Origin of the sequence: Nibribacter koreensis (genome assembly GCF_039541795.1) — a bacterium.
GTDB lineage: Bacteria > Bacteroidota > Bacteroidia > Cytophagales > Hymenobacteraceae > Nibribacter > Nibribacter koreensis.
On record NZ_BAABGX010000002.1, the window covers coordinates 57,672 to 288,357 of the forward strand.

Below are 230,686 nucleotides of genomic sequence, written 5' to 3' on the forward strand. Positions count from 1 at the left end.
CTATCATCAACTTTGTGACGGGGGGCTTTGCCTTATACAGCGTTTATTTAGCCGCTAAACCCAAAGACCAGGACCACCCCTACGGCCACGGCAAGATTGAATTCCTATCCTCTGGGTTTGAAGGCACCCTCATCTTATTGGCGGGCGTGGCCATTATCATCAAGTCCATTTACAACCTCCTCTATCCGCACCCCATTGAAAGCCTGGATTGGGGTATTCTGCTCACGGCCGTTACCGGCGGGGCCAATTACCTGGCTGGCCGCTACCTGGTGCGCACCGGCACCCACCAGCATTCGCTTACCATCATTGCCAACGGCAAACACTTGCTCACAGACGCTTATACCAGCGTGGGCCTCATCATTGGCTTGGTGGCCATTTACTTCTTTGAGTATGTCTGGCTAGATGCCGTGGTGGCCATCATTTTTGGGTCTATCATCACCTATACCGGCTATGGGCTGGTGCGCAACTCCATCTCTGGGGTGATGGACGAAGCAGACCATGAGCTCATTACCCGCATCATTTCTGTCTTAAACCAGCGCCGCAGGCAAAACTGGATTGACCTGCACAACATGCGCGTCATTAAATACGGCCGTCAACTGCACATAGACTGTCACCTAACCCTGCCCTGGTACTTTAATCTGGTGGAATCCCACGCCGAGGTAGAGGCCTTGCAAGAAATCATCACCGAGGAGCTAGGTGACGTAGTGGAGTTGTTTGTTCACCTTGACCCTTGCCTGCCTCCAGACAGCTGCAAGCTCTGCACCAAGGCAGACTGCCACGTGCGGGAGAATGCCTTCATTGGCCGGGTGGAATGGACGTTGGAGAACGTGATTGAAAATGAAAAGCATGTGTTGATTTAAGCGATGCGTTTTTGGCCTGTTTTCCAGAAAATAGGCCAAAAACGCATTTTCAATTGTCTATTGGTAAGGTGGCTTGTTGGTTTTTAGTTTGCTTTTTGTGGTTGATGGTTTGGTCATCCACAAACAAGGTTGTCTTTCCAATTGAGACGTCTCTTATTGTTGGTATTCTCGCCAATGCCTAAGACTGCCGCTCCAGCTGCAAGTACCCTTGCCACTGCTTTGGTGCACTTCCCTGAGCTGTTCTCTTGGCAATACCGCCTTTACCGGTGCGCACTACCTTTCTTGTTGCATAGCCTCCGCTAAGCGCTCAAGGCCGCGGGGCCCCGTCTTGGCCCTTCGCACTGCTGTTGTACTCTGGGCCTTTGGCCCCGCCTTTCAGGCGACGAAACAACAGAGGCGCTCAGGACCAAGACTGGTTCTGGTCCCAATGCTGCTCAGACTTGTTGGTTGGTTCTGGTGTTTGCAGGCAACGACGGGTACTGTCGCAACAGAGTCATTCGTGCTGGCGCACGGCTGTAGCCATCCGCTGTCCCTTGCGCGTGGTTCAAGTCTTGGACTTGGACCCATGATGCAGGCAGTTTTCAACTGCCGTTGGCCTTCTGCCTAGTGATGCACATTGCTACTTTACCACGCATTGCGTCCCCCTCCGGAGGGGGTAGGGGGAGGACAGGGGCGCCTTCAGACTCAAGGCTCAGGACTCATGACTAACGAGTAGCGTACGGCAGGGCCTGCGAGCGTCTGCGCCAGGAAACACGCTATACACCCTTACTACTGCACGGGGTAGGTGGGTCTGGGTAATGGGTAAAATCTTATCTCCGGAGACATTAGGTTTTACGCAGAGCGACGCTACGAATCATGGAGAGACAACAAATACTGCATCTCGTTTTTGCCTTGTTTTCTAGGAAATAGCCAAAAAACGGTTTGCCTAAACAAACTACTGCTTGTCTGCTTTAGGCGTAGGTTTTAGCCAAAGATCACTCACGATGGGGTAATGGTCTGATAGCTTCTGCCGAATGGCGCGGTACCCGCTCCCCACCAGCCGCTTGTCATGCAAAAGGTAATCAATGCGCAGAATAGAGAACATGCCGTCATAAGTATTGCCTAATCCCCAACCGCTCTCAATAAAGGCATCCTGCAGCCCTTTGCTAATTTTATTATACGTGAACGAGGCCGGCGGATCATTGAAATCGCCGCACACAATGACGGGGTACGGAGACTGTTGAATGTGCCGGGCTACCACCTCTACCTGCCGGGCCCGCTTAATGGCTCCCACCTTTAAGCGCATGATGATGTTGCGCGAGGCCGTGACCTTTTCCTCATTGGTGGGCTTAGCATTGGGGTTGCCCAAGAACTCGTAATCCTCACGCTTAAAACGGTTAGACTGTAGGTGCACATTGTACACTCGTAGGGTATCCTGTCCCACCTTTATGTCGGTGTAAATGCAGAGATTGTTCGTCTCTTCATTAAACATAATATTTCCCCTTCTAACAATAGGATACGTACTAAAAGTGGCTATTCCCCAGTGGTCGGTTTGGCGCTTGGTCTCGGTGTAGGCTACGTGTTTCTGGGTGGTCTTCTGAAGGTGCAGCAAGGTATCCAGGTTGTTGCGGCCTGCCTTGGACGAGGTATAAAACTCCTGAAAACACACCACGCTGGGAGCCTCGTCCTGCACCATTTTAAAGATCTTTTCGCGGGTTAAGGGGTTACCAGTCCAATTGTACAAATCAAAGAGCCTGGCATTAAAGGTAAGCACCCGCACTCGTTCTGCCACGGCAGGCACCTCTGCCGGAAACAGATTAAGTTGTACCTGGGCCCGAAGGTTGTCCAACCCAATCAACAAAACAAACAAAGAGATGAACAACGCCCGGCTTTTCACCAACAACCAGTACACCACAAAAAGCAGGTTTACTAGTAAGACCCCTGGATAGGTAAGTGCAAACAGACTGGCGGGCCAGAAAACGCCCGGGTTAATATAAGAGCAAATATGCGCCAACAGCAGCCACGTCGCTACTCCAATATTAAGGAGCACGATCAGCTTAAACAGAAAACTCCTTCTGGTTTTTTGGGTAGCCACCGCAACAGGTTAAGATGAAACTCTCAGGTTTAAAGATACGCATACTGCAGTTGGAACGGAAAGCTCCTTGCCAGAAACTACAAATCTGAGACGGGATCGCAGACTACTAAAAATCAACTTCTGGTCTGAGCGCCCGTACAAGTTTAGAACGGGATAAAAGCCCAATCAAGTATCCAAACAGTCTCTATTCTACCCTACTTAAAGTTTATGTTTCTATAAGAACGGTGAAGCCACTGGTTTATACCATTGTATACTTTTACCCACCCGAATTAAGACTGGGCGTGGAACATCGTAAATCTGAAGTTTAAGCAATAAAAGCAGCCCTTAGCGATTAAATACAGGTTGGTAAAAGATTAAGTTGAGCCTTTAAATACAAGAAAAGGACATTTTACGGCGTAGATAGCATGCTTTCCTCATCTCTGTCGTCGTTTTGCTGGCCTGTAACCTAGAAACATCTTATCCATCCAGCTTCTTACCTACCTGACAGGCTGTCATACTGTGTTTATAGAAATCTATAATCCAATATTCTAGAACCACTCTTTTAAGGTGTTACTTTAGGTTCATTTTATAAGATGTGTGCGGGTTTGAAAGTTGACTAGCTAAAACATGGTAAGTTGTTTCCCGGCCCGGGGAGTGAACTGTGTGAAGTCATATGGCGGCATGGACCTTCCCGAAAAGCATTTCTGGTAGTAGACTTTGAAGAGAGATTTGATGGTTTCAGCCCACTGACCCTCCCCTTGCATGCGCCGCCCAAACTGACTATCGTTTAAGGATCCGCCGTGGCAGGACTTGATTTGGTCCAGCACTTTAGCCCCTCTGTCTGGGTAGGCCTTCATAACCCAATCCTCAAAAATCTCCCCAATCACTCCGTTCAACCGCACCACGGTATAGGCCGCCGAGAGCGCTCCCGCATTGGCAGCGGCTTGCAGAATGGACGGGATCTCCTGGTCGTTCAAGCCCGGGATGACGGGCGCTACCATGACATTGACGGGCAAGCCGGCCTCGGCCAAGGTCTTCACCACGGCTAATCTTCTTATACCCGTGGCCGTGCGCGGCTCCATTTTTTGACGCAATTCTTCCTGTAAGGTGGTGATGGAGATGTTCACGTGCAGCAGCTGGTGCTTGTGCAGTTCTTGTAATATATCCAGGTCTCTTAGAATAAGGGCGTTCTTGGTAATGACGCTGACCGGGTGCTTGTACTGGAGCAAAACCTCTAACAACTGACGGGTGATTTTGCGCTTGGCTTCTATGGGTTGGTAGCAGTCTGTGTTGCCTGCCAGCATGATGGGGCGCACCTTCCAGTTTGGGTTTTCCAGTTGCTGTTTGAGCACCTGCGGCGCGTTTTCCTTGACTATGATTTTCTGCTCAAAATCCAGCCCGGCACCCAGGCCCCAATAGGCATGGGTGTTGCGCGCATAGCAATAGACACACCCGTGTTCACAGCCTTGGTAGGGGTTCATGGAGTAGCTTAAACCTAAGTCTGGGGACGTTACTTCATTGACAATCTTCTTGGGTTTCTCTACAAGAAACTGCGTCTTTGCCGGGGGCAGCCACTCCTCGTCTAGGCCCTCCAGGTGTTCTACTACCTACTCTTGTTGAAGGTATGGATTACCTGGATTGAACTGCGCTCCTCTTCCCTTCTGTGCCCCGGCGTTTTTAAAAGGTGCTGACGCAACTTGGCCTCTCTGCTCTTCCATAGCTAAATTTATTAGCTTTTAAAGACTTGTCAAAGCAAAACAGAACCAAATATTTTAGCAATCAAATAACGTATTGAAGGTCAATCCTGTACGCAATTTTCTTTTACATACTTGATTTGAGGAAGAAGAGCATTCCAATCAAAGGTAAGGAAGGCATTTTTGAACAAGCACGCGTGAATAGTGCCTCTAGAACATGACAATAAACGCTTGTTTTTTTGAGAGTGCACTTCGGCTTGAATTATAATGCTTCCGTATGAGAGGGGGTATTATATGTGTTACTACTAAATTACCTAACTATGAAAAAGAACAATTTTAATTGGCTGGCAGGCATTGCACTAGTATCCATGATGGCGCTATCTTCTTGCGGGAGCAACAAAGAAGACCAGGCCAATGGCACCACGCCAAACAACCCCACGGTGAGCAATGGCGCTATGGACAATGGCACTAGCTCTACCACTGACATGGAGACGCCTACCACCACGGGCATGGACACTACCACTACCACCACAACAGGGACAACCACCGGAACCACCAGCACTACCATGGGCACGACCACTGGCACTACTACTACCGGAACCACAGGCACTACCGGGACCACTGCTACTACTACGGGCTCTACAGGTACCACTTCAGGCGGAACTACGGCTGGCACCACTGGCAGATAAGCATAGATGACATAAAAAGACAAGGCGACCCATACCTATGGGTCGCCTTGTCTTTTTATGTGGGAGGGTAATAGAAACCCTACTTTACATATTTATTAAAATCATGGACATTGTTGTAGCTGCGCCTTTACCTCATCCAATGACATGCGGGTGGCCGGGTTCTTAAACTCGCTGTGCAGGTAGTTAAGAATGTTGGTAATGTCTGCCTCGGTGAGGCCTCTGTTACCGGGCATGGCCTGGTTATACATTCTACCGTTCACCTGAATTGGTCCGTTAATGCCGTTTCTTATCAGGCAGGCTAGCTCTTCACGGTGCTTGTCCAGGTAATCCGCTCCGGCTAGCGGCGGAATCACGCCTCTCAGTCCTTCGCCGTTGTCCAGGTGGCAGTTGGCACAGTGGCGGCCGTACAACAGCTTTCCTTCTTTACCTCTTTCTGTAAAACAACCGGCCAGCACTGCCCCAAGGCCCAAAGAACACAGCACTATCAAGGCTCTCGTCAAGAACATGGCTTATTTCTTCTCTTCTTGAAGGAGCAAATCTATGTCTTTCATCAGCTTGTCCACGTCTGGTGCCATAGTACCGTCATAATGCCCTCTAATGTGCCGTTGGCCGTCCACCAACAAGAAGGCACCGCTGTGCGCGAAACCGCCAGGCGCATTTTTGTCTTCCAGCGCGCTGGTCATGTAATGCTTCTGGGCCATATCTAGAATGGTGTCTTTGTCTCCGGTCAAGAAGTGCCATTTCTTGCTGTCTACGCCCAGACGTTCTGCGTACTCTTTCAAGACGGCTACTGTGTCATGGGTGGGATCTATGGAGTGCGAAAGCAAAATCACGTTAGGATTGTCCTTGTACTTCTCATACACGCGCAGCATTTGGCTTTTCATCTTAGGGCAGATAGAAGGACAGCTGGTGAAGAAAAAATCAGCTACGTAGATTTTACCGGCCACCGTTTCTTGGGTCACCCGTTGGCTGTCCTGGTTGAAAAACGCGAAGTCAGGGATGGAATGGTAGACGGTGTCTACCTTGGGCGTACCGTCCACCATGGTCACTTTGGGCTCACGAGAGCCCAGAATAGGCAGCTTCTTAGCTTCTTCAGGTTTAGCTTGACAGCCGGCCAAGGCTAAGGAAAGCAGGCCGACATAGACAATAGACTTGGTCATGAGTTTACTTGTTGGAAGGATCCAAAGCCTTGGCCTGGGCCAGGCTTTTTTGAATTTGTTGCTGAATGGCTTCAATCTCCTGCTTTTCTTTTTGCAGGTACTGCATGGCTGCGTCTTGAGAGAGTGAGTCTGGTGCCTGATAGGAGCGCATCCATTGCATCATGGCGTCATCTGCTTTGATGAGCTCCAGAATGGTTTTACCGTATTGCTCTTTTAAGGCTACGTTGCCGTTAGGCAGTGAGTCTGCCTGTTGTGACAGGCGTTTACGCTCCAGGTACAGCTCTCCGTATTTAGCCATAGCCGAATCATGGGTGGCCATCACTTCGTCTTTGAGCAGGTCTACCTGGGTTTTCTCCGGAGCCTTCTCTACTTTAACGGTGTTGCCGCGGTCACAGCCCAGGCAAAATGCCAGACCCAGTCCTAAAAGCCAGTGATTTGTTTTCATCCTTTTTACCATCAAAAGGTTTAACATGCGGCAAAGGTAGAACCTACATCTCTAGAACGCACAGGATTTCATGAGATTATCTAGGCACGCGTTTTAAACCCCACCGTTTTTGGGTTATTTTCTGGAAAACATGCCAAAAACGACGGGTATGGTCCTACCACCTTCCTACCCTCTTTTTAAAGGATAAAAAAAGGCCACCCTTTTTGGATGGCCTTTCTAATGATTGCGCTGGGCTACCAGTTAAAATCTTCTCTGGATGGTGGCTGAGCGCCTTGCCCGCGCACGTGCCCGCTCATGGGGTCAAAACGGCGGTCTCTTCCCTCCTGGCTTCTATAGTCTTCTGAGTGACCAAAGCTGAGCGAGCCGGCCATGTTGCCGTAGTTCTCACTTCTGTTGCCTTCGCCCTCTTGATTGTGGTGCTCGCGTCTTGGGGCGTTGTAATTCATCATGGAACTGTTCTCACGCTGGGCACGGCGGTCAAAGCCGCTTTGCATGTAAGATCCGCCTCCTATCATATTGCCGTATTCGCCCCGGTTGTAATGTGACAGCGAAGAGTCATAAATTTCATACTGGCTGTCATCTCCCCGGCGGGACCCGTCATTGGTGCCCGGGTTTCTGACAGACCCGCTGGAGCCCACGTGCTCTGAGGGCTGCCACCCTCTGGTATTGTCTGCTCCTTGTGACCCGTACCGGCTGGTGCCGTCATACTGCTCACGTTCACCGGGGGCAAAGCTGTTATGGTCGCGGTAGGCGCCATAGAACTGGCGCTGGCCTTGCTGTTGCTGCCCGCCACCATGGCCGCTGGTAGAATTAAAACCTATAGAGGAGTTTTGGTGAGAGCCACCTCTTGAACTTCCCCAGCCCTGGGCGCCGCCGTAGCTGCCCATGTTGCCGTAATTGCGGCTGGCCCCTTCTAAACTGCTGTTGCTTTCATTGGACAATTGCCTAGGGTGGTCATAGCGCTCTCCCTGGCGGCCAGAGTCTCTGCCGAAGTCTTGGTGACTGCCTTCCCAGCGCATGGAAGAAGATTGCCCTTCATGGTACGTTGGGTAGCCGTGACGCCCAGGCAGGTCCGCCCCTCTGTCATCCTCTGACAGATGACGTCTGTTCTGGTCACGGTAGCTGTCTTCTGCACTAAAGCGGTAGGCACCGCGGTACTGATTTTCGTCTACGCGGCCTGGGTTACCCTGACGCCCGTAGTCCTTATTCTCCTGATTTCTATTCATAACTCAACTAGGTTTATGGTACATGAATAGTATAGCTTAACGAGGGCAAAGCGCTTCCGGTTTTTGACCTGTTTTCTGGAAAACAGGCCAAAAACAGATAAAGCACGTTAGCTTCAGGAGGCAGTTATTTGGTTCTCAGGTTATTAGCGTTGCTGCCATCCAGGTTATGCGTATCCTCTTCATTTCTAGCGGCTACGTTCCCTTCAGACTGTTCGCCTTCTGGCTCGGTGTCCAGATAGTCTGTTTCTTTGGCTTGCAGGGGATCACCGCCAATGTCTGGCTTGGCAATGTTCTCTGCCTCTGAGTGGTTGCCGGTGGTAGGCGAAGGGTTGCTGTCTGGCAGTTTCTTGCTCTCGTCTGAGTTGGTAATCATGTCTTGGTCAATGGGCATGGTTTCTATGCGTTAGGTGTAGATATAGTATTTATACGCACGCCAAGCTCTTTTAGTAAACCTGCTCCAGTTACCAAATCATTACCATTGCGTTTACCAGTAAATAAAAAATCCCGTTTTTGGCCTGTTTTCTGGAAAACAGGCCAAAAACGGGACGCATATCCTAATCCGGGACGTGATTAGTTGTCGCTGAAGGGCTCCATCTTGATTTTCTCAATCATGAGGTACTTCTTGAACTCATGCAGCATCTTGTTCATCTCTACGTCCTGCTCTTCCATTCTCAGGCGCTCAGCGTCGGCAGAGGCAATGGCGGTGCGCAATTGCTCCAAGCTGATGGCCATGTGGTCACGGGCGCCTTGGGCACGCTCCTTCAAAGCCTCATCCATCTCAGTGCCTTGCAGATTTTTATCCAACTCCTGCAGGCAGAGTTCCAGGAAAGGAATCATGTCCCAGGGGTTGTTAGGACGGTTCCAGGTGAATTCAATATTGTCGCGGCGGCATTTGTAGCGGTTAGACTTCCAGCCCAGTTCATTGGTGGCCACGCTTACTTTCTTAAGCATGTCAGACTTGCCGCAGTTGGGGCACTGCGCCTGGTCCTGTATGATGCCGCGCAAGGTCTCTGTCTTCTCCTGTACCTGCTCTCTAAAGTCGGCGTGAGCGTATATTTTCTCTGTGAGGCGCTCACAGGCGGTGTTGAGTTCTTCGTGCTCTTGGGTCAACGCTCCCTCCTGCGCCAAGCGCTCACCCCGCTTTTTAAAAAAGGTGATCAGCTTGATGACTTCGCGTTCGTTCTCTGTGAGGTTCTGCTTCATTGGGGCGTGTTTCTTTTCTTCTCAAAGATACAAAAAAGGCGCGAAAGATGCTGTAACGGACGGCTATAGGCCAAGGGCATAAAAAAAGCCCTTCAGAAATGAATCTGAAGGGCTGTAAAAACAGGAGCCAGCGGAACAAGTGTCATCAGTGTCTGTAGCATATCCCCCAATAAGCGCCAGAACCTTTGTCTCTCTTGCCGAAGCAAAAGTGCCCCGCTGCTCCTTTATATCAAGAACGTCTACCTGTTGTATACGTTTTGTTCTTTCAACTGTGTCAAAGGTAGTGGGATAATTTAAGCCGGCTATTGAAATTCGGTGAGTTTATCCTCTTGCTAGCCGAAGTACTCCATTTTCCGGTTAAACCAAATCTTTCATTTGGTGTCTGCCCCTTCCTTTTACCAACTCTCTAAAGTTATCAGATTCCTTTCTATCCTGCAATAGATTTCTAAAAAATTTATCAAAAAAATCTAAGGTTTCAGCCAGTAAGCAGCTCAGAAAAATAATCCTATTTGGTATTAATTAAAAAAAGATAGGTTTTTACGAACTCTCTGAACTTAAGTTTCAATTTTAGATGTTACGCCGTTCAAATGATCTAATTTAACATCACTATTCTAATCTTAAAAACCCAGGGCTTATAAAGCACCAGTGGCATTTTGACAAGAACAGTACAATTTAAGTTTACTATGAGAAACTCTTACTTGCCCGTTAGATTATATTTCAAGCCCTCTCCCTCTCTTTTTCTCAGCCTTTTAATGTCCATAAGCAGTCCCACTGCCTTGGAAAACCGTTTTGTGCGCCCCGCTTTTCTGGCGGCCCGGTAACGCAACAGCTGCCTAGATTTTAAGAATAGGCCAGAGCTTGCTGCTTTTGCCTGCCCAATTAAGAAAGTTTTTCACCGTGAGCACTCTAACTGGCCCCATGGCGTGTATTAAAAAGTATTTCAATTTACTACCGTTCTTTCTCCTGTTGTCTTTTGCCTCTTTTGCGCAAACCTGCCCAGACTTGCCCAACGCAGCGCTAGAGGATGTCAACAAGGAAAATTTCATCAAATGTAGTCCGGTGATAGGGCCATTTGAGTTTAACCTTTCGGTTAAGAACATTTCCACCACTAAAGCCACCAACCAGTCTTATCTGATTGAATGGGGCGATGGCTCCCAGAACACCTACGGAGCGTCTTTCTCTACGGCCACCCACTTGTACAAGACCAGAGGCAAGTTTGACATGAAGGTGACGGTCACCAGCCTGAGCGGCTGCACCTCTTCTAAAACCTATGCTGTCTACAATGGCACCAACCCGGGCTTCGGACTGCAAAACATTGGCAACACGTCTTCTTGCGCGCCTGCCACCTACACCTTCAACATTACGGGTACCAGCAACAACTCCCCCACTACGGCCTACAAGATCTGGTTTGATGATGGCAGTGACACCTTGTACTTCAATCAAGACAACATTCCGGCCAGCATTGAGCATGTTTTTGAATCTTCCTCTTCTAAAAAAGAGAACGGCTTTACCATTTCTGGGGTGGCCATTGACTGCTACAACCGCAAGACGCCTGCCACCATCAGTGGCTTTGTGGTTTCTGGCAATCCTAAGTCTGCGTTTGAGTTTAAGTCGGCTACGCGTTGCGTGGACAGCATCATTAAATTAAAAGACACGTCTACCGGTGGCTTTAACCCTTACAACCCCAACAACAGCGGTGGCTACAACCGAAAATGGAAGATTGAACCCGCCACCGGCTGGAGCTTTGTCAATGACACTGATGAGTTCTCTGAGGAGCCAGAGGTTATCTTTACTGCCTCGGGCCAGTACAACATCACCCTTACCATCACCCCGGTAGGCAACAGCGCCGTTTGTCCAGGAGATGAGCACAGCGAGTTGATCACCATTGAAGACCCAACCAAAGCCGCCTTTACCTTAAGACCAGATCAACTGAACAGCTGTGCGCCCAACACCTTTGCGGCGCAGAACCTGAGCACCGGCACCAATGTGGCTTACACCTGGTCTGTCACTCCGGCTACTGGATTTGTATACGCCCAAGGAAACTCCACGTCTGCTCACCCGTCCTTCACGTTCCAAGAGGCAGGGACCTATAGAATCACGCTCACGGCCAAGAATACCTGCGGCACTACCACTTATTTTGAAGATGTCACGGTACTAAACAAGCCAACGGTTTCCTTACCAGCCAATGCCCAGTACTGCGGTCCGCAGACCCTGGTGTTTGGCCCATCAAATGCCGCACATACACCCGTGTACAATGCACAAGGAAGCAGAATCACGCGCTACCAGTGGAGCCTAGACAGCCAAGACGGAGCGCAGTTCCTGGAGCCGGGCATGGCCAGCGAGGCCTATCCAGCTATTGTTTTCACTAAGGCGGGCGTTTACCAAGTACGGGTACAAGCCTGGAACGATTGCGGTGAATCTGTGGCAACCAACCAAACGGTGACCATCTACGCCCTTCCTGCTGCTCCCGTGGTGGCCCCGGTCTTGGTCTGCAAAGGAACCTCGGCCACCCTAGAAGCATCTGGCGAGGTGACTACCTACAAGTGGTATGCGTCTGCAACGGCTACCTCTCCCTTGTATACTGGCGTCACCTTTACCACGCCGGTCTTGCAAACCACTACCACCTACTATGTAGAGGCCTTGTCTGAGAATGACTGTGCCAGTTCTAGCCGTACACCTGTTACAGTGACGGTGCAAGACCAACCAGTGGCGCCTGTGATCAACAGTAATCCGGCTATCTGCGCCAACAGCAGGGCGGTCTTGGAAACGGCTGTACCTAACTCCAGAATTGAGTGGTTCTCATCAGCTACTAGTGAAGCTCCTTTCTTTGTAGGTAATATTCTGGACACGCTCCTCACGTCCACCACCACCTTTTATGCAGGAAGCATCACCGAAGCGGGCGACTGTAGATCTTTGACCCGCACCAAGGTGACGGTGACCGTTCATCCAAACATTTACAGCAACACCATCACCACCTTGTCAAGAGGCATCTGCGAGGGAAGCGAGACAGGCATCATTGTAGCCAGCGCACCCAAGGGTGGATTTGGCTCGCCAACCTTCCAATGGCAGATGAGCATAGACGGCCAGACCTTCACGGACATTTCAGGTGAAACAAAGCAGAACCTTCCCTCCAGGGCATTAACCAACACTACCTGGTTTAGAAGAACCGTGACCTTGGGCGCTTGTACTGAGAACACAGAGGCTATCAAGATTGCAGTAGTACCGCCTATCACTCAGAACGTAATCATAGCCCCGGCCGACTTCATCTGCGCCGGCACGGTTCCACCAGCCTTAGAAGCTGCCCCGTTACTTGGCGGCGACGGCTCTGAGCCCACTTTTATCTGGGAAAGCAGCGCCTCTGAGAACGGTACCTACACCTTAGCCAAAGGAGCTGGCACGTTGACTTCCTTCCAGCCAGACGCTCTGCCTAACAGCCGCTGGTTCCACCGCAAGGTCATCATCAATGGTTGTGAGAGTATTTCTGCGCCAGTTGAAATCAAAGTGAATCCATTGTCACTCCCTCCAACGGTAAGCGCCACCAGAAGCACCATTTGCAGTGGTTCCACCACAGAACTAAAGGCCACGGCACCTAGCGGACCTTACTCTTGGTATGACGCCGCCACAGAAGGTAATTTGCTACATACAGGCAACACCTTTGTCACTCCGGTTTTGACCAACAACACGGGTAGCTCCATTACAGTGACTTATTATGTGCAGTCTGAGGCTACCGGTGGTTGTACCGTAAGCAGAACGGCCGTTAAAATTACGGTAGAATCAGAAATCACCAACAATACCATCCTGGAGGTGGCCCGCGTGTGCGCCGGCGAATCTCCTTCTATTAGAGGATTGGTACCGGCTGGTGGAACAGGATCTCCAGTGTACACCTGGCAATACAGCCTGGACGCTGGTGATGAGAAGGTCTTCAAAGATGCTACAGGTAATACCAAAAACAGCGTAACCTATACAGCCGCTAACTTAGGGCAGACCACCTGGTTTAGACGCAAGGTGAAACTGGGAACGTGCGAGTCTTACTCCAACACGGTACAAGTAGTTGTAACACCGGCCCTAGCCAACAATGCTTTGCCAGCCGCGCTTAAATTCTGCGAAGGCACCACGCCTCCGCAGCTTGCAGGAACAGGAGACGTGACGGGTGGTGATCCAATAGAAGGCATCCAGTACCGCTGGGAAATGAAGACCTCCCTGGCAGATACCTTTGGCCCTGCGCCCGGAGACAACACCAATGCCACCTATCAACCCACAGACATCACGCAACCTAATACTTGGTTTAGAAGAGTAGCCGTATCTGGAAGCTGTCAATTAGAGAGCAATACGCTGGTGTTGCAAATGTCACCAAAACCAGCCTTGCCGGTGCTAGCCAAGACCAGTTTGGAAGTATGCGTAGGCGGTGGCGCTACCTTAAATGCCATCCCTAAAGCAGGCGTGACCTTCCAGTGGTTTGACCAGGCGGGCACTTTGCTAAAAACTGGCAACAGCCTGCCTATTGCAGCTGCTGATTTGACTGAAGCAAGACCTTACATCTATTATGTAGAAAGCAAGACGGCTGATGGTTGTTTATCTTCTGACCGCGTGGCTGTTACAGTGAAAATATTACCATTGCTAAGCGCGTCTTTGGCCACTGGTGAGCAGTCTGTTTGCATGGGTTCTGCCCCAACCAAACCACTAACAGCCACTGCCCCAACCGGCGGCAACGGACAGTACCATTACCAGTGGCAGTCTACCACAGACCTGAGCAAGCCTTTCAAAAACACATCCTATGAAGATACGTTGGCTACCTACCTGCCAGGTGAGTTGTACGTGCATACCTGGTTTAGAAGAGTGGTAAGATCAGCGGACTGTGAGACGTATTCCAATCCAGTAAGAATCACGGTAGACGTACCGGTCACCAATAACATTTCCATCACCCAAGGGTCTGCGGAGGTTTGCTATGGCGTGGCTCCTACCCTTACCATGGGCGGCCCGGCCTCTGGTGGAGACGGCAAGAACTACCGCTACCAGTGGCAGTCCAGAACAGACGCATCACAACCGTTTGTCAACACATCGTTAAAGGATACTTTGGCTACCTTCCAGCCTGGTGCAACCTTGGGCAACACCCAGTACAGAAGACTGGTGATGTCGGGTGCTTGTGAGGCGGGAGCTTCTAACGTCTTAGAGGTGTTTGTGAATCCTATCCCAACCGCACCTATCGCACAGAACCAGACTATTTGTACTGGTTCCAAAGCCCGCTTAACTGCTTCCGGCGACGGTACCATTCAGTGGTTGGATGCTCAGACGGGTGCCGTTCTGTTTACTACCAGATCTGGCGGTGTTTTCGAGACCCCGGTGCTTACCACTACCACCGTATACCATGTGCGCGTGGTCTCTGCTCCGGCCTTGTGCGTGGGACCTGTCACTGCCGTAACTGTAGTGGTAGAAGAGAAAATCAGGCAGAATACCATTCAGGGCGTGGCTGATGTGTGCTACGCTACCATCCCTGAGAAGCTGATTGGAAGCACGCCAACCGGCGGCAATGGTCAGTATGAGTACCAGTGGTTTATCAAAGCCAAAAACAAAACCACTTTCCAAGAGATACCAGGCGCCACCGACAAAGACTACCAGCATGGTCAGATGCTACTCATTGACACCAAGTTCAAGCGGAGCGTCAAAGCCGGTGAGTGCGCCGAGGATTTCAGTCAGGAGATTGAGATCAAGGTGAACATGCCATTAGCCGAGGGGACCAATTACATCACTCCCATGAACCAGCTAAAAGCGGCCGGCACCACGCCAACCTTGTTGAAAGGAAGCGCCATTCCGGCAGACTACACTATTCAGTGGTGGTACAAGACAGCGGGCATGAACGACTTTGAACCGATTGCGGGCGCCACCTCCAGAGATTACCAGCCAGGCGCGCTACAAGAGACTACCTTCTTCATGCGGGAGGCCAAGTCTAAATACGTGGATTGCTCCAGCTTCTCAGATGCGGCCAGAGTGACGGTGTTCAAAGCCTTTACAGACAACAGTATCATGGCCGGTGGCCAGGTTTGCTACAAAGAGCCTTCCAACTTTGTCATCAAAGGCAATGAGCCAGACGGCAGCTTAACAGATGTGCAGTATTACTGGGAGAAGAAAACACAGAACACGGAGTATGTCTTGATTGGCAATCCTTCGCCGGCCACGGCCAGAGACTTTAACGTGCCCGTACTGGACGTAACTACCTGGTATCGCAGAAAAGTGGTGGTGAATGGCGTAGCTACTACCTCAAATGAGATCAAGGTGGAGGTCTTTAATAAGGTAGCCAACAACACCATCTCAGCAAACCAGATTGTCTGCGCCGGCACTGCCCCTACCAAACTCATGGGTTCTTTGCCTACTGGCGGAAGCGGCAGCTACACCTACGTTTGGGAAAGCAGCACTACCAGCGCCACTACAGGCTTTACTACCGCAACGGGCCCTACCTCAGGCCAGCACTATGAGCCGAGTGCCTTGGTGAGAACCACCTGGTTTAGAAGAGTGGTCTTGTCAGGAACGTGTACCAGTGAGGTAAGCAACGCCGTGCAGGTAACAGTGACGCCTCTGCCAAAAGCGCCCGTTGCCAAGGACGTCTTCTTGTGCGCTGGCAACACCGTCACCTTGACGGCCGCTTTAGCAGCTCCGGCTACTGGCGTGGTAATAGAGTGGTACAACCAGGCGCAGGGAGGAAAACTGCAACACACGGGGGCAAGCTTCACTACGCCGGTATTGCAAAGCGCCACTACCTATTATGTGCAGACAGTGTCGCAGAGCTGTGCCAGTGAGCGGGTGCCAGTGAGGGTGAACATACCTGAGCCAACCGCCAACGCCGGACAGGACGTGACCATCGCCTATGGAAGGTTTGCAGAGTTGACGGCCACGGGCGGCGTAAGCTACCAATGGTCGCCAAGCATCGGATTGAACAATGATAAAATAGCCAATCCGGTAGCCAAACCTAAAACCACTACTACCTACACGGTAACGGTGACTACCGCCGAAGGCTGTACGTCTACAGACCAGGTGACGATTACGGTATTACCGGCGGTAGAAATACCAAACGGCTTCACGCCTAACAATGACGGCATCAATGACAACTGGGACATTCCAACCTTGAAAGGGTACCCAGGTGCACACGTAGAGGTCTTCAACCGCTGGGGCAACAAAGTGTTTGAATCCAAAGGCTATCAAACGCCTTGGGACGGCACCATGAAAGGACAGCCTTTGCCAGCTGCTACTTATTACTACCTGATCCGCTTGGGCGGAAAAGAGGAACCTTTATCCGGAAACGTAACCATTATCAAGTAAGCGCACATGAAAAAGCTTGCACACTTGTTCTTCTTTCTGTTTCTGGCGGCTCCGGCCTTTGCCCAGCAGAAACCACAGTACAGCCAGTACCTGTTCAACAACTACCTCCTCAACCCCGCGCTTTCTGGGATTGAGAGCTACACGGACATCAGGATGGGTACGCGCCGTCAGTGGGTGGGCCTGGAGGGAGCTCCCGTCACCTACTATATAAGTGGACACACCTCTTTAGGCGCCAGTGACCGTAAATCTGCGGTCACGGCTCCCAAGGGATTCATTCCTAGAATGGCGGCGGCCAACAACAGAACCACAAAGTATCACAAATCCAGACCGCACCATGGGTTTGGCGCCTTGGCGCAGGCAGACAAGACGGGGCCTTTAAGCACCAGCAACCTAACGGCTACCTACGCGTATCATCACCCCCTGACCAGGCGCGTGAACATGTCTGTGGGCATAGCGGGCGGTGTACAGCAAACAAGGTTAGACGGCAATGCCTTGCGCTTGAATCACAGCAATGACCCTACCATTCAGCCGGGCCAGATGGCCAGAACTAAGTTTGACTTGGGCTTAGGCACCTGGATCTACTCAGACTTCTTCTACGTGGGAGCCTCTGCCGCCCAACTGGTATCTAAAAGTTCTACCAACGGCGAAGGCATGTATGTGGCCACCCAAGATTTGCAACCACACTTCTTCCTGACCGGCGGTTACCGTCTTAAGCTAAGGTATGATTTGTCTCTGGAACCCTCTATTATGGTGAAGATGGCCCAGCCAAGTCCCATTGCAGTAGACGTCAACTTTAAAACCACCTACATGAACAGGGTGTGGGCCGGGATGTCCTACAGACATAATGATGCGGTGGCGGCCATGGCAGGCATGAACATCAACTACTTATTGGACATTGGCTACTCCTATGACCTCACCACCTCTGAGTTGAGCAAAGCCACCGCCGGAAGCCATGAACTTATTGTGGGCATCAAGTTGCAGAATAAAAGCAGGTTAATTTGTCCGCAATGGCTATGGTAAAATAATTTACTTAGTAAGAAGGTAATGCACAGGGTCGTTTTCGGCTTGTTTTTTAGAAAACAAGCCGAAAACGACCCTGATTTTTTAATGCGCTCCTTTAGGCAAACAGATTTAGGCCTTGTAAATCTTCAGATACCGGTTTTCATTTCACCCAAGCACTGGTAGGCTCAAATATTCAATTGACTAAATATAACAAGATTCATATACGCAAAAATATAAATATTAAGAAATCCAGTTATTACAAATTTTTGCACTAAAAAAAGAAGGTGATTATAAATAATCTACAAAACGCAGTTTTTAACAGTTTTAGCAAAACCCTGATTATAACAAACCGTTAAAGAGCATATATCAGAAATGATAGATTTTTAAGCCATCCAACGTTCTTCCATCCCCCTAAGCATACTTATTGTTTTACGCAAGCATCTAGCATTATGAAAAATTTTACTCTTACTGCCTTCTTCTTTTTGTCTTTAGTTTTCTCAGCGGCGGCTCAAAAATCGCCTTCTAACCCGGCGCTAGAGCAAGCCTCCAGCAACCTTACCAGAGTAATGATGGAAACCATGGGCCTGAACGAGGATGAGTACATCAAACTAAAGGCTTTAAACCAAGAGCGCTTATCAAAAGCCACTGAGGCTGACAAACTGTACGCAGATGACACAGAGCAACGCGATGTGCGCCTGAGAGAGATTGAGGATGAGTTTGAAGTGAAATTATTTAACATGCTCAATACCCGTCAAGTGACCGCTTACGCTGAGTTCAAGCAGAAACCAGAAGCAAACTACTTGGCCATTGTACAGCAGTTGAAGGCCTCCCCCAAAAAATAAGCACCAGTAACTTTATTTTTAAGCCCCGCCCAACAAGCGGGGCTTTTTTTGTGCCCATCATCAGCCTTTCGCATGTGCGCCCCAACAACCGTGCACTTGTACATCTTCTTATAATTCAATTGGTTACTTAGAAACATGTAAAAACTAGAATATACCTGAGTGCGTATATCCTCCTGTGTGCCACACCAGGCAACATCTAGACAGACAATTGACAAACCCATCCTCTATGAACAGAATTACTCTGTATACGCTCCTGCTCTCTTTTTTCTTGGGCAGCAGTCTAGCGCAAGCGCAAGCACCCATTCATGCAGTCCATAAGGCCGCAGATAAACTCACCAAGGAAATGGTCCTAGCCCTGCAACTGAATGAAGCCGACATCATCCAACTCTCCAAGTATAACCGGGAACGATTCACCAAGTTGGCTGCCCTGCAAAAACAGGCCCCTTACCTCACTCAGCGCCAGGAAGATTTAAAAAGAAGCCAGTTGGAGCATGAATACCATGAGCGCGTCTTCGGGATATTGAACGCCCAGCAATATGTACAGTACAAGCGCTTTAGAGAAAACAGAAGAGAGTTTACCAAACCAAGCCAGGTAATGGCCTCATTGGGTAAGTAATTTTACCATTGCACGTCCCATCGTTTTTGGCCTGTTTTCCAGAAAACAGGCTAAAAACAATGGGACGTTTCTTTTTACAGGAGATTATTCCTCCCGGCATCCCTCTCTCTTCTTATTCTTAGCATTTGCCTACCTTTGCAGGGAAACTACGCCGGCATCTCTCCTCCACCAGAAATACCCGTATACACTTTTTTGGCAGTGCACGCCTCTTCCACCTTTTGATGACACCTTATGGAATGGTCTAAAGTATTCAATCCCAAAGCCATGAATTCATTTCAATTCATCGCGCTCACGGGCATCATCATGTCCCTATTGGCCCATGTGCTGTTGCATTTTCTGGGCAAGGACATTGAGTCGTTCAACTACTTGTATTTGTGCTGGGCCGTCTTGTTCGTGTTTGGAACCATCCAAAACCTGCGCCATAATCCTGAGGACGATGACCATCACCACCATCATCATTAATGAATAATGACCAGTGATTAATGATTAATAGAAAATGGATAATGATTAACTTTTAATTTTTAACTTCTGTCCATTCATTATTCATTCATCAATTGCCATTACTTATTATTCATTGGTCACTACAATTATGTCAAGAGAAGAAGCACTCCAAATCTTACAGGAATATACCAAAGGCGAAAGCCTGTTGCGCCATGCCCGCACTGTGGAGTTAGTGATGCGCGCCTATGCCCAGAAGCTCAATCAAGACGAAGAACAATGGGGGAATACGGGTCTGCTGCATGACGCGGATTATGAGGCTCACCCAGACCGTCACCCGCACGTGATTGTGAACCTGCTCAGAGAAAAAGGCGAAGAAGAAATGGCCCACGCCATCTCGGCGCACTACAGCCACTGGGGTGTTAGCTATGATACCCTGCTGGACAAGGCGCTTTTGGCTTGTGACGAGGTAACCGGCTTTGTGGTGGCCTGCGCGCAGGTACGCCCCCAGCGGCTGGACGGCTTGGAAGCCAAATCAGTATTGAAGAAATTAAAGCAAGCCAGCTTTGCGGCCTCCGTGGACCGTGGCGAAGTGCGTTTAGGCGCAGAAATGCTAGGCGTAGACTTAACCGAACACATCACATTCATCATTGGCACCTTGCAAGCCCACGCCGAGGAACTTCAACTCACGCCCATGCCCCAAAGCGCCTCTTAAAATCATTCTCTTGTTGCATGACCTCCTCCCCTGACCAATCGGTTAACCACGTACCTGCGTCTTCTTCTGCCACTGAGTTTGTCATTGAGCAAATAGACCTGAACGCGCTCACGTTTGACTGGCTGGAAGCCCACAGCGCAGAGCGCGTGTTGCCAGAATCAAGGGGCTACGTAGACATTCATCCGTTGTCCATTCAAGTAGACTTCGGGTCGTTTGTCAATCCGTTTAGCAGCATTGTGTTTCAGCCAGTGGTGGTACGGCAACTGGGACAACGGCTGAGTTTAGACTGCGCCTGCCCCGCACCCAAAGACAAGCTCTGCACGCACCAAGTGCAGGTGTTGCAGTGCCTGTTGTACCGTGAGGAAATACGCATATTCTTTGACTCAGCCTTGCGACACCAGAAACTGCAGAAAGCGGCCATGCCGTACGGTCTGGAGAACGAGCCTAACCTGGACGCCTTCTTTGAGCTGGAGTACAACAACAAAACCCTGCACATAGAACCGCGTCGCAAAGAACTGTTTCCCATCCATACCTTCACCAGCGCGTTCATTGCCGAAGAATTAGCGCCATCCGCTCCGTCGCTTCCCGTAGCACCTAATTCCTCTGACGGAGTCACGCAAATAGTGGTCATTGGGAAGCATCGGTTTTACAACCATCTGCACCTAGAATTAATGGAGGCGCCTTTGACTAGGGACGGTAAAATCAAGAATCCCTTGAAAGTCTTGGCGCCGTTTGATTATCTGTGGCAGACCCAGGATCCCGAGGAGCTTAAGTTCTACAGCGGCATCTCCAAATTCCAGAACAATTACAACACCGTCAGGTCGTCGGCAGATCTGGAGGCTTTAAAAGCACTTCTCAAAAACCCCTTGCACCTGGACTTCTACTGGCACGACACCGACAAATCACCCAATGTCACGGCCAGCGCCTTAGCACCCGTACAAGTGAAAACCCTGCCAGTGAACTTACAGCTGACGGTACATTTGCAGAATGATTTTTACGAGGTGACGGGCCACCTGCAGGTAGAGGACCAAGCCTATGAGTTCCCAGATTTGCAGGTCAAGTTCAACTACTTTCTGCATCTTAAGAATACGTTGTACCTGGTAGAGGACGAAAGCGTCTTGCGCGTCATTGAGTTTTTCAAAAAGCACCACAACCAACTGGTTTTGCATGCTTCTAAGTTTGAAGAATTCAGGGGGCAGGTCTTGGCTAATCTGGAGCACCAGATTAAGATCACCTACACGTTCCTGCGGCCCGCCACGGCCAAACAACTGAAGGAACAAGGCTTTGACCAGCCACTAGAGAAAGTTTTATACCTGTCAGAATCCATGCCGTATGTGTTGCTCACGCCGGCCATTCAATACGGTGAGGCAGAGGTACCAGTCTTGTCTAAAAAGCAGATTTATGCCACAGATGCCCGCGGCAAGGCCTTCACGGTGACTAGAGACAAGAACGCGGAGCTTTCGTTTCTGCGCGCGGTACTGCAAGAGCATCCAGACCTGGAAAACCAAGTCACGCAGACCAGTTTTTACCTGCACAAGGACCAGTTCTTAAACGAAGACTGGTTTTTGGAGGCTTTTGCCAATTGGCGTGCGCAAGGCATCACCATCTTGGGTTTTAATCAACTACAAGGCAACAAGTTCAGTCCGTTCAAAGGCACGCTGTCCATCTCAATGGAGAGTGGCATTGACTGGTTTGATACCCACATCGACTTACTTTACGGCAAGCAGAAAGCCTCGCTAAAACAACTGGCCAAAGCCGTCAAGAACAAGACGCGCTACGTGCAGTTAGACGATGGCACCTTGGGCATCCTTCCGCATGAATGGATGGATCGTTTGGCGCGCTACTTCAGGCTAGGCGATGTAGTGGAAGAACAGTTGCGCACGCCCAAAGTACAGTTTGCCAACATTGCTGAATTGTATGAAGACGAAGTCCTGTCTACCGAGGTAAAAAAGGAACTAGCCGGTCTGCAGAAAAAGATGCAACCCAAGGCCAAATTACCGCAGGTACCCGTACCCTCAGAATTACAGGCCACCTTACGTAACTACCAACAACAGGGATTGAATTGGCTTAATCATCTGGACGACCTCAACTTTGGTGGCTGCCTGGCAGATGACATGGGCTTGGGCAAAACCATTCAGGTGATTGCGTTTATGCTGGTGCTCAAAACCAAACGGCAAGCAGGTCCGCATTTGGTGGTAGTGCCCACGTCCTTGCTGTTTAACTGGCAACAGGAGCTGGCCAAATTCGCGCCGAGTTTAAAAGTGCACACCTTCTATGGACCAGCGCGCGGCCGAAAGGAATTTGACTTGGTGGACGTGGTCTTAACGTCTTACGGCACCTTATTGTCTGAAATAAAAGCCCTGAAGGAGGTGCGCTTCCATTACATCTTCCTGGACGAGAGTCAGGCCATCAAGAACCCAGAATCCCAGCGCTACAAGGCGGCTAGGCTGTTGCAGGCCAGAAACCGATTGGTGCTCACCGGTACGCCCGTGGAGAACAATACTATGGATTTGTACGGCCAGCTGTCCTTGGCGTGCCCGGGGCTGTTGGGCGACAAGCGCTACTTTAGGGACCATTATGCCACGCCCATTGACAAGTTCAAGGAGACCAAACGCGCCAAAGAACTGCAGAAGAAAATCCAGCCTTTCTTGTTGCGTCGCACCAAAGAACAAGTAGCCAGTGAACTGCCGGAGAAAACCGAGATGGTCATTTACTGCGAGATGGGCTTGGAACAGCGCCAGGTCTATGAAAGCCACGCCAAGGAGGTGCGTGATTTCTTACTAGGCCAGCCAGAAGACGATTTGCCTAAAAGCCGCATGCACGTGCTTAAGGGCTTGACCAAACTACGACAGATTTGCAATTCGCCGGCGCTCTTGCCAAATGAAGCCTCGTATGGCGATTCTTCGTCAAAAATTGAAGCGCTGTTGGAGCAGATTGAGAACAAGGCGCCTTACCATAAGATATTGGTGTTCTCGCAGTTCGTGTCCATGTTGGATCTCATTCGGCCAGAGCTGGAGAAGCGCAGCATCCCGTATGAATACCTCACCGGGCAGACCACCCAGCGCGGCAGTAAGGTAGACAATTTCCAGAGCAAGCCAGAGGTGCGGGTGTTCTTGATTAGCCTCAAAGCGGGCGGCACGGGCCTCAACCTCACCGCCGCCGACTACGTCTATCTGGTTGACCCTTGGTGGAACCCAGCCGTAGAGAACCAAGCCATTGACCGTGCGCACCGCATTGGCCAGCACCAGAACGTAGTGGCAGTTAGACTTATCTGCCCAGACACCATTGAAGAGAAAATCATGACCTTGCAGACCGCCAAGAAAGAACTGGCCAAAAACCTAGTTAAGACAGACGAGCCTTTCTTAAACACCCTATCCAAACAGGACCTGTTGCACTTGGTGAGCTAAACCCATTCCCTGCTCTTCATATAGCAATTTTGCATGTCAACAAATAAGATTTCGGCAGGAAACGGCGGTTTCTCGTTACCTTTATAGCAGAGGTACTGGTGTTAAGCCATGAGCCTACTGCTTACAATTATCCTTCAGAATTGAGTACCATGTCCGAAGAAGACAAAGAGATATATTACCGCACCTATTTCGGGCAGAGTCATGATTACTATTATGACAAGCTGGAGCAGTACCAGGCCGGCCGGAAGTTCACCTTCAACTTTTACGCCTTCTTTCTGGGCCTTCCTTGGCTATTGTACCGCAAAATGAACCGCTTTGCGCTGTTTCTACTGGTTGCCGTGGTAGGTCAGTCCATTCTGCTGAGTTACCTATTGGAGCAGAAATACATTAATACAACAAATGCTTTCTGGTATGAAAGAGGTGCCATGCTCTTTTGGGGACTGGTGACGGGCTTCTTCGCCAATTACTTCTACATGCGCCAAGCCCAGCGCGAAGTAGACAATGCCATTGCCGCCACACCCAACGAAGACACCGCCCTGGAACTACTCAGCCAGAAAGGCGGCGTCACGTTTATCCCGCACATTGTGATTGCCGTGATGTTGCTTGTCTTATTATTGATGGGCCAGTAAAAGCTACGTCTCCGTTTTTGGCCTGTTTTCTAGGAAATAGGCGAAAAACGCGGGAAGAAGACAATGCGCAGGAGACAAGGCAGTGCCTGGTCTCTACAAATCCGCGCCAGCGAAGAACGCATTGCCGCCTCTCCAACACCAAGCCGCCTACCGACCGACCTTGCGCAGGGCAGCCTTGGCTGTGCGCCCGGAGCATGGGCAGGGACCGGGCAGTGGCCTATCACCTGGCAGAGGCATAAGCCAACGATGAAATAGATAGCTTTGACCAAGTGCAGAAATCCGAAGAAAAGCTGTCTGAGCGGCAGCGAGTTTCTTTTCTTCTTGATTCTTTTGGTTACTTTTCTCATCAAGGAGAAAAGTGACAAACCCGGGTAGAAAAGTTAAGAGTTGAAAGTTAAGAATTAAGAGTTGGGAGGTAAAAGCTTGGACGGTAGTTCTGGTCGTTGGTGATAACACCAACAACGGCGGGCGAAAAGAAAGGCTTTTTTGAACTCCAGATTCTAGACTCAGAACTCTGGACTATCGACTCAGAACTAGTACGTCATCCCCCTCCCCCTCCCGGAACAAGTCCGAGATCTTCGACTTCAAAGGGGAACGAAGAAGCCCTTTACCAAAAGCTCAAAAACAGATAAGCGTTTTTAGCCTATTTTCCAGAAAACAAGCCAAAAACGACAAACTGCTTAAATCTGGGCGATTTTATACGTCTTTACCTCCACTGTCTCCCAAACCTTATTCAAAATATACGGTTCTTCCGCCATCCATTTCTGCAGGTCTCCCTCGGTCTCAAACTGCAACACCAAAGAGGAGCCGCGCATGATGCCTTGCTCATCTAGAAAAGCGCCGCCCAAGAGGAAATTGCCGCTCTCTTTGAGCATCTTCATCATGTCAATGTGCTGTGGACGGATAGCCATACGGTGGTCCAAGGCGCCTTCTGTGGTATAATCTGTGCCGGTAACTAAATATTGTGTCATGGTGTGTTCTGTTTGAGAAGCTAAAGTAGAGAAAAACGGGGGCATCCTAAAATGGCGGCCCGTCACTGAAACCAGAAAAGAAACCGTAATTTTACCGTTTCGGCACAGAACGCCTTAATTGCCGTATGACCAGAAGACGGCCCATAGATATACACCCATGACCAACAACGATATCCTCAAAAAACTGCGCGTGGCCCTGCAACTGCGCGATGACCAAATCATAGACATCCTCAAGCTGGTAGACTTCAACGTCACCAAAAGCGAGCTGGGCGCCATCTTCCGGAAGGAGGACCACCCCAACTACCAGCCCTGCGGCGACCAACTGCTGCGCAACTTTTTGAACGGACTGGTCATTCACATGCGTGGCCCCATGGAGCCCAAGAAAGAAGCCTCAGACAAACCTAAGCAGGTTTCTGCACCTTCCAGAGACAGAGACGGCGGCAGAGACCGAGAAGACAACAGAGATCGGCCAAGAGAAGATGACAGACGGCCTTTCAGAAGCAAAAGATAACCAACCAGACCACAGCCCAAGCGCTGTGGTTTTTTGTTTTTGGCCTGTTTTCCAGGAAAAAGGCCAAAAATGAAGCACCAGTTGCTACATTGTTTCTAAACACAGCCCCCTGAAGGCTTTTGACTTACTCAGAAATTCTTTCATCTTTGCCTTCCCCCCCCAGTTTTCAATTTCAGAATCATCCAAATCATGAAGAACCTGCTTCTGGCCTTCAGTCTGGTTTTCTTGCTGGCCCCAGACCGGTTCAAGCAACAGCAGTTGCAGTATGAGCGTGTGCGCATCGCGTATGCCCAGAAGTACACAGACCTGAGCAAGTTTCTGCAAGCCAAGAAACTGGATATGAACTCCCTGGAGCTGTACATGCGGGCGTTCAAACATGAGCAGGTGTTGGAGATTTGGGCGAAGAAAAAGGAGGACGCACAGTACCAGCTACTGCTCACATTTCCATTCTGCGCCATGTCCGGCACGCTGGGTCCCAAACGCAAAGAGGGCGACGGGCAGATACCAGAAGGCTTTTACTTCATTGACCGGTTCAACCCAAAGAGCAATTTCTACCTTTCTCTGGGCATCAACTATCCCAATGACACAGACAAGGCCCGCAACCCCACCGGCAAACTAGGCGGCGACATCTTCATTCACGGCGACTGCCAAACCATTGGCTGCATCACCATCACAGATGACAAAATGAAAGTGGTGTACGTGCTGGCCGTAGAGGCGTTTGAGCAAGGCCAGACCCAGATTCCGGTGCATTTCTTTCCTGTAAGGTTTACCTCACCGGCATATGGGCAGTTGAAAGAAACACACGCGCAGTCTACCAAACTCCTTGATTTCTGGCAGAACCTGGAAGGTGGCTACTCCTACTTTGAGCAAAACAAGCGACTGCCTATCGTGATCTCCTTGCCTTCTGGGGCTTACCAACTTCAGTAGTTTTAGAGGGAGCCACTATTAGGGAAAATGGTCACTTAGTTCATCAAAAGTCTAAGCGGAAGTACAATAATCCAACTGGAATATAGTTTTATCATATATTCTGATGTTGTACTTAGTTCGCATGTTCATGGCCTATCACTTCTGGAAAAGAAAAGACACAACCCAGGCCCCTAAAGTCAAAAAATCTGCGGTGCGGGAATGGGGCGATGCCCTCATGTTTGCCATGGTCTGCGCAACCATTATCCGGTGGTTAACCTTTGAGGCTTATGCCATCCCCACCTCTTCCATGGAAGGGTCGCTACTCACCGGCGACCATCTGTACGTAAGCAAATTGCACTACGGTTCGCGCACGCCCATCACGCCTTTGCAGGCACCGCTTACGCACCAGAAGCTTTGGGGCACCAACATCCCCTCTTTCTCAGACTTGATTCAGTTGCCGTCTTACCGCTTGCCGGGCATTTCTGAGGTGCAACGCAATGACGCGGTTGTGTTCAACCACCCCCAAGAAGTGGAGCGACCCATTGACCTCAAGACCTTTTTGATTAAGCGGTGCATTGGCGTGGCCGGTGACACCCTCCAGATCAAAGACGGACAGGTATTCTTAAACGGAACCGCCGCCGAAAACCCAGCCAAGCTACAGTTCAGCTATTACCTTAAAACAGACGGCTACGTGCAAGAGAAATTCTTCAAGAAGCATGGCATACGGGAGGTGATGGGCGCACAGGATGGGTATTATATTCATACCTCGCCAGAAACAGCTGAAAAGCTCCGCTCCTTTGACTTCATAAAAGAAGTTGTGGCCTTAAAAGTTGCGCCCGGCACTCCAGATCCGCAGGTTTTTCCGCAAACGCCCGACATTCACGCCTGGAACCAGGACAACTTCGGGCCGCTGTACATTCCTAAGGCCGGGACCACGGTGGCCCTCACGCCCGCCACTTTGCCCCTATATGAAAAAGCCATCAGGGTGTATGAGCACAATGAGCACCTGCAAGCCAAAAACGGCAAACTCTATCAAAACGGTAAAGAACTCACCCATTATACCTTCAAACAGAACTACTATTTCATGATGGGCGACAACCGCCACAACTCCAATGACTCCAGGTACTGGGGCTTTGTGCCCGAAGAATACATTGTAGGTAAGGCGGTTTTGGTTTGGATGTCCACGGATTCTACCGCCAACCTCACAGATAAGATTAGATGGAATCGCTTAATGCAGACCGTGAACTAAGCGGCTTGCGGTTCTAACTTTTTTATGAAACGGCACTTCCATTTACTCAGATTTGGGAGATTGCCGTTTTTGACCTACTTTCCTTAAAACAACTAAAAAACGCCTTTATCACGCGCACATGTGGACCTGCGAAACCTGTACCCAACAGTTCCTGAGAACCAACCAAGCCCACTCCTGCCTGGACAAAACCGAGGCCGATTTTTTGCGGGGCAAGTCTGAGAAAACCCTGGAGTTGTACCATCACTTCCTGGAGCAGTACCGCACCATAGGCGACTTCCGGATTCATCCGTCTAAGTCCATGCTGTCATTGGCCAAGAACACGCGCTTCTGCATGATCTACACACTGGGCCGAAACTTCATGGACGTGTACCTGCCGCTTAGCAAAGTCTATGATGACACGCTCTGCTTCCATAAGATTGGCCATGTGGGTGATAAGCAAACCAACCACTGGCTCAGAATCTATGAACCCGAAGACGTGAACGAAGAAGTGATGTTCTACCTGAAAATGGCTTACCAAGAAGACGCCCTTAAGGGAGAAGCCCACCTAGCCAAAGCTGAAAAATAAACTACTCTAACCTGTAAAAACGGCAAGTCCCGCTAGTGAATTAACTGGCGGGACTTGCCGTTTTCGGCCTGTTTTCTGGAAAACAGCCTAAAAACGCTGGTAAGAAAGTACACCTCAGGTAGCTAAACCAACTTTTGACGCAGTGTTCTCCTCTTGCACATCATGGTTACAATGGCGGCAACTGGCAGAGCACGGGGTTTTTCTGGCTTGGTACAGGTTGAGCAAGGGCGTGCGCAAATGGCCGGGGCTGGTCTTGCGGTAGTCACCTGAGAAATACTCTTGCAACAAATGCGTGTCTCTGGTGGCCAGCACAAACAAATCTGGAGTTAGCCTACCGGAGAAACTGTTCAAGCCCTCTAGCAAATCATCTTCTTCCTGGCAGACAATGTCCAGATTGGGGTACGTTAATTCCGTTTTAAGGGCGGCGGCAGCCTTTTTCACCTGGCAGAAACTAACGCCGTCCAGTTGGCTGTGCAGGTGCAGCAAGGTAAGGTGCGCATTGAACTTCTGGGCCAGCTTCTGCACACGGTTCATCACCGCCTCGTTGGTATCTGTCACGTCCAGACTGAAGACAATCTCCTTCAACGGCTGAAAAACAGCATTGCTGGGCACTAACAGGATAGGACACTTCACCAATTCAGGCAAGGCCACCACTTGTTGCTGCTCTAAACCGGCCAACAGATAGTCGGCCGGAGACACCATCATGTCAACGTTCAGCTCATCCACCACCTGGGTCAGATGCTTTCTTAATTCGCCTTCTTTGATGGTGCATTCAATAAGCGGTTCAGTGCCCACACCACTAGAAAACTGACGCGCATGCCGCTCTGCAAAACTTCTCAGGCGCTGAAGTAACTGGCTTTTAAAGGTGGGCGTGAGTTGCAATGCGCCGGTGCAATGCAAGAGCGTAATGTCTGCACTTAGGTGGTTAGCCATTTGATAGGCATAACGCAAAGCGGTCACGCAGGCGTCTGTGAAATTGAAAGGAAGTAGAATTCTTGGCGAAGTCATAGTCTGTTGGTTTGATAGGTTATAGGCTAGATTAAGGAACATGACAAACAGGGGCTTCTTGCGTAGTGGTTACTAGTTGCGGGCTTATATAAGGCACACCCAGATTAAGACCCCGCAGGATGAACAACACCGCCAGACAGCCCGCCACATACGGCACCGCGATACGCATGTAATAGCGCATCTTAGGCTGAATCATTTTACCAGACAGGGACACCAACCACATCAAAGGAATAGTACCCAGCCCGAACATGGCCATATACAACATGGCCCCGCCCACGCCCGGCGCACTGAGGGCTCCCGCCAACGCGAAGTACACCATGCCGCACGGCAACAGTCCGTTCAAGACACCAATCTGGTACAGGGACCTTGGCGACCCATTCCCGAAGTGCTTGGCCATGGCCCGGCGCAGGACGTTCCACCATTTCTCAGTGCCTAGCCATCGGTTTATTTTATTAGAAGTAGCCGCCGGTAACACTACCAGCAAAAGCATCATGACGCCAGAGGCGATGGACAGCGTCTGTTGCCAGCCCGCCAGATTCAAGGTAGAGCCAATGGCTCCGGCCAAAGCACCCAGCAGGACATAAGTAGATAAGCGGCCTATGTTGTACAGGAGCCGGCCTCCCAGAAAGGAAGCGCCGGTACCCCTGCCAACAGGTAGTGCCATGGCAATAGGGCCGCACATCCCTACGCAATGAAAACTACTGATAAAACCTATGACCAATCCTGCCCACCACATGGTTTAGAGCGTTACGTCTTGTTGCTGATAATATTCCTTGTCGCCTACTTTAGCTACCACCTGCACCCGCCAAAGGCCTTTCTCAAGGTTACCTGTCGTGAAGTGCTGGAGTCCGTCGGCGTTCAGTTTCAAGGGCACCTCAAAGTCAAGCTTCACGTTAGACGGCCTGAAAAACAGCACCGAACCCGTAGCCTGCTTCAACTCCGCCGGAAACTGAACCACCAACTGCCCTGCCGCCTGCGCCGCAATAATCTGGATGGGCTCGTCTAATTGCTGGGCATGACTCAACTGTTGCATGCGCTCATTGTACGCCAGCTCTTTAGCATAATAGTCCTTGCTCACCAAGTCCACATCGCTCTGCATGGTGCCGTACACCAACATGCCTATGTAGGCAATGAACAGCAAAAACGCCGAGATGATGATGTAAGGAAGAAAAGACTTCTTAGGTACTGCGGGGGTATTGGTATGGATAGACATTTTAATAGACGTTAGATATTAGATGCTAGAAGTTAGACTTAAGAGGTCAGACACAAGACGTAAGACTTTTTTGTAGCACTTCTGTATTCAATTCACTTTTTGGCTCTGATGTATTAGGAGAATTTTCACATCTCCACATTTTCAAATCTTCACATTCAATTAGCACATCAGCACATTAAACAATCAGCACATTACTAGTTGGCTGGTCCCAGGAATTTGGTAGTCTCGGTGGTGAGTAATTCCTCGCCGCTGTACACGCCTATGGTGATTTCTGAGCTCGCCGATTCCAGGCTGTTTTTTGGGATTTCAGCGAAAAACACGCCTTCGGCCAAGCCTTGCTTCGGCAACACCAACTCATTGCGGATGACCTTGATGGTGCCCTTCGGTGAAATAAGCTTCAAAGTGATGGGCATCTGCACGTCTGTCTTGTTGATGACCGTGATGTTGTAGAGGTTACTGATGCCGCCGTTATCAGTTTTCTGGTACAGCATGCCCGGCGTGCGCAGAATGGTCGCGTCCACGTTGCTTCTGGTGGCTAGCAACGTCCCGAAGGCCGTCATCAAGAGCACCAACACCATGGTATATAACTTCACGCGGGGCGTCACTTTCCAGGGCTTCTTCTCTTCAATACTTTCCTCAGAAGTGGTTCTAATCAGGCCGTGCGGCTTGTTGATAAGGTCCATGATGTTATTGCAGGCATCTATACAGGCGGTACAGTTGATGCATTCCATCTGTTGGGCTCCATTCCGGATGTCAATCCCCGTCGGGCAGACCTGCACGCATTGGTGACAGTCAATACAGTCGCCTTCGGTGCGCTCTTGGTTTTTACGCAGTTTGCCCCTGGGCTCGCCGCGCTGATAGTCATAGGCCACCGTGATGGTTTGCTTGTCCTGCATCACGCCTTGCAGTCTACCGTACGGGCAGACAATGGTACACACCTGCTCTCTAAACCGGGAGAAGATAAAATAGAACACCCCGGTAAACATAATAAGCGAGACAAGGTCACCTATGTGGTTAGCAGGAGAGTCCATCACAATCTGCCAGAGGTCCTCCACGCCAATAATGTAGGCCAAGAACGTATGGGCAATCACAAAAGACACGCCTACAAACAGCGTATGCTTGGCCGTCTTCTTCCAGAATTTCTCAAAGGACATGGGCGCGCGGTCCAAGGCTTTCTGCTGCGGAGCATCGCCTTCAATCCAGTACTCTATGCGCCTGAACACCATCTCCATGAAGATGGTCTGCGGACAGATCCAGCCACAAAAAACGCGGCCGTAGACTACCGTAAACAGGATGATGAACACCACCAAGGCCATGAAGCCCAGCAACAGGATGAAGAAATCCTGAGGCCAGAAAATCTGCCCGAACAAGATGAACTTACGCGCCGGGAAATTGAGCATAAGCACCGGCAGACCGTTCACCTTCCAGAACGGACCGGTAAACAGCATGGTCAGGAGCAGGTAGCTCACGTACTTGCGGTACTGGTATAGTTTACCGCTGGGTTTTTTAGGGTACACCCACACCCGTTTGCCGTCTTTGTCTACCGTGGATATGTGATCCCGGAAGGTTTCAGGCTCAGTGGTTACGTTACTCATGGTCTCTTACCGGTTGTGCGCCCGGCAGCGAGCTTGTACTTTCCATCTCAATTGCAGAGGTGTCTCCCCAGCTTTGAAACTGATGTAAAATTACCCCAAGCCCCGCGGGTACACCATTGCGCTGGTCATGCCCAAAAATGATTTATCTCATCTTTTGGAAGAGTCCTGAGTTCTGAGTCTTAAGTTCTGAGTCGGGTAAAAATTCTTGAAGCGTTTTTGGGCTGTTTTCTGGGAAATAGGCTAAAAACGGCTGTTGGGGCTGACGCTCGCAGGTGAATAATTACCACCCCCAGCCCCTCCTAAATTAGGAAGGGAGCTATATCTGATATGCGTGAAAGACAAGGCCATGCCTTTGTCTCTACATTCTCTGGAATGCTGGTTCTTCAACGCTAACCCCCTCCTCCTAACCTTCTCCCTCTTGGGAGAAGGGACTGCGCTGTTCCGTTTTTGGGCTAATTCCTGGAAAAGAGTCGAAAAACGGTTCTTGGCACAGACGCTCGCAGGTCCTAGCGGACGCTACGAGGTCTTTTGAGCAACCGTAATTGCGGTGGCTGACAAAGAAACGCGCAAGGGACAAGGCGGTACCATTGTCTCTACATTAACCTCAGAAACTGCCGCGCCAGCGCATGCAGGCATTGCAGCCCCTCCAATACCAATCCGCCAACCCTTGACCGAGGGCAAGCCAACCCTTGACCGAGGGCAAAGAGACTGGTCAATTTAAGTCTCTTTGCCTGAGGGAGAAAGCAGTGACGTGTCTATTGGCAATGGCGTAAGCCCACGATGAAACAGATAGCTTCTCACGGTGCACCTTTATGAGCCCCCGCCCTGTCTGAGCGGTCAGCGAGTTCGGGGGCTCTTGATTCTTTTGGTTACTTTTCTCATCAAGGAGAAAAGTGACAAACCTGGGCAGAAAGTAAGAAAAGAGATGGTTGAGAAGTAGGAGTTGGGCGGCAGCGGCTTGGGAGGCAGTTTGGGTCGTTGGTGAGAACACCAACAACGGCAGGCGGCATTGACCAGCTGAGGTAAACACCCCTCTACGCTCCCTTCAAGGGGAGAATCCGCGTTTGGGCAATCATCAAGGGTAGAATCCACGTTCGGATAAATGATTAATTTATGACTCAGAACCCTGGACTAGCGACTCAGAACCCGTACGTCATCCCCTACCCCTCCCGGAACAAGTCCGGGATCTACGACTTCAAAGGGGGACGAAAAAGCTCCATAATCCAAACCCGTTTTTAGCCTGTTTCTGAGAAAACAAGCTAAAAACGCATTCAAGTCGTCATCATAAAAAAAGCCTTTCCTGTAGCAGGAAAGGCTTTCTACCAAACAAACTTAACTTATCTTTTTACTTCTTCGCCTCTACTTTCTCCCCTTGCGGAGCCTTGGCGTTGGCGGGCTTGGTGCCTTGCAGGCTCAAGATATAGCTAGAGACTTCCAGAATCTGGTCATCACTTAGCTTCTTCTGCCAGGCCACCATGCCTTTGCTGGTCACGCCGTATTTCACGGTTTTGTAGACGGCGTTTACATCGCCGCCGTGTAGCCAGAACTCATCGGTGAGGTTAGGACCAACGGTTCCCTGACCCTCGGCGCCGTGGCAGGCGGCACAGTTCTGAATGTAGGCGGCTTTACCGGCCTCTAGTTGCGCGCCATCTGTCAAGACCGTGAAGTTAGTGATCTCATTGGCGTTGCCTTCACTGCTTTTCGGGTTCAGGAGAGAAGCTTGTTGGAGTTCAGCCTGGTACTCTGCGTCTTGCAATTGGCCGCTGCCTAATACGTGGTAGTTCAACAAATAGACCACGCCAAACACAATGGTGGCATAGAACATGTACTTCCACCAAGGCGGCAGGTCGTTGTCAAATTCATGGATGCCGTCATAGGAGTGGTCTTCCATCAAGATGTCCTTGTGCTGGCCAACCAGGGTAGTGGTGTCACCGCGCAAGAGAGCGATGATGCGGGCCATGCTGGTATTGCGCAGGGCTGGGCGGTCATACAAATGGCTCAGGATGGGCAGCGCCTGGAAGAAAGTAACCACCAAGACAGCTAGTACTATCAAGAACAGAAACGCTACCAGAGAGAGCAACACCAGCGTAGTGGCCGGCATGTCCTTTAAGCTAAAGGCTGGAGTGGTAGCCGGTGTTACTTTAGCAGGATCTCCTTCTTTGGTCACTTCCTCCTTGGGAGCAGGTGCTGCGGGAGCTTCGCTTTCTGCTTTGACAAAGGCGATGACGTCTTTGATGTCTCCCTCAGAAAGAGTGCCTTCAAAAGAAGTCATGGGCACCTTCCCGAACTTCTCAAACACCTCCACGGCCTGCTTGTCGCCGGCGTTGACCATTTTGGTGGAGTTCTTGATGAAACCGGTCAGCCACTTCTCATCGCGCCGTTTGTGCACGTCTTTGAGGGCGGGGCCTACTATCTGCTCTTCTACACTATGGCAGACGGCGCAGTTGGTGTCAAAAATGGCTTTCCCTTTTACGGCGTCCTGCGCCTGGGCAGGTTGCCACAAGGTATGGACGCTTAGTAAGGCGGCCAGCCAAAAAGTTTTGATGAGGCGTTTCATGACCGTAGTTCTGTTTCTAAAGCGTTGAATCCGTTTTCGTTTTGCAGAGGCATGGCTTTCATGGCACGCACATGGTCTCTGTTGACTACCAGCACATATCCCAACAGCCCAATGAAAAAGGCGAAGAAGATGACAAACGAGATGATGGGATAAATCTCTATGCCGGCAATGGATTGAAGTATGTTCTTATACATGGCTCTTGTTTTTGGATGCTAGATGTTAGATACTAGATGCTAGACTTTTCATTTTAGAATAATCTATGTGTGCATCTAATATCTAGCGTCTAACATCTAGTATCTATTTCTTCTCTTCTTGCACTTTAATGTCAGTACCCAGGCGTTGCAGGTAGGCAATGAGGGCGATAATCTCCTTCTCAGGTTTCACCTCAATGTTCTCTTTGCGGAGACCGGCACTAATGGCGGTGGCCTGTTTCATGAGATCCTCGTTGGCTTTGTCACCGTAGCCGGCCTCATAGGGTACGCCCATGCTTTGCATTGCCTCAATCTTGGCCTTGGTGTCTGTCATGTCCAGGTCTTTCTCAATCAACCATGGGTAGGCTGGCATGATAGAACCCGGCGACATGGAGGTTGGATCCAGCATGTGGTTGTAGTGCCAGGAGTCTGGGTATTTGCCCCCCACTCGGTGCAAATCTGGACCGGTACGCTTAGAACCCCACAGGAACGGACGGTCATAGACAAACTCGCCGGCTTTAGAGTACTCTCCGTAGCGCTCGGTTTCAGAGCGGAATGGCCGTACCATCTGGGTATGGCAGTTCACACAACCCTCTTTGATGTACACGTCACGTCCTTGTAATTCAAGCGAAGTATAAGGCTTCACAGAGTCAATGGTAGGCACGTTAGATTCTACCAGGAACGTAGGCACCATTTCCACAATACCACCAATCGCGATGGCTACGGTGGCCCAAACAGCCATTTGTATTGGTCTGCGCTCAATGATTCTGTGCCAGTGGCCTTTGTGCTGACCCGGTGTGTTGATGACCTCAGCAGGCATTAATGGGGCGGCCTGGGCTTCTTCATTGGCTAACAGGTTTCCGCTCTTCACGGTTTTAATGACGTTGTACAACATCACAAACACACCACTCAGGTACAACACGCCACCAATACCACGCAGGTAATACATGGGCACCAAGTTCAAGACCGTCTCTAAGAAGTTAGAGTATTGCAAGAGACCTTCGGCGGTGAACTGTTTCCACATTAAGCCTTGGGTGAAACCCGCCCAATACATAGGGATGGCGTAGAACAAGATACCCAGCGTGCCTAACCAGAAGTGCCAGTTGGCCAGTTTCTTAGAATACAGTTCTGTTCTGAAGATGCGCGGCAACAACCAGTAGATAATCCCGAAGGTCAGGAAACCATTCCAACCCAAGGCGCCTACGTGTACGTGTGCTACTATCCAGTCAGTGAAGTGGGCAATGGCGTTGACGTTTTTCAAAGACAACAGCGGTCCTTCAAAAGTGGCCATACCATAGGCGGTGATCGCCACCACCATGAACTTGAGCACCGGCTCTGTGCGTACTTTGTCCCAGGCGCCTCTAAGCGTTAAGAGACCGTTGATCATACCACCCCAGCTTGGCGCAATCAGCATCACAGAGAACACAACCCCTAGAGACTGCGCCCAGTCTGGCAACGCAGTGTACAGCAAGTGGTGAGGACCGGCCCAGATGTAGATGAAAATCAAGGACCAGAAGTGAATGATAGATAATCTATAAGAGTAAACTGGTCTATTCGCGGCCTTAGGCAGGAAGTAGTACATCATGCCCAGGTATGGCGTAGTCAGGAAGAACGCGACCGCATTATGGCCATACCACCACTGAACAAGAGCATCCTGCACCCCGGCGTAGCCAGAATACGACTTCATGAACGTTACCGGAATCTCATAGGAATTGACAATGTGCAAAACCGCAACGGTCAGGAAGGTGGCAATGTAGAACCAGATACCCACGTACATGTGGCGCTCGCGGCGTTTGATGATGGTCCCGAACATGTTCCAACCAAACACTACCCAGATCAAGGTAATGGCAATGTCAATAGGCCACTCCAGCTCGGCGTACTCTTTAGAAGTAGTGTAGCCCAAAGGGAGCGTGATCACCGCAGAAACAATAATCAACTGCCAGCCCCAGAAGTGGATTCTGCTCAACACGTCTGAGTACATGCGCGCCTTACACAGGCGTTGCAACGAGTAGTAGACGCCCATGAAGATACCGTTGCCCACAAAGGCAAAAATCACGGCATTGGTGTGCAAAGGACGTACCCGCCCGAAGGTGGTATACTCGGTGCCCATGTTCAGTTCAGGGCGGGCCAACTGGAACGCTATGAGCACCCCAATGAGCATACCCGCAATCCCCCAGAACAGGGTGGCATAGGTAAAGTCTCTGACAATCTTGTTGTCATAGTAAAATGTTTCCACGGTCTTGACGCTGTCCTTAAGCGTCTGCCCGGGTGTTTTTAGAACCTCAGCTAACATGTGCGGTGTCCTCCATAGGTTTAGAAGTAGAAATAGTAATTGGTTTAGTAGTGTTTTGGATGTGCGTGTGCGTCAGTTCGTTGTCAAACAAGATTCTCACGGAGGGTGTGTAGTCGTCCTCAAACTGGCCGTTGCGCACAGCGGTTAGGAACGCACTTAAAAACAGAATCGCCATGATCAGGCTGATGCAGATAAGTAAGTAGATGATGTTCATAGCGCTTCCTGGGTTTTGTTGCTCTCTTAGTGGCAGGTCCGGCGCTGAAGCGGTGAATGAAGAGGTACAGCGCCTACCTTTTCCTTTGAGATGTTACAAAGGTCATGCGTAGGCGCCTTGAAAAAGATGACAGAAGTCAGTTTAGGGGGTGATTGATGTCAAAAGGTGGCATAAACAGGCTCTTTGCCGCAATCCATAAAGCACCTTTTAAATATAATTTATTATTACTTACTTTATATATTAAAAAGCTATACTTTAGATGTAACGCAGTTACCTCCAGACCTGTATCCCCGCAGGTTTACCTGATGTTAAAATCCATAGTGAGTGTCATTTTCTTTCACTTAAAACTGAGTCAGCCACATTCTGGACGTGCTCAGCATAATCTCTAACCTAACCACAGCTTCTATGAAAAAGCAGTTTATCCTTTTTATGATGTTTGCCGCCCTGTTGACAGGATGTATTACCAAAGATGAGGAAGAAGTGGAGCCAGAGCTCACGCAATATGATGAAAGCGTCATTTCTTATTTTAAAGAGATTGCCTTAGGCTTTCAGTTCGGGGGAAGTAGTGAGATCACCAGAAGATGGCAAACCGATGTGAAAGTGTACATAGAAGGTACGCCTACGGCAGAGAACCTAAGCGAATTCCAGAAGGTACGCAGCGAGATAAACGCCCTAGCCACCAATGGATTCTCTGTAGAGGTGGTAACAGATAAAAGCCAGTCTAACCTGTCCTTGTACTTTGGCGATGCTAACGAGTTTTCCCGGCTTTATCCATCCCTAGAAGGAGTAGCAAAAGCCAACCTAAGAACGTTTGCGGTTTGGTGGAATGCCAGCAATGAGATCAACAGAAGCGTGATTTTTATAGACAACATAGTAGCTAGTGCCCCTCAGCAGAAAAGCTGGGTACGCGGCATGTTGGCAGGCGCCATAGGCCTGGGACAGGTCTCCCCGCTCTACCCCGAAAGCATATTCTACTCCAGAGCAAACACCAACAGCGCTTTCACCCAAATGGACAAAGACCTGATCAGGCTTCTATACCACCAAGACATGCGCATTGGTTTAAGTGAGGAAGAAGTAGGACCCGTCTTGGAGAATATTCTACTCAATGAGAAGTAAGATTGAAGTAAAAGCTATCTATTAAAACCAGAACAGCCCTCAGAGACAATTCTGATGGCTGTTCTGGTTTTACGTGAGGAGTAAGCTAAACCTTTAATTCACTGAAACTGCCTTCACATCATAGCTCAAAGCTGTATTAATCAACTGGTCTGAGTGAGTATAGATATCATCCAAGTTCTGTAGCTCATGTCTTGACTCTTTTTTGGCGTAATGGCAAGAATGGGTTACGGATTAGTATACACACTACTTTACAACAGCTGGATTTACGGCATCTTTATCATGGTTGAGTACTTGAGAAGTTAATCGTTTTCAGCCTCTTTTCCAGAAATCAGCCCAAAAACGAGCTCCGTCCAATCACTACTACCGGCTACTGCAAAGCCTCCCGGACCCGCTCCAGTTCCTGGTCGTTTTCTACCATGATCATGAGTTTGTCATCATGTTCCAGCACGGTAGAGCCGTTGGGGGTCACAAAGGAACCGTGCCGGTCAATAAGCACGATGAGGGCCGTTCTGGGTAAGCCCAGTTCTACAATGGGTTTGCCAATAGAGCGCCAGCCAGGGCCCATCTCCAATTCCACCAAAGAATTTTTAGAAGCATAGCCTCTTTCTGCTCCCAGGGCATACGTCCTCAATGAATTATCCTCTTCGCTAAGGTTCAGCCAATCAGCGACTAGTTTGAGGGTGGTGCCCTGCAACATGACAGAGGTGAGCACAATGAAGAAGACAATATTGAAGATCATCTCAGCCTTCTCCACTCCTGCCAGCAAGGGGTACATGGCAAAGACAATGGGTACCGCTCCGCGCAAGCCCACCCAAGACACATACACCTTGTCCTTGAAGGTGGCTTTAAAGAAAGACATGCCCAGAAACACACTAATGGGTCGGGCCACAAAGATCAGGAAAAGAGAGATGAGCAGGCCTGCGCCCAGCACCGGCACAATATGCGAAGGGAACACCAGCAAGCCCAGCGTCAAGAACATCACAATCTGCATGAGCCACGCCAGGCCGTCATAAAAACGCGTTAGACTGCCTTTGTGCAGAAAATTGCTGTTGCCAAGCAACACCGCCGAGATATACACGGCCAGAAACCCATTGCCCTTGATGAGGTTGGTGAATGAGAATGTGAACAGCAACATGGCCAAGGTGAGCGCCGGGTACAATCCTTCTTGTTGTAGCTTAATTTTATTGATGACCCAACTCATGGCTTTACCCATCACAAAGCCTGCCACCGCGCCAATACTCATCTGTAGAAAGAACATGGGCACCAACTCCCAAATACTAGCTCCCTGGCTGGTAAGCAGAAACGTGAAACTGACCGTCAGGAAATAGGCCATCGGGTCGTTACTACCAGACTCCAGCTCCAGCGTAGGCCCCAGGTTGTTTTTAAGACCAATCCGGCTGGACCTTAAAATGGAGAACACCGCCGCCGCATCTGTAGAAGACACAATGGCTCCCAGCAACAGCCCCTCCAGCAAGGTAAAGTCCATGACGTATGTGGCAAAGACGCCCACCAGCATGGCCGTGATGAAGACGCCCAGGGTAGACAGCGCAATGCCGCGCCAGAGAATGGGTTTGGTGGTTTCCCAACGCGTGTCCAAACCACCAGAGAAAAGGATGATGGTCAAAGCAATGGTCCCCAGGGACTGCGCCGCCCCGAAATCATCAAAGTAAATACCGCCTAACCCCTCAGAGCCCGCCAGCATCCCCACGCCCAGAAAGAGAGCCAGAGCCGGTATCCCGAACCGGCCTAGGTTCTTGCTGATAAGGATACTTAGGAACAATAACAGGGAGGCTCCCAGTAATAACTCTTCAATGGTAAAGGCCATACTATATGAACGGTGTATCCCTTACATTACGGGCTACGGACGGAGGCGTTTGTCAAGGCATTCAAGAAGGCAGCAACCGTCACTCCCTGATGCTTCCATGCTCATGATAATTCATTTAACTTAAAAAGCGAGCTACCTAAATCCATGTGCTTTGTATGTAAGTCCTCGCTCCTACTTCTGCTGACTTATAAATAAAAACATACCTCCGTCCTCCGCTAATAGCAGACTTTAAGCCCTGCTCATTAAACAGATTCTCCAAAACAAAGCCAAGACGCAAAGCACTCGTACATACAAAAACAACATTGACTTAACCATTACACTATGAAGAGAATAGCCATTACCGGAGCCACCGGCCAGCTTGGCCGCCTGGTCATCCAGAAACTAAAAGAAAAAGGAACCACAGATACCCTCATCGGGCTGGTGCGCTCCCCAGAGAAAGCCGCTGGCTTGGGCATTGAAACCCGACTAGCCGATTATGAAAAGCCTGACACCTTAAACAGCGCCTTGCAAGGCGTAGACACCTTGTTGCTCATCTCGGGGAGTGAGGTGGGCAAACGCGCCGCCCAGCACCAGAACGTGATTGCCGCGGCCAAGAACGCCGGTGTGAAATGGATTGTCTACACCAGCCTACTGCATGTAGACACTTCTACCCTAAGCCTGGCCGGCGAACACCGCGCCACAGAACAGACCTTGAAAGATTCTGGCATCCCGCACACCATCTTGCGCAATGGCTGGTACACCGAGAACTACACCAACTCTGTGGGCGGGGCGCTGGCCGGAGGAGCGTTTATAGGCAGTGCCGGTGAAGGCAAGATTTCTTCTGCCGCCCGTGCAGATTATGCAGACGCCGCCATAGCTGTGCTCACCGGCAGTGGTCATGAAGGCAAAGTCTATGAGCTGGCCGGCGACGAAGCCTATACGCTCAATGACCTGGCCGCTGAAATCTCTCGCCAGACCGGAAAAGACATCCCCTATAAAAACCTGCCCCAGGAAGAATACGCAGCGGCACTGGCCAGCTTTGGCGTGCCCGAAGGATTTGCCCAAGCCATTGCCGGTTGGGACATTTCGGCGTCACAAGGAGACTTATATGATGACAGTCACCAACTCTCCAAACTGATTGGCCACCCTACCACTCGCCTGTCTACCACCGTAGCAGAGGCCCTAAGGAACAGCTAAAAACTCTCTTGGTTAATTGGCAAAGCGTGTTTCTTCTTAAAAAAACTTACCCTACAGATCACGTTGGCAATGGGCGATTTTTATGCGGAATAATCGTTTTTGGCCTGTTTTTTAGAAAACAGCCTAAAAATGGGAATTTGCATTTCTAAAAGAAACCCGCTTCCTTTGCCTAAAATACAGCAAACTAAGATGACGCTTCATCAGTTGTCCTTTTACAAATTCTCAGCCTACTCTACCTATTACCCAATAGACGTAGCCTGGGAGCAGTATGCTTAATTAGAAGTAATCCAATTTCATACAGAAGCCCAGGTTCCAGGACCTGGGCTTCTTTGTTTTTACCCCGCTTCGGTCCTGCCCTGTGCTTTCTGTGTCCTTAAACATTTTAAAAGTAAACGCACATGACCGTAGCAGAACAAGTATCCTTGCTCCAAGAAAACGTAGAGATTTTCTTGCCAGACAATGCGCTGGCAGAGAAGCTCACCCTGGCCCACCAAGAAAACCGGCCGCTTATCATCAAACTGGGTTTTGACCCTACCGCCCCAGACCTGCACTTGGGCCACGCCGTGGTATTGAAGAAGCTCAGGCAGTTTCAGGAGTTAGGCCACACCATTGTCATCATCATTGGCGACTTTACGGCCCGCATAGGTGACCCTACGGGTAAGAACAAGTCCCGCTCGCCCTTGAGCGAAGAGCAGGTAACCGTCAATGCGCAGACCTACGTCAACCAGCTTTCTAAAATCTTAGACGTGCGCAAATGCCAGATCCGCTACAACTCTGAGTGGCTGGCCTCCATGGACATGTCCCAGGCCATCAAGCTCCTCTCACAGGTGACCCTTGCGCAAATCATGCAACGCACCGACTTCAACAACCGCTTTGAGAAGGGCCTGCCCATCTCTTTGCATGAATTGATGTACCCATTGCTACAGGGCTTTGACTCTACCCAGATACTAGCAGACATTGAGATGGGAGGTACAGACCAATTGTTCAATTGTTCCATGGGCCGGCAGTTGCAAGAAGGCATGGGAAAAGTGGGCCAGGCGGTGGTATGCATGCCCTTGCTTAAAGGCGTGGACGGGTCTGCCAAGATGAGCAAGTCAGAGAACAACATCATTGGCCTCACAGACCAGCCCAATGAGATGTTTGGTAAGGTCATGTCCATACCAGACGCGCTGTTGGAAGAGTTCCTGCATTTGACCACTGATTTCTCGCCCCTGCAGAAACAGGAAATGCTCACCCAGTTACAGCACGGTGACAACCCCATGAACCTTAAAAAGCAGATTGCCGCCAACGTGGTCACGCAGTACCATTCTGCAAAAGACGCCACGCGGGCCCTGACCTTTTTCCAAAACCAGTTTCAGAACAAGCGCTTTGAAGAGAAGGCCTTTGAGCAGGTTTCTTTTGCCGCTTTGCTTCTGCCAGATCCCGCCCAGTGCACCCTGATTGATTTGTGTAAAGCCCTTAAGCCCGAAGAAAGCAAGTCTAACTTGAAACGGTTATTGGAGGCCGGCAGTGTCACCGTCAATGGTCAAAAACAAACCGATGCCCACCTCCCCATGCTTAGCACAGAACTACCTTTCAAGGTGAAGATTGGCAAACGTAGTTTCTTTGAAGTGACCGCTTGAGTATTGTCAAACTGCCGTCCTAGTAGTTGGCTTTTCCGTTTTTGGCCTGTTTTCCAGGTTTCAGGCCAAAAACGTAATGGTGCTGGTGACACCTTGAAAGGAAATTCCAGCTCAAGGTTTTTACTTTTCTGGTTTTTCTCTATTTTCAGGAAAACAGCCCAGAATGGGGGTACTTTCTTGTATTACCGCCACAGGGCTAAAGGCTTACTAGTTCTTATCTTGTTCGTATTAGCTTCATTCCCTACGGGAGGCATATTTCCGGTAGGGCATCATCAGGCACCTCGGCGAAGAGTAAGGCAGATATCAAAGCATCTACTTGTCTGCAAGGCTCTTGAAGTACTGGCGTATAGTTATCTCTCACATTTTCTCTACCCTTCTATGGAAGCACTTAGCACAGACATCACAGATGACATCAAAAGCCTGAATCAAAAATTTGTTTCTTGCTTTAACCAAGGCGACACCGCCGGCGTGGCCAACCTGTACACCATCACGGCCCTGCTCATGCCCGCCGGAAGCGATGCCGTCCAGGGCAGAGAAGCCGTGGGTAAGTTCTGGCAGAGCACCCGGGACAACGGCGTCACAGAAATGACGCTAGACACGGTAGAGGTAGAGCAACTGGAACTGACCGCCATAGAACTAGGAACCTATACCCTCAGAGGCCAGGGCCATACCTCCATAGACGACGGTAAATACATGGTGGTCTGGAAACGGGAGCACGACCAGTGGAAAATCCAGAAAGACATCTGGAACAGCAACCAGACCTCCTAATCAAGCAAGCTGTTTTCAATCAAGTCTATTACGCCCAGGCACCGATATCATTAAAGATAACGGTGCCTGGGCGTTTTACTTTTCCAAGATATAACTGGTCTGACTATTGGCATTTAAATGGCAAACCGTTTTTGGCTTACTTTCCAGAAAACAGGCCAAAAACGGTTGGTCACTTACCTAAACAGGATTACCGCCCTGGGCAAACTCCAGGGCTATCTGCTGGGCCAGTTCCAACACGTTTTTGAGGACAGGGCTGTTATCATCCTTTCGCCAGGTCATGTACAGGTTCACTTTCTGCGGAAGGTGGATGAAGCGCACATTGGGCGGCGCGCCAAACGCATAGGAACTGGGCATGAGGGATATCCCTAAACCACGCGCCACCAATCCCAGAATCATTGCCCCGAAGTCTGACTCTATGTGTACGTTGGGCGTAAAATCATACTCCGTGAAAATCTGCTTGAGCGTATTCACATAATGCGTTTTCTGGTGCAGACCAGACAGGATAAACTTCTCTTCCTGCAACTCTTGCAAGCCCTTGAAGTTTTCTTGCGTCACCCAGTGGTTTTGGGGTACAATCAAGGCCATGGGCTCAGAATACAGGCACTGTGAGGTTAAGGAAGGGTTCTCGGCGGGGTCACGCCTAAAGGACAAATCCATCTGGAAGTCCAGCAAGAGCTCCTCAAAACTGATGTCTACGGGTTCTACCAGCTCTACTTTCAGCTCTGGCAAGGTCTGGGCTATGCGAGAGACCACTTCGGGCAGAAAACCGTAGGCCACCGAGCCCGGATAGCCTATGGTGATGGACCCCAGGGCGCCTTCGTGTATTTTACGGGCCTGCCGGTGCGTGCGGCTTATCTCCTCCAGCATTGGCGTCCAGCGGTCACGCAAGAAAGCGCCGGCCTCGGTGAGTTTGACGCTGCGCTTGCTCCGCTCAAACAAAGTCACGCCCAGTTCGTCCTCCAAGGCTTTGATCTGGCGGCTGAGGGCAGACTGCGTGATGAACATCTTCTCTGCGGTGTTCCAGAAATGAAGCTCCTGCGCCAGGGCCAGAAAGTATTTTATCTGCTGTAAGTCCAAGGGGTTCTGTGATGTGGTTTGTGCATTAGTCAATCCAAGATTAGCATTTTTTAAGAAGACCGCCCACTGTTCCTTTGCAATATGGAAAGAAGCATGCTTTTACAACGAAAGTACCTGAAAGAGGCGATTGGCTGGGCCGGGGCGTTGTGCTCGCTGTTGGGCTTCAGCCTGAACACGCTCAACATGATCAGCAGTCAGTCCTTGACCTACCTGTTATTGAATGTGCTGGGTTGCGCCTTCCTCATTATTTACGCTGTCAACAAGAAAGCGCACGCCAGCTGGGTGCTTAATTCTATCTGGTTGCTCATCACGGCCATTGCCCTGGTCAAGGCTTTGATGGTCTAAAGCCCCAGCTTATCACCTGGTATTTCTATTAGGTTTATCACCTTCTGATTTTATCACCATTTTGCTTCGTTTTTGGTCTGTTTTACAGAAAACAGACCAAAAACGAAGCTTTTATGCTCCTCCCTATTAACTACCTCTACCTTGGGTAATCCTATCTTTAAAAGTATATTCTTAAAGTGACCTTAACTTAACCTTCCATAAATATTAAGTAGATTCCATTTACTCTATTGTTATCACTTGCAATCTTGGGCTTTCCTTATTTTATTTATTAGAAACTATCCTATTCCAAATTCTATTCATCAGAAATGAACCCTGCAAGACTTTTCCCCCTGTTATTCCTTTTATTGCTTAATTCAGGAGCCTTCGCTCAGAAGTGGCTCCCGCCTGCCCCTTTGGTGGCCAACGCATCCTTGAAAGACATTGCCCGAGTGGCCCATAGTGATAGCTTAAAAACGGTGGTCATCGAATACAATCCTGAGCTGGCCTTAAAAGTGGGCCCATTTGTGACGGCCTATTATCAGGCCCATGAGTACGGTCACTTTCACAGGGGGCACATGAACAAAGGAAAACTAAAGAAGGAGAACCACCTGACCATTGCCCAGCTGAACACCATCATGGAGATAGCCGCCGACAAATACGCCATTGAAACGCTGTATCCTCAAGATAAAACCATCCTTTTGGCTATGCTAGACTATCTAAGGAAGAGCGAAGAAGAAGATTTAACCAACCTTGCCAAACTGGAGCGCATCAAGATGTTAGAGTATAGAATAGCCCAACTTGACGCAGAATCAAATTACTATTTGGAGGCATGCAGACATTTTGCGCACAGATCAGATCCTTGGCCTTGTTCCCACATGACCCGCGAAGGGAAAACCTTACATGAATCTGACCCCGCCAACTGCACGCATTTAGTGCACCCGCAGGGAGATAAAGTAATGCGCACCGTCAACCCTAGATAAAAGAACGCACTGTTTTTGGCGTATTTTCCAGAAATTAGGGCAAAAACGCTTTTCCTCCAGCCATGAACCGCTTCTTTAACAGAGACGCCTCTGCCCAGATTCTTCAGAACATTCACCAATCGGCGGTTAGGTCTGTGTATGACCATGCCAAACACCGCATGGTGCTGGTAGACGCGCAGGAAAAGGAATTAGCGTTCTTCCGGTTGCCCATCACCCTTCCGCCGCCCAACCAGCCTTTACATGAAGAAGCCGAAGGCGTGCACTACGTTATTCTGCTGGTGCAGAGCGGAAGCTGCGCCATGGGCTATTTTGAGGACGGCTTTAACCTGAATCATAAAGTATTCAGGGCGTATATGGTGCGCAAAAAGCAGGGCAAGAGTCAAATTAAGCATCTCAAGACGAAGGGCAAGAGCCGGGCGGGCTCACGGGTACGACTAGGCGAGACGGTGGAGTTCTTTGAGAACATCAACGAACGGCTGCAGGAGTATTTCCAGGACCACCAGGTGCACCGCATTTGCATGAGCGTCTCCAAGATTCTGGTGCCGTACCTCTTTGACTCTAACGTGAAAACGCCCTTTGACAAGCGTGACGAGCGCATCTTCAAAATTCCCAAGCACGTGCACACGCCCATCTATGAGGTCATGCTCAACATCAACCGCTTCCTGCAAAAAGGCGAACTCATCTATGAACCTGCCCAAGAAGAGTTGGTGAAAGAGCTACTGCGCGGCGTAGACGGACAAGAAGAGGACGAGGAAGAAGAGGATTTTGACGAAGAAGCCCTAAACGAAGAAGAGGAGCTGGACTAGGCCATTTTCCTTGACCGCTCCAGCTCCTCTCCTCTGCATATTTTGCCTTGTCACCTCAAGGCTACAACCACTTCTTCCTCCTGAAATACCATAGAAAGCCCATGGACGCCAGTAACATCAATAGCAGGGCAAACGGGTAACCTCCTACCCAATTGAGTTCGGGCATGAATTTAAAGTTCATGCCGTAGATGCTGGCAATGAGCGTAGGCGGCATGAATACTACCGTCACTACGGTAAATATTTTGATGACCTTGTTCTGCTCAATGTTCACCAAACCCAGAAAGGTGTTCTGCAGGTACTCCAGACGTTCAAAGCTGAACTGGGTATGTTGTAAAAGCGAGTTAATGTCTTTGATGACAATGCGCAGGCGTTCCTTTTCGGGCTCATCAACAGCGAAAGATCTGAGCAAGGAAGAAACCAACCGTTGCTTATCCACAATGCTCTCTCTTATGAGAATGGTATTTTCCTGAAGTTCGGTGATTCTAATCAAGACCTCTTCTTCAATGGACTGCTCTTTTACCAGGCGCTTACTGATGACGTTGGTGGTGCGGGTGAGGTGCTCAATAAAATCGGCGTCGTTGTCAATCTGGGTTTCTAATAGCAACAACCAGACCTGAATGGCCCGGATGGTGGTGCCTTTGAAGGTCTTCATCTTGCGCACCGTCTCCCCGAAGGACTTTAGATCGGTTCGGCGCATGGTGAACAGGATGTCTCTTTGCAGAATAAAGGACACCTGGCGCGTGATGTAGGAGCCGTCCTGGTGCATGACAAAGGCCGTGTTGGCTTCAAAGAACCCGCCCTCGTCCTCAAAATAACGTGAGGAGCTTTCAATCTCGGCGGCCTCTTGCTGGGTGAACAACTCAATCCCGAAGGCTTCTTCTACCCGGCGCTGTTCATGGTCTGAGGGCGCCTGCAGGTCTACCCAGATGATGCGGCCTTTGTCTTCTGGCGCGTCAAACGTCTCTGGGTTTTTCTCCCAGGTCAGCTCGCCGTCTTTTAAATAGAAACATCTTATCATACGCCTGTCCATTGCGCCGGGTCAGCCTTCTTCTCTCCGCCCCTGCCTGTCTAGTTGCAAACCTACTGATTTTATCTGGGAGCTGGGAATGTAGCGCTTGGCAAAGTTGCCACTTGCTCATTGATTTGAAAGACTATTCACTTGGCTAGCATCCTGAGTCTGTTTTTGACCTGTTTCCCAGAAATTAGGCCAAAAACGCCATGGCTCAAACCACGACTACCATTGCTCAAAAGATCTTGTAGCGTCCGGCAGGACCTGCGAGCGTTTGTGCCTAGGACTTTTTCTTAGAACAGATTCTCCCCTTTGAGGGCTGCCCAAACGAGCGTTTGAGGCATCGAGCGTAGCTCTAAGGAGGGTGTTTACACATCAGCAGAAGAAAGCAATGCGTCAGAGACAAGGCAGTGCCTGGTCTCTACATCTGTAACGCCCCCCTCATCATAGCCTTCTACCTCAGGGAGAAGGGACTACGCTATTTCGTTTTTGGCTTGTTTACCAGGAAATAGGGCAAAAACGATAACCACAAATCATGCACTCGCATAGCAAATAACGGACAACCAACCACCAACCTTCTAAATCAGGCTTGGCGGTTAGAGCGTCTTTTCCGAACTTGTCCGCTCTTGCTCTTACCCTGACCATATGCCTTCATTGCCACAGGTGCTGTTTTACGTCTTCGCTGGTTTAGCGGTGGGCGGCGGTGTGTGGTTACTGCTGAGCAAGAATCTGTTACACATGGCTTTTGCGCTGCTATTGACCTTGCTGGGACTGGCCGCCATCTACGTGCTCCTGTACGCAGATTTTGTAGCCGTGGCGCAGATCATGGTGTATGTGGGCGGGGTGTTGGTGTTAATCTTGTTTGGCTTGCTGTTGAGCTCCAACGCGACCGGCAGTTTTGTAGCGCAGGAACCGGTAAACCGAAGCATTGGCTTGTTACTAGCGGTGGTTTTGCTGGGCGGTGGTATTTGGGCTTTGGTACAGTCGTTTGATGCCGCGTTTGGCCACTACCCTGCTGTTCCTGCCCTTGCCCAACAAGCGGCACTGGGCCATTACACGTCCTTGCATGGGTTGGGTAAGCAACTGATTTCTACCTACGTCCTGCCGTTTGAGATAGCCTCTGTTTTGTTGCTAGTGGCCTTGGTAGGCGCGGCGGCCATCACCAAACAAACCTCGCGCAAATGATGGCCATTCCGTTGTTGCATCTGCTGGTGCTGGGCGCCATCCTGTTTTGCCTGGGTCTGGCCATTGTTTTGACCAAGCGGCACGCCATTGCCATTCTCATGGGTATTGAATTGCTGTTCAACGCCGCCAATTTGAATCTGGTGGCCTTCGCGCAGTATGACCCAGACCGGTTGCAGGGACAGGTGTACAGCCTGTTTGTGATGCTCATTGCCGCCTGTGAAACCGCCGTGGCTTTGGCCATTGTGTTGCAGGTGTTCAAATATTTTAAGACGGCCCATCTCCAAGACATAGACCAACTGAATGGCTGAGTTGCAAACCTTGCTCCTGGTGGCTCCTGTGTTGGGGCAATCCCTTTCCCTGCTGGAACGGGTGACGGTGGCCGGTCTTCTCTTGATGCCGCTTTTGTCTTTCCTGAGTCTGTTTCTGTTTGGCAGAAAACTTCCCCGCCACGGTGATTGGCTGGCCATTGGGTTCATGGGATTGTCCTTGACAGGGGCGTTGTTTTTGTTTAGTCAAGTCTGGGGACAGACGCCGCTACATTCTGAATTTACCTGGTTTCTACTACCACAGCCAAACGGCGAAGTAGTTTCCATGCAGGCTGGTGTCTATCTGGACAACCTCACGGCCGTGATGCTGGTGCTGGTGACGTTCATTTCTCTGCTGGTGATGGTCTTCTCTGTGGGCTACATGAAAGGCGATGCGCTCTACGCCCGTTACTATGCCTACCTAAGCCTCTTCACAGCCTGCATGCTGGGGTTGTTGCTGGCGGATAACCTGCTGGTGCTCTTCATTTGCTGGGAACTGGTGGGCTTTTTATCCTATCTTTTAATAGGCTTTTGGTACCAGCGGCAGGCGGCGGCAAAGGCCAGCACCAAGGCGTTTCTGGTCAATAGAATTGGCGATGTGGGCTTTCTGTGGGCCTTGTTTGCGTTTTTTGCGGTGTTCAAAACCTTCAACATCAACTCGGCGCAAGCGTTGCTGGCTACTTTGCCTTTGCAAGCCGAGCAAGGCGTGATGTTGTTGCTGGGCTTCGGGTTGCTGGCGGGTGCCATGGGCAAGTCTGCGCAGTTTCCGTTGCAGGTCTGGCTCCCGGATGCCATGCAGGGTCCTACGCCGGTTTCTGCCCTCATCCACGCGGCTACCATGGTAGCGGCGGGCGTGTATCTGCTGGCGCGGTGCTTCCCGTTTTTCCTGCCCGAGGTCCTGCTGACCATGGCCATCATTGGGGTCTTTACGGCTTTTATAGGAGCGCTGGCCGCCAGTCAGCAGCAGGACATCAAGAAAGTGCTGGCTTTCTCCACCATCTCACAGTTGGGCTATATGGTGATGGGCGTGGGCGTGGGCGCGCCTGAGGCTTCGTTGTTTCATTTGATTACGCACGCGTTTTTCAAGGCTTCGCTGTTCCTGATTTCAGGGATTGTGATTCATGCCATCCAGCATGCCTGGCACCATCATTCCAACAAGATTCTGTTTGAGGCGCCCATTGACGTGCAGGACATGCGCAACATGGGCGGACTGCGCATGATGTTGCCCCTCACCTTTGTCTGCTATGGTATCTCGGCGGGCGCGCTGGTAGGTCTTCCCTTCTTCTCTGGTTTTCTTTCTAAGGAGGCCTTGCTCTTGGCCAGTGTACAATGGGCGCAGGCTGGTGCTGGCTGGCAGTGGCTCCTTCCGGGGTTTGGCTTCGCGACGGTGCTTCTGACGGCGTACTACATGGCGCGGCAACTGTTACTGGTATTCTTCGGGAGACCCAGATTGAAACTGCCTTTGAAGTCTTATAAGTACAGTCCGCGCCAGGAAGTCTCCTGGACCATGCTGGCGCCAGTGATGCTGTTGACGGTCCTGAGTCTGTGGGTATTTTTTTCCTGGTCGCCGCTTTCTTCAGAGCAAAGTTGGCTGGTGCCGCAGATAGCCTCCGCGCTAGCCGCTAATTCCTTTTTCCCAGCAAACGGTCATCAAGCCCATATCTCCTGGATCCTCTATCTTTCTTTGGCAATGGTTGTCTTGGGTGGAGCATTGGCCTTCTTTACCCGCCAGGCGGTGCGGGCCAAGCAGTTCACCAAACCGGTGATGGGTTGGCGGTACTGGCTCAAAAATCAGTTCTTCTTAAATGAGGCCTATGCCTTTGTTGTAGTCAGACCCACCTTGGCGCTGGGCAGACTTACTGAGAAAACCGACCATATCCTTAATTATGGTTTGCACGCCTTTAGTAAAGGTTTTGTGGCTATTTCAAAGCTGATAGCCTGGGGTGATAGATGGGTAGTGGACGGGGCAGTGCAAGTGGTTGGCTGGTCCTCCAGGCAAGTAGGACATCTGGGCCGAAGCCTCCAGAATGGTAACATTCAATCTTATTATCTATTTTCGCTGTTAGGGCTGGTGGCTTTGCTCTTCTGGCTTTTTTATTAGCGGTCTCTCATACAGCGCATGGCATATTTGCTCAGTAGTCTCATTTTTGTTCCGTTGGTCGCCGCGCTGGTGCTGTTGGTTCTGCCCTCTAAAAAAACGGGCCTCCTGAAATATGTAGCCTTAGGCGCTACTCTCTTAGAACTGGCTCTCTCACTTCTGCTCTTTTTCCAAGTTCAGAATACCACGGGCGGTATCGTAGGACAAACGTTCCAGTTTCAGGAGAAGCATGACTGGATTGCTTTGCAATTGGGTTCCTTGGGACAACTCAAAATCTACTATTGGCTGGGCGTGGATGGCTTAAATGTGGCGCTCATTCTGCTGACGGGCATTATAGCCGTGATAGGCATCCTCTCTTCCTGGCGCATCCACCAGTCCCTGAAAGGCTACTTGAGCTTGTACCTATTGCTTTTAGGGAGCGTGATGGGCTGTTTTGTAGCCATGGACTTGTTCCTGTTCTACCTATTCTTTGAGTTCATGTTGCTGCCCATGTACTTCTTGATTGGGATGTGGGGCGGACCCAGAAGAGAATACGCGGCCATCAAATTTTTCTTATACACCCTGGTAGGTTCGGTGTTGATTCTTCTCGCGTTCATTGGTTTGTATGCTTCAGTGATGGACCCGGCAGCCACGGCGGTGCAACAGGGATTACCGGCCGGTGCACAAGGCATCCAACAAGTGCAGGCGCTAGTGCAAAACGGCCAATTGACCTCTGCCCAGGTGGTGCATGCGTTTAACATCCCAGACATGCTGGACGCGCGCAATTTCATCCCGGGCAGTATCTTGCATGCGGCGTCGGGCATTTCAATATTTGGTTTGTCTGCGCGTATGGTGGCGTTTTTAGCCTTGTTTCTGGGATTCTTCATAAAACTACCAGGCGTACCGGTGCATACCTGGCTTCCCGATGCCCACGTAGAAGCACCCACCCCCATCTCTGTAATTTTAGCCAGTATCTTGCTAAAAGTAGGTGGTTATGGGTTGTTTAGGATTGCCTTCCCGGTGTTCCCCGCCGAGGCCGCTGAAATGAGTTGGTTGATTGGCCTCTTGGGCGTAATTTCCATTTTGTATGGTGGGGCCTGTGCCTTGGCCATGTCTGATTTGAAGAAACTGATTGCCTATTCTTCGGTCTCACATATGGGCTTTGTTTTGCTGGGTTTGGCTGCGCTCACGCCTGAGGGTTGGAACGGGGCCCTGTTCCAGTTGTTCAGCCACGGACTCATCTCAGGGATGCTCTTTTTGATTGCCGGCGTGATTTATGACCGTATGCACAACCGCGACATCCATCGGTTTAGAGGGCTGGCCATGGTAGCGCCCGTGTTCACCACCTTTGTGGTGATTGCCTTCTTTGCGTCATTGGGTCTGCCGGGGTTCTCTGGTTTCATTGCCGAGTTGTTGGTTTTGCTTGGGGCCTTTGGGTCTAAGGCGGGCGGTGGTTTCTTGCCCAGGTGGATGGCCCTTGCGGCGGCGATTGGCCTGGTGCTGTCGGCGGCGTACTACCTTTGGACCTTGCAACGCATGTTCTTCGGCCGGTTCTGGCTGAGCCCCGACTTGCCTAAATCCTTTGCTGACTTAACCAAGCGCGAAATGCTGATGCTTTTGCCCTTGGCGCTGTTGGTCTTGCTGTTTGGCTTGTTCCCAGCCTTGCTCTTAGAAAAATCAGGAGCTACGGTGGCCGAGTATCTGAAGATATTTCAGCCGGTGGCGTCTACCTCACTCCTCCTTCCCTAATGCAGACGCCTATCCTTACCGCCCCGCTAGACGTTATGGGCCAAACCGCAGAAAGCCTGCAAAAACTCGGGCCCGAATGTCTCCTGCTGACGGGCTTTTTGGTAGTGCTGGTGCTGGATTTACTGCCTTCTCAAAAACTCCGGGCCAAGCTTCCCTTCTTCTCGCTCCTGCTGTTCATGGGAGTAGCGGTTTGGCAGGGCCTCCAGGTCTTTCAGGTTCTGCCTTATGCCACCGGAAGCTTTTTCATGGGCATGCTGCACCAGGACGGGCTGGCCTTGTGGGGAAGTTGGCTGTTCAGTCTTTCGGCGGTACTATCCTTGCTGGTGATGCAATTCGGCTGGAAGCAGGAACTGGAGACCAGTACCCGAAATGAGTTTTTTGCGGTATTATTTGCCGTAGTCTTGGGCTTGAATCTGTTGGTTCGGTCCAGCAACTTGCTCATGCTTTTCCTGTCCTTGGAGTTGGTTTCTATCGGGTCTTACCTGTTGCTACTCCTAGCTTCCGTAACGCCCAAGCGGGTGGAGGCAGGCGTGAAGTACATTTTGTATGGCATGTTCGCCTCGGGCATCATGCTCTATGGTATTTCCTTTTTGTACGGCTTATCGGGTACGCTTCAATTTTTGGAGCCTGGCTTCTGGGCTTCTTTGGCAGAGGTGCCCTTGGTGTTTATGACCTTAGTATGGGGCTTGGTGCTGGCGGGCATTCTATTCAAGCTAGCGGGATTTCCGTTTCATTTCTGGGCCCCAGATGTGTACCAGACCGCGCCCACCGGGGTGGTGGCGTTCTTCTCCACGGCTCCAAAAATCGCAGCGGTGTTGGTTCTGCTTCGGTTCTGCCTGGGCAGTGGAGTTACAACGGGAAGTTTGCAAGAGACCAATCCCTCGCTGTTTATTCTGTTGCAGGTAGCGGCGGTGGGTACGTTGATGCTGGGCAATTTCACGGCCTTACTGCAACAGGACATCAAACGCCTGATGGCGTATTCTTCCATCGCGCACGCGGGATTCTTACTATTAGCCATTCTGTGGGGCGGTGCCAGCTCGGTTTCAACGGTGCTGTTTTATGCTACGGTATTGCTGTTCTCCAACATGGGCTTCTTCTTGGTCATTCAATTAATGCAGAACGCTACCGGCTCTGCCTTGCTCAGTGATTGGGCCGGCTTAGGGAAGAAGGCTCCATATGTGGGCGTGCTGGCCATGGTCTTTCTCATCAGCTTAATCGGCTTGCCGCCCACAGGTGGGTTTCTGGCCAAACTGCTGGTGTTCTCCCAGTTATGGGAGGGTTATCAGGTCACCGGACAATTAGTATTTTTTCTTTTGCTATTAGGGGCACTCTTGCTTACCGCCGTAGTGTTGTATTACTATCTCAAGGTTCCCTTCACGCTTTTCATGCGCGGAAAGGAATACGGACAGAAAATAGCTTTTCCTCTGGGGGCTTACTTATTTTTAGGCTTACTTTGCATACCGGTTCTGCTCTCCTTCTTTAAGGCAGACTGGTTGGTGAAAGTCCTGGAACAAGTGCTTTCCCTTTAATTGATTCAGTCTTATGAGTGACGCAATAAAACACGAGTGCGGTATTGCCCTGATTCGCCTTCGCAAGCCCCTCTCCTACTACGCCCAGAAATACGGGACTCCCATGTACGCCTTGCACAAGATGTACCTGCTCATGGAGAAACAGCACAACCGAGGGCAGGACGGCGCAGGGTTGGCCAGTATCAAGATTGACACCAAACCCGGCACCGAGTACATAGCCCGCTATCGCTCCGTCAAGACCAAGGCCATAGACGCCATCTTCGGGAAGATCAGCGAGAAGTATGGCAAACTGCTCCGCAAGAACCCAGAAGCCTCCAAAAATGTAGACTGGCTCCGCGACAACCTTCCTTTCTTAGGAGATGTGTACCTGGGGCACCTGCGCTACGGCACCCACGGCGAAAACTCAGTAGACAACTGCCATCCCATGCTCCGGGAGAACAACTGGCGCAACAGAAGCCTGGCCGTGGCCGGTAACTTCAACATGACCAACGTAGACGAACTCTTTGGCGTCCTCACCGAACTTGGTCAGCATCCTAAACAGAAGATAGACACCGTCACGGTGCTAGAGAAGATAGGTCACTTCTTAGACGAGGAAAACCAACGCCTCTTTGACTACTACAAACCCGACCACAACAACCAGGAAATCACCCACCTCATAGAAGAAAACCTGGACCTGCAACGCGTCCTGCGCCGGGCCTGCAAGGACTTTGACGGTGGCTACGCCATGGCGGGCATGACCGGTTACGGTGCTTCGTTTGTAGTGCGTGACCCAGCCGGCATACGGCCAGCGTATTACTATGTAGACGATGAAGTGGTGGTAGTGGCCTCAGAAAAACCTGCCATCAAGACCGCCTTTGGCGTAGATTACAGCCAAATCAAAGAAATCACCCCGGGCCACGCCCTCATCATCAACAAGAACGGCACCACCTCTGAGCGCGAAGTGTTGCCCGCCCTTGAGAAGAAATCATGCAGCTTTGAGCGCATCTACTTCTCCAGAGGCAATGACCCAGAGATCTACCAGGAGCGCAAAGCCTTAGGCAAATTACTCTGCCCGCAGATTCTGGAAGCCATCAATCACGACCTGGAGAACACCGTTTTCTCCTACATCCCCAACACCGCCGAGACCTCTTACTACGGCATGATGGATGGCATTGAGGATTACCTTCGCAGTTACCGCAAGCAAGCCATCACAGAGGCCGGCAACGACCCAGAGAAACTGGAAACCATCCTGTCCTTTAAACCCCGGGTAGAGAAACTGGTGATCAAGGACGCCAAGCTCAGAACCTTCATCACCGACAATGACCACCGCGATGACCTGGTGGCACACGTGTATGACACTACCTATGAGGTGGTGAAAAAAGGCGTAGACACGGTAGTAGTGATTGATGACTCCATTGTACGCGGTACTACCCTGGAGAAAAGCATCATCAAAATGCTGGACCGCCTGGGCCCTAAGAAAATCATCATCGTGTCCTGTGCCCCACAGATACGGTACCCAGACTGCTACGGCATTGACATGTCCAAGATGAAGGAGTTTGTGGCCTTCAGAGCGTTAATGGGCTTATTGAAAGACAACAACAAAGAAAACCTAGCTGAGGAAGTGTATCAGCAATGCCGCCAAGCCGCGGGTACTGAAGCCTTCAAAGAGAAGAACTTTGTGCAGGCGCTGTATGAGGCCTTCTCTTATGAGGAGGTGAGCGCCAAGGTAGCCGAAATTGTCACCGCCAAAGGCATTCAAGCCGAGGTGCAGGTAATTTTCCAGACGGTAGATTCTTTGCATGAGGCCTGTCCGAATCATTTAGGCGACTGGTATTTTACCGGCAACTACCCAACGCCGGGCGGTACCAAGGTGGTGAACCGCGCCTTCATGAACTACATGGAGAAAAACGACGGAAGAGCGTATTAATGTGCTAATTTTTTAATGTGCTGATGTGCTATTTTTTAGCATCAACTATTTTATAAAGTAAACGAAGCGGGCCGGTTCATATGAACTGGCCCGCTTCGTTTTTGGCCTGTTTTACAGAAAATAGGCTAAAAACGAATCATTGCTTGATGAACCGCAGACGTTGGGTAATGCCTTCTTGGCTCAGTTGCAATACATACGTGCCGCTGGGCAAATGCTTTACTTGTATCTTAGAAGATGTACCGTCAGGATTCGTTGAGGTTGAATAAATCTTCTGCCCAGTCAATGTGAAAATATCTATCTGCGAGGAAGAATTTGGCACTAGACCAGCCACCTGCAAAACATCACTCGTTGGGTTAGGATAGGCAGTCAACTGTCCTGACTGTGTAGCATTGTTGGCTTTAACAGTTATCACTTTGCTCAACTCAAAAGCGCCGTCCACATCAATCTGTTTGATTCTGTAATACGTCAGCCTTGGAGAAGGATAAGCGTGCGTAAAGATGTATTTCTGCACCATGCTGCTATTGCCAGCGCCTTTGATGGTTCCTGCCTGTTTAAAGGTTTTTCCATCCAGAGAATATTCTATTTCAAAGCGGTCATTATTGATTTCTGTAGCGGTGGCCCACTCTATGACGTTACTATCACGATGGCGCTTTCCGGTTACAGACAACCAGGTTACTGGCAATACCCCCATGGTAGCGTTGCCAATGCCCATCTGCCCGAACTGCGTCATAAAGCTTCGTTTGGCATAGCCACCTAAAACGGTTCTGCCTTCTTTGTTTTCGCCTTCTAAAATACCACCGCCGGTCGTCCAATCCCGGCCAGAAACAGAACTCTTGGGCCTAACCAGCAACGCAAATTGATTGTCGGTCAGGTTTGAGAATCCCTGCAAAGAGGCCACGGCAGTGTACGTTCCAGTGGCAGGCATGGCGTTGGGGTCAACCTGCCAGACTCCATCGGCTTGCATGCTGGTGTAATAGGCATCGTTCTCCTCCAAGAACATATCACTGTCTTGATGGTTAGCCAAGGGCTGGAAACTTACCAAGACGCTTTGAAAGCCGTTCCCTGCCAATTCATTAGACGTTACATCCAACGTCCTCTTCCCTGCTGCGCTACCCACCGGAAAGGAATAGGTGCCGGTGGTTGCCATGGCTCTTCTCAGGTTACCTTGAATGTATAAGGCTGGGTCTGAAACCACTAACGCCGAAGGACTGGCATTAGCCACATACAATTCTCTGGTATCTGTTTTAAAGAGTCCGGTTTTTAGAGTAAACGTGCCCGTCACCGCCACAGAATTGGTGAGCGTGATGCCATTACTAGTTTTGGCTACTAACAAATTGGCCACGGTAGCAGGCAGGCCATTGCCTGTCACCATCTCTGAGGTGCCTATGAACCCATAACTGGCCTCTGGGGAGAAGGTTCTAGTACCGCTTACGCGTATGTTGCCGTCCTGAGTACCGGTTCCGCTGGTTTTAATGCCCTGCGGAGAACCGTACAGCAAAGTAGCGCCCGGTTGCACTATAAAACTACCAGTGCCGGCAATAGTTCTACTGGAGACTACCTGAAAGACGGTGGGCGCATTCACAGACAGCGTACCACTCACATCAAAATTGGCGCTTGACGTGATATTGCTTTCTCCGTCTGTGCCACTTGCCTGCACGGCGTTGAGCTGCAAATTGTGATAAGTGATTTTCTTGGAAGCCCCATAGGTTCCTTTAATACTTTGATATTGCCCACTTAGGGTGCCGTAAAACTCAATGGTACCACCTGTCAAATTATAAGGATTGTTGACGCCCGCTAGTTCTGGCAAAGTAGTAGTGACTCTACCTAAGCGTAAGGTACCTCCCGTCATGGTAAGGCCACCATCTCCTTTGAGAGACTTGTTACTGGCATCTAAGATAGCATTGGGCAGGATGGTGAGGTTCTGCGTGATAGTAGTGGTACTAGAGATGGTCTTGGCATTCACGCCCAGCGTGTTGCTACCGCTTATGATCAATGCAGGATAGGTTCCACCTTTCAAGGTCTGGTTGCCGTTTCCTGCCAGTTCTATGACCCCACCAGTTAAGTCATAGGTACCTGTCAACAAAGGCACTTGTGTATTGAGCATCTGTATTTGGTAGACGCCGCCTCGCATCACTAGCCTGCCGGTGCTGGTAATATCTGCGGTTGGGGTGGTAATGAATTTGCCTTGGAGTATCTCCAGTCGGCCGCCAGTGGCAGAAATAGAAGTGTTGTTAGAGATGCCTGTACTCTGCGTAAGCGTGACAGAGGTAGGATTGTCAATGATCAGGACTTTTCCGGAGGCCGTAGTTGTGAACGCATTTCCGGTTTGTTGCGGCACCGTACCGCTGTACACAAAAGTGGCTACTTGGTTAAACGTGCGTCTTGTGTCTGTGACCTGTACATTCCCAGATGCGCCTGATGCATTGATTCCCTGCGCGCTGGTAATGTACAAGGTACTCCCTTGCTCAGACCTGAAATGTCCCTGACCAGCTACTACAAACCCATTTCCGGCGGCGTCTGCATTGAAATCTAAGAAAGCACCATTTTCAACAGTAAGCGTACCGGCGTAAACCGAGTTGTTGGGGTTGATGGTGAGGTTACTGGCTAAACGCGCTTTGCTTCCGGCTTTTACGGTGAGGGATGCATGATGAAAAGCACCAGCTACCTGAATGATTTGCCAGTCTGTCCCGGTCAGCCTGATGCCGCTGGTATTGGAAGCAACGGTAGCGCTGTTAATGATAGACGATGTTGGATCAACCGTTAGATTACCTTTCAGGTCTACCTGCGTCAAAGCCGAAGCACTACCTGTTTGGTTAAGCTGCAGCACGGCGCTGTTGCCAACCTGCAATCCTCCGGCCATGACCAAGGAAGATGTACCACCGGCTTGATTCTGCACATAGTACGTCCCTCCCGCCAATAATACGCTTTGCCCGAAACCCACTTGACTGTTGGCGCCAGTAAAGAGTAAAGAAGACGACGACGGAAGCGAGATGGAAACCTGTCCAGCCGCCAGGTTCGCGCTTGCCTCTGTCAAAACCCATTGTGTATTGGTTTTAGTCAAAGCGAGGGAAAGGTTACCCAGCGCATAGCCATTGGCTTGTAGGCTCATACGACCCGGCACAAACAATGCCATACCAGGCGCCGCGTCTTCTATCTTGATTTCGGAGGTTGGATCTATCTCCTCTACACCCGCCCAAAGGTTGGACTGCCCTTGATAGGAAGAAGAGTTGATGGTGAGTTTTGCGTTGGCATCTAGTTGCAAGGTCCCTTTAGCATGGACGTCTCCCTGCATCATGAGCGTTGCGCCAGGTGCAATAGACAAAAGCGTAGTAGTGGTTAAATAGGCAGTGGGTTTAATAATGAACGTTTGCGAAGGAGCTATCATCACCTTGTTCACCTCCAGGGTGCCTTCTGCCTGCGCAGCATGTTGCACATAGAGGGTTGCATTGGCCGGCAATGGATAAGAGGTAGCTACCCAGGTGTTCTCATTATTGAACTGCTCTAATGAGGCTGTGCCAGCAGTCTGGCTGAGGGTGCCTGCAGAGGCGGTTCTGTAATCACCGGGAGAGTAAGTTGGAGAGGTTTGCGCTTGTACCAAGCCACACCTGAAAATGGAAAAAGCCCATACCAACATCCAAACTGTAAAGGTGGCAGAGCTCGTTTTTCTAGTAAATTTAATCGCCATACACTAGAGGATAAAATTTAAAATTTGATTTTCCGGTTAACTTAAACTTCTCACTGCTAGTTCAATAGCGATTATAATTTTCTGGTTAATGACGAAAATACATAGTTGAAACCTGCATTTTGCACGGTGAATCCATCATTAAACAATAAGTCGTTTTTGGGCTGTTTTCTAGAAAATAGCCCAAAAACGGACTAGCCAGGTCCTTCTCCCTAGATTGAGGCTCACCTCAACCCCTGCTGAACAGAGAGGCGGTTTTTCATGACGTCAGCCGTTTTTTCCCCGAAAGATTTCGGGAGGCTACCCTTGTGGGCACTGCGAATATGGTGCGTACTGTCTTTAGCCGCCTGATATAGTACCACCCCCCTTGCCCCCTTCAAGGGGAGAATCCTCGGTTGGAACCGTCTTTGGCGCAGACGCTCGCAGACCCTGCAGGACGCTACTTGTTTAGTCCTGAGTCCTGAGTCGCGAGTCTTGAGCCTGAAAGAGCTCCAGTCATCCCCCTACCCCCTCCGAAGGGGGACGGAATGCGTGGTAAAATAGCAATGCCCGGGCAGTTGCAAACTGCCCGCCATCATGGGGCTAAGTCAAAGACTTGCACCATGGCCACGGGAATGGAGATGGCTACAGCCGTGCGCAGCACGCATGTCTCTGCAGCGACAGTGACAGGATTTACCTCCAACCACCAGAATCAACCATCCAGCCTACACAGCATTGGAACCAGAACCAGTCTTGGTCCTGAGCGCCTCTGTTGTTTCGTCGCCCGCCAGGGCGGGGCCAAAGGCCCAGAGTACAACAGCAGTGCGAAGGGCCAGGACGAGGCCCCGCGGCCTTGAGCGCTTAGCAGAAAAGATGAAACAAGGCTGGTAGTACGCACCGGAGCCAACGTCATTGCCAAGGGAACAGCCAAAGGCGTGCCTCAAGTTTCTTCCAGAGAGTAATGGCAACTGGAGCGGCAGTTCGGGTCGTTGGTGATAACACCAACAACGGCGGGAGGGTTGAGAACGCCAACGCGTGAGCAGCCAAATGCTAGCGCACATCCCCTCTCTCAAAGTCATGGATGTAACATCCTCGCCATAGAAGGAAAGATCAGCCATGCGTGAGGACACAAGCGGACGCTTGCGCCATAGAACCCTGCCACAAATAAAACCCGCGAGCTTGGAGACTCGCCGCATCCAACGTCACGGGTCTCCTGAAATCCTTCAGGATAAATTACGACTCGCGCCAGACACCAGACTAATTAGGTCTATGCCAATAAAGCTAATGCAATCAGCCATTGACCATCAACAATCAAAATCGTTTTCCGCCTATTTCCCAGAAAACAGCCCAAAAACGAAAAACCCTTAGGAACCACCCCAACCACTCCCCTACCTTTGCGGCATGAACCAGCAGGTAAAAGTACACGGCTCCTTGTTTTTGGTGGCGCTCATCTATGGGGCCAACTACAGCATTGCCAAAGAAGTGATGCCGGAGTACGTGCAGCCGTACGCCTTGATTTTGTGGCGGGTGAGCGGGGCGGTATTGTTCTTCTGGGCAGTGTCGCTATTTAGGACCAAAGAGCAGATCCAAGGCTGGGCCGACTGGCGAAGGATCATCTTGTGCGGGTTCTTCGGGATTGCCTTGAACCAGCTCACGTTTTTTGGCGGGCTCAACCTCACCTCACCCATCAACGCCTCTCTCATTATGACCATCACGCCTATTGTGGTACTGGTCATGAGCGCGGTGCTGTTGCGCGAGAAAGTAGAGGCGCAGCGCATTGGCGGCATTCTGCTGGCCTGCGCGGGGGCGTTTCTGCTCATCTATGGCAAGACAGACGCCAAATCACAGGGCAATACCTTGGGAGATATTTTGATCTTAGTGAATGCTACATCGTATGGGATTTACCTGGTACTTGTCAAGCCACTGATGCAACGCTACAAGGCCATTACCGTGGTGAGCCGAGTGTTTTTGGTGGGGTTTATAGGGGTACTGCCCTTCGGGTTGCCGCAGATCATGGAGCCTGACTACGCATCCTTTCCTGTGTATGTATGGGCAGCCATTGCGTTTATGATTATTGGTGTGACCATCATGGCCTATCTATTAAACGCCTGGGCATTGACCTATGCCAGCCCTTCATTATTGGGTGTGTACATCTATTTACAACCAGTTTTGGCCATTCTCATTGCCGTAGCTTTGGGCAAGGATGTGTTTACTTGGCAGAAGGCCGTTTTTGCCTTAATGATATTTGGAGGCGTGTATCTGGTAAGCAGGCCAAAGCCTAAAGCAGCCCTTCCAGCTTAAATTTTTTCATTCAGTTTTGCACTAAGCACCAGTCCACATTGTTAGCCGGGGAAGTAACCAGATGGCCATGACCCTGCAAGACCAACAGCCTTTTGACGAACACGCCCTGCACCACCTCTTTCTACAAGTAGAGGCTGCAGACTCTACCTGCCTGCTCAACCTGGCCGGCCATCCCTTGCGCATACGTGAGGTAGTATACCAGATGGTAGAGAACGGTTGCCGGGTGTGCAAGGTAGAAGCCGACCAATACAACACTTTTCTCTATGACAAAGAGGTCACTGAAATCTACGACTACCTTACTACTATTATAAAAGTAAAATTTATATAGACCTTACAATACAAACATATTCTATATTTAATACAATTTATATTATTTATACAGCGCCTGCTTTTCTTTAAAGAGCAGGCGTTTTTATTCCATTAACCCCCTAAATGCATTAAATTCTAATCAAAAGCCTTATACACTCTATACAACCTTGATTAAAACAACTTCGTTTAATACAATATATCCCATACTACCTAAAACTATGAAAAAGTTAAAAATAGCCACTGTCATGCTTTGCTCCGTTTTCTTTTTGGGCGGTAGCATCACAGAGACGCAGGCACAGGATACCAAGAAGAAAGAGAAGAAAGGCTGGAGTAAAAAAGCCAAGGGTGCCGTCATTGGCGGAGCCGGGGGCGCAGCCGCTGGAGCCGTAGTAGGCGGTACTAAAGGCGCCGTGATTGGCGGCGTGGCTGGTACCGTTGCCGGTGGAGCCATTGGCAAGAAAAAAGACAAGAAGAAAGACCCTAAACGCCACCAGCAATACACCAAGAAAAGCAACGACTAACGCCTTTCCCGCATACATCCTACAAAAACAAGAAGAGCTCGGCGCATGCGCCGGGCTCTTCTTGTTTGGCATAGCTTCGTTTTTAGGCTATTTTCTGGAAATGAGGGCAAAAACGCCTGGTGTCAATACAACTTAGTTGCCCTCTTGTATTTCCATGGGTTCCTCGGTGCGCTCTTCCCGGTCCTTCTTCTGCTGGCCGTTGTTGCCAAACCTATAGCTGAAGCCCACAAACACCAACTGGCTCTGCGGCTTGTAGCGGCTTCTCTCCTCAAACTGATCCTCAATGAAGGTATAGGAGTCAAAACGCATGGTGTTAAAGATGTCCTGCACCCGCAGGATGATGTTGCCTTTGCCGCCCAGCACTTCTTTGCGCGCGCTTATACCTGTGCTAAAGAACCCAGAGCGCTCGCCTTGCACCGTAACCGTGGGCGACCGGTAGTTGGCAGATAGTTGCACTTCGGTTTTAAAAGGGAGCGTAAAATTGGAGTTTAAACGGCTGGTCCAGCTTAAGCGGCTGTTGGCGCGGCCGCCTTCTTCAGAAGCGTCTATGCTGTAATTGAAACCAGAGGCATTGGCGTTGATCTTCCACCAGTTGGTGAGGTTGGCCGTGCCCGTCAATTCCACCCCGTAAGACTCTCCCTTGCCCACGTTGGCAAACGTAGTGATGGTAGAATTCTCATCCAGGGGCGTCCTGAAGCTTTGCACAATGTCCGTCATCCTGCGGTAGAAAACGCCAGCCGTGAGGGTGGTCTGTTTCCAGAAACGCAGGTAGTTGACCTCATACGAATCAATGAACTCGGGCTTGAGGTTGGGATTTCCCTGCCTGATGTTGCGCGGGTCAGTCACGTCCCTGAACGGATTCAAGGACCAGGTGCCCGGACGGTCAATGCGACGACTGTAAGAGGTCTGTACTTTCTGCTCTTCAGAGAAGTCATAGGTCAGGAACAGGCTGGGGAACAGGTTAAGGTAATCTTGCTTGTTGCGCTGCACCTGCGTCACCTGGTTGGTGACAATGTTGGTTTGCTCCAGCCTGGCGCCCACCTGGTAGCTGAATTTCTGGATGGCATCCCCGTAATTGCCATACACGGCATGCACCCACTCATCATAGATAAACCGGTTGGTGCGGCCTATGTTGGTTTCAAACTGATTGGCGTTAAAATTGAAGTCACTGGCTTGGGCGTCTTCATCACTGCGCTCAAACGTACTGCGGTAACCGGCCTCCCATTTTCCTTTTTCACTAAACGGATGCACGTAATCTGCCTGCAAGGAGAACTCGCGCTCCTGCTCCAGGTTGACGTTGCGCTGCCACCTAAAAGGCTGGTACAGACTAGCCGAGCCGTCCACGTTCCTGAACTGCTCTTGCACTTGGTCCTGACCTGGTTCACGCTCTATGTTAAAGACAGCATCTGCGGTGAGTTCCTGGCCGGGCTTGGTAAACGTCTTACGGTAGCTAAGCGCGTATTCCCAAAGGTTCCGGTCCTCATAGCCGGTGTTTTGACGGGTAGAGGTGCTGTCCAAGGACCCGTTTTCGCGCATGAACCGGCTAAAGCTAGCGCCCTCGCTGTCGCGGGAGCCCATGCGGTACAGTACAGATCCGGTCAGGCTCTGGGTTTCAGTTAACTGATAATCTGCCCCTAACCGGAAGTTGTGGTTGCTGTTGTGGTTCTCGTTATTGGATTCCAGTTCTTCCAGGCGTACGCTTTCATTGGTAGGCGTGAATCTTCTGGTCACCCTGCCTTCGCCTTTGCGCAGGTCTTTTCTAAAATCATGGCTCCCAAACAGGTTGAGCTTGCCAATTCTATAATTGAGGTTAAGCGAGGTGTTATACCGATTGTTGGGTCCGGCGGTGGCAGAGGCCAAGCCGTTCAAGCCTTGCTGTTTTTCTTTTTTGAGGATGATGTTGAGCACCCCGCCCGTGCCGCTGGGGTCATACTTGCTGGACGGATTGGTAATCACTTCTACCCGTTCAATGGAGCTGGCCGGTATCTGATCCAGACCCAACCCGCTCAGTGCCGAGGGTTTACCGTCAATGAGAATGGTGATGTTGGAGGTGCCCCGCATGCTTACGGTTCCTTCCTGGTCTACGGTCACCGAAGGCACGTTCTGCATCACATCCACCGCCGTGCCGCCCACCGTAGACAAGTCCTGTCCTACATTGTAAACGCGTCGGTCCAGACCATATTCCACGGCTTCGCGCTGGCCCATCACCTCCACCGCTTTCAAGGTAGTGCTGGCCGCTTTTAGTTGAATGATGCCTAGGTTGACCTCGGGCTTGGCGGCGGTTACCTCAATATTGGAAATGACGCGGGTCTGATAACCCACAAAGGAGACCTTGACATGGTAACGTCCCACGGGTGCGGGTGCCAGCACAAAAGTACCCTCTGCCCCTACCAAGGCGCTGGTGACAATAGAAGAGTCCTTGGCAGACAATAACACCGCCGTCGCGAAGCCAACCGGTTGGTTGGTGCCCGCCTCTTGCAAGGTGCCGGAGACTTTGCCTTGGGCTTGCGCCGTACTAGTGGAGACAAGAAATATAAAAAGGGAGAATAAGGAAAAAAGGTGTTTCATGCAGGGGAAATAGAAGTTCAAAAATTCAGGATCAATCTAATAGTAACGAGGAACTGGGGTTAACAGCCAGTTAGTGGAATAGCTGGTAGTGTTTGTAAGAGACCAGAAGAAGACGTATTAAACATATTAATTGAAATAAAAGCCGTTTTTAAATTACATCTACACAAACGTCTAATGGTAATCTCCCGCACGGTAGATAGTAAGATGCGTGGGAGACAAGTCAGTGCCTGGTCTCTACAGGATATATTACATGCCTTTGTATGACTCGCTCTTTCAGATTTACTCATTAGCTTTTCTAGACTTATCAAACACTTGAAGCACTTGAAGCACTTGCTCTTCCAGATTTACTCATTTGCTCTTTCAGATTTATCAATCTGGAAGTTCACTGTCGGGGATTTATCAATCCCCTTCTTTATAGCAAAACGGGGATTGATAAATCCCCGACAGATAGATTCGGGATTGGTAAATCCCGAATAGCAAGCGTAACTCCCGAAAAGCAAGTCACAAATGGCAAGCCTCGTAGAGACCAGGCACCGCCTTGTCTCCCACGCATTTCATTTCAACACTGCCGGCGGCTACCACCGGGCGTTTGTACCATCAAATTTTGTACTCCTTTTAAATGTAAAACACAAAGCAGTTCTGGTTTAGACAGCCCGTTCCTCAAATAGTTTAACAAGCAGACCGGCTTTCTGTTTTTGGCTTATTTTGCGCAAAACAGGCCAAAAACAGAAAGGCCCGAAGTTTCCTTCGGGCCTTTGGTATCTAAAAGAAGAATGTTCTATAAGTGAATCACCTCACCGTAGGCAGCAGCGGCGGCTTCCATTACGGCTTCAGACATGGTTGGGTGCGGATGAACGGCTTTGATGATCTCATGACCGGTAGTTTCCAATTTACGGGCCACTACAATCTCAGCGATCATCTCGGTTACATTGGCGCCAATCATGTGGGCTCCTAAGAACTCACCGTATTTGGCGTCAAAAATCACCTTCACAAAACCGTCTTTCACGCCACCGGCACTGGCTTTACCTGAGGCCGAGAATGGGAATTTGCCCACTTTGATTTCGCGGCCCATCTCTTTGCACTCTTTCTCTGTGTAGCCCACAGACGCAATTTCTGGCGAGCAGTAGGTACAGCCTGGTATGTTCTTGTAGTCCAAAGGCTCTGGGTGGTGACCGGCAATGGCTTCCACGCAGATGATACCCTCAGCGGAGGCAACGTGCGCCAAGGCTGGACCTTTCACGATGTCACCAATAGCATACACGCCTTCTACGTTGGTCTTGTAGAAATCATCTGTGATGACGCGGCCACGCTCAACGGCCACGCCCACTTCCTCCAGACCCAGGTTCTCCAGGTTGGTTTGAATACCTACGGCAGAAAGAACCACATCGGCTTCAATGGTTTCTTCGCCTTTGGCGGTTTTGATTTTTACTATGCAACCCGCGCCAGAAGTGTCTACAGATAGCACTTCTGAGTTGGTCATCACGTTGATGCCAGATTTCTTAAACGACTTCTCCAGTTGCTTAGAAATCTCCTCATCCTCTACCGGCACAATGTTAGGCAGGTATTCTACCACGGTCACCTCGGTGCCCATGGCGTTGTAGAAATACGCGAACTCCACGCCAATGGCTCCAGAGCCTACTACTACCATTTTCTTTGGCATGTTCTCCAGGACCATGGCTTGGCGATAACCGATGATTTTCTGACCATCAATCGGAAGGTTTGGCAACTCGCGCGAGCGGGCACCGGTGGCCAGGATAATGTGTTTGGCTTCGTAGATTTGGGCTTGGCCGTCCTCAGAGGTCACCTCTAACTGGCCTTTGCCTTTTAGTTTGCCGTAACCGGCTATGTGGTCAATCTTGTTTTTTCTGAACAGGAACTGGATGCCTTTGCTCATGCCCTGGGCCACCCCACGGCTGCGGTTTACCACGGCGCCAAAGTCAGCGGAGGCATCTGCCACGTTTATGCCGTAGTCAGCCGCATGCTTGATGTATTCAAAAACCTGTGCGCTCTTCAATAAGGCTTTGGTGGGGATACAGCCCCAGTTGAGGCAGATGCCGCCTAGTTCGGCTTTCTCTACCACGCCTACTTTCATACCCAATTGTGAAGCGCGGATGGCAGCCACGTACCCACCTGGGCCGCTTCCTACCACTATCAAATCATATGTTGATGCCATGTGTCTGGATGTAAGGTTTTACTTGAGACAAAGCTACATCATAAACCCGCTTTTGCCAAGTCTCAATGCAAGATGCCGTTTTTGGGCTGTTTTCTGGAAAAGAGGCTGAAAACGGCAGAACTCTTTGCTCATAAACTCCTCTGGCAAATGATAAGCAACTGGCTATCAGGAACAAAAATCACGGGTTACTTGTAGCGGTTGAAACATTTGGACAGCATATGGCGGCACAACCTGCACCTGGCCCTGTAAAAGCCAGCTTACTTATACACAGAAACGAGAAGAGAATACGGGTTGACCTGCCGGCCACTGCCTGGCATACGGCTCAAATAAAAACCATACCTGGCAGGAGATGGAGCAAGACGCATGCCTGCTGGCACGTACCGTATGGCAGAGAATCTTTTGCGTGGCTTGCCAACTGCTTTGGGACAGCGTTGCAAATAGCCCCAGTGGCAAGGGACACAACAGACACCTCCCAGTCATCGCCCATTTTTATTCCTGAAGCGCCTTCAGAAGCGGTCATCTTGCACACAGAGAAGCGTCCTGAACCTTCGGTCCCTCCTGCTCAAAAGCAACAGGTCACGGTGACGGTGCTGGCGAACAAGCGCATGGAGGTGAGATTCCCTTACCACCCGGCGCATCTTAAGAAGATGAAGTCCATTCCGTATTATTTCTGGGACACCACCTTAAAAGTCTGGACGCTCCCTTATGCCCAAGCCCTGATAGAAGAACTAAGCCACTATTTTGAGCAGTACGGCCTGCCCTTGCTGGTATACAATAAGCCCAAAGAAGCTGGCCCGGCACCAGCAACTGCCAAGCCAAAGGTAGCATTGCTTAAACCCTGCCCTAAAGAATACCTGGACACGCTTACCTTAAAAGGCTATAGCCCTAACACCGTTAAGCAATACAAAAGCCTGTTCCTAGACTTTGTCAATTACTATGCAGACCGTGACCTTGCCACGCTAGAGGAGGCCGACATAAAAGCGTACCTGTTGCATTTGATTGATGACTATGACATCTCTGCCTCTCACCAGAATTCGGCGGTGAACGCCATCAAATTCTACTATGAAAAGGTGCTCAGAAGACCACGAACCGTCTACTACCTGGACCGCCCCAGAAAGGCGCAGACACTACCTGAAGTCTTAAGCGAAGAAGAAGTGACGCGCATCATGCAAGCAGTAGACAACCTTAAACATAAATGCATTTTGCTTTTGATTTATTCTGCCGGACTACGAGCCGGCGAGTTGATCAACTTGAAAGTGACGGACATTGACTCGCAAAGAAAGGTTTTGAACATACGAGCTGGCAAGGGACAGAAAGACCGCATTACCTTACTCTCTGAGAAAATCCTGCTCTACCTTAGGCAATACTACCTGGCGTACAGACCCAAGGTTTGGTTGTTTGAAGGCCAAACCGGTGAGGCATACAGCTATGCCAGCGCCCGAAAAATTTTTAAAAACGCCTGCCTGAAGGCTGGCATTCAAAAAGAGGCCACCCTTCATACCCTTAGACACAGTTTTGCCACGCACTTACTGGAACAAGGAGCAGATTTAAGGTATATACAATCCTTGCTAGGCCATCACTCCAGCAAAACCACTGAGCTTTATACCCACATTACCAGAAAGGGCATGGAAAAAATTAAAAGCCCGCTTGACCATTTAAAAATATAACATTTCAAAGGAGAAGGGTTATTGTTAAAATATCAAATACCTGTAAACCAATGCCTTATAAGCATTTTTCACGAAATAAACGTACCTCCCAAAATCTATGACTATATTTGAAATAAACGCACCTGGTCAGTTTATCCAGACGTTGTGGCAAATTTTAAAAATGAACGAGACCAAAATTGACACCATAGATTATGTTTTAGCTTCAATATACCTTGGAGTTGGCATGTTAATTTGGCTTGCTTACATCTTCTCATTCCTACCCCAAGAACAAATTAATCAAATGCTAATGGCCATCACCTTGGGAGGGCCAGTTTCATTGTTTTTAATGTACTACAAACGGTTACGGATTAAATCAGTAATGCTATTATGGTCAGTGATTGGAATTGTGCAGATGATTACTGTTTACCAACTGAAAGGCAACCCAGATTTTAGAGCAGTGAACGGAACATATGCCGATAATCATCTAAGCTTGCTTACGATGGTGGTAATGGTTCTAATTTTCAGAGTTACTAGTTTGTTAATAACAAGACAGGAATTAGTGGTTGCCGCTTGGTTCTCACCCGATGACTACAGAAAACCAAACATACTTGATTACATATTTACATTAATTGGATTCTTATTTCTAACACTTTGGGGAACTTTAATATAAAAAAACTTGCCACAACAACACCTAAACGCCATGCTTCGGCCGACGGCCTCGCACATCGTTTAGCCTAACCGTTAGGCGTAAATTTAAATATGAAAAATTTCAAGTTGATGCTGTTAATGGTCTTTTTAATGCTGGGGAAAACAGCATTGGGGCAAACCGCAATTATTGATAAAAAGTTAAAACTATATCTTCAAAGCTTAAAGAAAAATAACATCGAATCATATGTGGTGGTTGAGCAAGGCTGCCAAGGTTGTGAAATTGAGTACGCTCCCAAGCCCTACCCTGATGATAAGGTCATATATGTATTGACAGAGGCGGACAATAAGATTACTATTCAAAAGCTGGAGAAAGATAAAGAACACCTCCCCATATCGCTCGATTCTACCTCCGTTTTCAAAATGCTTAAACAACGGGAAAGCGCATTCACCTCTCAAGCCCAATTTCAAGCAGATGCTGTTGAATCTGAAAAGACTTTAAAGTTCGTTGCCCCTCATCCAAAATATTACCCCTATAGAACAATCAGGGTAAATCTTCCCAGCTTCAAAAGTGAAACAAAAGTAATTGACCAGAAATACGATGTTAATGGGACTTTAATTACTAACCAAAAATGGTTTAAGCCAATAAATGAAATATTAGAGCATATTATTAGGCTTGCTCAATAAGTGAAAAAATCTACGCCTAACATTGTGCATAAGCCATGCTACGGCCGACGGCCTAGCACGCCTCATGCACGAGGCCGTTGGGTGTCATTGTAAGAATCTTAGAAAGTTGAATAACAGGTAAATTATGCTGAAGACTGCAATGGCAAATAAGATAGTTGACTTAGTCTTCTTCATAGCAATCATTGCATTGTCTGTCTTTCTCTATAACGAGTACAAAAACCAGGAAGAAAACCTAAACAAAGGCATGATTGTCGTAAACTTCTGGAACCCCTCAAACTCCTTACCATTCGATTCTACTTATGGTGACTACAAAAGGATTAGTTTAACGGGGGTGAAACAGAGCGACAGTCTTAAGATGGCAGAGATTAAAGACTATCTCAAAGGGTTCAATGAAAAAGTACGGCAGATAAACGGAATCCACATTGTGTTTACTGGCAAATCTAAGTATGGTGACTTCATTAAAGTCTTGGATTACTGCCTGCAAGAAGAGATTGATCGGTACATTCCTTACAAAAATAACCTGTGGATTCCTGCAAGTGAGAATCTTATCAAATGACTCTAAAAAACAACGTCACCCAACAAGGTATAAACATCACCTCGGCCGACGGCCTTCGCCGTCGTTTATACTAACCGTTACCTGTCAATTTAGAAATGAATAAAAAAACTTTCTTTTATATCCTTGTTGGGGTAGCCGTAGTTTTAGGAGTTCTGTTCAAGAACCAATTTTTGCTAGAAAAAAGAATCGGGAAAGAGAATGATGGGTTATCTCGCTACTCTTTTGACAATATTGAATTGCTATTACCCAAGGATACAGTAGAAACCATAGACACCTCTTATTTGTCTAATGGAGATGTTTTTTGCGTGACTAGGGGCATCGGAAGCAATAAATTGCCAAGTAATGGTGTCACGCAATATGGACTTTCAATAGCTACGTTTTCAGAAGATGCAACTAATGATAGCTCATTTCATCAAGATTCGCTTAAGAATAATCTTAACAACACTTTAAGTCAAAGAAATGATTTTCGCCTCATTTCCTTGAAAACCATAAAATTAAAAGATAAGGACGCAATAAGTTACGAAGGCCATAGAGGAGATTTATTTGAACGCGCAGTAGTATTCAATCACGACAATGTAGTTTATAGTATCAATATGGTAGGGCCTAATCTTGAATCTAGCACTTATCAAAAAATATTGGAATCAATAAAAATAAAAATCGTCAGGTAACACTGTATAAACACCAAGCCACGGCCGACGGCCTTGCTCGTTGTTTATACTAGTCCGTTATAGCGCATTTAAAGAAATGAAAAACCGTCAAGAAGAAAACCAGGAAATAAGGTTCATCATACGTGATACATTTTACATTACGGATAGAGGGATAGTATTTTCAGGAGAAGCTTTAGACGGAATGGTTTCCGCAGGCGACAATCTGAAATTTAGTTTCAATGGCCAAATCAAAGAAGGACAAATAATAGCAGTCCACGACAACAGAAATATTAATTCTGATAAGTTAAGTTTTGGCCTCCTTTTAAAATTTACGGATGAACGTGAAGTAGAAACTCTAAGAAACTGGAAGCCTAAAGATGTTGAGGCAAAAGTGGTTAAAGGAGAAAAGAAAAACGCGCTATAACAACACCTAAACTCCAGTCTCAGCCGACGGCCTCGCCCGGCGCTTAGCCTAGCCGTTGCCAGTAATTATAAATATGAAAAATCTGAAGTTGCTAACTCTGTTTTTGCTCCTTTCAAATATGAAAGGCATCTCTCAAGTAAAAAACACTGGGATAGCAACGATAAAAGGTTTTCAAGCTGACTCTCTCAACCTATCTCCAAACAAGGATTTCGAGAAAAGAATTAATCTTAATCGAATTAAGGATTCCAGAAATGAAATTGAAATCAGGTTCTACGAGCGTGAAGAAATAAGCAACACAACTACCCTAAAGATATTATCGAAACGGAGAAACAAATGGACAGGCACCCAATACAGCGAATCCAATTACCCTAAAATCAACATCCAGAAACTTCCATTAGAAGCTGCTAAGGGATTCGAGGAATTATTTCAGAGTCTTTTACAGAAAAACCTAACCCGACTACCAAGCCAGAGTGAGCTAAGGGCAAAAATGAAAAAATATGGCTCAACAGACACAAAGCGGGGAAGAGCAGAAGAACTCCTGTTCGTGAATGACGGGTATAGCTATAGTTTAGAGTTTATAATTAATGGCAAGTCTAACATAATTACTTTTAGCAACCCTGAAATTTATGCTAACTTTTACAGCGACGTGCAGGAGTTGAAAGACTACGTAGCGATAAAGAATATTTTCAACTCAGAGCTTAAGAAAAAATAACTTCTGGCAACATTGTGTAAAAATCATGCGTCGGCCGACGGCCTAGCACGTTTTTTACACGAGGCCGTTGTATGGCATTGTAAGAAAAAATGAATAAATGACAGCTAAAGAAATAATAGAACTAATACTTATCGACTCTTTCATTATTTCTTTTTTCATTCTGATAAGCTGGTTTTTCTCAAATCACTTTCTCCGGGATTGGAAAAGAAAGAAGACATTTTTTATTATTAATGCCTTAATACTTTTTCTTTATTCCATCTATTTCATCTACGGCAGAATTTATGATTCTGAATATGGAGGCGCATTGGTTTGGGAAATGTATTTTTATTTTATCCTCCTTTTACATTTTGTAATGCTTCTAATATTCGCAATTATTAAAAGTCATACATTAAAAACAGAGTTGCCCGACCTTGACCAGCAGTCGGGGCAAAAGTTGATGTAAAAGAATTGACGTTGCGTTTGAGCAGAAATCAATGCAAAATGCTTGCAAAACGACGGACAGACTTGATTGTGTTTTAGGTCTCGTTTTCGAAAATGAAGCCAAAAAAAGAAAAGAGAAATGTGCATGGCAACCGCTAAAGAACAACGCCATACAACAACACCTAAACGCCAACCTTCGGCCGACGGCCTCGCCCGTCGTTTAGCCCAGTACGTTAGGGTGCATTTTGAATAATAAAAATGAAAAAAGAAAATATAAAACAGTTACTGCCACTCATCCTTCTTTTTGGCGGACTAATTTATACTTCAATAGCATATTTAACTTCCAATGTTGGGCTAACTTGGAGACATTACCTGGGAATCCTATTTGCGTTAGCGACAGGTGCTCTTTACTTATACAAACTTAAATATTTTAAGAAAGTATTAGGCGCGACACTTTTGATTGGCACCTTTAACGTTCTAGCGTTTACACCATCTATTACAACAGTAAACATCAGTATAGCATCGTTAGGAGTCACTTTTCAGCCATTTTCCTTAATTGGACTTTTGATTTTTATGGCTTTTAACGGGAAAAGGATTGTCGAGATTCTTGGCATCCAGGCTCCAAGTGAACCGCCTGCGGGTATTTACTACCTCGACGAGGAGAAATTTGAAAAACTGAAAGAGAACTACCAATGGAAATCAATTGAGGAACTTAACACGATAATTACAAGTGGTAAGTTTACAATTGAAGCAGTAGAAGCTGCCAAAAAAGTTAAAGAAGAAAAAACGCACCCTAACATGGTATAAAAATCATGCTTTGGCCGACGGCCTCGCACGTTTTTTATACTAGCCGTTAGGGCAAATTAATAAGAATGAATAAGCGATTATATATTCCTGTATTGGCAGCTTGTGCCTTCATAGTTTCCTGCCAAGGCAATAAAACAGAAGAGGGCAAAGCGGTAGCACCTGTTGAGGTAATCGCCACCCCGTCCCCTATTGCCGACTCCTCTTCTGACCTACAAGCATCCTCACCTGAAATAGCAGATAAGTCAATCACGGTAAAAGAGACGGATACCATCAGCCTTAAGGGTTACATCCTCCACTTCTCACCTTCACAGAAGACGACTTTCCCCTCAATCTTTGATGACTTCAAGGAGAGGCAGCGCGTCTCAAAGGGAATGGACTATTATGACGGAGTTCAGGCGGTGGAGAAGATGCTCCTAGCCAAGTGGGCAGACTTTTGCAGCATTAAGGACTCCATGCTTGTCCTGAAACTGGACAACGGGAAAACGGTAAGCCTCCCACAGTGGGACAAGGAGAAAGAGATGGGCCACAACCTGGAGCACTTCTTCCCGCGCCAGAACTATTACCTGGTGCATGTCCCGTTCACAGAGGGAAACACCTGGCTGTTGGTAAACAAGAAGAACGGTTTCAAGAAGTATATATGCGGGCTGCCTCACTTTTCTCCCGACGGGCAATCCGTCATCACAGCCAGCTTTGATTTGGAGGCGGGCTACAACTTCAACGGAATGGAGTACCTGAAAGTGCAGGGCGATTCGCTGACAGAGGAATGGAGGCTGGAAATCGGGAATAACTGGGGCCCTTCGAACATAATGTGGTCTGGCAAATCTACTGTTCTTGTGAAAAGGAGAACCTTTGAGGAAGAGGTGAACCATGCACCAGGGAAAAACCTAGTATCTAAGCTGGTAATGACTAAAAAATAACTTGCCCTAACATTGTGCATAAGCCATGCTACGGCCGACGGCCTCGCACGCCTCATGCACTAGCCGTTGGTGGTAACTTTAAATATATTTGAATGCTTAGCCCAAGAGATTTCAAAGAGCTATTGACTCTATTCAAAGTAGGATTGGCAGTCGGACTAATCGAAATAGATGAAGTTAAGAAGTGGGCAGACGGTATAATATTGAGTGAATCAGACCCGGATATTTTTTTCATAGAGTTATCACTCGTTAACTCAAATAATCAAGCTATTACACTCATCAGCGAAAATCTAAGACCTGAATCCTATCCAAATGGGAAGGCTGTCCTCGGTCAGCTACATAAAAGGCTAGCGGAAGGGCAAGAACTTGAATTGATTGTGAGAGCTATGTACTCGCTCCTAAATGAGGCAAAACTATCCGAACTTGAAAAAGACTACATTTATTCTATAGATGACTACTTTGACATGGCCAACAAGAAAGTTTATGGCAATCTACAATCAGTAGAGCAACAAACAGCCGACTTTCTCTTCCTGTACAAAGAATACACTTTGGAAAATCATCTTGACTGGCCAGAACTTGATAAACGGGCGGACTATGAGTTGGAGGAGATGAACAGGGCTGCCACAGAGCGTCACGAAGAAGAACAGAGAAAACCTTGGTGGAAAAAATTGTTGTAGAGTTTAGAAAAAAAAGCTTCCACCAACATTGTGTAAAAGTCATGCTACGGCCGACGGCCTAGCACGTCTTTTACACGAGACCGTTGGGTGTAATCAATAAATTGAGAATTGAAAAAAAGATACTTGTTTAAAATTGCAGGAATAGAGTTTACAACTTACCGATTGATAATGACTGTTTTCTTTTCAGCAGTTACAATATGGGGCGTAAACAATTACCTATATAAAGAGAAAGCTTTTGAGGATTCAGCAGAAACGACTGGAATAGTGACCTATCTTCAAAACTCAAAAGGAGTTAGGGTTTCGCTTTATTCTTATATCCGTTACGACTATCAAGTAGACGGACAAAAGTTTGAAGGGAGTCAAAAGTCAGAAGAAGGATTAAACCCAATAATTGGGGATTGCATCAAAATAACTTACAGCATAACCGACCCCATCGTGTCAAAAATCAATTTTAGTGCTGGCGTAGTGAAATGTGAATAAAAATGACTACACCCAACATTGTGTAAAAGTCATCTCCAGCCGACGGCTGTCGCCGTCTTTTACACTAGACGTTGGCATTAATTTATAAAATATGAAAATCCAAGTAAGCCAAGATATAAACAAAGAATACTACAACGAATATTATTCTGAATGGCTTAAATTCAGAAGCAAGTTCAAAAAATGGGAAAACATAATCGGATTTATAAGCTTAACAGCTTCGTTGGTAATTTATTTGTTTGATGATTCACTCATCTTCATATCTGTCGGACTTTTCGTATTTGGCTCGCTAATGGTTTATGAATATTACTCGTCAAAATCCAAGTGGCTAAAAGGTCGACTGAATAGTAAAATGATTGACACCAAAGTAACTTTGATTTTTGAAGAAGAAAGAATACAGACCTTCGGGCCGTTCACCGAAATGAATGGCAAATGGGATTTCTTCAGCGACGCGGTAAAAACAGATAAAGGGTTAATTCTTGTGCCTGAGAACGGAATAAGCATCTATTTGCAGAATAAAGCATTTGCAAACCCATCTGATATTGAGGCAGTATTTGACAGAATTAAGAAAAACTAATGCCAACATTGTATAAACACCATGCCACGGCCGACGGCCTAGCACGTTTTTTATACGAGACCGTTAGGTCTAATTTTAAACATGAAGAACCGTTCTTCTCGCTGTGCAGAAAAAATTATCGGTAAGCGTGGCAGAAGTGGAAAAATTGGAATCTGCCAAATTAGAAAGTTAGCTTAGCAAAAGTTGCGGGAACGTTCCCCGACAATCAGAAGAAGTTGAAAAAGAGGAATTGACGCAAAATGCTTGCAGGAATTGACGTTGAATGCGTACAAAAGGAATTTATCTTCAATGCGTGCAGCCCGATTTCAGGAATGCGTTTTTGGATTGTTTTTCGTAAATCAGGGCAAAAACGGACGGACTGGAAAAGAAAAAAGAAGAAAAGTTGATTACGCTCGGCAAGCTGTTTTCGGGCTCGTTTCGGAAAAACAGGCCAAAAACAGAAAAAGACGAGCAGTCTTTGCAGAGAAAAAACTAGACCTAACAAGGTATAAACGTCATCTCGGCCGACGGCCTTCGCCGTCGTTTATACTAGACGTTGTGTGCAATGCATAGAAAAATGAAAAGCCTATTTAATGGTTTACTAATTGTATTTATTTTAACCTTTTACTTAACTTCTTGCAAACAGAAAGGAAAAATGGAAGAAAACAGCTGGTTTACCACAGAAGTTGAGTATGACGGTTACCCTTTACTATTAAGAAAACCCAATCACCCGAATATCTGGAGCTTTCAAAATAACTATACTCAAATAGTGCGCTTATCTCATTCATTAGACCATGTTAATTCAAATGGACTACCCACAGCGGACTATAATACTTCACTTTCCGAATTTGATGGAGAAACTATTCGTTTGTTCGACCCAAAAAAGGAAGGAATTATCTTTTTGATAGAAACTTTTGGCGGAAGTCGTAACTATTGGTTCTTCACATTACCAACTGCCGACTACTCCACAAAATTTAAAAATCTTCAAGAACGACATAAGGACAAAGACTTAGAAGTAACCTCCAGAGAAGACAAGAATTGGAATTTCATTAAAGATTATCCATTCAGATTGTACCAAAAATAAAAAAGCACTACACACAACAACGTGTAAACGCCAGCTAGGCCGACGGCCGTCGCCGGCGTTTACACAAGTACGTTGGGCCAAATTTAATAAATGAAAAGTCGAGCGAAAGTAATAATAGGGATTTCTGTTTTTGTAATAGCAGGGTTAGCTTTTCTTATCTGGACAGGTTTACAAACAATGGAGATTGAAGACAGGTACGGAGATTTACAAGAAATATATTATAAAGCAGAAAACGGTGACGTTATAATCGACTCAAATAAAAGAGCAGGATTTATTTACAAGGATTCGCACAGGATATTTGTAGAGGAAAATGAATGTATGAAAGATTTGAACAATTGGGTTGGCGTGAACAATGACCAGGTAAAGCTAAAGGTGTATCGACCCGAATACCTTGAAACTTTCACAGAGAATATAACATCTGAAAAATTAATAAATTTTATAGAAAGCCAGAAGATTGACCCAATAATAACCAATTAAAAAAAACTTTGCCCAACATTGTATAAACGTCACCCTTCGGCCGACGGCCTTGCGCGTCGTTTATACGAGGCCGTTGTACCAAATTTAAATAAAAGAAAGTGGACCGAAATGAAACGATGCTTCAAATGGACCAAGACGAGTTTAGTTGGCATCAACGAATAGAGAAAGGAATAGCTCTTAAATTAGGTCTTTCAACCTTAAAGCCTGGGTTACAAATAATAAGGGATGAAAGAGGCTGGAGAGATAATGAAATAAGAATCAAATACATTTGGATTGCTACTGTAAGTCGCTCCTTTGTTGGAAATGGTGGGCTTTTTAGTTTAAAGTTTGAAGAAAATTCTTTTAGGGAGAAAAAAAATCCAGAACGATTAGTACAAGGAATATTTTTAACAGGACAACAGGCTCAAATACCTCAATTTTACTTTGAGGAAGAACAGAAAAGCTTTAAGGACATTATCAAAGATTTAAAATCCTGGGACCTGTTTGAGCCCAATAATGGAATAGCTCTTGATGGTGTGGCCTACAGGTTTCATGTAATAGCTCTAAATTCAGATGTAACAATTACAGTAAATAATCCTCAAAGTGAACCTTGGAAAAAATGGGAAGATAATATTTGGGAACTGGGTAGGCGACTTTCCGCAAATTCCAAAACCAAAGAATTAATCGAACTTTTTGAATAAAAAAACTTGGTACAACATCAGCTAAAAAGCATTAAAACGCTTTTTAGCCTAACCGTTAGATAAGAATATTAAAGACGGCTATCTGCAATTGTCTCCTAAGTTAAAACACATATTCAACTCGGCCCCTTAATGGAGAATACCTCTCTGTGGTTACATTCCAATTAAGTTTGGTGACTTTTGTAGTATTTGGCAGAGTCATAAAAAAAATCATTTCTTGGAAGGGTCCTCTAATTTTTGAATCATCTTCTTGGCATTATCACTGTTAGGATCTAACGCTAAAGCTTGCTTGTAACTTTTAAGGCTTAGATTCTTATCTCCTTTGGCCAAATAGGCCTCCCCTAAACTGTCAAAGGCATTAGCAGATGCAGGGAACTCCTGGGTATTCAAATCAAAAATAGCGATAGCGTCCTCTACACGTTTTTCCTCCAGCAAATGGTAGCCTAATTCATTTAGTTCAGTTTCTGCAGTCTCAAAATGGTACTCTTTGGTCTTACTGGTTTTGAGGTAGTTGTAAAAGGCTATGGTCTTTTCACGGCCTTCTTGCTTTAACTTCATGAACAGGTCTATGTATAAGGAATTCCAAGGCACCATGCCAGAGATAATACTTGCCGTGTTAGGACCAGATTCATTGGTGATGACCACAATGCCATTGTTTTGCTGGGGATAAAAAGAAAACCAAGTCTGGGTTCCAAACGCACCTCCATGGCCAGAAACTGTTTTAGTGCTTTTGCTTTCCCTCACCGTCCAAAAATATCCATGCGAAGAACCTGCCACCGTCTCCTGTGATTTCTGAGCCATGGCATTGCTTCTATCTAACTGGAACGCCATATACTTCATTAAATCAGGCAAAGTAGATTTAAGGCCGCCGTCTGCACCCCAAAGCGGACTCTCCATATGAGGCATCAGCACTCCTTTTTCATTGTAGCCGTTTGCCAATCGTGCTTTCTCCTTTGAGGTCAGTTGCATTCTGGTTGATTGGAGCCCTGCCTTTTTGAAAATAATCTGGTCTAATAATTCATCAAATGATGTACCATAGATGTTTTCTAAAATATGGGCTATCAAGTTAGGGTTGAGGTTAGAGTAGGCATAGTCACTGCCAGGCAAGGTGCTTAGTTTAATCTGGCCGAGGTCCCTTAAAAACTGCTCTTTAGAATAGTCCTTTGCCAAGGCATGCAGCTTAAAGGCTAAACTGTCGCCGGGGTTCTGCCAGATATGGTCGTCATTGGGCAAGGCGCGTGGCAAACCGCTGGTATGGGTAAGCAGGTGTTTTATTTGAATAGGCTTGCCTTCAAACGTTAAGTTTGAATATGCTTCTTTCAGGTGTTTTCTGACATCGTCTTCTAAAGACATCTTCCCCTCCAGCACGGCTTGGGCTACCAGCGTACCAGTAAAGGTTTTAGAAATGGATGCTATCTCATAAATGGTAGAATCTGTGGGCTTGTTGCCTTTGCCTGGGTCCAGCTCCCCGTAATGGAACATGCTCACCTTGCCGCCTTTATACACTCCAATGGAGGCGGCATGTATTTCTGGGTGACTTAGTAGCCAGGAAGCTTTTTTATCTACCATCAGTTTAACATCATCCTCGGCTAAAGAAGACTGTGTTGAAGATGCTAAAGGAGCTTTGACTTTACAGGAAACACTAAAAAGCAATAGAAGCAACACATAAGAAAGAAGTTTCATAGAAAGGTATTACCAATGCAGGTGTAAGAACAGGAGCCGGCAATTTAGAAACATCCAAAGGAATATTATGATTTAATTATATTCTATCGTTAGCTCTATTGATGTAGGCAGCTATAAACCCACAAGAAGGGCATACACCAATTCACCTTAGAGGACCTAAACTTGATGTTTTCTTGAAGGCTAAGAACGGAATCAATTTTGTGGCTTAGGCTATCGTTGTTAGGTTCAATTACCATCAGACTTTTACATTGCTATTTGACATTTCACGAACCCTGAAAATCAATTGGGTATTGCAGTCTGTTGAGTCTCTGGAAAATGATGAAAACAATTGGAGAGAGATTATTTCCTGCAGAAAATTGAACCTCCAAACACAAAAGCCAAGCGCAGAACATAAGCTTGCTAAAAGCCTGCAATCATTTTATTTAATTTTACCTTTGGTCATGCCTTGTTTGCTAGGGGCCATCCACAACCATACATGGTAAAAACACAGTTACAAAGAGCCAAGCAATGAAGATGATATTGGCCATAGGCCTGGGAAGTTTTGTAGGAGGCATTTCCCGCTACCTGCTTTCACTAGCCATCCAATCTAAGGCTGGTTTAGCTTTTCCTTTCGGGACACTGGGCGTGAACCTCATAGGCTGTTTCTTGATTGGGTTGGTGTTTGGGTTAGCGGAGAAAGGAAACTTATCCAATGAGTGGCGCCTCTTTCTGGCTACGGGCGTATTAGGCGGCTTCACCACGTTTTCTGCCTTCTCTTATGAGACGGTGGCCTTGCTGCGTGACGGTCAACTTGGGTATGCCGCTACCTACATTGCCGCCAGTGTATTCATTGGGCTGCTCGCCACGTTTGCGGGTCTGTCTATTCCCAAATTCTTATAGGCTTCGGCCGCGCTAGGTTGGATACTACAGTACCCTGTTTAACAAATAGTGGTATTTAAATAAAAAGCCGTTTTTGGCCTGCTTTCCAAAAAACAGGCCAAAAACGGCTTTATCATCATTTGTAATGAATGCCTTCTTACTTGGCCGGCGCTATAGAAACGGCTCCGTACTTCATGACCTCTACCATGGCGGGTTTGTCTGGGGACAAAGTCACTTTAAATAGGTAGTCATACTCATGATCTGCCACGGCAGCAAAAGGCTTCTGCGCCCCAAATGCTTCTACCAGTGACAACACCGTGTTGGAGTGTCCGGCTACTACCACCGTTTGTCCGGCATGAGCGTCCTTCACCTTGGTGGCAAGGCCCGCAAAATCTGAGGCCTCATAGATTTGCACGGGCACGTTGGTGGCTTGGCTTAATGGCTGAAGCGTTTCTTGCGTGCGCTTGTATTTGGTGGCGTACAGGCCTCTCACGGGAGCTTTTGCCAATTGGGTTCTTAGCGCTTCGGCGCGGGTCCTGCCGGCCTCAGAAAGCGAAGGATCATCGGTCATGGCGCCAGAGGGCGGGGCTTTCTCGCCGTGGCGCACTATGTACACCGTGGTTTCTGACGGATTGGTTTTACTGGCAGAGGTGGCCGTCTGGGTAGAGCAACTCATAAGCAACCCCAGGCATAGCATTAAAGCGCCCAAGGTTAGAAAGGAAAAGGTCTGTTTGTTCATAGTCTTTAGGTTTGTGATAGGCAAAATACAGGAATCCCATCGTTTTAATAGTACTGCTCCCTCAAAATCTGCTGAGAGCAAACTATTCCTGTACCACCAGACCATGGTTTCTGACATAGATTTAGTTGACTTAGCCTATATACACGTATAACAATATTCTTTAAAAAGAGTATGTAGCACCAATCTTACCTCTTTCCTTATGTCCACTTTCTCTTCTACTGTATTTCCTGCGCAAACGGTCAAAGGATTCTTGCTGGCGTTGCTGGCGGTGCTTTCCATGGCAGGCTGTAAAACGGCCAAAACCCACTCGCGCGAAGGCCTGGAGCGCGTCAGCAAAAAAGACTACATTGGAGCCATTGTAGAATATGACAGGGCCATTGAAAAAAAGCCCGATGACGGCAACTTGTACCGCCTGCGCGGCATCGCTAAATATGAGTCCAGTGACTACACCGGGGCTACGGTAGATTTCACCAAGGCCATCTCCTTGCTTCCGCAGGACGCCGAGTCGTACAAGTTTAGAGGAGACATCAAGCAGAACCAGAAGCAGTACAAGGCCGCCATTGACGACTATAACAAAGCCATCACCTTTCAACCCAACTACGCCAAGGCCTACAACAACCGCGCCCTCAACAAAGCTAAACTAAGAGACACCAAAGGCGCCATTGCCGACTTCACCCAGGCCATTGCCCTGCAGCCAGATTACAGCGTGGCTTATCTGAACCGCGCCAACCTGCGCATGCGCCAGAAGCAGTACCCTATGGCCTTGGCAGACTATGACCAGGCCATTGCCCTGGATCCAGAGATGGACGAGGCCTATTACAACCGCGGCGTGCTCAAATATACCCAGCGCAAGCGCAAAGACGCCTGCGCAGACTGGCAGCGATCGTATGAGTTGGGCAATCCGCAGGCGGGCACCGCGGTTCAGCGTTTCTGCAAATAAGCTTCGTTTTTGGCCTCTTTTCTGGAAAACAGCCTAAAAACGGCTTGTCCTAAATCTTAAGTAGGTGCTTTTGCAAATGCCGGCAATTAGTATCTTTGGGGCTGAACATCCTTGTCTGCATGTGTTTAGAATGCAGACGCCAAATCAAGACTTATGAAACTACTGGAAGGAAAAGTTGCGTTGGTGACCGGCGCCTCTAAAGGTATTGGCCGCGCCATTGCCACCAAATATGCAGAGATGGGCGCCAACGTGGCGTTCACGTATTTGTCTAGCGTAGAAAAAGGCCAGGCCTTGGAGAAAGAACTAGCCGAGTACGGAATTCAAGCCAAAGGCTACCGCTCAGACGCCTCAGACTTTAAACAAGCCGAAGAGCTGGTGGAGAACGTGGTGAAGGACTTCGGGAAGCTGGACGTGCTGGTAAACAACGCCGGTATCACCAAAGACGGTTTGTTGATGCGCATGTCTGAGGAGCAGTGGGACGCCGTGATCAACACCAACCTGAAGTCTGTTTTCAACCTGACCAAGTCTGCCACTAAGCACATGATGCGCGCCAAGAGCGGCTCTATCATAAACATGACCTCTGTGGTGGGCATCAAAGGCAACGCGGGCCAGGCCAACTACGCCGCCTCTAAAGCCGGTATCATTGGCTTCACCAAATCAGTGGCATTGGAATTGGGTTCCCGCAACATCAGAAGCAACGCCATAGCCCCAGGTTTCATTGAAACCGACATGACTGATGAACTAGACGCCGCTACCGTAGCCGAGTGGAGAAAAGCCATCCCCTTGAAGCGCGGCGGTGCACCCGAGGACGTGGCCAACGCATGCGTGTTCCTGGCCTCAGACCTTTCTTCTTACGTGACCGGGCAAACCCTGCAAGTGGACGGCGGCATGTTGACGTAATTGCTGATTGTTGATTGTTAGTAAAAAACTAAAGCCGGTGTTAGGGAATCCTGACACCGGCTTTAGTTTTTATTGGCAAGGCTCACGGTTAGTATAAAAAGCGAGCGAGGCTGTCGGCCGTAGCATGATTTTTATACAATGTTAGCGGTAGGCATTTTTCTTAATAGTTCCAGTAGTCTATGGGTGAAGAAGAGCCTGTCTCTAACTTTCCCTTAATTAGTGATTTTAAAAGCTTGAATGAGTGAAGGTATCTTTCCTTGACTTCGTGAATAGCTGAATCTTTCCAACCTGCCTCATTCACACTTTCTGTAAAGTCGCTCTCATTGGCCAATTGAATTTTCCTAGATTCTTTAAGTAGTACCATGGCTCTTTTCCTAAATCTATGCAGGTTTTCGCCAGTCAAGAAGTCATTATACGTCTCTATTTTATCGCATATAGAGTCGATTAATTCAATTATAGTTTCTTTTCTCTGGAAGTCGGTTAGAAATTCTTCCAGTTGCATGGACATTCCTCCGTTTATCAGAGGCAGAGATTGAAGGGATAGCTCAAGCTTAAATCCGTTTAGCCAAGCTACAGAATCCAACTTCTTTTGCTCAATTTCATTTATAAGGCAAAGCTGCATTGCCTCAACAAATCCATCATTTGCCCAGAAACCTTTTTCTCTAATTTTAATAAAGCTGCTTCCCATTTTTTATTGCTTGCCGCTAACTACCGGATAAACGCAAACATACGCTTATCTGCACTTTATGCTTACCTAAACTTAGAGGTTATATCCATTCTTACCAAAGAACCGCAAAAGCGTATTAGCAGATTCTTAAGAGCTTTTAAAGCAAGTCCTTCTTTATTTCCGTTTTTGGCCTACTTCCCAGAAAACAGCCCAAAAACGGAAGGCAATAACCTCCACCAAAACAAGTTCAACAGAAAAGTCTTATGTCTTGTATAGAACTTGTTCTATCTTGCTAAAAGATAAGAATTGTGCTAATCTTCTGCCTGTGCCCACGTTCCAATTACACACCGTTTACTCTCCCTGGTACTTTCTGCTTTGCCTGGCGCTGGGCATAGGCGCTGCCTGGTACCTGTACCGCGGCAACAGCGGTCCCTGGCAAAGGGGTGTTAAATGGGTGCTGGCTTTTTTGAGGGCTACCCTACTCACCTTGATTGCTTTTCTTTTTTTGGAGCCCTACACGCGCATCATCAAGCAGGAAGAACTCAAACCCACGGTGGTGCTGGCGGTAGACAATTCGCAGTCCATTCAGTTGTTTACGGCGGCGCAGACGCTAACGCAGACCCTGCAAGGCTTAGATGGTCTGCAGCAGCGGTTGCAGAAAAAAGGGCTTCGGGTAGAGGTGCGTTCCATGACCTCTAATGACTCTCTGGCCACGGCCTCTTTGCCAGAGACAAAATTCACGGCGGCCACCTCCAACCTGCATTCCCTTTTACAGCAAAGCCAGGAGGCCTTTAGGGATCAGAACCTGGTGGCTACGGTGCTGGTTTCTGACGGGGTGCACAACCTGGGGCCTACCCCTACTTATCAATCTTATAGAAGCAAAATCTACCCTATTGCTTTAGGTGATACCGTTCCTAAAAAAGACGTGGTGCTAACCGAGGTAGAATACAACAAGATCAATTACTCGGGCACGTCTTTCCCTATCAAGGTGACTGTACAGCACAGCGGCTACACGGGCGCCAATGCTACCGTCCTTTTGCAGGAGAACGGCAAAACCTTGCTTCGTAAAAGCCTTGCGCTGCCCCGCTCCGGCAGAACAGAAACCACCTTCCTGCTTTCCTCCTCTACCCTGGGCAAGAAACATTATGAAGTAGTGGTGCAGCCGCTGGCCCAGGAATTCACGCAGGTAAACAACCGCCGGCACGTGTACTTGGAGGTAGTGAAGGGCAAGCTTAACATCTTGCTGGCCGCCGCCGCGCCGCACCCCGACATCAAAGCACTTAGAGCTGCCCTAGCCACCAATCCGCTATTGAATGTGGAGGTAGTCCTGGGGCCGTTTCAGACGCCACGGTTCAAAGAAAGGTATGACGCGGCCATCTTGCACCAGATTCCCAGCATGAGCGGCACCGGCAACGACTGGCTGCGCAGACTGCGGGATGGCAAAGTACCCACGTTGTATGTGCTGGGCGCGCAGACCAATATGGCGGCGTTTAACGGGTTGCAAGCGGGCGTGCAGTTTCCGGGAGCCATAGGACAGTATGACGAGGTCCAGCCGGTTCTCAACACCAAGTTTCAGAGATTCTCCACTGAACCGCTGGCCAAAACCAGGATTCCGGCCTGGCCGCCTGCGGTGGTGCCCTTCGGGAATTGGAGCTTGAGCGCTGGCACTGAGATTATTCTGCACCAGCAAGTTGGCACGGTGCGCACCACCAAACCACTGTTGGTCTACAAGGCATCGGCCCCGGTTCCCGGCGCGGTGCTGCTCACGGACGGCAGTTGGCAGTGGCGGCTCACGGAGGCCGCCGACCACGGCATTCCGCAGATCTATGACGGCCTCATGACGCACGTGGTACAGTTACTGGCCAACCGAAGAGACCAGAAACGCCTGCACGTGTACCCGATCAAAGACGTAGTAGGCGTCACTGAGGAACCCGTCATCCAAGCAGATGCCTTCAACGCAGTGCAGGAAGAAATCTTCGGGCAAAAAGTGTTCCTGACGCTCACGCATGACGGCGGCAAGAAGACGCAGCACCAGTTTGAGCACGTGCAGGGCGGCGATGGTCTGCGTTTGGGCACTCTCCCGGCGGGTGTGTATAGATTCACAGCCTCAGCAACTGTAGAGAACAAGTTGTACCGTGACAGCGGCGAATTTATTGTAGAACAGCAACAATTGGAGGCGCTTTCATCGTTGGCCAACCATACCTTGCTGGACCAGTTGGCCCAGCGCTCGCAAACCAGGCTCTACTACCCAACTCAACTGCAACAACTGGAAAAAGAGTTGACAGACGCCAACTTCAAGACCATCCTTAGAAGCAAGGAAGAAGAAAAAGACCTGATGGAACAGCTTTGGTTTTACTTTTTGATTCTGGGCATTGCCCTCTCTGAGTGGACCCTCAGAAGATACTTCGGGAAGCTGTAACGTAGACCTTACTTAAATTGCCCTTGCATGAAAGATGAACTAGTCACCGTCTCCACGTACTCCAGCGCCATAGACGCGCATCTGGCCAAAAACAAGCTGGAGAGCGAAGGCATTCTGGCGTTTCTCTTTGATGAGAACATGGTATCCCTGAACCCGCTGTACAATATTTCTATAGGCGGCATCAAGCTCAAAACCCTGGAAAGCGACCGCGCCCAGGCAGAGGCCGTGTTGAGCAGTTTGCAGGACCAGCCTTACACCAATGAGCAGAATGAAGTCATCACGTGCCCCCAGTGCGGCTCAGAGAACATTTCTTATGCCTATGACTCCAGCAACAGGTTAAAATCCTTCATGGGTTTTCTGCTGGCCCTGGTCACGTTCAGTCTGCCCCTCTTATCCAAAGACAGATACACCTGCAACCAGTGCCATCACGTATTCCAGAAGTAGTCAAGAGGCGTTTTTGGGCTTTTTTCTGGAAATACCTTTAAAATTGAGTCATGGATTTAATCCTCGTTTTTGCACCTTACGTCTTAGTGCCGTTTCTTATGACTGCATTTTATGTGAAAGGATTTTTACAGGATAAGGCATTTATTTGGGTAGTTCCGTCTGTACTTCTACTCTGCTACCCCTTTATTGTAGTAAGTTTAAAAAGCCAAATGCAATCTCAGCCATATGGCTATCGCTGCGGAATGCTCGAATTTGCTTTTATAATCGGCAGCCTTTTTGTTTTTCTACCAGTTGCAATCATTCTGCAAGCAATATTCATATACATAGCCAGCTTAGTACAAAGGCAACCTTAACAACTGATTACTCCATTTTAAGATCTTTGCACTTTAAATTTAATACGCTTTGCAGTACTTTCTCTTAAACAAGCCCTTTGAAGTCCTCACCCAGTTCACAGATGAGAACGGTCGCCAAACCCTGAAGGACTTTGTGCCGGTGCCTCACATTTACCCCGTAGGCCGCTTGGATTATGATTCTGAAGGGCTGGTCCTGCTCACCGATGACAAGAAGCTGCAGTTCCGCCTCTCTGATCCCAAGTTCAAGATTGAGAAAACGTACTGGGTGCAGGTAGAAGGTATTCCTAATGAAGAAGCGCTGGAGCAGCTGCGCAGAGGCGTGCTTATTCAAGGCAAGAAAACCAGTCCCGCCAAAGCTAGATTGCTAGGCGAGGTAAATTTCTGGGAGCGCTCCAAGCCTATTCGGTTTAGGGCCAACATTCCCACCTCTTGGATAGAGATAAAGATAAGCCAAGGCATGAACCGTCAGGTGCGCAAGATGACCGCCGCCGTAGGGCACCCGACGTTGCGTCTGGTAAGAGTGGCCATTGGCAAACTTTCCCTTGGCAACCTGCAACCCGGCGAATCCCGCTCCCTCACCGAAGAAGAAGTGAAACAGCTCCAACTCTTCGCCAAACCCAAAGCACCCTATCAACCGCACTTCAGAAAGCGGTAGGCACTTTCATTTTTGGCCTGTTTTCAAGAAAGTAGGCCAAAAACGGTTCTTGGCGCATACGCTTGCAGATGCTGGCGCACGCTACTTGTTTAGTCCTGAGTCGCGAGTCATGAGTCTGAAGGAGTACTTGTCCTCCCCCTACCCCTCCCGGAACAAGTCCGGGATCTTCGACTTCAAAGGGGGACGCAATGCGTGGTGGAAGCCAGCGCTTCAGGGCAGTTGCAAACTGCCCGCCATCATGGGGCCAAGTCGAAGACTTGAACCATGGCCACGTGCAAGCAGATAGTTACAACCGTGCTTTAGCACGAATGCCTCTGCAGCGACAGGAACGGACATTACTTTCAACTAACTCACATAACCAATAAGCCTACACAGGATTGGGACCGAAACCAGTCTTGGTCCTGAGCGCCTCTGTTGTTTCGTCGCCCGTCAGGGCGGGGCCAAAGGCCCAGAGTACAACAGCAGTGCGAAGGGCCAAGACGAGGCCCCGCGGCCGTGAGCGCTTAGCAGACAAAATGCAACAAGGCAGAGAGTGCGCACCGGAACAGACGGTATTACCAAGGAAACAGCCAACGGAAGTGCACCAAGTCTCCTCCAGAGAGTACAGGCAACTGGAGCGGTAGTCTGGATCGTTGGTAATAACACCAACAACGGCGGCGGACAACCACCAAGCAAAACCATTTTTGACCTGTCTCCCAGAAAACAAGCCAAAAACGCATTCTACCCTGCCACTCCCTGCCGAATGTTCGTATAGACAAACTTTTAACTTCCGTCAAAAATGACATTGTGTCACAAATGGCATACAAAAAGGCCTTGGCATAGGTCTTGTTATTAAGAAGCAAAACAAGTTTAATCAAGGAACTACAATATAAAACTATAGACAATGGGAAAAATCATAGGCATTGACTTAGGAACTACCAACTCGTGCGTGGCCGTAATGGAAGGGAACGAACCAGTGGTAATCCCTAACAGCGAAGGCCGCCGGACTACTCCGTCCATCGTGGCATTCCTGGACAACGGGAACGGTGAGCGTAAAGTGGGGGATCCTGCTAAGCGTCAAGCCATCACCAACCCACAAAACACCATCGCGTCCATCAAGCGTTTCATGGGCCGCGGTTTCTCTGAAGTAAAAGACGAAACCAGCCACGTGTCCTACAACGTGCAGTCTGGTAGCAACAACACCGTACGCGTGAAGATTGGCGACCGTGAGTACACGCCGCAAGAGATCTCTGCCATGGTGTTGCAGAAAATGAAGCAGACCGCTGAAGACTACCTGGGCACCACGGTGACCGAGGCCGTAATCACGGTACCTGCCTACTTCAACGACGCCCAGCGTCAGGCCACCAAAGAAGCCGGACAAATTGCTGGTCTGGATGTGAAGCGTATCATCAACGAGCCGACTGCCGCTGCTTTGGCCTACGGTCTGGACAAGAAACACGCCGACCAGAAGATTGCGGTGTATGACTTAGGTGGTGGTACGTTTGATATCTCTGTGCTAGAGCTAGGTGACGGGGTGTTTGAAGTATTGTCTACCAACGGTGACACCCATCTGGGTGGTGACGACTTTGACCAGGTAATCATTGCCTGGTTGGCAGATGAGTTCAAGTCTGAAGAGAACATGGACTTGCGCACAGATCCAATGGCGCTTCAGCGTTTAAAAGAAGCCGCTGAGAAAGCCAAGATTGAGTTGTCTTCTTCTTCTGAGACCGAGATCAACTTGCCGTATATCACGGCTACACAGACAGGTCCTAAGCACTTGGTGCGTAAACTGACCCGTGCTAAGTTTGAGCAGTTGGCAGATTCATTGATCCGCAGATCTATGGAGCCGGTAAGAAAGGCGTTGCAGGACGCCGGCCTTCAGCCATCTGACATTGACGAAGTGATCTTGGTAGGTGGTTCTACCCGTATCCCAAGAATTCAGGAGGAAGTAGAGAAGTTCTTCGGTAAGAAGCCGTCTAAGGGTGTGAACCCAGACGAGGTAGTAGCCATTGGTGCCGCTATCCAGGGTGGTGTATTGACCGGTGAAGTGAAAGACGTTCTCTTGCTAGACGTTACTCCTCTTTCTCTGGGTATTGAGACCATGGGCGGCGTGATGACCAAATTGATTGAGTCTAACACCACCATCCCAACCAAGAAATCTGAGGTGTTCTCCACCGCTTCTGACAACCAGCCAAGCGTAGAGATTCACGTATTGCAAGGTGAGCGCCCTATGGCCAGAGACAACCGCACCATCGGTCGTTTCCACTTGTCAGACCTTCCTCCAGCGCAACGCGGCGTTCCGCAGATTGAAGTGACGTTTGACATTGACGCCAACGGTATCTTGCACGTGTCTGCTAAAGACAAAGGCACCGGCAAAGAGCAGAAAATTCGCATCGAGGCTTCTTCTGGCCTATCTGAAGAGGAAATCGAGAGAATGCGTAAAGAAGCCGAAGCCAATGCTGAGTCTGACCGTCAGGCCAAAGAGCAGGTAGAAAAAGTAAACCAAGCGGACTCTATGATTTTCCAGACGGAGAAACAATTGAGCGAGTACGGTGAGAAACTTTCTGCCGGTAACAAGACTGCCATTGAAGGCGCCCTGGCTGACCTGAAAAAAGCGCATGAGTCTAAGGACTTAGCCGCCATTGACAGCGCCATGACCAACATCAACAACGCATGGCAAGCCGCCAGCCAGGAGATGTACGCCGCTACCGGCGGTGCCGGACAGCCTGGTGCTGACGGAGGCTTTGCTGGTGGCCAGCAACCTGGTTCAGACGGAACCGCCGGCCAGACCTCTGGCAGCGACACCGTGACGGACGTTGACTACGAAGAAGTTAAGTAACATAAAATAGGTTTAGTTGAGAAAGCCCCACCGTTCTGCGGTGGGGCTTTTTTTGTTTCCATTCCTTTTCGGATACCTTGGTAAGAGTTCTGTAACTTTACTCCATGAACTTCATCACCCTAGACTTTGAGACGGCCACTGCAGACCGTGACAGCCCCTGTGAGATTGGTTTGACCTTTGTGCGAAACGGCCAAATTGCCGGCACACAGGCCTGGCTCATCAAACCGAAGTCGTATCCTTACTTCAACAGCTGGAACATAGCCATACACGGTATAAAACCGCAAGACGTCCAAAACAGTCCTGAGTTTGACGGAGTTTGGCGCGAGTTGCAACCGCTGTTGCAGAACCAGTTGGTCATTGCCCACAATGCCAGCTTTGACATGAGCGTGCTAAGGGCCACCTTGAATGCCTATCGTCTCCCCTTTCCTGAGTTACAGTACGCCTGCAGTGTGCAGTTCTCTAAGCAAGTGTGGCAGGGCTTGCCCAAGTATGACTTAAAATCGCTGTGCAACGGACACGGCATCCAGTTCAAGCACCACCGGGCGGCGGCAGACTCTTATGCCTGCGCTGAGTTGACCTTACGCGCTTTGGAGCATACCAACTGTGGACACCAGGAGGAGTTGGCAGAGAAGCTCAAGATTAATTACGGAAGGCTGTTTGACGGTGGTTACACGGCGTCCTCTGTGAGAAAAGCCCCTAAACCAAAAAAAGCATTTCCGTTTTAAGGGTCAGCATCCTCCCTTCATCGCTTTTCAATTTTTCCTGATTTTACGTTACATTTAGGTAAATGACGGGCGCATGATCCTGACGGAATTTCCAGACTACCAGTACCTAAAAGCCAGAGCAGACAAGGCTTTTAAGGAAGAGACCGCGCCTAATCCAACGGAAGCGCCTACCCAGAAATATGACTGGCCGCTAGTCATCCTGAACACCCATTCCCGGCAGTGCCATCGGCCGGATATCAAAGGGCCGTTTTCCATTTTCACGAATATAAATGGCACCTCGCTGGTGAGCGCCGGAAGCAAAAAAGTAGCAGTGCCAGATGACTGCTTCTTCCTGACCAACCGCGCCCAACCTTATACCCTGGACATTGACAGCGAGGCAAAACCCGTAGAAACCTTTAACCTACACCTGGGCCAGGATATTTGGGAAGACTACATAAAAGCGCAACTCCTCACGCCCACGCACCTGCTGGACAATCCGTTTGTGCCAGTTTTAGGTACCGGTGTCACTGACGTACTTAACCTCTTGCAACGCAAAACTCCTGCTCTTGCCCAGGCATTGGCCCAGCTGCACTCATTAAGTAAAACCACCCAGGTATCTGCACTGGAACTGGAAGAAAATCTGGTGCCGCTGTTACATGCCTTAGTAGAAACAAAAAGAGAGCTAGAGCGGGGCACGCAGCGCATCAAAGCAGCCAAAGCCAGTGCGCGTTTAGAATTGTTTAGGCGCATTTCCCTGGCCACCGATTTTCTACTGGCCTTTCCTGAAGATAATCCTAGCTTAGAACGGATAGCCAATATTGCCTGCCTGTCCAAGTTCCATTTCTTGAGGGCCTTTACCCAATTACATGGCCAGACCCCGCACCAATTCTTGTTACAGCATCGTATTCAGAGAAGCCTCCCCTTGTTAAGATTCTCACGCCTGCCGGTCAGCGAGGTGGGATTGTTGTGCGGGTATTCAGACCTTTCCACCTTCAGTAGAACTTTTAGAAAGCTGATGGGCTGCTCACCGGCCCTCTTTAGGGCACAGTCAACTTAGCAATTTTTGTCAAACAGAAAGCGCCTGCCCTGCTGCATCTTTGTCCTGTAGAAACAACCTCTTGAGTTATGAAAGCAGATTATTTATTGCTCGCCCAGACCGGCTTTGCCGTGCTCACCATCCTGTGCCTGGTCTTTCTAAGCATGGGCATTAAAAGTACTTTCTTGCGCATGGGGCTCTCCCCGCAAAAGGCTACCCAAAAGACCTGGGTTTTGACCGCCCTGTTAGTGGGCTGGCTGGGCGTTGTCTCAGTGCTGGCCTTGACTGGGTTCATGGGCAATTTTGAACTGGCCCCCTTGAACATGATACCCGCCATTTTACCACCCTTGATAGCCGTTCTGCTGGTGACGTTTCACCCCAAAACCCAGAGCTTCATTGATCATCTTCCGGCCAAAGGCCTATTGGTATTGCAGGTGTTTAGAGTGCCGGTGGAGATATTTCTGTGGTGGCTGTTTCTGGCCAATGCCTTGCCGGCGCGCATGACCTTTGAAGGCACCAACTGGGATGTCCTTTCTGGGTTGGCCGGGCCGGTGTTTGCCACCTTGTGTTTTGGCGCAGGCCGTCATCATCACAAGTTGGCCACCATATACAATGTGCTGGGACTGGCACTTCTCTTGAACATTGTGTTAAACGGCATCCTTACCCTGCCCACTCCTTTTCAAGCGTTTCATGACGCGCCCGGTGCCCTCATCATGACCCAGTTTCCGGTGATGGTACTGCCCACGTTTCTGGTACCACTGGCCTATGCCCTTCACGCTTTCTCCTTAAGAAAGGCTTGGCTAGCCAGGAAACATCCTTCACTGTCAAAAATGGCCTCTTAATACGCCTGATAGATTTCAAATACCCGTGGCTAGGGCATTGCATAAGCCATTTTTGTCCCATTAGCCTGTCTATCTTTTATCTACCGCCAAAAACGCCGAAGCCCGTCATGAATCTATGAAGGGCTTCGGCGTTTTTGGCTTGTTTTCCAGAAAACAGGCCAAAAACAATTGAACCTACTTTTGGCTACCGCCAGACTTATTTTTATAGCTTGCGCCTTTATTCAATATTTATAAACCATTCTGTTCTTTTATCTAAACCCATGAAACATTTTTACGCTTGCCTTTGCTTACTTTTCCTTACCATAAGCCCTAGCTTCGGGCAAAAAGATTTTAAACCAGGTTACATTATCCAAAACGGAGACACCCTGCGGGGACTTGTCAACCACCAGGGCGACAAACGCCAGGCAGTCTTGGCCACGTTCAAAGCCTCAAAAGACGCCTCAGAACAAAACTTTTCTCCAGTGGCCATTAGTGGCTATGGCATTGATGAGGTGTATGCCTATGAATCTAAAAAGATTACCGCCCCAGATTCTACCTTTCATCTGTTCTTGACGGTGCTAGCAAAAGGCCCGGCCAGCTTATATTTTTACAAAGACCAGAATTCTGCAGACCATTTCTTTATAGAAAAAGACGGCGCATTGCAGGAACTAGTCTACAGAAAGGCTTCTGAGGTGCAGGCAAACGGCCAAACGGCAGTGGTTACTTACAACACCTATAGAAAAACATTGTTTAACGCATTTAGAGACTGCCCAACGGCTGGAGCAACCGTCAACAAACTTGCCTTTAAAGAATCTGAACTAATCAAAATCGTCAACCAGTACAACCAGTGTGTGGCCCCTGTAGACATGCCTTCATACCAAGCCAAAGCCAGAAGGTCTGTCATTACATATGGGGTTCATGTAGGAGGCCATAAAAACCAGTTGACGGTGACCAGTGACCAGCCAGACTACAAGATCCCATCCAATATTGGCTACCAGGCTGGCGTGATGCTGAACGCTACGCTACCTTGGGCTAGCGAGAAGGTATCTGCGCTGCTAGAACTACAATATGCCCATACCACTTATAACTATCAGGGCTCTTTTGACCACAACAATGCGCATACAGAGTATACCACAGAAGGGGCTTACCACCAGATAAAGCTGCCTGTCTCCATACGGTATACTTTCCCGAGAGGTACTTTAAGGCCGTTCTTTAATGCAGGCTTGGTAGGAACCTATGCTTTGTCCCAGAAACAGCGCTACACGGGCAGTTTTAAATATTCTTACTCCCAAGTGCCTGAAAACTTCGATAAGGAGTTGTTCCCCTTTGTCCGGAAATTCACAAAAGGATATGCGCTGGGCACCGGCCTTTTGTTCCCGGCCTGGGGAACCAAGAAAGCAACCATTGAGGCAAGGTATGAGAAAAACGACGGCAACTCAGACACCATTAGCATGGCCAGTGAGATTAGCCAGGTCTCTGTTTATCTAGGCCTTTTCTTCTAGGGATACCCTGCAAAACGGAGTGGCCCACCAAGATTAACTTGGTGGGCCACTCCGTTTTTAACCTATTTCCCAGGAAACAGGCCAAAAACGTTATTCTCTTTTTTCTAACTGCGTCACACCTACAAAGCCGCGGCCGCCGTCAATGGTTACGCGCCAGCCGCGCCGCTTCAAGGCTCGCTTGATGAATTCGTTTAAGAAACCATGGGCCACCAATACCGCTATCCCCGTGGCCTGGGCTTCCTTGACCAAATGGTCAGCGGCCTGCGAGGCGCGTTTTCTGGCGGTTTTAAAGCTTTCTATTTCTTTGTGGGTGAGGCCCATCATCCAAAGCGCCCGGGAGGTCACCTGCCACCAAAGCAAGGGAAACTTACCCAAGGGCAAGCCCCAGATTCTGTTTTCAAACTCCCTAAAGGTGGCATCTTCTATCAGCTCTACATCCTGGCCAAATAACTGCAGTGCCGTGGCTTTGGAGCGGGGCAGGGTGCTGCAGAAAACGCGTTTAATGCGGTCAATGGGAAGGTGCTCACTGCGCTCAATGATTTGCTCCACCTCGGCTAGGTTATAGTCTTGCAGGTACTGCGCGGCTTGCTGCTTAGAGAAAAAGCCCCCTTTGTTCACCAAAGGCCTGGCATGCCGAATCAAATAGATATGTTGGACACCTCCCGTCATCTTTTCGCATACTGGTAACGGTGCTTAAAAGGTTGTCTTCGTTTTTAGCCTCTTTCCCAGAAAACAGGCTAAAAACGGTCAGCTAGCTTTTATTTGGTACACCGTCTGGTACACGCGAGCGCTAATCTGAGAAAATTCTTCTGTGGTAAGCGGCGCTGGAAACGACATGACCTGCAAGGCTACCCAAGGTTTGCCCGGACCATAAGGCGGCTGTTGGTATGGAAAGGGATTCAGGGAAAAGCCTAGCTGCTGGTAAAAAGAGACTCGGCGTTGGGCTACGGGGGTAGTGGGGGATTCTACCTCTAAAATGATGGGCACAGGAGAAGACTGCTGCAAAAGTGCCATGGCTGCTTTGCCCAGCCCCCTACCCCGCAGTTGACTGCTAACCGCGAAATGCTCCAGGAAGGTAAACTCTGCAAATGACCAAACCCCCAGCAAGCCTACAAACACCTCTTCTTGAAAGACGGCTTTAAACGCATAGGCTGGCTGTTGAAGCAACTCTACGTGTTGGTTTTTAGAACGCCTTTCTTCTACAGGGAAAGCTTCTTCATACAATTGCCACGCCTGGGCAAACCCGGGCGTGGCAGTGCTTGGTAGGTGTTGGAAGCTGAGCAAGACGTTCCTTAGTCTACGTCAATGTCACCGCGGTGCAATTGCTCTACTGAGCGCATCACTTTCTCCCGCTGGATGGTACGGTATTTCTCCAGGGCGTCTGCTATCACGGCATTGGTTGTTCCCAGAATCTGCGCGGCCAGGAGTCCGGCGTTGCCGGCCCCGTTTAAGGCCACCGTGGCTACGGGTACGCCGTTGGGCATTTGCAAGATAGACAAGATGGAGTCCCAGCCGTCTATGGAGTTGCTGGACTTGACCGGAACGCCAATCACAGGCAAGGTAGTCAAAGCGGCTACCATGCCCGGCAGGTGAGCGGCCCCGCCGGCGCCGGCTATGATCACCTTGAGGCCTTTCTTGCGGGCGTTCTCGGCGTACTCAAACATGCGGTGCGGGGTACGGTGCGCAGACACGATGGTAATCTCAAAGGGAATGCCCAGTTGTTCCAGAATATCTGAAGCAGCGTCCATTACTTTCAGGTCTGACTGGCTTCCCATGATGATGCCTATCTGCGGGGCGTTTTTCTCAGGTGTTGGGTTCATGCTATGATTTTTAAGCGGTTCTTGATAGTATCTGCTTTCTGTTTCACTTCTTCTACGGTGGGTGCCAGCACGGTTAGGTGGCCCATCTTGCGGTACGGCCGGGTAAACTTCTTGCCGTACAGGTGCAGGTACACGCCTGGCTCCTGCAACACCTCATCCAAACCTTCATAAACTGCCTCGCCAGAGTATCCGGCTTCGCCTAAGACATTGACCAAAACTGCGGGGCAGTGCGGTTCTGTGTCTCCAAGTGGCAGCCCCAGAATGGCCCGCAGATGCTGTTCAAACTGCGAGGTGGCATTGGCTTTCATGGTATGGTGACCGCTGTTATGCGGCCTTGGCGCTACCTCATTTACCAGTATCTGCCCATCTGGGGTGACAAACATTTCTACGGCTAACAACCCTACCATGTCCAGCGCCGTGGTCACATGGGTAGCAATTTCAATGGCCATCCGTTGCAGTTTATAGCTGATCTGGGCGGGGGCTAAGAGGTAGTCCACCAAATTGTGGGCTGGGTGCATAACCTGCTCCACCACCGGAAAGGCCTTTACCTCACCATTTGTATTGCGGGCGCAGATCACAGAGATCTCCTTGTCAAAGTTGACCAGTTTTTCTAACACTGTGGCGCCTTCAAACGCTTTGCCTATGTCTGCCAGTGAAGAGATTCTAACCACGCCGTTGCCATCATACCCGCCTTTCCGCAACTTCTGGAAGGCCGGCAGGAAATCCTGGTTGCTTTCTAGTTCTTGTTTACCCTGTAGTAACCTAAACGGAGCAGAAGGAACGGAGTGTTGCGCAAAGAATTCTTTCTGCAAGCCTTTGTCCTGAATGGTCTTGATGGAGGCTGGCTTGGGATAGACTTTTACGCCGGCGGCCTCCAGCTCAAAGAGCGCGTCTACGTTTACGTGCTCAATCTCTATGGTGAGCAAGTCGCACCGCTTACCAAACGCCAGAACCGTCTCATAATCTTTAAAGTCACCGTGCACAAATTCCTCACACAGGTAGCGGCAGGGCGCGTGCTCATCTGGGTCCAGAACCAGAGTGTATAGATTAAAGTCCAGCCCCGCCTGCAACAGCATCCTGCCCAGTTGACCGCCTCCTAATATGCCAAGCTTACAATTTCTCATCTAACCAATATTAGATTTTTTTAAATTTACAATTGCGAATATTCAACGGTAATAAATTACATTTAACCGTGAGAACCATAGACTTCAGCGAGTAGTCACTTTAGTATTCGTTTGAAATGTGAACTTCGCACCTATATACTATACTCAATATATTATAGTCAAACATTTTACCAGTTCCTATGTCAGCCTCTTACCGCCTGATCCTTGTTGAAGATGACCAAGAGTACTCTTATTCTATTAGACAGTCCCTTAACAGGCAAAGCCAATTCATCAAAACCATTGACATAGTACCTTACACTTACCTGGAGTTTGAGCGCCAATTGAACCTGGTCCGTAATTCTACACGTGAAATTATAGTTTTTGGCGGACGTGCGTGCTTAAACTTTTCGCCGGACACCTCTTTGCTTAAACTTTTATTGGCCCAACAGGATAGAACGCACTTTTTTGTAATGACGGCCTCTTTAGAGGGCAGACAGATTCTGGACTTGTGGCACCCGGGCATCTTAGGCATTGTAGAACGCAACGTCACCGCCAGAAACTGGCTGGTGTTGGCCATTCAACGTCTACAAAGCAAACAGTCCCGCAGACCAGGTGGTGAGGGACGTCTTGCCTTGCCAAACGAGCAGGCTCCTGCTAAAGGCTTCTTTGGCACCATGCGCGCCGCTTTCTTCAGCTTCTTCTTATAAATCTTTGGCCTGATGATAGGCTAACCACCTTACCGCCATTTAGAGAAGGTACTTGTAGCACTTTCTCTAAATTTCCGTATGCCGTACCGTATGGAAATACTTTTAGCCACCTTCTCGGCTCTTTTCTCGGTTATCAACCCGTTTGGGGCCATGCCTGTGTTTTTAACCCTTACCCAGGGAGACAGCCCAGACCGTCGTGCTCAGTTAGCCAGACGCGCTTGCTTGTACATGGTGCTCATTTTAGCAGTCTTCTTTCTGGCAGGACAAGCGGTGCTAGACTTCTTTGGCTTGCGCATTCATGATCTCCGCATTGCCGGCGGCATCATGATCATGCGGGCTGGCTTTGAACTGCTCAACTCCAAGCCCGAAGAAAATAAAAAAATCTCCAAAGACGTGGTAGAAGAAGGCCTGGAGAAGGAAGACATCTCTTTTACCCCACTTGCTATGCCTTTGCTTTCGGGTCCAGGGTCCATTGCCGTAGTGATTAGCCTTTATACCAAATCCCTGTCTTTTCTGGACATGGGTTTGACCATCCTAGCCATTGCGTTGATGGGCCTTATGACGTATGTGGTATTGCTGTTTTCGCCTAAACTGATGGTATTCATGGGTAAGGCTGGCTTGGCGGCTCTGTCTAAGATTATGGGCTTTATAGTTTTATCCTTGGGAGTAAGTTTCATCATCACCGCATTAATTGCACTTTTTAAATAATATATTGACTTGCTGTAAATATAATTTTACCAATAAGTTGTTTACTTAGAATATTGCCAAGTATTTGATTGACCAACGTAATTTGGGATGAGGTTCAATTAAATTTGAATTCCTCTTTTAGCGGATGACAAGGCTAAAGTGAGGCTTTTACGTATCTTTGTCTTATGCAATTGAAGAATGACTTGCTGCTGCGCGCCGCGCTTGGGCAGCCTACAGAACGCACACCTGTGTGGCTTATGCGCCAGGCAGGCCGTATTTTACCTGAATATAGAGCCGTAAGAGAACGCCTTTCGGGGTTCAAGGAGCTGGTGGAAACCCCAGAGCTAGCCGCCGAAGTAACCATCCAGCCTGTAGATTTACTGGACGTGGACGCGGCCATCATCTTCTCAGACATCCTGGTAGTCCCTGAGGCCATGGGCTGTACCTATGAAATGATAGAAAAGCGCGGTCCTATCTTCCCGAAGACGGTGAAAACCGCGGCCGACGTAGCATCTATGCGCATAGCTGATCCGCATGAACACTTAGGTTATGTGCTGGATGCTATCAAAGTCACCAAGCGTGAGCTGAACGGCCGTGTGCCTTTGATCGGGTTTGCCGGTGCTCCCTGGACCATCTTTGCCTACATGGTAGAAGGCAGCGGCTCCAAGACCTTCTCGCATGCCCGCAAGATGCTGTATGAAGACCCAGAGCTTTCCCATACCCTGCTTCAGAAAATCACCGCCACTACCATTGCCTATTTACAAGCGCAGGTAGAAGCCGGCGCCGACCTGATCCAGATTTTTGACTCTTGGGCGGGTATTTTGCCACCGGCGCATTACAAAGAGTTCTCCTACCGCTACATCTCAGAGATTTGTAAGGCTCTGCCTAACATACCGGTAACGATCTTTGCCAAAGGCGCTTTCTTTGCCATGGCAGATTTTGCCCAGCTGGACTGCCAGGTGATTGGCCTTGATTGGAACATGAACGTGCAGGAAACTCGTCAGATCATTGGCGACAATAAAACGCTTCAGGGTAACCTAGACCCATGTGCCCTGTACAATGACTTTGCGGGCGTGGAGCGCGAAACCAAGAAAATGCTGGACGCATTTGGCGGTGACCGTCATATTGCCAACTTAGGCCATGGCGTCTATCCAGACACGGATCCTGAGAAGGTAAAGTGCTTCATCCAAACCGTGAAAGAATACAGCCAGCGCTAAGTCGTATTTGGTCTGTTTTCTGGAAAATAACGCAAAAACGGCCTGCTACTTCAGAGTAGCAGGCCGTTTTGTTTTTAGGCTGATTTGCTGAAAAGAGGTAAAAAACGAAAGGAAGGGACATGCATCCAAACGTAATAGCTTGACAGCTTGGCTCCTTTCCTTAGCTAAAAGAGCCCTTGCGCAACCTAAACGGAATTACGCTTCGGCCAGGTACTTTTTGATGACGGGAGATTTTCTCGCTTCTAACAGCAGTTGCTCAGCATCAATAGGCACTACGCCCACGTGCTCACAGACCAAGCCGCCGCCCAGGTTGGCGAGTTCCGCTAAAGCTGGCAAAGGCAAGCCTAAGGCCATGCACAAGGCGGCAATGCTCACCACCGTATCACCCGCGCCCGAAACATCAGAAATAGAACGGATATACGCGTCTAAATACGTATGCTCACCTTGGCTGTTCTGACAAAAGACCCCGCGCTCAGACAAAGTCACCAGCACGTTTTCTACGCTCATACGCTCTTGCAGCTGATCAACGGCGTCTTCAAAGGCCTCGTGGTGGCTGTCCGTGAAATCAACCTTTAGGCCTTCCTTGAGTTCCTTGAGGTTGGGTTTAAACAGCGTGCAGCCGGTGTAAGACAGGAAGTTCTTTTTCTTGGGATCTACCACGGTAGGCACGCCTTTCGCCTTGGCCAAGGCCAGCAGTTCTTGAATGACTTCGGTACTTAAGACGCCCTTGTCATAGTCCTCAAAGATGACCACGTCTGCCTTGTCCAGTAGTTTGGCAAAGCGCTCCACCAAATGTTGATGTTCAGAGGGCGTCAAGTCGGTTTCTACTTCAGAGTCAATGCGCAACAGTTGCTGACCACCAGAGATAATGCGCTGCTTAACCGTGGTGGGGCGTTCGGGACTGAGCACAATGCCCGCATCCGTCTGGTTTTGCTCTAACAGTAAGCGGACCAATGCCGCGCCTTCCTGGTCATCCCCTACTACTGAGCACAAAAGTGGCGTGGCACCCAGGCTTTGCACGTTCAAGGCTACGTTGGCGGCCCCGCCCAAACGCTGTTCTACTTTTAGCCGGTTCACAATGGGAACAGGAGCTTCTGGTGATAGGCGTGAGGACTTCCCCCAGAGATAGGCATCTATCATGACGTCTCCCACCACCAGCACCTGCAATTGCCGGAAGCGCTCAAAAATAGACGTTAAGGTACTGTTGTCAGACATTTAAAAGAGACACAAGATATAAGACGCAAGACACAGGAGTTTCTCAAATGGCTGAGATGTCCTGTGTCTTGCGGATGATAAATTTAAAAGAATAGGCTTAAGACAACTTGGCCAGGCTGGCTTTGATGCGCTCCAGAGCTTCTATCAACTTAGCGTCAGATGCAGCAAAGGAGAACCTAATGCACTGCGGCGCGCCAAAAGCGGCACCGTCCACTAAAGACACGTGCGCATCATTGAGCAGGTACATGGCCAGGTCATTGGCGTTGTTGATTTCATACTCACCCGTCTGCTTGCCAAAGTAATGGCTCACGTCTGGAAAGATATAGAAAGCGCCCTCCGGAATATAGGTTTTGAAGCCCGGGATGTCTTTCATCAGGTCCAACACCAAATCCCTGCGGCGCAAATAAGCCGTAGTCATTTCCTCGGCAGAAGATCTGCCTCCTTCCAGGGCACCTACCGCCGCTTTTTGGGCAATGGAACAGGTACCGCTGGTGATCTGGCTCTGCATCTTGTCGCAGGCGTCGGCAATCTCCTTGCTGGCGGCAATGTAGCCTACGCGCCAGCCGGTCATGGCATAGCCTTTAGAGAAACCGTTCACGGTCACTACGCGGTCTTTTACAGAGGCAAAAGAAGCCAGGCTGTGGTGCTTGCCGGTAAAGTTGATGTACTCGTAAATCTCATCAGCAATCACGTACACCTGCGGATGTCTCTCCAAAATGGCGGCAAACGAAGCCAACTCCTCTTCGGTGAAGACAGAGCCCGTAGGGTTGCACGGCGAAGAATACATCACCAGCTTGGTGTTGGACGTGATGGCGTCCTCAAACTGCTGAGCGGTTACTTTGTAGTTGTTCTCCAAAGAACCCATCACCGGTACAGGAATGCCTTCGGCTAACTTTACTACTTCTTCATAGCTCACCCAGTACGGCGAGAAGATCACTACTTCATCTCCAGGGTTCACCAGACACAGTACCGCGTTGGCAATGGACTGCTTAGCACCCGTAGAAACCACAATGTTTTCTGGGCCATACTCCAACCCATTGTCTCTTTTCAGCTTTTCTACAATGGCTTTGCGCAAGTCTGGGTAACCGGCCACGGGTGTGTAGAACGTATACCCGTCATCAATGGCCTTTTTGGCGGCGTCTTTGATGTACTGCGGCGTCTGGAAATCAGGTTCCCCGAAGCTTAGGTTAATCACGTCTACCCCTTTGGCGGCCAGCTCACGGGCTTTTTTGGCCATGGCAATGGTCTGCGATTCAGAGAGCGACGTGATACGGTCAGATAGGTGGGTATAGTCAGTTGTTATCATTCCAAAAGGGGCATTAATGGATGTCCAAAAATAGATTTTTTGCCACAGAAGCCAAGCCACAAGACCATTGCTTTTGCAGAAGTCAATTCTACGCAAAAATACGTTGATTTGCCGCCCCCTCCTTCTTTTTATCAGATTACTTTTTAGAAAGCCCGGCAGTCAGCCAAGTAGAAATGGCTTGTCAAGTCGTTTTTGACCTGTTTTCTGGAAAATAGGCCAAAAACGAAGCTATACGGAACGGCCCAGCTGAGACAGGTTCTTCAGCACAATAGACAAATCTGTCCAGGCGGTGTAGTCCTTGGCGTACACCACTTCCATTTGGCGGGCGGTAGCTTCATTGACCACGTCTTTTTTGCCCTGGTCTGCCGGCGAGAGAATAGCCGGGCGCGTGTCTGCGGTGGCCGTGGCCTTTAAGCCCACCCATTCATAGATGCCCACCAAGCTGGCCAGACAGTTCTTGAAAAACTGCTTTTTCTGGGGAATCTGCCATACCAAAAGTGGTGATAATAGAAGCAGGCCCATGCCCATGAGCGAGTTCAGCACCATTTTATTGCGTACATGGTACGGGTTGAGCAGATTTACTTCTATGTGCAGGGCATAGTAATCACCGCGCGTATTTTTAGACGAACTGCCTATGATGTAGGCGCTGTTCTCGGGCAGGATCTTGAATTCCAGCGAGCTGTTATGAATCTGCACCATCCACTCAATAATTTGGGAGACGGCCAAATCCTTGCCGCAGAAGATGACTTCATTGATGCGATGAATCTGAATCACTTCCTTGATCTGCTGCAAATCATGAGCGGTATGCTGGGGTTCAAACTGAGCCACCGGGGCATGCGCGCCCACCTGTTTGAGTAAGGTAGCCGCCCGCTTCACCTCTTTCTGACTGCCCACCACGGCAATGCGCTTCACCTTCGGTTCCCCGAAGCGCCAGTGGCCGTACTGGGCCCAATGCCAGAACAGACGCCAGCTGGTCATGCCTGCCAAACCCACTAACACCCCTACCAGCAGGTGTTTTTTGTGCTCAATACCGGCAGTAGTGACGTTAGAGAAAGCCATGATCAAGATACTGCCCACCAGCATACCGCGCACCAGCCGGTACAGGCGCGTGGGCGGGTCATATGCCCCACTGAACAACGCCGCGCCCAGCCATACCGCAAAATAGGTAACCCAGGTTTTAGAAGGTAACGCCGGCATGGACACGTCCAGGATTTCTGCCCCAGCATACAAACCCAAACCCAGGCAAAGCCCATCTGCCAACAAAGGCAACAACGCCTTTACACCCCTGGCCACAATGGCCAGCAAGGCCCTTAGGTAGATTGCCAATCGAATCAAGAAGGAATACACGCGTGCCTGCCGCCCGCTAAAATGCTTTTCGGCGAAGATCATCATGGCGCGGTAGAACATGAACACGTAGTTCACGCTGGTCTTGCGGGTGCTTTCTCCTTTGTAATGGATAATGCGCGTCTCCGGGAAATAGACAACCTGATAGCCGCCCTGCTTGATTCTATAGGAAAGGTCAATGTCCTCGCCGTACATGAAGAAGGTCTCGTCCAGCAAGCCCACTTTCTGCAAGGCCTCGGTGCGCATGAACATGAAAGCGCCTGCCAAGATGTCTATGGCATGGGTCTGATCATGCGCTAAATGGCCTAGATGGTATTGATTAAAGAGCGCAGACTTTGGAAACATAGCCGCCAACCCGAACACCTTACTGAATGCCACCCACGGTGTAGGCAATCCGCGCTTAGACTCGGGTAGAAACTTGCCGGCGCCGTCCATCATTTTTACGCCCAGCGCCCCGGCCTTTGGGTGTTGCTCCATGTATTGAAAACAGCGCACAAACGTGTCTTCCTCCACCACTGTGTCTGGGTTGAGCAACAATACGTACTTGCCCCGCGCCTGCCTAATGGCCTGGTTGTTGGCCTTGGAGAAACCCAGATTGTCCTGGTTGGCCAGAAGAATCACCTCGGGGAAACGGCGCTGCACCATCTCCACCGACCCGTCTACAGAGTTGTTGTCTACTACAAAGACCTCGGCGTTGAGGCCTTTTACTGCCTTTCTTACGGACAGCAGACACTGCTCCAGAAAGTAGCTGACGTTGTAGTTAACAATAATGACGGAGAGGTCTTTCAAACCCAGAGGCGTTAGCAAAAAACAAATATCCAGAAATTTACCAAAAGGCCGCCATACTACCGTCCTCCCAAGGCACAAAAAAAGCAGGAACTTGCGCTCCTGCTCTTCTATCGTTTTTGCGGTATTTTCTAGAAAAGAGGCGAAAAACGCCTAGACCTGGCTGTAGGCCGTCCGGTCCAGGATGCTTCTGCCCAGCGTAATCTCATCGGTGTACTCCAGCTCCCCACCTACCGGCACGCCGCGGGCAATGCTAGATATACGGGCCGGAAAGTCCTTAAGCTTGCGCGTCAAATAGAACGAAGTCGTGTCTCCTTCCATGGTCGGGCTCAGGGCCAGGATAATCTCTTTCACACCAGAGGACGGCAGACGTTCCACCAGGGACTGTATCTTCAAATCGGCGGGGCCGATGCCTTCCAACGGGGAAATGACGCCACCCAGCACATGGTACACGCCTTTGTATTGTGACGTGTTCTCAATGGCAATCACATCGCGCATGTCGCTCACCACACACAGCAAAGAGCGGTCACGCAAAGGGTTGGCGCAGATGCCGCACACGTCTTGGTCAGAGATATTGTGGCAGGTCTTGCAGTACCTGATGCCCGTACGCATGCGCACCAAGGCTTCAGAGAGGCTTTTCGTATCTTCGGTTTCGGCTTTGAGCAGGTGCAACACCAGGCGTAAGGCAGTCTTCTTACCAACGCCCGGCAACTTGGCCAGCTCCTCTACCGCGTTCTCAATCAGCTTAGAGGGAAAATTCATCCAGTCAGTTCAGGTTTAAACAATATCCGCTGAGATACCCCGGTCATGGATGGCCGTGCACATGGACTGCAGCTCTGTGAAAGAACCCAGCTTGACGGTGCACTTTCCTTTGTAATGGATAAGCATGGTACACTGTTCTGCCTGCTCCTGCGAGTGGCGGCACACCTGCACCAAGGTGTTGATGACGTGGTCAAACGTGTTGACGTCGTCATTGAACACCACCAGTTCACGTAGGTCGGTGGTTTCTTCCTCCAACACCAGTACGTCTTCCTGCTCCAGAATTTCAGTTAAAATGTCCATAACGCAAATTTACACATTAGACCTGAGTTAAAGAAGCACAACCTTTGTGGGCCTCAGCAAAAGTAAAACAGATAAAAAATGCCCGTTGTTCCTGAAAAACCAATACTTTGGACTTATTTTTGACCAATTAAGCACATACTTATCCTCTTACGCCGCAGGCACTTTACCAGAGGAAACCAGTCATTAATTCTACTCAAGACATGTACCAACCAACACTCAAAAAACTTTCTTTGCTGTGGTTTGCCGCGTTGCTGGCCCTGCCCACGCTGGCCCAGAACAAGCAGCTCACCATGGAGGACGCCTTCCTCAACCCCAGCCTGAACCCTGCCAACCTGCGCCAACTTACGTGGGTGCCAGGCACCAATGACTATAGCTACGTTGCTGACAAAAACGACCAGCTGTTGCGCGGTGGCATCAAGGACAACGCGAAGGCTATCCTGTCTGCCGCAGAGGTAAGCAGTGCCCTGGAAAAAGCCGGCGGAAGCAAAATCTCCACCGTGAACGGCTTGCAGTGGCTGAACAGCAACGAGGTATTCATCAACCAAAAAGGCCAGCTGTACCGCTATAACCTGCAAACCAAAACGGCGCAGAAATTCTACGCGATGGACGCGGCCGCGGAGAATGTGGACTTCGCGCCGAACAAACAGCGGGCAGCCTTCACCAAAGGCAACAACCTGTTCCTTTCCCAACCCGGCGCTGAAAACAAGCAAATCACGCAGGACACCAATGAGGCCATTGTGAACGGACAGGCGGCGCACCGCTCGGAGTTCGGGATTACCAAGGGCATTTTCTGGAGCCCCAGCAGCAACGGACTGGCCTATTACCGCATGGACCAGACCATGGTCACCGACTACCCCTTAGTGGACATCAGCGCGGTGCCGGCTAAACTCAACAACATCAAGTACCCCATGGCCGGCGGCAAGAGCCACCATGTGACCGTGGGCGTGTACAACGTGGCCTCTGGCAAAACCGTCTTCTTGAAGACCGGCGAGCCCGCCGAACAGTACCTAACCAACATCACTTGGAGTCCTGACGAGAAGCACATCTATGTAGCTGTGGTGAACCGCGCGCAGAACCAGATGTGGCTGAACCAGTTTGACGCCGTTACCGGTGCCTTAATGAAGACCTTGTTTGAAGAGAAGAACGACAAGTGGATTGAGCCGGAGCGCGGCCTATACTTCGTGCCGGGTAAGCCAGACCAGTTTGTATGGTTCTCTGAGCGCGACGGCTACGACCACCTGTATCTGTACAACACCAGCGGCAAGCTCATCCGTCAATTAACCAAAGGCGATTTCATCGTCAAAACTATTGTGGGCTTCAACCCCAACGGCAAAGAAGTCTACTACACGGCCACCGCTGAAAGCCCGCTGGAGCGTCACCTCTACTCTGTGGAATTATCTGGCGGACGCATAAGTCGCATGACCCAGGGCAGCGGCGTGCACAACGTGACCCTCAGCCCGAAAGCAACTTACTTTATTGACAACTACAGCAGCCCAGCCACGCCGCGCACCATCAGAATCCTGGACACGGACAAAGCCAAAGTGGCCAAGACCTTGTTGATGGCACCCAATCCATTGCAGGAATACGCGCTAGGTGAGACTACCATCTTCTCTATCAAAGCCGAAGACGGAACCGATTTGTTCTGCCGCATGATTACCCCGCCCAACTTTGACAAGAGCAAGAAATACCCGGTGGTGTTGTATGTGTACGGAGGCCCACATGCGCAAATGATTACCAACAGCTGGTTAGGCGGTTCTAACCTCTGGATGCAGCACATGGCTCAGAAAGGCTACATCGTGTTCACACTAGACAACCGCGGCTCCGCTGACAGAGGCCGTGCCTTTGAGCAAGCCATCTTCCGCAATGCGGGTGTAGCCGAAGTAAGCGACCAGATGAAAGGCGTAGAATACCTCAAGTCACTACCATATGTAGACCACAACCGATTAGGCGTACATGGCTGGAGCTACGGCGGCTTCATGACCACTTCTTTGATGCTCAAGCAACCTGATGTGTTTAAAGTAGGCGTAGCCGGCGGCCCGGTGATTGACTGGAGTTTCTATGAAGTGATGTACACCGAGCGCTACATGGATACTCCGCAGGAAAACCCCGAAGGCTACAAAAACGCCAACCTACTCAACCACGTCAAAAACCTGAAAGGCAAACTGCTCATGATTCATGGCACTGTGGATGACGTGGTGGTGTGGCAACACAGCCAAGCCTTCTTGAAAAAGGCCGTGGATGAAGGTGTTTTATTAGACTACTTCGTGTACCCTGGCCATCCGCATAACGTGGGCGGCAAAGACCGTGTGCACCTCTACAAGAAAGTCACCGAGTATTTTGACCTGCATTTGAAATAAGTCTTCATTTTTAGCCTGTTCTATGGAAATCAGGACAAAAACAGGCTGTATTGAAAGAGGCGCTTCTACTTTAGGAGCGCTTCTTTTTTTATCATCCCATGTCGCAAGCGTCCGCTTGTGTCCGCGCGCATTCCAGATTAACAATGCGCGCGGACACAAGCGGACGCATACGCCATGGAACGCCATTTTATCTCGGCTTTATTAATGATTCTCAAACCAGATTCTCAAGAAAATCAGACTTGCTATATAGGCTAAATGGCATCTAATTAACTTAGTGCAGCTTGCATTTTTTCTGTATCAATTGAAATTCGCCCGCGTAAGAAATGGGGTAAACACTTGAATTTGAGTACTCATTTAATTTTAGAAGCATGGGAATTTCATTAAAGCCATTAAAGAATCAAGTTATCGTCATCACGGGTGCCTCTAGCGGCATTGGCTTGGCTACTGCTAAATCTGCGGTCAAGCAAGGCGCCAAGGTAGTATTGGCCGCCCGTAACCGCGAAGCCCTGGAGCAGATTGAGCGGGAGATTAGGAATGCCGGCGGAGAGGCGCGTCACTGCGTGGCAGACGTGGGTAGACAGGAAGAGGTGCAATGGATAGTGGACGTGGCCATGCGAGAGTTTGGAGGGTTTGACACTTGGGTGAACGATGCCGGGGTTTCCATCTACGGCCGCCTGGACGAGGTCACCGATGAAGACAACCGCCGCTTGTTTGACACTAACTTTTGGGGCGTAGTGTATGGTTCTTTGGCTGCCGCCCGTCACCTGAGGAACAAAGGAGGCGCCATCATCAACGTGGGCAGTGAGGTGTCTGACGTGTCTATTCCGTTGCAAGGCATGTACGCGGCCAGCAAACACGCCGTGAAAGGTTTTACAGATGCCCTGCGCATTGAATTGATGGAAGACGAAGCCCCGGTGTCAGTGACGCTTATCAAGCCCGCCGGTATTGATACGCCTTACCCAGAGCACGCTAAGAATTATACCAACAAAGCACAGACGCTTCCGCCGCCGGTTTATACCCCAGAAGAAGTAGCCAACGCCATTTTGGAGGCGGCAACCCATCCGCACCGTGATATCATGGTAGGCGGCGGTGCCAAAGTGATGAGTGCCTTGAACAAGCGCTTCCCGGGATTGATGGACTGGGTGAGTGCCAAGATGATGTCAGAGGCGCAGTTAGAAGACGGGCCGGTCACCAACAGAAACGGCTCCTTGCACCAACCTTCTACTGCCGGCGAAGTACGCGGTCATCACAAGGGCTACGTCATGAAAACCAGCCTGTACACCCGTGCCAAAACCAACCCAGTAAAAGCGGGCGTTCTGGCCTTAGCCGCCGGGGCCGCCGTGTTGGCCTTGGTCAACAGCAATTCCAAAAAGAATGGGGTGAAACCATCCAACTATAAGACCGATGATTTAGATGATTTGAGCAATCTTCAAAACCGAGAATTCATCAACACCCAGGATGTTCAAAATACCCTTCGGTAAGTAGACAATCTGCTTTTTTAAAGGGCTTCTGCTTTCAAGCGGAAGCCCTTTTTTATTGCAAGGCATTCCAACTCTTACTTTCCGTTTTTGGACTGTTTTGGATAAAATAAGCCAAAAACGAATGACCATGTATCTCTGCATAAGATTTTTACATTGAAGATTAATGTCTATTTTTCCAAATAAGAACTACACCCCCCCAAACAAATAAACTATGATGAAACGCACATACTTCTGGGCCATTCCCTTGAGCCTGGGGCTTTTGGCGGGTTGCCAATCCGGTGGCACCAAGGAAACCACTTCCACCACCGCTACCGCAGAGACTGCTGGATCAGAGGTGACCCTTGACAGCTACAAAACCTACGTGACTGCCATTGCCGCTGATGACATGGAAGGCCGCAAGCCTTTCACCAACGGCGAGAAGAAAACCCTGGCCTACCTGGAGAAAGAAGCCAATGCGCTAGGACTGGAACCGGGCAACGGCGACAGTTTCTTGCAAGAAGTGCCCATGGTAGAGATCACTTCTACCGCGGCACCTACAATGACCGTGAAAGGCAAGCAAACCATGACCTTGAAAGGCTTGGAAGACTATGTGGTGTGGGCCAGACGCCCCGATGCGAACGTGACCATCAAAGACACCGAACTGGTGTTTGCAGGCTTTGGGATTGTGGCGCCCGAGTACAAGTGGAACGACTACGCCGGCCTGGACGTGAAAGACAAGATTGCCGTGGTAATCGTGAGTGACCCGGGCTTCTACTCTCAAGACACTACCTTCTTCAAGGGCAAGACCATGACCTACTACGGCCGCTGGACTTACAAGCTGGAAGAGGCCGCCCGCCAAGGCGCCAAAGGTTGCCTGATTGTGCACGCCGATGAACCCGCCGGCTACGGTTTCAAGATTGTGCAGAACAACTGGAACACCTCTAAGTTCTACCTCGCGCCCAAAGGCAAAGACGTGCACCGCAACGCCATGGAAGGCTGGATTACCACGCCGGTCGCCGAGAAGCTGTTTGCCGCCGCCGGTAAAAACTACCAAACAGAGCTGTCTCGCGCCGCCAAGCCTGGTTTCAAAGGCGGACCTTTGGGGTTGACCGTAAGCACATCGTTACAGGCCAAAGCCAAGTATGACAAGTCCTACAACTTTATCGCCAAGATTACCGGCGAGAAACGTCCTGAGGAGGCCATCGTCTACTCGGCGCACTGGGACCACCTGGGCATTGGCAAAAAGGACGCGCAGAACGACAGCATCTACAACGGCGCCGCCGACAACGCCAGCGGAACCGCTGGTTTGTTAGCTGTAGCCAAGGCGTTCAAAGCCAGTGGACAACAGCCTGACAGAACCGTGGTGTTCCTGTCGGTGACCGCTGAGGAGCAAGGCTTGCTGGGGTCGGCGCATTATGCAGACAACCCCGTGTTTGCCAAGGAGAAAACCGTGGCCAACCTGAACATGGACATGCTCAATCCTTACGGTGCCACCAAAGACATTGTATTGATTGGCATGGGTCAGTCTGAGTTGGAAGAGATGCTAGCCGAGGAAGCCAAAAAAGCAGGCCGTTACATTGCCCGCGACCCTAAGCCCGAGGCCGGCCTGTACTACCGCTCTGACCACTTCAACTTCGCCAGGACAGGGGTACCGGCCTTGTTCACCGGCATGGGCACCGACCATATTGCTTTAGGCAAAGAGAAAGGCAAACAACTGCTGGAAGACTTCACCGCCAACATCTACCACAAGCCCAACGACCAGGTCAACGAGGCCTTCAAGATGGACGGCGCCGTAGCAGACCTGCAGCTTCTCTACCAGTTGGGCAGACGGCTGGCCTTCTCCAATGAATGGCCGCAATGGAAAGCCGGTTCTGAGTTCAAAGCCGTGCGTGACAAATACATGCCGAAAAAGTAAATCAAATACTTAGGTAAGAAGTCCTCTTCTCATTCCCTTTTGTTATCCTGAAAGGACCTTGTGGGCAAGTTGTAAATGCGTTTGCTAAAAATGAAAAGCCAAACTCCGTTATTACGAATGTAAAGTACGGTTTCATAGCCTGCGTATATCTAGTTTGCCCACAAGGTCCTTTCAGGATGACAATGAGGGATAGTCTTATTTAGGAGAGCTGAAAGTTCAGATTTAAGTAGGAACGGCTTTTAGCTTCTTTTGCTGAAAACAAGCCAAAAACGGTTCGGGCTGCCTCTACCCTAGAGTCAGCCCGAACCGTTTTTATTAGCGCTCAGATTTAAAACAAAGCTGTCTGTTGACCTGCCTTCATTTCAACCGGGCTATGCTCCCGCTCCAAATCCAACAGCCATTTCTTGCGCCATAAGCCGCCGCCGTAACCCGTCAGGCTGCCGTCTTCCCCAATGACGCGATGACAGGGGATTAAGATGGAGATGCGGTTCATGCCGTTGGCCTGCGCTACTGCCCTAATGGCGCCTAGGTTGTTCAAGGCGATGGACTGCTGTTTATAGGAGCGAGTGGTCCCGTACGGGATTTCCTGTAACACCTGCCATACCTGATTCTGAAAGGCCGTACCCGGGGTAACCAACGGAACGGTGAAGGTTTGCCGGTGGCCTGAGAAATACTCTTCCAGTTCTTGGTTCAGTTGCGCAAAATAGGGACTTTCGCCTTGCACCAGAGTACCGTTTAAAAGCTTGGTTAGTGCCTTGAATTCAGTTTCTAACATGCGGCGGTCGGTGAATTCTAGTAGGCAGATGCCTTCTTCCACGGCGCAGGCGTACATGGTGCCCAAAGGCGTCTGTAAGCGGGTGAGGTGAATGATGCGCTGCTCTTTGCTGAGCGACGGAGCCACGCCAAAAATAGACTTAAAAGAATCTGTAAAGCCGCTCAAGGAGTCATAGCCCGAGTCGAAGGCCACGGCCGTCACTGCCTCGCCGCTCTGTATTTTCTTGAACGCCGAGTTGATGCGGCACATGCGCTGGTAGGCATGGAACGTGATGCCGTGGTTCTTCAGAAACCACCGCCGAATCTTGCTGGGCTCAATGCCGCGTTGCTCCAAATCCCAATCCTTGAACTTGACCGACGGGTCACGGCTGATTTCCTGCAGAATCTCTTGAATATACGCCGGCGTCTCCCCCATCTTCTCCAGCGGCGAGCATACCTTACAAGGCCGGTACCCGTGCAAGATGGCTTCTTTGGTGGTCTTGAAGAATTCCACGTTCTCGCGTTTGGGTTTGCGCGCGGTGCAGGTAGGCCGGCAGAAGATGCCCGTGGTTTTTACGCCCGCAATGAACGTCCCTTCATAACTGACGTCCTTGGTCACCAGGGCCTGGTAGAAGATTTCGTCTGGGGTAGGTGGATGCGCGGTTTCCATATCAATACAAAGATGAGAAAGACTTGGTAGTTTCAATAGCCTGCATCTGGTTCTCTAGGTGACGGTACACCGCCTGGTGCCCGAAGTTGCCCATGCTGATTCGTTTCACGTCCGCTTTCTGCAACTCCTCAAAAGACGCCAAACCAGGTAGGCTCATCACATTCACGGGGAGCGAAGTAAAAGCGGTAATCTGCGCAATATCTCTTGCCTGCACTACCCCCGGCACAAAAATACCATCAGCGCCGGCGGCTTGGTAAAGGCCAATGCGGTAAATCGTTTCGGGCAAGGCGTCATCCAAGCCCAGCAAAAACGCATCCGTCCGGATGTTGAGGAACATCTGCAGTTGTTTTTCGATCAACAACTGCTTCACCTGTTTTAATTTCTGGGCAAAGCTTTCTGCAGATTGCAAAGTTCTATCACCAGCCACCGTTGAGTCTTCCAAATTGATGCCTACCACCCCAAGTTGGTGCAACTGGGCAATGTTCTCTGCAATCTCTTCGGCGGTTTCTGCGTAGCCGGTTTCAATGTCCACAGACACTGGCAGGCGTACGCTCTGCACTATTCTGGACACCATGAAAACCAACTCAGAGAAGGGCATTTGCTCTCCGTCTTGATAACCCAAGGAATGGGCAATGGCGGCGCTGGAGGTGCCAATGGCTTTATAGCCGGCTTTCTCTAGGGCCTGCGCACTGGAGACGTTCCAGGCGTTACCCAGCAGGAAAGGTTCTGCTTGTTGATGAAGCTGTAAGAAGGTGGTATAGTGGCTCATAGCGTAGTGGTTTATGCTACAAAACAAGCGCATCTGCCTCTCCTCCACAACCGAAAAATTGACAACTATATTTTTTTACCGCCACCGCTTTTGGCCTGGTTTCTGGAAAACAGGCCAAAAACGAAAAGAGCGGCAGATACCTACCGCTCTTCTCTCAATAAGATTGATTAAACAAAAATCCGTTGATTACATTTTGCCTAAAATATGGATGGCGATCAGTATCGTCTTTAGCTTATTTATGAAACTGAAAGTTAAGCTCCAAGGCAACTACACAGAACAGGTAAACGGCAAAAAGCGCAAAGTCTACCATATTCACATTCCGCTCCTCAAATAGGTCTGTTCTACTTTTACTGGGGCAAACCAACTCTTGTCCTTGAACCACTGCACTGATAACTCTCAAAAACTGGAATACCAAAAGCAAAAGCACTGTATTTCTGAGGCCAGTAGCATAATGAACTTTTGCTCCTTCAAATAATGGGTCAGTGATTAACTGCAGATATATATATAAAAGTGAATTAACCCGAAGAAGAACCAGATACTATAGACTGATAGATTCCTAAGAGACTTGTAATTAACAAAATAGAAGAACATATGTGTACCAAGCGGGTACCAAGCAAGTACGTCCTTTTTTAGGTCAATCGACTCTGCATTAGCGTAAAGAAGATAGAGGCCCAAAGACAAAAAGAGATAAAGAAGCAAGGTGACTTTATCCCAAGGAGTAAAGTTCTTGAAGTAAAAGATTGGACGTTCCATTTCTTTTTTGATTTCAGAATTAAATAGCCTTCGCTTTTTCTTTCAGCCAGGCTAATTCCTCTGCGCTTAAATGTGGTCCCAGCTTCTCCACCACGCCTTGGTTATAAGAGTTGAGCCATTGAATGTGATGCGGCTCCAGCAAGTCTTTGTTCACCGGGGCCGTGTCAATCAGGAACTGGGTCAAGGTCTCAAAGGTGTAGAACTCGGCAAACTCGTTTACTTCGTCTGCCACCGTTAAGACTAGGTTCTCTATTCTAATGCCATAGCGGCCCGGACGGTAAATGCCGGGCTCTACTGAGGTAATCATGCCCAGTTCAATGTCAATGGGCGTAGGGGTGGCGTTGAAGACATGCGGGCCTTCGTGCACGTTCAGGAAGAAGCCTACGCCGTGGCCGGTGCCGTGGCCGTAGTTGCGGGCGTGGTCCCAGAGCGGCTTGCGGGTGATGGCGTCAATCTGGTAGCCGCGCGTGCCCTTCGGGAAGCGGGCCGTAGAGCCGTCAATCATGCCTTTAAGGACTAGTGTATAGTCGGTTTTCTCTTCTTCGGTGAGTTTGCCCAAGGAGATGACGCGGGTAATGTCTGTGGTACCCGTCTGGTACTGCCCGCCCGAGTCCAAGAGGAACAATCCTTCGGCTTTGAGCGGCACGTCGCTTTCTGGGGTGGCTTTGTAATGCGGCAAGGCGCCGTGCTCGCGGTAGCCCGCAATGGTGTCAAAGCTTTCACCCACAAAGCCGTCCTGCTCTGCTCTGAAAGCGCGTAGTTGGTCGGCCAAAGAGATTTCGGTGATTTCTAGTTTGCCCAGGTTCTCTTCCAGCCATTTAAAGAAACGGGTCAAGGCTACGCCATCTTTCACCATAGTGATTCTGGTGTTGGCCGCCTCTACTTCGTTCTTCACCGCCTTTAAGACTGTGCTTGGGTTAGTGTCCTGCACCACGCCCATGTGGGTAGGCACTTGTTCAAACAAGGCCTGGCAGGTACGTTTCGGGTCCAGGAAGATAGTAGCAGAAGCAGGTAGTTGGCTTAGGACGTTGGCCACCGCGTCGTAGGCCTGCAAGGTCACGCCCGCTTTCTCTAAACGTGCTTTGTCCTGGTCCGTGAGTTTAGCGGCATCAATAAAGAGAATGGCCTTGTCCTGGCTTATCAGCGCGAAGCTCAGTACCACCGGATTGGCTTTCACGTCACTGCCGCGGAGGTTAAAGAGCCAGGCAATGTCATCCAGGGAAGAGATTAAATGGAAGTCGGCCCCGGCCGCTTTCAGCGCTGAACGCACCTCCTGTAGCTTTTCCTCTGCAGACTTGCCGGTGATTTTCTCATCCAGCAAAAAAGCCGGCGCCGTAGGCAAGGATGGTCTGTCAGCCCAGACGGCGTTCAGGAAATCATGCTGTCCGGCTAACTGAATGCCGCGACTGCCTAGTTGCTGTTGCAGAAGCTGGGCCAATTGCAAAGACATCAGCCTTCCGTCAAACGCCACGGTCTCCCCTTTCTTCAGGCGGCTGGCCAGCCATTGAATGTACTCGGGGCTGTGCTGCACTTTCAGTTTCACCAGCTCAAAACCAGAACCAGCCAACTGTTCTTCGGCTTGCTCAAAATAACGGGCATCGGTCCAAAGGCCGGCAAAGTCTGGCGTAATCACGAGCGTACCGGCAGAACCGGTAAAGCCCGAGGCGAAGTAAATGCCCTTGTAATAGTCGGGTAGATACTCACTCATGTGCGGGTCCGCCGAGGGGATGATATACGCACTCACGCCCTGCTCCTGCATCTGTTGCCGTATGCCGGCTAATCTATCTGTATGGCTCATAGTTCCTTTTTGTTGACGTCCCAAATTACGAGTTATCAGACGCAAGACACAAGATGTAAGACGCAAGACTTCTTATTTTGACAGACACAAGATGTAAGATTTAAGACCTAAGACTTCTTTTAACTCCTTAAAGGAATTAGCCAATTGGAATTCTAGAAAATAATACCAACCACCATTTGCAAGAATTTCGCCTCATTACCAAGCCACTATGAACGCAATTGCTAACAAACCCGTACTTTTGCTAAAGATTTGAGCGAAGCCTATTTATCAGAGGCTTTCCCAATTATTAATTCTTAATTATCAATTTTTAATTAATAGCATGCCCGTACCTTCTGCGCCGTTTAAACAGGCGGTGAAAAAGCTAAGTGAGAAAGAAAAGGAAGCCCTGATTCTGCGGTTGGTGCGCAAAGACGCTGAAGCCTATGACACGCTGGCCTATGAGCTGCTGGATGAGATTACCCAGGAGACCGTGTTTGAGCGCAGTTCTGAGGCCATCCATGAGATTCTGTTCACTGTTTCAGGCAGAAGCTTGAGCAAGGCCTTGAGCCGCGGCATGAAAAAGGTAACCCAGGAAATTGCCCGTTACCAGCGCATTACTAAAGACCGCAAAGGCGAGATAGAACTGCACATCTACACGTTGCAGCTCATCTTTGACAATTTCACAGGACAGTTTGAGAGCATCTACAAAACCTTTTATGTAGCCACGGCGCGCATGGTGTTGCGCACCATCATGCTCATCAGAAAGCACCTGCATGAAGATTACCATTTGGAGTACCAGGACACGCTCAATACTTTCCTGGAAGACTTGAACGGACGTAGCAAACGCCGCCAACTGCCGTTTAACTTGCCTATGGAGTTTGAGGTGGATTGAGTTGTAAGACGCTAGATCTAGATATTAGACGATAGACATTAGACTTGTAAATGTCGTTTTTGGCCTGTTTCTCGGAAAACAGGCCAAAAACGACATTTCTTTTTCAGGCCTCCCTAAATAATAGATAGCAGGAACTAGAAGAGTCTTCAGGAATACCTAAGCAATTGAGTAACTTGTGCTCACAATCTTTTGAATGCCCTTTATGCCGCTTCGTTTTTGCCCTGATTTCCGGAAAATAGCCTTAAAACGGATTTCCTTCAGCCTGTTTCTTTCTCTTAGTTTTCTACCCTATTTCACATTCGCACAATCCACTACGCACGCGCACGTCTACAAAAACCTGGCACTGGAGGGTGGTGGCATCAGGGGCATTGCCTATGGCGGGGCACTGGCAGAACTGGACAAGCGCGGATTGTTGCAACCCATTGAGCGCATTGCCGGCACCTCGGCAGGCGCTATTCAAGCCTGTCTGCTGGCCGTGGGGTATTCGCCGCAGGAAATCACCAAAGTAACCTTTGAGACACCCATCCAGAAGTTCGCAGATGGGCGGTTTCTGTTCATTGGTGGCTTTACGCGCATGGCCAACCGCTACGGCTGGTACCGCGGCGAAAAGTTTACGCAATGGATCTCTGGCCTGATAGAAAAGCGTACCGGCAATGCAGACCTCACCTTCCAGGAATTGCATGCGTTGGCGGGTAAAAACGGCTATAGAGATTTGTACATCACGGGCACCAACCTGTCCAGACAGCGCACCGAGATTTTCAGTCATGAGACGTATCCTAACATGCGGGTGAAGGACGCGGTGCGTATCTCCATGTCCATTCCCATGTTCTTCCAGGCGGTGTTTATGGACAGCAATGGCAAGGTCTATCCTACGCCCCAGCCCAACCATGCCACATACGTGATGGTAGACGGGGGCGTGCTCATGGACTTCCCCCTGATGGTGTTTGACCACCCTAAGTATTTCTCAACATCAGCACCACCAGAAACGCCTAAAACCAGGTTCATCAACCCAGAAACCATTGGCATACGCCTGGACCACGAAGAGCAGATTGCCTATGACTTGGAGCGGAAAGGACTGGCACCCAACTCCATTGATTCCTTCACAGATTACATAAACGCCTTCTACCGTATTGTGGCCGAAAACCTGAACCGCCATGAGCTCACCCCCGCCGACTGGGACCGGACGGTGTCTGTGAGCACGGCAGGTTTCGGGCCTAAAATCAAGCGATTGTCTGAGAAGGACAAGCAGACTTTGCTGGAGAGCGGCCGTAAAGGAATGCTGCAGTTCTTTGCCAACTGCGAGTAGTTTTTCACTTAAGTTTGTCCTCTATAGTTCTATTTTGTTTAACCCTGCATGGTTGGTTCACGTTGATATGAGTTGAAAACCAAAACCACCAATATGCCATCAAACGAAAACAAAAAAATTGTTGCGGTTCTTAGAGAACTCAACGAGTTTGTCCATGACGGGATGGAAGGCTATGAGCGCGCCGCCCAGGAAACCAAAGATGACTTGCGTAGAGACATCTACCGCAAATTCTCTCAGCAGCGTCTGGCGTTTGCCAATGAATTGAACATGATCATACAGCGCCACGGCGGAACCCCAGAGCGTGACACCACGGTTAAAGGAAAGCTGTACCGCCAGTGGATGGACTTTAAAGCTGCCTTGACAGGCCGTGATGAAGACGCCATCTTGGGTTCTAACATCTACGGCGAAGAGTGGGCCCAGAAAGCCTACCGTGACGCCTTAGACCATGAACTGCCGTATGACGTGCGTGGCACTATCTTGCGCCAGCGCGAGGCTTCTTCTGAGGTTTTGCAGCGTCTGCACCAGATGCGTGGCTCGTCTTCCCCAGATTCTTTCTACCAAGGAGACTACTCCAGCAACGGTTCTTCGTCCCAAGGGCTTACGCCATTAAAGACGGCTTTATATGCCGCGGGTGCCGCCGCAGGAGCCGCTTTGGTATATGGTTTAATCACCAAGCGCATACCAACGGATAAATTGATGGCCGGTATTACCAGCCTAACTAAAAACATTGACCTGTCTGGTCTGGGCAAGAAGGAAGGCTCTAACGGGTCTACTGCCGGCTCTACCGGAAAAGGCACTTCTAGCAAATCTAAGAAGGCATAAAGAAAAGCGGCGGGCAATGCCCGCCGCTTTTCTTACCTTATCCTATAACACATTCACTATATCTTTTTAGAACCTAAACCCTATGGAGCCTTTAAAGCCATGGTTATAGGTTTTATAATCTGCTCCCTCGTCCACGGTGGTTAAGCCCATGTCATAGCTTCCGCTCAGGTTTAAGCCATTGGCAAACTGGTAGCCCAGACCGGCGGCCATCCCTACGTCTATCTGGCGTTGCCCCATGTCCCAGTCAAAGTCATTGTTGTAGGCAGAAATGCCCAAAGCCCCTGCGCTCACGTTAAGCTTGTTGTTCACCAGTAGGGATACCTGCGGCCCGGCAAACAAATTCAAGCCCCCCGCTACGTACAGCTTGGCCAGCAAAGGCACCTCTATGTAATCTGATTTGTTGGTGACGGTAACCTTGGCGTTCATATACTCACCTGCCTTGCCGGGCACGGTCCCTTCCAGCACCATCCCTTTTTGTGCGTACTGCACGCCCGGTTCAAACTCAAAGCCTGCACCCAGGGGTATGCTCACATACATGCCACCATGAAAACCGGGGCGCATCTTGGTCTTCACGTTGCCGTCTGTAAACTCCAGCATGTCGTTGACGCTCTTCATGGTTTCGCCTTGCCAGCCGGCCATGCCGTAGCCGCCTCTAAAGCCCACTTTCATGCCCCCGTCCTGGGCAAATCCTTCGGTCATTACGCCGGCTACCAACGCCAATGCCGCTACTAGTATCTTTTTCATCTGGTATAGATTTATCATGTTTTTGAACACCTGCGTTCTTGCTGTGTCTAAATGAAAAACCATGCCAATTTGAAAAACCTATATTCTTATGGAGTTGGTTTGGTGGCATCAAAACCCTTCTACCTCAATGCAGAGGCGCTTTTCACCTTTCAGAAAAGACATAAAAAAACCCAACCTGTAGAGAGGTTGGGCATATAGGTGAAAAGAAATTGCTATTACAGCTTAGTCAGCTCTACGTCTTGCCAGAAACCCATGGCTTTGTCTTTGGGTCCCACCAGAATGTCAACTCTGTTTCTGATTCTGCGGTGCATGGCATCTCTTACTACATATATGCCATCTAGTTCTTTTGAAATACCTGTTACCTTCACAGAGTCGCCATAATCAAAATCGCCTCCCCATCTAGTAAGCAGGTTGCGGGACAATGCCAGCCAACGGTGCTTCTTGGGGTTCTTGGGATTAATGCGGGAACCATCTGCGGTGATCAATGGGGAATCATCTGTCTGCGCGGCCTCTGGATGATAGATAGAGGCATCTACTTCAATGATTTCTGGAGCGGGAGCTGCTTCCACTACGGGTGGTGCAGGAAAAGAGACAACTCTAGCGGGTACCGGCTTGGCTGGGGCCGGCGTGGTAGAGCCGGTAATCTCTTTTAGAAACGGAAATAAAATGAGCAGTAATAATCCATACGTGTGGTTCTTAACCATGCTTTCTTAATTGGTGGAACATCGATTTAAAACTCTATGCTCTTTAACGATTTAAAGAACTTAGGGTTATTTATCCAAGAAAACACAGTATAAAACCTTGATACACAGTATATAACAAGATAATCCCACCCAATTTGCAGAATACAATTGAGTGGGATTATCCTATTAAATATGTATTATTTTATAAAGAAATCTGCTTATCCAGTAATTGCACGGCGCGTACTACCGTTTCTACAGACTTCAGGTAAAAGGCGTGGTTAATGTTCTGATACTCATCTGATTCCTTGTGGTAATGCGGATGGTCCTCTACCCCAAAGTATACAAACGGAATCTGTTTTCTATGGAAGCTGCCGTGGTCACTCTGCAGCGTCCAATCATCAGGTCCTTGCTCGGGTCGGTCATGGCCCTGTTTCAAGGTCATTCCCTCGGGCGTCTTCACTTGGTCTATGATAGGCTTAAGCCAAGGGTAGTGAAAGGTACCCGCCGCATACAACTCATTCTTAGCTGAAATGCTGAGCATGTCCATGTTCACGTTCAAGACAATGTCCTCTTTGGCCAAAGGCAGGTTGTCCACGAAGAACTTAGAACCCGCCAGCCCCTGCTCTTCTGCGTCAAAGGCTACAAACACCAAGGTATGTTCTGGTTTTTGCGTTTTATAGTGGGTGGCAATGGCCAGCAACGCGCCAATGCCCGAGGCGTCATCATCGGCGCCGTTGAAAACAACGCCGTTGCGGGTGCCCACGTGGTCATAGTGCGCGGTAATGACAATGGCCTTCTCTGACTTACCGGCAATCTTGCCAAACAGGTTCACGCCCGGCACTTGCTCTCTGGTGGTCCTAGAGGTAAACTCAAACGCTTGCTGGTAGCTACCGCCTATTGGCTGAATGCCTACCTCTTTAAAGCGCTGTAGTAAATAAGCTTTTGCTTTGGCATGGCCCGGCGTGTTGGGAAGCCTGCCACCCATAGAGTCGGCGGCCAGGATTTCTACGTCGCGTAACACCTGCGGCGCCTGATAGCCTCCTTGCGCGCAAGAAGAAAAACTGAGGGCGCACAGACCGGCACCTACCACCCAAAGTCCTAGAGAAAATGCAGTATGCTGTTTCATGGACAGGAAGATACAGCAAAAACCAATACCAGCTACTCCTTGCCCGTGACAGCTATCCGTTTTTGGCTTGTTTTCCAGAAAAGAGGCTAAAAACGACTACTCAGATAGGTCACAAAAAAAGCGCGTCCTTTTTACAGGACCCGCTTTTTAAATTTTACTTTGTTAAACGAAATTAAGTAGTCAGAACCCCTATTCGCTTGCCGTCTTTGTTCAGCAACAAGCCATCTGTGGTCACAAAGATAGAAGGCAGGTACTGGCTCTCTAAGACGTACGGAAAGTTAGGACTGTTGGTACGCTGCATTTTGCCAATCACCTGGATGCCGTCCTCGGTCTCACGCACTACGTTGTAGGCAGTGGTCACGTAAATCAATTCCTCTGGTGCACCCTGCAATTTTACCTGGCGCAGAATCTGCTGAGAATTAATTCTAGAAGCGGTTGCTCTTCTGGCAGTTGGCGCCGGCGTTGAGGCTAGGGCCGCAGACCTTGATGGCGCCGCTACCGCCCGGGTAGGCGTACCGGCTTTGGAACTGGCCAGAATCTGGCTTTCGGCGTTGCGCCAGCCTTTGTTAATGGCCGCTAAACGCGAGCTTCTGCCCGGGTGCGTGCGGCTGTCATGGTCATCTGCCAAAACTTTGATGGCGGCCTGCGTCTCGCTTAAGCTAGCGCCCATCTTGCGCAACACAAAGCCAGAGAATTCATCAGCTTCTAACTCGTCATTGATATTGCTACCGCCCTGGTTCAAAGTGTGGCCGTTCAAGTGGTGGCCCATCTCATGCGCCAGGATGCTAATACCGGCCCAGTCTGTGCGCACGGCATTGTTCACGGCGCTCAAGAACCGCTCATTGTACAGAATATAGCGCTTGCCGTTGATAATGGTGGCGGCCGCGTTGGGCACATTGGCAGCTCTTACCTCAAAGCGGGGCTTTAAGCCAATCACGTCAATAATCTCAGCGATCACGTCACGGGTGTCTGCCGGATTGGTAGCAAACGCGACAGATCCTTTCTTGGCCTCGGCCACAGACGGATTTGTCACTGCGGCACCAGCAAGGAACATGCTGGTGAGTACTGTTAAAAGAACCTTTTTCATATGCTTTTCCATCTATTGTAAAACAGAGGAGGTGGGTAGAAAATTCAACGCCTCTGCTAATAACCTTATTGTACGGTATCTATAGCAAGTACTCTGCCAATTTTTGATGTACGTGCTGTAAACCATGTTTGGCCAAGCCGCGCTGTAAGTATTTTTTTAGTTCCTTGGCAGGCATAAAAAAGCCCCTGATTCTCAACCAGAGGCTTTTTTTTACTAGAAGTTATTCTCTTGATTGGCATCACCGTCATTGGTATCACGCTCATCAAGGGAGTTCTCTGAGGAGAAGCGTGACGTGTTGTCAAAGTTCTCATCTTGCTTAGTGGAGTCATACCCGGTCACAGAGCGCTTGTAGGTGTCATTGTCGCTCTGGCTGTCGCGGTCGCGCTCGGTTTGCTTGCCCTGGTCGGTTTTTAAAACGGACTTGTTGCCGTTTTGGTCGTTGACTGGTTTATTTTGATTTGGCATGATGGTTTGGCTTAAGGTAGAACAATTGGCTTTCTGCAAGCCGATGCTCTTTTTACTTACCCATCACGCAAAGGGTTATATCAATTCAAGGGCTACAACAGAAAAGAGGCACCTTTAGAGCGCCTCTTTTCTGTTGGTAATGATACTAACCACTTACCTGATGGTTTTCTTTTCTAAGACGCTGAGGAGCTTTAAAAAGGCCTCTGCCAGGTCTTCAACTTTGGTTAATCCTTCTATGGCCTCATCCTGCCTGCCGGCCTTGTACAACTGGTACAGGTGACGGGCGGTATCATGCAATTGATCATGCACCAAGTCCAGCTGACGCAACTCTGGACTGTCGCCTAACTGCGGAAACGCCACTTGCTGTATCCATTGCCCCAGCGCACAGGCATGATTGTTAATGACCGGTTCTGGGTCTATGGAAGCACCATACAGCAAAGCCCGTAACTTAGATTTGAACAGCACATGTTTGATTCTGGCCTGTTCAAAATCCTGACTGCTGATGGGTGGCAGACCCACGTTCTTCTCTATCACGTAATTTTCTGACTAAAATATTTCTACAAAGGTAAGGCCCGGCTGCCACCTAAAGTTCCTGGACCGTTTTTAATTTTAGTACAGGTTGCCGTTTTTGGCCTGTTTTCCAGAAAACAGGCCAAAAACGTTTAGTATTCATTGTTCTGGGCGGCGGCTTGCTGGTTGAGGGCCGTTAAGGGAGACTGGGTGAATGGCGTTTCGCTTTCATACCCCCGCACACGTTCTTTGCCAATGCCGCCCGGTCCCGGCAGGAAGTTGTTTAAGACGCACATTAAATCCGTCACGGCGCCCGGAAACATGCCATGCAAAGTGCTCATCAATTTGGCGTTCAGGCCCAAGGTTTCTTCGGCCTTGCCATAGCGGGCGGCATCTATGATTTTGCGCGCGGCTTCTTCGGCGGCCAGGGAGATGATGGGGTTGGCGTCCATGAGCGCAAATACGGCATACTCTTTCTCATGCTGCCCTTTCACGAAGGCATTGCGGGCGCTGCCCGTGCGCATAAGCCCCGGATTGATGGTGGTCACGTAAATTCCGTACTTGCACAGCTCGGCCCTGAATCCTTCTGACATGCCCACCAGCGCAAACTTGCTGCCGCTGTAAGGCACCAGGTGCGGCACGCTCACCTTGCCGCCAATGGAGGCGATGTTGACAATTCGGCCCTCGCCGCGGGCTTTCATGTCAGGTACTACTTCTAGCATGGTATAGAGCGCTGCCCAGTAATGGATGTTCATGGCCTCTTCAAAGTCGGGCACGTCCATTTCCTCTAAAGGCCCCGCAGAAATGACGCCCGCATTGTTGATGAGCACTTCTACCGGACCCAGTTTCTGTTTTATCTCAGAGACCATGGCACTTACCTGGTCCCGGTCGCTCACGTCGCAGTTAAAGCCCAGCACGGCGGCACCGCCTTCACGCAACTCGGCGCAGGCCTTGTCCAGTTGGTCTTGCGTGCGCGAGCAAATGGCAATTCTGGCTCCCTGCTCGGCAAACATTCTGGCCAAGACCAAGCCTAGTCCCCTGCTGCCGCCGGTTATCAAAACGGTTCTGTCTGTAAAGGAGAACTCGCGTTTTTTACGGCGCAGGGAGCGCAACAAGTAAAGGCCGCCAAGGCTGGCACCCGCCAAAAGCAGGTTGTTTTTTGTTTTGTTATCCATGTGGGTTTATTTCTTGAGTTGTTTGAGATACGCTTTTACGTCTATGCCTTCGCCCAGCACCGGCCTGAAAATATCGCCTAGTTTTTCTACTCGCGCAGGCACGTTCTGGATGGTAAACTGGGACGGATGCAGGCCTTTTTTGACTTCCTTCCATTGTAGGGGCGTGGACACAGCGGCACCGGCGCGCGGACGCACGCAATAAGGGGCGGCAATGGTCTGCGCGATGGCGTTCTGCAGGTAGTCAATGTAAATCTGGTGGCGGCGCTCCTTGGGACTGCGCTCCAGGCTGGTGAGGTTGGGCAGACGCTCATGTATGTTTTGCGCCAAGAGCAGAGCCAACTCCTTTACCTGATCAAAAGAAAATTTGGCGGCCAACGGCACGTACAAGTGCATGCCCGTGGCGCCGGAGGTTTTGGCGTACACCGGAATCTTCAACTCATCCAGTACGTCTTTGGCCACCAGGGCGGTCTCCACCACTTCATCATAGGTATTCTCACCGGGGTCCAGGTCCAGCACCAGGTAGTCTGGGCGGTCCAGGGATGGCAGCCGCGAGTTCCAGGGGTTAAGCTGAATACATCCCAGGTTGTTGAGGTAGGCGAGCGTGGCCTTGTTCTGGCAGATGATGTACTCCACTTCCTGGCCTGTAGACGCGGCTTTGATGGCCTTGGTCTCTACCCATTCTGGTGCGTTGTCTCCCGCGTCCTTCTGGAAGAAACCTGGTTTTGCAATGCCGTTGGGATGGCGCAGCAGCGATTCTGGGCGGTCTAGTAGGTAGGGCAGAATAATGGAGGCCATGCCTTGGTAGTAGTTGACCAAATCGCCTTTGGTGATGCCTTCTTCTGGCCAGTACAGTTTTTCTGGGTGCGTGATGGGCACCTCTATTCCGTCTAGTGTCAATACCATATCGTCTTCCTGTCTTTTGCCTGATTTGGGAATTTTATCCTGTTTTTGAGCAAGCCCCTAAGTTCCCTTTGCTGGGCGGGTAAGCTGTTTGTACGAGAAAAACCGACAAACGCTGCCACGGTAACCCATGGTCGTTTTTGGCCTGTTTTCTGGAAAACAGGCCAAAAACGACCATCCTGGACATCAGGAAGACGTCATACACCAAAAAAACGAATGGAGAAGAAACTACAAAGGGAAATACGCCTCTGGATAGGATGATTGCCGTACTTGTGGCGTCGCTTTTTTCTTTCTTCGGCCTGAAGTCTTTTTGACGCGAGCGGCAAATCCTGAAATTTTCAGAAAGTTGGCGTATAGGGTCTGGTGCCGGAGCGTGGCCGTTAGCTTTGCCTTAGCCGAGGCGGCTTTTAAATAGTAAAAGCCCCTCTCCTCTTTCTGCTGAAACCTATACAAAAAGAACAGCGCAGCTCCCAGCCATTTCACCGCATAAGACGCCAAAATCAAGAGCAAGTAAACATAAAAATCTGATTTGCTTCTGGCGCCTTTGTTCAAGAAAATACGGTAAGGAACAATGCTCTCAAAGCTTCTGGCGCCTTCTTTTATCAACCGAAGGGTATAGGCCCAGGACAGCCGGCCGTTGGGCATGAAATGCTTAAACCTGAGGCGGTCTTCATACCAGATGGAGTACCCGGCCAGAGCCATGTTGTAGCAGAGTTCATAGTCGCCGCCGGCGGTTAAGCATATGCCTTGCCTGTCCAGGAGCAAGGGCCTGAAGTTGGCTTTGAGGAGCTTGTCATAGGCAGACTTTCTGAGCACGCACCCAGCCCCGTACACCACGTTGTTAGGCACCTGGCCAGAGGCTTTGGCCTGCGGGCCGTTGGCAAACATGCCGTGTCCTCTGGCCCAGAGCGGTGCCTTGCTTTCAAAGACTAGTTCGCCGCGGCCACCCAACATGCCAATATGCGGGTAACGGGCCATGAGGTTGTAGGCCGTGTTGACGTAGTGCGGGGCCAGCCAGTTATCATCATCACAAAAGAGGACAAACTCAAAGCGGGCATTCTCCAGGGCCATGTGGCGGGCATGGGAAAGGCCGGGGGTGGGCTGGTATAAAACGGTCAACGGCACCGCGCTCTTGCCATCTGCCCACACGTCGCAAATGACCACCTGGGTATTGTCTGTAGAAGCGTTGTCTATCACCAATACCTCCCACTTGATATTTTCATGCACCTGCTGACGCGCCAAGTGCATGAGGGTTTTGGGCAACAACCGGGCCCCGTTATAGGTGCAGATGACCACTGATACGCCTAGTTCCATAATCTCCGGAGTAACATCATAGCATGTAATCTTAGACTGAGCAGGTACAACAGGGGACTCTTGGCGAGTTGGAGGGCTTGAGACATCTGGGCGAGGGTGGCGGTCTGGTCAGGAACGCTTCGCCATAGCTTTCGGGCTACTTTTAAGCCGTACTTGGCATAGTAGCGCTGTGACTTTTTAAGGGTTTGGCTTTTGGCTTCTGGTGGCAGGTGCTGTTGGATGAGTTCCATGGCTTTGGCCAGGTCCTGCAAATGCTGTCCAGACGAGAACCTGCTCCCAGAAATGGAATCTGCGTGCTCCCGGTAGAACGCCAAGGTTTGCGGCGTGTACGCCACTGGATACCGGCTGGCAATCCTGACCCACATCTCCCAATCCTCACCGTACTCCAAAGCATAAAAACCACCCAATTGTTCATACACGCTTCTGCGTACGGTCATGGCCACGTACTGCACCTGTTGGCGTTCACTGATTTTTTGTAGCCAGTTTCTTAATAGGCCTGGTTGGGTAGCTTCTGGAGTCTTGTCATAGACCTTCTTCCCTTTCTCATTTACGCACCGGTAGCGGCAAAAAGCGGCGCCCGCTTCTGGGTATTGTTGGAACAGCTGGGCCAACTGCGCATAATAACCTTGACCCACAAAATCGTCGCCGTGCAGCAAATGCACCAAATGGCCCTTCGCGCGGTTAAGGCAGGTTTCAAAATTACGGAGACTGCCTACGTTCTGCGCTTGCCTGTAGTAATTGATTCTGCCGTTGCCCACCTCTTGCACTAATTGTTGCACATCCACGTCGGTGCTGGCATCATCCACTACCTCAATCTGCATCTGCGCTTCGGGCATCTCCTGCATTAAAACGCTCTCTAAAGTTTCTCTCAGGAATGTCCCGCAGTTGTACACCGGAATCATCACTGACCACAACGGCCGCTCCATTGCCAGAGGCAAGGGCTGGATGACGGGCGGCGACGTGGGAATTCTTATCATGATGCTTGATGGTATAGTGTTGGAAATAGGCTTAGGCTAAACTGAGTTCAGGGGTAAGATGGGGCGCAGGAAATTGCTCTGGTTGGGTATCTTTTCTTTTTGCCTCTATCCTTTTGGCCCGGCAGAATTTCACCAAGTCTTTCAAGGAAAAGACAGACAGCAAAAGGTAAATGCTCTGAGTCCAGGCCAAGTGAGGCAGCAAGGAATCTACAATGTATCTTTTCTTGTAAACAGCCGCTTTCTGGATAGCCTCTACGTTTCTGTTAGGATTATCCTTGAGGAGAATCTGCTTGGTGAGGTCATCCAGCATTCTTAGGCAACGCACCATTTCCTGCACTTCTCTTTTTTGCAACAACGGCAAGAAGTTATGCTGGTAGCATTCAATATAGGTTGACGGCACCACGCAGTCTGGCCCGGTGTAATACTGGATGTTGCGCAGAATTTGCTCTTGTTGCGCGCTGGCATATTCTGCTTTGCGCAGTACCTGGTGCAGACTCTGGCTGGTGACGCGGTAGTCTAGCAGAACCTGAGGGAGGTTGTGGATTGGGTACTTCCTTGACAGTTGCCAGAACAGCTCAAAGTCCTCTGCATAAGGCGCGGTGTACCCACTCACGGATTGAACAGCGGCCTTACGGTACAGTACCGTAGGATGGTAAATCCAGCAGATGAACGTGAGGTTGTAATAGAAGTATTCGCTCTTGAAGACGTCCTGCCGCAGGAACCTGCCTTGCTCATCTACTACTTTCACCAAAGAAGACACCATGGCGCAGGCTGGGTTCTTCTGTAAATAGTCTACCTGCCGTTGTAGCCTATCGGGGTAGCTGATGTCATCTGCGTCCATCCTGGCAATGAGGGGGGCAGTGGCCAGTTCTATGCCTTTGTTCAAAGTGGCACTTATGCCCAGGTTCTGCTCATTCTGGTACAACCGGATGCGTGGGTCTGCAAAGGATTGAATAATGGCCAGGCTGTCATCTGTAGAACCGTCATCTATGATCAAGAACTCAAAGTCATGAAGGGTCTGCTGGAGAATACTCTCCATGGCTGCCCTCAGAAACTTCTGAGCGTTGTAGACGGGCATTAGGACGGTAACGGCAGGCATCCTCATGAGGCGGTTAATTTGTGCATTCCTTTCTTGAACAGTCTTTTCAGGCGGGTAGGCAGAGTGTGCTTGAAGTAATAGGCTTGCGGGTGGCGGTACGGTAGAAAGGCTTTCTCCAGTAAAGCGCGTATTTCTGGGTCATTGACCTTATTCTGATCCAGATACTTTTCAAACCACTCCAGAAAATACTGCCGGGCCACGTGGTACAAACCATTGGCTTTGGCGCTTTGCTCTACAGACCCTATTCTTTGTCTGTAGCGGTTGTTACATTCAGAGGAGATGTAGACATGTTCTTTCAGGTAGACTTTGCTTAAGAATGCCTGGTCTTCATACATCTGGTACTCTTTGATGAATGATTCTTCAAAGCCGCCAGACCGTTCAAATGCCTCTCTGGTCATGATCAGTGCCGAAGGACAGGGGCAGGAATTGGGCTGCAGAGGATACAAGGCTTTGGTTAGTGCACCGGGTGCATACACTTTATCTGGCAACACGCCTACTTGTACCTCTACATCTTTTTTGGTTGGGTTGTCCCAGCTAAACCAATACTCAGACGCCTCAGCGGCCAATCCTACTACTGGGTTTTGCAGAAAGATGTCTACCTGGGTCTGGAGTTTAAATGGCAACCAGACGTCATCAGAATCCAGAAACGCCAATAGTTCTCCTTTGGCATGCCGGATGCCCAGGTTACGACTAGCGGCCGCGCCTTTGTTCACGTGCCCGCCATGCTCTACATATTTAATCTTCTGGGGATAGGCGGCGGCATACCCTTGGGCAATCTCATGGCTATGATTGGTGGACCCGTCATCTACCAGAATGATTTCCCAGTCTGGGTAAGTTTGCTGGCGCACGCTGTCAATGGCCTCTGACAGGAAGTCCTTTTCATTGTAGAACGGTATGATCACCGAGACAAGGGGTTGGTTCAAGGTACTCATAAGCAGATGCGTTACATTATCTAGGATGGCTTAGGAACTGACGGAAGTCTGGTTTGCTCAGGTTAGGTACCTGGATCCTGCCCAACTGGAAAGGATTTGTCTGGTGGTTGATGCGTTTTTCCTGGGTGGTGAGCGCCGCGGCATAGCCCATCTGCTGGACCACCACTAAGCTATCTGCATTGTAAGCTCCGTAGGGGAAAGAGCAGGTACTGATTGGCTTACCGGTGATTTCTTGCAATGTGTCTTGGTTGGCCTTTAACTCGTGGTACTGTTGTGCTCTGTCAAGGCTAGACAACAGCGGGTGCGTAACCGTATGCCCGCCTACCTCAAAGAGCGGATGGTTGGCCAACTCCTGTATCTGCCCAGAAGTCATACATTTATAGCCATTTTTTTTCTCTTGGCTTCCTCCGGCCCATTCTTTTAGTTGGGCTAAGTACTGTTGTTGTTCTGTAGCCGGAAGTGGTCTTATTAGCAACCAAAGTTGCAGGAAGAGCTTGCCTCTCTGGGTGTCTGGTTCCTGCACAAATGCTTTCCAGAACCTGAGCTTGCTTTGGAGGTTGTCATCAAGAAGGCTTTCCTGCGCTAACTCTGTTTCTATTGACGTGCCGGCTATGGTCATCTTGAAATTTACTGGCAGGCTTGGTGATTTCAGGAGTAGTTCTTCCAGCTCGTCCCACCAGAATTCATTGACTGTGCCTGTGTTGCCGGTGGCTATGAAGAAGGTGGCAGGCAGACGGTATTTCTCCAGAAGCGGTTTGGCTTGCAGATAGTTGTCTTGGTAGCCGTCATCAAACGTAATGGCCAGGCTGTTGCGTGGCAGGCTGTTTTTATGCGCTCTCTCTATTAGCTCAGACAGCGGTAACACGTTATGGTTTGTTTGAAGAACTTCAAGCTGCTGCTCAAAGAGGTCTGGGTGAACCGCGATGTTCCAGGCGTCTTGCATAGACGCATCAACCCTGTGGTACATGAGCACCAGGGCGCTGGGTTGCAGGTACCCTTTGATGATATGTTTGAGCTTAGTGACCATCATGCTACAGCCTTAGTGGCTTTTACGGCTACTATCACCTGGTAATGGGGATCATGATAATCCAGCTTTTCTTTGGGCACTTCGGGCAAACCCAGGCCGTACAAGAACTTACTGGCGGAAAACACATTGCCGTAGGTGGTTATCTCTATCTGGCCACCAGGAAAGGTCTCTTGCAGTAGCTTGTACATGGCCTTGTCCGTGAAGGCCCAGTACCAGGTTTCCTTCCATTCACCGTGGTCAATGGGTGTAATGCCGGGCACCGTTAAAAGAAGGCTTCCGCCTGGCTTTAAGATTCTATGGCACGTTCTAAGGGCGTTTTTCACTTCATAGATCAAGTGCAGCGTCTGGGTGAGCAATAAACAGTCAAATACATTGTCAGGTAGATGCGGGGCGTCACTTATGTCGGCTATGAAGGTGGCCTTGGAATTGGATGCGTCTACATGCAGAATATCGCTTTGCGTTACCTTGGTCTGGCCATATTGAAGAGTGTATTCATTGTCACCTATCTCCAGCACCCTGCCCCTAATACTATCAGCCTGCCCGGTTAAAAAGCTCTCTATGTAATACCGATCAATGGGACCGCCGCGATCGTAGCCAAACTCTTTGCTGAACGGCTTGGTACTCCCAAAATCTCCGAAGCTCACCTCCCCAACCGGTGGCAGGAAATTCCTGTACCAGTTGTTTCTGTGCAAGTACCGCAACCAGGAGACTGGGATGAGTTTCTTTACTTTTTTCTTCACCATGGCCTTGTCAAGTTTCAGAGAATATTTTAATGCGTAGGTAGGGTTGTTCTTAAGCAAAAAAGCTATCGTTTTAGCCTGGATCGGAGCTTTCTGCTTGAGCAAGGCTTGGTACAGTTCCTGGCTGTAATACTTCCTCCAAATGGACTTTCCTTGCTGGAAAGCCTTTTGTTCATCAGCTGTTTTCAAGCTGGGTTTCTGTCTTTCTAAGGTATTCAAGGCCCCTTGCAACATCACGGGGATATTGGCCGACATATTGGAATCATGAAACCGGTACACCGCAATTTTAGCATCATGATGCGCTACCGGATGCCTTCTGGCTACACGCAAATACAGGTCGTAATCCTCGCAATTCTTGAGGGAGGCGTCAAACAGAAACTCTTCAAACACCTGCCGTCTAAACATCACCGTAGCCACCATCCCTATGTAATTGCCTTGGAGTAAATGACAGTAATGGTTTGCGCCCGTGACCGTCATCCCCTTGGCCTCGGTTCTATTCTCATTACTGTAAAAGGCGTCAAACATCCCCGAGACGAACGCCAACGCTGGGTTTTGAAGAAGCTGTGTCACATTGGCTTCTATCCCTGCTGGGTAAAGCCAGTCATCTGCATCCAAAAACACCAGAAACTCCCCTTTGCTGAGCCGTATGCCGGCGTTCCTGGCAGATGGCAGGCCTTGGTTCTCTTGGTAGTGGTACCTTACATTTGGGTAAGCCGCTGCCTGCGCCCTTGTGTCATCCTTTGACCCATCGTCCACTACCACAATCTCTGTATGAGCATAGGTTTGGGCAAGCACGCTCTCAATAGCGGTTGCTAAGAAATGCGCCTGGTTGTAACACGGAATAACCACCGATACCAACGGTTGCGAAGATCTTAGCGAAGTGTCCATTTTGAATCTAATTACATGACACGTTTTCCTTTGTGCTTCAGGTAATAGGCCAGCCCCGCGGCCACGCCCGTAATCTCTGACCACAAAGTCTTATGCTGAAATTTATAGCCAGGGAATCCCCGCACCGCCGCTTTTGGAAACCACAGAAAAAACAACTTGGTCAGGTAAAGGGCGTAGCCTGCCTCGCGTTCTTGCTCTTGTTGTAGCAACGCCGCCACGGTATGGCCCCGCATGTAATAGAAAATCTGCTTTTTCAACTCCTGCACGTTCTCGCGGTGCTCATGGAAGACGATGGCTCTGGGGTTGTAGTGAATGGAATGCCCCTTGGCCAGAACGCGGTACCACATCTCAGAGTCCCCGTTACAGCCGGCGGCTCCAGCGTCCAGTAACTCGTCAAAGTAGCCCACGTCTTCAAACACCGTTTTTCTGAACGCCATGTTGGCGCCGGCGCCAATCTCCCAGACCGGCGGACCTTTGGGAAGGGTCACTTTGAAGAACTGGGTATCATAGACTTTGTCTACGTAGCCCCGGTTAAAGCTCCAATGTTTCTCAAAAATGCACTGGGCCTCAGACTTAAGATGAGAGGCAATGACCAGACCTGTCATGGCGGCCACTTTGGGGTCTTTGAAGGTATCCCAGACATGATAAATCCATAGAGGAGTGACCAATACGTCATCATCTACATAAGCCACCACCGGCAGACTGGCTCTTTTAGCACCGGTGTTTCTGGCAATGTCCAGCCCTACCCTAGGATCACGCACATAGGTGATACCTGCAAACTGTGCCACCACTTCCTGGCTCGCGTTGTCTCTAGGAGCATTGTCTACCACAATGATCTCCTGGGGCTGGCAACTTAACTGAAGCAAGCGCTCCAGGCACTGCTTTAACTGTGGAGCCCGGTTGCAGGTACATATGACTACCGAGACAGGCACTTGGGCAGGCACTTCCTTAGGAACCACCTTGGCAAAGACCATTTCAAAAAAGCCCAGCCACTTCTCTGACTCTTCTAGCTCTATCCATCGGTGCCAGGGTGTATGAGAAAATCCGCCTTGATTGGCATATACCTCAACAGCTGGATGAATTGCGGCAGTTACTTTCTGGAGCAAGCCTGCCAAAGTCAGATGAGCGTTTGGCTCCAGGAATACGTGGCCCAAGGCCAGAGACTTCCACCAGAAAACCAAGTACTGGCCTTGCTCCATGTCCAAAAGGTCTGGCAAGTGCAGGCCGTTGCTGAGGTTCAAGTGATGGATATGGTAAGAGATAGATGCTTTCATAGCTTTAGACAGAAGTGTTTTCCAGAATCTGCGCCGTGTGTTTAACCTGGAAGGGTAGTTTGGGCCGTACCGCTCCCCACCATTTGCCATACCATTGAATGGCTCCTCTATAGTCTTCCAGGTCAAAAGACAGGCATTCGTCTAAGTCATAAACCGGTATTGACGTATCCTTCACAAAATGCAGGCAGACGTAATAAGAGCCGTCGTTTAAAAAATTGCCGGGAATGGTGCATTGCCCTTCCATCACACCTATTTGGCTAAGCACGGGGTCTGAGGGAACGTCAAAAATGCATTCGCCGCTGGCCGTGAAAAGTAACAAGCCTACGCTCAGTTCTATGTCTTCTTTCAAGCACCAGAACTGGAACTTGACCATCAAGGGCACCCGTATGTCCAGAGGGTCTTCTGGCCGGTCCAACTGAGGCACTAACTCAACGGCTTTCATCCTGAGCCAGTCAATACCTGGGGCATTAGCCGGTGAAATCCATATCTGCTTGAAATTGGCGCGCTGGGTTTGGTTGAGGTACTTATTAACCACGGTGTTAACGTCTGCAAACGCTTGCAATTCTCCCTTGTTAAGCCAGAGCGCCTTGTCACAAAGGTTCTTGACGGCCTGCATGCTATGACTCACAAACAAGATGGTGCGGCCCTGTGACTGAGAGACTTCGCGCATCTTACCCAGACACTTCTTCTGGAAGTCTGCGTCCCCCACGGCCAGCACCTCGTCCACAATCAAAATATCTGGTTCTAAATGTGCGGCCACGGCGAAGGCCAGCCGCACGTACATGCCGGATGAATACCGCTTTACCGGGGTGTCAATAAACTCCTCCACCCCAGAAAAAGCCACAATCTCATCAAACTTAGACCTGATCTCAGATTTGCTCATGCCCAGGATGTAGCCGCTTATGTAGATGTTCTCCCGGCCCGTCAAATCCTGATGAAATCCCGTACCTACCTCTAACAAACTACTTACTTTGCCCCTGCCACGCACAATCCCCTCTGTGGGCTTTACAATTCTGGAGATGATCTTAAGCAACGTAGACTTGCCCGAACCATTGCTGCCAATGACGCCTATGGCCTCACCATGCTTTACTTCAAAGTTGATGTCCTGCAAGGCCAGCACCGATTGGTTTTCTATGTGCTTTGCCTTCTTCTCTGGGTCTGACAGGATATAGGGATCACCCTTTTTTAGAATGGAAGTTGTGAACCAGCGCTGAACGTCCCGTCTGAACGTGCCAGTACCAATAGTACCCAGACGGTACAGTTTGTACAGGTGTTCTACCTTGATGACGGTTTCAGACATGATTTCCTTTCTTTTAGACTACATCAATCAACTTATCGCCTTGTTTATTAAAAAACAGAACCGCGCCTAATAGCAGCACGACTGTAAGAATCAAACTATACCCCAGCTGACCCGGCGTTACCAGACCCTGCCCTAACAAGGAAAGCCTGAACAATTCAAAGAGCGGTGTCAAGGGGTTTAACTGCACCACCCAGCGCAACTTCTCTGGGATCACTGTCAATGGGTAGATGACCGGGGTTACAAACATGAGCAGGCGCACGCCCAGGCTGACCAGGTTAGAAATGTCGCGGTACTTGGCGGTCAATACAGAAAACAGCAGCCCCAGCCCCAATGCCAGCAAACCCACTAAGGCAATGGCCACCGGCAACAGCAACAGATTCCAGCTCCAGGTTAAGTCAAAATCGGTGGTCAGGCTGTAGTAGGCAATGACACAGATGAACATGACCAGCTGAATTAAGAACCGAAGGGCTTGCGTGCTCACCACTGAAAGGGGCATGATGATTCTAGGGAAGTAGACCTTGCTGAACAGCTGAATGTTCTCTCTAAACGTGTTGGAGGTGCCCGTAAAACTGTCGCTAAAGAAATTCCAGAGCACAATACCCGAGGCATAAAACACTACCGGCGGCAAAGCACCCGTTGAGATGCCCACTAGTTTATTAAACACCAACACGTAAGTGACCAGCGTGAGGATGGGCTGGAACAGAACCCACAGCGGACCCAGAACGGTTTGGTTGTAGTTAAGCAGAAAAAAGCGGCGCACCAGCCCCACCAACAAATGCCTGTACGCCCACAACTCCTGTGCGCTGTGGCTCCAGAAGGTGGTTTTGTTGGTAATCTCCCAATCCCATTTGGTAGTTTGGGTAACTGGCATGGCAGTAACGGTAAGGCAAGCGACAGAGACAAAAAACCAAGTGCAGGTGTACCAACAATACGGCAAAGCCACTGGCTTGCACGAGTATTGAATGCCGAAGGGAGGATGAAAAAGCTAATGCGCGTGTAGGATTAGCCCAAGATTTCTATGGTATTATACGTATATACCACAACATGCGGCTAAGTATTTGACTACTATTTAGCTAGAAGCGGCTTTATTTTTTTGTATAGCACAATGAATGCCGTTGGCACCCTGTTTAAGAAATACAAATACCGCCATTTCTTTCTGAAGAGGGTTGTATACGCAGTCTTCTTCTCAATAATCCTGCTTTGGTCACGGTGCATAGACAAAGCAAACCTAATCCCAGCTTTAAGGGCCTTTACCGCCACTAGCTCATTTTGATAATACTGCCCGGGCTGGTACAGGTCGCACCAGGATTCTGCGCAGGCATCACCTTTAAATGACCTGGTGCTTAGCCCACTGTACTGCTGGTTATAGATCACCAGAGGTTTATTTAAAAAGGCCACGGGGTGTGCTATGGCCACTTTGCCGCAGAAATAAGTATCCTCACCGCTTACCATGCCCATCGGAAAGCACCCCACTTTCTCACAAACGGCACGGGGCACCACCGTTGAAGACAGTCTGGTGATTTTGTGGTCTAGTTCGGCCTTAAAGTAATCTGGCACCAAACCGTTTGGAAGGCCTTTATCTGGGTCCTGTACTTTGTTTTTTTCTGCTACCTTATGGGCGGCTATGTATAGACCACAATTTGGATACTGCTGAATAAAGCCTAGCATTTCCTGTAGATAAGTGGGCTGCCAAAGATCATCAGCGTCCAGAAACGCAATAAAAGGAGCCTGGGCTTGGCGCACCCCATGGTTTCTAGCTGAGGACACGCCTTGGTTGGCTTGGCTTACCACCTTGATTCTGGCATCAGTAAACAACTTCACTGTTTGGAGACCGTCATCTGTAGAGCCGTCATCTACCACTACCACCTCATAATTACCAAAGGTCTGGTCCAGCACAGACTGCAAGGTAGCGCCCACATAAGGACCTTTGTTATACAGCGGAATGACAACACTAATCTCTGGGCGTACTTGACTCATCTGCTAGACAATTTTTGACAACTCTCTGACCATGAGAATCAGGCTGAGCTTTGTTTTGGACACAAGAGGATCCTATTCCTTAAGTTGTAATTTATACTGGCATTTTCCTATTCAACAATAAAATTTTTCAACACGGTACCGTTAGTCACTGGTTCAATACCTGGGTATATTTATCCTTGTCCTCCGTTTTGGCCTCTTTTCATGAAAAAACAGGCCGAAAACAAAAAAGGCCCGTCCTATTTAAAGAACGGGCCTTCTGGTACCTTGCTGGCCGGGTGATTAATGTTTTCCTCCGCGGCCGGCAATAGTAGGATTGTTTACATCATCTTTGCCTGAGGCTGAGCCGCTACCCGTGTCTTTTCTCTTTTCTGGGTCACCGCCGTGGCCGGCGCTTCCGCTGCTTTTACCGCCGCCGGTGCCGTCGTTGCCGTTATGATTTCCTTTAAAGCCACTGTGGCTGTCGCCTAGGCCGCCGGCGTGCGTGCCACGACCGGTGTCTTTATCACTTTCTGCCCCGCGTGGCGTGTTGCTGGTGGGGTTAGAAGGCGTTTTGCCTAAGCCCTGCGCCTCGCCGCGTCCGCCGCCTTGACGGCCTAAGATGTCGCCGCCGCCGTTTATGTCGTCATGGGCCTGGCCTCTGTCTAAGTTACCACCGGCATCGTTCACGTCTGCTCTTCCTTGAGAGTCATAGTTGCCCGTGTTGCCGTCTTTAGCCTTGGTACCGTAGTTTTGGTCGGCAAAGCCACTGGTTGGCTGCTGTGCGTTCTTGTTTTTATTGTCTCCTTGGTTCTGGTTTTCCTGGTTCTCAGAATTTCTATTGTCGTTAGCCATGGTTTCCTATTTTAAGTGAATACTTACAAAATCGTGTACTCTGTTTACGAGACCAAGGCCACAGAGTTGATTTACCGCAATAGGACATTTACCATTTGGGGCTACTGTTGCAGAAATGCACCCATAAAAACCAGTCCGTCATCTGCCTACTTATTAAGCAGTTTTGGCAGCAGATGCGCCTTGGCCCATTGCACGGCCATGAACGTCTTTCCGTCTACAAACACCTTCTCTTCTAAGTCTTTAGCCGAATACACTACAGACTGAATGCTCTCATGCTCGTCATCTTTGCCGCCGCCTTGGCTCACCTGGTGGCTCACCTCGGCATAAAACAGAACAATTTTCTCTGAACAGGCGCCCGGCGAAGGATAGAACTCTGAGATGAATTCCAGTTTGTCCACGTTGTAGCCAATCTCTTCCTCAATCTCGCGGGTAATGGCGTCTTCGGGTTTCTCATCTGGGCTGTCCAGCATGCCGGCCACCACTTCTACCAGTTCCTGCTCCACGGCCGGCCGGTACTGTTTGGCCAGAATGAACTGTTGTTGTTTGGTGTCAAAGACCAGCGCGGCGGCGGCAATGCCCGTCTGGAACACCTCGCGCTTAAATTCTTCCTGCCCGTTCTGCACGGTGTATACCTGCAGTTGGTAGTGTCCTTTATAGGCGGTTTCTTTCTTGGTTATCTTCATGGGTAGATGTATACATTCTAAGGTTATAGGGTATAGGGACGCCAAAGGCTCTTACGGGCTCTCCAGTGGCTGGTTTATTTTAGCCGGGGCCAAAAAGAGCTGGCAAGATTAAGGCCATGGCATGCAAATGTGCGTACATGATACCGTAAATATTTATTTTATGAAAAAATCATTTGTAGTAGGGCTCCTTCTGTTGTTGGCCACAGTGGGTAGCGGCGCCATGGCGCAAACCCAGTCAACGCATTACAAAGCCGCCGAAAGCCTGCTTCTCATCATGGACACGCCCAAGACCATAGACACCAACTTGCAGCAGATGCTCACGCTGCAAATAGACCAAATGCCCGTCATGAAAGAAGCCGAAGTGGAGGTACGCTCCTTCTTTGCCAAGTACATGAGCTGGAACGCCCTCAAAGAAGACATGATAAAAATGTACATGGAGGAGTTCACTGAGAAAGAGCTCAAAGACATGACCACCTTCTTTAAGACGCCTACCGGCAAGAAACTGGCCGCCAAGCAAAGCACGCTAACCATGCGCGGCGCCCAGTTAGGTCAATCCAAGATTCAGCCGCACCTACCTGAGTTGGAAGAGATTCTGCGCAAGAAAATGCAAGACAATTAAGCAACCCCTAACCTACGCGCAAGCCTTTAAGAACTGCCTGTCTCCTCTCCTGAAGGGACAGGCAGTGTCATTTTTGGGCTATTTTCTGGGAAACAAGCCAAAAACGGTTAGGCGGAGCTTTCTAATGACCGCCGGCACCTCTAAACAATATGGTTTCGTTTAAGTTGTGAATGCAATCAAAACGCTGTTCAAAATTTTCTTGAATTTTGTCCATTCCCTAACCACTTCGTTCCTTTACACTTTCATTATGAAAAAATTATTGCTTCTCTTATCTCTTTCACTGCTGCTCATGATTCCTGCGCATGCCCAAAAAATCACTACCCAACTGGTAGAATACAAAGAAGGCCAGACCACCTTAGAAGGGTACTTAGCCTATGACCCCGCCCAGAAAGGCAAACGCCCTGCCGTGCTGGTAGTGCATGAATGGACGGGCCTGAATGACTACACCAAAAAGCGCTGTGACCAACTAGCCAAAATGGGTTACGTGGCCTTCGCCGCCGATATTTATGGCAAGGGCGTTCGTCCCGCTTCTCCTGAGGCAGCCGGGGCCGAGTCTGGCAAATACAAGAACAACATCCCCCTGCTTAGAGCCAGAGTGAATGCCGGCCTAGACCACCTGCGCAAAATGAACAATGTAGACGGCAAGAAGATAGCGGCCATTGGGTACTGTTTTGGCGGCACCACGGTGCTGGAACTGGCCAGAAGCGGCGCTGATGTGGCCGGCGTGGTGAGCTTCCATGGAGGTCTGGGCACGCCCAACCCAGCAGATGCCAAAAACATTAAAGCCAAAGTATTGGTAGCCCACGGCGCCATTGACCCTTACATCTCTAAAGCTGAGCTGGATGGTTTCTACAAAGAAATGAACGACGCCAAGGTGGATTACCAGTTCATTGCCTACAGTGACGCCGTGCACGCCTTCACCAACCCAGACGCCGGCAATGACAACAGCAAAGGGGCCGCTTACAACGCCGCCGCCGACAGAAGATCATGGGAAGCTATGAAACAGTTCTTCGCAGAGATTTTCAAATAGAACCTCTATACTCTAATAGAAAGAGGAAGCTATCTGGCATGGCTTCCTCTTTCTGTTTATAGACAAACGCCTACTAAGTTTTAACTTCCGTTTTTGGCCTGTTTTATGAAAAACAGGCCAAAAACGGAAGCTAATTAAAGAAACTATCCGCTGGAAGTCTGAGTGTTACTTCTTCAAACTCTGTGTGTTTAATTTTAAGCTTTTCAAAAACTGCCTTGACCCTTTCGTTGACTATAATCAATGGCCGGGCATAATGAACAACATAATTTCCTTCTTTTTTCAATCTTGAAATCCCAAAGTGTTCCCAGGTATTAAAGGCATCTGAGCTGTTTAGAAAGTCAGCATCAACATTATCATAATTAAGTTGGAGCGGTGCCACATATGTAGGTATATCATTCTCAAGGCTCCCTATGATGGCCTCATTAAAGTGACCATCGCGTTTACAATTTTTGCATTGATCTGCTTTTTTCAATCCAGTAGAATCCTTATGCGCTTTTGGCAATGTCAACGTAGGGTTAATATGATACAGAGGAAGAACATTTCCCTTGGTGTCATGGACTGGGTATAAACAGTTAGACATCAAGCCTGCATCTTCGAGGGCCTGTTTAAGCTTCTCAGATAGCATCAAATCGCCGCCTAGTGTATCAAAAAAGTCTTTTTTTGCTTTGCTTAGCCCGATGCTCCTTATAGGTCCAACTAACTGGGCGGCCGTTCCACAAAATGGACAAGCACGTTCTAAATTGTAAATGCTACCAAAGGGTTCTCCACTATCGCCTACGGAGGCTGAAGTAGTGCTGAGAATGTAAAGTTTACAGGCGGGGAGCATCAAATTGTATTTATTCACTTAAAGCCTAAAACTGTAAGCTAGTATTAGTCCCTGAAATATAAGGCTCTTTTCTGATGAGGAAGCAATGCAAGAAAACATTGGTATGCTTTTCATTTGTTTTTGGCCTGTTTTCTGGAAAACAGGCCAAAAACGGGCTTATCAACTACAAGCAGCTGGTAACTAGAGACATATTCCTGTTTAACAGCTAAAACACAGCCCAGCATTGCGTATCTTCCGAAACTCTAAGCGGGCATTGGCAGTAAAAGTCCCTTGCTGAAGCACCTTTAGCGAACCAATGCAACCCCATGTTTTCTGCGCCAACCAAAACCCTTTCTTGCTTCTTTTACGCCGTTTTGCTTTGCCTTCTGGCTTTGGGTACCTGGTCGTGTAAAGAAGAAAAACCCGTGCACCATACCGTGGTCTTCAAGCCTACCAACATTGAGCCCGAAGACACCATCCAATACCCCAACGCCCTCATTACGGCCCTCAATAGAAAAAACAAGTGGGTAGATTCGGTCTTTAAGCGCCTCACGCCAGATGAGCGCATCACCCAGCTCATGATGATTGAGGTCTTCTCCAACCAAGGCCCTAAGCACGAAGAAGACGTTCTCAACCTCATCAAACGCTACAAAGTGGGCGGCTTGATTTTCTTCCAAGGAGGACCGGTGCGGCAGGCCAAGCTCACCAACAAACTGCAAGCCGCGTCTAAAGTACCGCTTTTGATAGGCATGGATGCCGAAAGCGGCGTAGGCATGCGCATGGACAGCGCCATGCAGTACCCTCTGCCCATGCTGCTGGGGGCCATTAACAATGACAGCTTAATCTACCGCATGGGCGCCGAAATGGCCTATGAGTTCAAACGGCTGGGCATGCACCTAAACTTTGCGCCGGTGGTAGACGTGAACAACAACCCCCAGAACCCTATTATCTCGTACCGGGCCTTCGGCGAAAACAAGGAAGACGTGAGTTCTAAGAGCCTGGCGCAGATGCTGGGCATGCAGGACAACGGCATCATTGCCACGGCCAAGCACTTTCCCGGCCACGGCGACACGGACGTAGACTCGCACCATGACTTGCCCATCATCCCGTACGGCCGTGACCGGCTGGATTCTCTGGAGCTGTACCCCTTCAGGCATTTGATCAATAGCGGCGTGGGCGGTATGATGGTGGGCCATATTCACATGCCCAAGTTGGACTCCACTGCCAACCTGCCGGCTTCTTTGTCTAAACCCATCACCACAGATTTATTAAGAAAGGAGCTGGATTTTGCCGGTCTCATTTTCACAGATGCCATGGTCATGAAGGGCGTGACCAAATACTTTAAGCCCGGCGAGGCCGAAGTCATGGCTTTGGAAGCGGGCAATGACGTCTTGGAGCGTTTGGTGAGCGTACCCAAGGCGTTGGCCGCCATCAAAAAAGCCATTAGAGAAGGACGCCTTAGCCAGAAAGAGATTGACCGCCGTTGCAAGAAGGTATTAGCCGCCAAGCACTGGGTAGGCTTGAATCACTATGCACCCATTGCGCTGGACAGCCTGCACCAAGACTTGAACCGGTCTAGGGCGCATGAGACCTTGAGACGCCTGGCCGAAGGCTCCTTGACCCTGCTCAAAAACAAGAAGCACCAAATACCCATAGAAAACAAAAAGCGCCGTAGTGTGGCCAGTCTGGCCATTGGCGCCACCAGCAGCACGGTGTTTCAGCAGCGCATAAAACGTAGTCTGGCCGTGAAGGAGTTTTTCCTGCCCCGCAAGAGCAACGCCAAATACATCAAGAAACTCAGAAAGGACCTGCTCAAGCATGACCTCATCATCCTGAGCATTTACGGACCTAGCATCAGGCCTAGCAACAGCCTGGGTTTAGGCCCCGAGGACCGGGCACTCATCAATGAGCTGGCCAGAAAGAAACGGAGTGTTGTGGTGCTGTTTGACAATGCCTATACTTTAGACCATTTTGCTGATATTCACCAGGCTACTTCTATCTTAGTAGGCTATCAGCAGTTGCCGGCCATCCAGGCCGCGGCGGCGTCTTTAGTATTAGGAAAACTGGAACCGGCGGGTAAACTGCCCGTGACGGTGAACAAGCATTTCAAGTACGGCGACGGGCTGTAGTTTTGGCCTGTTTTCTGGAAAACAGGCCAAAAACGACTGTCACCAACTTGCTTCAGGTTTAACGGTAGTCAATCAGCCTGCGTCAAAAAAGGCATTTTGTAAGATGATATGAGGATTCTTCAGGAAGTATGGTCGCTGGTGGTTTTAGGGTTTCTGCTGTGCCTTATGCCGTCCTGCCAGCAGAACAAGGCCTTGGTCCTGCAAACCCCTACCCGGCAGTACCAAACCCAGCAGGTGGTGTTACTGGTGATTGACGGCGTTCGGTTTTCAGATACGTGGGGAGATTCTTCTTATGCCTTGATTCCCAACATGGCTAACCAGATGGCTCCGCAGGGCATCTTCCATGCTAAGTTCTACAACCAAGGCAAGACACTCACCAACCCCGGGCACGTGGCACTTACTACGGGCAACTACCAAAACCTGAGCAACAACGGTTCAGAGATTCCGGACCACCCCTCTGTCTTCCATTATTACCTGCAGCACACCAAGGCACCCGCCACGCAGGCCTGGATTGTTGCCAGCAAAGACAAGCTGGAGATTCTGGCCAAGACCAATTCACAGGAACCTGCCGCGCAGTTTGCGCCGTCTACAGACTGTGGCAATAATGGCCAGGGAACGGGCTACAGAGAAGATGCGGTGACCGTGCGCAGGGCCAAGGAGATTATGACCCGGCACCAACCCAAACTTTTGCTCATCAACTTAAAAGACCCCGACAGCCAGGCCCACGGTGAGCAATGGCAAGGCTACCTGAACGCCATCAAGCAGAGCGACAGCTATGCCTATGAGCTTTGGAATTGGATTCAGCAAGACCCATTCTACAAGAACACCACCACGCTCATCATCACTAATGACCACGGCCGGCATATCGGCAACAGGTTTAACGAGCACGGAGATTTGTGCGAAGGCTGTAAGCACATTAGCCTGTTGATGCTGGGGCCAGACGTGAAACGAGGCTTCATTCCCACTCAAGCCCGGTCTCAGGTAGACGTAGCCGCCACCATTGCCGAACTCCTCAACTTCCCCATTCCCAGACGGGACGGAGAGCCCATGCTAGAATTGCTGCGAGAGCCCGCTAGACCGGAGTAACCGTATTCTCCTTGATGGGCTCATAGGAACGGACGGTTTGCTGACGCAGCTCGGCGGCTTCTTTTTCTTCCAGAGACTTCTTGGCGCCCATTAATCTGGAGAATGCCGTCACGTTGGTAAACACCGCCAAAATGGCCAATGGAAACGTGAACACGGACATGGTCTCAAACACGGAGAACGGCACGCCCGGTATATACAATTTAAAATCTCCGAAGAGAAAGGCCGTCAAGCCGCAGAACATACCGGCCAGGGCAATCAAGACTACGCGTTCTGGCCGCTGGAAGAAGCCGCCTTTGCACTCAATGCCCAGGCCTTCGGCGCGGGCGCGGGTGTAGCTCACCATCATGGAGCCAATTAAGGCCACAAACGCAAACAGGGAACTTAAGAAGTAGTCATGGGCGATGAGGTAATAGCAGATACCCAGAAACATGACCAGTTCTGAGTAGCGGTCCAAGACAGAGTCAAACAGTGCCCCAAAGGTAGAACCCATGTTGCCCATGCGCGCTACCTGCCCGTCAAGCATGTCAAACAAGCCCGCCATCATGATCAGAAAGCCAGCCCAGCCCACATACGCGTAGTTGGCGCGGTTCTCATCCTCTGCCGCAATGATGAAGAGCACGGCCACGCCAATGTTCATAATGAAGCCCGTCATGGTCACGGCATTGGGCGTGAACCCCAGCTTGATCAATAAGCGCACAAAGGGATTGACAATGTAGTAGATGCCCTGCTGTAAAAATCGTTTCCAGGCTTTTTCCTCAGTGCTCATACGTCTTAGGTTCTTGGTGAAACAGTGATAAAAGATGCGCAGTACTCTATCTAAAAACGAATTTTTTATGCAATTGGTAATTGTACCCCACGCCCACAAAAATGGCCGTAACCACTTTAGAAAAGACATACACCAGACCCGTGTAGTGCGTCAGTAAATAAACCCCGGCGGCGTTCAACAGCATGCTCCCCAGCCAAACCAATAGGTATTTAACCGCTTGCGCCCTGGCACTTTTGCCTTCCGGCTGAAACACGAATCTTCTGTTCACGGAGAAGTTAAAGAGCCCGCCAGAAATGGTACCTAGCATAGTGCCCAGCACATACCACATGCCCATCATCTCCACGGCCACAATGGTCACCAAAAAGTCTAGTCCGGTGGCTACCATGGAGGAGGTCTGCGCTTTGAGAAAGGTAACCATGCTAAAACAGGTTAAAGTAAAGCACCGCCTGCACCACTAGATTAGCACAGATGCCGGCCAGCACATCATCCAGCATGACGCCCAGGCCACCCTTCACGCGCTCTGCCTTTCTGATGAAGAACGGCTTGGCAATGTCAAAAAACCGAAACAGCACCAAAGACGCCAGCATATACGGCCAGGTCAGAGGCACGGCAATGAGACTGATGCACATGCCGGCCACCTCGTCAATGACCACTTTCTTGTCATCCTTGCCCCAGAAAGGCTCCACTTGATTGGCTGACCAAATACCTAGAAGCGTTACGAACAGACTAGCCAATATTTGAAAAAGCACTACCTCATTGCCCTTGGCTTGCACCGCGTACCAGACCAGGCACGTGGCCACGGCTGCCACCGTACCGCCGCCTTTGCCCAGATAGCCTATGCCCAGCGTAGAAGAAATGAGGTAGTGCGCTTTTATCATTTACAGAGACTCAACCAGGTCCTGGTAATAATCCAGCCCCAGGTGCGTGATCAGGTCTTCGCCCATCATATGGCGCAGGGTGTTCTGCAATTTCATGAGCTGCTTGAAGATGTCATGCTCAGGAGCCAGACCCTCGGCGGTCTGCGGTGATTTGTAGTAGAATGACAACCACTCCTGAATGCCGCTCATGTTACCGCGTTGGGCCAGATCAGAGAACAAGGCCAGGTCTAATACCAGAGGCGCGGCCAAAATGGAGTCACGGCACAGGAAGTTGATCTTAATCTGCATCTGGTAGCCCAACCACCCGAAGATGTCAATGTTGTCCCAGCTTTCTTTGTTGTCGCCGTGCGGCGGATAGTAGTTGATGCGCACCTTGTGGTACATGTCCCCATATAGTTCTGGGTTGGACTCGGGCCGGAAGATCTCATCCAGCACGCTCAACTTAGAGACTTCCTTGGTCTTGAAGTTGTCTGGGTCATCCAGCACATAGCCATCACGGTTGCCCAGAATGTTAGAAGAGAACCAGCCTCGCACGCCCAACGCCCGGGCGTGTAAACCCGGGGCCAGAATGGTTTTCATCAAGGTCTGACCGGTTTTAAAGTCCTTCCCTGAGATGGGTACCTCCTGCTCTTTGGAATAGTCTACCAAAGCCGGGATGTCACAAGAGAGGTTAGGAGCGCCATTGGCGAAGGGCACGCCCATTCTGATGGCCGCGTAGGCATAGATCATGCTGGGCGCAATGTTGGGATCATTGTTCAACAATCCTTCTTCAAAGGCCTCAATAGTCTCATGGGACGCAGATTGCTCAATGTATTTCTCAGTAGAGCCGCACCAAACCATCACCAGGCGGTCACAGTCATTATCTTCTTTAAAGTTACGGATGTCTTCCATCAAAGCTTCTGCCAGCTCCATTTTATTGGCGCCCTCCTTTACGTGGGTGCCGTCCAGGTTTTTGGCGTAAGACTTGTCAAAGACCGCCTTCATGGGCTTGAGCGCCTCCAACTCCGGTTTTACGGCATGTAGCAACATGGGCTCCAACACCTTGGCGTTGACCGCGGCTTCAAACACATTGTCTGCGTACACGTCCCAGCCGCCAAACACGATGTCCTCCAGATTGGCCAAGGGCACAAAGTCCTTGATGAGGGGGTGACGGCCCTCGGTGCGTTTGCCCAGGCGTATTCTGCCCATCTGCGTAAGCGACCCGATGGGTTGCGAGATGCCTTTCTTTACGGCCTCTACCCCGGCAATCAAGGTGGTGGCCACGGCGCCCAAGCCCGGGATGAGGATGCCCAGCTTGCCTTCGGCTTTTTTCACTTCATATTCCATAAGATTCTATCTGCTTATAAAAGTAAAACCAGATTCTCTTGCCTTCCCAAGGACAGGATTTGCTCCTGTCTCGCACCAGCGCTTAATAGCTTGACGCTTTGCAAGACTCCTTAAAAATATAGTATTTATTTAATAAATAAAGCCGATGGCCTAAATAAATACCTACTATTTCTGGTAACGATGCTGTAATTACAGGTATATCCATCTGTTGGCACCTCAGTCTGCTTTTAGAAACAGGCAAGAATGGCGTTTGGCCTAAACAAGCAAACACAAAAAGGGAGCGTTTTTAGCCTGTTTCTGAGAAACTAAGCCAAAAACGCTCCCCGCTTAAAACTAGGGTCTAGTCTTACTCTTATTGAACGTCTTTCAACGTCACTTTTAAAATGTTACCAGCTTCGTCCTTGCCCTCATTAGAGATATATAAATCCCCCGACGGGCTGAAGGCAATCCCTTCTGGCTTGTAAAACTCAGACTTGCTCAAGGCGAACCGGTTCTTGATTTTACCGTCCTGGTGCAGGATAAACAGCTGCGGGTTGGAGGCCTCGGTAAGGTAGATGTCGCCGGTTACCGGATGGATGGCAATCTCTGAGGGCTGCCACACCTTGCTCAGGCTCTTCTGCTTTTTCTGGAACAACAGCGGGTCTTTCAAGTCTAGCTTAAACACGGGCTCCTTAGACAATTTCTTGGTACCCAGGTCAAAGGCATACACGCCTTTGTAGGTAGCGCTGTTGGTTTCCTGTCCTTTGATGGCTAACAGCAGGCGGTTGTTTTTCTGGTCATAGCCCAAACCCTCCACGTTGTGCGCTGCGGTGAGTACGCTTGGGTATTCCGTGACTTGGTTTTGCGAGGTGTGAATGTTGGTCACCTCAAAAAGCTGGCCGTCACTGCGCACCACGTAGGCGTTGTTGCCAACCAGGGCTATGCCTTCATAGTCACCCGCCGCGGCAAAAGTAATCTGACGGTCAATGGTACCAGTCTGGGTGTTGTACAAGAAGATTACGCCGGCCTCATCCTGCACACAGGCAAACTGGTTATTGCCCAGGTAGACAATCCCAGAAACCTCGCGCAGAATGTCGGGCACCTCCCATTTCTGGGCAATGCCCACGGCCGACGAAGCCGCTTCTACGGCACCTTTTTTACCCTTCTTACCATTGTCGTTGCCTTTGGCGTCTGCCTGCAACACGTCACAGCCAAACAAGGCCGTGCTCAGCACCACTCCAAACAACATTCCTTTTATAGTTTTCATAGCTTCCTGGTTTTATGGTTTAGCCGGGAGAAGCTTCTTCACCTAAACTTCTCCCCTCTTCGTTTCTTTATACATCTTCCGTTTTCGGCTTGTTTCTGGTAAAACAGGCCAAAAACGGAAGCCTCTATTTCTTTATTAGTCCCAGAAGGCCTCTGGGCTGGACGCTCCTTCTGCGGTATAGACTTGCTTTAGCTCGCTCATGGTCTTCTGCAACTCCACCTGGTAAAACACCTGTCCGTTGCGCTCTACTTTCTCAGCGTCATCCAAGGCATAGTCCTGATGGCTGGTCTGGATTTGCTGCTGGATGGGGGCTGGCAGCTGGGTGGCGTCAATCTCTTGTTTTACGGCCACTACCTTCCCCGTAGCATCTACCAGCGCCGCATACTCCTGTTGGTTCACGTCAAACTCGGCCTCAAATAAATCACCGTTCTTTTCCCACTCCAGGTTGACAGCGTTAGGGAACTGGCTTTTGAGGCCGTTCTGTACCACCGAAGGCATGTTGCCCATGCTTATTTTCTGGCTACAGCCTGTTAACAAGGTACCGGCCGCCAGCATAGATATCCAAAGAGCTTTCATAGTCATTTCTGTTTAATGAAACATGATAATGACCCAAAGGTCTACCGCAAAACAGGAAACAATTGGGAATAACCAGCCAAATTGAGAAAAAACATATAATTTTTTTTCTGACTAAGGGATATGCGCTTGAGAGTAGGAAGGGACAGACTCCTGGCCGTTTTTGGGCTAATTCCTAGAAATTAGCCCAAAAACGGAGCCGTACCCTTTACTTGAATTGGACTTGCAGCCTATGCTTTTCCTGGAATTGGTAACTCACATGGAAACTGTACAGATCACAGATGGCCTTCACAATGGCCAAGCCCAAACCCGTAGAAGTAGTGGAGGCAGTCCCTTTGTAGAACCTCTGAAACAACTGGTCTTCCGCTAGAGGCGTGTTTTGGCCTGAGTTCTCAATGACTAAGGCGTTTGAGGATAGATGCACCCGCACAAAACCTCTTGGCGCATTGTGTACAATGGCGTTTTTGACTAGGTTCATGACCAGCATATTGGCCAAGTCTGGATTCATGTTCACCAGGCAGGGCGTATCTGTTTCTTGGGTAAGCGTAAGGTGATGGAAGGCAAAAAAGTCCTCAAAATCTAGCAAGACGTTCTGGACCACTTCCTGCAGGTTCACTGTCTCTTCTTCGGCAAACTGACGATTTTCAATCTTAGAGAGCAAAAGCAAAGACTTGTTCAGGCGGGTGAGACGCTCCAAGTTCTGGAGAACGCCGCCAATCTGCTCCAGCTCCTTCTCTTGCAGGTTGGGACTCTCAGCAAGCAGTTCCAGTTTGTTCAAAGAGATGGCCAAGGGCGTCTGCAACTCATGCGAGGCGTTCTCAATAAAGCTTCTCTGACTTTGATACACGGCCACATTCTTCTGCAAAAGCTTTTCTACAGTCTGCCCCAGCAGTTGAAATTCCTCAATCTTGGATATAGGCGAGCTAAAGGGCTGAGCACTGTCCAGCTTAAACTTTCTCAGGCGGTTTACCAAGGTGTAAAAGGGTTTCCAGATATGCTTGAGCAGGATGTTGTTGAGCAAAAGCAAAGTAGCCAGCAAACCCAGATACAGCCACAGCAGAGAATATAGCAAGTCTTCAATGAGGTCATCCTCTTCAACCATGGACGTGATGAGCCGCATCTCATAATACTGCCCGCCTTGCTGGAAGACCGTGGTCAGGAGCCTGACCGGTTCAAAGTCCTTCTCATTCTGCATGTACATGAGGGTGTCCTGGTAAAGGTCTTTATGCTGTTTGGCCCAGGCCGCCGTGACTGGTCTAATCTTATAATAGCCTTCCTCAAAGTCTTTTTGTTGTAACACGGTGCTGTCCTGCCGCGCTTTTTGCAATACCAATATTTTCTGGTTTTCCAGGCCGTCATCTATGCTGTCATAGATTTCGTCCAGCATGTTGTAATAGAAAATACCCGCCCACGCCGTTAAGACCACTAGCAGAATAGCGGCGAAATACGCGGTGACGTGGTTGAGTAGTTTCATGACGTGACTAGTTTATACCCGATGCCGTAAATGGCCTGCACTTCTACCTGAGCGTGGGCGTCTTTCAGTTTTTTGCGCAGGTTCTTGATTTGGGAGTAGATGAATTCATAGTTGTCTGCCTGGTCAATGCTGTCTCCCCAGACGTGCTCGGCTAAGGCGGTTTTGCTGACCAACCGGTCTTTGTTGGTGACCAGGTACAGCAGGATGTCATACTCCTTTCTGTTGAGCACCAGTTCCTGCCCGTCTACCCAGACCTGATGCTTGTCCAGGTCTATTTGCAGGTTCTCTAGTTGTTGCTGGTTCTGGCCTTCAAACTTCCTCCTTCTTAGCACGGACTTTACCCGGGCGTGCAGTTCTGCCAGGTGGAACGGCTTGGGCAGATAATCATCGGCGCCTAGTTCCAGGCCATGGACTTTGTCTTCAATGGAGTTCTTGGCCGAGACAATGATGACGCTGTCTGTCTTCTGCTGTTTCTTGAGTTCTTCCAGCAGGTCCAGGCCGCTTCCGCCGGGGAGCATGATGTCCAGTAGGATGCAGTCATAGGTGTAAACACCCATCTTCTCCAGCGCCTGGTCATAGGTTTGGGCCGTCTCTACCACGTAGCGCTCCTGCTCCAGGGAACGCACCATATTTTCCAGCATGTCTGGCTCGTCTTCAATGACCAGGATTTTCATAGGCGCACAGGTTTCTGTGCAAGTACGTGCCAGAACCTGGAAAGAGTTGGGAATTTTGAAGTGAGTGGTGAGGAAACTTATGAAAACAGAATGGTTAAGTGTTTTCGTTTTTGGCCTATTTTCTAGAAAACAGGCCAAAAACAGTTATTGAACATGCTAGTTTCTCATCTTCTGTCATCCTGAAAGGACCTTGTGGGCAAGCCAGCTAGGCGTTTTACTGAGCGCAATTGCTCTCCTTTTGAAGATTATTCAATCGAGTGTTTAGCAACGTAGTTCCCCGTTGTTGGCATTACTAATCAACTAGCCGATTGCCGGTAGTGTTAACTTATTCGCAAAAGACTGTTATAATGAAAAGAGAGGCAGTCTTGCTTGTTGGTGCTAACTCTAATAAGGGAGAAAGGAGGCAATGCGCAGGAGAAAAGGCGATGCTTGGCCTATGCATTGGGAAACCTTGTTTAGGTATAATAGCACTTAATCAAACGTCTATTTAGCTTACCCACAAGGTCCTTTCAGGATGACAATGAAAGAAACAAGTCGTATTTCGTTTTTGACCTACTTTCCAGAAAACAAGCTAAAAACGGCACTCACTCACTCACTCACTCACTCACTCACTCACTCACTCACTCACTCACTCACTCACTCACTCACTCACTCACTCAGTTACGGGAGACTTTGCCTTTGGCTTCCCAGTGACTGCTTTTGACGGTGAGACCATCTGCTTCTAAAATCAACCGCCGTACGTAGCGCTCGCCTTGGATGCTACCGTCTGGGTTGCGCTTGCCTATGAAGAGCGTTTTGGCGTGGCCGTTACTGTCGGTGATGATGGTCAAATCCTTGCCTGAAAAACTGTCCTGCACGGTGGCGTTGGGCTCCAGTACTTTGTTGAGTTTGGCTTCCAGCTTAGGATTCAGGGGCATAGACAGGGCAGTTTACTGCTCGATGTAGGATTGCAGAATGGCAAGCGCCTCGGTCTCATCGGCCTCTACCACTTCATCTATCACGGTCTGTATTTCTGGCTCTGACCAACGCGCGTCTTCGGCGGCCTTCACAAAAACGCCTAAGGCCACAAAACGGCCGCCTTCCAGAGGGAGAATCGCTTTAACTTTCTTGCGGATGTTCATGGAATTGTCTGTTCGTTTTTGGCCTATTTTCCTGAAAACAGGCCAGAAGTAGAGCTCAAGCCTTTCATTTCCTGCACCCAGTTCACGGCCTCGGTCATGGTCTGGAAGTATTCCACCTCTGCTTGTATTTGAGGACGTATTTTGGCAATCATGCTACTGATAGCCATCTGGTTGAAAATGTCATCTGAGACCACAATGGCAAACTTCTGTACGCCCAATAGTTGAAACTGCGGAAACCAAGTAGCCACCGTCCATTCCTGATCTGCCTGCCGGATGACCTTCATGTCTTTGGTGTCCAGAATCCAGAAGAGAAGACCGGCTTGCCTAGAGGTTTTAAGCGCCTCTAGCATGCCTTCTTGGTACACGTCACTAGACACAAAGCCACGCCAATGAAGCGTCAGGCTTCTTCGGGCGTCATTGGTATCTATGGCGTATGTAGCTAGTGGTTCTTCCATTTGGACTTCAAGCGTCATTCAGTTTCTACCAGAACAGGCGAAACGGACTTCCTCACCCCCTATTACCTATTTGCAGGTTTATAGTTTTGTAAGGAAACAATAAACTAATTGAACTCTACTTACAAGTATAACAATCTTAGGCTATATGCACAAGAAAGCCCCGCTTTAAGGGCGGGGCTTTCTGTTTTTATCTGAACATGTTCTTGAGTTTGCTCAATTTGGTGGCCATATCTTCCTCTTCTGCCGGTTCCTCTTTACGGGCGGCGGCTCTAGGTTTTCCGGCTCCACCACTGGCTGGGCGGGCGGCCTGCGGATCTGCTTTCATGGAGAGGGCAATGCGCTTGCGGCTCACCTCTACCTCCAGCACCGTCACGTCCACGCGCTGGCCAACTTTTACTACTTCATGCGGGTTGCTCACGAAGCGGTCTGACAGGTGGCTCACGTGTACCAGTCCGTCCTGGTGCACCCCAATGTCCACGAATGCGCCAAACGCGGTGATATTGGTGATAATGCCTGGTAGTTTCATGCCCTGGCGCAGGTCTTTCATCTCGTTCACGCCTTCTGTGAAGCTGAACGCCTCATAGCTCTCACGCGGGTCACGGCCCGGTTTGGATAGCTCGCTTAAAATGTCTTGTAAGGTTGGCAAACCTACCGTGTCTGAGACGTATTTCTTCAAGTCAATCTGTTTGCGGAGTTCGGCGTTCTTCAACAAATCCTCCACGGTAGCGCCCAGGTCCTTGGCCATTTGCTCTACCAAGGCGTAACGCTCTGGGTGCACGGCGCTGCCGTCTAGTGGATGTTTTCCACCCCGTATGCGCAAGAAACCAGCGGCTTGCTCAAAGGCTTTGTCTCCCAAGCGGGCTACTTTGCGGAGTTCGTTGCGGGTCTTGAACGGCCCGTTCTGGTTGCGGTAGTCCACTATGTTCTGGGCCAACTGCGGTCCCAAGCCAGACACGTACGTCAAGAGTTGCTTGCTGGCGGTGTTCACTTCCACGCCCACAGCATTCACGCAACTCATCACTACGTCATCCAGGCTATGCTTTAAAGCGTTCTGGTCCACGTCATGCTGGTACTGGCCTACGCCAATAGACTTCGGGTCTAGTTTTACCAATTCAGCCAAAGGGTCCATGAGGCGGCGACCGATGGAAACCGCGCCACGCACGGTGATGTCCTGCTCTGGGAATTCTTCACGGGCTACGTCAGAAGCCGAGTAGATGGAGGCACCGCTTTCGTTTACCATCACCACGGCAATTTCTTTGGGCAAGCCCAGTTTCTGCACGAAGGTCTCGGTCTCGCGGCTGGCGGTTCCGTTACCTATGGCAATGGCTTCAATCTGGTACTTGGCGCACATGGCCATGACCTGATGGCCGGCCGTGGTGGCTTGTCCGGCGCCGTTGTGCGGGAAGATGGCCTCATAATGCAACAGCTTGCCTTGCTCATCCAGGGCTACCACTTTACAACCGGTTCTAAAACCGGGGTCAATGGCCAAAACGCGTTTCTGGCCCAAAGGCGCAGACAAAAGCATGGGACGCAAGTTATCTGCGAATACCCGGATGGCTTCTTCATCGGCGCGTTTCTTAGAAGACATGCGCACTTCGGTTTCCATGCTCAGGCGTAGCATGCGCTTGTAGCTTTCTCTTATGGCTAGTTTCACCTGCTCAGCGGCGGCGTTGTGGCCTTTCACAAACTGGTCTTCCAGAATGTTGATGGCCGCTTCTTCCTCGGGTTGGGCGTCCAGCATGAGGACCATTTCCTTCTCGCCGCGGCGCATGGCCAGGATGCGGTGGCTGGGGGCTTTCTCAATGGGTTCGTCCCACTCAAAGTAGTCTTTGAATTTCTGGCCTTCTTCTTCCTTGCCTGGTACTACGCGTGCTTTGAACACACCCTTCTTCTCAAATAAAGTTCTGATGTTGGCGCGGGCCTCTGGATTCTCGTTCACCCATTCTGCAATGATGTCACGAGCACCGGCCAAGGCTTCCTCCGTAGATTTTACTTCTTTCTCTTCGCTTACAAAACCGGCGGCCTCTGCGGTTACGTCCACGTTGGCTTGCTCAAACAAGGTAAGGGCCAGCGGCTCCAGGCCTTTCTCACGGGCAATGGTGGCGCGGGTGCGGCGCTTGGGTTTGTACGGCAGGTAAATATCTTCCAGCACGGCCATGGTGTCGGCGGCCAGGACCTGGGCTTCTAGTTCTGGGGTGAGTTTCTCCTGGTCTCTTAAGGACTTGAGGATGCTTTCGCGGCGCTTGTCCAGTTCTCTTAACTGCTCTATGCGGTCCCGGATGGAGGCAATGGCCACTTCGTCCAAACTACCGGTCACCTCCTTGCGGTAACGGGCCACGAAGGGAACCGTGGCACCCTCATCCAACAGCTGAACCGTGGCTTCTACCTGGCGCTCACTCACTTGCAGCTCAGCCGCAATCTTCTTGAAATGGATTTCTGACATGGGGAATACAAATGATTCAAAAACTCAATAAAGCAGGCATTTTGCGTGCTTCACAGACTTCAAAGATAAGGCTTAATAAGGACAAACCACAGCCTAAACGGGTCACAAATGAGGTAGTCTGACGCTTAAAAGTGGCTTGGTTTTTGTAACTTTGGCTTGTCTAAGACCGGAACTATTTAGCAGGCCTTCGGCTTTGCCTTGATACATAACCGCTTGTGTTTGAGACTTTTTAAACGACTTTACCTTATGAAGAAACTGTTTTTACTGGCCGCCTTAGTGGTAGCTTCTTATACTGCCTCGGCACAAACTGCAACCCCTACTACCCCAGAAGCCCGCGCCAAGGCCATGACCAGCTCTATGCGTCAGCATTTGGGATTGACCGGTGCCCAAGTGGTGAAGATTGAAGAAATCAATCTGCGTGCCATTCAGCAGATGGAGCAAGCCAAGAAAGACTTGAAAGGCGACCCTAGAAAGTTGAAGACCATGATGGACCAGATCAGCAGTACCCGCCTGATGGCCCTAAAAGAGCAGATGACGCAGCCGCAGTTCTTGAAATACCAGCAGCAGCGCGAAAAGAAAATGGGCATCTCTACCGAAGCCGGTGCCGCCCCCGGCGGTGCGCCTGGCATGAAGAACAGCGCCTACGACTATAGCAACTAGTTAGACACAAGGATTAAGATATAAGACTCAAGACCTTGGGGTTTATATTTATTGATACTTAATTCGTTTTTGGCCTCTTTTGCCAGAAATAGCCTAAAAACAGAAAAGCCCCGCTCAAGAGCGGGGCTTTTCTGTTTTATCAAGGGATTGTGTTATATCATCTCTAGTAAACCAAGCACCAGGAACACTACCCCCACAATGGCGACAATGGAGCCTAACAGACCAAGGTGCGGAAGAATACCAATCAAGACACCGGCCAGAATCAAAATCAGACCAATTTTGATGTAGCCGTTGACAGCGTTGGCTTTCTTGCCGCTTTTGGCATCGCGCTTGATCTTAGAAGCCACTTTCATGAACTTCTTGTTAGCCGAGGCCGCCTCTACGGTTTTGTTCATGTCAACAGGGGCGGTTGCTGTTGCAGTAGCTACTGCAGACGTAGTCAATGGAGCCGTTCTGGTCACAGTTCTTGAAGCCACTGGCTTGGCTACGCTTGCCTCTAAAGGAAGCGGAGCTGGTGTTGACACGGGAGCGCTTGTAACAGGTGCTTCTACTTGCGCTACTGTGATTACTTTTTCTGAAGAAGCTGATTTAGTATAGGCAGGCTTAGAGGCTACGGTATGATCAAAGTATTGACCAGAGCTACAGCCTATCATGAACTGGCTAGCCACGCCGCAAACTAGCATTGAGAGTAAAGATTTAATCTTCATAGTGAAAGGGATTAAGAATGTTGTGGTGCAAATTTAGCAGGATTACGTAGTCTTACGCAGATGCTGATGAATAAGTATTTAGATTCGCAGTTAGTACGTGAGCCCTAACGTCTGGTTGGGCCAATATGGTATAAATTATTTTGACGTTGAAGGATTTTCAGAATCAGCGCATCCAACTTTTAAACATCTGCTTCAATCTTCTTTTAAGTAACAAAACCCAAAACCTGCGTGCGCAAAATCATCCATATAGACATGGACGCCTTCTTCGCCTCTGTAGAGCAGCGCGATAACCCTGCCCTGCGCGGAAAGCCTGTGGCAGTGGGTGGTACCAAGGCGCGGGGCGTAGTAGCGGCGGCCAGTTATGAGGCGCGGCAGTTTGGCGTGTATTCAGCCATGCCCAGTTCTATTGCGCTGCGAAAGTGTCCAACGCTCATCATGGTGCCCACTCGCTTTGAGGTCTATCAACAAGTCTCCAGACAGATACGCGAGGTCTTCCTGCGCTACACAGATCTGGTAGAACCACTTTCCCTAGATGAGGCCTATCTGGATGTGACGGAGAATAAGTTCGGGCTGAAGTCTGCCATGTACATTGCCTTGCGCATAAAGCAGGAGATTTTGCAGGAGACCAGACTGACGGCTTCAGCAGGCGTGTCCTTTAATAAATTTCTGGCCAAGGTGGCATCGGGCACCAATAAACCAGACGGCATCACGGTCATCATGCCAGATGAGGCTCAAGCCTTTGTAGAAGCCCTGCCCATTGAGAAGTTCTATGGAATTGGGGATGTGACTGCGGCTAAGATGAAACAGCTGGGCATCCATACTGGCGCCGACTTGAAAGCCCGATCGGAAGCAGATTTGCGCCGGCACTTCGGGAAATCAGGCACGTACTTTTACCAGATTGCCCGCGCCCAGGATGACCGTTTGGTAGAGCCCAATCGCATTAGAAAGAGCATTGGCTCTGAGCGCACCTTTGGCCAGGACCTGGAAACCGAGGAAGAGATGCTGCCGGAGCTAAGACGCATTGCGGAAGAAGTGGCCTATGACCTGCACCGCCTGGAAGCCTCGGGCAAGACCGTCACGCTCAAGCTCAAGTACCATGACTTCACCTTGAACACCCGCAGCAAGACCTTCTTCTCCAACGTCCGCACCGAAGACGTCATTCTAGACATCGCTGCCGAACTGCTGCACTCCCCTGCATTCCCGGCCAAACCCATCAGGCTATTGGGTATTACCGTGTCTAACCTCAGCTACGGCCAACAGCAAAGCGGCCAGCTGTCGTTTCCTTTTTGATTGTTGGTTGTTGATTGCTGGTTGCTAATTGTTAGTTGCTGATTGTTGGATGCTAGCTAGAAGGACTATCACATCAAAATCATCCTCCTCTTTGTCATCCTGAAAGGACCTTGTGGGCGAACTAGACAGGCGTTTGATTAAGTGCTATTACTTTCTCCTTTGTAGAGACCAGGCACTGCCTTGTCTCCCAAGCATTCCCATCTTCTTCTCGATCTATCTTCTGATGTAAACACCCCCCTTCTGAGCTACGCTCGGTGCCTCAAATGTTCATTTGGGCAATTCACAAGAGGAGAAATCTGCGTTAAAATAAAGCCTCTGCAGCTTGCCTATAAGGTCCTTTCAGGATGACAAAACAGGGATGCATCCTCATTTTCCGTTTTTTGCCTATTTTCACCAAAACAAACCAAAAACGCCATGGAAGCCCACCCAGACTACATCGCCCAGAACAAACACGCTTGGAACCTGAGAACGGGGGTCCACAAAGACTCTGCGTTTTATGATGTAGAAGCCTTTAAGCAGGGAAAGAGCAGTCTCAACCCGTTGGAATTAGAGGCGTTAGGCGATGTTACAGGCAAAAAGCTTCTGCATTTGCAATGTCACTTTGGGCAGGACACGCTTTCCTGGGCCAGATTGGGCGCGAAGGCCACCGGGGTAGACTTGTCAGATGCGGCCATTGAATTGGCTCAGCAGTTAAACCAAGAACTGGGCTTAAACGCCGTATTTGTCTGCTGTAACATCTATGACCTGCCGCAACATTTGCAAGGGGAATATGACATTGTGTTCACCTCGTATGGCACCATCGGTTGGCTTCCAGACTTAGACAAGTGGGCGGAGGTAGTTAACCATTTCTTGAAGCCCGGCGGCACGTTTTTCATAGCAGAGTTTCATCCGGCCATCTGGATGTTTGACAACAACTTCAGCTACATCCAATACCCTTACTTTAATACCGGCGGCCCCATCATTGAAGAATCAACTGGTACTTACACTGACCGTGATGCGCCCATCCAATACACAGAATATTCCTGGAACCACGCCTTGAGTGAAGTTCTGACGGCTTTGCTTAATCCAGGATTGCACTTGGTGGAGTTTAAAGAACTGCCCTACTCCTACTATAACTGCTTTGCCAATATGGAACAGGGTACAGACGGCTTTTGGCGCATTAAAGGCATGGACGAGAAACTACCCATGATGTATTCTTTGAAAATGGTGAAGCCTTAAAATTCACTATAGCTTATGCGTTGTTAATGAATCAAACGCATTTTCCCTTTAAACACGAAGGCCTTGCTTTAACCAGTAAAGCAGGGCCTTCGCGTTTGTAAAGCAATCTTAGCTACCTAGAAAATCTCGTGCAGTTCTCTTTTCAGGAATTGAAGGGCCTGGGCAGTGGGGTCTATGTCATTGTGCAGGACGTTTTCCAAGATGCGCTTGGCCAGCTCGGTGCCGCGGCTGTTTTCTGGCAGGGTCTGGTAGTTCTGGTTTATCATGGTCACCACGTCTTCCTTGGCCTTCTTCACCTGTTGCCAGGCCGCCTCGCTCATGTACAGTTGCTGGGATAGGTTGTGGGTGTATTCAGCTCTAATTTCTTGAGATAACTGGGCCTGAAACTCAGGGGCTGTCATGCCAGAGGGGCTTACTCTGATGAGCAGGTTGCTGGGCGTGATGCGCTCTAGAAACAGAATCACGCGCTCATAGGCCTGCAGTCTGATGGGCAGAATGACATCACTGTTCTTCAGGCGAATCTCAAGAAGGCGTTTGCGGTAGTCGCGCTCCATGTAGCGCTGGGTGAGCAGGTACATGCCGCCGCCCACCAATAAGGCTGGAATGAGGCTTAGGGCAAGAAGCAACAGCAAGGTGGAGGTATCTAAGGTCATAGGTTTGGCGAAGGTTTAGGTTGTAAATATCGTTAAAAAACGAAGAACGTTTTACTGAATCATTTTACCGGTTTTCAGGTTACTTATAGTATAGCGCTGATTTATAAAAACAGCCTAGTTTTTAGTACCTTTGCCACGCATAAGCCAAATTACTATGGAAAGCACAACTGTAAAAACAGCTCCAATTGCACTCACCGAACGCGCTCTGGCAGAGGTGAAAGTGATTTTGAAAGATAAGAACGTTCCGGCCGAATACGGCCTTCGGATTGGGGTACAAGGCGGCGGTTGCTCTGGCATGTCGTACTTGTTGGGTTTTGACAAGCCCAAAGACGCCGATGAGGTTTTCCAGCTGGACGGTGTTCAGTTGATTATGGACAAGAAGCACGCCATGTATGTGCTGGGCATGGAGGTGGACTTCCAAGATGGCTTGAACGCCCGCGGATTTGTCTTCAATAACCCCCAAGCCAAAAGCACCTGCGGTTGCGGAAGCTCTTTCTCTGCATAACATTCCTTTCTTTTATAGTCAAAAGGCCTGCTCTAAGAGCAGGCCTTTTGTTTTTGGGCTGATTTGGCAGAAACAGGCCAAAAACGATTTTGATTTTGTGTTCAACCTCACTAAAAGATTTGAGCGTAGGGGCAATCCCTTGTGGTTGCCCATTGCTGTTCCTCCTGCATTTGGGCAACCACAAGGGATTGCCCCTACTTGGTCGTTTTTAGCCTATTTCCGGCAAAAGAGGCTAAAAACGACAATCTTTACATCTTTACATCTACACATTTTCAAATCTGCACAATTTCAAATTTCCCAATAGCACATCAACACATTAAATTATCAGCACATTAATAAGTTTTTGTCATAGTGGCTGGCACAGCTAAAACAATGTCAGCTCTGGAAAGATGTTCTTTCTCAAGCTTATCTAACTGCCCTTGCGAAACAGTGGAAATGGTCACCACTTTTAACTCGGGCCGAAGTCTTTTCAAATACCAAAGAATGCCCTCATGGTGGTCTGAGTGGTAAGAGCCGTTGAGGTGGAGAAAGCGCTGGCCTTGCTTGAGGTTCTGGTGGATGGACTGGGCCATAGTCGCGTCTTTTAGGGCCTGGGCTTCAATAATCTGAGTAGCAGAAGCCGAGGTACCGTGCGCATCGCCAAACATACTGCGCATTTTCTTGTAGCCCGGCAGTTCCATGTCTACGGTGAGCGGTAATAGCGCCAGCCATTGCTTTTCTGTTTGGGGCTGAGCATCCAAGCCTTTCAATCCTTCTCTGGCTACCACTCGGGCTAACCGGCGTGGGGCGTTGGTGGCAATGACTTTGATTTGATGCTCTTTGGCGAAGGCAAGAATAGGTTTATAGTCGGTGGCGAAGTTGGGCCAGGCACGGCTTCTCTCCAGAAAGACAGGTTCCTCCAATTGACCAAGTAAGAAGGAATCCACCGCAGATTGCGTGTCGGTTTCCCACATTTCGGCGCCTATGACCAAGTTGCCTTTGTGAAGCAGGTGCAGGTCTTGGGCCAGTTCCAGTTGCAACCAATGGGCAATGGGGTCATTGTGCTGTTCCCCGAAGAAGACCACGTCTGCCTTTGCTAGCTCCTTCAGCACTTTCTCATAGGGAACGGATTTACCCTTGCTGGTAAACAACCTATAGGCAGGCTTGTCTGTCTTAAAGGACATCAGGAACAATGGGGCTAGTAAAAGAGACAGCAGTTTTCTCATAGCTCAAAAAGGAAACCAGTAATTACTTTAAAGGCCGACAGAGGGATTTTACAGCATTGTTTTTAGCTTGATTTCTGGAAAACAAGCCAAAAATGAAATTGCATTTTCATAAACCAATTAATTCTCATCCAGCCCAACTCGATTTTATTTCACCAACCCACTCGTTATTCTGTTTGATTAACTCTATGCCCAATCCTGTACCACACATAAAGTTAAACCTACAGTCATTGTTAATCCAAGTTACACAGGACTGCTGAACTTTAAGTTTAGCAGAGTTATCATCAAAAGCCAGTATCTCAACCTCCAAAACTTTTATGGACCTATCCTTTGAAATCAAGCCACACGCCTGCTTTTCTGTGATTACTTTAAAATTTAGGGAATCTATTTTAGGTAGAAGCTTTTCATCTATTCCATGCAAAATAACTAGAATCGAATCAGTTGACTTTACGTGTGCTTCTTCATTAACGTATTCTATTGAACTGGTTAATGATTCAATGGAAATTGATAATGTATCAGCAAAAGCTGTTCTCAACCCTTCTTCTAGTATATGCGAGGTGCTATTGGAAGGAATAGACTCTTTTTCTTTAACACAGGATTGACTAAAGAATAATATGCTTACGTAAAAAGTACTTAAGATTACATGAGCTATACTTCTCGTCATCATCACCTGAATCGCTTTAAAACCTTAAATACTATCAATTCCAGCTTTTCAATCACCCCTTATAAAACAGCCACTTAGAGAGTTCGCGGTAATTCACTTTCTTGCCATACATCAAAATACCTACGCGGTAAATGCGGGCGGCTACCCAGGTAGTGCCAATAAACCCGAAGATGAGCAACAGCATGGACAAGGCCAGTTCCCAGCCCGGCACGCCAAACGGTAGGCGCAACATCATGACCACCGGTGAGGTGAAGGGAATCATGGACATCCAGAAAGCCACAGCGCCATTCGGGTTTTTGATGATGATGGTCTGGGCCACTATAAAGGACAAGATGAGCGGAATGGTGATGGGGAGCATGAACTGCTGACTGTCGGTTTCTGAGTCGACGGCCGCACCCACGGCCCCAAACAAGGCACCGTACAGCAAGTAGCCGCCCAAGAAGTAAAACAGGAAGCACCCTACCAGCAAAGGCACATTGAGGTTGTCCAGAGCGCTCTTAATCTCAAATACTTCTTGTGCCTGGGTCGCCTCTTTCTCGGTGTCCATTTGTTGTATGGTCTGCCCAATGTTGGCCTGTGAGAAACGGTCCAACTCAAATTGAGAAGACACCACCGAGGTGATGGCAGTTGTCAGGATTATCCAGAGCAGGAACTGCGTGAGGCCCACGGCGGCTATGCCCATAATCTTGCCTGCCATCAATTGGAACGGCTTTACCGAAGACACCATCACTTCCAGTATGCGGCTGGTTTTCTCTTCTATGACACCGCGCATAATCTGGGCACCGTAGATGAAGATGAACAGGTAAACCAGGATTGCCCCAAAAATCCCTGCCCCCGAGGTCACACCCACGTTACTGCTTTTCTCGCCCTCGGCGCTTAGGTTAATGGTGCTGATGTTGACATCGGTCTTAATCTGGTCCAGTACCTTTTGGTCAATGCCCGACTTAGAGAACTTGATGGCCTCTACCTCCTTTTGCACCTGACGCTCTAGCTTAGAAGCCAGAGAAATGCTGGCGCTTTTCTGCGAGAACAGCTGAATGCCCTGAGGTTTGTCTAAGTTCAGTTGTGGGATGTACAGCAAGGCCGCGTCCTCGGTTTTCAGGTACTCTTCCTTGGCTTTCTGCACCGGTCCGCCCACGGTGACAAACTTTATCTCTTCGGTAGACTTCAACTTACTGGCCAGAATGCCGCTCGCATCCAACACCTGAATCACCTTGGCGTCATCTGACATAGTGGCTAACCAGATGGGAATCACCATGACCATGGCCATGAGCAAAGGCCCCAGAATAGTCATGACAATGAAGCTTTTCTTTCTTACCCGCACCAGGTACTCGCGCTGAAAAATCAACCAAATCTTACCCATGGTGTATCTCCTCTGTTACGGTTTTAATGAAAATATCATGAATGCTGGGCACCTTTTCCTGAAAACAATGCACCTCCACTCTGTCTAATAAATAGCGAAGCAAGTCATTGGGGCTGATGTTGGGCTCCAACTGTACCTCGGCCTTAAAATGATTGCCTTCCTGTTGTTGCTGAATGACTTTGAAATCTGGAGAGGTGATGAGCAGTTTGCCTTCGCCCTCTAGCGTGTACAGATGGTTTTTGTAATTGGCTTTGATGGATTTCAGGCTACCGTCCAGCACCTTCTCAGACTTATGAATGAGCGCGATGTGGTCACACAACTGCTCCACCGATTCCATGCGATGCGTAGAGAAAATGATGGTACAGCCCTGCTCCTTCAGCTTCAGGATTTCATCCCGGATGATATTGGCATTCACCGGGTCGAAGCCCGAAAAGGGCTCGTCCAGAATCAACAGCTTGGGCTCATGCAGGACGGTGGCAATGAACTGTACCTTCTGTTGCATGCCCTTGGACAGGTCCTCTACATTTTTTGTGAGCCACTCACGCAGGTTCAGGCGGTCTGCCCAGATTTTGATTTTGGCGGTAGCATCAGATTTAGTCAGGCCACGAAGCCTGGCTAAGTAGATTAACTGCTCCCCTACTTTCATCTTCTTGTAAAGACCGCGCTCCTCAGGCAGATAGCCTACTTGTTGAATATGCTCAGGTCGTAGCGGCTCGCCGTCTAACAACACTTGGCCTTCGTCGGCGGCCGTAATCTGGGTGATGATTCTGATGAGCGACGTCTTGCCTGCCCCGTTAGGCCCCAACAGCCCAAAGATGCTCCCCGTGGGCACGTCAAAGGAAACGTTGTTGAGGGCTCTATGGGCTTCATACTGTTTGCTGACGCCTTTTATCTGTAGAATTGGTTGCAATGCAAAGTGGTTTAAATCCAATATGCTAAGCTACTGGAAACTGTTGCATGGTGCAAATGCCTACTCTTTCGTTTTTGGGTTGATTTCCAGAAAACAGCCCGAAAACGACAACGGCCGCTCTCCAAAAGGAAAGCGGCCGTCGCATAAATCTATCTTGACTCGCGACTCGCGACTATTTATTGAAAGTACTCCTTCATTTTCTCAAAGAAGCCTTTCTCGTTCTTGCCTGGGTTTGGCGCGAAGTTAGGTGAGTCGCGGAGTTTCTCCAGAATCTGGCGCTCCTCTGCGTTCACGTTTTTAGGCGTCCAAACGTTGATATGAATCAATTGGTCACCTTTGCCATAGCCGTTCACCTCTGGAATACCCTTGCCGCGCAGCCTTAAGATTTTGCCCGATTGGGTGCCTGGGTCAATCTTAATCTTCACCTTGCCTTCAATGGTAGGTACTTCCAGGCTGGTGCCCAAGGTAGCGTCCACAATGCTCACGTACTGCTCAAACATGACGTTGTTGCCGTCACGGCGCAGGGTTGGATGCTCTTCTTCTTCAATCTGAATAAGCAAATCACCCGGGATACCGCCGCGCTCCGGCACGTTGCCTTTGCCGCTCATAGAAAGTTGCATGCCATCTGCCACACCAGCCGGCACATTGATAGAGATAACCTCCTCACGTAACTGACGACCTTCGCCATGGCACACATCACATTTCTGGCTCACCATCTTGCCCTCGCCGTGGCAGGTAGGACAGGTAGACGCAGACACCATCTGGCCCAGCATGGTGTTCACCACGCGTTTCACCTGGCCCTGACCTTGGCAGGTACCACAAGTCTGTAAGGCGGTTCCATTTTTAGAACCGTTTCCGTCACACGTGTTACAGGCTTCGTAGCGTTTTACTTTGATTTTCTTCTCAACGCCTTTAGCTACTTCTTCCAGGTTCAGCTTAAGCTTGATGCGCAGGTTACTGCCTTTGCGCATTCTCTTGCCGCCGCGCTGGCCGCCACCGAAGAAGCTTTCAAAGCCGCCTCCACCGCCGCCACCGAAGATGTCGCCGAACTGGGAGAAGATGTCTTCCATGTTCATACCGCCGCCTCCTCCGAAGCCGCCGTTCATGCCTTGGTGCCCAAATTGGTCATAGCGCTGACGTTTCTGCTCATCGCTTAGAACCTCATAGGCTTCTGCGGCTTCTTTGAACTTGTCCTCAGCGGTAGGGTCATCTGGGTTTTTGTCAGGGTGAAACTTGATGGCAATCTTGCGGTATGCCTTCTTAATCTCATCCTGCGCGGCCCCCTTAGAGACACCTAGCACTTCATAATAATCTCTCTTAGTTGCCATGGCTTCTTATGCTCCTATCACCACTTTCGCAAAGCGAACTACCTTCTCATTGAGGTAATAGCCTTTCTCCACCTGGTCAATAACTTTTCCTTTCATGTCTTCACTAGGCGCCGGAATCTGGGTGATGGCCTCATGTACCTCGGCGTCAAACGGCTGACCAACGGCTTCCATCGCTTTCAATCCTTTCTGTTGCAACAGGTTCTGGAACTTGCTGAAAATTAGCTCCACGCCTTCTCGCACCGCGTTCACGTCCTGCGCGTCTTTCATGGCCGCCTGGGCACGTTCCAAATCATCCAGCACCGGAATCAAGGCCACCATCAATTCTTGGTTAGCAGTCTTGAATAGCTCCAACCGCTCCTTTGAGGTACGGCGTCTGAAGTTGTCAAATTCGGCGTGCAGGCGCAGGTACTTGTCGCGCAGTTCATCTGCCTCAGAAGCGCTTTTGTCTTCTGTCGCCGGTTCCTCTGTTTCACCAATCTGCTCTTCCTCGTGTTCAGGAGTGGGAGCTTCTAACCCTTCATGGTGTTCTGGTTGTATATTTTCTTCTTCTTGAGGATGTTGTTCGGTTGCTTTACTCATATCTATCCTGACAGATTATGTATTTCTATTCAAACATCAATTAGGTGCCAAGGCAAAGACAACTACTTTGCCAAACCGCTTTTTATGTCATTCTGACACAATCTCCTTCATTAAGCCCTAAATTTTGGGCGAAGAGTTGGCAGAGCGATTATGGGTTTTCTATTGGCAGGCAAATAAAGTCTTGTCGTTTTTGGCCCGTTTTCTGGAAAACAGGCCAAAAACGACAAGAAGTTTAGGATTCAGATTTGGTCTTAGGCCTCTTGCAAGGCTTTCCAAATCATGTCCTTCAACTGCATGATGTTCTTGTTGGTCATGCTGGAGATAAAGATGGCCGGAAGGTCTTTGGGCAGGGTGGCACGCATTTCGGCTTCCAGTTCCTCGTCCAATAAATCCGACTTGGTCACAGCCAAAAGCCGTTGCTTTTGCAAAAGCTCGGGGTTGAACGTGCGCAATTCATTCACCAACACTTCATACTCAGCGGCAATGTCTGGACTCTCTGCTGAAATCATAAAGAGCAGAATGGAGTTGCGCTCAATGTGTTTCAAGAACCGGATGCCTAGTCCTTTGCCTTCAGAGGCGCCTTCAATAATCCCCGGAATGTCTGCCATCACGAAGGACTTGTAGTCGCGGTAAGCAACTACGCCTAGGTTAGGCACCAAGGTGGTGAACGGGTAGTTGGCAATCTTCGGCGTAGCCGCAGATACCACCGATAGTAAGGTTGACTTACCGGCGTTCGGGAAACCTACCAGACCCACGTCTGCCAGTAACTTCAACTCCAGAATGGTCCATTCCTCTAAACCGGGCTCGCCGGGTTGGGCATGGCGCGGTGTCTGGTTGGTAGGCGATTTGAAGTGGGCGTTGCCTAGGCCTCCCCTTCCACCAGGTGTGATGATGATTTCCTGGTCGTGCTCCGTGATTTCGGCTTTAATTTCACCGGTCTCCGCGTCACGGGCTATGGTACCAATGGGCACTTCTAGAATGATGTCATCACCGTTGGCACCCGTTGAATGGCTAGACCCGCCTGAGCCGCCTGGCTGGGCAATTACGTGCTTCTGAAACTGCAAGTGCAACAAGGTCCAAAGCTGGGAATTGCCTTTGAGGATGATGTGACCGCCACGGCCACCGTCACCGCCGTCAGGTCCGCCTTTGGCGTTTTTCTTGTCCCTGTGCAAGTGGGCAGATCCTGCACCACCGTGCCCAGAACGGCAACATATTTTAACGTAGTCGATGAAATTGGATGACGACATTTTTTTAATTAAAAATTAGAAATTAGAAATTAAGAGTTGTGGCAAAAAATGGAAGCTTTTTGACGCTATGCTCTTTGCAAACTACTCTTAAGCAGTCTATGGCAACCTTAACTTCTAACAGATTAATAACATAAAAACCATCTGGCATTGGAGTACCAGATGGTTTTTAGACAATAGGTTTATTTTAAAAGGAGGTTAAGCCACTTGGCACGCCTCTATAATTTCACAGCTCTTAGTAAAGATTTCTTCAATCTCGCCAATTCCGTCCACGGCGTAGAACTTGCCTTGCTGGGCGTAGTAGTCAGCTACCGGCGTGGTCTTGGTGTTGTATTCCTGCACGCGTTTTCTGATTAAGGTCTCATCTGCGTCATCTGGTCTGCCAGAGGTCTTGCCTCTATTAAGAAGGCGCTTGGTCAGTTCCTCTTCGTCCACCTGCAAAGCAATCATGCAGCTAATGCCCTGGTCATACTTCTGTAACAGTTGGTCCAATGCTTCGGCCTGAGGCACAGTGCGCGGGAAGCCGTCAAAGATAAAACCGGCGGCAGAGCGGTTGTCGGCAATTTTGCTTTCAATCATGCCAATCACTACTTCATCTGGCACCAGCAGGCCCTCGTCCATAAGTTTCTTCGCCTGAAGACCCAATTGGGTACCCTGCGCGATTTCTGAGCGCAACAAATCACCTGTAGACAGGTGGATAAGCTGATACTTTTCAATCAGTTTCTGGCTTTGTGTGCCTTTGCCTGCACCTGGAGGACCAAATAGTACGATGTTCAGCATGTGTTGATTGGTAGAGAAAGAGCAAAAATAAGAATTAAATCTTGCAAACCACAGGACTATAGGAAGAGTTCCTGGCAGAGGACTCGCGTTTTTGGTCTAATTTCTGGAAAACAGGTCAAAAACGAAAGGCTGTAGACGCTACATTACTTTATAGATGTCTCTAAGGTTACGTCCCAAGCCGTTGTAATCCAGTCCATAACCCACCACAAACTCACCGGGCACCGAGATGGCCGGATACTTGATGGAAAGGTTGTGCTCCAGACACTCTGGCTTGATGAGCATGGTGGCCACTTCTACAGAGGCCACACCCTTCTCCCGTAACTGTGGCAATAAACCGGCAATGGTGTTTCCGGTGTCCACAATATCCTCCACTATTACCACATGACGGCCTTCAATTTCCTGGTTCAAGCCCATGATTTCTTTGACCTTGCCCGTGCTTTTCATGTCTGCATAAGAAGAAAGCTTGATAAAGGAAATCTCACACGGTATGCTCATCTCCTTCATGAGGTCAGAGGCGAACATGAACGAACCGTTGAGCACCGCTAGGAACAAAGGCTGTTTGCACCGGTAGTCATGGCTTATTCGGGCGGCCACCACTTCTACGCTGTGCTGGATGCGGCGCTCTGGTATGTAAAGACTGAACTGTTTATCGTGGATGGTGATGGGTTGAAGCATTGCAGTAACGAAAGACGAATTCAAAAATGGGGAAAACCGCTTGAATATAAAAGCAAAAAGCCCTCTTCCGGAGAAAAGGGCTTTTGTATGGACTGTGAATGGCAGAGGCTTAGCCTTTTACAGGCATAGCGGGTGCTTTGTATTCAATTGTTTTCTCAGCATCTACCTTAGGCAATTGGCTCGTAGTTTCTGTGGTATCAATGCGGTTTTCTGGTGCTGGAGCGGAGGTGTCATGCGGGGCAATCACTAAATAAACGATACGTATGAATTAAAATTAAATACTATAAAATATTTAAAATATATTAAAGATACAACATCCTTAAGACACATCAAATACAACGACTAGAATCCAGTATATTTTTTTAATTTATCTAATAGTTCCTGTCCAATCTTACCCTCAAACTTTCTAGCGAATAGCTTCTTACTTTTCATTAAATTATCAAAATCACTTAAATCTAAGTTAGCAGGACTATTACCATTTCTAAATACCCAATCAATGTACCTTAAATTATCATTTACCACCCTATCCTTTAAAGGTGAATTAGCAATAATGGTTTGAAAGAATATTTCTTCAGCACAGTGACTAAATTTAAAACGATTATAATACCATTTATTATTATTTAAATAATTAAGAATATAATTCACACATACACCAGAAAGTGACCACCAAGTTGACCCCCCGTATAATTGAGGAAATCCCAAAATAAAAGTCCTTTTATAATTAATTTTTTCTTGAAATTTTAATAAAAACGAATTTAAAGTTTTAAACATTTTTTTCTTAGGATTAAAATAATCATTAAAATGCATAAATTCAAGTCTATCAATTCCTCCATTGGGCCATTTCTCTGTTGGTAAATTTCTAAATTCAATAAATTCACTATTGCCATTTTTTAAAAAATAATCCAATATATAACTAATTGGTTTAATAGGAAAATCTTGGCCTGTCAAACTATGATAAAAATCAAAATTAGAATAATTCCTACTTTCTTTTAACAAAGCAACAATTGCCTGCAAATGAGAGAAACCACCCCATTTCACATCAATTCTATCTTTTGCAAAGAACACATTATCTCTACCACTCAACTTAGCTGAACAAGGATCATCCATAAAGGATTTACTCTTTCTGTCAACATGTATAAAAAACACTGAAGACTCAGAATTCAATGAATCGATTAATTGTAATAATTGACAAGGATTTTTATAAACAGTAATTAAAAACGCGTGTTTCATATAAATACAAATAATATTAAACTTTTAAAAATAAATTTGCATATCTAGAATGCAACAAACCATATACTAACTACCGCGCAGCAATTGATTAACGACAATAATAGTTAAAGAACAATTACTACCACTTAGATTTCATCTCGACAACAAATCAATCGCAACAGATAGATTACACAAAATAAAACATCAAATTGCTTATTCACAACCCAATTCTTTTAGACAGAAAACATCATAATTAAAAACAATCAATGCATTATATCCAAAACCCAAAATTAAAAAGCCCTCTTCCGGAGAAAAGGGCTTTTGTGTGGACTATGACCGGCAGGGGCTTAGCCCTTTACCGGAGTAGCTGGCGCTTTATATTCAATTGTCTTCTCAGCTTCAACTTTTGGCAGTTGGCCTGTAGTCTCAGTAGCGTCTATGCGGTTCTCAGGTGCCGGAGCGGCGGTGTCACGCACGGCAATGTGTGGGGCAATCACTAAAGAAACGATGGACATTAACTTAATCAAGATGTTCATGGACGGGCCAGAGGTGTCTTTGAAAGGGTCACCTACGGTGTCACCGGTCACAGACGCCTTGTGCGGGTCTGAGCCTTTGTATTCCATCACGCCGTTAATCATCACGCCTTTCTCAAATGACTTCTTGGCATTATCCCAAGCACCACCAGCATTTGACTGGAACAAAGCCATCAGAACGCCAGAAACGGTTACACCGGCTAGAACGCCTCCTAAAATCTCGGCGCTGGATACCTCTTCAAACACGCCACGAAATCCAAAACCTATGATTAAAGGCACGATAAGCGCGATAGCACCTGGCAACATCATCTCGCGGAGGGCCGCTTGGGTAGAGATGGCTACGCATTTGTCATATTCGGGTTTGCCCGTTCCTTCCATAATGCCCGGAATCTCTCTGAACTGACGACGCACTTCCTGCACCATGGCCATGGCCGCTCTACCTACCGCGCTTATGGCTAAGGCGGAGAAAACAAACGGAATCATGCCGCCTATGAACAACCCAGCCAACACAGGTGCTTTGTATAAGTCAATGGAACTGATGCCTGAGATACCTACGAATGCGGCAAATAAAGCCAGAGAGGTCAATGCCGCAGAGGCAATCGCAAATCCTTTACCTGTGGCGGCAGTAGTATTTCCTACGGCATCCAGAATATCAGTGCGCTCACGTACTTCTTTGGGCAGTTCACTCATCTCTGCAATACCACCAGCGTTATCCGCTATTGGTCCGAAGGCGTCAATTGCCAACTGCATGGCGGTAGTAGCCATCATGCCCGCCGCCGCAATCGCCACTCCGTAGATACCAGCCACGGCATACGAGAACACAATACCAGCGGCCAACACGATAATCGGCATGCAGGTACTCATCATCCCCACGCTAAGCCCAGCAATAATGTTAGTTGCCGCACCCGTAGAAGACTGTTGCACGATGGAGTTCACCGGCTTGCGGCCCATAGCCGTGTAGTATTCAGTGATAAGGGAAATAAGCGTTCCTACAATCAGACCGATGATGATGGCATAGAACACGTCCATAGAGGTGAACTCAAATCTGCGCAGGCTCAAGCGTTCTGGCAACATCCAATCCACTATAAAATAAGAGGCAATAGCGGTCAAGAGCACGGAAGACCAGTTACCCATATTGAGGGCCGCCTGCACGTTTCCGCCTTCCTTCACGCGCACGAACAAAGTGCCAATCATGGAGAAGATAATGCCAAGACCAGCAATGAGCATAGGAAGGATGATGGGAGACAATCCTCCGAAGTTGTCTGTCACGGTAATCTCACGGCCCAGCACCATGGTCGCCAAGATGGTAGCCACATAAGACCCGAACAAATCGGCGCCCATACCGGCCACGTCACCTACGTTATCACCCACGTTGTCGGCGATGGTAGCAGGATTTCTAGGGTCATCCTCTGGGATGCCGGCTTCTACCTTACCTACAAGATCCGCCCCCACATCGGCGGCTTTAGTATAGATACCACCACCCACACGGGCAAAGAGGGCAATGCTTTCGGCACCCAATGAGAAGCCAGTCAACACCTCTAAGGCGCGTTCCATTTCCTCACTGCTAGCGCTGGCGCCATGCTGTTGTACGAAGTAATAATAGAAGGCAATGAACAGTGAGCCTAAGCCTAGAACGGCTAAGCCTGCAACGCCCATGCCCATCACGGCACCGCCGGTGAAGGAAACGTCTAACGCTTTGGAAAGGCTAGTACGGGCCGCCTGTGCGGTACGCACGTTGGCTTTGGTGGCAATACGCATGCCTATGAATCCGGCCAAGGCTGAGAACACAGCCCCGATGATGAAGGCCAATACAATAAGCGGAGAAGATTTTTCGCCCACATAGCCCAAGTAAAAGAGGAAGAGTGAGGCGATGATGACAAAATAGGTAAGGACTTTGTATTCGGCCTTGAGGAAGGCCATGGCACCCTCTGCAATGTAGCGGGCAATGGTGCTCATGTGCTCATTGCCGGCGTCCTGCTTGCTCACCCAAGCCGATTTGACGGCGGTGTACAAAAGTGCCAGCAGGCCAAAAGCGGGAATCGCGTAAAGAATGGTCTGCATAGAGAATTGGTTGGTTGGTTTTGTTAGTAAAAGGTAATGGTAAGCGTACGCGTAAAAGGCCTCACCCCCAGCCCCTTTCCCGTTGAGAGGGGAGCCTGCTAGAGGATTGCGTTTATTTTTTAAAAACAGCCTAAATAGCTGTATATTTTTTACCTAAATTTTACACTAACATTTCTCTCTACCTCTATCCAATCACGCCGCTAGCGCACTTTTTAAAGAGCTCTAATGAAGATCTCCTGAATTATGACCAGTATAATAAATTATAAAATTGACTCTAACTTATTGTGTCACTTGAAAGACTCTCGGTGGCGAACAGCATAGGCTATCATTAACCGCTTTACTAGCTTGACCGCCGGCCCGAAACGAGTCCGGGATGTCGCGCTTTTGCCACACTTTCAGGATGACAGCGAAGGGCTATGCCATTAGACTAACCACCACATTTCTAATTCTTAATTTCTAATTTTTAATTGCGCGAAGCCTTTCGCGCTATACTGCAAGCTAAGGTTTCTCCACTAAAAAACAAATATTCCCTATACTCTATGCACATATAGTTATAGTTTCTGCATCAGGACCTTATACAAATCAACCATGGCTTGAATGTCTCGTTTGTGGACTATCTCATTGGGCGAATGCACATGGTCTTCTGGGGCGCCAATGAAACACCAGTCCCAGGGAATGTCCCCGCGTTGTAATTCCTTACCGTCTGAGCCACCAGCATCCTCTACCTCCACTTGAAAGGGAATATGCGCTTCCTTGGCTATCTGGATAATCTTTTGGACATAACTTCGGCGTGGAATTAGTGAATCCCGTAGGGAAATGGCCACTCCGCCCCCAGCCTGCACCCCTTCAGTTACCCACGTGATGTCTGAGACCAAGGCTTGCGTCACGCCAAACTGCTCATGAATGTATTTAGCCAAGTAGCCCACAGAGCCACCGCCCGTCTCCTCCCAGCACCCGAAGGCCAATATGCCATGTTCCAGCGTCTCCGCTACTTGCAAGGCATTCCATACTCCTAATCGGTTGTCTAGGTAGCATGACTGGACTGACTCTTCAGTTTCCCGGAAATCGCATTTAAACACTAGCTCGGTGCCTCGGTCTATCTCCCGCTCAAAGTCGTAGGTAAGTTGGTGCTCTTCTTCGTCCACTCTAAGTGTGCACTCTATTTTTCCCTGGTTGTCTTCACCTACCAAAATAAACCCGTCCTCGGCCACCGGACCGCCAATCCTAACTAACTGCTTCCCGTACCTTACCATGAATCCAATAGAATCCATATGCGCGAAGATGACCGTGCGCGGTTGCCCAAACACTAACAGCAAGCAGTCCTGAAAACCTTTCCCGTGAATGAGCTCAGGTTGCACCTTCCATCGTTTTTGGTTCTCTTGCACATAGCGCAGCAAGAATTCCTTCATTTGCACTTCATTCCCCGAGGGCGCATGTATCTGGCAGAGCTGATTGAGTAGCTTCATATGGTTATTAATTATTTTGTTAAAGGTAAAAGCTTAATTAAAAAAGGAACGAAACAGTTATTAGAAGAATGTAATGTCCCTAAACTAACCAGGATAATTGCATTTAATGAAGCATCGTAACAGCAAGCCACGTTTTTAGCCTACTTTTGCCAAAGCAAGCCAAAAACATTCTAGCCAAGACATCGGTATGAAACCTAGTTTGGCGTGTACTTGTTGTGGGAGCGCATACGTTTTATCCTAAACCCTTTACACTGGCAGGTCAACCAACCGTTTTTGGCCTGTTTTTGAGAAATTGAATGAAAAAGATATTTTTCTTCCTACTGCTATTCTTCTGCATTTCAACAGCATTTGCGCAAGTTCAGGACACCACTAAGCAACAGCAGATTGACCAGCAGCTTTTGGACTCTTTGAAGCGCTCCATCATTCTGGACTCTGTAGAAGTGCTTCCGCAAGCCTTAAACATTAAGGGGTGGCTCTTGCTCAATGAGGATATTAAAATTGAGCTAGGCGGCGCGGTAGACAACATGTACAACTTCAAGTTTGAGACCGCTGAAAAGCAGTTCAAGTCCTTGAGACGTCGGTACCCTAAGCACCCTATGCCCTATTTCCTGCTAGGCCTGAGCAACTGGTGGAAAATGGTACCCTCCAACATTAGAGACACCCGCTATGACGCCACTTTCATGGCGTACATGGATACTACTATCACTTACGCAGAAAACCACTACGACGCAGATAAGAATAACTTAGAAGCGGCTTTCTTCCTGTCGGCGGCCAATGGTTTTGGTGCGCGCCTACAAGCAGAACGCAAGAACTGGCGCAAGGCGGCGATTATGAGTAACCGCGCTCTGGATTATCTGCAGAAAAGTAGAAAAGCCAACGGCTTAAGTGACGAGTTCCTATTTGGCGAAGGCTTGTTCAATTACTACGCTGTTTGGATTAAGGAGAATTACAAGCTTTTGCGACCCGTGCTTTTGTTCTTCCCGAACGGAAATAAATCACTAGGCTTGCGCCAGTTACAACAAGTAGCCTTCAATGGTTTCTACACTGGCACTGAGTCCAAATTCTTCTTGATGAAGATTTATGCCAATGACGCCAAAAATGACGCCGCTGCCATGTCCCTTGCACAGTACCTAGCAGCTACTTATCCTGACAACCCCTACTTCCAGAGGTTTTTCGCGCGCATGGCGTTTACCCAAGGCAACTTCCCGGCAGTAGAATCCACCTCCTTGGCCATTTTAAACAAGGTAAGAAAGAAAACATTTGGCTATGAATCTATCAGTGGACGATACGCCAGTTTTTATTTAGGTTATATTTATCAGAACAAATACAAAGACTTCACTGCGGCCAAGGACTATTACAACCAATGCATTAGCTTTGCCGAACAGAGCGGAGAACAGGAGTCTGGGTATTACATTGCTTCTTTTGTGAATTTGGCCAGAATGAGTGACAAGGAGAAAAATGTGAAGCAAGCAAAAGCCTATTATGAGACGGTGCTAAAGCTGGCTGATTCTAAGTCAGATTCTGAGAAAGAAGCTAAGGCGTATATAAGGAAGAATAGGAAAGTAAAATGGAATTAAAAGACTTATTACTCGCTCCATTATACTTGATAATTATTTATGCCACCGCTTTTTGGGCTAGGTCTAAATACACAAACAAATTCACTAAAAAATATTTCATTCCAGCTTTATCATTAAAACTAGGTGGCGCCATATCACTAGGACTAATTTACCAATTCTATTACGGTCCTGGCACCACAGTGGGGGGTGATACTGGCAATTATTACCATCAAGCTAAAATCATACTTTCTGCTTTCGAAGATTCAATTGACTATGGAATTAGATTATTTTTTTCCAATGGCGAATTTGTTTCAGAGTTGAGAGTTTATACCAAACAAATGCAGTGGTATAAGTCTCCTACTGAATATTTTATCATTAAAACTGCAGCAATTTTTGGGATTATAAGCTTTGGTTCTTATGCCGTCATTGCGATGATGTTTGCCATCACAAGCTTTAGTGGCTTATGGGTAATGTTTAAAACATTTTTAAAAATATATCCAACGCTTACAAAAGAATTTGCCATTGCCATTTTCTTTCTTCCATCTGTTTTCTTCTGGGGATCTGGACTTATGAAGGATTCACTTACACTAGGCGCTTTAGGTTGGGTTTTTTATGGATTCTACGCCACATTTATAGAGAAGAAAAATATACTTTTTAATTTTCTCATTTTATTTGCAGCCTGTTATGTCATATATGTTGTGAAAGTATATATTTTATTATCTTTTCTACCGCCCGCCCTGTACTGGGTATTTACTGAGAACAATAGCAGAATCAAAAGTGGCGCAATACGTGCTTTAGTTAAACCTATCTTTATTGCATTAGGGCTGGTTTTCGCATACTTAGGAGCCACTATCATTACTGCAGAGGATGAGAAATATTCTTTGGATAAAATAGGAGAACGAACAAGAATAAATAGTGTTTACCTTTCTGAATACCAAGCGTCAGGCTCAGCATACCACATAGGAACATTAGATGGGTCTATTGGGAGTATGATTTCAGTTGCTCCTCAAGCGATAATTGTCGCTTTATATAGGCCATTCCTATGGGAGGTTCGAAATCCATTCATGCTTCTTTCCGCCTTTGAAGCGCTTCTGTTTATTTTCTTAACTCTAAAAATAATTCTTAAAGTTGGTATTTTCAAAATAATTGGCTTTGTTACCTCTAAGCCAATTATTACTTTCTGCATAACTTTTTCATTAATATTTGCTTTTGGAGTCGGTACCAATAGCGGAAATTTTGGCACTTTGGTTAGATACAAAATTCCACTAATGCCATTTTACCTCTCAGCATTGTATATTATGAACGCTTATTTAAAAAGACCCAGAAATACTAGACGGTTGGCTGCCACGGAGTAAGTACGTTCAATTTTTTTTCTTGCCTCTTTACCTAAATTTGCCCTTATGCTAATATCGTCCATTAACTTCTTTAGGGCAGAATGCCATTGATCAGGGGTATCACAGATGAAGCCGTTGATTCCATGATCAACTACTTCAACATTCATACCCACGGGTGAAACAACGGCCGGAATACCTAACGCCATATACTGAAGTGCTTTAAAAGCACACTTTCCTTTAGCCCATGGGTCGTCTACCAAAGGCATTACCCCAACATTGAATCTTAACAAATCTAAAATTTCAGTTTCTTTTTGCCAGGGAATAAAATGCAAGGATTCCAATTGGAACTCTGGCTCTTTATTAGAAATAACCAGAAAAGTAAACGAGTAATTTTTCTCCAACTGTTCCAATATTGGTAACAGCGGCAATAGATATTTCATGGTAGAATGGGTACCTGTCCACCCAATGACTATTTCGGGCGTATTTTGATCTTTAACCATATTATGGTGACCCACCGTATCAATGGTAGTAGGATTTACAAACGCAGAATCATTGAATTGTTTAGCATATGCCTGAAGGAAAGAATTGCCACAACTCACTTTATAACTCCACTTACAAATAGAAGCTACTTTCTCATGCCATTTAATACCTGCTGCAATTTTGTTGTTCTCTGATGTGTTAGGAATCCAAATGGCGTCATCAAAGTCATAAATTATCTTTTTCCCTAACACCTTGGCAACTACCCATTCAAACCAAGGAGGACCAATTGGAGTGGCCTCTCTATGAATATAAACATAATGATAACTCGGGACTTTGAAGAGAAGTAAAAAACGAAGAAATAAACCTTTTACAGTACCAAATACTTTCGCCAAAGTAGCATCAGGTTTATAAAGGATATCCCAAGTGCGCAAATCAAAAAAGGAAAACACCTCAAAATCTATTGATTCTCTTGCTAGTAAATCAAAATATTGCTCAAATCTAAATCGTTGTGAAGGTGCTTTGCCTATCGGATAAGGAACAACAAATAGAATTTTTTTTTTCACAGAAAAAAATATTTTCTAATTAATTAAAAATAAGTTAGTTAAAATTGGCAATTAATCGTTAATTTTTTTTAAAATCAGCAAACAGCTAATTCTTAAAATACCTGACAACATAAGGCTGTATCTTTTTTTCTGCCAAATAACTAATGAATAGAATTGTAATTACAAAAAAAACAAATCTCCCTATATACGAATACACTGTCCCACTAAACAATTCTATTCTACTAAACAGGACCAATAAAGGAAAATGAAGTATATATATACCATAAGAAATACCTCCCAACAAAACCGATTTATTTATAATCATCTCCGACACCTTCTCAACCCATGCAGACCTATTGAAGTAAAATAAAATACTTACAATATACAAAAAACCAGGAATAACAAAATATGATATTAAATGCTGATTCCTATATAGATATAAAAAAGTTAATGATGGCAAAAACAGCAAAAAATACTCTATTATTTTTTTAAATTTTAAGCTAAATCCAATATACCAACTTAATATCAATATCGCATATGGCAAATAAGAAAAGTCGACAAGTTTATTCATTATTTTTGGCCAATAAACATTATGATGTCGTAATTGGTATCCAAAAGAAAATAATTCAATTTTATTCCAAATAGTCGTCATAACATTAAAATAACTCAAACTAATTAACAAGAAAATACTACAAATTAATTTAGTATACTTGATATCTATTTTTTGGCCTTTACTATAAAATGATAATAAGAATCCAGCAGACCAAAAAGTAAATCCAACGCTATATGAGGTTAAGGCTGGGAAACCAATATAATCAACATAGAAAAAGGACAAAAAAGAAACTATTATCGTAATAAAAAAAACCAATACTGGTTTAATGTTAAAAAGTGAAATTGGAATAAAAATTATATAAAAAATCACTTCATAATGTAAAGACCATAATGGATTATTCTCCCAAATAATTTTGTCAAACCAAACTTGAGTAAATAACACATTATGAATTATAGTAACCAAACCATAAGTCTTATTAGAAACAATTAATGCAAAACAAAGACTGATGAGATAAATTGGATATAATCTAATAAACCTTTTTCGCAAGTATAGTTTAATTAGTTCCCATTTAATAAGTCTTTCGCTGCTCAAACCAATCACATATCCTGAAAGGACAAAAAAGATTAAAACTGCAAAATGACCCAGAGTATCCATAAATAAGATCCTCTCCGGTGAAAAGTAAGGATCAAGATAAAAATCATAAACGAAGACATGGTGGACTACAACAATAATAGCTACTAACCCCCTCAATGCTTCCAAATCTTTTTTAAACTTTTTATCTTGAACACATGAAATTGTCAAATTTCTATTCACAATATTTATATTATTAAAAACCAATAAATCTTATTGCGATTTATATTTTACACTTTTACTATTCTAAAATTAAAAATGCCTATGAACTTAATCTATTATTTTTTATTAAACCTCTATAAAGCGCTTCATAAAACTGAACTCCATTATCAATGTCATAGTATTCAAGGGCGTATTTCCTTAATGCTTCTTTGCCTACCCTATTATATACAATTTCTTGAAGAGCATCCTTTATAGATTCTTCATTTGAAAGGTCCTTTATTAGAGATCCTGAACCTAGAAATCTATTAATAATATAATCCACGTCACCAATACCCGCAGGCGAAATCACAGGAATTCCGCTGGCCCAGTATTCTCCTAATTTTGTGGGGCTCCTCCCTATAACAGAATATTTAATTTCATATAAGATTACTCCTAGGTCAGAGGCCACTAAATATTTATGAACATCTTTATACTCAGCAGAAGTAACTATTACTTTTTGTTGTGCTGTGCTATTAAACGCTTCAATTTCAGCCTTCACATTTCCTTGAACAGTTTTGGCCAACAAAAGAAGGTATGCCTGCGGTATATGTTGGAGCAGCGCTTCGTAAATTTTAAAGATATCTTTGATATTATAAGCACCACCTAGTGACCCACTGTAGATCAAAACAAAGGCGTCTGCAGGTATACCTAATTCAACTCTAATAATTTTCCTTTGATGTGCCGTATATGGTTGAAAGGTGTCAAAGTCTACGCATGTAGGTATAACACCAATTTTGTTTTCTTTTGCCCAGCCATGCTTCACAATTTCATCTTTTCCTATATGGGTAAGGGAAACGACTTTATCTGCTGTACTAAAGAATTTTTGCTCTTGGCTTTTAAGGTATTTGTACAAGGGTTTGTAGATAGCACCACTCCTTGCACCGCTTTCAAACTTTTCATCTGTCCACCAACCTCGCATGTCAAAAATAAACTTAACCCCATACTTAGTCTTCAATTTGTAACCTAGGGTAGCCACTAATTGAGCCCTGCAATGCACTATATCAAATTTTTTAAATTTATGTAATTGCTCTACCTTCTTCCAGCCCTCCTGTAACAGAAAGTAGGTGGATAAGAAAGAATATTTATTTGAATATTCTAAGGGGTGCCAGGTAATGGAAGTTCCTGCTAGCTCCTGTTCAATTCTAGCTTTTCGCCCTTTATATACTTCTGGCTTCTCGAAACTGACTATATCATACTCCACGTTTTTAGTACTTATCCGCTTTAGGTAAGCAATTACCTGTGACTGCCCCAGAGGGTCGGTCATACCATCTAGAGATAAGTACAAAACCTTTATTCTATCAAAGTTCCTCATGCTCTATTGCTTATGGTTTCTGTACCAATCCAAAAACTTTCTAAGACCAGTTTCTATAGGAGTTTGTGGATTGTAATTAATTAATTTGGAGGCTTGCTCTATGCTGGCATAAGTAATGTCAACATCACCTGGCTGCATGGGTAAGTGTTCAATTTGTGGCTCTTTACCCATTATAGTGTATAAATGATTTATTAAATCTAATAATTTAACAGGAGTACTATTCCCTAAATTTATTACTTCAAATATCTCTGTATTTCTTGAGATGAATTCAATGGAATTCAAAATTCCAGAGACAGTGTCTTCCACATAAGTATAGTCTCTAGCAGTACTTCCATCTCCAAACACAGTTATTGGAATGTTGTTGTCTATCAACTTCACAAACTTGTGGATTGCAAGGTCGGGGCGCTGCCGCGGGCCGTAAACAGTAAAGAACCGAAGATTGATGATATCAATTTTATATAAGCTGTGATACACATGATTCAATAGTTCACAAGCCTTTTTAGTAAAAGCGTAGGGTGAGATAGGATTATCTACTGCATCTGTTTCTTCAAATGGCACTTTTTTGTTATTGCCATATACAGAAGAAGAAGAAGCAAATACCAGCTTTTTCATATTCCGCTTATGCATCCATTCCAATATATTATTAGTGGCCGAAATATTGGCTTTAATATATCCGTTAGGATCATCAATGGAAGGCCTTACACCAGCTTTGCCAGCCAAATGCACTACTATATCTATAGGTTCAGTAATGGCTTCCATGCGCCCTACTTCTCCTAAATCAAATTCGTGAAAAGAAAAACTAGGGTTCTCTAGTGCCACTTGAAGATTTTCTTGTTTTATAAGCCGTGAATAAAAAGAATCAAAATTGTCTATCCCAACTACTTCATTATTTAAATCCAGCAGTTTTTCTACCAGATTAGAACCAATAAAACCGGCTGCACCGGTAACCAATATCTTAGCCATTTGAACCTTTTTGAAATTTTACGCTTAATTAAAAAACCTTATGCGCCTATAACCAACATAGCCTCATAAATGCTTTAATTGCAGGTATGTAATCACGGTTACTTAAATAAGAAAGTACCATTATGCGGGTAATCTTATATTTTAAATACAATAAATCTAGAAGATTTACTGATGGAAATTCATGTTTAATAATACGATACAGGTTCATATAACCTGATTCCAAACCTTTCAGGTTCTTCATGGCCGAAACATGTCCAGTCCTGTATAGTAGAATCACGTCATCTGTAAAAGAATAATTCCCTTGATCTGCAATTTCAATAAAAAAAAGCCTGTCTTCTCCGTGAGTAAGTCCTTTTCGGAATTGATACACGTAATTTAGCTGCCGTTTAATCATCCATGTATTCCCCAAGAAGCAATCACCACTAATTCCTACAAGCTTTGAGAAAGGATTTCCTTTAAAAATGGGTAGATAGTCCCGTTTTACGTTCTTCAACTCCACATCCATGACTAGCACTCGGCCGTCAACAAAGCTAAGAGAAGCATCGTGTGCAAACACATTTAATCTACTTGCAAGGCTTTTCTCCGGGAGTATATCATCAGCATCAAGAAAGCAGAAAAAATATCCTTGCATGAGAGACAGACCTTTATTTCTAGCTGAGGACACTCCAGCATTATCTTGATATAAGTATTTTATTCTGCTATCCTTAAAATTAAGAACTACTTTCTCTGTTAAATCAAGGCTTCCGTCATTTATAACAATAAGTTCCCAATTAGAGTACGTTTGATTTATCACGGATTGAATTGCCTCCCTCACATAGGCACCAGCATTGTATGCCGGCATTATAATAGATACTAAAGCAGAATAAACAGTCATTTTCTAAGTACTTATGCCAACAGATTGGCAGATGACAATGTAGGGCTAAATTTATTTAGCCGTAACGAGTTTAAACAATTGCCGTAACCCTCTTTATATTTTCCTTAAATTTTTTTATTTGATCGAAACAATATTCCGCAAAGGAGTACTTTGATTTAAACACATTCAGAGTTTCTACTAACCTCATCATTTCAAAATATGATAAATCCCCTTCCTTAGCTGACCCCTTCAGATATTTATACAGAGCAAAAGGTCTTTTAACAATTTTTAAACCAACTATAATTACATATTTCCAATAAGCCGATTTAAATTCACTTTTAGTCAGTGAGCCATTTTTCAAGAACAAGTCATAAACAAATACTGGAATTCCAGAACTAGCACTTCCTCTCCCTAGTCTCAAAAAGTAGGGCCAGTTTACACGGTCAGCAGGCATGTAGTGCTTAAATCTAAGAGATTCATCATAATAAAGCTGGTAATTAGCCAATTTAAACGCTTTACCTAACTCAATATCTTCGCCCCCAGTTAATTTATCCCCAAAACGTCCACTATTCAGAAAGCTAAAGCCACAGATATCCAGCAACCGCAAGCCAGACCTTCTGACCATCATACAAGCCCCATATAGATTTTGATCTACACCCTTTAATTGCCCAGAATGTACTCCCTGCTTACCCACAGCAAATACTAGCGATTTTTTAGAGAACCACTCTGGAATAGGAATATCAGCGGCAGCCTCTGATTGGCCACCTAAAATACCAACAGCAGGATACTCCTCCATAAGATGATAAGATCTTTGCAAAAAATCTTCTTGCAACCAATTATCGTCGTCACAGAAAAGTATATACTCATACTTTGATTCTGCGATACCTTTATCGCGAGCAGCACTTAATCCTGGAATATCCTGATCAACTATATTGAATTCTACTGCTGAATTTAAACGATTCCACTCACATAAAGCTACTTCTTTTGTATTATCCTTGGATGCATTATTAACTACTACAATCTCCCAAAAGAGGTTATCTGTTTTCTGGACAGCAAGATGCGCAAGTGTTGGCGAAATCTTAGCTGCACTATTATAACAACAGATTACTACGCTTACTCCTTTTTTAAATTCCATTAATCTTTCAAAAGTGCTAGAACCCGCTTTTGCTCTTCAGGCTTCAACTCATGTTTAAATAAATTTGATTGAATTTGGGTTAGAGATATTGGCAATATGGTCCGCAAGGTTTTATAAGCAATGGAAAGGGCAAAAGGTATTTTAGATTTACTTATTGCCAATAATAATTTTACATAAGTAATCATAAGTCCCATTGAAAGATTCCTTTCCTGAATAGCCTCAACGAAAGAATATACAACAGAAGACTTTCCCAAAAGTGCCGCTTTCTCTGCATTTGTAAAATACAGTTTAGCGAACAGCGCCTTCATCTTATCATCTAAAAGCTGTTTCTCCTTTACAATCAAATAGGTTTTATTGAAAGTCTTTATCCTAGACATAAAGCGGGAATCAGCATTATCCCCACTACTTATACGGCCTTCCTTTTCATCTCTCCTAAGAAAACAGTCTGGAAGAGAATTTGACTTCTTATATTTCAATTGATTTACTAGCGCTTTAATATGGATTTCCCAATCCTGCCAGGTAAGGGCTTCTTCATCCCAACCACTAATCGCCCGCAAGGCTTCGATTTTCCAAATTGGGCATGATGTTTGCCAAGGGGCATCAAAGTCTAAAAACCTGTGCAAATCGTCTTTGTCTGTTTGAATGTTCCAAAATATATTGGAATCTCCTGGTGTTTCTTTAAAAACTAGCATTGGAAAAACTGCGAAGTCCAAGTCAGGATTATCGCGCAAGAATTTCACCCTCTGCTCTAAACAGTAAGGAGCCAAAAGATCATCCGAATCTAAAAATATAACATAATCCCCCTTTGACTCTATCCAACCTATATTTCGACAAGTAGGTGCTCCCTTAGGAATCCGGTTTCTTTTCAAAAATCGAGCCCTGGGCTCACCTCTTATAAAAGCACTAACTACTTGCTCGGTGTTATCTGTAGAACAATCATCTACAATTATTGCCTCCCAATTAAAGTAAGACTGTTGTTGCAAAGAAAGAATTGTATCATTGATGAATTCCTCCCTATTAAAAGAAGGAATAACAACTGAAACAAGCGGGTTATCACTTTCCATTTATATTTAAAACTATTATTATCATTGCCCATAATAGTACCATCTAGACTAAAGAAAATATTTAAAGAACTGGTTCAATCAATTTAAGCTAATTAAAAGCTATAAGAGAAATTCTTTCCAAAGTTTCAGCTAATATAAACAACATTTTTCATCAGTAAGATATTGCTTATAAGCAAAATAAATCATCCTCTCATCTTGGTAAAAATCATATTCACCTCAATCAAGGGTTTTATTTTAAAAAGAAAAGAAAGGAATATATAAATAGTAACTCCAGTCACAATAAGCAATAATAATACAATAATCGGGCTAAGATTAAAGTTAATAAGCATTAGTTTGACGCCATACACCCCTAAACCCATCACTACAGAAATTAATGTTGTAGGTAAAAGCGAATCAAAAATATCCCTTAGTTGTAATTTTATAATTCTTCCTGCTAAAAAAAGAGAAGGCACAGAAAGCATAAGCGTTCCTAACATATAAGCCATTGCTACCCCCATCACACCCCATTGGATTCCAACGAAAAAAGAAATACATCTAAAGGTGCTTGTAAATAATGCCCACCTAAGTTGAACCTTAGTTTTGCCCTGAGAATTAAAAATCCACCCTACTGTAGTCGTAATTGATTGAACTAGCCCTACAACACAAAGTACCTGAAGTATCGGTACAACATTTACCCACTTATCCCCATAAATAGAAAGAATAAAAGAGTCAGCCACTATTAGAAGTCCGATCATCATCGGAAATGTAACAAATGCTATTATTGTAATTGATCTTATATAAATACTTCTTACTTTGGATACATCGTCTTGTATAGCCGAAAGTGCTGGAAACATAACTTTCGTTATAACTGCAGTAATTTGGGTAATAGGTAAAAGCATTAAAGTGTAAGCCCTTGAATAGACTCCTAATGCGCTTGTACCTATAAACTTACCAACAAGCAAATTATCTAAATTTCTTACCCAATAGTTTAGAATACCAAATCCTAAGAGGTTACTACTATATCCAAACAATTCTTTGAATGCTAATTTATCAAATTGTGGAACAGGCTTCCAAGGAGATATTATCCAAACAAAAATCGCACTTAAAGCACTTGAAATTATATAGTTCAATACTAGGCTCCAAACTCCAAAACCCATGTATGCTAATATGATACATATTACGCCTGAAAGTATACTTGTAGAAATATCAACTTTTGATATCTTCTTAAAATCAAGTGACTTTGATAGAAGGGACCTTTGGACGGAGCTTAGAGAGGTTAAGATGAAATTTAAAGACAACACCTGTGCTATTGGTTTTAATTTAACTTCATTATAAAATAATGAAATATAATTTGCTCCAAGCAACATTATTGTAGCTAAGAATATGCTTACTCCCAAATTCACAAAAAAAACGGTATTTATATGTCTAGGCTCTATTTCCTTTTTCTGGATCAAGGCAGAACCAAGCCCCATATCAACAAAAATTGAGGCAAAGCCAGTAAAAACCAATACCATTCCAATCAATCCGTAATCAAGTGGGCTTAACAGTCTCGCCAACACAATTCCTAACACAAAAAGAATTAGTTGAACTGCAACTTGCGTAATAGTACTCCATTTAAGTCCATTAAGGATTTTAGAGTTAGGGCTTGAAATCAAAGGGTTATCCACTATAATAATTATCTTTCTAGCTCTCCAATTAGATATCTAATTGGTTCCAATGATGAGATTCTTTCTTTTTCTACTTTTTGGAAAAGGTCTGCCCTATTAAGCTTTAAATAAGAAATAAATTTTTCAAATATCATTACTGTACTTTTTGGCTCTAAAGATTCAATATCAAGTATGAATTCCTCATCAATAAGCTTCTTAAACAACTCTTTCGTTTTAAACTCATATGCAATAGGCAGAACAGGAATCCCCACTGATAAGGCTTGGATTGCTGAATGCATTCTAGTTGAAATTGCAATATCAGCACTTTGCATAACTTCCTTTAACTTCTCTGGTTTATTAAAGCTCCTATCAACTATGACTTTAGTCTTTACTTTTTCAGGCAATAAGGAAAATATTTTTTCAGCTACTAAAGAATCATCATACCAATACTCTTGTATACCTTGACATGTTGAGATAAACACTACCTCACCATCTAGTTCTTGCACCACATATTCGCATAGTGCTGCAATTGAACTGTAGTAGTCAACGGTACCCTCTTCAACTCCTTTAAACTTGAAATACGGCCAATCTCTTACTGAGATTATAATACGGAAAGGAGTTCTAAAACTTTTGTGCTTAGCATTTTCTATTATTTCTGAATCTGCAACTGCAAAAACAACATCTGCACAAACATGTGCATTCTCCATATTTACTCCAATACTTTTTAAATTATCAAAAGAAGCTTCATCTCTTAGAAGAATGAGTTGTGATTGGTTAAATATTCTTTTAACATTCTTTATATTCTCATCACTATTAAAAGGGCCCAAAGATTGTGTAAAAAAAACTAATGGTTTTTTAAGCGCCAATGTCAGATCATAATCAAAAAACCTTGGTGTCAAATCATAGTTTTCTACTAAGATTGTCCCTCCAGTTGAAATCACTAAATCTGCAGAATTATAAATAATTAAATCCTCTCTCTCTCTTTTACTTAACAAGCTATAAGCTAACACCTTACTCCCTACAGAAAGTAGTTTAGCAGAAGAAAGCAACCTCTTTAAAAGTAAATTATTATAAATTTTCGCTAATCGAGAACCAATTCTACCACTCTTTTTTACTATATATTTTAAATATACTAATTCCCTGTAGTTAATACCAGGGTAATAGTTTTTAGCTATTTCTGCATTGTTGTCATAAACTACAATATCTAGATCAGCACCATATGCTTTTCTTAACACTTTAATCATTGCATCTAAAATAGCAAAGTCTCCGCCATTTAATGAAACAACATTAGAAATAATAACCTTCATTAGCTCTACTATTTTTACTTATCTTGTTATAAACAGCTATCAACTTGTTTACTTCTATTCGCAAATTAAAATCAGACTCCACTTTTCTCCTTGCACAAACTACAGTTTCTCTGATTGTAGAAGACGGAGCACTTATGAGAGCATCTACAGTTCTTGCAATTGAACTTATATCCCCCTCTTTAGCCATTAGCCACTTGTTTTCTAAAGGCACCACTTCAGGTATTCCCGAATGATTTGTTACTACACATGGCAATCCTAACGCTTGGGCTTCCATGATCACAGTTGGAATTCCTTCTCTATCACCGTTTGATGCAATTTTACTACACAAAATAAATGCATCTGACTTTTTCATATAAACAACTGTTTCTTTGTGGGAAACAGCACCAAGAATATGGATATTATTACTTAAATCATTTTCTTCAATATACCTTTGAATATCATAAAGCATTGGGCCGTCTCCCACAATCTCTAAACACAAATCAGGATAGTTCTTTAATAGAAGATGAAAAGCTTGTACAACATCAAAGTGCCCCTTCTTTTCAACCATTCGACCTACTGATATAAATTTCCTAATTTTCTTATCAAGAGGCAGAGAAAAATCATAATTCTCAACTTTTTTTCCAACGTGAATAATGTGAATTTTCTCTGGCAAACAACCAATTTTCACAAGATGCTCTTTCATCATATTTGAAACTACAGTAATTACTGTAGCTTTTTCAAAAAGAATTCTTAACTGATTAACCCAAAACATATCATTTGGTAAAACGAAAGCATCAAAGCCATGAAAAGACACAACTAAAGGTATATTATATTCTTCAACAACCGGATGTATTATACAACCTTGTGGGCCAAAATGAGCATGAACCACGTCAACACTCTGAAAGGAACAATTATTTCTTACTGCATCCCTTTCCCTCTTTAACCAATTTATTTTCCCTGCATCAGTTACAAAAAGAGTTTTTAACTTATTGTATACTTTTGAGAAATTATTAATTGAGTCATTTTGAGCAACAATTGAAACATCACTGTAAGGTCGTTCTATATCATTTTCTCGTTTTTTTGCACAAATCATATTTTTTATTCCAACATCATCTAATTGCAATATTAAATCGTAAATAAATGTCTCTGACAATGGGGAAAAACTATGACAAAAATGCAATACTTTCATTTACAGTAAACTATTTATGTGAATAAAAAAATTATTTAAAACCTATTAAACAATTAAATTACAAAAACTCATTCATCAATTATCACTTTTTTATTAACTACATCAATTATAAGCATTATACTGTTATTATAATTTTCAATTTTATATACAGTATATAATAAAGTCAAAATACTAAATCAGCTAAATAATGCTAGCCTAACGTTCTCTATTTTATTTTTTAATCTATATCTTTTCCACAAGTAATTGTTGAAAATAACTCACTGTCTTTGCTAATCCTTCACCCCTTCCCACTTTTGGTTCCCAATTCAAAATTTCTTTTGCTTTAGTAATATCTGGTTGACGCTTCTGGGGGTCATCAATTGGCAATGGCTGATAACCTAATCTTAGCTTAACTCCTGTAAGTGCGCAAATCTCTTCTGCAAATTCTCTGATAGTTATTTCAGAAGGGTTCCCAAGATTTATAGGCAAGTGATAATCGCTTAAGAGCAACCTATAAATACCTTCAACAAGATCATCAACATAACAAAACGATCTTGTTTGTGAACCATCTCCAAAGATTGATAATTCTTCACCTTTTAAGGCTTGGCTCATAAAGGCTGGCAAAACCCTGCCATCATTTAGGCGCATTCGTGAACCATATGTATTAAAGATGCGCACTATCCTAGTCTCTAAACCATGATGCATATGGTAGGCCATGGTCATGGCTTCTTGAAACCGTTTGGCTTCATCATAGCAGCCACGAGGGCCTACGGGATTTACATTGCCCCAATAATCCTCTGACTGTGGATGCACCTCAGGATCACCGTACACTTCAGAAGTAGAAGCTATTAAAATACGTGCTCCTTTGGCCATGGCTAGCCCTAGAAGATTATGGGTGCCTAATGATCCAACTTTCAATGTCTGAATAGGGATTTTTAAGTAATCTATAGGAGAAGCCGGAGAGGCAAAATGCAAGATATAATCTAGATGACCTGGCACATGCACAAACTTCGAGACATCATGATGATAAAACTCAAATTGCTCTGATTTGAATAAATGTTCAATATTTTTCAGATCACCCGTAATGAGATTATCCATGACAATAACATGGTACCCTTCCATGATGAAACGATCACATAAATGCGAACCTAGAAATCCTGCCCCACCTGTAATTAAGACTCTCTTTCTCGCTATTGCCATGTTTAATTGGTCATCTCTGTTACCGGCTGTACCTGCTGAACCCCAATTCCATAATAAGCAAAGCCTAGCTCTTGCAGTTCCTTGGCCTCATATATGTTTCGACCGTCAAATATTACTTTGTTTTTGATTAAACGTGAAATCACCTCAAAGTTTGGAGCTCTAAATTCAGGCCATTCTGTAATGACAAGTAAAGCATCTACGTCAATAACAGCCTCATACGCATCTTTAGCATACTTAATCTTGTCACCAATCAAATGATGAGCCTCTTTAATAGCAACAGGATCGTAGGCCTTTACCTTACAACCTGCTTCCAATAATTTATTTATAATCACCAAGGAAGGCGCCTCTCTCATGTCATCGGTTTTAGGCTTAAAAGAAAGCCCCCACAAAGCAAAGGTTTTACCAGCTAAATCACCTTTGAAATGGTTCTTAACTTTATTAAAAAGAACTTCTTTCTGGTTCTCATTCACAGACTCTACTGACTTCAGAATTTGCATCTCATATCCATGATCTACAGCGGTTTTAATCAATGCTTTCACATCTTTAGGAAAGCAGGATCCACCATAACCAATGCCTGGGTAGATAAACTTATTACCAATGCGACTGTCACTACCTATACCCCGACGTACCATGTTCACATCAGCACCCATGATTTCACAAAGATTTGCTATATCATTCATGAAGCTAATTTTGGTGGCTAACATAGAGTTCGCAGCATATTTGGTCATCTCTGCACTAGGCACATCCATAAAAATGATGGGGTGCCCATTTAAAAGGAATGGCTTATATAATTTGCGCATTAACTCTTCAGCCTTCTCAGATTCAATCCCAACTACGATTCTATCGGGTTTTAAAAAATCATCTATGGCTGCTCCCTCTTTCAAAAACTCTGGATTAGAGGCTACATCAAATAGTAAGTCAGATCCACGAGTATCTAATTCTTCTTGAACAGCCTGCTTCACTTTCTTGGCTGTCCCTACAGGAACTGTACTTTTGGTTACTACCACTAGATAGTCATTCATGCTACGACCAATCTCGCGGGCTACCCCAATCACATACTTCAAATCAGCACTTCCGTCCTCGCCAGGAGGCGTACCTACTGCTATAAAAGCAGCATTGCACTCTTGAATAGCTGAAGCTAAATCTGTTGAGAAATGAAGTCTATCTTTTTCTACATTCCGAAGCACCATTTTCTCCAATCCTGGTTCATAAATAGGAAGAATTCCTTGCTTCAAGTTCTCTATCTTCTTTTTATCTATATCAATACAAGTTACTTCAATACCTACCTCTGCGAAGCAAGTTCCTGTTACAAGGCCTACATAGCCCGTGCCTACTACAGCTATTTTCATTTGTACAAATTTTTATATCTGAATGTGAATAGTTACTTCAATAACTTTGAAACAGTTAAGACATCCACTTCTTCCACCAATACTGGAAGACCACCAATGCCCAGATGCGAGCATGGATATCGCCAGGGTTGCTAGAGAATAGTTGCGCCTTTAATCTTTGAATCTCTTTCAAGTTGAAGATGCTCTGGCTCTCAATAAATGCATCTGAGAGCAGGTCATCTACAATCATAGGCCTAAGCTCGTTTTGGAACCACTTCAAAAGCGGCACTTCAAAACCGTGCTTAGGCCTTTTATACAGTTCTGGTGGCAACATACCTCTGAAGGCGTCCTGCACAATCTTCTTCTTCATGCCCCCATCTATCTTAGAGGACTGTGGAATGGAGAAGGCAAAGTTAACGACCTTGTAATCCAAAAACGGAGTGCGCACCTCTAAGCTATTGGCCATGGACATAAGATCCACCTTGGTCAACATGTCATTGGGCAGTACCAGGTTCATGTCTGTCAACAGCACCTCATTGATATCCCCTTTCTGTGAAAGGTGGCTCAAGATCTTTTGGCGGCGCTTCTTGTATACATCCTTAGACAGTGTACGTTTAACTTTACCGCTTAATAAGGACTTTGCATCATCTTCGGTGGCAAAGGAAGCCCACCGCCAGTATCGGTCTTTGGCAGACAAATTCATCCCTTCACCGAAGCGCTGGAACTGGCGCACTTTATTACCTAATGCAGAACTGCGTGATTTTGGCATCATCTCCCACAACGGCAACAATGCTGCTACTGTCTCCGCTACAAAACCACCCTGGCGCACCTTATATTCGGCCATGTGTTTGTTGTAGCCAGCAAAAAGCTCATCTGCGCCATCGCCAGACAAAGCCACCGTCACATTCTGACGCGTATGATGACTTAATATATTAACTGCCAGGGCAGAAGAATCAGCGAAAGGTTCATCTATATAATCAAGCGCCCTAAAAAGGTGCTCATACAAATCATTGTTGGTAAGGGAAAAGACGGTGTGGTTGGTCTTGTATTTGTCCGCCACCAACTTTGCATACTTAGTTTCGTCAAAGAAGGGTTCATCTTTGTACCCAATTGAGAAAGTATTTAAATGTTGGGTGTGCCGTGAGGCCAAGGCCACTATCACCGAAGAGTCAATACCACCGCTCAAAAACGCTCCTAGGGGCACATCAGAGATCATACGGCGTTGCACGGCGCCATCCATAAGGTCTACCAGCTTTTTCTGCTGCGCCTCATAAGAAAGCGGATTGTTGTTGGCCTTCTCCTCGTCGTATGGTATTTTATACCAGCGCTTTATCTCAGTCTTGCCTTTTCTGCCAACGCGCATATAATGGCCGGGCATTAGTTTCTTGACGCCTTTGAAAATGGAGGCCGGTGCCGGAATATAGTTCAGCTGCAAGTATTCATACAAAGACACGTAATCCAGCTTGCGCGGAATACCAAACTCCAGAATAGACTTCATTTCTGAGGCAAACACCAACTTATCCTCATCTTGGAACATAAGCAATGGCTTTACGCCCATGCGGTCACGGGCTACAAACAGAGTCTCTTCTTCTTTGTCATAAATGGCAAAAGCAAAAAAGCCGTTCAGTTTCTTCAAAAACTCTGGCCCTTGCTGGATGTACAGCTTAAGAAGAACCTCAGTGTCAGACTGCGAGAAGAAAGAATACCCCTGAGCGATTAACTGTTGACGCAGCTCTTGGAAGTTGAAGATCTCTCCGTTAAAGACAATAGTATAGCGTTCCGCCTCGTCTACCATAGGCTGACAGGCTACATCGCTTACGTCAATGATTGAGAGTCTCCGGTGCCCTAAACCTACATTCTCATGGATAAAATGACCTTGAGAATCTGGTCCGCGCTGTTGAAGGGCATCTGTTGTATGGGGTAAACGTCCGATGGCTTTGCGGCCCTCTTCGGTAAAAGCATAGATTCCTGATATTCCGCACATATTGCCGCAAAGTTACGATTAATAACTGAAATGGTTTTGGCCAGCGGTTTTATCACCATTCTAGGTCAGAAGCCATTCCGTTTGGCGACTTGGTTAACACCAACTAAACATACTTTAATTCAATCTATTACAATTATACCACGTCTAATGAAGAAGGGAAGTGACAGATGCTGATTGATTAGATTTTTACTATATCTCTGCAAACGCTCACCAGAACTCTAGGAAATTCCAAAGGACTTGCCTAGTAGGTTTAAATAACTTTGCGTCCACTCGATTCACCTTCTTTTGGAGGGAAGCTTAAATTTGCCTTGTGAATGGAAGCTGGAAAACCAAAAGTTATAACTCTTGTCCTGCTTTGCACCCAATTGAGTAAAATAGACTACCCAGACCTTTTTTGGCTCATTTTACAGAAACGAGGCCAAAAACGTCCTGCCTTACCATTTTTTATTTACCTCAAACTTGTACTGCTTTTTTGGAAGGGAAAGAATACACCAGAAAGTTTCCCAACGCATGGATTGGCTGGTAGTCCTTAAATTCACTTAAGTACTTAGAGTCCTTGCTTATCCAGACCACAGAGATGGAATGTTGTCGGATATTTTCCATAATTCCCTTCTCTAGCGGGAATATGGGCTGAATCACTCTGGAAACAATCTTCTGTGGCCCAGGGTCTATTATAGCCAGAGAATTTCTTAACCCAGACACATCATACACATACAAGTACGTCCTATAATCATTAGCTCGGGCATACTCTGTGACATGCGTTGGATAGAAGAACAAGAAGAATTGATCTTTTAATGGTGTGTTCTCATCCACAAAGATCCCTCTCACTGCCCTTCCCTCTCCCAACTTGCTTAACTTTTCTTCAAGGCTTGTGTCATAAGATCTATCTGATGCAATAGCCGCAAAGGGATACCTAAAATCTGTAACCAACAGCATAATTACCAAACAAATCATGTAGTTACCCTTATCTATGAAGCGGGATAACAGGAAAAAGAAGGCTACACCCGCCAGATTCAAGCCAACACTCATGAATTGGTAAGCGTCAACTGAGAGGTTTTGAAACACTCCAAAAAGCACGTGGTACACTAAAAAACAAAGAAGCAGCCAGTATCCCAAGTCTCGGGCCCATACTCTTTTAAGGAGAGCAGAGTAATTATTGACCAGAAGAAAGGAGAGTAATACCTTAAACGGATAAGACAAAAAGGCCAATAAGAGTATTCTATACAGCCTTCTAGCGGGAGCATCACCCATAAGGGTTTGGAACGTCTCCTGCAGGCTCAAGGTCATGTACTTGTCTGTCACTTTTTCTTTAAAGAGAAAGAAAAATAGCGGATAGGCCACTAGATAAACTACAAACAAATAGAGTGTTCGTTTTTCTATTTTGTCAAAGAAAAGAACCAAAAATAAGCCCAAGGCAGGCAGAAACAGAACATTTTCAATTCCGGCTATAAACAAGAACGCACAAGCCGCATCGTATTTTTTATTATACAGGAGCTTGGCAATCAGGATAAGAAAAGGCAATAAGACAATACCCCGCAGATCTGCGACAGCAAGTGGCGGGAAAATCCATTTTAACCCCAGCACCAAAAAACCAAAGACAATGAAAACGCCAAGCAACTTCCTCTTGTATGTATCCAGATGGTCAGCGTAAAGGGAATAGACGGTTAACACGCACAGTGTTTTTAGCAGAGGAAACACAAAATAGAAAAGCACCAAATCACTGTTGGCATTATATACCGTCTTAAAGAGGCTGGCCAACCAGAACTCTGGGAAATGATAAAGCGACACCCCTGTAAATCCCTTCAGGAGCGCTTCCAGGCTAACACTCTCCACTCCCTCATAATACAATAAGCTTACTATATGGCTGTAGATGTACCGCTCTCCGTCATCTGCGTGAATATGTTTGAGATATTCCAGCGGATGTTGAAATACATCCAGCTGAAAGTTGACTTGAACAAAGAAGACTAAGACATAGGTGCCCACCAGCACCACCATGAAGCGTATTCTACTAATCTGCTGTCGAGCGTTTTCAAAGGTGAATTTCTTCCTGAAAAATACAAGAACCAGCAATAGTAAGACCATAATGGTCACTAAGGAGGTTTTTACAATTGCGTGAAGGGAGACGGCTAAAAGAATGCCAAGCCAGAGGTTGATAACATTTTGCAAAAAACCAGCGTGCCTTGTAAGCCGAGGGTCTATGAACAAAGACCCTATCAAAAAAAAAGCTAAGGCCAGAATTACTCCTATCAGAAGAATAGAATACATCATACAGTCGCTAGGACAACATCAGATTAAAACAAAAGACAAGCAAGATGTTAGTGTACGCTATCTACAATGTACAAAGGCCTGTTTCTAGAAGCGTCCAAGGCCCGCCACACGTACTCCCCAATCACGCCTAAGGCAATCATCTGAAAGGAAGAGACAAACAGCAAAACTACCATCAAAGCCGTCCAACCTTCAACGTCTACCCGACCCGTAGCTTTGGCAAACAAGACAAAAAGGCCATATAGAAATGCAATGATACCTAGTACCAGACCTGTCACCGAGATGGCCCTGATGGGATAAAACGAAAATGCCAGCACTGAGTCCAGAAACAGCTTTATCTTTTTACTTAAGGTCCATTTGGACGTCCCAATTTCGCGCTTCTCTCTTTTGTAGGGAATGGTGACATAATCAAAGCCCAGCCACGCCATCAAATACAGGACATTGCTGTTAGGGTCTTTAATTTTGAGAACTTCTTCCCGGATGCGGCGGTCAAAAAGAACATAGTCAAAGCCCCCGTCAGGCAGGGTTTTGAAGGCTATTTTTTGCATAATCTTATGAAACATCCTAGAAAAGACGCGTTCCAACGCTGGATCTTCCCTGCCCTCTCTATGTCCAATGATCAGCTTGACCCCGTTTTTCCAATAGTCATACATCCTTACCATCAGCTCAGGTGGGTCCTGTAAGTCAGCTGAGATAATGACGTAACAGTCCCCTGCGGCATACTCCATTCCGGCTATGATGGCGTTGTAAGAGCCCACGTTGGAAGCCAGTTTGACTACCTTTACTTTCTGCGGGTGTTGCTGCTTCAACTGTAGCAAAGTCTGCAAGGTGTTATCCTTAGAGCCATCGTCCACAAAAACGTACTCTATTGTTACCTCTTCCGGAAAAAGGGATTCATTCTGCAAAAGGCGCAGAAACGTGCCAGGAATATTTTCCTCATTAAAGTAACAGGGAACAATAACGGATAGTAATGGCATTGAAAAAGATTATAGCATCCTAAAGATACATAGTAAAACCGTTAAGTACTGAAAGAGAGAATGTGGGTGGCTCTCGCAAACCCGAACCCTAATTTTTCACAGGTCTTAATGGCGGCCCTATTAGTGGATTGAGTGGTATAGGTCACCACGGCAGATGGGTCTGCTTTCGCTATATGCACCAGCTCACTTACTAATTTAAACAATCCTCCTTTGTATCCAAGCCCCACCGCGGCCAAGGCCACATGATACCGGTTCAAAGGCTTTGTGGGTAACGCTTCCTGATATGTAGAGTAGGCTAAAAAAGCATTTGGCACGGGCTCCTCTCTAGGCACCAGCACACCTGCACAAAACCCATTTAAAGCTTCCTGAGCATATCTGGCCAAATAGGCATCTGCCTCTTGGGTAGTAAAAGCAGTATCTGCGTGCGTTCTATCAAACGGGTTTCTTTGCTGGGCAGCCAGTTGGGCTAAAGCTTCCTTATCCAAGATGGTAGCTTGCCTCACTGGATAACGCTCTCCAGTAAAATTCTTCAAGTCTTGGCTGTAGTAATGAAGGCGAGTTTCAATCAACCTAAGACCGGCGGCCGTCAAGCACTGCATCAGAAAAACATCCTCAGAGGGTAGTTCAACAAAGCAATACACCTTTTCCCGCTGCCACAAGAAGACCTTGAATTGGTGAACAGCCTGTATGAGCACGGAGGATGAGCAAGGGTGATAAAGTACTGTAAATAGCTTAAAACAGTCCCTATTGAAAAAGGCGCTATCCCAAGCAAGGTACTCATACAGGAATATGAACTCAGTTCCTTCAAGGGTAAAGGCAAGGGTCTGGTGATCACCAGACCCTGTGATGAAAGTTTCCATCTTTGGCCTTACAAAGAACTGGTACTGCTCTGCCAGACTCAATTCCCGCAAAAAGCTATAAGGGCTGTAAAAGCCAAGTTGCTCTATTCTGGCCTGCGCCAGTGCTTCTATCCCCATACTTGCTTGAACGTTGCGTAGTCCCTTATATAGTCTGCTTCCTCAAACGGGGTGGAAGCCAACACCAATTGAACGGCCTGAGATGAGTATTGCATGGTATGCCACACATTGGGTGGCACGTATAGCCCTTGACAGGGAGTCTCCAGCACAAATACTTGCACTTCGCTGCTAGATAACTCAGTGGTCACCAAAATTCGGCCGGATACGGCAATTATGACCTGCTCTGTGGCATAATGAGCGTGCCTGCCGCGCAATATGCTCTCTGGGGTGTTATAGGTCCAGAATACTCGTTTGCAATCAAAAGGAAGAACGCCAGCTGTCTCGGCAATAGAGATAAAACCAACACTTGGCTCACCTATCACCGGGAATTCAATAAGGTATGGCTTCCTTTCTCTGTCTTCCATTTTTTTATATGCTTCGCACCACAACCAGCTAGAATTTTTCCTGACAACCATCAATGAGCAAGGTACAAAATCATGTTCATTGCATACTAATAAGGCTATACTCCATTTTTGGTCTGTTTTACCGGAAACAAGCCAAAAACGAAGGTTCTCTTTCCAGTGAAGAAACCTAAAAGCACTATAGGTTTGGGAGGCAGCTTCGCTAAAAAGGAAAGAGGCCCCTTTCTGACAGAACATGGTGCTGGCTCTTTGCCTACCTAGGCAGTGTTTACAAAGCTCGGTCCCCCAAAAACTAGAGGTTACGCCCAAACTGATTATCTTTGAGTTGACTTCTCTTTAATTTATGTCCTTACAACCCACAGCCTTGATCATAGGGGCTGGCCCTGCCGGGCTTACGGCTGCGTTTGAATTCCTTCAGCATACGTCGGTGCATCCAGTGGTGGTAGAAGCAACGGAGCGGGTGGGCGGCATCTCTGCCACCATTGAGTACAAAGGCAACCGCATGGACATTGGCGGGCATAGGTTTTTCTCAAAATCTGACCGGGTCATGGATTGGTGGCTTTCTATTCTGCCCTTGTACCTAGAACCCGGACAAACCGTTGGCGAGCTTTCTTACCAGGGAAAGTCCAGAGAAATACCAATAGTAAAATCTACGTCCGGCGAAGCCCCGCAGGATGTGATGCTGTTACGGCAACGTAAATCGCGTATCTTCTTCAGAAGGCAATTCTTCAACTATCCCCTCTCCTTTTCGCTCTCCACCTTGTCTCACTTAGGCTGGGTGTGGTCTGCCAAAGCAGGGTTCAGTTACTTTAAACAGGTGGTGCTTCCCTTGAAGAAAGAGCGCAACCTGGAGGACTTTTTCATCAATCGGTTTGGCAAGCACCTGTACAAGACCTTTTTCAAGTCCTATACAGAGAAAGTCTGGGGCGTGCCTTGCCAACAGATAAGCGCCGAATGGGGTGCCCAGCGCATCAAAGCTCTGTCCATCACAGAGGCCGTCAAACACTTTCTGCGTCAGCAATTCTTCACGCCCAAAGGAGACTTCACTCAGAAGAAAACCCAAACATCCCTCATTGAACAGTTCCTGTACCCAAAGCTGGGTCCCGGGCATTTATGGGAAGTGGTAACAAGAAAGGTGAAAGAACAAGGCGGCGAAGTTCACTTACACCAAAAGGTGGTGGGTATGGAATTGGTGGGCAACAGAATCACCTCCGTCACCATTCACAACTCTGAGACAAAGCAGGATTACACTACCTCGCCGGAATATGTCATCTCTACCATGCCCATCCGGGATTTGGTAATGGCCCTGGGCGAGGCCGCTCCGCAAGAAGTACGCGACATAAGCGAACACCTTCCCTATAGAAATTTTTTGACCGTAGGCATTCTATTGCACAAACTGGCCATCCAGGAAGGGGAAGATCCGCTTATCCATGACAACTGGATTTACATACAAGAGCCAGACGTACTGGCCGGACGTTTACAAATCTTCAACAACTGGAGCCCGTTCCTGGTACAAAATCCAGACACCGTCTGGTTGGGCGTAGAATATTTCTGCCAGGGAGAGGACGCCCTCTGGCACATGACCGAGCCAGAATTAAAGCAACTAGCCATTGCTGAACTGGACAAACTAGGCATCATCTCTGCGGATCAGGTCCTAGATAGCACCGTCTTTAAAATGCCCAAGGCATACCCTGCTTATTTTGGGTCCTATAGCCAGTTCCCGAAAGTACAGGCCTTTTTGGACGGCATTGAGAACTTGTTTCTAGTGGGCAGAAACGGTATGCACAAATACAACAACCAAGACCATTCTATGCTTACTGCCATGCTTGCCGTTGAGAACATTGCCAGCGGCCGCACAGACAAGTCTAACCTTTGGGAAGTGAACACGGAACAGGAGTACCATGAAGGCTCCTCAGAAAAATAATCGCATGCCCAGCCAGAAAACCAAGTTTGCCTTGGCCTTTACCCTTCTGTATGCCTGCCTGCTAGCCTTCTTCATGCCTTATCATGAGCTCTGGTTTGATGAGACAGAACCTTGGTTACTGGCCCTCTACAGCTACTCTTTCACAGATTTGGTCAGTAACAAAAGGTTTGAAGGTCACCCAGATCTTTGGTACAGCCTCTTGTTTGTGGTCACTAGGTTCACAGACAACTTAAATGCCTTAAAGGTAACACAGTGGATAACCGCCGTTGGGTTTGTCTTTGTATTCTTGAGAAACGCTCCCTTCTCCTGGGCCTTTAAACTACTCTTTTGTTTTGGCTACTATGGGCTGTTTGAATATGGCATTATCAGTAGACTCTATGCCATAGAGCTACTCACTTTATTCTTGGTTTGCACCTATTACCCCAAGCGGTTCACCCACTGGTATGGGTATATATTCCTTTTGATACTAAACGCCCAGACCAACCTCTTCGGGTTTCTGCTGTCTGGCGTGTTAGGCTTGTTGCTGTTTTCAGAGGCCTTTAAGGTTTGGAAAGAGTCGCCGCAGTGGGCACCGCTGTCCATGGCTCACAGAATAATCGGGGTAGGTCTTTGGGGGCTTGGCTGCCTCTATTCTTTCTGGAGCATGTTGCGCCCCGTAGAGCCGCACAGAGAGTTTTTCCCTTTTCAGGAAGCCTATTATGTCTTTCAGTCTGCCACCAGGGTTTGGCAGTCATTTTTTACGGTGCCGCAATCGCATATCACCTTCTGGAACTCCTCCATTCTTAAAACCTCTGTTGAGATTCCTTTATCCATTATACTAGTCCTTTTGATTGCGGCGGCGTTCTACCAGACCAAGCGGTTGTTCTTCCCGCTTATGCTTCTGTTCGCTTTTTTAATGCTCTTCTTCTCCTTCAAGTTTGAAGGCGCCATCAGGCACCACGCTCATTACTTCTTTTACACCCTAGCCTTCTTCTGGATTAGAACCTTCTATCCGCAGGGGTCTGCCAATGGGTTAGGGTACTGGCAAAGAATATCTCAAAAAGCTTCTACCTGGATGCCCAACGTATTGCTGATTTTTGCCTTTGCCCAATTCGTAGCAGGTATTAAAGCGCTCCAAGTGGACTGGAAATACCCTTTCTACCCAGGAAAAGATGCGGCCGAATTTGTAAAGACTTTGCCTGCGTCCTATATGATTACCATTGAAGATGATGTAACGGCTTCTACCATCTCTGCTTACTTAGGCAGGCCGCTTTTCCACCTACCCAATGGGAATTACACCAGCTTTTTCAGACTTAACCTTTTAGAGGGTCACGCTCCCCGCAAATTTGTTTTGCTTGATTGGGCAGGTGTTCTGGCGCAACAACAGAAGGCACCCGTCATCTTTATATCAAGGTTTGAAATCCCTATTCAGTGGTATGCAACGCCGGTAAAGCTGTTGAGAGCCTTTAAAGGCGATTATATGAATCCGTACTCATACTATGTTTATGAGATTCCGCCGATGGCTCTGCCCAAGAAGCAGATAACTGCCGAGCCGCCTGTAGGAGAAGTAGAAAAATAGCGACCCTCGTTTTTGGCCTCTTTCTACCAAAACAAGCTAAAAACGATAACGCACCTGCACCCGCACGTCTGTCTTTTTGGGGCCTTGAATCTCTTCCAAACCTGAGCTCACCGTGTCCTGGTTTCTGAAATGGGTATGGCTGAGTTTTAGCCAAAAGTCTAGGTGCCGGTTGAATTGGTGCTGGGCCAACAGGTAGACATGCGTGCCGGTGCCCGTGAAGACGGGAATAGAAAAGGCATACAGCACATCCTGCTCAGGGGCGTATTGCCTGGCATCATATCCATCAGTATCAAAGAGGGAGTAGCGGGCACTCAGGCGGCTCTTGTTGCGCTCCCAGGTAATGTCCTGCGCCATGAGGTAGCCCTTTTGTGTCATACTGGATTGCTGAAATTGGCTCATCTGCACCCGGGATCGTAATCTGAGCGAGGGCAAGGGGCTTAAATCCAGCAAAAGCAACAGCCGCTGGGAACGGGTTTCAGTCACGCTAGCCAAAGCATCTCCTTCTAGGGTTTCGTTTCTGGCTTTGCGTTCCTCCTGAAACTGGGCGTAGAGCAGAGTCGATTTGGAGGGCACAAACTGCAGACGCAACAAATACTCGTCTCCTTCTGAGGGAGCATCTACCCTGTAGCGTAGCCAAGGAAACGTGAACCGATCATAGAAGGCGGTGAGTTGCCAGCGGTTAGAGAGCTTCACCTTTAAGCCCGTGTAAAAGCCGCTTTCGTTTTGGTTGCGGGTACTTTCCCCGAAGGCGTTGCCATATAGGCTCTGAAAGTCCTTGGCGTAGTAACGGTAGACAAACGCCATCTCCACGCGCTCAGACAAGCTGGCCAGCACGCCGTTCACCGTGCCCCAACCACCGTTGCTGGACCGCGCCGTCTCCCCAAAAACATTGAAGTTCTGCCAAAGGTAGCTGTAGTGAAGGCCCACCCCGCTGTTCTGCCTTCCGCTAAATGAATACAGGTTATAGGGCTCCGGCCTCTTCTGCAAGGACAGGTTGTAGCGGGTAGTCAGGGTGGTCAAACCAATGCTTAAGGTTTGCGTGAGATTTCTATAGGTGACATCGCCGCCCAGCACCTGCTCCCTGGCTCTGTTGCGGTTGGTAAATTCAGTAGGCGTGCGGTGCAGGCCCGAGGTCTGGATACTGCCCAGTCTGCCAATTTCTTCGGCTAACTCTTCTTCGTTCTGCGCTGATTCAGACACTGAGGCGTCCACTTTTCTATTAGAGTAAAAGACGGTGCTTTCCAGTCTTCGCCAACGATGCGTGGCGGCCAGTCCTCTGAAGAAGTTGGTTTCCATGGCAGACGTGTGCGGCCTTATCCCTAACTGACTGCGCCGGACGGTGGTGATGGTCTCTGAGCCCTTGCCTACGCCCAATCCGCTACTCAGTAGCAAACCTTGCCCAAACTGCAATTGGTAGTCGCCCACCGCTATGGTTTTAAAGGCTCCCCGGTTATATACCTGCGCATGGAAAGAGTAAAAATCAAAGCCGTACAAGCGCCGGCTGGGACTCCAGGAGAATTTCTCGCCGGCATCTTTCTCAGCGGTGATGCCAAAGCTGAAATCCTTGGGCTGGCTTAAACGGTACCGCAGAAGGTGTTTGTCTGGAGAGCCCAAGTAACGGGTAAGGGAACGGCCTTCTGGCGCCGTATAGCCTTTTCGTTCCTGCACGGTACGGTCGTAGCGCAAAAGCAGGGAATGATTCTCAGCCTGCTTTATTCTTTCCCGCCAGGTTCTCTGCCCTATCTGACCCAGGCTCTGCACCGTCACAAAGGGCAACAATCTTCTGATGGTGAGCACGTCAAATCCTGGAACAGCCTGCAACTCATACAAAGTCAAAAGTCGCCCGTTTTCTGAAATATGCTGTAATAAGGCCGATATCTGACTTTCGGACAACAGCCACAGGCCGCGTAATTCTTCCCTGCTAGCGCGATTGAGGTCTAAGGGCTGACGGTAGTACTGGAGCAAGGTCTCATAGAGGTCTTCATAGGCTACTAGGTTCTCATCTGTCTGTTGCGCGAAGAGCTCTTGCACCAACAACTCCACGTCCATTGCCGGACGGGGAATTTCCTGCGCCCAGAGCGGTGGTCGTTTTAGGGCTAAAATCAGGAAAACAAGCCAAAAACGCTTCATGGCCGCTTCTCCCATTGATAGACCAATGACAAGGCATTGCTCAGGCCCAGCCTACTTTGCGCTCCCAAGGCATACGCCACTTGAAACTGCCCAAACTTCACCTCCACACCGCCTGTACCGGAGCGCGTGCCCGAATTGAAACCGGTCCGAAGGGTCATAGCTGGAATAACCTGATACTCCACGCCTGCTTTCACAGCGGCATCAGCCTCCAGCTCTTTTTCAATTTCAGCGAGTAGCAGGACTTTAGAAACCGCTTGATAACCCAAACCCACTTTCATGACCGTGGGCACGCGCTCATCCTCAAACTCTGCTAGTTTGGCTTGGTTGAGATTATAGATATGGGCGCCAAACGTGAGGCCGGGAATGACCTCTGACTGTCCGCCCAGGCTCAACGCCACGGCCTTTCTGCTTCCCCACTCCTGCACGCGCACCTGCAACACATCTACTTTCACCCCAAGCCTTACCTGCCCCAACTGATGGGCTACGCCAATGCCCAGCCGTTGCTCATTGTACAACTCACCACCGTAGCGCTGTACATCCAACCCTATCACCCCCATCCTAGCCCAAGGGTACACAGCCAGCAAACCCACCGTGGTCAGTTCTTGGATAGAGAATCTGTTATGCGCGAAGGCTCCCAGAGAAGGTTGTTCCACGGCGGCCATGCCCGCTGGGTTGTTAGAGAGCGCCCAACCATCTGACAGCGTCACAGACGAGCCACCCAAGGCCATGCTCCGGGCGCCGGCGGGAGAATTGTATAGTTGACCGTGAGCGCCTAAGGCACCCAGAAGAAAGCAGCAAAATAGAACAAGGCGTAGTGGATGCGGCATAGGCACAGGGGGTTAGCCAGTTTTCCTCCTACGTGCTTTGCTAAAAAATTGGTACTATGAGCTATATATAGTTTTACTATATTTATAGGAATCCTATCCAATAACACATCTATCATGAAAAGACTTTTCACCTCATTATCATTGACGGCCAGCGTTGGCTTCATGCTTTCCTTTGCTTCGCCCAGCACCGCGCCTACGGCAGTTTCTTCTTACAACCCACAGTGCACCGCCACGGCCAAATCTACCGGCAAGCAGTGCAAAAACAAGCAGTGGGGCAAATGCGAACAGGTCTTGTGTTACGTGCACTGCAAATAAGCTTAATCTTAGTATCCTTTCCCTCATAAAAACAAAAACGCCCGGCACATGTGCACCGGGCGTTTTTAGGGTATTTTCTGGAAACTAAGCCAAAAACGATTAGTTCTTCTGCTTCTTCGTTTCGCGTTTGATTTTGGTCTCGTTGCCTTTCTTCTTGATTTTTATCTCTTCGGTTGGCGTTTCAATCTCCATCTTGCCGTTCATCTTCATGTCATTCAAAGACGGGTTGAACTGGGTGTTGGGATTTCCGTTGTTCACCAAAGTCATCTCATTGATCAAATGACCAGCGTTGCCCAGTTTGTCCATCACGAAGAGCACATACTTGATGTCTACGTTGATGCAACGCTTGTACTCAGGGTCAAACACCAGGTCACCCGTCATGGCTTCCCAGTTACCGTCAAAGGCCAAACCAATTAACTCACCACGGCCGTTAATCACCGGAGAACCTGAGTTACCACCCGTAATGTCATTGTTAGTAATGAAGGCTACGCGCATTTCGCCGTTGTCAGCGTACTTGCCATAGTCTTTCTTGGCGGCCAGTTCCATCAACTTGGCAGGCACGATGAACTCCTCATTGGTGGGGTCTTCTTTGGCCGCTAAACCGTCTAGCGTGGTGTAATACTTGTACTCCACACCATCACGAGGCTCATAGCCTTTCACGGTTCCGTAGCTTAGACGAAGCGTCGAATTAGCATCTGGGTAGTACACTTTGTTAGGGTTCATCTCGCGCAGGCCAGCTACGTACAGACGGTTGGCTTTGGCCAGCGACGCGTTGTACTCGTTTAGCTTAGGCAGGATGTTGGTAGTGTAGTTCTGCTGAACGGCCCGCACTACTTTAAACGCTGGATCATTCTCCAAGGCTTTCAAAGTTGGGTTGGCCAGGAACGCGTTTGCTTTGGCCTCAGTGCCTAAGATAGACTTACTGTAGATGTCAGCGGCCCATTTCTTGAAGTCACCTTTGTAAGTAGACGTCAGGTCTTTGAAAATGTCACCGTGCTGTGCTTTGGGTACGTCATTGTAGTACATCTGCATCAGCTCCGCAAACATTTTTTGGTCGGTAGAAGCCAGGTAGCTCTTGTAGAACTCTTCGTTCATCTCCTTCACACCAGCCATCAATTGGTCACGCTGAGCTTTGTCGGCTTTGCCTTCTTTCAGCATATTGTAAACTGGCGTGTACTGGTAGGCGTGCATCATCAACTGAGGCGCCAAAGCGGCCTCAGAGCGGTAGATAGCTGACAAGTTGTACTCGCGCTGACCAGCGTAAGAAGCGTTGATGTCAGACAAGGCGCTTCCGTAAAGGCCTTTGCGGGTGGCATCAGCATCGGCCCAGGTTTGGAAGGCTTTCTCTTCATTGGCTTTCTTGTTAAGCGTTTTCATGCGCTTAATGCCCTCGTTCTGCCCGATGTAGTATTTGTAGTAGTTACTAATGCTGGCGTAGTTAGAAGCCAGTTTCAGACGGTTGGCCTGCGAGGCATCCATGGCTTCTTTCATGATGGCCAAACGACGCTCGCGCAATTTGATACGCGCTGGGTTAGACTGATCTACCGCCATGCTCAAGCCAGAACCGGCCATGAAACGCGTGGTACGGCCCGGGAACCCGAACACCATAGAGAAGTCGCCTTCTTTCACGCCGCTCATAGAGATAGGCAGGTGGTGCTTAGGCTTGTAAGGTACGTTCTTGTCTGAGTACGTAGCCGGCTTCCCGTCTGGGCTCATGTACACTCTAAACATAGAGAAGTCGCCGGTATGACGTGGCCACATCCAGTTGTCTGTGTCACCGCCAAATTTACCAATGCTTTCTGGCGGCGTACCCACCAGACGCACGTCTGAGAAACGCTCATAGACAAACATATAGAACTCGTTGCCATTGTAGAAGTCGCGCACGTAGGCCACATACTGGCCGTTGTTCTTGGCGGCATCTGCCAGAGACTTGGTGCGCTCAGCCACTAATTTGGCACGCTCCTGCTCAGAGGTCTGGGCGTTGATGCCCTGCAACACCTGGCTAGACACGTCTTCCATGCGCACCAGAATGTCTACAAACAGACCTTCGTTCTTTCTCTCTTCCTGGCGGGTCTTGGCCCAGAAGCCATCACGCAGCAAGTTGTTCTCTGGGGTTGAATTTGTGGCAATAGCGTCATACCCACAGTGGTGGTTAGTCAACAGCAAGCCTTCCTTAGAGATGAACTCACCCGTACAGAAGCCCCCGAACTGCACAATGGCGTCCTTCAAGCTGGCATTGTTGACGTTGTAGATTTCCTCGGCGGTGAGTTGCAGGCCTTGTTTCTGCATGTCCACCATGTTCAGGCGTTTTACCAAAAGCGGGAGCCACATCCCTTCATCTGCCTTGGCAGAGAAAGAAGCACCCAAACTGATGGCTAACGCTACGGCATATATCTTTTTCAGCATAACGTGTGTTAGTTAGTAATGCGTCAAAGATACACAATTGTGCATTTTTTTGCCGATACTAGCAGAAGAAGTAGAAATGAGGTTTACCTGGTGACGGGAAAGGCCGTTCAAGAATGAAAAGGAGAACGCGTATGCAGTGGCTGAATTGGGTGTTTAAGCAGTTGTTTCTAGGGTTGGTGTGGGTGTACCGCTACACCATTTCGCCGCTCACGCCAGGCAGTTGCCGCTTCACGCCCACTTGTTCTGCCTATGCCCACCAGTCCATTGTTAAGTACGGTCCATTTAAAGGCGGTTGGATGGCGCTTAAACGCATTGGCCGGTGTCATCCCTGGGGCGGCCATGGCTATGACCCGGTGCCGTAGAGGACCTCACCCCCGGCCCCTCTCCCGTGGAGAGGGGAGTAATATATCTCGTTTTTGAGCTGTTTTGGAGAAAAGAGGCTAAAAACGATCTTATAGGATTTATGGCTTAGCAGCTTTTAAAAAAGAAATAAGTTCTGACTTTATAGACTTATGAATAGACTCATTATTTACTTTTCATTAGCACTTATTGTAAGCAGTTGTACCAGTGTAAAACCAGTATTGCAACCCACCTACAATAAAGGAGGCTATACATTCCAGAAGTATCATAGTAAAAGCCTGGCAACAGAAGAAAGCGTGGTGATAGTTGGAAGTATAACCGACCTTGTCAAAAACAATAATCTGGGTAGTTCAAGTATAAAATATGAATGTACAACCCAGCAATCTAGTTCGGGAGAATTCAGCTTGAAAGGCAAAGCCAGTGCCATAAAGTTTCAATTAATAGCCAACTCTGTTGGCTATCTGAAGGTAGAGACGGAGCCTTTTCATACTCAGCCCGGAGATTCTATTGTTGTAAATTTCCGTTTGGCCCAAGATGAAAAACCTATTCTCTACTGCGAAGCCAATCCTACTGGAAAGTAGCTAGCTAAGTAGGCTGGAAGTCGAATGCTGTTTTTGCTCTGGAAAGGGCTCATAGAGAATATACAGAAAGACGTCCATCATCCTTTATTCAAACCATGAGAAAACAAATTTTAAGTTTGGCATACCTGCTTGTGCTTCTAATTACAGCCGCTTGCTCACGCAATGTGCACTTTGACCGTGCAACTGCCTCAGATAAATATGGCAGAGCAGTAATGACAAAGGAACGCAAGAGCACTCATCCAGATAGTGTTTCATTCATAGGAAGATTTATAGACATAGAAACGGGCAAGATTCCCGAGGCATCTGCTGTTATCATCGTAGAGGCTACAGGTTATAATTTAAATAAGGACGGAACGTATGCTCTTACGTTAAAGCATAAAGATTTCTTCACGCTTACATCTGTTACATTTCCGTATTACGCTATTAAGACAGATGCTATTAAAGTCAAGAAGGGTCAAGCCTATAGAGTTGATTTCTTCTTAAGAAAAGACACTAATCCAATAGTTGATTAACATGAACTTTCATCTAGAGAAACTGCTCCTCATTCTGGCATTTATTTTTAGCACCACCATGCTTGTTACTGCACAAGCACAAATTCCTATTAACAATTTAAAAGAACTTTCCCAGGCAGTTTCCACAAACCTGGCAAAACCTGATTGGGAGGAATTAGACAAACTGTGCATTCAGTCAGTAGTGTTTATGAAGTTTGATATCAGTGAAAGTGGAAAGACACAGAACATCACTTTCTCTAAAACTGCACCGCCTGCTGTGAAGGATATGCTCAAGGCCGCTGTAAATACCATTATAGTTAATGGTCATGCAAAGGAAATACGAGGAAAGACTTTTCTTCAACCGTTCATTTTCATGTATGAGGTAGGTTGCCAGAATACTTTGGAGGACAGACTGAACAAAGACCAATTCCACCAGAATTTGCTGACTATGCTGTCCTTTGAGGAACCACTCACCACTCCTTTATCATGCACCGTGTTACCTCCATTGATGCAAAGTAGCAAGTGGTAAATAGTAGATTTAAGACTTGCATAGTTTTAGACAGAGCATTCTTATACAATAATTTTAAAGACATACCATGGACCAATTTTTACAGGCGGCTTTTGAAGAAGCGCAGAAAGGCTATGATGAAGGCGGCATTCCCATCGGGTCTGTCTTAGTGCACAAGGGCAAGATCATTGGCCGGGGGCATAACAAGCGGGTACAGAACGGAAGCCCTATTTTGCACGGAGAAATGGATGCGCTGGAGAATGCAGGAAGACAGCCGGCGTCTGTGTACAAGGAATGCACTATGTATACTACGCTTTCGCCGTGTCCTATGTGCTCTGGTACCATTTTGCTGTATGGCATCCCAAGAGTAGTGGTTGGCGAAAATAAGACGTTCATGGGCGAAGAAGAATTGCTCAAAAGCCGGGGCGTGGACGTGACGGTGGTGGACAGCCAGGAATGTTACAACCTCATGCAACGGTTCATCCAGGAAAAACCCACGCTCTGGAACGAGGACATTGGCGTGTAAGTAAGTATTAAACGTTTTCGGCTTGTTTTCCAGTAATAGGCCGAAAACGAAACTTTATACTCATTCTAAATGGCGCAAGCGTCCGCTTGTGTCCGCAGGCATGCCAGATCATAAATGCGTGCGGACACAAGCGGACGCTTGCGCCATAGATCCCGCCTTTTTACTGGGCGAGGCAGGCAAACCCAATTTATACACCATAGAAGTTAGAGGTAGTCTATTTCTTCTATTAAATAAAGAAGTGTAGCTTCAGGCTTCATTTTAACGCTCTTTCCATGGCATCTGCGTTTGCACATGCGTTGTTGGCGGTGGCCATCAGCAAGACTTCATCTAGCAAAAATCAGCTTCTCAAATTTAGTTTACTGGCCATGTTCTGCGCGGTGATTCCAGACGCAGACGTGGTCATGTTTAAATTTGGAGTGCCATATGAGCATTTTCTGGGGCACAGGGGCTTTTCACACTCTCTTGTCTTTGCTTTGTTGCTGGGCATTCTGGTAACCAAGGTCTTTTACAGAGACATTCCCCTCCAAAGCAGGCAGGGACTGTTCCTGGTTCTGATTTTCTTTCTTTGCACGGCTTCGCATTCTTTACTGGACGCTATGACCACCGGCGGGCGGGGCGTGGCGGTCTTCTCCCCTTTTGACAATACCCGCTACTTCCTGCCATGGCGGCCTATCAAAGTGTCACCCATTGGCATCAAGCAGTTCTTCGGGCCGAAGGGTTTGGCCGTCATCAAAAGCGAACTGGTCTGGGTGGGCATTCCAAGTGTAGCGTATGTAGCCTTTATTTGGTTGGTCAAAAAGCTAACCAATCGGTAATCCACTCCTCTCTATATCATCCTCTAACAACAAGCTAAAATTCTGCCTCTGCAGGAAAGTAATTCTTATTTTCAGTCTGTTTACCAGAAAATAAGCTAAAAATAACCAATGCCTCTTCTGGTTAAGAAAACTAATGTGGCCCTGCATTTCGTTAGTATAGAAGGCAGGTTTCTGCCGCTTTAACATGCATCCATGAAACGCTTCCTTTTTATCTACCTGCTCACGCTTTTGCCTTTGTTCAGTTGCCAAAGCGCCGCCGACCAGGGCACTAAGCCCGCCAAGGCTACTACTGCCGTCAGCACGCAACCTATTACGTCTGAGCAAACCAAGAACCCCTATTACTCGCGCACAGACACCACCAAGCTCAACCTCTCAGATGCCGAATGGAAGAAAGTCCTAGCGCCTGACGTGTATGCCATTGCCCGCCAGAAAGGCACCGAGCGCGCGTTTACCGGCAAGCTTTGGGACTTCACAGGCAAAGGCACCTATTACTGCGCTGCCTGCGGAAACAAGCTCTTCGCCTCTGACGCCAAGTTTGCCACAGACTGCGGCTGGCCTAGCTTCTTTGAGACCTTTAGGAAGAACGCAGTGGTGTACAAAGAAGACAAATCCTATGGCATGGACCGCATTGAGGTGTTGTGCGGCCGCTGTGACGGTCACTTAGGGCATTTGTTTGACGATGGCCCACCCCCAACCTACAAGCGCTACTGCATGAATTCCATCTCCCTGGACTTTGTGCCCAACAACGGCTTGCAAGTGAGTAATTAAAAAAAAATAGCAATTATCTGTTTGAAACCGCCTCCTGTCCACCCCCGGCAGGAGGCGGTTCTGTTTTCATCAGGTAGCAAAGGCGGTATGCATTACTAAAATTCATTGTTTCCTTTCTACCTTGTCACCGTATTTCCTTGAAACTGAAAGGCACATTGAATGGCATTAGAAAAACGGGACTTTGATGCGGTAGTGGTAGGCTCCGGGCCGAACGGCTTGGCCGCGGCCATTGCACTGCAGGAGCAGGGGCTGTCGGTGCTGCTCTTGGAGTCTAAGGACACCATTGGCGGTGGACTGCGCACCAAGGAACTGACGCTTCCGGGGTTTCAGCATGATGTCTGCTCGGCTATTCATCCCCTGGCCGCCGAATCTCCTTATTTCAAGACCTTGCCGCTGGCCCAGCATGGGCTGGAGTACATTTACCCGCCGGTAGCGGCTGCGCACCCGTTTGACGGTGGTACGGCGGCGGCGCTACTGCATTCCTTACCTGAAACCGCGCTGCACCTGGGTAAAGACAGAAAAGCCTATGAGCAACTCTTGACCGCTCTGGTAAAGGACTGGCCCAGTCTGGCGCCCACGGTCTTAGGCCCGCTGCAATTCCCGAAGGATCCACTGGCCATGGCGAAATTTGGAATAAAAGCCATGGCGCCGGCCACTACCCTAGCCGATTTGGTCTTTACTACTAAGAAAGCGAGAGGGCTGTGGGCGGGCATGGCGGCTCATTCCATTCAACCTTTGTCTAACATGGCCACCTCGGCTATTGGCTTAGTCTTGCTGGCGCAGGCGCATTTGCACGGTTGGCCTTTGCCTAAAGGCGGTTCGCAGAGCTTCGCCAATGCCTTGGCATCTTATTTCACCTCCCTAGGCGGAAAAATTGAGACGAACGTGCATGTCAGGTCGTTGCAACAACTGCCTTCGTCGCATGCGGTCTTGCTGGATGTCACACCCAAACAATTACTGGAGATAGCTGGGCATTCCTTCTCCTCTGTCTACCAATGGCAGTTGAAGCGGTACCGCTACGGCATGGGCGTGTTCAAGATTGACTGGGCCTTAGACGGTCCGGTGCCGTTCTCCGCCCCAGAATGTAGACAGGCCGGCACCGTGCATCTGGGCAATACCTTAGAGGAAATCGCGCAAGCAGAGAAACTCACGGCCCAAGGTCAGCACCCCGAGAAACCGTTTGTCTTAATGGCGCAACAGAGCCTTTTTGACGCTACCCGCGCACCCGAAGGCAAGCACACTGCCTGGGCCTACTGCCACGTGCCCAACGGTTCTACCCAAGACATGACCCAGGCCATAGAGAACCAGATGGAGCGGTTCGCGCCGGGTTTCAAGGACTTGGTTCTGGCTCGTCACACTATGAATACCCACCAGATGGAGGCCTACAACCCCAACTACATTGGCGGCGACATCAACGGGGGGATCATTGATTTAGGACAGCTGTTCACGCGTCCGGCGTTAAGGTCCTCGCCCTACAGGACCTCGGCGAAAGGTATTTACCTCTGCTCTTCTTCCACGCCTCCGGGTGGCGGTGTACACGGCATGTGTGGTTACCACGCGGCAGACCGCGCCCTCAGAGACATCTTTAAGCTCAAGGCTAAACCGTTAAGCTGATTGCCAGCCTGTCTACCTCGTTTTTGGCCTAGTTTCTGGAAAACAGGCCAAAAATGAAGGTATATCTCTAATCAACCTAGCTAACTGGCTTCTGTTCAGAACCTCTCCTGTACGCCGCGCCCGCCATGGAATGTTAAGTTTTTGCTAACTTCTAGGGATGGGCTTCGTTTACAGAAATCCCTGCATTCAGGATTTTATACCAGATTTACAACCAACCTTTACCCAATGAAACGATTCCCTCAGTTGCTTTTATTGGCCTGCGTCGCCTTGCCTCTCACCGCCGCGCTAAGCAGCTACACTACGTTTACAACCGCTTTAGGCAGTCTTGAGTTGTTGGCCAAACTCCCCGATGTCATTGTAGAAAGCTCTGGATTAGAGGCAGCTGGCACACCGGGACAGTACTGGACGCACAATGACGCCGGCAACCTGCCCATCCTCTACAAAATAAACGAACAAGGGAAACTACTCAGCCAGACCCAGATCCAGGGCACCATCAACAATGACTGGGAAGACCTAGCACAGGACAACAAAGGCTACCTGTACATTGGTGACGTGGGCAACAACAAAAACGACCGCCAGGACCTGAGAATCTACAAAGTCTCTCCCAAACAGGGCTTCAAGACGCAGGTCATCAAGTTTAGGTACCAAGACCAGCCTACCGGCAAAGTAGAGAAAGAACTGCGCAACTTTGACTGCGAAGGCTTCTTCTGGCACAACAACAAACTCTACCTGCTCTCCAAAGACCGGGGCCAGAAACGCACCGCCAAACTGTATGAACTCTCTGACCAGGCCGGCACACACATGGCCAAACTGGTGAGCCAGGCCCAGATTCCCGGCGAAGTTACCTCAGCAGATATAAGCCCAGACGGCACCAAGATGGCGGTTCTGACCTACGGGAAACTGTACGTTTACCCACTCAAGAAAGGCTCTAACCAGTTCTTCAGCCAGAAGGCGCAAGTGATGATGCTCCCTAAATCCGGCAAGTCTGAGGCCATCTTATTCAAAGACAACAAGACACTGGTCATGAGCAACGAGGAAGGCGACCTTTTCCAATACGCGCTTTAAAAGACCATCTATATAAAAACAGTTCGGCCTCCGGAAAGACTACTTCCGGAGGCCGAACTGTTTTTAGGCTATTTTCTGGAAATCAGGCCAAAAACGGCTAGCTGACCATTTGTTGCGGTTGTCTGGGTTGGCGCAGGGCGTAGATGAGTACCACAATGCCAATCAAAATCAACGGGATGCTCAGCCACTGCCCCATGTTCAAGGCTAGCTCGTCTTCAAAGGCTTCTTGGTTTTCCTTCAGGAACTCTACCAGGAAACGGAAGGAGAACAACAGCGTCACAAACAGGCCAAACAACAACCCTTTTATACGACCTGCCCCCTTTTTCCAGAGCGAGTAGAGTAGGATGAACAGAAACACACAGAAAAGGCTTTCATACAACTGCGTTGGATGGCGCGGGTCCACATAGGCCGGCACGCCGTTGAACAGTTCATTGTTGCGCACAAACTTGAAGGCCCACGGCACATCGGTTGGTTTGCCAATGATTTCTGAGTTCATGAGGTTACCCAGACGAATACAGGCGCCGCCCACGGCCACTACAATTACAATGCGGTCTAGGACCCACAGGTAGTCAAACTTGTATTTGCGGCTGAATAGATAGAGTGCCATCAAGATACCAATGGTACCGCCGTGGCTGGCCAGGCCGCCTTCCCAAATTTTGAAAATCTCCAGCGGGTTAGACAGGTAATATACCGGGTCATAGAACAGGCAATGGCCCAGGCGCGCGCCAATCACAGTGCCAATGACCATGTACAACGTGAGCACGTCTACGTCTTCTTCAGAGCGGCCGTCTTTTTTATAGATGTACTTCTCAATGGGTTGGGTCAAGACAAAGGCCATGGCAAACAGCAGACCGTACCAACGCACCGTCAAAGGCCCTAAAGAGAAAAGGTCAGGACTTACGTCCCAGGTGATAAAATCCAGCATGGTAGATAGGTTAAAGCGCTAAAATTACAATTTAATATAAGAGAGGCAACCACCAAGACAGAATCTGGCAGAACACTTTCGCCTTTTTTGATGTTACTTTGCAGGCGCAAACCGCAAAACCTAACAAGGCGTTGGCGGTTGCATACTCAGAAACGGTTAGGAGCCCCAGGTTCTTGCCTTTACCCTATATTAACTCATTTCAATGTCAACTATAAGTACTGATATCTGTATCATCGGCGCCGGGCCGGTGGGCTTGTTTGCCGTATTTGAAGCCGGTCTTTTGAAAATGAAATGCCATGTGGTAGACGCCCTTCCGCAGGTGGGCGGCCAACTCTCAGAAATCTACCCGAAGAAGCCTATCTATGACATACCGGGCTACCCGATGGTCTTGGCCGGCGACCTGGTGCAGAACCTAATGCAGCAGATTGAGCCTTTCCACCCCACCTTTACCCTAGGTGAGCGCGTGGAGGAGATTGAGAAACTAGAAGACGGTTCTTTCAAACTAATCACCACAGACAAAACCGAGATCACCTGCAAAGTAGTGGTCATTGCCGGCGGCTTAGGATCTTTTGAGCCCCGTAAACCTGCTATTGAGAACCTGGAGAGTTATGAGTCTGGCAAAGGCGTGGCCTACATGGTCAAAGATCCAGAGTTCTTCAGAGACAAGCGCATTGTCCTAGCCGGCGGTGGAGACTCTGCCCTGGACTGGGCCATTTACCTGGCAGATGTAGCCAAAGAATTAACACTGGTTCACCGCGGCACCACCTTCAGAGGTGCGCCAGAGTCGGCGGCGCGGGTGGCTAGCCTAGCAGAGGAAGGCCACATGAAACTCCTTTTAAAGTCTAACGTCACCGAGGTGCACGGCAATGGCAAGTTAGAATCGGTGACTATTTCACCAGACGGTTCTGAAGGCTACCAGGTAGAGGCAGATTACTTTATCCCGCTTTTTGGCCTGGTGCCTAAGTTAGGACCTCTAGAGAACTGGGGACTGGAGTTGGAGAAGTCTGCCATTGTGGTGAACACCGTGGACTACAGCACCAACATTCCGGGCGTATACGCCATCGGTGACATCAACACCTACCCCGGCAAGCTGAAGTTGATTCTGTGCGGTTTTCATGAGGCGGCCTTGATGGCGCAGAGCGCCTACGCCATTGTGTACCCAGACAAGAAGTTTGTTCTCAAATACACTACCGTGAACGGGGTGCCAACCCTATAATGCCATGCAAGACGAGATAACCGTTTACGTAGAGAATGCCGCCGGCGAGCGCATTGCCGTTCCTGCCCCCACTGACATGGGCCTGAGCCTGATGGAAGTGCTAAAAGCCAATGAGTTTGACATTCTGGCCACCTGCGGCGGCATGGCCCTGTGCGCCACCTGCCACGTGGAACTTGTGCAAGCCCCAGAACTTCCCGAAGCCTCTGACGATGAACTGTACATGCTGGAGAACTTGCCCAACCTGAGAGAAGGAAGCAGACTCTCCTGCCAGATTAAAATAACGCCAGACCTGGACGGCACCGTGATCAGGCTCATGGCTGATCATTAATAGTCATCAAAACTTTTAAAAGCCTCATGCATGTGTAGCCATTGAGCTGCATTTGTGTGGGGCTTTTGTTTTTGGCCTCTTTTCTGGAAAACAGGCCAAAAACCGCATTAAACGGTTTAAACCACGCTTTCAAAATCTGCCTTTCTGGCTCAAACGTTAAGGTTTTGTTAAAATCAGTTTTTCTCTGCCCGCGGCTGTAATAATCTTCTGGCCTTGCCTACTAATGCTTCAACCAAAGCAAGTACAGGTGTTGGAAAAGCGCAATCCGGCTCGCTACCCGCTTAAAAAATCATTATTGTTTTCAATTCTTCTATGAAAAAATTTCTGCTCTTAACACTGTTAAGCTGCGCCACCACCGCTCCCATCTGGGCCCAGGCCCCTACTCCTTCTACCCGTCCGGCTGGCGCTCCCGCTGGGGCGGCACCAGCGGTTGCCACGCCTGTAGGCGCTGGTAAAATCACGGGTACCGTTACAGACTCTAGCAGCAACAAGCCTGTAGAGTTTGCCACCATCGCTTTAGTGAATTCCGCCACCGGCAAAACCGTAGACGGCACCGTGACCGATGAGAAAGGCCGGTTCTCTTTGAATAGAATTGCCAACGGCACCTACAAGCTCACCATCAGTTTCATTGGCTATGATACCAAAGAACTGGCGCAGGTGACCATCTCAGACAATGACCGCGACCATAACTTCAATAAGATTGAGTTGAGCCCGTCTCAAACCAGATTGAATGAAGTAACCGTGACCGGCGAGAAACCGCTTATTGAGGACAAAGTAGACCGCATGGTCTACAACGCCGAAAAAGACATCACCAACACCGGTGGTACTGCCGCCGACGTCATGCGCAAAGTGCCTTCCATTGCCTTAGACCAGGACGGCAACCTACAGATGCGCGGAAGCGGTAACGTTCGTGTATTGATCAACGGCAAGCCGTCTACCATGATGGCAGGCAACGTGGCAGACGCACTCAAGCAGATCCCGGCAGACGTGATCAAGAACGTAGAGGTGATTACCAGCCCATCGGCTAAGTATGACGCTGAAGGAACCGCGGGTATCATCAACATTGTCACCAAGAAAAACAGCCTGCAAGGCGTAACCGGCTCTACTACGTTGACCACCGGAACGCGCGCCAGCAACGGCAACGCCAACGTGAGCGTGAAATCTGGCAAACTAGGCGTCAACCTGAACACGGGCCTCACCATGTTCTACGGCAAAGGCGAAATGAACCTAAGCCAGATGAACCAGTCCAAGATTTCGGATAATCCAAATACTCCGCAGAACGAAGGTGACAATCCATCTACGCCAGAGATTGAAAATAACTACAACGTACAAAGCTTGATCCAGCAGTTGGGCACCAACCGCACCAACGGTCGGTTTGGGTTTGGTCAGTTGGGTCTGGACTATGAGATCAATGAGAAGAACAGCATTGCGGCCGGTATTAGAGTAAACACGGGTCAGTTCAAGATGCGTTCTAAGCAACATGCCACTGGGTTTACAGCCAACCAGACGGCCGCTAATTCAGCCGAGTTTGGCAATGGCGTGTTGGTGGATGAGTATGACCTTACCATGAAGAACAACAACAGCCGCCTGAGCATGGATTTGAACCTGGACTACACGCACCTGTTCAAGAAGCCACAGCAGGAGTTCACGTTCCTAACCTTGTACAGCACCACAGACCAGGACAATGAGGTTTTCCAGACGCGCTATGACTTGGAAGGCAACACCATCTTCAATCTGAACAACAGCAACGAAGGCGAAAACAAGGAGTTCACCTTGCAAGCCGACTACGCGCACCCCATGCCGAAGAACACGCTTCTGGAGATTGGTGCCAAGAACATCATGCGCGATGTGACCAGCCGCTCTTTCTACAACGGCCTGGCCTCTAACGGTGATTTCTCTTATGACCAGGACGTGCAGGCCGCCTACTTGTCTTATGGCTTTAACATCAATAAGAAGACGCAGGTGAAATTTGGTGGTCGTTATGAGTTGACTACTGTAGCCGCAGACTTTGTGAACGAAGCGCAACCAGACTTCAAGACGGACTATGACAACTTCATCCCGAACGTGACCGTGGCCTATGACTTGAAACCAACTATGAAAGTGCGCGCCTCGTTTACCCAGCGTATTCAGCGGCCGCAGTTGTTCTTCTTAAACCCGTACCGTCAGCAGCAAGGACCTAACTTGGTGGTATTTGGTAACCCAGAGTTGGACGCCGAGCTAACCGATTCATATGAGTTGAATTACAGCACGTTCTTTAAGACTACTTCTTTGAACGTGTCTGGCTACATGCGCGTGACAGACAATGCCATTGAGTCTGTCACTGACGTGATTGATGACGTGACGTACCTTACGTTCCAGAACATAGCTAAGAACAAGACCTACGGCATGAGCTTCTCTGGTTCTACCAAGCCCATTCCGGCCTGGAACGTGAATGGTAACGTGAACGTGTACTACGTAGACTTGAACGCGCCATTTGCTTCTAATGAGGGCTTCATGTACAACATTAACCTGAGCTCTGGCTATGACTTCGGGAAAGGCGTGAGTGCACAGTTCTCTGGTGGCTTCAACGCGCCAAGAATTGCCTTGCAAGGCCAGATGTCAGCTTTCTCGTACCACAACTTGTCCATCAGAAAAGAGCTGTTTGCCAAGAAAGGTGCCTTGAGTTTGGGCATGGACAACCCGTTCAGAAGAGCGCTGGAGTTCAAAAACGTGCAAGAAGGCGTAAGCCAGACCTCAGGCTTGCCGTTTAGCACCAGAACCAACGTAACGCAGTACAACCGTGGTTTCAGACTGACGTTTGAATACCGCTTTGGTAAGTTGCAGCAGCAAGGCCCGCCAAAACGCAAGAAATCCATCCGGAACGATGACGCCAAACAAGGCGATGGCAACGGAGTGCAATAAGTAGTAGCATTACCACTTTAAGGAGAGCGCCAGCAGAATTCTGCTGGCGCTCTTCGTTTTTAGGCTGTTTTCTGGAAATCAGGTCAAAAACGACCCAAGCTTATGACGCCTGAATAAAGGCCTCAAAAATATAAATATAGGCTATATACAATATTGAAATACGGCTCCCGTTTCTTTTCAAAGCTTTCTACAAAGCTGTTGCACTCACGCATTTTGCCATACCTTTGCCTTTCATGAAGTTACTTCTGGCTCTTTTCCTTGCTTTCTTTTCTGCCACCGCTTGGGCACCCTTTGCCCAATCAACCACCAGCCCCTTACAACAAGCCTCGCCCATCCAACTTTCTGGCGTCGTTCTAGACCAGGAGACCAAAAAGCCTCTTGCGTATGCCAGCGTGGGTATTCTGGACGAGCCAGTGGGCACTCTCACCAATGAGCAGGGCGAGTTCAGCTTTACCGTACCGGTTGCGCTCACAAATAAGTTAGTGCGCATCTCGGCCATTGGTTATGAGGCTACGCAAGTAAGCACTGCAGACTTAATCAGGACGGCCACTGCCCAGAGAAGAATAGAAATCACTCTGCAAGCCAAGCCTGTAGAGCTTTCTGAAGTCAAGGTGAAAGCCAGCCAATGGAAGAAGAAAAAACTAGGCGGAAACGCCGGCCCAAACACCATCTTTCACCACAATTTCACGGCTTTTCAAAGACCCCTGCAAGAAAGCCTGGGCCGCGAAGTGGGAGTCATCATCCCCAACGGCAACCAGCAAACCTTTCTGAGCAAACTGAATTTCTGTATTAGTAACAATCAATTTGAGGAGTTAAAGTTTAGGGTAAACCTCTACGCAGTGAAAGACGGCCAGCCCGCCGAAAGCCTTTCCTCTAAAGAAATCCTGACCACCGTGAAGGCAGTAAAAAAAGGCTGGGTACAGGTAGACCTGGAACCTTACAACGTGTTTGTGTCTCAGGATTTTGTGATTGCCCTGGAATGGATAGGCGGCACCCCGCTCACAGATGCTAAGTCCTTGACCTTGGCGGCCACTTTGCCCGGTTTTCATACCACCTTCTACAAAGATGCCAGCCAGGCCAAATGGGCGAAGATGTCTGCCGTGGGCGTGGGCCTGAATGTGGAAGTACAGCGCGCAGACTGATGCAACCTTTCTCCATTTCTGATGTCTCTTCGTTTTTAACCTGATTTCTGAAAAATAGCCCAAAAACGGCTTGCCTTTACCAGGCTTAATCAGACCAGATGCCTTTTACTTATTTCTTATACCTAATTCAATCCTAAACATCACTTTAACCCTTTCTATGCGTCACCTTGTATTGCTTGCCTCCTTGCAATTATTCTTGATTACCGGGCTTTGGGCCCAAACTCCGTCAGCCGTTCCTACTCCTTCCAGCACTTCGGCCGCTGGTGGTAGTAGCGTGCAGCGCGCCGGGGGCAAAGTCTCTGGCATAGTCACTGACTCTACCACCAATAAAGCAGTGGAGTTTGCCACCATCTCTCTGGTGAGCGCCGCCACCGGCAAACCCGTAGACGGCACCGTGACCGATGATCGTGGTCGCTTTACCTTAAATAGAGTAGCCTTTGGCACTTACACCGTGCAGGTGAGTTTTATTGGCTATAACACCTACACCCGTTCTGCCTTTACGGTCTCTGAGAAAGACGCCGAGATTGAGTTGGGCAACATTGTCCTTAAGCCGGTGCAGAATAAACTGCGCGAGGTGACCGTGGTGGGTGAAAAGCCGCTGGTAGAAGACAAGGTGGACCGCATGGTCTACAACGCCGAGCAGGACATCACCAACATTGGCGGTACGGCCTCAGACGTGCTCAAGAAAGTACCTTCTTTGACGGTAGATTTAGACGGCAACGTGCAGCTGCGCGGTTCCTCTAACGTGCGCGTGCTCATTAACAACAAGCCGTCCAGCATCATGGCCAACAGCGTGGCAGACGCGCTGCGCCAGATCCCGTCAGACATGATCAAGACCGTAGAGGTCATCACCAGCCCATCTGCCAAATATGACGCCGAAGGTTCTGCCGGTATCATCAACATCATCACCAAGAAGAACACCCTCTATGGCGTGAGCGGAAGTGTGAACACCTCTGCCGGCAACAGAAACGCCAACGGCAATGGTAACCTGAATATCCGGCGGGGTAAGGTTGGGTTTACCGCCAACCTGGGTACGCACCAGCAGTACAACAACAAGAATGAAAACGTATTAGAGCGTTCCCTCTTCTCCTTGCCTAAAGGCCACCCAGAACATAACCCTGACTCCTATTACAGCACCTTGTTACAGCAAGGCACCACTAAGCGCCAGGGCGGCGGCGTATTTGGGCAGTTAGGCTTTGACGCCGATCTTGACTCCAGCAACTCCATTACGGCGGGCGTAAATTTTTACCGCGGCCGTTTCAACAGCAGTGGTTTCCAGTCTAGCTTCACTGACTTCAGAGATAATTCTAAAACGGCAGACCGGTATGTTGAGACTACTTCAGAGAATAAAAACCGACATAACTCCTTGGATCTGAACCTAGGCTACACGCATATCTTCAAGCCTCAGCAGGAACTGGCGGTGTTGGGTCAATGGACGAACGGTGGTATGAACATGTCTTCCAACCTAGACAACGCCATTGATCAGAATGACTTTCTGGACAACCTGGTGCGCAATACCAATGAGGGCTTTAACCGCGAAATGACCTATCAGGTGGATTACACGCACCCGTTCCAGAACAAGACGCTTTTAGAAGTAGGCACCAAAGCCATTCTTCGGCACGCCGAAAGCGACGCGATTTACCGCGACATTGACGTGGACACTGACCAGACCACTGAGCGTGGGAATTCCTTTGCCTACGACCAGGACGTGTATGCTACTTACGCCTCTTACGGTTTCAAAGCGCTCAAAAATTACAACGTCAAGTCAGGCGTTCGTTTTGAGTACACAGACTTGCAGGCCCAATACATTGCGCCTGTTATGCCATCGTTCAAAGACAACTACAGCAACTTGATCCCGAACGTGATGGTGTCACGCACGTTCAAGTCGCAGACGGTACGTGCGGGCTATACCCAGCGTATTCAGCGTCCGCAGATATGGTACCTGAACCCGTATGTGAACACGTCAGACAAAATCAACTACTCTTTTGGTAATCCAGAGCTGTCACCTGAGCTGACGCACTCCTATGAGTTGGGCTACAGCAATTACTTTAAGACCAGCTCTGTGAACGTGTCTTTGTACTGGCGCCAGACCAACAACGCCATTGAAAACGTGCGCCGTACGGTGAGTGCCTCAGAAGTCAACCCAGCCGTAGAATACCTGGCAAGCGAAGACAACTCCTACACCACCTTTTACAACATAGGCAGAAACGCCACGTATGGCTTGAGCTTCTCTGGCAACACCAAGCCCATCCCGGCCTGGAACATTGGCGGAAGCGTGAACCTAAACTACATTGACCTGAAGAGCGAAATCCAGAACAATGCGGCCTTGCAGTACAGCTTCAACGTAAACACGGGCTATGACTTCGGGAAGGGCTTGGCCTTGCAGGCGTTTGGCTCTTACAGCTCTCCTAGACCCAGCATCCAGGGCAAGTTCTCTGGTTTCTACTACTCCAGCGTGAGCGTGAAGAAAGACCTGTGGGACAAGAAAGGGAGCATCAGCGTAGGCGTAGACAACCCATTCTCCAAGTCCATCAAGTTCACCTCAGACCTGTCCAACGACAACTTCCTCCAGAACACGGTCAACCAGAACTTTAACCGCAACGTGCGCGTGAGCTTCTCCTACCGCTTCGGCAAGATGGACATGAACTCCCAGCCACGCCGCAAGAAGTCCATCAAAAACGATGACGCCAAAGGCGGCGGAGAAACCAACTAAGCCTCTGTGTATTCCTAAAAACGAAGCCCCGTCCTTACATCAAGGACGGGGCTTCGTTTTTAAGCTATTTTCTGGAAAACAGGCCAAAAACGGAGACTTGCATTCTTTGCCCTACTTTCCTACTTTCAACAGCTACAACTTCCCCTATGAGAAAACTCCTGAGTGCCACCCTACTTACTTTTGCCACCTTTTCTCTGGCTTTGGGGCAGAAAAAAGAACAGCGCGTTGTCACAACAGACATTGACAACTTCTGGAAGGCCTATGACCGCATGCAGACCACCTCAGACAGCCTGCAACAGTTACACTACTTACAAACGCTTTACCTAGACAAAGGAACCCCAGGTCTAAAAGCTTTGGTAGAAGAAAAGAATTATCAGGCCGTAGAGTGGGTGACCTCTATCCGAAGGCATCCTAACTTCTGGAAGTCACTTAGACCCCGCACGCAGCTGGCCAAGTCTGGGGCAAAAGGACTGGAGCCGCAGTTAAAGAAACTCAAGTCGCTGTACCCCGCCCTCAGACCGGCCCAAGTGTATTTTTCCATTGGCATGTTAAGGACAGTAGGCACCTTTAAAGACAACATGGTGCTCATAGGTACCGAAATAGCAACAGGAAATACATCAGTGGATCTTTCTGAACTGCCCCAGAACCTACAAACTTACCTTAGCCGATATTTCAAGCAAGATCCTTTTACATACATCATCCCCCTGAATGTGCACGAGTATATACACACTCAGCAGAAAGGCTTGGGCAGTGACCTCTTGGGTAAGGCGTTGTTTGAAGGCGCTTGTGACTTCCTCTCTGAACTTGTCACTGGCACGCGCATGCCGCTCCCATACATGGAATACGGCCCAAAGCATGAGCCTGAATTGAAAGAACAGTTCAAAGCCGAGATGTTTGCCCCGCTACAAGACAATTGGTTTTATAACCAATCTGCTGACCATCCAGATCTGGGTTATTATATGGGCTATTCTATTTGCAAGTCTTATTACCAACAGGCAAAAAACAAGAGACAGGCCATTAAAGAAATGATTGAGTTGGACTATGACAATCCTGCGGCTACAGAAGCATTCCTGGCTGCCTCTATGTACTACCAGGAGCCCATCAACAGGAGCCAGCTGTTACAAGCTTATGAGGCCAAGAGACCCATCATTACCCACATTTCTCCCATCACAGGATCAGACAGCCTGGTAGACGCTTCGGTGAAAGAATTACGAGTGGAGTTCTCACACGTGATGTCTAGGTTCACGGCAACAGACTACGGCGCAGGTGGCAAGGAAGAATGGCCCGTGGTGGGACGAAAAGGTTTCTCTGAAGACAAGAAAGCGTACATCTACTTGGTAGACCTCCAGCCTGGCAAAACGTACAGCCTTAAACTAAACGGAGGCGGCTTCTCTGCTGTCAACGGCTATCCTCTTAAGACTTATGAAATCCGTTTCAAAACTAAAGAATGAGCCGTTTTTCCCGTATCAGCCGTTTTTAGCCCCTTTTCAGGAAAACAGGCCAAAAACGCCTCTGCTATTCTTTACCCGGGACCTGCTGTTTTTGAGTTTCTATTAGAGGTGGCTCTAAAGGTTCAGGTTCTTTTTTCTTGTTGATGATCAACAGCGCTTTCTGCACTTCATAACACGCTAGCAGGTACAGCCTGAATGGTTGGGCGTTTCTCAAGACTTCTACCAACGCCAGAATCTCTGGAATATACACCTTGGCAAAGCTGCGATCGTTTTTGGCGATGTCTCTGGTGTTGTCAATTATGTCGGCTAGCTTGATGGCCTGCGCCGGAAGTGAAATTTTACTTAAGCGTTGCACCTCCATTTCCTTGCGCCTTTTCCGGTTATGACCTGGGTAGGCAGATTTGACAAACTGGTCCGTGAGTTCCTGTACCCAAAGCAGAACCTGTTGGGCATCGGCCTCAGTGTCTTCACAGATATCTTTCAGAAAGGTTTTTAACTCATGAGACTTGACAGGCGTGTCTTCCAGCACATCATGCAATAGCGCAGCCATGACCATGCCGGTGGTACCGTCAAACTCTTTTACCGTGTGGGCCACGCGTTCCAGATGCTTGACGTAGGGCTCATTGGTGACCTTGCGCCGTTGTTCCCCATGGGCCTCTACCGCAAACTCCCACGCCCTGCGCTCCAGTCTGGTCAAGAAAGAAGGACATTCCAACGGCTCCATAGGTCTTTGTTTAAGTTACACGCGAAATCCGTTTTTGGCCTATTTCCCAGAAAACAAGCCAAAAATGGGAATGCGAAAACATCTCCAAATTTTCAAATCTTCACATTTCCAAATCACCCAATTAGCACATTACTTAAGCTCACTCAGCTCCTGCTTGAAGCCCCCGCTTAGTATTGGGAAGCGTAGCCAACTTCTAGGGTCCACGTTGTAGTCATCCAGGTGGAAGGCCGGGGCATAGCGTTCGCGTTTCCATTGGTTGCGGCTCCAGAGCGAATAAAAGCGCTGGACATATTGCTTGAGCTGGTCGTCTGGGTAGGAGCCTTTCAGTTTCTCAAATACCTGCTGCGGAGAAAGTCGGTTGTAAAAAGCGAGGCGTTCTATCTGGTTCAGCAAGGGGTACGGCATCAGGTCCTTCTCATCTGTCTGGGCACGCTCCAGCGGACGTAGCTCAGCGGTAGGCTGAAGGTTGTTCACGTACTGCAGGCCTTCGTATCCAAGATTTAACTGCGCCCAGATGAGCCACTCCCGCACAAAAGCTTTGTCCACGCCCGCAATTGGCGAAATACTGCCTGCTGTGTCCCCATCCATGGTGGCGTAACCAACGGATGCCTCAGAACGATTAGAGGTAGCCATTAACAGGGAGTTGGTTAGGTTAGCCAGCATCCAGATGCCGGGGGCGCGCACGCGGGCCTGAATGTTCTGTAAGGTGATATCGTCCTGCTCCCAGGTCAAGGGCCGGCCAATGGCTTTCTCAATTTTACCTTGGTAGCCAGTCACTTCCTGGTCAATAGTCCAGTTGTAAAAGATGGCCCCAATGGACTTGGCCAGTTCCTGCGCTGAGGTAAAGGTGTCATCAGAGGAGTTTTCGGTGCCTTGGTAGGCCGTGATGAGCAGTTTGCCTACCAACGCGTTTCTAAGTTCTATGCCAGACAATTGCTTAAACTGCTGGAGCTCTTCTGCAGTAAGGCATTGGGTTTTGCGCACAAACTCTTCCAAACCAATCTCGGCTAAAGCTCTGGTTACCATTTCCGCGACGGCCACCGCGCACAAAGAGGAATCTGCCCCACCGCTCAAAGACAAGACGAAGCCTTTGCTTTTACTTTTTCTAAGGTAGTCCAGCAAAGCCACCGTAATAGCAGAAATAAATTCTATGTTCTCATCTACCGGCGGCAAGGGCGTCACCTCCACCAACGGCAGAGGGTTCTCAAAAGAGACTTCGGCGCACTCAAAGTCCACGTCCTTGAAAGACAGCAACTGGTTTCTAAGTATCACGTTACCGTTCTGGGCAATCAGGATCTCGCCGTCGTAAATCATCTTTCCGGCCTCATTGCCTAGCAGGTTCACGTACAGGTAGGTGCATTCAAATTGCTTAGAGGCATCTACAACCAGATGGTAGCGCACGTCGGTCTTGCTCATGGCAAAGTGGCTGGCACTAGGATTGATGATGAGTTGGACGCCTTTGGGCTTGTGTCTATAGGCCGGTCTATTCTCATTGCGCCAGGCATCCTCGCAAATCTCAAACGCAAACTTGATGCCCTGATGCTCATAGATGATGTCACCTATCTGGTAGGTTTGGCCCAGCATTTCAAAGTCTTGTACTATGTTGGCGGGCCAAGAGCTAAACCAGCGCGTCTCATAATGCACACCGTCATTGGCCAGAAACTGCTTGGCGGTAAAGCCCACAATCTTCTTGTCATTGATGACGCAGGCCGTGTTGTAGACAATCCCATTCAATCTTACCGGAAGCCCTACGCAGACAATCACCCCTTCGCACCATTCCTTGATTTCCAGGAGATGCTGAAAACATTCTTCAGATAACCACTCGCTCAAGAACAGGTCTTCACAGCCGTAGCCGGGAATGGTCATCTCTGGAAGACAGAGAATGTCTACCTTCTGTTCTTTAGCCTGTTCAATGGCCTTCTTGATGTTGCTAAGGTTATTCTCCCAATCAAGGGGCGTTTGGTTAAGGGCGGCGCCGGCGAGTTTCATAGACAGGTATATTTTTGCATTTGTAACGCAAGAACGGCCCGCAAGTTAAAAAATACCCGCTGGATAATGTGCTAATGGCTTAATGTGCTGATGTGCTAGTGATTTGAAAATGTGAGAATTTGAAAATTTGGAGATGTGGGAATTTGAAAAGGCTTTAGCTACCATGGCGCAAGCGTCCGGCTTGTGTCCGCACGCATGGTGAATCTGGAATGCGTGCGCAATTCGCATTTGCCCAGTAATTGAAAGACACGCTATTCGGGATTTATCAATCCCGGATCACTCTGTCGGGGATTTACCAATCCCCGTTTAACCAATGTCGCAAAACGGGGATTGGTAAATCCCCGACAGAGAACTTTCAGATTGATAAATCTGAAAGAGCAGATGTAAATCTGAAAGAGCAGATGAGCAGATTTTTTTTATAGAGACAATGGCGCTGCCTTGTCAACTGGGCATTTTAGAGCTACAATGGGTGCGGACGCTTGCGCCATGATACACTGTAGATGACAGGCTTTTACCTTGGGATAAGTAAAAAGAAGAAATGGGAAATTGGGAATGTGTCGTTTTTGGCCTGATTCCTAGAAAATAGCCTAAAAACGAAAAGAAACTACCCTACAATAGCGCCGCTGGCTCTAAGGGCTTCCATACTTTTTTCGGCGGCGGCTTGTTCTGCCTTTTTCTTGGACAGACCGCTACCCGTACCGATGGCCTCATCATCCACTACCACGGCGGCGGTGAATTCTGTGTTACTGCCAGACTGCTTCTGCCCAATGATCTCAAACCGGATGCTACGGTTCTGGCCTTGTGCCCACTCAATGAGTTTGCTCTTGAAGTTGCTGGTAGTGGTGGTGAGTTGGTGCAAGTCAAAGTGCGGCTTCATGAGCCGGTCCAGAATGAACGTCTTGGTCTGTTTGTAGCCTTTATCCAGGTACACCGCGCCTACCAAAGCCTCTAAGGC

205 protein-coding genes (2 of these 205 only partly in view) are annotated in these 230,686 nt (G+C 48.2%); 96 read left to right on the forward strand and 109 right to left on the reverse strand.

Annotation, left to right across the window (positions count from 1 at the left end; genetic code table 11):
• A protein-coding gene (locus ABD880_RS07435; RefSeq protein ID WP_345164239.1) for a cation diffusion facilitator family transporter crosses the window boundary here: on the forward strand, positions 1-860 show its 3' portion. It extends 136 nt beyond the left edge of the window; 860 of the gene's 996 nt are visible here — the last part of the coding sequence; the start codon falls outside the window, past its left edge; its stop codon occupies positions 858-860.
• 934 nt (positions 861-1,794) lie between these two features.
• Here the strand turns inward: ABD880_RS07435 and ABD880_RS07440 are convergent.
• Both ABD880_RS07440 and ABD880_RS07445 read right to left on the reverse strand, forming a co-directional pair.
• On the reverse strand, positions 1,795-2,934 hold the full coding sequence (locus tag ABD880_RS07440) for an endonuclease/exonuclease/phosphatase family protein (protein WP_345164241.1): 1,140 nt from the start codon (positions 2,932-2,934) through the stop codon (positions 1,795-1,797).
• A 599-nt stretch (positions 2,935-3,533) separates the two neighbouring features.
• A complete protein-coding gene (locus ABD880_RS07445; RefSeq protein WP_345168047.1) occupies positions 3,534-4,508 on the reverse strand; it encodes a PA0069 family radical SAM protein in 975 nt (324 codons plus the stop codon).
• Between the two features lie 419 nt (positions 4,509-4,927).
• On the opposite strand from ABD880_RS07445, the gene ABD880_RS07450 reads away from it, so the two are divergent.
• On the forward strand, positions 4,928-5,296 hold the full coding sequence (locus tag ABD880_RS07450) for a hypothetical protein (RefSeq protein ID WP_345164243.1): 369 nt from the start codon (positions 4,928-4,930) through the stop codon (positions 5,294-5,296).
• Positions 5,297-5,397: 101 nt separating this feature from the next.
• On the opposite strand, the gene ABD880_RS07455 is transcribed toward ABD880_RS07450, so the two are convergent.
• The 6 genes from ABD880_RS07455 to ABD880_RS07480 all read right to left on the reverse strand — a co-directional run bounded on the left by ABD880_RS07455 (position 5,398) and on the right by ABD880_RS07480 (position 9,330).
• A complete protein-coding gene (locus ABD880_RS07455; RefSeq protein ID WP_345164245.1) occupies positions 5,398-5,802 on the reverse strand; it encodes a c-type cytochrome in 405 nt (134 codons plus the stop codon).
• 3 nt (positions 5,803-5,805) lie between these two features.
• A complete protein-coding gene (locus tag ABD880_RS07460; RefSeq protein ID WP_345164247.1) occupies positions 5,806-6,456 on the reverse strand; it encodes an SCO family protein in 651 nt (216 codons plus the stop codon).
• A gap of 4 nt (positions 6,457-6,460) precedes the next feature.
• Positions 6,461-6,901 (reverse strand): hypothetical protein, encoded by a 441-nt coding sequence (locus ABD880_RS07465; protein ID WP_345164249.1) that lies wholly within the window; start codon positions 6,899-6,901, stop codon positions 6,461-6,463.
• Positions 6,902-7,134: 233 nt separating this feature from the next.
• Entirely contained in the window at positions 7,135-8,127 is a 993-nt protein-coding gene (locus ABD880_RS07470) for a hypothetical protein (protein ID WP_345164251.1), read from the reverse strand.
• Between the two features lie 124 nt (positions 8,128-8,251).
• Positions 8,252-8,518 carry a hypothetical protein gene (locus tag ABD880_RS07475; RefSeq protein ID WP_345164253.1) on the reverse strand — a complete coding sequence of 89 codons (267 nt, stop codon included), beginning with the start codon at positions 8,516-8,518 and terminating at the stop codon, positions 8,252-8,254.
• 179 nt (positions 8,519-8,697) lie between these two features.
• Positions 8,698-9,330, reverse strand: a complete 633-nt coding sequence (locus ABD880_RS07480) for a hypothetical protein (RefSeq protein ID WP_345164255.1) — start codon at positions 9,328-9,330, stop codon at positions 8,698-8,700.
• A gap of 897 nt (positions 9,331-10,227) precedes the next feature.
• Here ABD880_RS07480 and ABD880_RS07485 point away from each other — a divergent pair.
• The 8 genes from ABD880_RS07485 to ABD880_RS07520 all read left to right on the forward strand — a co-directional run bounded on the left by ABD880_RS07485 (position 10,228) and on the right by ABD880_RS07520 (position 24,290).
• Entirely contained in the window at positions 10,228-16,641 is a 6,414-nt protein-coding gene (locus ABD880_RS07485) for an Ig-like domain-containing protein (RefSeq protein WP_345164257.1), read from the forward strand.
• Between the two features lie 6 nt (positions 16,642-16,647).
• The gene (locus ABD880_RS07490; protein WP_345164259.1) at positions 16,648-17,661 is read left to right on the forward strand and encodes a PorP/SprF family type IX secretion system membrane protein; all 1,014 of its coding nucleotides are present in this window, start codon (positions 16,648-16,650) and stop codon (positions 17,659-17,661) included.
• A gap of 431 nt (positions 17,662-18,092) precedes the next feature.
• Positions 18,093-18,485, forward strand: coding sequence for a hypothetical protein (locus ABD880_RS07495; protein ID WP_345164260.1), 393 nt, complete (start codon positions 18,093-18,095; stop codon positions 18,483-18,485).
• 226 nt (positions 18,486-18,711) lie between these two features.
• A complete protein-coding gene (locus tag ABD880_RS07500; protein ID WP_345164261.1) occupies positions 18,712-19,101 on the forward strand; it encodes a hypothetical protein in 390 nt (129 codons plus the stop codon).
• Between the two features lie 264 nt (positions 19,102-19,365).
• The gene (locus ABD880_RS07505; RefSeq protein ID WP_345164263.1) at positions 19,366-19,563 is read left to right on the forward strand and encodes a hypothetical protein; all 198 of its coding nucleotides are present in this window, start codon (positions 19,366-19,368) and stop codon (positions 19,561-19,563) included.
• Positions 19,564-19,690: 127 nt separating this feature from the next.
• Complete coding sequence (locus ABD880_RS07510; RefSeq protein ID WP_345164265.1) at positions 19,691-20,254, forward strand: metal-dependent phosphohydrolase; 564 nt, start codon at positions 19,691-19,693, stop codon at positions 20,252-20,254.
• Positions 20,255-20,271: 17 nt separating this feature from the next.
• Complete coding sequence (locus tag ABD880_RS07515) at positions 20,272-23,661, forward strand: DEAD/DEAH box helicase (protein WP_345164267.1); 3,390 nt, start codon at positions 20,272-20,274, stop codon at positions 23,659-23,661.
• A gap of 149 nt (positions 23,662-23,810) precedes the next feature.
• The gene (locus tag ABD880_RS07520) at positions 23,811-24,290 is read left to right on the forward strand and encodes a DUF2628 domain-containing protein (protein WP_345164269.1); all 480 of its coding nucleotides are present in this window, start codon (positions 23,811-23,813) and stop codon (positions 24,288-24,290) included.
• Positions 24,291-24,970: 680 nt separating this feature from the next.
• Here the strand turns inward: ABD880_RS07520 and ABD880_RS07525 are convergent.
• Positions 24,971-25,261, reverse strand: a complete 291-nt coding sequence (locus tag ABD880_RS07525; protein WP_345164271.1) for a YciI family protein — start codon at positions 25,259-25,261, stop codon at positions 24,971-24,973.
• A gap of 157 nt (positions 25,262-25,418) precedes the next feature.
• Between ABD880_RS07525 and ABD880_RS07530 the strand changes: the two genes are divergently transcribed.
• The 4 genes from ABD880_RS07530 to ABD880_RS07545 all read left to right on the forward strand — a co-directional run bounded on the left by ABD880_RS07530 (position 25,419) and on the right by ABD880_RS07545 (position 28,492).
• Positions 25,419-25,772: a DUF1456 family protein gene (locus tag ABD880_RS07530; RefSeq protein WP_345164273.1), complete on the forward strand. Its 354-nt coding sequence runs from the start codon at positions 25,419-25,421 to the stop codon at positions 25,770-25,772.
• 189 nt (positions 25,773-25,961) lie between these two features.
• On the forward strand, positions 25,962-26,699 hold the full coding sequence (locus ABD880_RS07535) for a L,D-transpeptidase family protein (protein ID WP_345164275.1): 738 nt from the start codon (positions 25,962-25,964) through the stop codon (positions 26,697-26,699).
• Between the two features lie 103 nt (positions 26,700-26,802).
• Positions 26,803-27,927 (forward strand): signal peptidase I, encoded by a 1,125-nt coding sequence (lepB, locus tag ABD880_RS07540; protein ID WP_345164277.1) that lies wholly within the window; start codon positions 26,803-26,805, stop codon positions 27,925-27,927.
• A gap of 118 nt (positions 27,928-28,045) precedes the next feature.
• Positions 28,046-28,492 (forward strand): DUF5655 domain-containing protein, encoded by a 447-nt coding sequence (locus tag ABD880_RS07545; RefSeq protein WP_345164278.1) that lies wholly within the window; start codon positions 28,046-28,048, stop codon positions 28,490-28,492.
• Between the two features lie 114 nt (positions 28,493-28,606).
• Here the strand turns inward: ABD880_RS07545 and ABD880_RS07550 are convergent, their stop codons facing one another.
• From ABD880_RS07550 to ccoS, 8 genes are all read right to left on the reverse strand, one after another.
• Positions 28,607-29,500, reverse strand: a complete 894-nt coding sequence (locus ABD880_RS07550) for a universal stress protein (RefSeq protein WP_345164280.1) — start codon at positions 29,498-29,500, stop codon at positions 28,607-28,609.
• Between the two features lie 31 nt (positions 29,501-29,531).
• Positions 29,532-30,236 carry a sulfite exporter TauE/SafE family protein gene (locus ABD880_RS07555; protein ID WP_345164282.1) on the reverse strand — a complete coding sequence of 235 codons (705 nt, stop codon included), beginning with the start codon at positions 30,234-30,236 and terminating at the stop codon, positions 29,532-29,534.
• A 3-nt stretch (positions 30,237-30,239) separates the two neighbouring features.
• Positions 30,240-30,713: a FixH family protein gene (locus tag ABD880_RS07560; RefSeq protein WP_345164284.1), complete on the reverse strand. Its 474-nt coding sequence runs from the start codon at positions 30,711-30,713 to the stop codon at positions 30,240-30,242.
• Between the two features lie 194 nt (positions 30,714-30,907).
• Positions 30,908-32,308, reverse strand: a complete 1,401-nt coding sequence (ccoG, locus tag ABD880_RS07565; protein WP_345164285.1) for a cytochrome c oxidase accessory protein CcoG — start codon at positions 32,306-32,308, stop codon at positions 30,908-30,910.
• 1,345 nt (positions 32,309-33,653) lie between these two features.
• Complete coding sequence (locus ABD880_RS07570; RefSeq protein WP_345164287.1) at positions 33,654-34,865, reverse strand: c-type cytochrome; 1,212 nt, start codon at positions 34,863-34,865, stop codon at positions 33,654-33,656.
• Positions 34,862-35,059 carry a hypothetical protein gene (locus ABD880_RS07575; protein ID WP_345164289.1) on the reverse strand — a complete coding sequence of 66 codons (198 nt, stop codon included), beginning with the start codon at positions 35,057-35,059 and terminating at the stop codon, positions 34,862-34,864. The genes ABD880_RS07570 and ABD880_RS07575 overlap by 4 nt, the downstream gene beginning before the upstream one ends.
• Positions 35,060-35,162: 103 nt before the next feature.
• Positions 35,163-37,349: a cytochrome-c oxidase, cbb3-type subunit I gene (gene ccoN, locus ABD880_RS07580; protein ID WP_345164291.1), complete on the reverse strand. Its 2,187-nt coding sequence runs from the start codon at positions 37,347-37,349 to the stop codon at positions 35,163-35,165.
• Positions 37,339-37,563, reverse strand: coding sequence for a cbb3-type cytochrome oxidase assembly protein CcoS (gene ccoS, locus ABD880_RS07585; protein ID WP_345164293.1), 225 nt, complete (start codon positions 37,561-37,563; stop codon positions 37,339-37,341). Before ccoS ends, ccoN begins: the two co-directional genes overlap by 11 nt.
• Positions 37,564-37,968: 405 nt before the next feature.
• Here ccoS and ABD880_RS07590 point away from each other — a divergent pair, with 405 nt between their 5' ends.
• Entirely contained in the window at positions 37,969-38,679 is a 711-nt protein-coding gene (locus tag ABD880_RS07590) for a DUF2927 domain-containing protein (RefSeq protein ID WP_345164295.1), read from the forward strand.
• Positions 38,680-39,046: 367 nt separating this feature from the next.
• Here ABD880_RS07590 and ABD880_RS07595 read toward each other — a convergent pair whose 3' ends face one another.
• Positions 39,047-40,504 carry a potassium/proton antiporter gene (locus ABD880_RS07595; RefSeq protein WP_345164297.1) on the reverse strand — a complete coding sequence of 486 codons (1,458 nt, stop codon included), beginning with the start codon at positions 40,502-40,504 and terminating at the stop codon, positions 39,047-39,049.
• A gap of 321 nt (positions 40,505-40,825) precedes the next feature.
• Between ABD880_RS07595 and ABD880_RS07600 the strand changes: the two genes are divergently transcribed.
• From ABD880_RS07600 to ABD880_RS07610, 3 genes are all read left to right on the forward strand, one after another.
• The gene (locus ABD880_RS07600) at positions 40,826-41,680 is read left to right on the forward strand and encodes an SDR family oxidoreductase (protein ID WP_345164299.1); all 855 of its coding nucleotides are present in this window, start codon (positions 40,826-40,828) and stop codon (positions 41,678-41,680) included.
• 398 nt (positions 41,681-42,078) lie between these two features.
• Positions 42,079-43,302, forward strand: coding sequence for a tyrosine--tRNA ligase (gene tyrS / locus ABD880_RS07605; protein WP_345164301.1), 1,224 nt, complete (start codon positions 42,079-42,081; stop codon positions 43,300-43,302).
• Between the two features lie 378 nt (positions 43,303-43,680).
• Positions 43,681-44,070 carry a YybH family protein gene (locus ABD880_RS07610; RefSeq protein WP_345164303.1) on the forward strand — a complete coding sequence of 130 codons (390 nt, stop codon included), beginning with the start codon at positions 43,681-43,683 and terminating at the stop codon, positions 44,068-44,070.
• 177 nt (positions 44,071-44,247) lie between these two features.
• On the opposite strand, the gene ABD880_RS07615 is transcribed toward ABD880_RS07610, so the two are convergent.
• Positions 44,248-45,180 (reverse strand): LysR family transcriptional regulator, encoded by a 933-nt coding sequence (locus tag ABD880_RS07615; protein WP_345164305.1) that lies wholly within the window; start codon positions 45,178-45,180, stop codon positions 44,248-44,250.
• Between the two features lie 60 nt (positions 45,181-45,240).
• On the opposite strand from ABD880_RS07615, the gene ABD880_RS07620 reads away from it, so the two are divergent.
• From ABD880_RS07620 to ABD880_RS07630, 3 genes are all read left to right on the forward strand, one after another.
• Positions 45,241-45,492 carry a CBU_0592 family membrane protein gene (locus ABD880_RS07620; RefSeq protein ID WP_345164307.1) on the forward strand — a complete coding sequence of 84 codons (252 nt, stop codon included), beginning with the start codon at positions 45,241-45,243 and terminating at the stop codon, positions 45,490-45,492.
• Positions 45,493-45,797: 305 nt separating this feature from the next.
• Positions 45,798-46,451 (forward strand): M48 family metalloprotease, encoded by a 654-nt coding sequence (locus tag ABD880_RS07625; protein WP_345164309.1) that lies wholly within the window; start codon positions 45,798-45,800, stop codon positions 46,449-46,451.
• Between the two features lie 62 nt (positions 46,452-46,513).
• Complete coding sequence (locus ABD880_RS07630; RefSeq protein ID WP_345164311.1) at positions 46,514-47,257, forward strand: hypothetical protein; 744 nt, start codon at positions 46,514-46,516, stop codon at positions 47,255-47,257.
• A gap of 61 nt (positions 47,258-47,318) precedes the next feature.
• Here the strand turns inward: ABD880_RS07630 and corA are convergent, their stop codons facing one another.
• Positions 47,319-48,275: a magnesium/cobalt transporter CorA gene (gene corA, locus ABD880_RS07635; RefSeq protein WP_066509549.1), complete on the reverse strand. Its 957-nt coding sequence runs from the start codon at positions 48,273-48,275 to the stop codon at positions 47,319-47,321.
• 636 nt (positions 48,276-48,911) lie between these two features.
• Between corA and ABD880_RS07640 the strand changes: the two genes are divergently transcribed.
• Genes ABD880_RS07640 through ABD880_RS07665 form a run of 6 tightly spaced genes read left to right on the forward strand, consistent with a single transcriptional unit; the run spans position 48,912 to position 57,017 of the window.
• A complete protein-coding gene (locus ABD880_RS07640) occupies positions 48,912-49,451 on the forward strand; it encodes an NADH-quinone oxidoreductase subunit J family protein (RefSeq protein ID WP_345164316.1) in 540 nt (179 codons plus the stop codon).
• Positions 49,448-49,759, forward strand: coding sequence for an NADH-quinone oxidoreductase subunit NuoK (gene nuoK / locus ABD880_RS07645; RefSeq protein ID WP_425575826.1), 312 nt, complete (start codon positions 49,448-49,450; stop codon positions 49,757-49,759). Before ABD880_RS07640 ends, nuoK begins: the two co-directional genes overlap by 4 nt.
• Positions 49,752-51,857, forward strand: a complete 2,106-nt coding sequence (locus tag ABD880_RS07650) for an NADH-quinone oxidoreductase subunit 5 family protein (RefSeq protein WP_345164318.1) — start codon at positions 49,752-49,754, stop codon at positions 51,855-51,857. The genes nuoK and ABD880_RS07650 overlap by 8 nt, the downstream gene beginning before the upstream one ends.
• 18 nt (positions 51,858-51,875) lie before the next feature.
• Positions 51,876-53,582 carry a complex I subunit 4 family protein gene (locus ABD880_RS07655; protein WP_345164320.1) on the forward strand — a complete coding sequence of 569 codons (1,707 nt, stop codon included), beginning with the start codon at positions 51,876-51,878 and terminating at the stop codon, positions 53,580-53,582.
• Complete coding sequence (locus tag ABD880_RS07660; RefSeq protein ID WP_345164322.1) at positions 53,582-55,111, forward strand: NADH-quinone oxidoreductase subunit N; 1,530 nt, start codon at positions 53,582-53,584, stop codon at positions 55,109-55,111. Before ABD880_RS07655 ends, ABD880_RS07660 begins: the two co-directional genes overlap by 1 nt.
• Positions 55,112-55,124: 13 nt before the next feature.
• Positions 55,125-57,017 carry an amidophosphoribosyltransferase gene (locus ABD880_RS07665; RefSeq protein WP_345164324.1) on the forward strand — a complete coding sequence of 631 codons (1,893 nt, stop codon included), beginning with the start codon at positions 55,125-55,127 and terminating at the stop codon, positions 57,015-57,017.
• Between the two features lie 136 nt (positions 57,018-57,153).
• Here ABD880_RS07665 and ABD880_RS07670 read toward each other — a convergent pair whose 3' ends face one another.
• Positions 57,154-60,702, reverse strand: a complete 3,549-nt coding sequence (locus ABD880_RS07670; protein ID WP_345164326.1) for a T9SS type A sorting domain-containing protein — start codon at positions 60,700-60,702, stop codon at positions 57,154-57,156.
• A gap of 599 nt (positions 60,703-61,301) precedes the next feature.
• Here ABD880_RS07670 and ABD880_RS07675 point away from each other — a divergent pair.
• The 4 genes from ABD880_RS07675 to ABD880_RS07690 all read left to right on the forward strand — a co-directional run bounded on the left by ABD880_RS07675 (position 61,302) and on the right by ABD880_RS07690 (position 63,809).
• The gene (locus tag ABD880_RS07675) at positions 61,302-61,535 is read left to right on the forward strand and encodes a hypothetical protein (RefSeq protein ID WP_345164328.1); all 234 of its coding nucleotides are present in this window, start codon (positions 61,302-61,304) and stop codon (positions 61,533-61,535) included.
• Positions 61,536-62,079: 544 nt separating this feature from the next.
• Complete coding sequence (locus ABD880_RS07680) at positions 62,080-62,979, forward strand: DMT family transporter (protein ID WP_345164330.1); 900 nt, start codon at positions 62,080-62,082, stop codon at positions 62,977-62,979.
• A gap of 67 nt (positions 62,980-63,046) precedes the next feature.
• Positions 63,047-63,307: a hypothetical protein gene (locus ABD880_RS07685; RefSeq protein WP_345164332.1), complete on the forward strand. Its 261-nt coding sequence runs from the start codon at positions 63,047-63,049 to the stop codon at positions 63,305-63,307.
• A 199-nt stretch (positions 63,308-63,506) separates the two neighbouring features.
• Positions 63,507-63,809, forward strand: coding sequence for a glycine zipper domain-containing protein (locus ABD880_RS07690; protein ID WP_345164334.1), 303 nt, complete (start codon positions 63,507-63,509; stop codon positions 63,807-63,809).
• 132 nt (positions 63,810-63,941) lie between these two features.
• Here the strand turns inward: ABD880_RS07690 and ABD880_RS07695 are convergent, their stop codons facing one another.
• Both ABD880_RS07695 and lpdA read right to left on the reverse strand, forming a co-directional pair.
• On the reverse strand, positions 63,942-66,377 hold the full coding sequence (locus tag ABD880_RS07695; RefSeq protein WP_345164336.1) for a TonB-dependent receptor domain-containing protein: 2,436 nt from the start codon (positions 66,375-66,377) through the stop codon (positions 63,942-63,944).
• A gap of 778 nt (positions 66,378-67,155) precedes the next feature.
• A complete protein-coding gene (gene lpdA, locus ABD880_RS07700; RefSeq protein WP_345164338.1) occupies positions 67,156-68,550 on the reverse strand; it encodes a dihydrolipoyl dehydrogenase in 1,395 nt (464 codons plus the stop codon).
• 446 nt (positions 68,551-68,996) lie between these two features.
• Here lpdA and ABD880_RS07705 point away from each other — a divergent pair, with 446 nt between their 5' ends.
• The 15 genes from ABD880_RS07705 (at position 68,997) to ABD880_RS07775 (ending at position 79,959) form a co-directional block, all read left to right on the forward strand.
• The gene (locus ABD880_RS07705; RefSeq protein WP_345164340.1) at positions 68,997-70,217 is read left to right on the forward strand and encodes a tyrosine-type recombinase/integrase; all 1,221 of its coding nucleotides are present in this window, start codon (positions 68,997-68,999) and stop codon (positions 70,215-70,217) included.
• Positions 70,218-70,314: 97 nt separating this feature from the next.
• On the forward strand, positions 70,315-70,866 hold the full coding sequence (locus ABD880_RS07710) for a hypothetical protein (RefSeq protein ID WP_345164341.1): 552 nt from the start codon (positions 70,315-70,317) through the stop codon (positions 70,864-70,866).
• Positions 70,867-70,955: 89 nt separating this feature from the next.
• Positions 70,956-71,528: a hypothetical protein gene (locus ABD880_RS07715; RefSeq protein ID WP_345164343.1), complete on the forward strand. Its 573-nt coding sequence runs from the start codon at positions 70,956-70,958 to the stop codon at positions 71,526-71,528.
• 124 nt (positions 71,529-71,652) lie between these two features.
• Positions 71,653-72,084: a hypothetical protein gene (locus ABD880_RS07720; protein WP_345164345.1), complete on the forward strand. Its 432-nt coding sequence runs from the start codon at positions 71,653-71,655 to the stop codon at positions 72,082-72,084.
• 95 nt (positions 72,085-72,179) lie between these two features.
• Positions 72,180-72,752: a hypothetical protein gene (locus ABD880_RS07725; RefSeq protein ID WP_345164347.1), complete on the forward strand. Its 573-nt coding sequence runs from the start codon at positions 72,180-72,182 to the stop codon at positions 72,750-72,752.
• 76 nt (positions 72,753-72,828) lie between these two features.
• The gene (locus tag ABD880_RS07730) at positions 72,829-73,155 is read left to right on the forward strand and encodes a hypothetical protein (RefSeq protein ID WP_345164349.1); all 327 of its coding nucleotides are present in this window, start codon (positions 72,829-72,831) and stop codon (positions 73,153-73,155) included.
• A 73-nt stretch (positions 73,156-73,228) separates the two neighbouring features.
• Positions 73,229-73,867: a hypothetical protein gene (locus ABD880_RS07735; protein WP_345164351.1), complete on the forward strand. Its 639-nt coding sequence runs from the start codon at positions 73,229-73,231 to the stop codon at positions 73,865-73,867.
• Positions 73,868-74,545: 678 nt separating this feature from the next.
• Entirely contained in the window at positions 74,546-75,094 is a 549-nt protein-coding gene (locus ABD880_RS07740) for a hypothetical protein (protein ID WP_345164353.1), read from the forward strand.
• Between the two features lie 65 nt (positions 75,095-75,159).
• Positions 75,160-76,011 (forward strand): hypothetical protein, encoded by an 852-nt coding sequence (locus tag ABD880_RS07745; RefSeq protein ID WP_345164355.1) that lies wholly within the window; start codon positions 75,160-75,162, stop codon positions 76,009-76,011.
• Between the two features lie 92 nt (positions 76,012-76,103).
• Entirely contained in the window at positions 76,104-76,685 is a 582-nt protein-coding gene (locus tag ABD880_RS07750) for a hypothetical protein (RefSeq protein WP_345164357.1), read from the forward strand.
• A gap of 108 nt (positions 76,686-76,793) precedes the next feature.
• Positions 76,794-77,165: a hypothetical protein gene (locus tag ABD880_RS07755; protein ID WP_345164359.1), complete on the forward strand. Its 372-nt coding sequence runs from the start codon at positions 76,794-76,796 to the stop codon at positions 77,163-77,165.
• A 91-nt stretch (positions 77,166-77,256) separates the two neighbouring features.
• Positions 77,257-77,739 (forward strand): hypothetical protein, encoded by a 483-nt coding sequence (locus tag ABD880_RS07760; RefSeq protein ID WP_345164361.1) that lies wholly within the window; start codon positions 77,257-77,259, stop codon positions 77,737-77,739.
• A gap of 556 nt (positions 77,740-78,295) precedes the next feature.
• The gene (locus tag ABD880_RS07765) at positions 78,296-78,802 is read left to right on the forward strand and encodes a DUF695 domain-containing protein (RefSeq protein WP_345164362.1); all 507 of its coding nucleotides are present in this window, start codon (positions 78,296-78,298) and stop codon (positions 78,800-78,802) included.
• Between the two features lie 177 nt (positions 78,803-78,979).
• Positions 78,980-79,279, forward strand: a complete 300-nt coding sequence (locus ABD880_RS07770; protein ID WP_345164364.1) for a hypothetical protein — start codon at positions 78,980-78,982, stop codon at positions 79,277-79,279.
• A gap of 125 nt (positions 79,280-79,404) precedes the next feature.
• A complete protein-coding gene (locus ABD880_RS07775) occupies positions 79,405-79,959 on the forward strand; it encodes a hypothetical protein (protein ID WP_345164367.1) in 555 nt (184 codons plus the stop codon).
• Between the two features lie 207 nt (positions 79,960-80,166).
• On the opposite strand, the gene ABD880_RS07780 is transcribed toward ABD880_RS07775, so the two are convergent.
• A complete protein-coding gene (locus ABD880_RS07780) occupies positions 80,167-81,639 on the reverse strand; it encodes a serine hydrolase domain-containing protein (RefSeq protein ID WP_345164369.1) in 1,473 nt (490 codons plus the stop codon).
• Positions 81,640-82,146: 507 nt separating this feature from the next.
• Here ABD880_RS07780 and crcB point away from each other — a divergent pair.
• Positions 82,147-82,518, forward strand: coding sequence for a fluoride efflux transporter CrcB (crcB, locus tag ABD880_RS07785; protein ID WP_345164371.1), 372 nt, complete (start codon positions 82,147-82,149; stop codon positions 82,516-82,518).
• Between the two features lie 136 nt (positions 82,519-82,654).
• Here crcB and ABD880_RS07790 read toward each other — a convergent pair whose 3' ends face one another.
• Positions 82,655-83,236: a SixA phosphatase family protein gene (locus ABD880_RS07790; protein ID WP_345164373.1), complete on the reverse strand. Its 582-nt coding sequence runs from the start codon at positions 83,234-83,236 to the stop codon at positions 82,655-82,657.
• Between the two features lie 199 nt (positions 83,237-83,435).
• Between ABD880_RS07790 and ABD880_RS07795 the strand changes: the two genes are divergently transcribed.
• Both ABD880_RS07795 and fabG read left to right on the forward strand, forming a co-directional pair.
• Complete coding sequence (locus ABD880_RS07795) at positions 83,436-84,176, forward strand: tetratricopeptide repeat protein (protein WP_345164375.1); 741 nt, start codon at positions 83,436-83,438, stop codon at positions 84,174-84,176.
• A 153-nt stretch (positions 84,177-84,329) separates the two neighbouring features.
• Positions 84,330-85,076, forward strand: coding sequence for a 3-oxoacyl-[acyl-carrier-protein] reductase (gene fabG, locus ABD880_RS07800; protein WP_066509501.1), 747 nt, complete (start codon positions 84,330-84,332; stop codon positions 85,074-85,076).
• 160 nt (positions 85,077-85,236) lie between these two features.
• Here fabG and ABD880_RS07805 read toward each other — a convergent pair whose 3' ends face one another.
• Positions 85,237-85,764 carry a hypothetical protein gene (locus ABD880_RS07805; protein WP_345164378.1) on the reverse strand — a complete coding sequence of 176 codons (528 nt, stop codon included), beginning with the start codon at positions 85,762-85,764 and terminating at the stop codon, positions 85,237-85,239.
• Between the two features lie 304 nt (positions 85,765-86,068).
• Between ABD880_RS07805 and ABD880_RS07810 the strand changes: the two genes are divergently transcribed.
• The 9 genes from ABD880_RS07810 (at position 86,069) to ABD880_RS07850 (ending at position 96,495) form a co-directional block, all read left to right on the forward strand.
• Entirely contained in the window at positions 86,069-88,162 is a 2,094-nt protein-coding gene (locus ABD880_RS07810; protein WP_345164380.1) for a VWA domain-containing protein, read from the forward strand.
• A gap of 27 nt (positions 88,163-88,189) precedes the next feature.
• Positions 88,190-88,606 (forward strand): putative signal transducing protein, encoded by a 417-nt coding sequence (locus tag ABD880_RS07815; protein ID WP_345164382.1) that lies wholly within the window; start codon positions 88,190-88,192, stop codon positions 88,604-88,606.
• 50 nt (positions 88,607-88,656) lie between these two features.
• Complete coding sequence (locus ABD880_RS07820) at positions 88,657-88,959, forward strand: hypothetical protein (RefSeq protein ID WP_345164384.1); 303 nt, start codon at positions 88,657-88,659, stop codon at positions 88,957-88,959.
• 49 nt (positions 88,960-89,008) lie between these two features.
• A complete protein-coding gene (locus tag ABD880_RS07825) occupies positions 89,009-89,614 on the forward strand; it encodes a pseudouridine synthase (protein ID WP_345164386.1) in 606 nt (201 codons plus the stop codon).
• A gap of 883 nt (positions 89,615-90,497) precedes the next feature.
• A complete protein-coding gene (dnaK, locus tag ABD880_RS07830) occupies positions 90,498-92,432 on the forward strand; it encodes a molecular chaperone DnaK (protein WP_345164388.1) in 1,935 nt (644 codons plus the stop codon).
• Positions 92,433-92,536: 104 nt separating this feature from the next.
• Positions 92,537-93,157, forward strand: a complete 621-nt coding sequence (locus tag ABD880_RS07835) for a 3'-5' exonuclease (RefSeq protein WP_345164390.1) — start codon at positions 92,537-92,539, stop codon at positions 93,155-93,157.
• Between the two features lie 73 nt (positions 93,158-93,230).
• Positions 93,231-94,193 carry a helix-turn-helix transcriptional regulator gene (locus tag ABD880_RS07840; protein WP_345164391.1) on the forward strand — a complete coding sequence of 321 codons (963 nt, stop codon included), beginning with the start codon at positions 93,231-93,233 and terminating at the stop codon, positions 94,191-94,193.
• Between the two features lie 68 nt (positions 94,194-94,261).
• The gene (locus ABD880_RS07845; RefSeq protein ID WP_345164393.1) at positions 94,262-95,014 is read left to right on the forward strand and encodes a hypothetical protein; all 753 of its coding nucleotides are present in this window, start codon (positions 94,262-94,264) and stop codon (positions 95,012-95,014) included.
• Between the two features lie 260 nt (positions 95,015-95,274).
• Positions 95,275-96,495: a porin family protein gene (locus ABD880_RS07850; protein ID WP_345164395.1), complete on the forward strand. Its 1,221-nt coding sequence runs from the start codon at positions 95,275-95,277 to the stop codon at positions 96,493-96,495.
• Between the two features lie 90 nt (positions 96,496-96,585).
• Here the strand turns inward: ABD880_RS07850 and ABD880_RS07855 are convergent, their stop codons facing one another.
• From ABD880_RS07855 to ABD880_RS07870, 4 genes are all read right to left on the reverse strand, one after another.
• Complete coding sequence (locus ABD880_RS07855) at positions 96,586-97,164, reverse strand: histidine phosphatase family protein (RefSeq protein ID WP_345164397.1); 579 nt, start codon at positions 97,162-97,164, stop codon at positions 96,586-96,588.
• A gap of 78 nt (positions 97,165-97,242) precedes the next feature.
• Complete coding sequence (locus ABD880_RS07860) at positions 97,243-97,779, reverse strand: GNAT family N-acetyltransferase (RefSeq protein WP_345164398.1); 537 nt, start codon at positions 97,777-97,779, stop codon at positions 97,243-97,245.
• An 8-nt stretch (positions 97,780-97,787) separates the two neighbouring features.
• Positions 97,788-98,315 carry a 5-(carboxyamino)imidazole ribonucleotide mutase gene (gene purE, locus ABD880_RS07865; RefSeq protein WP_345164400.1) on the reverse strand — a complete coding sequence of 176 codons (528 nt, stop codon included), beginning with the start codon at positions 98,313-98,315 and terminating at the stop codon, positions 97,788-97,790.
• Positions 98,312-99,439, reverse strand: a complete 1,128-nt coding sequence (locus tag ABD880_RS07870) for a 5-(carboxyamino)imidazole ribonucleotide synthase (protein ID WP_345164401.1) — start codon at positions 99,437-99,439, stop codon at positions 98,312-98,314. Before ABD880_RS07870 ends, purE begins: the two co-directional genes overlap by 4 nt.
• A 179-nt stretch (positions 99,440-99,618) precedes the next feature.
• Here ABD880_RS07870 and ABD880_RS07875 point away from each other — a divergent pair, with 179 nt between their 5' ends.
• From ABD880_RS07875 to hemE, 3 genes are all read left to right on the forward strand, one after another.
• Complete coding sequence (locus ABD880_RS07875; protein ID WP_345164403.1) at positions 99,619-100,125, forward strand: hypothetical protein; 507 nt, start codon at positions 99,619-99,621, stop codon at positions 100,123-100,125.
• A gap of 90 nt (positions 100,126-100,215) precedes the next feature.
• Positions 100,216-100,833 carry a MarC family protein gene (locus tag ABD880_RS07880; protein ID WP_345164404.1) on the forward strand — a complete coding sequence of 206 codons (618 nt, stop codon included), beginning with the start codon at positions 100,216-100,218 and terminating at the stop codon, positions 100,831-100,833.
• Positions 100,834-100,997: 164 nt separating this feature from the next.
• The gene (hemE, locus tag ABD880_RS07885; protein ID WP_345164406.1) at positions 100,998-102,029 is read left to right on the forward strand and encodes a uroporphyrinogen decarboxylase; all 1,032 of its coding nucleotides are present in this window, start codon (positions 100,998-101,000) and stop codon (positions 102,027-102,029) included.
• Positions 102,030-102,224: 195 nt separating this feature from the next.
• Here hemE and ABD880_RS07890 read toward each other — a convergent pair whose 3' ends face one another.
• The 5 genes from ABD880_RS07890 to ABD880_RS07910 all read right to left on the reverse strand — a co-directional run bounded on the left by ABD880_RS07890 (position 102,225) and on the right by ABD880_RS07910 (position 107,742).
• Positions 102,225-103,244: a bifunctional heptose 7-phosphate kinase/heptose 1-phosphate adenyltransferase gene (locus tag ABD880_RS07890; protein WP_345164408.1), complete on the reverse strand. Its 1,020-nt coding sequence runs from the start codon at positions 103,242-103,244 to the stop codon at positions 102,225-102,227.
• 97 nt (positions 103,245-103,341) lie between these two features.
• A complete protein-coding gene (locus ABD880_RS07895; RefSeq protein ID WP_345164410.1) occupies positions 103,342-104,550 on the reverse strand; it encodes a pyridoxal phosphate-dependent aminotransferase in 1,209 nt (402 codons plus the stop codon).
• A 228-nt stretch (positions 104,551-104,778) separates the two neighbouring features.
• Positions 104,779-106,683 carry a glycosyltransferase gene (locus ABD880_RS07900; protein ID WP_345164411.1) on the reverse strand — a complete coding sequence of 635 codons (1,905 nt, stop codon included), beginning with the start codon at positions 106,681-106,683 and terminating at the stop codon, positions 104,779-104,781.
• A 150-nt stretch (positions 106,684-106,833) separates the two neighbouring features.
• The gene (gene recR, locus ABD880_RS07905) at positions 106,834-107,442 is read right to left on the reverse strand and encodes a recombination mediator RecR (protein ID WP_066509452.1); all 609 of its coding nucleotides are present in this window, start codon (positions 107,440-107,442) and stop codon (positions 106,834-106,836) included.
• A 15-nt stretch (positions 107,443-107,457) separates the two neighbouring features.
• On the reverse strand, positions 107,458-107,742 hold the full coding sequence (locus ABD880_RS07910; RefSeq protein WP_066509450.1) for an ATP-dependent Clp protease adaptor ClpS: 285 nt from the start codon (positions 107,740-107,742) through the stop codon (positions 107,458-107,460).
• A 200-nt stretch (positions 107,743-107,942) separates the two neighbouring features.
• Between ABD880_RS07910 and ABD880_RS07915 the strand changes: the two genes are divergently transcribed.
• The 3 genes from ABD880_RS07915 to ABD880_RS07925 all read left to right on the forward strand — a co-directional run bounded on the left by ABD880_RS07915 (position 107,943) and on the right by ABD880_RS07925 (position 113,474).
• The gene (locus ABD880_RS07915; protein WP_345164414.1) at positions 107,943-110,099 is read left to right on the forward strand and encodes a S9 family peptidase; all 2,157 of its coding nucleotides are present in this window, start codon (positions 107,943-107,945) and stop codon (positions 110,097-110,099) included.
• A 368-nt stretch (positions 110,100-110,467) separates the two neighbouring features.
• Positions 110,468-111,580, forward strand: coding sequence for an SDR family oxidoreductase (locus tag ABD880_RS07920; RefSeq protein ID WP_345164415.1), 1,113 nt, complete (start codon positions 110,468-110,470; stop codon positions 111,578-111,580).
• Positions 111,581-111,791: 211 nt separating this feature from the next.
• Positions 111,792-113,474: a M28 family metallopeptidase gene (locus tag ABD880_RS07925; protein WP_345164416.1), complete on the forward strand. Its 1,683-nt coding sequence runs from the start codon at positions 111,792-111,794 to the stop codon at positions 113,472-113,474.
• A 328-nt stretch (positions 113,475-113,802) separates the two neighbouring features.
• Here the strand turns inward: ABD880_RS07925 and ABD880_RS07930 are convergent, their stop codons facing one another.
• The 3 genes from ABD880_RS07930 to ABD880_RS07940 form a co-directional block, all read right to left on the reverse strand.
• Positions 113,803-114,897: a bifunctional transcriptional activator/DNA repair enzyme AdaA gene (locus ABD880_RS07930; RefSeq protein ID WP_345164417.1), complete on the reverse strand. Its 1,095-nt coding sequence runs from the start codon at positions 114,895-114,897 to the stop codon at positions 113,803-113,805.
• Between the two features lies 1 nt (position 114,898).
• Positions 114,899-115,666 carry an isocitrate lyase/PEP mutase family protein gene (locus ABD880_RS07935; protein WP_345164418.1) on the reverse strand — a complete coding sequence of 256 codons (768 nt, stop codon included), beginning with the start codon at positions 115,664-115,666 and terminating at the stop codon, positions 114,899-114,901.
• Between the two features lie 772 nt (positions 115,667-116,438).
• Positions 116,439-118,217 carry an aminopeptidase P family protein gene (locus ABD880_RS07940; RefSeq protein ID WP_345164420.1) on the reverse strand — a complete coding sequence of 593 codons (1,779 nt, stop codon included), beginning with the start codon at positions 118,215-118,217 and terminating at the stop codon, positions 116,439-116,441.
• 319 nt (positions 118,218-118,536) lie between these two features.
• Here ABD880_RS07940 and ABD880_RS07945 point away from each other — a divergent pair, with 319 nt between their 5' ends.
• The 3 genes from ABD880_RS07945 (at position 118,537) to ABD880_RS07955 (ending at position 121,216) form a co-directional block, all read left to right on the forward strand.
• On the forward strand, positions 118,537-119,088 hold the full coding sequence (locus ABD880_RS07945; RefSeq protein ID WP_345164422.1) for a hypothetical protein: 552 nt from the start codon (positions 118,537-118,539) through the stop codon (positions 119,086-119,088).
• A gap of 202 nt (positions 119,089-119,290) precedes the next feature.
• Entirely contained in the window at positions 119,291-120,394 is a 1,104-nt protein-coding gene (locus ABD880_RS07950; RefSeq protein WP_345164423.1) for a patatin-like phospholipase family protein, read from the forward strand.
• A gap of 93 nt (positions 120,395-120,487) precedes the next feature.
• Positions 120,488-121,216, forward strand: a complete 729-nt coding sequence (locus tag ABD880_RS07955; RefSeq protein WP_345164424.1) for a ferritin-like domain-containing protein — start codon at positions 120,488-120,490, stop codon at positions 121,214-121,216.
• A gap of 66 nt (positions 121,217-121,282) precedes the next feature.
• On the opposite strand, the gene ABD880_RS07960 is transcribed toward ABD880_RS07955, so the two are convergent.
• The 20 genes from ABD880_RS07960 to ABD880_RS08055 all read right to left on the reverse strand — a co-directional run bounded on the left by ABD880_RS07960 (position 121,283) and on the right by ABD880_RS08055 (position 140,948).
• Positions 121,283-121,960 carry a porin family protein gene (locus ABD880_RS07960; protein ID WP_345164426.1) on the reverse strand — a complete coding sequence of 226 codons (678 nt, stop codon included), beginning with the start codon at positions 121,958-121,960 and terminating at the stop codon, positions 121,283-121,285.
• A 215-nt stretch (positions 121,961-122,175) separates the two neighbouring features.
• Positions 122,176-122,664: an RlpA-like double-psi beta-barrel domain-containing protein gene (locus ABD880_RS07965; RefSeq protein ID WP_066509424.1), complete on the reverse strand. Its 489-nt coding sequence runs from the start codon at positions 122,662-122,664 to the stop codon at positions 122,176-122,178.
• A gap of 181 nt (positions 122,665-122,845) precedes the next feature.
• Positions 122,846-123,769, reverse strand: coding sequence for a M28 family peptidase (locus ABD880_RS07970; RefSeq protein ID WP_345164428.1), 924 nt, complete (start codon positions 123,767-123,769; stop codon positions 122,846-122,848).
• Positions 123,770-123,941: 172 nt separating this feature from the next.
• Entirely contained in the window at positions 123,942-124,856 is a 915-nt protein-coding gene (locus ABD880_RS07975; RefSeq protein ID WP_345164430.1) for a M48 family metalloprotease, read from the reverse strand.
• Between the two features lie 213 nt (positions 124,857-125,069).
• The gene (locus ABD880_RS07980; protein WP_345164432.1) at positions 125,070-125,321 is read right to left on the reverse strand and encodes a hypothetical protein; all 252 of its coding nucleotides are present in this window, start codon (positions 125,319-125,321) and stop codon (positions 125,070-125,072) included.
• Positions 125,322-125,474: 153 nt separating this feature from the next.
• Complete coding sequence (locus ABD880_RS07985; RefSeq protein ID WP_345164434.1) at positions 125,475-125,855, reverse strand: CZB domain-containing protein; 381 nt, start codon at positions 125,853-125,855, stop codon at positions 125,475-125,477.
• 128 nt (positions 125,856-125,983) lie between these two features.
• On the reverse strand, positions 125,984-127,006 hold the full coding sequence (locus ABD880_RS07990) for an SDR family NAD(P)-dependent oxidoreductase (RefSeq protein WP_345164436.1): 1,023 nt from the start codon (positions 127,004-127,006) through the stop codon (positions 125,984-125,986).
• A 6-nt stretch (positions 127,007-127,012) separates the two neighbouring features.
• Positions 127,013-127,909, reverse strand: coding sequence for a non-homologous end-joining DNA ligase (gene ligD / locus ABD880_RS07995; RefSeq protein ID WP_345164437.1), 897 nt, complete (start codon positions 127,907-127,909; stop codon positions 127,013-127,015).
• Positions 127,910-128,134: 225 nt separating this feature from the next.
• Positions 128,135-129,220 carry a glycosyltransferase gene (locus ABD880_RS08000; protein WP_345164439.1) on the reverse strand — a complete coding sequence of 362 codons (1,086 nt, stop codon included), beginning with the start codon at positions 129,218-129,220 and terminating at the stop codon, positions 128,135-128,137.
• Entirely contained in the window at positions 129,211-130,197 is a 987-nt protein-coding gene (locus tag ABD880_RS08005) for a glycosyltransferase family 2 protein (RefSeq protein ID WP_345164441.1), read from the reverse strand. Before ABD880_RS08005 ends, ABD880_RS08000 begins: the two co-directional genes overlap by 10 nt.
• 31 nt (positions 130,198-130,228) lie before the next feature.
• A complete protein-coding gene (locus ABD880_RS08010) occupies positions 130,229-131,302 on the reverse strand; it encodes a glycosyltransferase family 2 protein (protein WP_345164442.1) in 1,074 nt (357 codons plus the stop codon).
• The gene (locus ABD880_RS08015; protein WP_345164444.1) at positions 131,299-132,228 is read right to left on the reverse strand and encodes a glycosyltransferase family 2 protein; all 930 of its coding nucleotides are present in this window, start codon (positions 132,226-132,228) and stop codon (positions 131,299-131,301) included. The genes ABD880_RS08010 and ABD880_RS08015 overlap by 4 nt, the downstream gene beginning before the upstream one ends.
• 16 nt (positions 132,229-132,244) lie before the next feature.
• Positions 132,245-133,258 (reverse strand): polysaccharide deacetylase family protein, encoded by a 1,014-nt coding sequence (locus ABD880_RS08020; RefSeq protein WP_345164446.1) that lies wholly within the window; start codon positions 133,256-133,258, stop codon positions 132,245-132,247.
• Positions 133,255-134,883, reverse strand: coding sequence for a glycosyltransferase (locus ABD880_RS08025; RefSeq protein ID WP_345164448.1), 1,629 nt, complete (start codon positions 134,881-134,883; stop codon positions 133,255-133,257). The genes ABD880_RS08020 and ABD880_RS08025 overlap by 4 nt, the downstream gene beginning before the upstream one ends.
• An 11-nt stretch (positions 134,884-134,894) precedes the next feature.
• The gene (locus ABD880_RS08030) at positions 134,895-136,157 is read right to left on the reverse strand and encodes a glycosyltransferase family 2 protein (protein ID WP_345164450.1); all 1,263 of its coding nucleotides are present in this window, start codon (positions 136,155-136,157) and stop codon (positions 134,895-134,897) included.
• A gap of 4 nt (positions 136,158-136,161) precedes the next feature.
• Positions 136,162-137,457: an ABC transporter ATP-binding protein gene (locus ABD880_RS08035; RefSeq protein ID WP_345164452.1), complete on the reverse strand. Its 1,296-nt coding sequence runs from the start codon at positions 137,455-137,457 to the stop codon at positions 136,162-136,164.
• A 13-nt stretch (positions 137,458-137,470) separates the two neighbouring features.
• Positions 137,471-138,328 carry an ABC transporter permease gene (locus tag ABD880_RS08040; protein ID WP_345164454.1) on the reverse strand — a complete coding sequence of 286 codons (858 nt, stop codon included), beginning with the start codon at positions 138,326-138,328 and terminating at the stop codon, positions 137,471-137,473.
• A 194-nt stretch (positions 138,329-138,522) separates the two neighbouring features.
• Positions 138,523-139,434, reverse strand: coding sequence for a glycosyltransferase family 2 protein (locus ABD880_RS08045; RefSeq protein WP_345164456.1), 912 nt, complete (start codon positions 139,432-139,434; stop codon positions 138,523-138,525).
• A gap of 279 nt (positions 139,435-139,713) precedes the next feature.
• Positions 139,714-140,265, reverse strand: coding sequence for a hypothetical protein (locus ABD880_RS08050; RefSeq protein ID WP_345164458.1), 552 nt, complete (start codon positions 140,263-140,265; stop codon positions 139,714-139,716).
• A 146-nt stretch (positions 140,266-140,411) separates the two neighbouring features.
• Positions 140,412-140,948, reverse strand: coding sequence for an NUDIX domain-containing protein (locus ABD880_RS08055; RefSeq protein ID WP_345164460.1), 537 nt, complete (start codon positions 140,946-140,948; stop codon positions 140,412-140,414).
• A gap of 160 nt (positions 140,949-141,108) precedes the next feature.
• Between ABD880_RS08055 and ABD880_RS08060 the strand changes: the two genes are divergently transcribed.
• Positions 141,109-141,567, forward strand: a complete 459-nt coding sequence (locus ABD880_RS08060) for a DUF2059 domain-containing protein (protein ID WP_345164461.1) — start codon at positions 141,109-141,111, stop codon at positions 141,565-141,567.
• Positions 141,568-141,814: 247 nt separating this feature from the next.
• Positions 141,815-142,597: a dienelactone hydrolase family protein gene (locus ABD880_RS08065; protein ID WP_345164463.1), complete on the forward strand. Its 783-nt coding sequence runs from the start codon at positions 141,815-141,817 to the stop codon at positions 142,595-142,597.
• A gap of 130 nt (positions 142,598-142,727) precedes the next feature.
• On the opposite strand, the gene ABD880_RS08070 is transcribed toward ABD880_RS08065, so the two are convergent.
• Entirely contained in the window at positions 142,728-143,441 is a 714-nt protein-coding gene (locus ABD880_RS08070) for a hypothetical protein (RefSeq protein WP_345164465.1), read from the reverse strand.
• A gap of 287 nt (positions 143,442-143,728) precedes the next feature.
• Between ABD880_RS08070 and ABD880_RS08075 the strand changes: the two genes are divergently transcribed.
• Complete coding sequence (locus ABD880_RS08075; RefSeq protein WP_345164467.1) at positions 143,729-145,531, forward strand: glycoside hydrolase family 3 protein; 1,803 nt, start codon at positions 143,729-143,731, stop codon at positions 145,529-145,531.
• A gap of 108 nt (positions 145,532-145,639) precedes the next feature.
• Positions 145,640-146,617 (forward strand): sulfatase-like hydrolase/transferase, encoded by a 978-nt coding sequence (locus tag ABD880_RS08080; RefSeq protein ID WP_345164469.1) that lies wholly within the window; start codon positions 145,640-145,642, stop codon positions 146,615-146,617.
• Here ABD880_RS08080 and ABD880_RS08085 read toward each other — a convergent pair.
• From ABD880_RS08085 to ABD880_RS08140, 12 genes are all read right to left on the reverse strand, one after another.
• Positions 146,604-147,383, reverse strand: coding sequence for a CDP-alcohol phosphatidyltransferase family protein (locus ABD880_RS08085; protein WP_345164470.1), 780 nt, complete (start codon positions 147,381-147,383; stop codon positions 146,604-146,606). The genes ABD880_RS08080 and ABD880_RS08085 overlap by 14 nt on opposite strands.
• A gap of 46 nt (positions 147,384-147,429) precedes the next feature.
• Positions 147,430-147,801 carry a GtrA family protein gene (locus ABD880_RS08090; protein ID WP_345164472.1) on the reverse strand — a complete coding sequence of 124 codons (372 nt, stop codon included), beginning with the start codon at positions 147,799-147,801 and terminating at the stop codon, positions 147,430-147,432.
• 1 nt (position 147,802) lies between these two features.
• Positions 147,803-148,261: a phosphatidylglycerophosphatase A family protein gene (locus ABD880_RS08095; protein ID WP_345164474.1), complete on the reverse strand. Its 459-nt coding sequence runs from the start codon at positions 148,259-148,261 to the stop codon at positions 147,803-147,805.
• A complete protein-coding gene (locus ABD880_RS08100; protein WP_345164476.1) occupies positions 148,262-149,587 on the reverse strand; it encodes an inositol-3-phosphate synthase in 1,326 nt (441 codons plus the stop codon).
• Positions 149,588-149,939: 352 nt separating this feature from the next.
• Positions 149,940-150,833 carry an SdiA-regulated domain-containing protein gene (locus tag ABD880_RS08105; RefSeq protein ID WP_345164478.1) on the reverse strand — a complete coding sequence of 298 codons (894 nt, stop codon included), beginning with the start codon at positions 150,831-150,833 and terminating at the stop codon, positions 149,940-149,942.
• Between the two features lie 135 nt (positions 150,834-150,968).
• Positions 150,969-151,409: a PepSY-like domain-containing protein gene (locus tag ABD880_RS08110; RefSeq protein WP_345164480.1), complete on the reverse strand. Its 441-nt coding sequence runs from the start codon at positions 151,407-151,409 to the stop codon at positions 150,969-150,971.
• A 205-nt stretch (positions 151,410-151,614) separates the two neighbouring features.
• Positions 151,615-152,880, reverse strand: coding sequence for a sensor histidine kinase (locus ABD880_RS08115; protein WP_345164482.1), 1,266 nt, complete (start codon positions 152,878-152,880; stop codon positions 151,615-151,617).
• Positions 152,877-153,554: a response regulator transcription factor gene (locus tag ABD880_RS08120; protein ID WP_345164483.1), complete on the reverse strand. Its 678-nt coding sequence runs from the start codon at positions 153,552-153,554 to the stop codon at positions 152,877-152,879. Before ABD880_RS08120 ends, ABD880_RS08115 begins: the two co-directional genes overlap by 4 nt.
• 656 nt (positions 153,555-154,210) lie before the next feature.
• A complete protein-coding gene (locus ABD880_RS08125) occupies positions 154,211-154,471 on the reverse strand; it encodes a hypothetical protein (protein ID WP_345164485.1) in 261 nt (86 codons plus the stop codon).
• A gap of 12 nt (positions 154,472-154,483) precedes the next feature.
• Positions 154,484-154,675: a hypothetical protein gene (locus ABD880_RS08130; protein WP_345164487.1), complete on the reverse strand. Its 192-nt coding sequence runs from the start codon at positions 154,673-154,675 to the stop codon at positions 154,484-154,486.
• Between the two features lie 23 nt (positions 154,676-154,698).
• Positions 154,699-155,148, reverse strand: a complete 450-nt coding sequence (locus tag ABD880_RS08135) for a hypothetical protein (RefSeq protein ID WP_345164488.1) — start codon at positions 155,146-155,148, stop codon at positions 154,699-154,701.
• A 169-nt stretch (positions 155,149-155,317) separates the two neighbouring features.
• The gene (locus ABD880_RS08140; protein ID WP_345164490.1) at positions 155,318-157,573 is read right to left on the reverse strand and encodes a Tex family protein; all 2,256 of its coding nucleotides are present in this window, start codon (positions 157,571-157,573) and stop codon (positions 155,318-155,320) included.
• Positions 157,574-157,819: 246 nt separating this feature from the next.
• Here ABD880_RS08140 and ABD880_RS08145 point away from each other — a divergent pair, with 246 nt between their 5' ends.
• Positions 157,820-158,233, forward strand: a complete 414-nt coding sequence (locus ABD880_RS08145; RefSeq protein ID WP_345164492.1) for a hypothetical protein — start codon at positions 157,820-157,822, stop codon at positions 158,231-158,233.
• A gap of 152 nt (positions 158,234-158,385) precedes the next feature.
• On the opposite strand, the gene ABD880_RS08150 is transcribed toward ABD880_RS08145, so the two are convergent.
• Entirely contained in the window at positions 158,386-158,940 is a 555-nt protein-coding gene (locus ABD880_RS08150; RefSeq protein WP_345164494.1) for a hypothetical protein, read from the reverse strand.
• Positions 158,941-159,168: 228 nt separating this feature from the next.
• Between ABD880_RS08150 and dinB the strand changes: the two genes are divergently transcribed.
• Positions 159,169-160,230 carry a DNA polymerase IV gene (gene dinB, locus ABD880_RS08155; protein ID WP_345164495.1) on the forward strand — a complete coding sequence of 354 codons (1,062 nt, stop codon included), beginning with the start codon at positions 159,169-159,171 and terminating at the stop codon, positions 160,228-160,230.
• A 414-nt stretch (positions 160,231-160,644) separates the two neighbouring features.
• Positions 160,645-161,448, forward strand: a complete 804-nt coding sequence (locus ABD880_RS08160) for a class I SAM-dependent methyltransferase (RefSeq protein ID WP_345164497.1) — start codon at positions 160,645-160,647, stop codon at positions 161,446-161,448.
• Positions 161,449-161,564: 116 nt separating this feature from the next.
• On the opposite strand, the gene ABD880_RS08165 is transcribed toward ABD880_RS08160, so the two are convergent.
• Positions 161,565-162,101: a DUF7935 family protein gene (locus tag ABD880_RS08165; RefSeq protein WP_345164499.1), complete on the reverse strand. Its 537-nt coding sequence runs from the start codon at positions 162,099-162,101 to the stop codon at positions 161,565-161,567.
• A 154-nt stretch (positions 162,102-162,255) separates the two neighbouring features.
• Between ABD880_RS08165 and ABD880_RS08170 the strand changes: the two genes are divergently transcribed.
• Positions 162,256-162,606, forward strand: a complete 351-nt coding sequence (locus tag ABD880_RS08170; protein WP_345164501.1) for a HesB/IscA family protein — start codon at positions 162,256-162,258, stop codon at positions 162,604-162,606.
• On the forward strand, positions 162,545-162,910 hold the full coding sequence (locus ABD880_RS08175; protein ID WP_345164502.1) for a hypothetical protein: 366 nt from the start codon (positions 162,545-162,547) through the stop codon (positions 162,908-162,910). The genes ABD880_RS08170 and ABD880_RS08175 overlap by 62 nt, the downstream gene beginning before the upstream one ends.
• A 28-nt stretch (positions 162,911-162,938) precedes the next feature.
• Here ABD880_RS08175 and ABD880_RS08180 read toward each other — a convergent pair whose 3' ends face one another.
• The 12 genes from ABD880_RS08180 to ABD880_RS08235 all read right to left on the reverse strand — a co-directional run bounded on the left by ABD880_RS08180 (position 162,939) and on the right by ABD880_RS08235 (position 176,620).
• The gene (locus ABD880_RS08180; protein WP_345164504.1) at positions 162,939-163,811 is read right to left on the reverse strand and encodes a ChaN family lipoprotein; all 873 of its coding nucleotides are present in this window, start codon (positions 163,809-163,811) and stop codon (positions 162,939-162,941) included.
• Between the two features lie 124 nt (positions 163,812-163,935).
• Positions 163,936-164,475 (reverse strand): hypothetical protein, encoded by a 540-nt coding sequence (locus ABD880_RS08185; RefSeq protein WP_345164506.1) that lies wholly within the window; start codon positions 164,473-164,475, stop codon positions 163,936-163,938.
• A gap of 49 nt (positions 164,476-164,524) precedes the next feature.
• The gene (locus ABD880_RS08190) at positions 164,525-165,835 is read right to left on the reverse strand and encodes an ABC transporter permease (RefSeq protein WP_345164507.1); all 1,311 of its coding nucleotides are present in this window, start codon (positions 165,833-165,835) and stop codon (positions 164,525-164,527) included.
• Positions 165,828-166,745: an ABC transporter ATP-binding protein gene (locus ABD880_RS08195; RefSeq protein WP_345164509.1), complete on the reverse strand. Its 918-nt coding sequence runs from the start codon at positions 166,743-166,745 to the stop codon at positions 165,828-165,830. The genes ABD880_RS08190 and ABD880_RS08195 overlap by 8 nt, the downstream gene beginning before the upstream one ends.
• A gap of 176 nt (positions 166,746-166,921) precedes the next feature.
• Positions 166,922-168,073: a molecular chaperone DnaJ gene (gene dnaJ, locus ABD880_RS08200; protein WP_345164511.1), complete on the reverse strand. Its 1,152-nt coding sequence runs from the start codon at positions 168,071-168,073 to the stop codon at positions 166,922-166,924.
• Positions 168,074-168,079: 6 nt separating this feature from the next.
• On the reverse strand, positions 168,080-168,652 hold the full coding sequence (locus ABD880_RS08205; protein WP_345164513.1) for a nucleotide exchange factor GrpE: 573 nt from the start codon (positions 168,650-168,652) through the stop codon (positions 168,080-168,082).
• Positions 168,653-168,903: 251 nt separating this feature from the next.
• On the reverse strand, positions 168,904-169,899 hold the full coding sequence (gene obgE, locus ABD880_RS08210) for a GTPase ObgE (RefSeq protein WP_345164515.1): 996 nt from the start codon (positions 169,897-169,899) through the stop codon (positions 168,904-168,906).
• Positions 169,900-170,094: 195 nt separating this feature from the next.
• Positions 170,095-170,676: an adenylate kinase gene (locus tag ABD880_RS08215; protein WP_345164516.1), complete on the reverse strand. Its 582-nt coding sequence runs from the start codon at positions 170,674-170,676 to the stop codon at positions 170,095-170,097.
• Positions 170,677-170,814: 138 nt separating this feature from the next.
• Entirely contained in the window at positions 170,815-171,351 is a 537-nt protein-coding gene (gene hpt / locus ABD880_RS08220; RefSeq protein WP_345164518.1) for a hypoxanthine phosphoribosyltransferase, read from the reverse strand.
• Positions 171,352-171,693: 342 nt separating this feature from the next.
• Positions 171,694-172,581, reverse strand: a complete 888-nt coding sequence (locus tag ABD880_RS08225) for a beta-1,6-N-acetylglucosaminyltransferase (protein WP_345164520.1) — start codon at positions 172,579-172,581, stop codon at positions 171,694-171,696.
• Between the two features lie 326 nt (positions 172,582-172,907).
• Positions 172,908-175,154 carry a sodium-translocating pyrophosphatase gene (locus tag ABD880_RS08230; RefSeq protein WP_345164521.1) on the reverse strand — a complete coding sequence of 749 codons (2,247 nt, stop codon included), beginning with the start codon at positions 175,152-175,154 and terminating at the stop codon, positions 172,908-172,910.
• Positions 175,155-175,705: 551 nt separating this feature from the next.
• A complete protein-coding gene (locus ABD880_RS08235; RefSeq protein ID WP_345164523.1) occupies positions 175,706-176,620 on the reverse strand; it encodes an aminopeptidase in 915 nt (304 codons plus the stop codon).
• 296 nt (positions 176,621-176,916) lie between these two features.
• Between ABD880_RS08235 and ABD880_RS08240 the strand changes: the two genes are divergently transcribed.
• The gene (locus tag ABD880_RS08240; RefSeq protein ID WP_345164525.1) at positions 176,917-178,197 is read left to right on the forward strand and encodes a tetratricopeptide repeat protein; all 1,281 of its coding nucleotides are present in this window, start codon (positions 176,917-176,919) and stop codon (positions 178,195-178,197) included.
• The gene (locus ABD880_RS08245; protein ID WP_345164527.1) at positions 178,188-179,531 is read left to right on the forward strand and encodes a hypothetical protein; all 1,344 of its coding nucleotides are present in this window, start codon (positions 178,188-178,190) and stop codon (positions 179,529-179,531) included. The genes ABD880_RS08240 and ABD880_RS08245 overlap by 10 nt, the downstream gene beginning before the upstream one ends.
• Here ABD880_RS08245 and ABD880_RS08250 read toward each other — a convergent pair.
• The 17 genes from ABD880_RS08250 to ABD880_RS08330 form a co-directional block, all read right to left on the reverse strand.
• Positions 179,483-180,553: a glycosyltransferase family 4 protein gene (locus ABD880_RS08250; RefSeq protein WP_345164528.1), complete on the reverse strand. Its 1,071-nt coding sequence runs from the start codon at positions 180,551-180,553 to the stop codon at positions 179,483-179,485. The two genes, ABD880_RS08245 and ABD880_RS08250, sit on opposite strands and share 49 nt — an antisense overlap.
• 85 nt (positions 180,554-180,638) lie before the next feature.
• Positions 180,639-181,898, reverse strand: a complete 1,260-nt coding sequence (locus tag ABD880_RS08255) for an acyltransferase family protein (protein WP_345164530.1) — start codon at positions 181,896-181,898, stop codon at positions 180,639-180,641.
• Positions 181,899-181,977: 79 nt separating this feature from the next.
• Positions 181,978-183,228: a glycosyltransferase gene (locus tag ABD880_RS08260; RefSeq protein WP_345164532.1), complete on the reverse strand. Its 1,251-nt coding sequence runs from the start codon at positions 183,226-183,228 to the stop codon at positions 181,978-181,980.
• Between the two features lie 3 nt (positions 183,229-183,231).
• On the reverse strand, positions 183,232-184,191 hold the full coding sequence (locus ABD880_RS08265; protein WP_345164534.1) for an NAD-dependent epimerase/dehydratase family protein: 960 nt from the start codon (positions 184,189-184,191) through the stop codon (positions 183,232-183,234).
• Positions 184,192-184,237: 46 nt separating this feature from the next.
• The gene (locus tag ABD880_RS08270) at positions 184,238-185,065 is read right to left on the reverse strand and encodes a glycosyltransferase family 2 protein (RefSeq protein WP_345164536.1); all 828 of its coding nucleotides are present in this window, start codon (positions 185,063-185,065) and stop codon (positions 184,238-184,240) included.
• A 70-nt stretch (positions 185,066-185,135) separates the two neighbouring features.
• Positions 185,136-186,179, reverse strand: a complete 1,044-nt coding sequence (locus tag ABD880_RS08275; RefSeq protein ID WP_345164538.1) for a glycosyltransferase family 2 protein — start codon at positions 186,177-186,179, stop codon at positions 185,136-185,138.
• A complete protein-coding gene (locus tag ABD880_RS08280; RefSeq protein ID WP_345164540.1) occupies positions 186,179-187,243 on the reverse strand; it encodes a glycosyltransferase family 2 protein in 1,065 nt (354 codons plus the stop codon). The genes ABD880_RS08275 and ABD880_RS08280 overlap by 1 nt, the downstream gene beginning before the upstream one ends.
• A gap of 182 nt (positions 187,244-187,425) precedes the next feature.
• Entirely contained in the window at positions 187,426-188,877 is a 1,452-nt protein-coding gene (locus tag ABD880_RS08285; protein WP_345164542.1) for an MOP flippase family protein, read from the reverse strand.
• A 20-nt stretch (positions 188,878-188,897) separates the two neighbouring features.
• Positions 188,898-190,175 carry a polysaccharide pyruvyl transferase family protein gene (locus ABD880_RS08290; protein WP_345164544.1) on the reverse strand — a complete coding sequence of 426 codons (1,278 nt, stop codon included), beginning with the start codon at positions 190,173-190,175 and terminating at the stop codon, positions 188,898-188,900.
• Positions 190,156-191,343 (reverse strand): glycosyltransferase family 4 protein, encoded by a 1,188-nt coding sequence (locus ABD880_RS08295; protein WP_345164545.1) that lies wholly within the window; start codon positions 191,341-191,343, stop codon positions 190,156-190,158. Before ABD880_RS08295 ends, ABD880_RS08290 begins: the two co-directional genes overlap by 20 nt.
• 222 nt (positions 191,344-191,565) lie before the next feature.
• A complete protein-coding gene (locus ABD880_RS08300; protein ID WP_345164547.1) occupies positions 191,566-192,522 on the reverse strand; it encodes a UDP-glucuronic acid decarboxylase family protein in 957 nt (318 codons plus the stop codon).
• Positions 192,523-192,524: 2 nt separating this feature from the next.
• Positions 192,525-193,871, reverse strand: coding sequence for a UDP-glucose dehydrogenase family protein (locus tag ABD880_RS08305; RefSeq protein ID WP_345164549.1), 1,347 nt, complete (start codon positions 193,869-193,871; stop codon positions 192,525-192,527).
• 55 nt (positions 193,872-193,926) lie between these two features.
• On the reverse strand, positions 193,927-195,834 hold the full coding sequence (gene asnB, locus ABD880_RS08310) for an asparagine synthase (glutamine-hydrolyzing) (RefSeq protein ID WP_345164551.1): 1,908 nt from the start codon (positions 195,832-195,834) through the stop codon (positions 193,927-193,929).
• A 453-nt stretch (positions 195,835-196,287) separates the two neighbouring features.
• Positions 196,288-198,102, reverse strand: coding sequence for a hypothetical protein (locus ABD880_RS08315; RefSeq protein WP_345164553.1), 1,815 nt, complete (start codon positions 198,100-198,102; stop codon positions 196,288-196,290).
• A gap of 47 nt (positions 198,103-198,149) precedes the next feature.
• Positions 198,150-199,076, reverse strand: a complete 927-nt coding sequence (locus ABD880_RS08320; RefSeq protein ID WP_345164555.1) for a glycosyltransferase family 2 protein — start codon at positions 199,074-199,076, stop codon at positions 198,150-198,152.
• Positions 199,077-199,117: 41 nt separating this feature from the next.
• The gene (locus ABD880_RS08325; RefSeq protein ID WP_345164557.1) at positions 199,118-200,053 is read right to left on the reverse strand and encodes a GNAT family N-acetyltransferase; all 936 of its coding nucleotides are present in this window, start codon (positions 200,051-200,053) and stop codon (positions 199,118-199,120) included.
• Positions 200,044-200,457 carry a sugar 3,4-ketoisomerase gene (locus ABD880_RS08330; protein ID WP_345164558.1) on the reverse strand — a complete coding sequence of 138 codons (414 nt, stop codon included), beginning with the start codon at positions 200,455-200,457 and terminating at the stop codon, positions 200,044-200,046. Before ABD880_RS08330 ends, ABD880_RS08325 begins: the two co-directional genes overlap by 10 nt.
• A gap of 340 nt (positions 200,458-200,797) precedes the next feature.
• Between ABD880_RS08330 and ABD880_RS08335 the strand changes: the two genes are divergently transcribed.
• Positions 200,798-202,378 (forward strand): NAD(P)/FAD-dependent oxidoreductase, encoded by a 1,581-nt coding sequence (locus ABD880_RS08335; protein ID WP_345164561.1) that lies wholly within the window; start codon positions 200,798-200,800, stop codon positions 202,376-202,378.
• A gap of 4 nt (positions 202,379-202,382) precedes the next feature.
• On the forward strand, positions 202,383-203,936 hold the full coding sequence (locus ABD880_RS08340; RefSeq protein ID WP_345164563.1) for a hypothetical protein: 1,554 nt from the start codon (positions 202,383-202,385) through the stop codon (positions 203,934-203,936).
• Positions 203,937-203,972: 36 nt separating this feature from the next.
• Here ABD880_RS08340 and ABD880_RS08345 read toward each other — a convergent pair whose 3' ends face one another.
• Both ABD880_RS08345 and ABD880_RS08350 read right to left on the reverse strand, forming a co-directional pair.
• Positions 203,973-206,066 carry a ComEA family DNA-binding protein gene (locus ABD880_RS08345; protein WP_345164565.1) on the reverse strand — a complete coding sequence of 698 codons (2,094 nt, stop codon included), beginning with the start codon at positions 206,064-206,066 and terminating at the stop codon, positions 203,973-203,975.
• On the reverse strand, positions 206,063-206,893 hold the full coding sequence (locus ABD880_RS08350) for a hypothetical protein (protein WP_345164567.1): 831 nt from the start codon (positions 206,891-206,893) through the stop codon (positions 206,063-206,065). Before ABD880_RS08350 ends, ABD880_RS08345 begins: the two co-directional genes overlap by 4 nt.
• A gap of 114 nt (positions 206,894-207,007) precedes the next feature.
• Here ABD880_RS08350 and ABD880_RS08355 point away from each other — a divergent pair, with 114 nt between their 5' ends.
• Positions 207,008-207,208, forward strand: a complete 201-nt coding sequence (locus ABD880_RS08355) for a hypothetical protein (protein ID WP_345164568.1) — start codon at positions 207,008-207,010, stop codon at positions 207,206-207,208.
• Between the two features lie 99 nt (positions 207,209-207,307).
• Here the strand turns inward: ABD880_RS08355 and ABD880_RS08360 are convergent, their stop codons facing one another.
• Positions 207,308-209,614 carry a S46 family peptidase gene (locus ABD880_RS08360; RefSeq protein WP_345164570.1) on the reverse strand — a complete coding sequence of 769 codons (2,307 nt, stop codon included), beginning with the start codon at positions 209,612-209,614 and terminating at the stop codon, positions 207,308-207,310.
• A 131-nt stretch (positions 209,615-209,745) separates the two neighbouring features.
• Here ABD880_RS08360 and yidD point away from each other — a divergent pair, with 131 nt between their 5' ends.
• The 9 genes from yidD (at position 209,746) to ABD880_RS08405 (ending at position 216,342) form a co-directional block, all read left to right on the forward strand.
• Complete coding sequence (gene yidD / locus ABD880_RS08365; protein ID WP_345164572.1) at positions 209,746-209,976, forward strand: membrane protein insertion efficiency factor YidD; 231 nt, start codon at positions 209,746-209,748, stop codon at positions 209,974-209,976.
• A 150-nt stretch (positions 209,977-210,126) separates the two neighbouring features.
• Positions 210,127-210,555, forward strand: coding sequence for a hypothetical protein (locus tag ABD880_RS08370; RefSeq protein ID WP_345164574.1), 429 nt, complete (start codon positions 210,127-210,129; stop codon positions 210,553-210,555).
• A gap of 95 nt (positions 210,556-210,650) precedes the next feature.
• Complete coding sequence (locus tag ABD880_RS08375; RefSeq protein ID WP_345164576.1) at positions 210,651-211,067, forward strand: hypothetical protein; 417 nt, start codon at positions 210,651-210,653, stop codon at positions 211,065-211,067.
• Between the two features lies 1 nt (position 211,068).
• On the forward strand, positions 211,069-211,575 hold the full coding sequence (locus ABD880_RS08380) for a hypothetical protein (protein ID WP_345164578.1): 507 nt from the start codon (positions 211,069-211,071) through the stop codon (positions 211,573-211,575).
• A 67-nt stretch (positions 211,576-211,642) separates the two neighbouring features.
• Positions 211,643-212,080 carry a nucleoside deaminase gene (locus tag ABD880_RS08385; protein WP_345164580.1) on the forward strand — a complete coding sequence of 146 codons (438 nt, stop codon included), beginning with the start codon at positions 211,643-211,645 and terminating at the stop codon, positions 212,078-212,080.
• Between the two features lie 272 nt (positions 212,081-212,352).
• Positions 212,353-212,895 carry a metal-dependent hydrolase gene (locus tag ABD880_RS08390; protein WP_345164582.1) on the forward strand — a complete coding sequence of 181 codons (543 nt, stop codon included), beginning with the start codon at positions 212,353-212,355 and terminating at the stop codon, positions 212,893-212,895.
• A gap of 192 nt (positions 212,896-213,087) precedes the next feature.
• The gene (gene msrB / locus ABD880_RS08395) at positions 213,088-213,663 is read left to right on the forward strand and encodes a peptide-methionine (R)-S-oxide reductase MsrB (protein ID WP_345164584.1); all 576 of its coding nucleotides are present in this window, start codon (positions 213,088-213,090) and stop codon (positions 213,661-213,663) included.
• 159 nt (positions 213,664-213,822) lie between these two features.
• Positions 213,823-215,277: a phytoene desaturase family protein gene (locus ABD880_RS08400; RefSeq protein WP_345164586.1), complete on the forward strand. Its 1,455-nt coding sequence runs from the start codon at positions 213,823-213,825 to the stop codon at positions 215,275-215,277.
• 225 nt (positions 215,278-215,502) lie between these two features.
• A complete protein-coding gene (locus ABD880_RS08405; protein WP_345164588.1) occupies positions 215,503-216,342 on the forward strand; it encodes a hypothetical protein in 840 nt (279 codons plus the stop codon).
• 97 nt (positions 216,343-216,439) lie between these two features.
• On the opposite strand, the gene lgt is transcribed toward ABD880_RS08405, so the two are convergent.
• Positions 216,440-217,267 carry a prolipoprotein diacylglyceryl transferase gene (gene lgt, locus ABD880_RS08410; RefSeq protein WP_345164590.1) on the reverse strand — a complete coding sequence of 276 codons (828 nt, stop codon included), beginning with the start codon at positions 217,265-217,267 and terminating at the stop codon, positions 216,440-216,442.
• 202 nt (positions 217,268-217,469) lie between these two features.
• On the opposite strand from lgt, the gene ABD880_RS08415 reads away from it, so the two are divergent.
• The 6 genes from ABD880_RS08415 to ABD880_RS08440 all read left to right on the forward strand — a co-directional run bounded on the left by ABD880_RS08415 (position 217,470) and on the right by ABD880_RS08440 (position 227,018).
• The gene (locus ABD880_RS08415; RefSeq protein WP_345164592.1) at positions 217,470-218,483 is read left to right on the forward strand and encodes an NAD(P)/FAD-dependent oxidoreductase; all 1,014 of its coding nucleotides are present in this window, start codon (positions 217,470-217,472) and stop codon (positions 218,481-218,483) included.
• 4 nt (positions 218,484-218,487) lie between these two features.
• Positions 218,488-218,811, forward strand: coding sequence for a 2Fe-2S iron-sulfur cluster-binding protein (locus tag ABD880_RS08420; protein ID WP_345164594.1), 324 nt, complete (start codon positions 218,488-218,490; stop codon positions 218,809-218,811).
• Positions 218,812-219,123: 312 nt separating this feature from the next.
• Complete coding sequence (locus tag ABD880_RS08425) at positions 219,124-221,712, forward strand: TonB-dependent receptor (protein ID WP_345164596.1); 2,589 nt, start codon at positions 219,124-219,126, stop codon at positions 221,710-221,712.
• Positions 221,713-221,945: 233 nt separating this feature from the next.
• A complete protein-coding gene (locus ABD880_RS08430; protein ID WP_345164598.1) occupies positions 221,946-222,854 on the forward strand; it encodes a carboxypeptidase-like regulatory domain-containing protein in 909 nt (302 codons plus the stop codon).
• A 157-nt stretch (positions 222,855-223,011) separates the two neighbouring features.
• Entirely contained in the window at positions 223,012-225,567 is a 2,556-nt protein-coding gene (locus ABD880_RS08435; RefSeq protein ID WP_345164600.1) for a TonB-dependent receptor, read from the forward strand.
• A 146-nt stretch (positions 225,568-225,713) separates the two neighbouring features.
• Positions 225,714-227,018 carry a DUF2268 domain-containing putative Zn-dependent protease gene (locus ABD880_RS08440; protein ID WP_345164602.1) on the forward strand — a complete coding sequence of 435 codons (1,305 nt, stop codon included), beginning with the start codon at positions 225,714-225,716 and terminating at the stop codon, positions 227,016-227,018.
• A 64-nt stretch (positions 227,019-227,082) separates the two neighbouring features.
• Here the strand turns inward: ABD880_RS08440 and ABD880_RS08445 are convergent, their stop codons facing one another.
• The 3 genes from ABD880_RS08445 to rnc form a co-directional block, all read right to left on the reverse strand.
• Entirely contained in the window at positions 227,083-227,742 is a 660-nt protein-coding gene (locus tag ABD880_RS08445; protein ID WP_345164604.1) for an HD domain-containing protein, read from the reverse strand.
• Between the two features lie 129 nt (positions 227,743-227,871).
• Positions 227,872-229,731: an NAD(+) synthase gene (gene nadE / locus ABD880_RS08450; protein ID WP_345164606.1), complete on the reverse strand. Its 1,860-nt coding sequence runs from the start codon at positions 229,729-229,731 to the stop codon at positions 227,872-227,874.
• A gap of 604 nt (positions 229,732-230,335) precedes the next feature.
• Positions 230,336-230,686, reverse strand: the 3' end of a protein-coding gene (gene rnc, locus ABD880_RS08455; RefSeq protein WP_345164608.1) for a ribonuclease III. Its footprint extends 402 nt past the window's final position; 351 of the gene's 753 nt are visible here — the last part of the coding sequence; its start codon lies off the right edge, out of view — the gene reads right to left on this strand; it ends in the stop codon at positions 230,336-230,338.

Bases quoted from the DNA above. Each gene is read 5' to 3' on its own strand.
- ABD880_RS07555 (WP_345164282.1), bottom strand. From the start codon at position 30,236: ATGTGGTGGGCAGGATTGGTCATAGGTTTTATCAGTAGTTTTCATTGC.
- ABD880_RS07720 (WP_345164345.1), top strand. From the start codon at position 71,653: ATGCTGAAGACTGCAATGGCAAATAAGATAGTTGACTTAGTCTTCTTC.
- ABD880_RS07870 (WP_345164401.1), bottom strand. From the start codon at position 99,439: ATGAGAAATTGTAAGCTTGGCATATTAGGAGGCGGTCAACTGGGCAGG.
- ABD880_RS08135 (WP_345164488.1), bottom strand. From the start codon at position 155,148: ATGACGCTTGAAGTCCAAATGGAAGAACCACTAGCTACATACGCCATA.
- ABD880_RS07815 (WP_345164382.1), top strand. From the start codon at position 88,190: ATGAAAGATGAACTAGTCACCGTCTCCACGTACTCCAGCGCCATAGAC.
- ABD880_RS08090 (WP_345164472.1), bottom strand. From the start codon at position 147,801: ATGGTTACCTTTCTCAAAGCGCAGACCTCCTCCATGGTAGCCACCGGA.
- ABD880_RS07975 (WP_345164430.1), bottom strand. From the start codon at position 124,856: ATGAAAAAGGTTCTTTTAACAGTACTCACCAGCATGTTCCTTGCTGGT.
- ABD880_RS07515 (WP_345164267.1), top strand. From the start codon at position 20,272: ATGACCTCCTCCCCTGACCAATCGGTTAACCACGTACCTGCGTCTTCT.
- ABD880_RS08115 (WP_345164482.1), bottom strand. From the start codon at position 152,880: ATGAAACTACTCAACCACGTCACCGCGTATTTCGCCGCTATTCTGCTA.
- ABD880_RS07620 (WP_345164307.1), top strand. From the start codon at position 45,241: ATGCTTTTACAACGAAAGTACCTGAAAGAGGCGATTGGCTGGGCCGGG.
- ABD880_RS08275 (WP_345164538.1), bottom strand. From the start codon at position 186,179: ATGGAATTTAAAAAAGGAGTAAGCGTAGTAATCTGTTGTTATAATAGT.
- lepB (WP_345164277.1), top strand. From the start codon at position 26,803: ATGTTGTACTTAGTTCGCATGTTCATGGCCTATCACTTCTGGAAAAGA.
- ABD880_RS07960 (WP_345164426.1), bottom strand. From the start codon at position 121,960: ATGAAAAAGATACTAGTAGCGGCATTGGCGTTGGTAGCCGGCGTAATG.
- ABD880_RS08260 (WP_345164532.1), bottom strand. From the start codon at position 183,228: ATGAGGAACTTTGATAGAATAAAGGTTTTGTACTTATCTCTAGATGGT.
- ABD880_RS08185 (WP_345164506.1), bottom strand. From the start codon at position 164,475: ATGATGACGAGAAGTATAGCTCATGTAATCTTAAGTACTTTTTACGTA.
- ABD880_RS08055 (WP_345164460.1), bottom strand. From the start codon at position 140,948: ATGAAGATAACCAAGAAAGAAACCGCCTATAAAGGACACTACCAACTG.
- ABD880_RS07630 (WP_345164311.1), top strand. From the start codon at position 46,514: ATGAACCGCTTCTTTAACAGAGACGCCTCTGCCCAGATTCTTCAGAAC.
- msrB (WP_345164584.1), top strand. From the start codon at position 213,088: ATGAAACGCTTCCTTTTTATCTACCTGCTCACGCTTTTGCCTTTGTTC.
- ccoG (WP_345164285.1), bottom strand. From the start codon at position 32,308: ATGAGTAACGTAACCACTGAGCCTGAAACCTTCCGGGATCACATATCC.
- ABD880_RS08085 (WP_345164470.1), bottom strand. From the start codon at position 147,383: ATGAGCACTGAGGAAAAAGCCTGGAAACGATTTTTACAGCAGGGCATC.
- ABD880_RS07480 (WP_345164255.1), bottom strand. From the start codon at position 9,330: ATGAAGCAGAACCTCACAGAGAACGAACGCGAAGTCATCAAGCTGATC.
- ABD880_RS08420 (WP_345164594.1), top strand. From the start codon at position 218,488: ATGCAAGACGAGATAACCGTTTACGTAGAGAATGCCGCCGGCGAGCGC.
- ABD880_RS08300 (WP_345164547.1), bottom strand. From the start codon at position 192,522: ATGGCAATAGCGAGAAAGAGAGTCTTAATTACAGGTGGGGCAGGATTT.
- ABD880_RS08380 (WP_345164578.1), top strand. From the start codon at position 211,069: ATGAACTTTCATCTAGAGAAACTGCTCCTCATTCTGGCATTTATTTTT.
- ABD880_RS08270 (WP_345164536.1), bottom strand. From the start codon at position 185,065: ATGACTGTTTATTCTGCTTTAGTATCTATTATAATGCCGGCATACAAT.
- ABD880_RS07695 (WP_345164336.1), bottom strand. From the start codon at position 66,377: ATGAAACACCTTTTTTCCTTATTCTCCCTTTTTATATTTCTTGTCTCC.
- ABD880_RS08265 (WP_345164534.1), bottom strand. From the start codon at position 184,191: ATGGCTAAGATATTGGTTACCGGTGCAGCCGGTTTTATTGGTTCTAAT.
- ABD880_RS07525 (WP_345164271.1), bottom strand. From the start codon at position 25,261: ATGACACAATATTTAGTTACCGGCACAGATTATACCACAGAAGGCGCC.
- ABD880_RS08010 (WP_345164442.1), bottom strand. From the start codon at position 131,302: ATGAGGATGCCTGCCGTTACCGTCCTAATGCCCGTCTACAACGCTCAG.
- ABD880_RS07450 (WP_345164243.1), top strand. From the start codon at position 4,928: ATGAAAAAGAACAATTTTAATTGGCTGGCAGGCATTGCACTAGTATCC.
- ABD880_RS08425 (WP_345164596.1), top strand. From the start codon at position 219,124: ATGAAAAAATTTCTGCTCTTAACACTGTTAAGCTGCGCCACCACCGCT.
- ABD880_RS07820 (WP_345164384.1), top strand. From the start codon at position 88,657: ATGGATTTAATCCTCGTTTTTGCACCTTACGTCTTAGTGCCGTTTCTT.
- ABD880_RS08150 (WP_345164494.1), bottom strand. From the start codon at position 158,940: ATGAAGATTAAATCTTTACTCTCAATGCTAGTTTGCGGCGTGGCTAGC.
- ABD880_RS07840 (WP_345164391.1), top strand. From the start codon at position 93,231: ATGATCCTGACGGAATTTCCAGACTACCAGTACCTAAAAGCCAGAGCA.
- ABD880_RS08345 (WP_345164565.1), bottom strand. From the start codon at position 206,066: ATGAAGCGTTTTTGGCTTGTTTTCCTGATTTTAGCCCTAAAACGACCA.
- ABD880_RS08430 (WP_345164598.1), top strand. From the start codon at position 221,946: ATGAAGTTACTTCTGGCTCTTTTCCTTGCTTTCTTTTCTGCCACCGCT.
- ABD880_RS08360 (WP_345164570.1), bottom strand. From the start codon at position 209,614: ATGCTGAAAAAGATATATGCCGTAGCGTTAGCCATCAGTTTGGGTGCT.
- ABD880_RS08385 (WP_345164580.1), top strand. From the start codon at position 211,643: ATGGACCAATTTTTACAGGCGGCTTTTGAAGAAGCGCAGAAAGGCTAT.
- ABD880_RS08240 (WP_345164525.1), top strand. From the start codon at position 176,917: ATGAAAAAGATATTTTTCTTCCTACTGCTATTCTTCTGCATTTCAACA.
- lpdA (WP_345164338.1), bottom strand. From the start codon at position 68,550: ATGGCATCAACATATGATTTGATAGTGGTAGGAAGCGGCCCAGGTGGG.
- ABD880_RS08095 (WP_345164474.1), bottom strand. From the start codon at position 148,261: ATGATAAAAGCGCACTACCTCATTTCTTCTACGCTGGGCATAGGCTAT.
- ABD880_RS07455 (WP_345164245.1), bottom strand. From the start codon at position 5,802: ATGTTCTTGACGAGAGCCTTGATAGTGCTGTGTTCTTTGGGCCTTGGG.
- ABD880_RS08160 (WP_345164497.1), top strand. From the start codon at position 160,645: ATGGAAGCCCACCCAGACTACATCGCCCAGAACAAACACGCTTGGAAC.
- ABD880_RS08415 (WP_345164592.1), top strand. From the start codon at position 217,470: ATGTCAACTATAAGTACTGATATCTGTATCATCGGCGCCGGGCCGGTG.
- ABD880_RS08005 (WP_345164441.1), bottom strand. From the start codon at position 130,197: ATGATAAGAATTCCCACGTCGCCGCCCGTCATCCAGCCCTTGCCTCTG.
- ABD880_RS07740 (WP_345164353.1), top strand. From the start codon at position 74,546: ATGAAAAAAGAAAATATAAAACAGTTACTGCCACTCATCCTTCTTTTT.
- ABD880_RS08205 (WP_345164513.1), bottom strand. From the start codon at position 168,652: ATGAGTAAAGCAACCGAACAACATCCTCAAGAAGAAGAAAATATACAA.
- ABD880_RS08320 (WP_345164555.1), bottom strand. From the start codon at position 199,076: ATGCCATTACTATCCGTTATTGTTCCCTGTTACTTTAATGAGGAAAAT.
- ABD880_RS08370 (WP_345164574.1), top strand. From the start codon at position 210,127: ATGAATAGACTCATTATTTACTTTTCATTAGCACTTATTGTAAGCAGT.
- ABD880_RS08355 (WP_345164568.1), top strand. From the start codon at position 207,008: ATGAAAAGACTTTTCACCTCATTATCATTGACGGCCAGCGTTGGCTTC.
- ABD880_RS07990 (WP_345164436.1), bottom strand. From the start codon at position 127,006: ATGGATAACAAAACAAAAAACAACCTGCTTTTGGCGGGTGCCAGCCTT.
- ligD (WP_345164437.1), bottom strand. From the start codon at position 127,909: ATGGTATTGACACTAGACGGAATAGAGGTGCCCATCACGCACCCAGAA.
- ABD880_RS07475 (WP_345164253.1), bottom strand. From the start codon at position 8,518: ATGCCCATTGACCAAGACATGATTACCAACTCAGACGAGAGCAAGAAA.
- ABD880_RS08330 (WP_345164558.1), bottom strand. From the start codon at position 200,457: ATGGAAGACAGAGAAAGGAAGCCATACCTTATTGAATTCCCGGTGATA.
- fabG (WP_066509501.1), top strand. From the start codon at position 84,330: ATGAAACTACTGGAAGGAAAAGTTGCGTTGGTGACCGGCGCCTCTAAA.
- ABD880_RS08405 (WP_345164588.1), top strand. From the start codon at position 215,503: ATGAAACGATTCCCTCAGTTGCTTTTATTGGCCTGCGTCGCCTTGCCT.
- ABD880_RS07535 (WP_345164275.1), top strand. From the start codon at position 25,962: ATGAAGAACCTGCTTCTGGCCTTCAGTCTGGTTTTCTTGCTGGCCCCA.
- ABD880_RS08050 (WP_345164458.1), bottom strand. From the start codon at position 140,265: ATGGCTAACGACAATAGAAATTCTGAGAACCAGGAAAACCAGAACCAA.
- ABD880_RS07530 (WP_345164273.1), top strand. From the start codon at position 25,419: ATGACCAACAACGATATCCTCAAAAAACTGCGCGTGGCCCTGCAACTG.
- ABD880_RS07675 (WP_345164328.1), top strand. From the start codon at position 61,302: ATGGCCACGGGAATGGAGATGGCTACAGCCGTGCGCAGCACGCATGTC.
- ABD880_RS07770 (WP_345164364.1), top strand. From the start codon at position 78,980: ATGGAGATTGAAGACAGGTACGGAGATTTACAAGAAATATATTATAAA.
- ABD880_RS07945 (WP_345164422.1), top strand. From the start codon at position 118,537: ATGCCCGTACCTTCTGCGCCGTTTAAACAGGCGGTGAAAAAGCTAAGT.
- ABD880_RS07735 (WP_345164351.1), top strand. From the start codon at position 73,229: ATGAAAAATCTGAAGTTGCTAACTCTGTTTTTGCTCCTTTCAAATATG.
- ABD880_RS08105 (WP_345164478.1), bottom strand. From the start codon at position 150,833: ATGAAAACTATAAAAGGAATGTTGTTTGGAGTGGTGCTGAGCACGGCC.
- ABD880_RS08295 (WP_345164545.1), bottom strand. From the start codon at position 191,343: ATGAAAGTATTGCATTTTTGTCATAGTTTTTCCCCATTGTCAGAGACA.
- ABD880_RS08145 (WP_345164492.1), top strand. From the start codon at position 157,820: ATGAAGAAACTGTTTTTACTGGCCGCCTTAGTGGTAGCTTCTTATACT.
- ABD880_RS08235 (WP_345164523.1), bottom strand. From the start codon at position 176,620: ATGAAGCTACTCAATCAGCTCTGCCAGATACATGCGCCCTCGGGGAAT.
- ABD880_RS07690 (WP_345164334.1), top strand. From the start codon at position 63,507: ATGAAAAAGTTAAAAATAGCCACTGTCATGCTTTGCTCCGTTTTCTTT.
- ABD880_RS07510 (WP_345164265.1), top strand. From the start codon at position 19,691: ATGTCAAGAGAAGAAGCACTCCAAATCTTACAGGAATATACCAAAGGC.
- ABD880_RS07760 (WP_345164361.1), top strand. From the start codon at position 77,257: ATGAAAATCCAAGTAAGCCAAGATATAAACAAAGAATACTACAACGAA.
- ABD880_RS07780 (WP_345164369.1), bottom strand. From the start codon at position 81,639: ATGAAACTTCTTTCTTATGTGTTGCTTCTATTGCTTTTTAGTGTTTCC.
- ABD880_RS07470 (WP_345164251.1), bottom strand. From the start codon at position 8,127: ATGAATAGAAATCAGGAGAATAAGGACTACGGGCGTCAGGGTAACCCA.
- ABD880_RS08020 (WP_345164446.1), bottom strand. From the start codon at position 133,258: ATGATGGTCACTAAGCTCAAACATATCATCAAAGGGTACCTGCAACCC.
- ABD880_RS07940 (WP_345164420.1), bottom strand. From the start codon at position 118,217: ATGAGCCATACAGATAGATTAGCCGGCATACGGCAACAGATGCAGGAG.
- ABD880_RS07505 (WP_345164263.1), top strand. From the start codon at position 19,366: ATGAATTCATTTCAATTCATCGCGCTCACGGGCATCATCATGTCCCTA.
- ABD880_RS07980 (WP_345164432.1), bottom strand. From the start codon at position 125,321: ATGCCAAATCAAAATAAACCAGTCAACGACCAAAACGGCAACAAGTCC.
- ABD880_RS08440 (WP_345164602.1), top strand. From the start codon at position 225,714: ATGAGAAAACTCCTGAGTGCCACCCTACTTACTTTTGCCACCTTTTCT.
- ABD880_RS07545 (WP_345164278.1), top strand. From the start codon at position 28,046: ATGTGGACCTGCGAAACCTGTACCCAACAGTTCCTGAGAACCAACCAA.
- ABD880_RS07935 (WP_345164418.1), bottom strand. From the start codon at position 115,666: ATGAGCCACTATACCACCTTCTTACAGCTTCATCAACAAGCAGAACCT.
- ABD880_RS08060 (WP_345164461.1), top strand. From the start codon at position 141,109: ATGAAAAAATCATTTGTAGTAGGGCTCCTTCTGTTGTTGGCCACAGTG.
- ABD880_RS08190 (WP_345164507.1), bottom strand. From the start codon at position 165,835: ATGGGTAAGATTTGGTTGATTTTTCAGCGCGAGTACCTGGTGCGGGTA.
- ABD880_RS08080 (WP_345164469.1), top strand. From the start codon at position 145,640: ATGAGGATTCTTCAGGAAGTATGGTCGCTGGTGGTTTTAGGGTTTCTG.
- nadE (WP_345164606.1), bottom strand. From the start codon at position 229,731: ATGAAACTCGCCGGCGCCGCCCTTAACCAAACGCCCCTTGATTGGGAG.
- ccoN (WP_345164291.1), bottom strand. From the start codon at position 37,349: ATGTTAGCTGAGGTTCTAAAAACACCCGGGCAGACGCTTAAGGACAGC.
- ABD880_RS07875 (WP_345164403.1), top strand. From the start codon at position 99,619: ATGTCAGCCTCTTACCGCCTGATCCTTGTTGAAGATGACCAAGAGTAC.
- ABD880_RS08015 (WP_345164444.1), bottom strand. From the start codon at position 132,228: ATGAGTACCTTGAACCAACCCCTTGTCTCGGTGATCATACCGTTCTAC.
- ABD880_RS08040 (WP_345164454.1), bottom strand. From the start codon at position 138,328: ATGCCAGTTACCCAAACTACCAAATGGGATTGGGAGATTACCAACAAA.
- ABD880_RS07920 (WP_345164415.1), top strand. From the start codon at position 110,468: ATGGGAATTTCATTAAAGCCATTAAAGAATCAAGTTATCGTCATCACG.
- ABD880_RS07500 (WP_345164261.1), top strand. From the start codon at position 18,712: ATGAACAGAATTACTCTGTATACGCTCCTGCTCTCTTTTTTCTTGGGC.
- ABD880_RS08075 (WP_345164467.1), top strand. From the start codon at position 143,729: ATGTTTTCTGCGCCAACCAAAACCCTTTCTTGCTTCTTTTACGCCGTT.
- ABD880_RS08290 (WP_345164544.1), bottom strand. From the start codon at position 190,175: ATGAAGGTTATTATTTCTAATGTTGTTTCATTAAATGGCGGAGACTTT.
- ABD880_RS07490 (WP_345164259.1), top strand. From the start codon at position 16,648: ATGAAAAAGCTTGCACACTTGTTCTTCTTTCTGTTTCTGGCGGCTCCG.
- ABD880_RS07665 (WP_345164324.1), top strand. From the start codon at position 55,125: ATGAGTGACGCAATAAAACACGAGTGCGGTATTGCCCTGATTCGCCTT.
- nuoK (WP_425575826.1), top strand. From the start codon at position 49,448: ATGATGGCCATTCCGTTGTTGCATCTGCTGGTGCTGGGCGCCATCCTG.
- corA (WP_066509549.1), bottom strand. From the start codon at position 48,275: ATGATAAGATGTTTCTATTTAAAAGACGGCGAGCTGACCTGGGAGAAA.
- ABD880_RS07680 (WP_345164330.1), top strand. From the start codon at position 62,080: ATGAACCAGCAGGTAAAAGTACACGGCTCCTTGTTTTTGGTGGCGCTC.
- ABD880_RS07710 (WP_345164341.1), top strand. From the start codon at position 70,315: ATGACTATATTTGAAATAAACGCACCTGGTCAGTTTATCCAGACGTTG.
- dnaK (WP_345164388.1), top strand. From the start codon at position 90,498: ATGGGAAAAATCATAGGCATTGACTTAGGAACTACCAACTCGTGCGTG.
- ABD880_RS07895 (WP_345164410.1), bottom strand. From the start codon at position 104,550: ATGATAACAACTGACTATACCCACCTATCTGACCGTATCACGTCGCTC.
- lgt (WP_345164590.1), bottom strand. From the start codon at position 217,267: ATGCTGGATTTTATCACCTGGGACGTAAGTCCTGACCTTTTCTCTTTA.
- ABD880_RS07850 (WP_345164395.1), top strand. From the start codon at position 95,275: ATGAAACATTTTTACGCTTGCCTTTGCTTACTTTTCCTTACCATAAGC.
- ABD880_RS07520 (WP_345164269.1), top strand. From the start codon at position 23,811: ATGTCCGAAGAAGACAAAGAGATATATTACCGCACCTATTTCGGGCAG.
- ABD880_RS07775 (WP_345164367.1), top strand. From the start codon at position 79,405: ATGGACCAAGACGAGTTTAGTTGGCATCAACGAATAGAGAAAGGAATA.
- ABD880_RS07600 (WP_345164299.1), top strand. From the start codon at position 40,826: ATGAAGAGAATAGCCATTACCGGAGCCACCGGCCAGCTTGGCCGCCTG.
- ABD880_RS07610 (WP_345164303.1), top strand. From the start codon at position 43,681: ATGGAAGCACTTAGCACAGACATCACAGATGACATCAAAAGCCTGAAT.
- tyrS (WP_345164301.1), top strand. From the start codon at position 42,079: ATGACCGTAGCAGAACAAGTATCCTTGCTCCAAGAAAACGTAGAGATT.
- obgE (WP_345164515.1), bottom strand. From the start codon at position 169,899: ATGTCGTCATCCAATTTCATCGACTACGTTAAAATATGTTGCCGTTCT.
- ABD880_RS08435 (WP_345164600.1), top strand. From the start codon at position 223,012: ATGCGTCACCTTGTATTGCTTGCCTCCTTGCAATTATTCTTGATTACC.
- ABD880_RS07745 (WP_345164355.1), top strand. From the start codon at position 75,160: ATGAATAAGCGATTATATATTCCTGTATTGGCAGCTTGTGCCTTCATA.
- ABD880_RS08045 (WP_345164456.1), bottom strand. From the start codon at position 139,434: ATGAGTCAAGTACGCCCAGAGATTAGTGTTGTCATTCCGCTGTATAAC.
- ABD880_RS07570 (WP_345164287.1), bottom strand. From the start codon at position 34,865: ATGAAACGCCTCATCAAAACTTTTTGGCTGGCCGCCTTACTAAGCGTC.
- ABD880_RS08245 (WP_345164527.1), top strand. From the start codon at position 178,188: ATGGAATTAAAAGACTTATTACTCGCTCCATTATACTTGATAATTATT.
- ABD880_RS08165 (WP_345164499.1), bottom strand. From the start codon at position 162,101: ATGACCTTAGATACCTCCACCTTGCTGTTGCTTCTTGCCCTAAGCCTC.
- ABD880_RS08125 (WP_345164485.1), bottom strand. From the start codon at position 154,471: ATGCCCCTGAATCCTAAGCTGGAAGCCAAACTCAACAAAGTACTGGAG.
- ABD880_RS07595 (WP_345164297.1), bottom strand. From the start codon at position 40,504: ATGGCCTTTACCATTGAAGAGTTATTACTGGGAGCCTCCCTGTTATTG.
- ABD880_RS08065 (WP_345164463.1), top strand. From the start codon at position 141,815: ATGAAAAAATTATTGCTTCTCTTATCTCTTTCACTGCTGCTCATGATT.
- asnB (WP_345164551.1), bottom strand. From the start codon at position 195,834: ATGTGCGGAATATCAGGAATCTATGCTTTTACCGAAGAGGGCCGCAAA.
- ABD880_RS08230 (WP_345164521.1), bottom strand. From the start codon at position 175,154: ATGCAGACCATTCTTTACGCGATTCCCGCTTTTGGCCTGCTGGCACTT.
- ABD880_RS07910 (WP_066509450.1), bottom strand. From the start codon at position 107,742: ATGGACATTTTAACTGAAATTCTGGAGCAGGAAGACGTACTGGTGTTG.
- ABD880_RS07950 (WP_345164423.1), top strand. From the start codon at position 119,291: ATGCCGCTTCGTTTTTGCCCTGATTTCCGGAAAATAGCCTTAAAACGG.
- ABD880_RS07550 (WP_345164280.1), bottom strand. From the start codon at position 29,500: ATGACTTCGCCAAGAATTCTACTTCCTTTCAATTTCACAGACGCCTGC.
- ABD880_RS07955 (WP_345164424.1), top strand. From the start codon at position 120,488: ATGCCATCAAACGAAAACAAAAAAATTGTTGCGGTTCTTAGAGAACTC.
- ABD880_RS08375 (WP_345164576.1), top strand. From the start codon at position 210,651: ATGAGAAAACAAATTTTAAGTTTGGCATACCTGCTTGTGCTTCTAATT.
- dnaJ (WP_345164511.1), bottom strand. From the start codon at position 168,073: ATGGCAACTAAGAGAGATTATTATGAAGTGCTAGGTGTCTCTAAGGGG.
- ABD880_RS08340 (WP_345164563.1), top strand. From the start codon at position 202,383: ATGCCCAGCCAGAAAACCAAGTTTGCCTTGGCCTTTACCCTTCTGTAT.
- ABD880_RS07765 (WP_345164362.1), top strand. From the start codon at position 78,296: ATGAAAAGCCTATTTAATGGTTTACTAATTGTATTTATTTTAACCTTT.
- ABD880_RS07790 (WP_345164373.1), bottom strand. From the start codon at position 83,236: ATGAACAAACAGACCTTTTCCTTTCTAACCTTGGGCGCTTTAATGCTA.
- ccoS (WP_345164293.1), bottom strand. From the start codon at position 37,563: ATGAACATCATCTACTTACTTATCTGCATCAGCCTGATCATGGCGATT.
- ABD880_RS07660 (WP_345164322.1), top strand. From the start codon at position 53,582: ATGCAGACGCCTATCCTTACCGCCCCGCTAGACGTTATGGGCCAAACC.
- ABD880_RS07725 (WP_345164347.1), top strand. From the start codon at position 72,180: ATGAATAAAAAAACTTTCTTTTATATCCTTGTTGGGGTAGCCGTAGTT.
- ABD880_RS08305 (WP_345164549.1), bottom strand. From the start codon at position 193,871: ATGAAAATAGCTGTAGTAGGCACGGGCTATGTAGGCCTTGTAACAGGA.
- ABD880_RS07560 (WP_345164284.1), bottom strand. From the start codon at position 30,713: ATGTCTATCCATACCAATACCCCCGCAGTACCTAAGAAGTCTTTTCTT.
- ABD880_RS08130 (WP_345164487.1), bottom strand. From the start codon at position 154,675: ATGAACATCCGCAAGAAAGTTAAAGCGATTCTCCCTCTGGAAGGCGGC.
- ABD880_RS08225 (WP_345164520.1), bottom strand. From the start codon at position 172,581: ATGAAACACGCGTTTTTAATTACTGTTTATAAAAATCCTTGTCAATTA.
- ABD880_RS08215 (WP_345164516.1), bottom strand. From the start codon at position 170,676: ATGCTGAACATCGTACTATTTGGTCCTCCAGGTGCAGGCAAAGGCACA.
- purE (WP_345164400.1), bottom strand. From the start codon at position 98,315: ATGAACCCAACACCTGAGAAAAACGCCCCGCAGATAGGCATCATCATG.
- ABD880_RS08025 (WP_345164448.1), bottom strand. From the start codon at position 134,883: ATGGACACTTCGCTAAGATCTTCGCAACCGTTGGTATCGGTGGTTATT.
- ABD880_RS07835 (WP_345164390.1), top strand. From the start codon at position 92,537: ATGAACTTCATCACCCTAGACTTTGAGACGGCCACTGCAGACCGTGAC.
- ABD880_RS07465 (WP_345164249.1), bottom strand. From the start codon at position 6,901: ATGAAAACAAATCACTGGCTTTTAGGACTGGGTCTGGCATTTTGCCTG.
- ABD880_RS07925 (WP_345164416.1), top strand. From the start codon at position 111,792: ATGATGAAACGCACATACTTCTGGGCCATTCCCTTGAGCCTGGGGCTT.
- yidD (WP_345164572.1), top strand. From the start codon at position 209,746: ATGCAGTGGCTGAATTGGGTGTTTAAGCAGTTGTTTCTAGGGTTGGTG.
- recR (WP_066509452.1), bottom strand. From the start codon at position 107,442: ATGAATTTTCCCTCTAAGCTGATTGAGAACGCGGTAGAGGAGCTGGCC.
- hemE (WP_345164406.1), top strand. From the start codon at position 100,998: ATGCAATTGAAGAATGACTTGCTGCTGCGCGCCGCGCTTGGGCAGCCT.
- ABD880_RS07930 (WP_345164417.1), bottom strand. From the start codon at position 114,897: ATGGAAACCGCGCATCCACCTACCCCAGACGAAATCTTCTACCAGGCC.
- ABD880_RS08325 (WP_345164557.1), bottom strand. From the start codon at position 200,053: ATGGGGATAGAAGCACTGGCGCAGGCCAGAATAGAGCAACTTGGCTTT.
- ABD880_RS08445 (WP_345164604.1), bottom strand. From the start codon at position 227,742: ATGGAGCCGTTGGAATGTCCTTCTTTCTTGACCAGACTGGAGCGCAGG.
- ABD880_RS08280 (WP_345164540.1), bottom strand. From the start codon at position 187,243: ATGGAAAGTGATAACCCGCTTGTTTCAGTTGTTATTCCTTCTTTTAAT.
- ABD880_RS08030 (WP_345164450.1), bottom strand. From the start codon at position 136,157: ATGAAAGCATCTATCTCTTACCATATCCATCACTTGAACCTCAGCAAC.
- ABD880_RS08390 (WP_345164582.1), top strand. From the start codon at position 212,353: ATGGCATCTGCGTTTGCACATGCGTTGTTGGCGGTGGCCATCAGCAAG.
- ABD880_RS07715 (WP_345164343.1), top strand. From the start codon at position 70,956: ATGAAAAATTTCAAGTTGATGCTGTTAATGGTCTTTTTAATGCTGGGG.
- ABD880_RS07640 (WP_345164316.1), top strand. From the start codon at position 48,912: ATGCCTTCATTGCCACAGGTGCTGTTTTACGTCTTCGCTGGTTTAGCG.
- ABD880_RS08100 (WP_345164476.1), bottom strand. From the start codon at position 149,587: ATGGAATATGAAGTGAAAAAAGCCGAAGGCAAGCTGGGCATCCTCATC.
- ABD880_RS08110 (WP_345164480.1), bottom strand. From the start codon at position 151,409: ATGAAAGCTCTTTGGATATCTATGCTGGCGGCCGGTACCTTGTTAACA.
- ABD880_RS07730 (WP_345164349.1), top strand. From the start codon at position 72,829: ATGAAAAACCGTCAAGAAGAAAACCAGGAAATAAGGTTCATCATACGT.
- ABD880_RS07805 (WP_345164378.1), bottom strand. From the start codon at position 85,764: ATGGGAAGCAGCTTTATTAAAATTAGAGAAAAAGGTTTCTGGGCAAAT.
- ABD880_RS08400 (WP_345164586.1), top strand. From the start codon at position 213,823: ATGGCATTAGAAAAACGGGACTTTGATGCGGTAGTGGTAGGCTCCGGG.
- ABD880_RS08350 (WP_345164567.1), bottom strand. From the start codon at position 206,893: ATGCCGCATCCACTACGCCTTGTTCTATTTTGCTGCTTTCTTCTGGGT.
- ABD880_RS08335 (WP_345164561.1), top strand. From the start codon at position 200,798: ATGTCCTTACAACCCACAGCCTTGATCATAGGGGCTGGCCCTGCCGGG.
- ABD880_RS07915 (WP_345164414.1), top strand. From the start codon at position 107,943: ATGTACCAACCAACACTCAAAAAACTTTCTTTGCTGTGGTTTGCCGCG.
- ABD880_RS07845 (WP_345164393.1), top strand. From the start codon at position 94,262: ATGAAAGCAGATTATTTATTGCTCGCCCAGACCGGCTTTGCCGTGCTC.
- ABD880_RS07460 (WP_345164247.1), bottom strand. From the start codon at position 6,456: ATGACCAAGTCTATTGTCTATGTCGGCCTGCTTTCCTTAGCCTTGGCC.
- ABD880_RS07965 (WP_066509424.1), bottom strand. From the start codon at position 122,664: ATGGTTAAGAACCACACGTATGGATTATTACTGCTCATTTTATTTCCG.
- ABD880_RS08180 (WP_345164504.1), bottom strand. From the start codon at position 163,811: ATGAGAAAACTGCTGTCTCTTTTACTAGCCCCATTGTTCCTGATGTCC.
- ABD880_RS07575 (WP_345164289.1), bottom strand. From the start codon at position 35,059: ATGTATAAGAACATACTTCAATCCATTGCCGGCATAGAGATTTATCCC.
- ABD880_RS08120 (WP_345164483.1), bottom strand. From the start codon at position 153,554: ATGAAAATCCTGGTCATTGAAGACGAGCCAGACATGCTGGAAAATATG.
- ABD880_RS07625 (WP_345164309.1), top strand. From the start codon at position 45,798: ATGAACCCTGCAAGACTTTTCCCCCTGTTATTCCTTTTATTGCTTAAT.
- ABD880_RS07855 (WP_345164397.1), bottom strand. From the start codon at position 97,164: ATGACGGGAGGTGTCCAACATATCTATTTGATTCGGCATGCCAGGCCT.
- ABD880_RS07495 (WP_345164260.1), top strand. From the start codon at position 18,093: ATGAAAAATTTTACTCTTACTGCCTTCTTCTTTTTGTCTTTAGTTTTC.
- ABD880_RS08035 (WP_345164452.1), bottom strand. From the start codon at position 137,457: ATGTCTGAAACCGTCATCAAGGTAGAACACCTGTACAAACTGTACCGT.
- ABD880_RS07685 (WP_345164332.1), top strand. From the start codon at position 63,047: ATGACCCTGCAAGACCAACAGCCTTTTGACGAACACGCCCTGCACCAC.
- ABD880_RS07795 (WP_345164375.1), top strand. From the start codon at position 83,436: ATGTCCACTTTCTCTTCTACTGTATTTCCTGCGCAAACGGTCAAAGGA.
- ABD880_RS07650 (WP_345164318.1), top strand. From the start codon at position 49,752: ATGGCTGAGTTGCAAACCTTGCTCCTGGTGGCTCCTGTGTTGGGGCAA.
- ABD880_RS07890 (WP_345164408.1), bottom strand. From the start codon at position 103,244: ATGTCTGACAACAGTACCTTAACGTCTATTTTTGAGCGCTTCCGGCAA.
- ABD880_RS08170 (WP_345164501.1), top strand. From the start codon at position 162,256: ATGGAAAGCACAACTGTAAAAACAGCTCCAATTGCACTCACCGAACGC.
- crcB (WP_345164371.1), top strand. From the start codon at position 82,147: ATGAAGATGATATTGGCCATAGGCCTGGGAAGTTTTGTAGGAGGCATT.
- ABD880_RS07590 (WP_345164295.1), top strand. From the start codon at position 37,969: ATGAAAAAGCAGTTTATCCTTTTTATGATGTTTGCCGCCCTGTTGACA.
- hpt (WP_345164518.1), bottom strand. From the start codon at position 171,351: ATGCTTCAACCCATCACCATCCACGATAAACAGTTCAGTCTTTACATA.
- ABD880_RS08140 (WP_345164490.1), bottom strand. From the start codon at position 157,573: ATGTCAGAAATCCATTTCAAGAAGATTGCGGCTGAGCTGCAAGTGAGT.
- ABD880_RS07970 (WP_345164428.1), bottom strand. From the start codon at position 123,769: ATGAAACAGCATACTGCATTTTCTCTAGGACTTTGGGTGGTAGGTGCC.
- ABD880_RS07880 (WP_345164404.1), top strand. From the start codon at position 100,216: ATGGAAATACTTTTAGCCACCTTCTCGGCTCTTTTCTCGGTTATCAAC.
- ABD880_RS07655 (WP_345164320.1), top strand. From the start codon at position 51,876: ATGGCATATTTGCTCAGTAGTCTCATTTTTGTTCCGTTGGTCGCCGCG.
- ABD880_RS07750 (WP_345164357.1), top strand. From the start codon at position 76,104: ATGCTTAGCCCAAGAGATTTCAAAGAGCTATTGACTCTATTCAAAGTA.
- ABD880_RS08000 (WP_345164439.1), bottom strand. From the start codon at position 129,220: ATGGAACTAGGCGTATCAGTGGTCATCTGCACCTATAACGGGGCCCGG.
- ABD880_RS08315 (WP_345164553.1), bottom strand. From the start codon at position 198,102: ATGATGTATTCTATTCTTCTGATAGGAGTAATTCTGGCCTTAGCTTTT.
- ABD880_RS07670 (WP_345164326.1), bottom strand. From the start codon at position 60,702: ATGGCGATTAAATTTACTAGAAAAACGAGCTCTGCCACCTTTACAGTT.